General features: G+C 46.7%; 204 protein-coding genes, 2 tRNA genes and 1 pseudogene (1 of these 207 only partly in view). 166 read left to right on the top strand and 41 right to left on the bottom strand.

The features are described 5' to 3' along the window. Positions 1-160 precede the first annotated feature (160 nt). The gene (locus AC4PM4_RS21710) at positions 161-397 is read right to left on the bottom strand and encodes a hypothetical protein (RefSeq protein ID WP_053784208.1); all 237 of its coding nucleotides are present in this window, start codon (positions 395-397) and stop codon (positions 161-163) included. A 207-nt stretch (positions 398-604) separates the two neighbouring features. Between AC4PM4_RS21710 and AC4PM4_RS21705 the strand changes: the two genes are divergently transcribed. From AC4PM4_RS21705 to AC4PM4_RS21695, 3 genes are all read left to right on the top strand, one after another. Then, entirely contained in the window at positions 605-1,054 is a 450-nt protein-coding gene (locus AC4PM4_RS21705) for a general stress protein (protein WP_274567800.1), read from the top strand. 236 nt (positions 1,055-1,290) lie between these two features. Next, positions 1,291-1,376 (top strand) — tRNA-Leu (locus AC4PM4_RS21700). Positions 1,377-1,655: 279 nt separating this feature from the next. Beyond that, entirely contained in the window at positions 1,656-4,577 is a 2,922-nt protein-coding gene (locus AC4PM4_RS21695) for an insulinase family protein (RefSeq protein ID WP_090810800.1), read from the top strand. A 158-nt stretch (positions 4,578-4,735) separates the two neighbouring features. On the opposite strand, the gene AC4PM4_RS21690 is transcribed toward AC4PM4_RS21695, so the two are convergent. Beyond that, entirely contained in the window at positions 4,736-5,443 is a 708-nt protein-coding gene (locus tag AC4PM4_RS21690) for a helix-turn-helix domain-containing protein (protein ID WP_072735384.1), read from the bottom strand. 247 nt (positions 5,444-5,690) lie between these two features. Between AC4PM4_RS21690 and AC4PM4_RS21685 the strand changes: the two genes are divergently transcribed. The 5 genes from AC4PM4_RS21685 (at position 5,691) to AC4PM4_RS21665 (ending at position 9,342) form a co-directional block, all read left to right on the top strand. Further along, positions 5,691-6,911, top strand: a complete 1,221-nt coding sequence (locus AC4PM4_RS21685) for a MalY/PatB family protein (RefSeq protein WP_491614529.1) — start codon at positions 5,691-5,693, stop codon at positions 6,909-6,911. Between the two features lie 274 nt (positions 6,912-7,185). Then, positions 7,186-7,854 (top strand): uracil-DNA glycosylase, encoded by a 669-nt coding sequence (ung, locus tag AC4PM4_RS21680; protein ID WP_063565748.1) that lies wholly within the window; start codon positions 7,186-7,188, stop codon positions 7,852-7,854. A gap of 14 nt (positions 7,855-7,868) precedes the next feature. After that, a complete protein-coding gene (locus AC4PM4_RS21675; RefSeq protein WP_125477324.1) occupies positions 7,869-8,294 on the top strand; it encodes a hypothetical protein in 426 nt (141 codons plus the stop codon). A 233-nt stretch (positions 8,295-8,527) separates the two neighbouring features. Continuing rightward, positions 8,528-9,112, top strand: a complete 585-nt coding sequence (locus AC4PM4_RS21670) for an LOG family protein (RefSeq protein ID WP_072735382.1) — start codon at positions 8,528-8,530, stop codon at positions 9,110-9,112. A 98-nt stretch (positions 9,113-9,210) separates the two neighbouring features. Then, on the top strand, positions 9,211-9,342 hold the full coding sequence (locus AC4PM4_RS21665; RefSeq protein ID WP_211754062.1) for a YjcZ family sporulation protein: 132 nt from the start codon (positions 9,211-9,213) through the stop codon (positions 9,340-9,342). A gap of 172 nt (positions 9,343-9,514) precedes the next feature. On the opposite strand, the gene AC4PM4_RS21660 is transcribed toward AC4PM4_RS21665, so the two are convergent. Continuing rightward, on the bottom strand, positions 9,515-9,709 hold the full coding sequence (locus AC4PM4_RS21660) for a hypothetical protein (RefSeq protein WP_072735381.1): 195 nt from the start codon (positions 9,707-9,709) through the stop codon (positions 9,515-9,517). 358 nt (positions 9,710-10,067) lie between these two features. Between AC4PM4_RS21660 and AC4PM4_RS21655 the strand changes: the two genes are divergently transcribed. The 4 genes from AC4PM4_RS21655 (at position 10,068) to AC4PM4_RS21640 (ending at position 14,888) form a co-directional block, all read left to right on the top strand. Beyond that, complete coding sequence (locus AC4PM4_RS21655) at positions 10,068-10,805, top strand: glycerophosphodiester phosphodiesterase (RefSeq protein WP_491614527.1); 738 nt, start codon at positions 10,068-10,070, stop codon at positions 10,803-10,805. A gap of 233 nt (positions 10,806-11,038) precedes the next feature. Continuing rightward, positions 11,039-12,094 (top strand): FecCD family ABC transporter permease, encoded by a 1,056-nt coding sequence (locus tag AC4PM4_RS21650; RefSeq protein WP_063565538.1) that lies wholly within the window; start codon positions 11,039-11,041, stop codon positions 12,092-12,094. A 2-nt stretch (positions 12,095-12,096) separates the two neighbouring features. Beyond that, positions 12,097-13,128: a FecCD family ABC transporter permease gene (locus AC4PM4_RS21645; RefSeq protein ID WP_024631187.1), complete on the top strand. Its 1,032-nt coding sequence runs from the start codon at positions 12,097-12,099 to the stop codon at positions 13,126-13,128. A 44-nt stretch (positions 13,129-13,172) separates the two neighbouring features. After that, complete coding sequence (locus tag AC4PM4_RS21640) at positions 13,173-14,888, top strand: ABC transporter ATP-binding protein (RefSeq protein WP_063565539.1); 1,716 nt, start codon at positions 13,173-13,175, stop codon at positions 14,886-14,888. 156 nt (positions 14,889-15,044) lie between these two features. Here AC4PM4_RS21640 and AC4PM4_RS21635 read toward each other — a convergent pair whose 3' ends face one another. Then, positions 15,045-16,841, bottom strand: coding sequence for a helix-turn-helix domain-containing protein (locus AC4PM4_RS21635; RefSeq protein ID WP_491614526.1), 1,797 nt, complete (start codon positions 16,839-16,841; stop codon positions 15,045-15,047). Between the two features lie 216 nt (positions 16,842-17,057). Continuing rightward, positions 17,058-18,053: an ABC transporter substrate-binding protein gene (locus AC4PM4_RS21630; protein ID WP_072735378.1), complete on the bottom strand. Its 996-nt coding sequence runs from the start codon at positions 18,051-18,053 to the stop codon at positions 17,058-17,060. A 587-nt stretch (positions 18,054-18,640) separates the two neighbouring features. Here AC4PM4_RS21630 and AC4PM4_RS21625 point away from each other — a divergent pair. Together AC4PM4_RS21625 and AC4PM4_RS21620 are read left to right on the top strand one after the other, a co-directional pair. Beyond that, entirely contained in the window at positions 18,641-18,841 is a 201-nt protein-coding gene (locus AC4PM4_RS21625; protein WP_491614525.1) for a DUF6809 family protein, read from the top strand. A 69-nt stretch (positions 18,842-18,910) separates the two neighbouring features. Then, on the top strand, positions 18,911-19,909 hold the full coding sequence (locus AC4PM4_RS21620) for a VanZ family protein (RefSeq protein WP_491614524.1): 999 nt from the start codon (positions 18,911-18,913) through the stop codon (positions 19,907-19,909). A gap of 110 nt (positions 19,910-20,019) precedes the next feature. Here the strand turns inward: AC4PM4_RS21620 and AC4PM4_RS21615 are convergent, their stop codons facing one another. Then, positions 20,020-20,922: a manganese catalase family protein gene (locus tag AC4PM4_RS21615; RefSeq protein ID WP_491614523.1), complete on the bottom strand. Its 903-nt coding sequence runs from the start codon at positions 20,920-20,922 to the stop codon at positions 20,020-20,022. Between the two features lie 229 nt (positions 20,923-21,151). Here AC4PM4_RS21615 and AC4PM4_RS21610 point away from each other — a divergent pair, with 229 nt between their 5' ends. The 4 genes from AC4PM4_RS21610 to AC4PM4_RS21595 all read left to right on the top strand — a co-directional run bounded on the left by AC4PM4_RS21610 (position 21,152) and on the right by AC4PM4_RS21595 (position 22,480). After that, the gene (locus AC4PM4_RS21610) at positions 21,152-21,448 is read left to right on the top strand and encodes a hypothetical protein (RefSeq protein WP_491614522.1); all 297 of its coding nucleotides are present in this window, start codon (positions 21,152-21,154) and stop codon (positions 21,446-21,448) included. A 54-nt stretch (positions 21,449-21,502) separates the two neighbouring features. Next, positions 21,503-21,823: a DUF3889 domain-containing protein gene (locus tag AC4PM4_RS21605; RefSeq protein ID WP_064636525.1), complete on the top strand. Its 321-nt coding sequence runs from the start codon at positions 21,503-21,505 to the stop codon at positions 21,821-21,823. A 169-nt stretch (positions 21,824-21,992) separates the two neighbouring features. After that, entirely contained in the window at positions 21,993-22,205 is a 213-nt protein-coding gene (locus tag AC4PM4_RS21600) for a hypothetical protein (RefSeq protein WP_064636528.1), read from the top strand. Further along, positions 22,199-22,480 carry a hypothetical protein gene (locus tag AC4PM4_RS21595; RefSeq protein WP_063565552.1) on the top strand — a complete coding sequence of 94 codons (282 nt, stop codon included), beginning with the start codon at positions 22,199-22,201 and terminating at the stop codon, positions 22,478-22,480. Before AC4PM4_RS21600 ends, AC4PM4_RS21595 begins: the two co-directional genes overlap by 7 nt. A 60-nt stretch (positions 22,481-22,540) precedes the next feature. Here AC4PM4_RS21595 and AC4PM4_RS21590 read toward each other — a convergent pair whose 3' ends face one another. From AC4PM4_RS21590 to AC4PM4_RS21580, 3 genes are all read right to left on the bottom strand, one after another. Next, the gene (locus AC4PM4_RS21590) at positions 22,541-22,777 is read right to left on the bottom strand and encodes a DUF3892 domain-containing protein (protein WP_063565553.1); all 237 of its coding nucleotides are present in this window, start codon (positions 22,775-22,777) and stop codon (positions 22,541-22,543) included. 110 nt (positions 22,778-22,887) lie between these two features. Further along, positions 22,888-23,331 (bottom strand): GNAT family N-acetyltransferase, encoded by a 444-nt coding sequence (locus AC4PM4_RS21585; protein WP_063565750.1) that lies wholly within the window; start codon positions 23,329-23,331, stop codon positions 22,888-22,890. 236 nt (positions 23,332-23,567) lie between these two features. Beyond that, a complete protein-coding gene (locus tag AC4PM4_RS21580; protein WP_143806511.1) occupies positions 23,568-23,813 on the bottom strand; it encodes a hypothetical protein in 246 nt (81 codons plus the stop codon). Between the two features lie 153 nt (positions 23,814-23,966). Between AC4PM4_RS21580 and AC4PM4_RS21575 the strand changes: the two genes are divergently transcribed. Both AC4PM4_RS21575 and AC4PM4_RS21570 read left to right on the top strand, forming a co-directional pair. Continuing rightward, positions 23,967-24,039: transfer RNA gene (locus AC4PM4_RS21575), tRNA-Val, on the top strand. A 651-nt stretch (positions 24,040-24,690) separates the two neighbouring features. Further along, complete coding sequence (locus tag AC4PM4_RS21570) at positions 24,691-25,071, top strand: hypothetical protein (RefSeq protein ID WP_063565555.1); 381 nt, start codon at positions 24,691-24,693, stop codon at positions 25,069-25,071. 142 nt (positions 25,072-25,213) lie between these two features. Here AC4PM4_RS21570 and AC4PM4_RS21565 read toward each other — a convergent pair whose 3' ends face one another. Continuing rightward, positions 25,214-25,549, bottom strand: coding sequence for a winged helix-turn-helix transcriptional regulator (locus AC4PM4_RS21565; RefSeq protein ID WP_063565556.1), 336 nt, complete (start codon positions 25,547-25,549; stop codon positions 25,214-25,216). Between the two features lie 127 nt (positions 25,550-25,676). Between AC4PM4_RS21565 and AC4PM4_RS21560 the strand changes: the two genes are divergently transcribed. From AC4PM4_RS21560 to AC4PM4_RS21550, 3 genes are all read left to right on the top strand, one after another. Further along, complete coding sequence (locus AC4PM4_RS21560) at positions 25,677-26,873, top strand: NADH-dependent flavin oxidoreductase (protein ID WP_090951661.1); 1,197 nt, start codon at positions 25,677-25,679, stop codon at positions 26,871-26,873. A gap of 221 nt (positions 26,874-27,094) precedes the next feature. Further along, positions 27,095-27,514 carry an organic hydroperoxide resistance protein gene (locus tag AC4PM4_RS21555; protein WP_064636540.1) on the top strand — a complete coding sequence of 140 codons (420 nt, stop codon included), beginning with the start codon at positions 27,095-27,097 and terminating at the stop codon, positions 27,512-27,514. A gap of 237 nt (positions 27,515-27,751) precedes the next feature. Continuing rightward, positions 27,752-28,312: a YdhK family protein gene (locus AC4PM4_RS21550; protein ID WP_491614520.1), complete on the top strand. Its 561-nt coding sequence runs from the start codon at positions 27,752-27,754 to the stop codon at positions 28,310-28,312. Between the two features lie 165 nt (positions 28,313-28,477). Here AC4PM4_RS21550 and AC4PM4_RS21545 read toward each other — a convergent pair whose 3' ends face one another. Then, positions 28,478-29,158: an SDR family NAD(P)-dependent oxidoreductase gene (locus AC4PM4_RS21545; protein WP_491614519.1), complete on the bottom strand. Its 681-nt coding sequence runs from the start codon at positions 29,156-29,158 to the stop codon at positions 28,478-28,480. Positions 29,159-29,354: 196 nt separating this feature from the next. Between AC4PM4_RS21545 and AC4PM4_RS21540 the strand changes: the two genes are divergently transcribed. The 7 genes from AC4PM4_RS21540 to AC4PM4_RS21510 all read left to right on the top strand — a co-directional run bounded on the left by AC4PM4_RS21540 (position 29,355) and on the right by AC4PM4_RS21510 (position 33,238). Continuing rightward, positions 29,355-29,942, top strand: coding sequence for a TetR/AcrR family transcriptional regulator (locus tag AC4PM4_RS21540; RefSeq protein WP_072735370.1), 588 nt, complete (start codon positions 29,355-29,357; stop codon positions 29,940-29,942). A 68-nt stretch (positions 29,943-30,010) separates the two neighbouring features. Beyond that, complete coding sequence (locus AC4PM4_RS21535) at positions 30,011-30,190, top strand: hypothetical protein (RefSeq protein ID WP_064636548.1); 180 nt, start codon at positions 30,011-30,013, stop codon at positions 30,188-30,190. Positions 30,191-30,379: 189 nt separating this feature from the next. Then, on the top strand, positions 30,380-30,994 hold the full coding sequence (locus tag AC4PM4_RS21530) for a TetR/AcrR family transcriptional regulator (protein WP_491614518.1): 615 nt from the start codon (positions 30,380-30,382) through the stop codon (positions 30,992-30,994). A gap of 6 nt (positions 30,995-31,000) precedes the next feature. Next, a complete protein-coding gene (locus AC4PM4_RS21525) occupies positions 31,001-31,741 on the top strand; it encodes an SDR family oxidoreductase (RefSeq protein WP_090810779.1) in 741 nt (246 codons plus the stop codon). 101 nt (positions 31,742-31,842) lie between these two features. Further along, a complete protein-coding gene (locus AC4PM4_RS21520; protein ID WP_072735367.1) occupies positions 31,843-32,040 on the top strand; it encodes a hypothetical protein in 198 nt (65 codons plus the stop codon). Between the two features lie 228 nt (positions 32,041-32,268). Beyond that, positions 32,269-32,823 (top strand): stalk domain-containing protein, encoded by a 555-nt coding sequence (locus AC4PM4_RS21515; protein ID WP_063565565.1) that lies wholly within the window; start codon positions 32,269-32,271, stop codon positions 32,821-32,823. A 97-nt stretch (positions 32,824-32,920) separates the two neighbouring features. After that, the gene (locus AC4PM4_RS21510) at positions 32,921-33,238 is read left to right on the top strand and encodes a DUF1292 domain-containing protein (protein WP_063565566.1); all 318 of its coding nucleotides are present in this window, start codon (positions 32,921-32,923) and stop codon (positions 33,236-33,238) included. A gap of 240 nt (positions 33,239-33,478) precedes the next feature. Here the strand turns inward: AC4PM4_RS21510 and AC4PM4_RS21505 are convergent, their stop codons facing one another. Beyond that, complete coding sequence (locus AC4PM4_RS21505) at positions 33,479-34,954, bottom strand: aminotransferase class I/II-fold pyridoxal phosphate-dependent enzyme (protein ID WP_063565751.1); 1,476 nt, start codon at positions 34,952-34,954, stop codon at positions 33,479-33,481. Between the two features lie 294 nt (positions 34,955-35,248). On the opposite strand from AC4PM4_RS21505, the gene AC4PM4_RS21500 reads away from it, so the two are divergent. From AC4PM4_RS21500 to AC4PM4_RS21485, 4 genes are all read left to right on the top strand, one after another. Further along, positions 35,249-36,541, top strand: coding sequence for an MFS transporter (locus AC4PM4_RS21500; RefSeq protein WP_063565567.1), 1,293 nt, complete (start codon positions 35,249-35,251; stop codon positions 36,539-36,541). A 519-nt stretch (positions 36,542-37,060) separates the two neighbouring features. Next, positions 37,061-37,660 (top strand): YkzI domain-containing protein, encoded by a 600-nt coding sequence (locus AC4PM4_RS21495; RefSeq protein WP_063565568.1) that lies wholly within the window; start codon positions 37,061-37,063, stop codon positions 37,658-37,660. A 171-nt stretch (positions 37,661-37,831) separates the two neighbouring features. After that, on the top strand, positions 37,832-39,241 hold the full coding sequence (gene gnd / locus AC4PM4_RS21490; RefSeq protein WP_064636561.1) for an NADP-dependent phosphogluconate dehydrogenase: 1,410 nt from the start codon (positions 37,832-37,834) through the stop codon (positions 39,239-39,241). Positions 39,242-39,761: 520 nt separating this feature from the next. Then, positions 39,762-40,271: a shikimate kinase gene (locus AC4PM4_RS21485; protein WP_231952443.1), complete on the top strand. Its 510-nt coding sequence runs from the start codon at positions 39,762-39,764 to the stop codon at positions 40,269-40,271. Between the two features lie 273 nt (positions 40,272-40,544). Here AC4PM4_RS21485 and AC4PM4_RS21480 read toward each other — a convergent pair whose 3' ends face one another. Next, positions 40,545-40,850 (bottom strand): rhodanese-like domain-containing protein, encoded by a 306-nt coding sequence (locus AC4PM4_RS21480; protein ID WP_063565569.1) that lies wholly within the window; start codon positions 40,848-40,850, stop codon positions 40,545-40,547. A gap of 164 nt (positions 40,851-41,014) precedes the next feature. On the opposite strand from AC4PM4_RS21480, the gene aroA reads away from it, so the two are divergent. The 4 genes from aroA to ptsP all read left to right on the top strand — a co-directional run bounded on the left by aroA (position 41,015) and on the right by ptsP (position 46,883). After that, positions 41,015-42,310, top strand: a complete 1,296-nt coding sequence (aroA, locus tag AC4PM4_RS21475; RefSeq protein WP_063565570.1) for a 3-phosphoshikimate 1-carboxyvinyltransferase — start codon at positions 41,015-41,017, stop codon at positions 42,308-42,310. Positions 42,311-42,537: 227 nt separating this feature from the next. Beyond that, the gene (locus AC4PM4_RS21470) at positions 42,538-42,972 is read left to right on the top strand and encodes a CoA-binding protein (RefSeq protein WP_090951642.1); all 435 of its coding nucleotides are present in this window, start codon (positions 42,538-42,540) and stop codon (positions 42,970-42,972) included. Between the two features lie 273 nt (positions 42,973-43,245). Next, positions 43,246-45,126 (top strand): glucose PTS transporter subunit IIA, encoded by a 1,881-nt coding sequence (locus tag AC4PM4_RS21465; protein ID WP_063565571.1) that lies wholly within the window; start codon positions 43,246-43,248, stop codon positions 45,124-45,126. Beyond that, positions 45,123-46,883, top strand: a complete 1,761-nt coding sequence (gene ptsP, locus AC4PM4_RS21460) for a phosphoenolpyruvate--protein phosphotransferase (RefSeq protein WP_063565572.1) — start codon at positions 45,123-45,125, stop codon at positions 46,881-46,883. The genes AC4PM4_RS21465 and ptsP overlap by 4 nt, the downstream gene beginning before the upstream one ends. 114 nt (positions 46,884-46,997) lie before the next feature. Here ptsP and AC4PM4_RS21455 read toward each other — a convergent pair whose 3' ends face one another. Then, on the bottom strand, positions 46,998-47,525 hold the full coding sequence (locus AC4PM4_RS21455; protein WP_063565573.1) for a type 1 glutamine amidotransferase domain-containing protein: 528 nt from the start codon (positions 47,523-47,525) through the stop codon (positions 46,998-47,000). Between the two features lie 271 nt (positions 47,526-47,796). Here AC4PM4_RS21455 and AC4PM4_RS21450 point away from each other — a divergent pair, with 271 nt between their 5' ends. The 4 genes from AC4PM4_RS21450 to AC4PM4_RS21435 all read left to right on the top strand — a co-directional run bounded on the left by AC4PM4_RS21450 (position 47,797) and on the right by AC4PM4_RS21435 (position 50,688). Then, positions 47,797-48,210 carry a hypothetical protein gene (locus AC4PM4_RS21450; RefSeq protein WP_090810777.1) on the top strand — a complete coding sequence of 138 codons (414 nt, stop codon included), beginning with the start codon at positions 47,797-47,799 and terminating at the stop codon, positions 48,208-48,210. A gap of 122 nt (positions 48,211-48,332) precedes the next feature. Further along, complete coding sequence (gene ytxJ, locus AC4PM4_RS21445; RefSeq protein ID WP_064636572.1) at positions 48,333-48,680, top strand: bacillithiol system redox-active protein YtxJ; 348 nt, start codon at positions 48,333-48,335, stop codon at positions 48,678-48,680. 92 nt (positions 48,681-48,772) lie between these two features. Further along, entirely contained in the window at positions 48,773-49,786 is a 1,014-nt protein-coding gene (ccpA, locus tag AC4PM4_RS21440) for a catabolite control protein A (RefSeq protein ID WP_024631149.1), read from the top strand. Positions 49,787-49,992: 206 nt separating this feature from the next. After that, positions 49,993-50,688 carry a 5'-methylthioadenosine/adenosylhomocysteine nucleosidase gene (locus AC4PM4_RS21435; RefSeq protein ID WP_099858263.1) on the top strand — a complete coding sequence of 232 codons (696 nt, stop codon included), beginning with the start codon at positions 49,993-49,995 and terminating at the stop codon, positions 50,686-50,688. Between the two features lie 149 nt (positions 50,689-50,837). Here AC4PM4_RS21435 and AC4PM4_RS21430 read toward each other — a convergent pair whose 3' ends face one another. After that, complete coding sequence (locus tag AC4PM4_RS21430; protein ID WP_072735364.1) at positions 50,838-51,470, bottom strand: GNAT family N-acetyltransferase; 633 nt, start codon at positions 51,468-51,470, stop codon at positions 50,838-50,840. 271 nt (positions 51,471-51,741) lie between these two features. Here AC4PM4_RS21430 and acsA point away from each other — a divergent pair, with 271 nt between their 5' ends. Next, positions 51,742-53,466 (top strand): acetate--CoA ligase, encoded by a 1,725-nt coding sequence (gene acsA / locus AC4PM4_RS21425; protein WP_491614516.1) that lies wholly within the window; start codon positions 51,742-51,744, stop codon positions 53,464-53,466. Between the two features lie 169 nt (positions 53,467-53,635). Here the strand turns inward: acsA and AC4PM4_RS21420 are convergent, their stop codons facing one another. Further along, on the bottom strand, positions 53,636-56,758 hold the full coding sequence (locus AC4PM4_RS21420) for a transglycosylase domain-containing protein (RefSeq protein ID WP_072735363.1): 3,123 nt from the start codon (positions 56,756-56,758) through the stop codon (positions 53,636-53,638). A gap of 358 nt (positions 56,759-57,116) precedes the next feature. Then, positions 57,117-57,716: a 30S ribosomal protein S4 gene (gene rpsD, locus AC4PM4_RS21415; protein WP_063565580.1), complete on the bottom strand. Its 600-nt coding sequence runs from the start codon at positions 57,714-57,716 to the stop codon at positions 57,117-57,119. Positions 57,717-58,179: 463 nt separating this feature from the next. Between rpsD and AC4PM4_RS21410 the strand changes: the two genes are divergently transcribed. From AC4PM4_RS21410 to AC4PM4_RS21390, 5 genes are all read left to right on the top strand, one after another. Next, on the top strand, positions 58,180-60,159 hold the full coding sequence (locus tag AC4PM4_RS21410; protein WP_491614515.1) for a sensor domain-containing diguanylate cyclase: 1,980 nt from the start codon (positions 58,180-58,182) through the stop codon (positions 60,157-60,159). A 132-nt stretch (positions 60,160-60,291) separates the two neighbouring features. Further along, positions 60,292-61,158: a hypothetical protein gene (locus tag AC4PM4_RS21405; protein WP_063565582.1), complete on the top strand. Its 867-nt coding sequence runs from the start codon at positions 60,292-60,294 to the stop codon at positions 61,156-61,158. Between the two features lie 110 nt (positions 61,159-61,268). Then, positions 61,269-62,384: an aminopeptidase gene (locus AC4PM4_RS21400; protein ID WP_072735360.1), complete on the top strand. Its 1,116-nt coding sequence runs from the start codon at positions 61,269-61,271 to the stop codon at positions 62,382-62,384. Positions 62,385-62,480: 96 nt separating this feature from the next. Then, entirely contained in the window at positions 62,481-62,726 is a 246-nt protein-coding gene (locus AC4PM4_RS21395) for an HPr family phosphocarrier protein (protein WP_024631140.1), read from the top strand. A 226-nt stretch (positions 62,727-62,952) separates the two neighbouring features. Beyond that, entirely contained in the window at positions 62,953-63,246 is a 294-nt protein-coding gene (locus tag AC4PM4_RS21390; protein WP_024631139.1) for an Fpa/YlaN family protein, read from the top strand. A 191-nt stretch (positions 63,247-63,437) separates the two neighbouring features. On the opposite strand, the gene cax is transcribed toward AC4PM4_RS21390, so the two are convergent. After that, complete coding sequence (gene cax / locus AC4PM4_RS21385; protein ID WP_063565584.1) at positions 63,438-64,508, bottom strand: calcium/proton exchanger; 1,071 nt, start codon at positions 64,506-64,508, stop codon at positions 63,438-63,440. Positions 64,509-64,691: 183 nt separating this feature from the next. Between cax and AC4PM4_RS21380 the strand changes: the two genes are divergently transcribed. Beyond that, positions 64,692-65,054, top strand: coding sequence for an Asp23/Gls24 family envelope stress response protein (locus AC4PM4_RS21380; RefSeq protein WP_024631137.1), 363 nt, complete (start codon positions 64,692-64,694; stop codon positions 65,052-65,054). 158 nt (positions 65,055-65,212) lie between these two features. Here the strand turns inward: AC4PM4_RS21380 and ftsW are convergent, their stop codons facing one another. Further along, entirely contained in the window at positions 65,213-66,499 is a 1,287-nt protein-coding gene (ftsW, locus tag AC4PM4_RS21375) for a putative lipid II flippase FtsW (protein WP_090951629.1), read from the bottom strand. 13 nt (positions 66,500-66,512) lie between these two features. Next, positions 66,513-66,860 (bottom strand): YugN family protein, encoded by a 348-nt coding sequence (locus AC4PM4_RS21370; RefSeq protein WP_063565586.1) that lies wholly within the window; start codon positions 66,858-66,860, stop codon positions 66,513-66,515. 212 nt (positions 66,861-67,072) lie between these two features. Here AC4PM4_RS21370 and AC4PM4_RS21365 point away from each other — a divergent pair, with 212 nt between their 5' ends. From AC4PM4_RS21365 to AC4PM4_RS21330, 8 genes are all read left to right on the top strand, one after another. Continuing rightward, entirely contained in the window at positions 67,073-68,242 is a 1,170-nt protein-coding gene (locus AC4PM4_RS21365) for a M20 family metallopeptidase (protein ID WP_063565587.1), read from the top strand. Positions 68,243-68,441: 199 nt separating this feature from the next. Further along, positions 68,442-70,118, top strand: coding sequence for a DNA repair helicase XPB (locus AC4PM4_RS21360; RefSeq protein ID WP_090951626.1), 1,677 nt, complete (start codon positions 68,442-68,444; stop codon positions 70,116-70,118). A 50-nt stretch (positions 70,119-70,168) separates the two neighbouring features. Beyond that, positions 70,169-72,079, top strand: a complete 1,911-nt coding sequence (locus AC4PM4_RS21355; RefSeq protein ID WP_063565589.1) for a helicase-associated domain-containing protein — start codon at positions 70,169-70,171, stop codon at positions 72,077-72,079. 141 nt (positions 72,080-72,220) lie between these two features. Next, positions 72,221-72,658 carry a YlbF/YmcA family competence regulator gene (locus AC4PM4_RS21350; RefSeq protein ID WP_063565590.1) on the top strand — a complete coding sequence of 146 codons (438 nt, stop codon included), beginning with the start codon at positions 72,221-72,223 and terminating at the stop codon, positions 72,656-72,658. Between the two features lie 80 nt (positions 72,659-72,738). Continuing rightward, complete coding sequence (locus AC4PM4_RS21345; RefSeq protein WP_063565591.1) at positions 72,739-73,002, top strand: YlbG family protein; 264 nt, start codon at positions 72,739-72,741, stop codon at positions 73,000-73,002. Between the two features lie 217 nt (positions 73,003-73,219). Beyond that, the gene (locus tag AC4PM4_RS21340) at positions 73,220-73,657 is read left to right on the top strand and encodes a hypothetical protein (RefSeq protein ID WP_063565592.1); all 438 of its coding nucleotides are present in this window, start codon (positions 73,220-73,222) and stop codon (positions 73,655-73,657) included. Positions 73,658-73,788: 131 nt separating this feature from the next. Continuing rightward, positions 73,789-74,706, top strand: a complete 918-nt coding sequence (locus tag AC4PM4_RS21335; RefSeq protein WP_488731670.1) for a selenium metabolism-associated LysR family transcriptional regulator — start codon at positions 73,789-73,791, stop codon at positions 74,704-74,706. A 63-nt stretch (positions 74,707-74,769) separates the two neighbouring features. Then, on the top strand, positions 74,770-75,630 hold the full coding sequence (locus AC4PM4_RS21330) for a PHP domain-containing protein (protein WP_491614513.1): 861 nt from the start codon (positions 74,770-74,772) through the stop codon (positions 75,628-75,630). 155 nt (positions 75,631-75,785) lie between these two features. Here AC4PM4_RS21330 and AC4PM4_RS21325 read toward each other — a convergent pair whose 3' ends face one another. Together AC4PM4_RS21325 and AC4PM4_RS21320 are read right to left on the bottom strand one after the other, a co-directional pair. Beyond that, the gene (locus AC4PM4_RS21325; protein WP_063565595.1) at positions 75,786-76,232 is read right to left on the bottom strand and encodes a GNAT family N-acetyltransferase; all 447 of its coding nucleotides are present in this window, start codon (positions 76,230-76,232) and stop codon (positions 75,786-75,788) included. Between the two features lie 197 nt (positions 76,233-76,429). After that, positions 76,430-78,196, bottom strand: coding sequence for an Rqc2 family fibronectin-binding protein (locus AC4PM4_RS21320; protein WP_063565596.1), 1,767 nt, complete (start codon positions 78,194-78,196; stop codon positions 76,430-76,432). Positions 78,197-78,510: 314 nt separating this feature from the next. On the opposite strand from AC4PM4_RS21320, the gene AC4PM4_RS21315 reads away from it, so the two are divergent. From AC4PM4_RS21315 to AC4PM4_RS21220, 20 genes are all read left to right on the top strand, one after another. Continuing rightward, positions 78,511-81,375, top strand: a complete 2,865-nt coding sequence (locus tag AC4PM4_RS21315; protein WP_063565597.1) for a calcium-translocating P-type ATPase, SERCA-type — start codon at positions 78,511-78,513, stop codon at positions 81,373-81,375. 184 nt (positions 81,376-81,559) lie between these two features. Next, positions 81,560-82,393 (top strand): diaminopimelate epimerase, encoded by an 834-nt coding sequence (gene dapF, locus AC4PM4_RS21310; RefSeq protein WP_072735353.1) that lies wholly within the window; start codon positions 81,560-81,562, stop codon positions 82,391-82,393. A gap of 176 nt (positions 82,394-82,569) precedes the next feature. Then, on the top strand, positions 82,570-84,459 hold the full coding sequence (locus tag AC4PM4_RS21305; RefSeq protein WP_064636607.1) for a bifunctional homocysteine S-methyltransferase/methylenetetrahydrofolate reductase: 1,890 nt from the start codon (positions 82,570-82,572) through the stop codon (positions 84,457-84,459). Positions 84,460-84,478: 19 nt separating this feature from the next. Further along, complete coding sequence (locus tag AC4PM4_RS21300) at positions 84,479-85,378, top strand: YicC/YloC family endoribonuclease (protein ID WP_064636609.1); 900 nt, start codon at positions 84,479-84,481, stop codon at positions 85,376-85,378. Between the two features lie 51 nt (positions 85,379-85,429). Continuing rightward, positions 85,430-85,690, top strand: a complete 261-nt coding sequence (gene remA, locus AC4PM4_RS21295; protein WP_006209218.1) for an extracellular matrix/biofilm regulator RemA — start codon at positions 85,430-85,432, stop codon at positions 85,688-85,690. Positions 85,691-85,703: 13 nt separating this feature from the next. Continuing rightward, a complete protein-coding gene (gene gmk, locus AC4PM4_RS21290) occupies positions 85,704-86,276 on the top strand; it encodes a guanylate kinase (RefSeq protein WP_024631121.1) in 573 nt (190 codons plus the stop codon). A gap of 154 nt (positions 86,277-86,430) precedes the next feature. Continuing rightward, a complete protein-coding gene (rpoZ, locus tag AC4PM4_RS21285; protein ID WP_024631120.1) occupies positions 86,431-86,646 on the top strand; it encodes a DNA-directed RNA polymerase subunit omega in 216 nt (71 codons plus the stop codon). Between the two features lie 120 nt (positions 86,647-86,766). Continuing rightward, the gene (coaBC, locus tag AC4PM4_RS21280) at positions 86,767-88,002 is read left to right on the top strand and encodes a bifunctional phosphopantothenoylcysteine decarboxylase/phosphopantothenate--cysteine ligase CoaBC (RefSeq protein WP_072735352.1); all 1,236 of its coding nucleotides are present in this window, start codon (positions 86,767-86,769) and stop codon (positions 88,000-88,002) included. Between the two features lies 1 nt (position 88,003). Then, positions 88,004-90,553 carry a primosomal protein N' gene (gene priA, locus AC4PM4_RS21275; protein ID WP_491614509.1) on the top strand — a complete coding sequence of 850 codons (2,550 nt, stop codon included), beginning with the start codon at positions 88,004-88,006 and terminating at the stop codon, positions 90,551-90,553. 181 nt (positions 90,554-90,734) lie between these two features. Next, positions 90,735-91,223 (top strand): peptide deformylase, encoded by a 489-nt coding sequence (def, locus tag AC4PM4_RS21270; RefSeq protein WP_024631117.1) that lies wholly within the window; start codon positions 90,735-90,737, stop codon positions 91,221-91,223. A gap of 12 nt (positions 91,224-91,235) precedes the next feature. Further along, positions 91,236-92,189 carry a methionyl-tRNA formyltransferase gene (gene fmt / locus AC4PM4_RS21265; RefSeq protein WP_063565603.1) on the top strand — a complete coding sequence of 318 codons (954 nt, stop codon included), beginning with the start codon at positions 91,236-91,238 and terminating at the stop codon, positions 92,187-92,189. After that, positions 92,186-93,706, top strand: a complete 1,521-nt coding sequence (gene rsmB, locus AC4PM4_RS21260) for a 16S rRNA (cytosine(967)-C(5))-methyltransferase RsmB (RefSeq protein ID WP_491614508.1) — start codon at positions 92,186-92,188, stop codon at positions 93,704-93,706. The genes fmt and rsmB overlap by 4 nt, the downstream gene beginning before the upstream one ends. Before the next feature lie 230 nt (positions 93,707-93,936). Next, a complete protein-coding gene (gene rlmN / locus AC4PM4_RS21255; RefSeq protein WP_063565754.1) occupies positions 93,937-94,977 on the top strand; it encodes a dual-specificity RNA methyltransferase RlmN in 1,041 nt (346 codons plus the stop codon). Between the two features lie 7 nt (positions 94,978-94,984). Beyond that, positions 94,985-95,761: a Stp1/IreP family PP2C-type Ser/Thr phosphatase gene (locus AC4PM4_RS21250; protein WP_064636613.1), complete on the top strand. Its 777-nt coding sequence runs from the start codon at positions 94,985-94,987 to the stop codon at positions 95,759-95,761. Then, positions 95,758-97,968, top strand: coding sequence for a Stk1 family PASTA domain-containing Ser/Thr kinase (gene pknB, locus AC4PM4_RS21245; RefSeq protein WP_491614506.1), 2,211 nt, complete (start codon positions 95,758-95,760; stop codon positions 97,966-97,968). The genes AC4PM4_RS21250 and pknB overlap by 4 nt, the downstream gene beginning before the upstream one ends. A 62-nt stretch (positions 97,969-98,030) precedes the next feature. After that, positions 98,031-98,948, top strand: a complete 918-nt coding sequence (rsgA, locus tag AC4PM4_RS21240) for a ribosome small subunit-dependent GTPase A (protein ID WP_063565606.1) — start codon at positions 98,031-98,033, stop codon at positions 98,946-98,948. Between the two features lies 1 nt (position 98,949). After that, entirely contained in the window at positions 98,950-99,609 is a 660-nt protein-coding gene (gene rpe / locus AC4PM4_RS21235) for a ribulose-phosphate 3-epimerase (RefSeq protein ID WP_053784310.1), read from the top strand. A gap of 2 nt (positions 99,610-99,611) precedes the next feature. Next, positions 99,612-99,863 (top strand): hypothetical protein, encoded by a 252-nt coding sequence (locus AC4PM4_RS21230; protein WP_063565607.1) that lies wholly within the window; start codon positions 99,612-99,614, stop codon positions 99,861-99,863. A gap of 167 nt (positions 99,864-100,030) precedes the next feature. Beyond that, positions 100,031-100,111 carry a stage V sporulation protein SpoVM gene (spoVM, locus tag AC4PM4_RS21225; RefSeq protein ID WP_019424875.1) on the top strand — a complete coding sequence of 27 codons (81 nt, stop codon included), beginning with the start codon at positions 100,031-100,033 and terminating at the stop codon, positions 100,109-100,111. Position 100,112: 1 nt separating this feature from the next. Continuing rightward, the gene (locus AC4PM4_RS21220) at positions 100,113-100,307 is read left to right on the top strand and encodes a hypothetical protein (RefSeq protein ID WP_063565608.1); all 195 of its coding nucleotides are present in this window, start codon (positions 100,113-100,115) and stop codon (positions 100,305-100,307) included. Here AC4PM4_RS21220 and rpmB read toward each other — a convergent pair whose 3' ends face one another. Further along, positions 100,308-100,496, bottom strand: coding sequence for a 50S ribosomal protein L28 (rpmB, locus tag AC4PM4_RS21215; RefSeq protein ID WP_024631107.1), 189 nt, complete (start codon positions 100,494-100,496; stop codon positions 100,308-100,310). Positions 100,497-101,139: 643 nt separating this feature from the next. Between rpmB and AC4PM4_RS21210 the strand changes: the two genes are divergently transcribed. From AC4PM4_RS21210 to glsA, 9 genes are all read left to right on the top strand, one after another. Further along, positions 101,140-102,948 carry a DAK2 domain-containing protein gene (locus AC4PM4_RS21210; RefSeq protein ID WP_491614505.1) on the top strand — a complete coding sequence of 603 codons (1,809 nt, stop codon included), beginning with the start codon at positions 101,140-101,142 and terminating at the stop codon, positions 102,946-102,948. A gap of 28 nt (positions 102,949-102,976) precedes the next feature. Further along, the gene (locus AC4PM4_RS21205) at positions 102,977-103,840 is read left to right on the top strand and encodes a DegV family protein (RefSeq protein ID WP_063565610.1); all 864 of its coding nucleotides are present in this window, start codon (positions 102,977-102,979) and stop codon (positions 103,838-103,840) included. Between the two features lie 10 nt (positions 103,841-103,850). Continuing rightward, on the top strand, positions 103,851-105,896 hold the full coding sequence (gene recG / locus AC4PM4_RS21200) for an ATP-dependent DNA helicase RecG (protein ID WP_064636626.1): 2,046 nt from the start codon (positions 103,851-103,853) through the stop codon (positions 105,894-105,896). Between the two features lie 114 nt (positions 105,897-106,010). Beyond that, positions 106,011-106,298, top strand: a complete 288-nt coding sequence (locus AC4PM4_RS21195) for a stage VI sporulation protein F (protein WP_063565612.1) — start codon at positions 106,011-106,013, stop codon at positions 106,296-106,298. Between the two features lie 1,089 nt (positions 106,299-107,387). Next, a complete protein-coding gene (locus AC4PM4_RS21190; RefSeq protein WP_063565755.1) occupies positions 107,388-109,040 on the top strand; it encodes a sensor histidine kinase in 1,653 nt (550 codons plus the stop codon). A gap of 10 nt (positions 109,041-109,050) precedes the next feature. After that, the gene (locus AC4PM4_RS21185; protein ID WP_491614504.1) at positions 109,051-109,863 is read left to right on the top strand and encodes a LytR/AlgR family response regulator transcription factor; all 813 of its coding nucleotides are present in this window, start codon (positions 109,051-109,053) and stop codon (positions 109,861-109,863) included. Positions 109,864-109,983: 120 nt separating this feature from the next. Further along, positions 109,984-111,273, top strand: coding sequence for an L-lactate MFS transporter (locus tag AC4PM4_RS21180; RefSeq protein WP_491614502.1), 1,290 nt, complete (start codon positions 109,984-109,986; stop codon positions 111,271-111,273). Between the two features lie 203 nt (positions 111,274-111,476). Next, complete coding sequence (locus AC4PM4_RS21175; protein WP_491614501.1) at positions 111,477-111,959, top strand: GNAT family N-acetyltransferase; 483 nt, start codon at positions 111,477-111,479, stop codon at positions 111,957-111,959. 114 nt (positions 111,960-112,073) lie between these two features. Further along, positions 112,074-113,015: a glutaminase A gene (gene glsA / locus AC4PM4_RS21170; protein ID WP_491614500.1), complete on the top strand. Its 942-nt coding sequence runs from the start codon at positions 112,074-112,076 to the stop codon at positions 113,013-113,015. Positions 113,016-113,361: 346 nt separating this feature from the next. Here glsA and AC4PM4_RS21165 read toward each other — a convergent pair whose 3' ends face one another. Continuing rightward, on the bottom strand, positions 113,362-113,703 hold the full coding sequence (locus tag AC4PM4_RS21165; RefSeq protein WP_491614498.1) for a YolD-like family protein: 342 nt from the start codon (positions 113,701-113,703) through the stop codon (positions 113,362-113,364). After that, positions 113,700-114,944, bottom strand: a complete 1,245-nt coding sequence (locus tag AC4PM4_RS21160; RefSeq protein WP_063565618.1) for a DNA polymerase IV — start codon at positions 114,942-114,944, stop codon at positions 113,700-113,702. Before AC4PM4_RS21160 ends, AC4PM4_RS21165 begins: the two co-directional genes overlap by 4 nt. Before the next feature lie 861 nt (positions 114,945-115,805). On the opposite strand from AC4PM4_RS21160, the gene AC4PM4_RS21155 reads away from it, so the two are divergent. The 6 genes from AC4PM4_RS21155 (at position 115,806) to AC4PM4_RS21130 (ending at position 123,993) form a co-directional block, all read left to right on the top strand. Then, on the top strand, positions 115,806-118,031 hold the full coding sequence (locus tag AC4PM4_RS21155) for a hypothetical protein (RefSeq protein WP_491614497.1): 2,226 nt from the start codon (positions 115,806-115,808) through the stop codon (positions 118,029-118,031). 26 nt (positions 118,032-118,057) lie between these two features. After that, positions 118,058-119,269 (top strand): HEAT repeat domain-containing protein, encoded by a 1,212-nt coding sequence (locus AC4PM4_RS21150; protein WP_079694147.1) that lies wholly within the window; start codon positions 118,058-118,060, stop codon positions 119,267-119,269. Positions 119,270-119,291: 22 nt separating this feature from the next. Next, positions 119,292-120,689, top strand: a complete 1,398-nt coding sequence (locus tag AC4PM4_RS21145) for a glycosyltransferase family 2 protein (protein ID WP_170867934.1) — start codon at positions 119,292-119,294, stop codon at positions 120,687-120,689. A 63-nt stretch (positions 120,690-120,752) separates the two neighbouring features. Beyond that, positions 120,753-121,556, top strand: coding sequence for a response regulator (locus AC4PM4_RS21140; protein WP_063565621.1), 804 nt, complete (start codon positions 120,753-120,755; stop codon positions 121,554-121,556). 137 nt (positions 121,557-121,693) lie between these two features. Beyond that, complete coding sequence (locus AC4PM4_RS21135) at positions 121,694-123,061, top strand: nucleotide sugar dehydrogenase (RefSeq protein ID WP_063565622.1); 1,368 nt, start codon at positions 121,694-121,696, stop codon at positions 123,059-123,061. 32 nt (positions 123,062-123,093) lie between these two features. Further along, a complete protein-coding gene (locus AC4PM4_RS21130; protein ID WP_240321456.1) occupies positions 123,094-123,993 on the top strand; it encodes a hypothetical protein in 900 nt (299 codons plus the stop codon). A 127-nt stretch (positions 123,994-124,120) separates the two neighbouring features. Here AC4PM4_RS21130 and AC4PM4_RS21125 read toward each other — a convergent pair whose 3' ends face one another. After that, on the bottom strand, positions 124,121-124,993 hold the full coding sequence (locus AC4PM4_RS21125) for a helix-turn-helix transcriptional regulator (RefSeq protein WP_063565624.1): 873 nt from the start codon (positions 124,991-124,993) through the stop codon (positions 124,121-124,123). 464 nt (positions 124,994-125,457) lie between these two features. On the opposite strand from AC4PM4_RS21125, the gene AC4PM4_RS21120 reads away from it, so the two are divergent. The 12 genes from AC4PM4_RS21120 to AC4PM4_RS21065 all read left to right on the top strand — a co-directional run bounded on the left by AC4PM4_RS21120 (position 125,458) and on the right by AC4PM4_RS21065 (position 137,354). Next, the gene (locus tag AC4PM4_RS21120; protein ID WP_491614538.1) at positions 125,458-126,639 is read left to right on the top strand and encodes an LLM class flavin-dependent oxidoreductase; all 1,182 of its coding nucleotides are present in this window, start codon (positions 125,458-125,460) and stop codon (positions 126,637-126,639) included. A gap of 212 nt (positions 126,640-126,851) precedes the next feature. Beyond that, on the top strand, positions 126,852-128,126 hold the full coding sequence (locus tag AC4PM4_RS21115; protein ID WP_491614496.1) for an ABC transporter substrate-binding protein: 1,275 nt from the start codon (positions 126,852-126,854) through the stop codon (positions 128,124-128,126). A gap of 3 nt (positions 128,127-128,129) precedes the next feature. Then, positions 128,130-129,002, top strand: coding sequence for a carbohydrate ABC transporter permease (locus tag AC4PM4_RS21110; RefSeq protein ID WP_175480658.1), 873 nt, complete (start codon positions 128,130-128,132; stop codon positions 129,000-129,002). 178 nt (positions 129,003-129,180) lie between these two features. Beyond that, positions 129,181-129,996 (top strand): carbohydrate ABC transporter permease, encoded by an 816-nt coding sequence (locus AC4PM4_RS21105; protein WP_072735337.1) that lies wholly within the window; start codon positions 129,181-129,183, stop codon positions 129,994-129,996. A gap of 114 nt (positions 129,997-130,110) precedes the next feature. Next, complete coding sequence (locus AC4PM4_RS21100) at positions 130,111-131,328, top strand: MFS transporter (protein WP_063565627.1); 1,218 nt, start codon at positions 130,111-130,113, stop codon at positions 131,326-131,328. A 278-nt stretch (positions 131,329-131,606) separates the two neighbouring features. After that, positions 131,607-132,668, top strand: a complete 1,062-nt coding sequence (locus tag AC4PM4_RS21095; RefSeq protein ID WP_244552222.1) for a cell wall hydrolase — start codon at positions 131,607-131,609, stop codon at positions 132,666-132,668. A gap of 33 nt (positions 132,669-132,701) precedes the next feature. Next, positions 132,702-132,863 (top strand): hypothetical protein, encoded by a 162-nt coding sequence (locus tag AC4PM4_RS21090; protein ID WP_491614495.1) that lies wholly within the window; start codon positions 132,702-132,704, stop codon positions 132,861-132,863. A 108-nt stretch (positions 132,864-132,971) separates the two neighbouring features. Next, positions 132,972-133,130 carry a DUF8570 family protein gene (locus AC4PM4_RS21085; RefSeq protein WP_449007225.1) on the top strand — a complete coding sequence of 53 codons (159 nt, stop codon included), beginning with the start codon at positions 132,972-132,974 and terminating at the stop codon, positions 133,128-133,130. Beyond that, on the top strand, positions 133,108-133,986 hold the full coding sequence (locus AC4PM4_RS21080; protein WP_083678799.1) for an SPFH domain-containing protein: 879 nt from the start codon (positions 133,108-133,110) through the stop codon (positions 133,984-133,986). The genes AC4PM4_RS21085 and AC4PM4_RS21080 overlap by 23 nt, the downstream gene beginning before the upstream one ends. A gap of 215 nt (positions 133,987-134,201) precedes the next feature. Next, positions 134,202-135,044: a peroxide stress protein YaaA gene (gene yaaA, locus AC4PM4_RS21075; RefSeq protein ID WP_491614494.1), complete on the top strand. Its 843-nt coding sequence runs from the start codon at positions 134,202-134,204 to the stop codon at positions 135,042-135,044. A 576-nt stretch (positions 135,045-135,620) separates the two neighbouring features. Beyond that, a complete protein-coding gene (locus tag AC4PM4_RS21070; RefSeq protein ID WP_491614493.1) occupies positions 135,621-136,682 on the top strand; it encodes a DUF1648 domain-containing protein in 1,062 nt (353 codons plus the stop codon). Between the two features lie 390 nt (positions 136,683-137,072). Then, the gene (locus AC4PM4_RS21065; protein WP_090810723.1) at positions 137,073-137,354 is read left to right on the top strand and encodes a DUF6809 family protein; all 282 of its coding nucleotides are present in this window, start codon (positions 137,073-137,075) and stop codon (positions 137,352-137,354) included. A 220-nt stretch (positions 137,355-137,574) separates the two neighbouring features. On the opposite strand, the gene AC4PM4_RS21060 is transcribed toward AC4PM4_RS21065, so the two are convergent. Then, the gene (locus tag AC4PM4_RS21060) at positions 137,575-138,930 is read right to left on the bottom strand and encodes a right-handed parallel beta-helix repeat-containing protein (protein ID WP_491614492.1); all 1,356 of its coding nucleotides are present in this window, start codon (positions 138,928-138,930) and stop codon (positions 137,575-137,577) included. A gap of 561 nt (positions 138,931-139,491) precedes the next feature. Continuing rightward, positions 139,492-140,991: pseudogene (locus tag AC4PM4_RS21055) on the bottom strand (catalase); the annotation flags it as partial. 166 nt (positions 140,992-141,157) lie between these two features. On the opposite strand from AC4PM4_RS21055, the gene AC4PM4_RS21050 reads away from it, so the two are divergent. Next, positions 141,158-143,140, top strand: coding sequence for an ATP-dependent DNA helicase (locus AC4PM4_RS21050; protein ID WP_072735323.1), 1,983 nt, complete (start codon positions 141,158-141,160; stop codon positions 143,138-143,140). A 135-nt stretch (positions 143,141-143,275) separates the two neighbouring features. Here the strand turns inward: AC4PM4_RS21050 and cysK are convergent, their stop codons facing one another. The 4 genes from cysK to AC4PM4_RS21030 all read right to left on the bottom strand — a co-directional run bounded on the left by cysK (position 143,276) and on the right by AC4PM4_RS21030 (position 146,565). After that, complete coding sequence (cysK, locus tag AC4PM4_RS21045; protein ID WP_491614490.1) at positions 143,276-144,235, bottom strand: cysteine synthase A; 960 nt, start codon at positions 144,233-144,235, stop codon at positions 143,276-143,278. Between the two features lie 280 nt (positions 144,236-144,515). Beyond that, entirely contained in the window at positions 144,516-144,902 is a 387-nt protein-coding gene (locus AC4PM4_RS21040; RefSeq protein WP_064636668.1) for a YhjD family protein, read from the bottom strand. A gap of 395 nt (positions 144,903-145,297) precedes the next feature. Continuing rightward, the gene (locus AC4PM4_RS21035) at positions 145,298-145,531 is read right to left on the bottom strand and encodes a hypothetical protein (protein WP_063565650.1); all 234 of its coding nucleotides are present in this window, start codon (positions 145,529-145,531) and stop codon (positions 145,298-145,300) included. Next, entirely contained in the window at positions 145,528-146,565 is a 1,038-nt protein-coding gene (locus AC4PM4_RS21030; RefSeq protein ID WP_491614489.1) for a nucleotide-binding protein, read from the bottom strand. The genes AC4PM4_RS21035 and AC4PM4_RS21030 overlap by 4 nt, the downstream gene beginning before the upstream one ends. A 916-nt stretch (positions 146,566-147,481) precedes the next feature. On the opposite strand from AC4PM4_RS21030, the gene AC4PM4_RS21025 reads away from it, so the two are divergent. Next, entirely contained in the window at positions 147,482-148,204 is a 723-nt protein-coding gene (locus AC4PM4_RS21025) for a YitT family protein (RefSeq protein ID WP_063565653.1), read from the top strand. Between the two features lie 191 nt (positions 148,205-148,395). On the opposite strand, the gene AC4PM4_RS21020 is transcribed toward AC4PM4_RS21025, so the two are convergent. Continuing rightward, positions 148,396-148,869 carry a DUF2188 domain-containing protein gene (locus tag AC4PM4_RS21020; RefSeq protein WP_063565654.1) on the bottom strand — a complete coding sequence of 158 codons (474 nt, stop codon included), beginning with the start codon at positions 148,867-148,869 and terminating at the stop codon, positions 148,396-148,398. A gap of 223 nt (positions 148,870-149,092) precedes the next feature. Here AC4PM4_RS21020 and AC4PM4_RS21015 point away from each other — a divergent pair, with 223 nt between their 5' ends. Further along, positions 149,093-149,893 (top strand): lipid II flippase Amj family protein, encoded by an 801-nt coding sequence (locus AC4PM4_RS21015; RefSeq protein WP_491614487.1) that lies wholly within the window; start codon positions 149,093-149,095, stop codon positions 149,891-149,893. Between the two features lie 319 nt (positions 149,894-150,212). Here AC4PM4_RS21015 and msrA read toward each other — a convergent pair whose 3' ends face one another. Continuing rightward, the gene (gene msrA, locus AC4PM4_RS21010; RefSeq protein ID WP_491614486.1) at positions 150,213-151,175 is read right to left on the bottom strand and encodes a peptide-methionine (S)-S-oxide reductase MsrA; all 963 of its coding nucleotides are present in this window, start codon (positions 151,173-151,175) and stop codon (positions 150,213-150,215) included. Positions 151,176-151,303: 128 nt separating this feature from the next. Then, a complete protein-coding gene (locus AC4PM4_RS21005; RefSeq protein WP_465117177.1) occupies positions 151,304-151,915 on the bottom strand; it encodes a TVP38/TMEM64 family protein in 612 nt (203 codons plus the stop codon). 200 nt (positions 151,916-152,115) lie between these two features. Here AC4PM4_RS21005 and AC4PM4_RS21000 point away from each other — a divergent pair, with 200 nt between their 5' ends. Together AC4PM4_RS21000 and yxiS are read left to right on the top strand one after the other, a co-directional pair. Further along, positions 152,116-153,054 carry a Gfo/Idh/MocA family protein gene (locus tag AC4PM4_RS21000; RefSeq protein ID WP_491614485.1) on the top strand — a complete coding sequence of 313 codons (939 nt, stop codon included), beginning with the start codon at positions 152,116-152,118 and terminating at the stop codon, positions 153,052-153,054. A gap of 83 nt (positions 153,055-153,137) precedes the next feature. After that, a complete protein-coding gene (gene yxiS, locus AC4PM4_RS20995) occupies positions 153,138-153,452 on the top strand; it encodes a protein YxiS (RefSeq protein WP_079694132.1) in 315 nt (104 codons plus the stop codon). Between the two features lie 40 nt (positions 153,453-153,492). Here the strand turns inward: yxiS and AC4PM4_RS20990 are convergent, their stop codons facing one another. Further along, the gene (locus AC4PM4_RS20990; RefSeq protein WP_063565659.1) at positions 153,493-154,311 is read right to left on the bottom strand and encodes an AraC family transcriptional regulator; all 819 of its coding nucleotides are present in this window, start codon (positions 154,309-154,311) and stop codon (positions 153,493-153,495) included. Positions 154,312-154,500: 189 nt separating this feature from the next. On the opposite strand from AC4PM4_RS20990, the gene AC4PM4_RS20985 reads away from it, so the two are divergent. The 8 genes from AC4PM4_RS20985 to AC4PM4_RS20950 all read left to right on the top strand — a co-directional run bounded on the left by AC4PM4_RS20985 (position 154,501) and on the right by AC4PM4_RS20950 (position 161,811). Continuing rightward, complete coding sequence (locus tag AC4PM4_RS20985) at positions 154,501-155,613, top strand: Gfo/Idh/MocA family protein (protein ID WP_491614484.1); 1,113 nt, start codon at positions 154,501-154,503, stop codon at positions 155,611-155,613. A 27-nt stretch (positions 155,614-155,640) separates the two neighbouring features. Then, a complete protein-coding gene (locus AC4PM4_RS20980) occupies positions 155,641-156,405 on the top strand; it encodes a sugar phosphate isomerase/epimerase family protein (RefSeq protein ID WP_491614483.1) in 765 nt (254 codons plus the stop codon). After that, positions 156,398-157,480: a Gfo/Idh/MocA family protein gene (locus AC4PM4_RS20975; protein ID WP_079694130.1), complete on the top strand. Its 1,083-nt coding sequence runs from the start codon at positions 156,398-156,400 to the stop codon at positions 157,478-157,480. The genes AC4PM4_RS20980 and AC4PM4_RS20975 overlap by 8 nt, the downstream gene beginning before the upstream one ends. 180 nt (positions 157,481-157,660) lie before the next feature. Further along, a complete protein-coding gene (locus AC4PM4_RS20970) occupies positions 157,661-158,629 on the top strand; it encodes a sugar phosphate isomerase/epimerase family protein (RefSeq protein ID WP_024631039.1) in 969 nt (322 codons plus the stop codon). A 24-nt stretch (positions 158,630-158,653) separates the two neighbouring features. After that, positions 158,654-159,382 (top strand): ThuA domain-containing protein, encoded by a 729-nt coding sequence (locus tag AC4PM4_RS20965; protein WP_269055596.1) that lies wholly within the window; start codon positions 158,654-158,656, stop codon positions 159,380-159,382. A gap of 322 nt (positions 159,383-159,704) precedes the next feature. Beyond that, positions 159,705-160,001: a winged helix-turn-helix transcriptional regulator gene (locus AC4PM4_RS20960; protein WP_148661829.1), complete on the top strand. Its 297-nt coding sequence runs from the start codon at positions 159,705-159,707 to the stop codon at positions 159,999-160,001. A 167-nt stretch (positions 160,002-160,168) separates the two neighbouring features. After that, positions 160,169-160,900, top strand: coding sequence for a hypothetical protein (locus tag AC4PM4_RS20955; RefSeq protein ID WP_063565664.1), 732 nt, complete (start codon positions 160,169-160,171; stop codon positions 160,898-160,900). Between the two features lie 197 nt (positions 160,901-161,097). Beyond that, positions 161,098-161,811: a hypothetical protein gene (locus AC4PM4_RS20950; RefSeq protein WP_491614482.1), complete on the top strand. Its 714-nt coding sequence runs from the start codon at positions 161,098-161,100 to the stop codon at positions 161,809-161,811. An 82-nt stretch (positions 161,812-161,893) separates the two neighbouring features. On the opposite strand, the gene AC4PM4_RS20945 is transcribed toward AC4PM4_RS20950, so the two are convergent. Then, positions 161,894-162,610, bottom strand: coding sequence for a Crp/Fnr family transcriptional regulator (locus AC4PM4_RS20945; RefSeq protein ID WP_063565666.1), 717 nt, complete (start codon positions 162,608-162,610; stop codon positions 161,894-161,896). A gap of 430 nt (positions 162,611-163,040) precedes the next feature. Here AC4PM4_RS20945 and adhE point away from each other — a divergent pair, with 430 nt between their 5' ends. From adhE to AC4PM4_RS20860, 17 genes are all read left to right on the top strand, one after another. Further along, positions 163,041-165,653, top strand: a complete 2,613-nt coding sequence (gene adhE, locus AC4PM4_RS20940) for a bifunctional acetaldehyde-CoA/alcohol dehydrogenase (protein ID WP_090810711.1) — start codon at positions 163,041-163,043, stop codon at positions 165,651-165,653. A 769-nt stretch (positions 165,654-166,422) separates the two neighbouring features. Then, on the top strand, positions 166,423-168,681 hold the full coding sequence (pflB, locus tag AC4PM4_RS20935) for a formate C-acetyltransferase (protein ID WP_491614481.1): 2,259 nt from the start codon (positions 166,423-166,425) through the stop codon (positions 168,679-168,681). An 83-nt stretch (positions 168,682-168,764) separates the two neighbouring features. After that, entirely contained in the window at positions 168,765-169,517 is a 753-nt protein-coding gene (gene pflA / locus AC4PM4_RS20930) for a pyruvate formate-lyase-activating protein (RefSeq protein WP_090951544.1), read from the top strand. Positions 169,518-169,732: 215 nt separating this feature from the next. Further along, positions 169,733-171,097 (top strand): extracellular solute-binding protein, encoded by a 1,365-nt coding sequence (locus AC4PM4_RS20925; RefSeq protein WP_063565670.1) that lies wholly within the window; start codon positions 169,733-169,735, stop codon positions 171,095-171,097. 163 nt (positions 171,098-171,260) lie between these two features. Then, positions 171,261-172,145 (top strand): carbohydrate ABC transporter permease, encoded by an 885-nt coding sequence (locus tag AC4PM4_RS20920; RefSeq protein ID WP_063565671.1) that lies wholly within the window; start codon positions 171,261-171,263, stop codon positions 172,143-172,145. After that, the gene (locus tag AC4PM4_RS20915) at positions 172,145-172,975 is read left to right on the top strand and encodes a carbohydrate ABC transporter permease (protein WP_063565672.1); all 831 of its coding nucleotides are present in this window, start codon (positions 172,145-172,147) and stop codon (positions 172,973-172,975) included. Before AC4PM4_RS20920 ends, AC4PM4_RS20915 begins: the two co-directional genes overlap by 1 nt. 31 nt (positions 172,976-173,006) lie before the next feature. Further along, the gene (locus AC4PM4_RS20910) at positions 173,007-174,848 is read left to right on the top strand and encodes a cache domain-containing sensor histidine kinase (protein ID WP_491614479.1); all 1,842 of its coding nucleotides are present in this window, start codon (positions 173,007-173,009) and stop codon (positions 174,846-174,848) included. Then, a complete protein-coding gene (locus AC4PM4_RS20905; RefSeq protein ID WP_491614478.1) occupies positions 174,845-176,479 on the top strand; it encodes a response regulator in 1,635 nt (544 codons plus the stop codon). The genes AC4PM4_RS20910 and AC4PM4_RS20905 overlap by 4 nt, the downstream gene beginning before the upstream one ends. Positions 176,480-176,492: 13 nt before the next feature. Beyond that, the gene (nagZ, locus tag AC4PM4_RS20900; RefSeq protein ID WP_090951533.1) at positions 176,493-178,154 is read left to right on the top strand and encodes a beta-N-acetylhexosaminidase; all 1,662 of its coding nucleotides are present in this window, start codon (positions 176,493-176,495) and stop codon (positions 178,152-178,154) included. Between the two features lie 277 nt (positions 178,155-178,431). Then, positions 178,432-180,687 (top strand): stalk domain-containing protein, encoded by a 2,256-nt coding sequence (locus AC4PM4_RS20895; protein ID WP_491614477.1) that lies wholly within the window; start codon positions 178,432-178,434, stop codon positions 180,685-180,687. A 373-nt stretch (positions 180,688-181,060) separates the two neighbouring features. Beyond that, positions 181,061-181,525 (top strand): Fur family transcriptional regulator, encoded by a 465-nt coding sequence (locus tag AC4PM4_RS20890; RefSeq protein ID WP_064636708.1) that lies wholly within the window; start codon positions 181,061-181,063, stop codon positions 181,523-181,525. A gap of 2 nt (positions 181,526-181,527) precedes the next feature. Further along, the gene (gene yidD / locus AC4PM4_RS20885; protein ID WP_024631022.1) at positions 181,528-181,779 is read left to right on the top strand and encodes a membrane protein insertion efficiency factor YidD; all 252 of its coding nucleotides are present in this window, start codon (positions 181,528-181,530) and stop codon (positions 181,777-181,779) included. A 392-nt stretch (positions 181,780-182,171) separates the two neighbouring features. Then, positions 182,172-184,241: a methionine--tRNA ligase gene (metG, locus tag AC4PM4_RS20880; protein WP_256338050.1), complete on the top strand. Its 2,070-nt coding sequence runs from the start codon at positions 182,172-182,174 to the stop codon at positions 184,239-184,241. A 319-nt stretch (positions 184,242-184,560) separates the two neighbouring features. After that, complete coding sequence (locus AC4PM4_RS20875) at positions 184,561-185,544, top strand: metal ABC transporter solute-binding protein, Zn/Mn family (protein ID WP_269055211.1); 984 nt, start codon at positions 184,561-184,563, stop codon at positions 185,542-185,544. Positions 185,545-185,581: 37 nt separating this feature from the next. After that, the gene (locus AC4PM4_RS20870) at positions 185,582-186,358 is read left to right on the top strand and encodes a metal ABC transporter ATP-binding protein (RefSeq protein ID WP_491614476.1); all 777 of its coding nucleotides are present in this window, start codon (positions 185,582-185,584) and stop codon (positions 186,356-186,358) included. Positions 186,359-186,406: 48 nt separating this feature from the next. Continuing rightward, complete coding sequence (locus AC4PM4_RS20865) at positions 186,407-187,210, top strand: metal ABC transporter permease (RefSeq protein WP_063565681.1); 804 nt, start codon at positions 186,407-186,409, stop codon at positions 187,208-187,210. 48 nt (positions 187,211-187,258) lie between these two features. Beyond that, positions 187,259-187,972, top strand: a complete 714-nt coding sequence (locus tag AC4PM4_RS20860) for a cytochrome c biogenesis CcdA family protein (RefSeq protein ID WP_024631017.1) — start codon at positions 187,259-187,261, stop codon at positions 187,970-187,972. 141 nt (positions 187,973-188,113) lie between these two features. On the opposite strand, the gene splB is transcribed toward AC4PM4_RS20860, so the two are convergent. Continuing rightward, on the bottom strand, positions 188,114-189,184 hold the full coding sequence (gene splB / locus AC4PM4_RS20855; protein ID WP_063565682.1) for a spore photoproduct lyase: 1,071 nt from the start codon (positions 189,182-189,184) through the stop codon (positions 188,114-188,116). A gap of 232 nt (positions 189,185-189,416) precedes the next feature. On the opposite strand from splB, the gene mntR reads away from it, so the two are divergent. From mntR to AC4PM4_RS20840, 3 genes are all read left to right on the top strand, one after another. Next, the gene (mntR, locus tag AC4PM4_RS20850) at positions 189,417-189,845 is read left to right on the top strand and encodes a transcriptional regulator MntR (RefSeq protein ID WP_063565683.1); all 429 of its coding nucleotides are present in this window, start codon (positions 189,417-189,419) and stop codon (positions 189,843-189,845) included. Between the two features lie 208 nt (positions 189,846-190,053). After that, positions 190,054-191,652, top strand: a complete 1,599-nt coding sequence (locus AC4PM4_RS20845) for a family 10 glycosylhydrolase (protein WP_491614474.1) — start codon at positions 190,054-190,056, stop codon at positions 191,650-191,652. Between the two features lie 84 nt (positions 191,653-191,736). After that, positions 191,737-192,738, top strand: coding sequence for a patatin-like phospholipase family protein (locus AC4PM4_RS20840; RefSeq protein WP_079694120.1), 1,002 nt, complete (start codon positions 191,737-191,739; stop codon positions 192,736-192,738). Positions 192,739-192,806: 68 nt separating this feature from the next. On the opposite strand, the gene AC4PM4_RS20835 is transcribed toward AC4PM4_RS20840, so the two are convergent. Further along, on the bottom strand, positions 192,807-193,139 hold the full coding sequence (locus AC4PM4_RS20835; protein WP_269055216.1) for a hypothetical protein: 333 nt from the start codon (positions 193,137-193,139) through the stop codon (positions 192,807-192,809). Between the two features lie 5 nt (positions 193,140-193,144). Beyond that, entirely contained in the window at positions 193,145-194,137 is a 993-nt protein-coding gene (locus AC4PM4_RS20830; RefSeq protein WP_063565687.1) for a DUF1385 domain-containing protein, read from the bottom strand. Positions 194,138-194,352: 215 nt separating this feature from the next. Here AC4PM4_RS20830 and AC4PM4_RS20825 point away from each other — a divergent pair, with 215 nt between their 5' ends. The 5 genes from AC4PM4_RS20825 to AC4PM4_RS20805 all read left to right on the top strand — a co-directional run bounded on the left by AC4PM4_RS20825 (position 194,353) and on the right by AC4PM4_RS20805 (position 198,865). Further along, on the top strand, positions 194,353-194,931 hold the full coding sequence (locus AC4PM4_RS20825; protein WP_063565688.1) for a YqhR family membrane protein: 579 nt from the start codon (positions 194,353-194,355) through the stop codon (positions 194,929-194,931). A 77-nt stretch (positions 194,932-195,008) separates the two neighbouring features. After that, positions 195,009-195,452, top strand: coding sequence for a type II 3-dehydroquinate dehydratase (aroQ, locus tag AC4PM4_RS20820; RefSeq protein WP_063565689.1), 444 nt, complete (start codon positions 195,009-195,011; stop codon positions 195,450-195,452). 39 nt (positions 195,453-195,491) lie between these two features. Beyond that, positions 195,492-196,565, top strand: coding sequence for a M24 family metallopeptidase (locus tag AC4PM4_RS20815; RefSeq protein ID WP_491614473.1), 1,074 nt, complete (start codon positions 195,492-195,494; stop codon positions 196,563-196,565). A 297-nt stretch (positions 196,566-196,862) separates the two neighbouring features. Further along, a complete protein-coding gene (efp, locus tag AC4PM4_RS20810) occupies positions 196,863-197,420 on the top strand; it encodes an elongation factor P (protein WP_053784402.1) in 558 nt (185 codons plus the stop codon). A gap of 191 nt (positions 197,421-197,611) precedes the next feature. Next, positions 197,612-198,865 carry an aspartate kinase gene (locus tag AC4PM4_RS20805; RefSeq protein WP_491614471.1) on the top strand — a complete coding sequence of 418 codons (1,254 nt, stop codon included), beginning with the start codon at positions 197,612-197,614 and terminating at the stop codon, positions 198,863-198,865. A 78-nt stretch (positions 198,866-198,943) separates the two neighbouring features. On the opposite strand, the gene AC4PM4_RS20800 is transcribed toward AC4PM4_RS20805, so the two are convergent. Beyond that, positions 198,944-199,693: a 2-phosphosulfolactate phosphatase gene (locus AC4PM4_RS20800; RefSeq protein ID WP_079694118.1), complete on the bottom strand. Its 750-nt coding sequence runs from the start codon at positions 199,691-199,693 to the stop codon at positions 198,944-198,946. 276 nt (positions 199,694-199,969) lie between these two features. Between AC4PM4_RS20800 and spoIIIAA the strand changes: the two genes are divergently transcribed. The 24 genes from spoIIIAA to spoIVB form a co-directional block, all read left to right on the top strand. Beyond that, positions 199,970-200,974, top strand: coding sequence for a stage III sporulation protein AA (spoIIIAA, locus tag AC4PM4_RS20795; protein ID WP_491614470.1), 1,005 nt, complete (start codon positions 199,970-199,972; stop codon positions 200,972-200,974). After that, entirely contained in the window at positions 200,967-201,485 is a 519-nt protein-coding gene (spoIIIAB, locus tag AC4PM4_RS20790; RefSeq protein ID WP_063565694.1) for a stage III sporulation protein SpoIIIAB, read from the top strand. The genes spoIIIAA and spoIIIAB overlap by 8 nt, the downstream gene beginning before the upstream one ends. A gap of 29 nt (positions 201,486-201,514) precedes the next feature. Next, complete coding sequence (gene spoIIIAC / locus AC4PM4_RS20785) at positions 201,515-201,718, top strand: stage III sporulation protein AC (RefSeq protein WP_017687585.1); 204 nt, start codon at positions 201,515-201,517, stop codon at positions 201,716-201,718. A 32-nt stretch (positions 201,719-201,750) separates the two neighbouring features. Next, positions 201,751-202,140 (top strand): stage III sporulation protein AD, encoded by a 390-nt coding sequence (spoIIIAD, locus tag AC4PM4_RS20780; RefSeq protein ID WP_017687586.1) that lies wholly within the window; start codon positions 201,751-201,753, stop codon positions 202,138-202,140. Positions 202,141-202,161: 21 nt separating this feature from the next. After that, positions 202,162-203,352, top strand: a complete 1,191-nt coding sequence (spoIIIAE, locus tag AC4PM4_RS20775) for a stage III sporulation protein AE (protein ID WP_063565695.1) — start codon at positions 202,162-202,164, stop codon at positions 203,350-203,352. 30 nt (positions 203,353-203,382) lie between these two features. Next, on the top strand, positions 203,383-204,261 hold the full coding sequence (spoIIIAF, locus tag AC4PM4_RS20770; RefSeq protein WP_491614469.1) for a stage III sporulation protein AF: 879 nt from the start codon (positions 203,383-203,385) through the stop codon (positions 204,259-204,261). Between the two features lie 15 nt (positions 204,262-204,276). Next, on the top strand, positions 204,277-204,915 hold the full coding sequence (spoIIIAG, locus tag AC4PM4_RS20765; RefSeq protein WP_491614468.1) for a stage III sporulation protein AG: 639 nt from the start codon (positions 204,277-204,279) through the stop codon (positions 204,913-204,915). Between the two features lie 66 nt (positions 204,916-204,981). Then, entirely contained in the window at positions 204,982-205,821 is an 840-nt protein-coding gene (locus AC4PM4_RS20760) for a SpoIIIAH-like family protein (RefSeq protein WP_063565698.1), read from the top strand. Positions 205,822-205,960: 139 nt separating this feature from the next. After that, a complete protein-coding gene (gene accB, locus AC4PM4_RS20755) occupies positions 205,961-206,425 on the top strand; it encodes an acetyl-CoA carboxylase biotin carboxyl carrier protein (protein ID WP_063565765.1) in 465 nt (154 codons plus the stop codon). A gap of 55 nt (positions 206,426-206,480) precedes the next feature. After that, the gene (accC, locus tag AC4PM4_RS20750; protein ID WP_063565699.1) at positions 206,481-207,824 is read left to right on the top strand and encodes an acetyl-CoA carboxylase biotin carboxylase subunit; all 1,344 of its coding nucleotides are present in this window, start codon (positions 206,481-206,483) and stop codon (positions 207,822-207,824) included. A 227-nt stretch (positions 207,825-208,051) separates the two neighbouring features. Further along, a complete protein-coding gene (locus tag AC4PM4_RS20745) occupies positions 208,052-208,462 on the top strand; it encodes an Asp23/Gls24 family envelope stress response protein (protein WP_024630996.1) in 411 nt (136 codons plus the stop codon). Between the two features lie 148 nt (positions 208,463-208,610). After that, entirely contained in the window at positions 208,611-209,150 is a 540-nt protein-coding gene (gene amaP / locus AC4PM4_RS20740; RefSeq protein ID WP_064636741.1) for an alkaline shock response membrane anchor protein AmaP, read from the top strand. Between the two features lie 14 nt (positions 209,151-209,164). Further along, positions 209,165-209,398, top strand: coding sequence for a DUF2273 domain-containing protein (locus AC4PM4_RS20735; RefSeq protein WP_053784412.1), 234 nt, complete (start codon positions 209,165-209,167; stop codon positions 209,396-209,398). Between the two features lie 195 nt (positions 209,399-209,593). Continuing rightward, positions 209,594-210,046 (top strand): transcription antitermination factor NusB, encoded by a 453-nt coding sequence (gene nusB, locus AC4PM4_RS20730; protein WP_063565701.1) that lies wholly within the window; start codon positions 209,594-209,596, stop codon positions 210,044-210,046. A gap of 48 nt (positions 210,047-210,094) precedes the next feature. Then, a complete protein-coding gene (folD, locus tag AC4PM4_RS20725) occupies positions 210,095-210,952 on the top strand; it encodes a bifunctional methylenetetrahydrofolate dehydrogenase/methenyltetrahydrofolate cyclohydrolase FolD (protein WP_053784414.1) in 858 nt (285 codons plus the stop codon). Positions 210,953-210,961: 9 nt separating this feature from the next. Then, the gene (gene xseA, locus AC4PM4_RS20720; RefSeq protein WP_072735304.1) at positions 210,962-212,326 is read left to right on the top strand and encodes an exodeoxyribonuclease VII large subunit; all 1,365 of its coding nucleotides are present in this window, start codon (positions 210,962-210,964) and stop codon (positions 212,324-212,326) included. Then, on the top strand, positions 212,316-212,573 hold the full coding sequence (gene xseB / locus AC4PM4_RS20715; RefSeq protein ID WP_491614467.1) for an exodeoxyribonuclease VII small subunit: 258 nt from the start codon (positions 212,316-212,318) through the stop codon (positions 212,571-212,573). The genes xseA and xseB overlap by 11 nt, the downstream gene beginning before the upstream one ends. After that, entirely contained in the window at positions 212,566-213,471 is a 906-nt protein-coding gene (locus AC4PM4_RS20710) for a polyprenyl synthetase family protein (RefSeq protein ID WP_079694113.1), read from the top strand. Before xseB ends, AC4PM4_RS20710 begins: the two co-directional genes overlap by 8 nt. Positions 213,472-213,752: 281 nt before the next feature. Then, positions 213,753-215,660, top strand: coding sequence for a 1-deoxy-D-xylulose-5-phosphate synthase (gene dxs / locus AC4PM4_RS20705; protein ID WP_064636751.1), 1,908 nt, complete (start codon positions 213,753-213,755; stop codon positions 215,658-215,660). A gap of 72 nt (positions 215,661-215,732) precedes the next feature. Beyond that, on the top strand, positions 215,733-216,578 hold the full coding sequence (locus AC4PM4_RS20700; protein WP_072735302.1) for a TlyA family RNA methyltransferase: 846 nt from the start codon (positions 215,733-215,735) through the stop codon (positions 216,576-216,578). A 201-nt stretch (positions 216,579-216,779) separates the two neighbouring features. Then, positions 216,780-217,148 carry a hypothetical protein gene (locus tag AC4PM4_RS20695; protein WP_491614465.1) on the top strand — a complete coding sequence of 123 codons (369 nt, stop codon included), beginning with the start codon at positions 216,780-216,782 and terminating at the stop codon, positions 217,146-217,148. Positions 217,149-217,272: 124 nt separating this feature from the next. After that, positions 217,273-217,722: a transcriptional regulator AhrC/ArgR gene (gene ahrC, locus AC4PM4_RS20690; RefSeq protein ID WP_063565708.1), complete on the top strand. Its 450-nt coding sequence runs from the start codon at positions 217,273-217,275 to the stop codon at positions 217,720-217,722. Between the two features lie 57 nt (positions 217,723-217,779). After that, entirely contained in the window at positions 217,780-219,498 is a 1,719-nt protein-coding gene (gene recN, locus AC4PM4_RS20685; protein ID WP_064636757.1) for a DNA repair protein RecN, read from the top strand. Positions 219,499-219,618: 120 nt separating this feature from the next. Beyond that, a protein-coding gene (gene spoIVB, locus AC4PM4_RS20680; RefSeq protein ID WP_063565710.1) for a SpoIVB peptidase crosses the window boundary here: on the top strand, positions 219,619-220,735 show its 5' portion. It continues 215 nt past the right edge of the window; only the first 1,117 of its 1,332 coding nucleotides appear in the window; the start codon lies at positions 219,619-219,621; the stop codon falls past the right edge of the window.

The following is a 220,735-nucleotide window of genomic DNA, read 5'->3' as shown; positions in this document are numbered from 1 at the left end:
TTTCTCATCTAAACTGAATTTAGGCAAAAAAACTGCACCTCCATTGTTAGTCGTGGCTAACAAATGGGGTGCAGTTCATGATGCGTCTGGTTTTATTTTATGAATGACGAAATAAACACGTCTAGTTCACGTATAAATACATGAAGTGCTTGTTCCCTGTTTACAGATCAGCCGTACACAACTGCATTCCACTTAAATGATGAGAGCGAATGCTTAACAGACGTGTGACTTGTTCTACTTCGTCGAATGGAATCCACAGGCTTCCGTGAACTGTCCGTAAGGAAAGAATGGAAGCATCGGCTGTACGTTCCGGAAATCCAGTTACCGTTTGTCCACTTGTATTACGAACGATGATTTGTTGTTTGCGTCGAATGGCAATTTCTACCTCTTTTTTCATATGTCATTGCTCCTGGTTATGGAATAGTAATTCGATATGTCAATAATTTCAATGGTTAATTTGTCTTCTTTATCTAGTCTATCAGAACTAGGTATAGATTTCCAGATCAGAAATTAAATTTTACATAGGTGAAAGGACTTATTATATGATATCCGTTTTTGAAGAAGCAACCAGGGTTATATAAGGGTAAAAGGAGGGGGAAGTATAATGACACAATTGCTTATCGGACTCGTACGCACGGAGAATGAAGCCATTATCATGTTAAATAAATTGAAAGAGGAAGGTATAGCAGATAAATATTTGGGTGCGGTAGCCAAAGAACAGGTTAATCTCGAAGTGGTAAGCGAGAAGACTGGTTTGCCTATGCCTCTGAAGGGCGCAGGATCAGACGGTGCACTAGGCGTGCTTAAAGGGGTGCTTGCTGGTCTGGGCAAGCGGATGGATCAGACGATGTCCATCGGAAAAGCGGTACGCAAACTTGCAGGCAACGAGATTGGAAATGAGACGGATGATCTGGTGCTTACCTTAACAGAAGCAGGGGTCTCTGAAGAAGATGCTAATTACTATGAAGATTGGCTGGTGCAGGGGCATATCCTGGTGGTTGTGGAATGCAGCGAGGAAGAGGCAGCCCGAATTGAACCTATTCTTCTTTTTTAGTTTAATTTAAGCCTGATTTTAGGTTTCTTTAATGTTGGGGAGGTATTCTTATTTCACACCTCCCTTAATATAGATGGTTTAAAGAAAGTTCGGGACCGCAACTCGAACTTTCTAGGCACTGCTCGCTAAGCTGGCAGTGCCTGTTTCATTTTTTTTGGATAATTTTATATTAAGGTATTGCAAAGCTATAAATTTCATGGTAAGATATTTCTTGTCGCCAAGAAATACATACCCATGCCGGGGTGGCGGAATTGGCAGACGCACAGGACTTAAAATCCTGCGGTAGGTGACTACCGTACCGGTTCGATCCCGGTCCTCGGCATCTTAAGAAAAGATCGCATGACACTTGTTAAACAAGTTGTTCATGCGATCTTTTTTTGTTTGGAAATTTTAATTTTTATGATTTTCTGCTGTACCATTCAGTTCATAAACATTAAAAAACGATAATACATATCAGATGACATCTGTGGTGCTGCCCGTTAGGAAGACATGCAACGATAGTGTATACTATCCGTAGGCATAAATTACCTTTAACTTTGAACTTGAATAACTCAAGGTTGCATAACAAACTAAACAATTTAATGGACGGAGGACTCGACCCATGTTGAAACAGCTTAAGCCCTATAAGGTGCTGCAGGAACGCAGAATCGAAGAGTTGAAGTCAGATGCGTATCTCCTGGAACATCAGAAATCCGGAGCCAAAATTGTACTCTTATCCAATCAGGATGATAATAAAGTGTTCAGTATCGGTTTCCGTACTCCTCCGGAAGACAATACAGGTGTAGCTCACATTCTGGAACATTCCGTACTGTGTGGCTCCAAGAAATTTCCGGCCAAGGATTCCTTTGTTGAATTGCTGAAGGGTTCTCTTAATACATTTCTGAATGCGATGACATATCCAGATAAAACGATCTATCCGATTGCAAGTCGGAATGATCATGACTTCCATAACCTGATGGATATTTATCTGGATGCGGTACTCCACACAAATATTTATAATAATGAAAAAATATTTCTGCAGGAGGGTTGGAATTACAACCTGACCTCAGCTGAAGATGAGTTAACCTATAACGGCGTTGTATATAACGAGATGAAGGGTGCATTTTCTTCCCCGGAACGAATTGTGCGCAGAGAAGTCCTGAATTCACTTTTCCCGGATACTACATATTCCTGTGAATCAGGCGGATTTCCCGATGCCATTCCCGATCTGACCTATCAAGGCTTGCTGGATTTCCACTCCAGATACTATCATCCGTCCAACAGCTTCATTTATTTGTATGGGGATATGGATATGGAAGAGAAATTGCAGTGGTTAGATGAGAACTATCTGAGTGAATATGACCGGATCGAGATCGATTCTGCCATTCAGCTTCAACCTGCATTCGGAGAAAGAGTGGACGCAGTCAAGACATATTCTGCCGGAAGTACTGAATCAGAAGTGGATAACAGTTTTTTGACCTATAATGCGGTTATTGGAACAAGTCTGGACAAGGAATTAAACATATCGTTTCAAATTTTGCTGTACGCATTGCTTAACGCTCCAGGAGCGGTTCTGAAGCAGGCTTTATTGGATAAGGGCATTGCGAAAGATGTATATGGTACGTATGATGACAGCCTGTATCAGCCCGTGTTCACCGTTGGATTGAAGAAGAGCAATCTGGCGAGCAAAGAAGATTTTCTGGGGACGGTAAAAGAGGTGCTTGAGCGTGTTGTGAAGGAAGGTTTTGATCCAAAAGCGCTGCTCGCAGGTATCAATTCCTATGAGTTCAACCACCGTGAAGCGGATTATGGAAGAATGCCCAAAGGATTAATCTACGGTTTCTCCTCATTGCAAAGCTGGCTGTATGATGTCGAAGCGCCATTTACTCATTTGGAAGCGAATGACGTATTCGCCGAGCTCAGAACGAAGATGACCGAGGGTTACTTTGAGAAGTTGATTGAGACGTATTTACTGCAAAATACACATACTTCTTTCGTTGCTGTCACGCCGGATAAAGGATTGAACGCACGCAAAGAGGAAGCGCTGAAAGCACATCTGAAATCAGTTCAGGCTGGACTGAGTCAGGAAGAGATTCAGCAACTCATTCAGAGAACCGAGGCTCTTGCCGAGTACCAGAATGCACCATCAACCAAGGAACAACAGCAGGTCATTCCGACGTTGTCGATAGAGGATATTGAACCGAAAGCATCGACGCTGTATCAGACGGTAAATCAGGTCGAAGGTACAACGGTACTGCACCATAATATCTATACGAATGGGATCGGTTATCTGAGACTGTTGTTCGATATTAAGGAAGTCCCACGGCGTTTGCTGCCGTATGTTGGATTGCTGAAAAGTGTGCTCGGTTACGTCGACACTCAGAATTTCTCATTTAATGAATTGTCGAATGAGATTCACATTCATTCCGGGGGAATTCATAGTGGCATCGGTACGTATGCAAACGCGCATGAGCACCGTGATTTCAAGGCTACGTATGAATTCAACGCCAAAGTACTCTATGACAAACTTGGATTTGCTTTTGACATGATCAAGGAAATTGTGTTTACGTCCAAATTTGATGATTCGAAGCGTTTATACGAAATTATTGCCCAGTTGAAAGGCAACTTGCAGCGCAATCTGATCAGCGGAGGGCATTCAGCGGGAATTGGCCGTTCGACCTCTAAACACTCGGCTGTCGCAGACTTCAGGGAAGCGGTTAGTGGCATCGCCTTTTACCAGTGGCTTGAGGAGCTTCAGGCGAACTTTGAGGCTAGAAAAGAAGAACTGTCGACCAGCCTTCAATCGTTGACTAGCTTTATTTTCAGACCGGAAAACTTGCTGGTGAGTTACACTGCGGATGATCAGGGATATGCAGGCTTGGAGAAACAGGTATCCGATTTGAAAGCGAAGCTGTTCACCCAAGATGTTGCCAAAGAAAAAGAGGCATTTACACCTGTACATCACAAAGAAGGATTCAGATCTCCATCTGAAGTCCAATATGTCGTTCAAACAGGTAATTTTATCGATAAAGGGTATTCGTATACCGGCTCGCTGCGTGTCTTGCAGGGGATTCTTTCTCTGGATTATTTGTGGAACAATATTAGGGCCAAAGGCGGAGCATACGGCTGCATGTCAGGCTTCAGACGTAACGGAGACAGCTATGTAGCATCGTACCGCGACCCGAATCTCGAAAAAACATACAAAGTTTATGAAGAGATGCCGCAATACCTGAAGGATTTCAAAGCAGATAAACGGGAAATGACGAGATATATCATTGGAGCCATCCAGGACCTCGATACACCAAGGACCCCTTATGGCGAAGGATCATTCTCTCTGGAATGTTATCTGTCTAATGTCACCGAAGCCGATCTTCAGAAAGAACGGGATGAAGTGCTAAGCACAACAGAAAGTGACATTATAGGTTTTGCCGAAGTGGTATCCGCTATATTGGAACAGCAGCAACGCTGTGTTATCGGTAATGAAAACAAGATTGAAGACCAGAAGCAATTATTTGACGAAACCCTTGATTTGATCAAGAATTAATCGAATAATACATCAAAGTCGAAGTGTGAAGTAATAAACATCTGATCCCAAAGGGCGCTTTTATGAGCTGTAATAGCTTATAATTGCCGCCCTTTTCTTGTTATATAGGGGTTATTTCCCAATCAATGCAATCTGATTCATCAGCTTCTGTTGAAAATTTAGGTGACGGCGAGCATATTATAGATCTTTAACGTACGCAGATCTTCTTTAGACATTTTTAGCTCGTTATATAACTCCTGATTTTCAGGCAAGGGTGTTCGAGAGAATAGCATTTTTAAAGCGATGGGCATAAAGGGACGGAAGGATACACCTGCCATCAAACCCCACTTTTTCTCGGATTCCTGAAAAGATGCCAGAATGTTAATATACAGATTCTCCAGCGGTGTAGCCTGATTTTTCAGAATCAGCGTGGTGAGTGTGTCGTAATGCTCGGTGTGGCCCCAATACATATTTTCGCATTCCTGATAATTTTCAAAATTCTTGACGTTCATATACATCACGGTTCGATAACGATTCGCGTCCGACTGTGCCATCATGTCAATGACACAACGAATGAGGCTGTTATTGCGCCCGTCATAAAAATACGAATAAAACCGCGTGGAATTTTTGAAAAAGCTGGACGGTACCGTATTCATAAGAGGAGAGGCTTGCTTGGGTTCAATATACAGCAGCTGCTCCACCTGAATGTTCAATGAATCAGCAATTTGATGCAGCGTAACCACATCAAGTGTAATATCACCGCTCTCATATTTGGACAGAGTAGCTTTACTTTTGTGAATCTGATCCGCCAGCTGCTGGACCGTTAACCCTTTCCATTTGCGAAAATTACGGATTTTCTTGCCCACTTCTTTGTTGATGGTGTTCATATCGGATCTCCTTCTGTTAAGTTTCTTAAGAATATGAGAAAAGGTGAAACCCCTTGGTAAAATCAATCTATACGAAAAATATAACACTTTTTTCATGAAAATACCTATTATGACGAAACATTAAGATGGATTTGTTTCTTCTGAATAGATTGTATTGCGTTTGATGTAACTTCTAAGCCATGAAATAATGTGTCTAACAGAACCTAATCCCAGGATGGAGAACAGAGAGAAAGAGGCGCAGAAGGCTATGAAGTATGATTTCGATGAGATTATTGATCGCACAGGAACCAATGCCATGAATACGGATGGTTTCCGTCAATATATTTTTAATGCAACAGAAGATATGAAATTTCCATTTAAGGATGAAGAATTTATTCGCATGTGGATTGCAGATATGGAGTTTGCCACACCTCCCGAAATACGGGAAGCAGTTAAGGAGCGTTTGGACCGGAAAATTATGGGGTACTCCCAGGTGTTCGATCCGGCATACTACGAAGCTGTCTCCAACTGGATGAACAGATACTATGACTGGTCCTTTCCCAAGGAGCATCTGGAGACATCACATGGGATCATTCCTGCTCTATATGAATTAGTTGAATATATTTGCAAACCGAATGAGAAGGTGCTGATTGTGACGCCCTCCTATGGTTATTTTAAATCGGCTGCGGAGCATAATCATATTGAACTAGTTTGCTCAGATTTGATCAACGAGCAGGGACATTATTCAATAGACTTTACAGATTTTGAAGCCAAAGCCAGTGATGAACAAGTTACGTTATGTATTTTTTGCAATCCGCATAATCCGTCTGGACGCGTATGGACAACAGAAGAGTTACAACGTGTGGGTGAGATCTGTCTGAGCCATAACGTGTGGGTAATATCGGATGAAATTCACTGTGACTTGCTGCGTACAGGTAAGAAGCATACGCCTCTTGCCAAGCTGTTCCCGGATACGGATCGAATCATTACCTGTATGTCTCCAAGCAAAACGTTCAATATGGCGGGCCTAATGTTCTCCAATGTGATTATTGCAAATGAAGGACTCCGAACGATCTGGCAGAAACGGCATTATGGGTTCAAAAATCCGCTGAGCATTGCAGCGACTCAAGCGGCTTACGAACATGGCGACGAATGGCTGAAACAGTTGAAAACGTATCTTGATGACAATTTTGCCTTTGTGGATCAATATGTGAAGCGTTATCAGCCACAGGCGGTATTTCATATTCCGGAAGCTACGTATCTGGCATGGATTGATATTACGGCATACGTCCCTGCAAATGTAAACCTGCCTTTATTTTTCGCTGAACAAGCGGGGGTATTACTTGAAGATGGACATATGTTTGTAGCTAATGGAGGCGGGTGTATCCGTCTAAACTTGGCATGTCCGCGTTCGGTTCTTGAAGAGGGACTCAGAAGAATAAGCACTCTATTGGTCAATAAAGATGAGGGCGTACCCGTTCAAGTCTGATTAAGTTATCTATAAACAAGGTACTGGATTGCTTTAACTCTGTTGTACAGATTCAGAGCGCATCAATTTACAACGATAGATATTCCATGCTCGGTCTGAAGTAACGTTAGTTATAGAGGCAACCCTATCCCCTGATGTACACTTCTGGTCTGCTGTCCCCGGTTATGTTAAAATGGTGGATAGTCTATGAGTCGTAGGATACGGCTCACGCAGGTGGCAGTTCGTTATGTGGACTGCACGGATATGTATTCATCAGGGAAAGGAGCCTTTACATATGTTTGGAAATGATTGGGACTCTGTACTTCAGGAAGAGACTGAAGCCGAGTATTTCAACAACATTCGTTATGCACTCGCCGCCGAGTATAAAACACAGACCATCTTTCCACCCAAGGAAGATTTGTTCTCGGCTCTTAAACTGACCCCGTATCATAAGGTCAAAGCCGTTATTATCGGTCAGGACCCTTATCACGGAGCGGGTCAGGCTCAGGGATTAAGTTTCTCAGTCAGACCGGGGGTGCGCGTTCCTCCTTCTTTGAAAAATATATATAAGGAGCTTCACGCGGATCTGGGTCTGCCGATTCCGAATCACGGATCGCTGGTTCATTGGGCAGAGCAGGGCGTGCTGCTGCTTAATGCGGTTCTGACGGTACGGGAAGGGCAGCCGAACTCCCATCAGGGACTGGGATGGCAGACGTTTACAGACGCTGTCATCCGGGCATTGAATGAACGTTCAGAACCGATGGTATTTATGCTTTGGGGCAGTCATGCCCAGAAGAAAGGGGCATTCATTAACCGGGATAAACATCTGGTGTTGGAGTCTACGCATCCAAGTCCGCTTGCAGCACATCGTGGCTTCCTGGGCAGTCGTCCTTTTTCCAAAGCCAATGAATTTTTGACCTCCAAAGGTATTGAACCGATTGATTGGACGATACCGGAAAACTAGACAAACGGGGGGCGATGGCATTGCGACATTGGGTAGGACGGAAAGTAGCCGTATATCGTGCAACCGGCATACGAGAGCCACTGAAAGGAACACTGGTCGAGTGGGATGAAGAAGCGGATTGTGTACGAATCGGACCCAAGCGGATCAAGGTATCGTTCGACAATATCGCAATGATCCGGCCTCTGCCTGAAGAGAGCCTTCCCTTGAAAAAAGCGCGATCCGAGGTGCATAAGGTTGGATATGTGATGAAAAAGGCCGTACAATTTGAAAATGCCATCTATTTCAAATCACAGGTTATGATTTGGCGTCGGGCCAAAATTGTAGCATTATCCACAACGATTATACGTCATGATGATGATCAGGTTGAGCTTGCAGACGGCCGGATTCTTCGTAAGGACAAGCATATGTTTGTGGTGCGCTCACGGCGTGGAATACGATAAGTCGGTTGATATTTAATATTCATTTCATGCAAAGATCATATGGATTTAATGTTTGGCCTTTATAGTAAACAGTAACAACCCCTTCTAAATGATGTGTACTAATTATGGGAACCCGACCGGCTGCAAACGGTCGGGTGTTTTTTTATTCACTTGAGTATGATGAGTGATGTAACATAGTATTTACATTCATGTTATACACTAATGAAATAGATCATGAGAAGGAGTGAAACCCATTGAAACGTATATGTGTTTTTGCAGGCTCCAACCCGGGAAATCACCCCGATTACACACAGCAGGCTATTAAATTGGGTAAACAGATCGCCGATAGCGGGTACGCACTCGTCTATGGAGGGTCATGTATGGGATTAATGGGTGCAGTCGCGGATGCTGCTCTGGAGCAGGGTGGAGAAGTAATTGGTGTCATGCCGACTGGCTTGTTCCGGGGAGAGGTCGTACATGGAGGTCTTACGCAGCTGATTGAAGTGGGAACGATGCATGAACGCAAGGCAACGATGGCCGAGCTGTCCGACGGATTTGTGGCTCTTCCTGGTGGTATGGGTACATTTGAAGAACTATTTGAGGTTCTTTGCTGGGCACAAATTGGCATTCATCGTAAACCCGTTGGTTTGTTAAATGTAAACGGATATTACGAACCGTTGATGAAAATGGTTGAGCATAGCGTGCATGAAGGATTCTCCAATACCTCACATCTCAGTCTATGGAGTCTGGAATCTGATCCAGCTGAACTGTTGAATCGGATGTCATCCTATATTCCGGCACAGTTGACCCAGAAGTGGTCACAGCTTCAGGATAAATAACTACCCGCTCCAGCGGAAAACTTTCCGATGTGCCCAAGCAAGTTCCCTCCCCAAACATAGTCTATAGTGTACTTTCTTAAAAGAGGGGAGTGTCACTCATGAGCGAAATCAAAGGCACAGGATACGGTTACGGATACGGCGGCTTTGGTGGCGGAGCATGGACATCAACAGGCGCGATTCTGGTGTTGTTCATCCTGCTCGTTATCATCTCTCGTACATTCGTTCTGTAATTCGAGCAGCCATTCCGGGACGGTGATATAATCGCCGGGGCAACGCCCGATGAAGAAATGGCCTTTCCAAAGAGGCGCCGGTAAGGTCGGCGTCTCAGGGGAACGGTTTTTTTCTGTCTGCAAAAAAAAACTCCGCCTCTATGGAAAAGAGAGACAGAGTGGGCAAGGGGAGTTAGACCGTTACCTCAGTATCACCCGGCAAACTGAGTGTTCTCCAGGCAATGTATAATCCAATTGCGGCTGCAATAAGAGCAAGGATGGCAGCGATAAAAGCCAACTTATCCAGTTGACTCTGTTCATCCAGAACGGATGATTGATTACTTGTTTTGTCGGGAACAGACAGCCCTCGAACGGATGCCTTTTTCATGTATTGGCGTGGTCTGGGGGGCGTTCTAGTTTTACTGCTGGGTTTGCCGGATCTGCTTTTGGCAGAAATTCTGGGCAAGGGAGCTTTTTTGGAGGAAGATTTGGGAGATACAGATCTGTTCTTCGTTAGGGGTTTCAATGGGCGACCTCCTTACAGCGGAGTGCAGTTGTCTATGACTGATACTATATTATGTCTGGTTTACAGATTGAGTTCACAAAATGAGTGAATCCCCAGCCCTCCAAGATATTGCCCTATACGCGGACGGAGCATACAATTAAACGCTCTGTTAATACAGGTATGACAAACTGCGTTTATAGTGAGAATCATAGAGTTAATGTTGAACTCAGGAGGCGCTGGAATGAAAAGAATTGAAAATATCGCCCATAGGGGAGCATCTGCCGTATGCCCCGAGAATACGATGGTGGCGTTTGAACGCAGCTTGCAGCTTGGAGCGACAGGCATTGAAACGGATATCCAGCTGTCCAGTGATGGTAGCCTGGTATTGATACATGATGAGACGTTAAGTCGTACTGCTGGAGCAGAAGGCTGGGTCAAGGATAAATCAGTTCAAGAATTACGTACTCTTGACGCAGGTGCTTGGTTCCATGCCGATTTTGCTGGAGAACGTATTCCATCTTTGGATGAATTATTTGATTTGGTTCGGGGGAAAGACATTCTACTTAACCTGGAATTGAAAAATGGTGTTATTAGTTATAAGGGAATGGAAGAAAAGTTGATACAAGCGATTCGGAATTGGGGCATGGAACAACAGGTCATTCTATCCAGCTTCAATCATGCCTCGTTAGTGAGGTGCAAACGTCTTGCCCCGGAAATTCGCACAGCAATTTTATATATGGAAAAGCTGTACCGCCCATATGATTATGCTGCCAAACTGGAAGCTTCTGCTCTGCATCCCTACAAGGTTGCTGTAACACGAGAAGAAGTTGCTGCTGCGTTGGCTCAGGGAATTGCAACACACCCGTTCACGGTGAATGATCCTGCCGAAATGCAGGAATTGATCGATATGGGTGTGAAGGGAGTTATTACAGATGTGCCGGATGTGCTGGCAGCATTGACTGCTGTGCATAGTCGTTAAATCATATGTAAAACCAAGGTGCTGCATTGGAGTTCTTATACTCCATGCAGCTTTTTTTAGTACAAAAATTCATTTATGCAATAAACTTGTCCCATTTGTCCATTGCCAGAGACAGCTAGTTGACATACAATGGTCTATGGGAATGAGAATCAATATCAGTTATGTATTAATAGAGAGGTGATTGTTATGTACATAGGATCTGTCTACATCACTCATAACAAGGGTGGGGACATATGAGTTCGAAAGTTTCACCGGCAAGTCAACCTACGGAATCACCGACAGCCAAAATACACACTCGTCCCTGGGCTGCCACATTGATCCTGACAGGGGGGATTCTGCTGCTCGCGCTGGGTATGGCGCTGTCCATTTCGTTTGGGGCTGCAGATATCAAGCTGGGCGTTGTATGGGAGGCAATCTTTAACTTTAATCCTGAACTGACTCCGCATCAGATTATATGGGAGATTCGGTTACCGCGTATTCTTGGCGGAGCAATGGTGGGTGCCTGCTTCGCAGTAGCCGGTGCCATTATGCAGGGGATGACCCGTAACCCGCTGGCAGATTCCGGTTTGCTCGGATTGAATGCTGGCGCAGGATTTGCGCTCGCTGTCTGCTTTGCCTTTTTCCCAGGCATGCCATATATGTATATCATTCTGTACTCCTTCGTTGGTGCAGGACTTGGGGTTCTGTTGGTCTATGGTTTCGGTGCAGCGTCCAAATCTGGACTTACACCTCTCCGGCTGGTTCTGGCGGGGGCGGCAGTGTCTGCGATGCTTTCAGCACTCAGTGAAGGGATTGCACTGTATTTCAAAATTGGACAAGACCTTGCTTTCTGGACAGCTGGCGGTGTCGCCGGGACGAAGTGGTCCCAGTTGGAAGTGATGTTCCCCTGGGTGCTGGCTGCGCTTATTGCAGGGATTATTATCTCCCGTTCCATTACGCTGCTTAGCTTGGGAGAAGATATCGCCGTTGGGTTGGGTCAACGTACTGGCCTGATCAAGCTGGTTGGTCTGATTGTTGTATTAATCCTCGCAGGTACAGCTGTATCCGTGGTGGGTGCTGTTGGCTTTGTAGGACTTATCATTCCCCATCTCACACGTAAGTTAGTTGGGGTCGATTATCGCTGGATTATTCCATGTTCCGCAGTGATGGGCAGTCTGCTGCTCGTATTCGCGGATCTGGCTGCACGTATGATTAACCCGCCATATGAGACGCCAATTGGCGCCTTGGTTGCCCTAATTGGGGTACCTTTCTTCCTCTATCTGGCGCGTAAAGAAAGGAGGACTCTGTAACGATGGAATCCTCAACTCTGGTTGGAGCAGAACGCAAAAAGAGAACAAAAAGCACCATTGTCATGATTGTGCTTGGTGCGTTGATTATTACAGCTTTTATTATCAGTATGAATACAGGATTCACTCGGCTTTCTCCACTTGAGGTGATGCGGACCCTGTTTGGCGGTGGGACAGCTAAGCAGGAACTGATCTTGTTTGAATTCCGTTTGCCGCGTATCGTCATTTCGGTTCTGGTCGGTGCGGGACTTGCGCTATCCGGTTGTATTCTGCAGGGGGTATCCCGAAATCCTCTGGCTGATCCAGGGATTCTCGGTATCAACGCTGGGGCCGGATTGGTTGTGATGTTGTTTGTTTCCTTCTTCCCGACAACGACGGCGGCTCCGGTATTTTTGCTGCCAATCCTGGCCCTGATCGGGGCAACTTTTGCTGCATTTCTGATTTATGTGCTCTCTTACAAAAAGGGAGAGGGGCTCATGCCTACGCGCATGTTGCTTACAGGGATTGGGGTAGCGGCAGGAATCAGCTCAGCCATGATCGTGTTAACACTTCGGCTTAGTCCGGAGAAGTATCAATTTGTGGCCACCTGGATGGCAGGTAGCATCTGGGGTTCCAACTGGAAATTCGTAACGGCGCTGCTGCCGTTTCTCATTGTTCTTGTGCCGCTTGTTCTGTATAAAGCCCGTGTGCTCAATGTACTGAACCTTGGTGACCAAACAGCAAGTGGTCTCGGCGCACCGGTGGAACGCGAAAGACTGATCCTGCTGGCTGCAGCCGTGGGACTGGCAGGATCATGCGTATCCGTCAGTGGCGGTATTGGTTTTGTGGGTCTGATTGGTCCACATTTGGCACGTCGTCTCGTGGGACCAAAACATCAGTTCCTTTTGCCTGCATCCGCACTGGTCGGATCATTGCTTGTGCTTGTTGCAGATACGCTGGGACGCGTAATCTTGCAGCCTTCAGAGATTCCGGCAGGTATTCTGGTTGCCATCATTGGTGCCCCGTACTTCCTGTATCTCTTGAGCAAAACGAAATAGAAAGCAATCATATTGTATGGTTGCTATAAGGAGGACTTCAGTCCATGCTTCGCCGTTTCTTTGCCTATTATAGGCCTTACAAAAAGCTGTTCATTCTGGACTTTAGCTGCGCGATTTTCGTAGCTCTGCTGGAACTGGCCTTCCCGCTGGCAGTTAATAGAGTCGTGGATGACCTTTTGCCAGGGGGACGCTGGGACTGGATATTATGGGCATGTCTTGCGCTGCTCGCGATCTATCTATTAAACTCGTTCCTCAACTTTGTTGTTACATACTGGGGACATAAGCTTGGTATTAATATCGAGACCGATATGCGTAAGGCACTTTTCAATCATGTACAGAAGTTATCATTCCGTTTCTTTGACAATACCAAAACCGGACACCTGGTCTCTCGTATGACCAATGACCTGATGGATATCGGCGAGATTGCCCATCATGGTCCGGAGGATGTATTTATCGCAGTAATGACGTTGATCGGTGCATTCAGCATCATGATGAGCATTAACGGAAATCTGGCCGTGTTAACATTTATTATCGTGCCGCTCATTATTTATCTTTCCTTGTATTTTGGCAGCAAGATGTCCAAGGCATTTAGCCGAATGTTCGGGGATATAGCGGATTTCAACGCACGTGTAGAAAACAATGTAAGTGGTATTCGCGTGGTTCAGGCTTTTGCGAATGAAGAGCATGAAAAAGCACAATTCGCTGTAAACAACAGCCGTTTCCGTCAGACCAAACTGATCGCGTACAGAATCATGGCCTGGAACTCTTCCATCAGTTACATGCTGATGAAGCTGGTATCCCTCTTTGTACTGGTATGCGGCACATGGTTTGTCATTCAAGGCAGTATGAGCTATGGTCAATTTATTGCATTTATTATGCTGTCCAATGTGTTTCTTACACCCATTCAGAAGATCAACTCCGTTATTGAGACGTATCCAAAAGGGATTGCTGGTTTCAAACGTTATACGGAATTGCTCGATATGGAGCCGGACGTTGAAGATCGACCGGGTGCCACTACGGTATCTCATCTGCGTGGAGATATCCGATATGAGCAGGTGACCTTTGGCTATTCGGATCAGGAGCCTGTTCTGAAAGGGATTGATCTGAATATTCACGCTGGTGAAACAGTGGCCCTTGTTGGACCATCGGGTGCAGGGAAAACAACGCTGTGCAGTCTGCTGCCTCGTTTCTATGATGTGCTGGAAGGTCGCATCACGATCGATGGTCAGGAGATTCAAGACATGACGCTGGATTCATTGCGCAGTCAGATCGGAATTGTTCAGCAGGACGTGTTCCTGTTCGATGGAACCGTTCGTGAGAATATTGCGTATGGCAAGCTGGATGCAACAGAAGAAGAAATCTGGATGGCAGCTCGTCGTGCACAGATGGAAACACTGATCACATCCATGCCGGAAGGAATGGACACGTTAATTGGTGAACGCGGTGTGAAACTGTCCGGCGGACAGAAACAGCGTTTGTCCATTGCACGTATGTTCCTGAAGAATCCTCCGATTCTAATTTTGGACGAAGCTACATCTGCATTGGATACTGAGACAGAAGCAGCGATCCAGCAATCCCTTGCGGAATTGTCCGAAGGACGGACTACCCTGGTTATTGCCCACAGATTGGCTACGATCAAAAATGCGGATCGCATTATTGTTGTTGCCGAGCAAGGGATTACTGAGCAGGGCAGACACGAAGAATTGCTTGAAGCAGGTGGAGTATACAGTCGTCTGCATTATGCACAGTTCGGTGCCTGAACGTAACAGAGAGTTTGTGAACGTATTATAAGAGAGCTGTATAAGGAGTAAAAAAATAACGCCTTCGTCTACTCATGATCCTGAGTAAGCGAAGGCGTCTTTTCTACTTTTTAATATCACGTTGTGCCAGATGGCAAGAGAAGTGAATCACGCAAACTAAGTCAGCGGATGGTTTAAAATACGTGGCATGACTTTGAGCAAACGATCTCTTGTGATCGGGTCATCGAAGTTCCATTTGGCATTAGTGGTATACGTGTGTGCACGAACAGAGGCGGGTAGCTCGTCCCAGCTGGTCTGATTGAGAAGTTGTCGCAGATGGGCGTCATGACGACGGTTGCTGGAGGTTAATACGAACAGGCGGTCACCTGCATAGTCGGCCACTTCATGCTTCTGAATTTTGAGAAAACGAACATCGTTCTTCATCAGGGAAGCCACGGTATCGGGAGGGCTGAACCCAAGGGGATGATAGAGTGTCAGTGGGAACCCCTGAACCCCCATCACATACCACTCTCCATCCAGCTCAAGCAGCACGCTTGCTGTTTCTCCCGTGCCTGTACTTCCGCCAAGGCGTCTCCACATATGTTCGTGTTTTTCTTCATAGTGGGCAATCCACTGTTCCGCTTTCTGCTCTTCACCCACATGTTTGGCAATACAGCGCAGTTGCTCGGCTGTATTGCTTGCCGGATTGATGGTCAATGTGGGCGCCACCTGCTCAAGCAATTCTCTCATCACGTCCGAACGGTGCTCATAGACAATAAGGTCAGGTTCCAGACCAGCGATAGCGGAAGCATTGTTGATTACACCCACATCTTCAATGTGCTGCAGTTGGTTCCGGTACACGACTTGATGACGGATAATGGTGAGTTCTGCGCCAACGGGCCGAATTCCCAGTGTCAGCATGTGTCCGACCATACTGCCCATCGTGACAATTTTGGGAGAGTGTGTTGTCGGTTTAGACTGCACAGGGTTAACAGCAACGGGTAGAATTGATGGAAAGGATGAAACAAGTGCATTAGTTGCATTAGGTGCATTCTCTGAGTCGGATGGTGCCAGTGAGGGGGAAGCGGACGATATGTTTTCCGAGTCAGGTGAAGTTCGGGATACGTTCCAAGTGGATAAGAAATTCCTGTCGCTTCGATGCTGACGAACATATTGTTTGGGTGAAAACCCCGTCATCTGGCTGAATCGCCGATTGAAATAGTACTCATCGCTGAACCCTACGCTGCGAGCGATCTCACGTAAAGGATCATCTGTGCGCATCAGCAGGGTCATGGCCTGTTCGATTCGTAACCAGGTAATATAGTCCAGCGGCTTATACCCCGTTATGCTCTGGAATCGTGAACTATATTGTGAGCGTCCCATACTGGCCTGAGTTGCAAGCTGTTCAACTGTAATTGATTCTGTGTAATGCCGCCCAATGTATTGAATGGTGGCGCGCACCGATTCGTCTGGATGAGTACTTTTGCGAACAGTTTGAGCATTTTCCAGCAGAAGCACGATCATTTCCTGTAAAATAATCTGTTGTCTGAACTGTTGCATCTCATCTGATGCGTTTTCCCCAAATCCAACATGTTGTTCAAGCAAATGAACATATTGAGAGAACGGACGAATAGGTATAGGCTGTCCGTAAGGAAAAAGACGGTCCAAGGCAGATGCCGGTTCCTTGCTACCTCTGGCAAACACGTCAAAAGAGATATAGATTCCGTCTAACTGTCCATCACCGGTTAATTGAATCTGACTCTGGGGATGCAGGAGCATGGTGGTTCCTTTTTTGACGGGTACAGGGATGTCCTGTACATATAAAGTTCCTTTTCCCGAAGTAAACGAGAGCAGGGAATGCTTTTCAAGAACGGAGGAGATGCTCGGTGTCAGCAGTTTGCTGAGCAAATGGGATCGCGAGTTGGCATAGGATAGGGACAGAAGATCCGGAGTATTCTGGGTAGGTCGTCTCAACACGGAATCCTCTTTTCATAGCATATTTATTGAGAATAGTTATCAATTATAGTTGATTGTATATAAAGGAGCACTTTTTTTCAATGGCAAATAACCGGAGGCTCCTGTGTGTCAGGAACTGCACCGGTCATGAGTGGAGGGCAGTAGCCCTACAGATAATGCTTCTCTAGCAAAATGGTTTATCCTGAAGATCCTAACGCTTCGTGAATTGATGTGTTATTTTCCTAGTATGGAAGGCAGTTCGTCCATCAGTCGTTCTTTGGTAATCGGATCATCAAAGTTCCACTTGGTATTAAGATAGTAGACTTTATTGTTTTTAACAGCCGGGATGGACTTCCAGATGTCGGTCGTCATGATGGAGTCACTGTTATTTCGCTCTTCCTCTGATAGATCCGTGAGGACAAACAAGTATTCACCTGCATATTCCGGCAGCAGCTCGCTGGAGATGTTGGCAAAACGTTCATTTTTATCAATCAAGGATTCTTTAACTTTGGGAGCAGGGGTGAATTGCAATGTATCATACACAGTTTCGGCAAGTGCGCTGTTGCCCATCACGTACATATCTTTGCCAAGCTGGAGAAAGACGGATGCGGTTACACCTGTGGGCAAATCAAGCTGATTTCGTACTTGCTCGGATTGCTCTGCATAGGTTTTAATCCATTCCTCGGCTGCTTGCTCTTTCCCTAGAATGTCACCGAAGACTTTCACACGTTCATTGGTTGATAGACGGTCATAGGTTACTGTCGGAGCAATCTTCGATAACAAAGTATATTGGTTCTCTTCATAATAACTGCCGCCAGCATCCAGTAGGATCAGATCAGGACTTAATGAAGTGATTTTCTCCAGATCGCCTTGCAAGTCGCCTACATCTTCAATCCCATCCAGCAATTCGGGATAAGCGATCTGATCACCAATGATGCCTAGGGCTGCACCTACTGGTTTAACATCCAGGGCAAGCAAATCTCCCAGATCACTGCCTGTGAAAATAATACGTTTCGCGTTGACCGGAATCTCTACCGTGTGGCCCAGGGAGTCGGTGTAACTCTTGGTTTCACTTTGTTCGGACTGCGCTCGAGTTGAGGTGGTCGATTCACCTGATTCTGCTTCAGCGGTCGTAGTGGGTGGTTCTGCTTTGCTGCCACAGGCAGATAGCAGTGCACCAATCAGGGTAATCATGAGTATAAGGGTACCGAGCTTACGTGTTGCGTTCATCGTTATGGTTCCTCCCGCATAGGTTACTTATTGGATAATGATAATCATTATCAATTTAGTTCGAATGTGATCAGTTTATCGAAAGCGGGTTGCCAGCACAATGGACAAACAGGCGGAAATCCTTTGTACAAAAATATGGGGAATTTGAAGGAGAGGAGACAAAAGCAATGTTGTACATTTTCATAACCTGGCTAATATTGATTTTAATGTTGATTATACTGGCTAAAGGCATCCAAAAGAATTCCAAGGATAGAGAGGGATCTGGTAAACTTTGGGGCGGATGGTTAATCGGACTTTTTATTTTAGGTAGCGTACCTTTGGGGTATGCATTATATACGGAGTTACGAGGGGGATATATAGGAGCCAACATCGGGCTAGGACTGGCTTTGTTTTTTACCTGGGCATACTGTGCTCTCTTGTTATGTGTGGAATTAATTGTATGGGGGAGGTACTGGTATAAGCAATACGGGAAGAAGTGATTTTATGGAAGTGATGTTCACGCTAGCAGGGCATCTGCTCTTTGCAACTTTACCCATAACGGGAACGTTAATATGAGGAACAGTAAGTTCAATGAAGGAGAATTACATATGTTCCAACGTTGGAACGTTTATATATCCTTGTTGATCTGGGAGAGAAATCGATTGAGCGAGGGAGAATTCCGTGGGCTAGAACAGTTGTTTGACTTGTGTGGTCAATGTGATGGTATGCATAGCGAAGCTTCATTTGTTCAGGGATTTCGACTGGGGGCCAACATGCTGATCGAAGTGATGAGTCATGAGTCAACGTGAGTCCTGCAAATTGTAGTGTAGGAATGATTTGATGATGTAGAAGTTTATTGAAAAAAAGAAGGTGTGATTTTGATTTTGTATCAAGGAAAGTCAAGAAAATTCATCATTGTATTGTTATCGTTGTATACTTGTTTAACATTGTATTTCTTATTCCTGGGCTTCGATAGAAGCTCGGCCAGTCCTGATCAGGGCTGGCGATACAGCTTCACCCCTGAAGGAATTCCTTTACATTTTCCAATGGGGAGAGATTTTAAGATATGGTTTTTTGAAATGGGGAACTTTGTAGCATTCATCCCCTTCGGGATGGTCATTCCGCTCCTCTTTCGCTGTGGGTTTATTCGCTTTATCAGCATATTCATTCTCTGCATTACGATGTTAGAGACATTGCAAATGATTTCCCGTTTAGGTGCGTTTGATATAGACGATATCCTGATTAATACTTTAGGGGCTGCCGTTGGATATGGAGCACAGCGGATAGTAAAGCATCATCGGAATACATTAAAAGGACTTATTCGAATCTTCCTGACAGCGATTATTTTTTCAATAGGTACGATCACTGTTGTTGGCGGCCTCAATCATTATTTAGATAACGTTGACGGAAAAAGTGTTGCACTGAATGAACTTGTTTCGAGCGATGGGGCTGTAGTATGGGATGAAGAACTCTCCAGTTTTACAGTAGGACAAGCAAATGTCGAGCCTCAAATCAATCTGTACAGTAGAGAAAAACAAAAAACGAATGAGTTTTCATATCTCTTAAATAAAAAATACAAAAATATGAAAGGTTATTTCGCTATACCGGACGATGTTGTCCGAAGAACAAGCCATGAGCTTATTACAATAAACTTTATTGCCGATGGCACAAAAATCTATTCTTTGGTTGTATCGGCGAACAGCGGAGAGAACCATCCTGACTCTTTTCAAACTCCGTTAAAGGGAGTTAATGAACTGACTATAAAAGTAATAACCCATGGTTCAAATCTGATGACCAATATAGTGATGTGGGACATTGCATTGACAGAGCCAAACACAGGGCAAAAGTTCATCAACAGCATTAAATCCATGTTTTAATATATCAATAATAGCCCTCGATCCTGCCACTGAAGCAGCAAGATCCGAGGGCTTAATCCATTTTCATGCCATATCAACAACAACTAATACATCCACTACATAATGCTACCTTAATCCGCAATATTTCCCGCCATCTTCAGACGACGTGCAATTTCCTGGAACTCTTCCTGCGAAATGCCTGGGGCGAATTCTTCTTCCACCGCAGGAGCTTCAGGAATCGGGTACCCTTCAGGTACGCCTTGAATGACTTCCAGCGGTTGTCCATCTTCGGGGTGTGTTCCTTTCCAGATCTGACTGATTGCAGTAAAGTCTTTATCACTATAGGTATACAGCTTGGTGTGTAGACCTTTTTCTTCGTATTTCCACGCCTCGTTAAAGGATTTGTTGCTCAGGGAGGGAATCGGCACCAATTTGGTTACATTCACTCCGGTTGCGATTTCAAGCGCTTTAGCATAAGCGACTACATGCACACCGCCGCGTACCAGCAAATAGCCAACAACTGCCCGGGCTGCAGGGTGATCGGTCATTTCATAAACTTTCATTTTATGTGTACGTGCTCCGCATTCAAGAAAAAAGTTATGCAGCAGATCTTCGACCAGATTTCCACTGTTAAAAACATGGGCGCCTGTCCATGGATTGCCCATGGAGTCGAAAGGCATTGCTCCCTGTGCGCCAGCCAGGAAATGATAGGACAGACGCGCATCCTTCACGGAACCAAGTGGTGTATCGTCAGGCTCTTTGTAATCAGTGGAACCTCTGAGGCATTTGTTAATGCCATGAGACACAAGCTCTACATGACCCAATTCTTCGGCGGTGATACTCATCACCAGATCGTAGAAGGGTTTCAATTTTTCTTTGGAGCGAAAATTAAAGGATTGATAGAGGTAGTTGTTCAACGTTGACATCTCTCCGAATTTACCACCCAGCAATTCTTGTATCGCTGCCGCTGCATTCGGGTCCGGTCTCTCGACATTAGGGATTTCAATTGCGATTTCATCCATACGTTTGAACATTCGGTGTAACCTCCTCGAAATGATTGCTCAGAATAATGAAGTGATGCTGTCATGGCCTATTACACGTTTATCGAATACGCTAAACCCATAATTTTGCAATTGAGGCTTAAGGCGCATGTAGTTAAGTCTACATTTGTTATTTCCAATCCCGTGTTATTTATGTACAATCAGGACGAATGAAGTTAAGTATGGTTGTCATTATCTGATTTAAATGAAGGAGAAACTGAGAGTGCGCAAAAGTTGGATTATGGTAGGATGGGGTATCCTGCTGCTTGTCGTTTTTGGATGTAGCGATGTTACGGCAGCATATGCAGATTTTCCGAGTGAGTTGGATCAACAAAGAAAAGATGAGCTTATAGAAAAGTACGGTTTGGAAAAGCCGGAAGATCCACCACCGCGTAATCTTTTATTGGAGGGTGACTGGGGGATAAGCTTCAAATCACCAATCGAACGGTATAAGATGGCGATCAGTACGATTCAATCGCTCCAGCAACCGATTACGTTTATCCTTCGTCTACTGGTGTAAAATAAACTTCTACAGGGCAGGCTAACGTAAACATTGTCCCGAGGAGTGAATGATATGAGAATGCTCATCGTAGCCCTGATGACGGTGATACTAAGTTTAAGTGGACTAGCAACAAGTTCAGCAACTGCAATTCCGGATTATGCGAAGTGGGGAATCATTGCAGTGAAAGAAACACAAACCAAGTACAACGTGGATATTTTGGATTACAAACACATCGGTCGCACCTCACTAACAGCAGACCAATCCCGTGAACAGTTCAAGTTATGGGTACGTAACAAAGACGGAAAACAATTTGCTGTATTTGTGAATGTTGATTTTAATCCGTCTACCCAGCAGCTGAAAAAAGTACAATTCACGGAATCGGATCGACGTTGAACTGAACATGCACTGCATAGCAAGGCAGGATAGGAACCAGACTTCCCTATGAGAGGGAGTGAGTCTGGTTTTTTTATTTCAAAAAAATCCTTTTTTTAGTTGTTGAATAAAGAACTTATGTTCGCATATAATAATAAAACAAACACATGTTCTTATTGGAGGGATGATTATGCTAGGGAAATATATTGGTCAGATGGTGGAGCTCGTCTACATGGATCGTGCAGGGCATATTACACAGCGGCAGATTCGAATCAACAGTGTACGGGAAGGTAAGATTAGAGCATCCGCAGGGAAAGAAGGGGCACCCCGAACATTTCTTGAACAAGGTATTCTTGCATGGCGTCCCGTACTCCATAAGGAAGGGAAGGAAGAAATATGCTGAATGATTTTGAACGCAAAATTTTGCGTATTATTGTTAATTATGCGGGGCAGCGTCGTCGAGTACCACGAATGGATGAGCTGGAGAATAAGACGGGCAGAACCAAGGCGTTCATTCATGAGTCACTGCTGGAGCTTGAGCGCAGGCAGCATATTGTGTGGGAGAACAAGTCTACGCTGGAAGGCATACTAATTCTGCAAGCATGGGAGCAGGAATCTCAGCCCATTCGCAAAAGCCAGCCTGCTGGCGATGCCGTGAAATATTTTACCGAATATTAAAACGTAAAAAACGCCAACCCGGAATGCCGGATTGGCGCCATGTTAATCAGCATACATCTATTAGAAGATAGGAAGTTGATCAAGGTTATTGGTTGGGTCGCCGTCTGCGTCACCGCGAATGTACATTTCGCCGTCTTTGCCTTTAAAGACATTCACACCTGCAATTGATCCTGCTTTTACTTCTGCCAGTGCTTGTTGGTAATCCAGCACACGTCCGGATGAAGTTTGAAACGCCGTCAGATCGCCGTCACCATTTTTTTGTACTGCTGTGAAGCTTTCGCGTGTCGTTTGATCCATGATGTCACACTCTCCTTATCTGACCAAATAGGAATCTGGTTACCTCTTTAGCCTGTCCGGATCAAAAAAAAGTATGCACAACATAGCTTCATATCGCACGCTGAGGTTATTTACAGGCTCTTTTGCATACGAACGTGCAGAATATCTGCATCATAAAAAGGCTCTTCCGAGATCACTTCATATCCGAGCTTCTCATAGAACTTCTGCGCCTGGCATTGTGCGTCCAAAACAGAGTAGGCCAATCCCAATTCGCGTGCTCGTTCTTCCATGGCTAACAGAAGCACACGTCCGTAACCGAACGAACGATGAGATTTGAGTACAGCGATACGCTGCATTTTGGCGGTATCCTTGGTGTAATAGATCAGACGCCCTGTGGCTACAGCCTGTCCATCTTTACTCAACAATACGTGATGCACATCAGGACTGATGATATCATATTGATCGATCTCAATGTCAGCAGGCACCTGCTGCTCGATTACAAAAACATGATTGCGAATATCCAATGCTTCCTGGAGTTGTTCTTCAGTCGTTACATAACTAATCTCAGCTGCCAATTCCATACCTTCTTTCTGCTCTACGCTATCAGACTGAATTATACAAAAAAATGCTTTTCCTGTATAGTTAAGACTGGAACATACTGGGAGAGGAGGGGCGCACCATGGGTATGGCAGGAGTGATGGCAATCACCCTTTTGATGGCGGCAGGAATGATTGCTTTGTTGTATTATGTGACTAAGAAGGCGTACTCCAAAAAGTGGGACGAAGACGAGTGAAATGCAATTTGATGTTCCTCAGGGTAAGACTTCAACATTGCCTTGTGGGGAGTAAACGTCATGCACAACAGACTTGGAATACACATCCAGCCAAACGGGCAGATCATCATTCACCTCATGGGGCTCTTTTAACTGTTGGAATTGTACTGTATGTTCATCTCGTTCCAAACTACAACCGACAGAAACGTATATTAATGCAACAAGCGCAATCAAACAGGCTAAGTTTTTGGCTATGATAAATAAACGCAGCTTACGTTCTTTCATGTTCCTCATATGGAAGTCACCTCGTCATCAAAATGGTAATCATTCCTTTATTGTGCACCAATTCGAATAAAATATTACCAATATAACAATTGACAATGAACACGGTTACTTGTTATGATACTGTTACTTGATTGGAAAACAATCAGATATCATGATCTGTTAGCTCAGCTGGGAGAGCACTATCTTGACAGGGTAGGGGTCAGTGGTTCGAGCCCACTACAGATCATACGCGAGAAGCCTTGCAGAGCAAGGCTTCTTTTCCTTATAGAAGAAACTACACTATAATTTTGTGTTCATTAAAGAGAAATGGTTAATTTTTGGTCAAGATCATGTTATTTTGCTAAGTATCTCGTTAATTAAATTGCTTTCTACAAGTTCTGTTATTGATCATCGTTAAAAAAATGCCAACGTCACATTAACTGTGAGTTGGTATTTTTTACGTTAACCGAAAAGAACAGTGTTTAACTTTTCAGCTGTTTCTTTTGCATGCGTATGTCGGATTCCGTGAAATTTAATTATTGGAATGTTCCAACAGCAGCCAAAAGTATTTAATCACTTGGCAGAAATAATTATAAATCGACTATTTGCCGTCAAAAGCCTCCATAATGAGAAAATAACTGCTTATGATGCAGCGATCCAGCACCGGCAGAATTAAAATGAACAATTGCAGAACTACCGGCGTTCTGATTATATATAAAAAGTTTTCTCACTGTGTAACATTCCCTGATTGTAAGTGTTCATTTATATATAGGGAAATTAAAATTACAAACAAAGTTTTGAGTACTTTCACAAGTAAAGATCAGGGTGCATTTTCAAGCAGACCAAAAATAACTTGAATAAAACAGCACTAATCATTCAACTATAGGAGGATATTCTTATGAGAACAAAATCACTAAAATTCATTACAGTTGGTGTGATTTTTGCTTTAGGGATTGGAATAGGTGTCTATGGATGGGGAGCTGCATCTGCTAATACTAGTCCCTCTGAAGATCAAATGGAAGTAAAAATCAATGATAAAGGTGAAACATATGGTTCATTTGTTTATCATGATGGAAAAGAAATAGATTTAGTTAAGGCTATAGGTGTAAACGGAACGGAAGGTTACATCAAGACTTCAGATATGAATCAAGATTTGCCACAAACTCCCGAAGAAGCAATTCAGAGTATGAATGAACCAAAAGTCGATAAGTATATAAACTTATACGATAGCAACGAGAATATTATCGGAAAATTTCTACTTGAGAGTTCAGAAGATTAAAACTAAACTACACTACTCCCCCAAAAGATGCTCTCCATAATGATTGCGAGCACTTTAAAATCCCAACAAGTAAATTATGTTCACGTACTGCTCCACTTGTAGTATTCTACTGAAAATATACATATAGCTTGCAGCAGTTTGACTAATTCTTCTGCAAATCAGCAAGATTCTGTCTACCCCAATCGCAGAGAATTTCCAGCACAGGCATCAGCGTTAATCCTTCACGAGACAAAGAGTATTCTACTTTTGGCGGTAATTGTGGGTACTCTGTACGGATAATTAATTGGTCGGCTTCTAGTTCCTTCAGTTGAGAGCTTAGCATTTTATGCGTAATTCCATCCAAAGCTCTTTTCAGTTCTCCATATCGCAATGTTTCTTTTTTCCATAACCAAAATAAGATATGCATTTTCCATTTTCCACCGATCAACGACATGGCATGTGAAAATGGTTTAACGTTTACTTCCTCAGCAATTTCCATATTCCACTCTCCTTTTAGTTAGTATCTACCTTTTAAGTGCATACTATACTCTTTTTTCACCCTACTATACAATAACTCATGAAACAGAGACAAGGGTGGACACGCCTAATAAAAGGAGAGAATATATATGGAAAATAGTAATCGTAATTTCTTGCAGCCTTATACATTTGCGAATGGTTTTACGTTGAAAAATAGAGTGGTCATGGCGCCAATGACAACAATGTCCAGTTTCTTCGATGGTTCCATCACCAATGATGAAGTCGATTATTATGCCGAACGGGCTGGAGGCCCTGGAATGATCATTACAGGTGTTGCGTACGTAACCGATGGGGGAAAAGGCTTCGAAGGTGAGCTCTCCATCGCAAGTGATTCTACAATCAAAGGACTGTCCAAAATTGCAAGAGCCATTCAGAAAGACGGAACGAAAGCCATTGTGCAAATCTTTCATGCAGGGCGCAAAACGAACTCCAAAACGCTAAGAGGTGTACAACCCACCAGTGCGAGTGCAATCGCTGCCGCTCATCCAATCGGCTCGGAGACGCCGCGTGAATTGACTCCTGAGGAAATCGAAAACATTATTAAGGACTTCGGCAGAGCAACCTTACGAGCCATTCAAGCTGGTTTTGACGGGGTAGAGCTTCACGGGGCGAACACATATCTATTGCAGCAATTTTTCTCCGTCAATTCCAATCAACGGTCCGATCAGTGGGGTGGCAGTTTTGAAAATCGTATGCGATTTCCGCTGGCAGTCATTCAGGAGGTTGCATCGGTGATCGATGCTCATGCGGATAAACCCTTTATCCTCGGTTACCGGATTTCACCGGAAGAAATTCATATGCCGGGCATTCAGCTCGAAGACTCCTTGGCGTTTGCCCAGGCTCTGACAGACACTCGGGTTGATTACATTCATCTGTCGATGGGAAGTTACAAACGAACATCTTTAAACCACCCCGATGACAAAGAGCCAATCTTAACTAAATTCGTCCGGGTTTTGGATCACAAAAAACCTCTGATTGGCATCGGATCGATTGAGCGGCCGGAAGACGCGGAAGAGGTCATCAACGCCGGGGCAACTTTGGCTGCACTCGGACGGGAATTGATTCGTGAGCCAAAATGGGTACAGAAGGTGAAAGCAGGTGACCTTGGCAGCATTCGTTACCAAATATCCCCGTCGGATATGGATGAGTTGCGCATTCCATTGGCGATGCAGACTTATCTGGAAGGTTCGTTTCGGGAGGTCATGCACTTTACTACCGACAGTCAGGAAGGGACTGACTACCAGAATTCACTTGCACCGATGGAGGGCTTTGAGAAGAAAATGTAAAAGCTAAACTATATTAGGTAGATTCAACTTTTGGATCAGTGATAGATATTTATCAATTACGGAGCAACCATTTCCTGCTATTACAAGAGGGAATGGTTGTTTTTAATTTTATAATAATGATTTACAAACACAATTAAATTGTGTACAATCTAATTGTTAGCAAAACAAAAGAGACATCATCTTTACAAAATAAAATCTAAATTACAGAGGAGCCAATACTCATGAAAACATTATATGAAACTACAGTTATCAATACAGGTGGACGTCAAGGGATTGTGCAATCGCCAGATAACGTATTTATGCTTGATGTCGCTGCCCCACCTGAACTGGGAGGCAAAGTGACGACAGCTACGAATCCAGAGCAATTGTTTGCAGCAGGCTACAGTGCTTGCTTTAATTCAGCGCTGGAATTTCAATTAAAGAAACACAAAGTCGAAATTGAGAGAAGCACAGTATCGGCTACGGTTATGCTTGTGACGGACCCTACGGATAATGGTGTGAAACTGGAAGTGGAACTTGAAGTTAAAATTGAGGGTTTGGATGAGGAGACAGCACAGAAATTTGTAAAACTTGCTCATGACTACTGCCCATATTCCAAAGGAATCAAAGGGAACGTCAATGTTACCGTGGGACTAGCCTAATTATTGAGCTGAGTCGATCGAACGGTTTCGTTTCGGACTTCATGTTGAAGTCTGAAGCATGTATCTAAAATAATTTCTAAAAACTGAAGGCCTCCGAGAAATCGGAGGTTTTTTTGATATGCTCTTTAATTCTGTAGCGATAACCAATAATAGATAAAGAAATCAATTACGATTGAAATATACCCATATGGGGTATATTATGAGAGTAGAAATCGAAAGTTCAAAGGAGTGCAACTCATGAAAAAGTATGCAATGATATTGCTGACTACGGTGATCACGGGCAGTCTGATGTTAAGTGGATGTGGCAAGAATGCTGAGCAGGATAACAGCAGTAGTGACAGTCATGCAGCGAGCACAGGAGAGATGCACCACTCGGATTCGGGAGAATTACCGGAAGGACTTCAGGAAAAGAAAAATCCTACATATCCAGTGGGCAGCCATGTCGTGTTGAGTACGGACCATATGGCCGGAATGAAGGGTGCAGAAGCAACAATTGTGGGAGCCTATGAGACAACAGCGTATACAGTCTCGTATACACCAACTACAGGGGGAGACACTGTGAAAAATCATAAATGGGTCATTCAAGAGGAAATTCAGGACCATACGGATCAACCGGATGCAGCAGGAGCAGAGGTTGTGCTGAACGCTGACCACATGCCAGGAATGAAAGGTGCTAAGGCAACGATTGACTCCGCTGAGCAAACGACGGTATATATGGTTGATTATACCCCGACCACAGGCGGAGATCCGGTGAAGAATCATAAATGGGTCACGGAAGAAGAATTGTCTGCTAAATGAGAGAGCTTGAAGTAAGTGCCTGAAGTAATAGTTGTTAAGCCACACATCCATGCGAATAACTTGTGTTAGTCATTATGTGATTACCAAAACCACCCTCCTCACTTTTTAAGTGAAAAGGGTGGTTTTATATATAACAACGCAAAACTATCTTTTGAAAATCTCCAGTTACCATACAATCGTTTCTGGAGTAACACCAACCGGGAATGTTTCCTCAGCTTTATCTTTCTCCACATACATATCATACCAAGCGTCAGCAATGTATTTAGGGTCTGTTGGTGTATCCGGCTTGATGAATACACCCAAGGAGAGGTGACCCACATAAATGCCTTTCGGAGCGAGGTCCGTATGCAGATTGTTGGCATAGTTTCGTAATCCGCCCAAAGCAATCCCAACGTTACCCATCATCGGATTTGGATATATAGCGGAAAGCCCAGTGGTGAACAGAATCGCTCCAGTCTGACGTTCCAGCATAGCTGGTAATACCTGTTGCACACTATGAATTGCACCAAGTACCAGACCCTGGAACTGATCCAGTGCATTATCCGCAGTAACATTCATGGCAGGTGTCGGAGGGAACTGTCCAACGGTTGGACTGAATTCGAGCACATCAATAAAACCGTACTTCTCTTTGATTTGGTCAAAAGCTTGTGTCAATTGTTCCGGGTTATATAGATCGGCTGCGAAGCCGGATGCTTCAATACCTTCTGATTTTAACTGGGCTGCCAGGTTATCGAGTTTGTCTTGGTTTCGTGATACCAAAGCGACCTGAAATCCGTTTTGTCCAAATTTCTGTCCTATAGCCATCCCGAGTCCGAGGCCTGCGCCAACAATGACGATGGTTTTCATATCATGTTTCTCCTTTTCATTCTTATATTGTAAATAGTAGACTAGACAACTAAAGTAATGTAAACAACGCTTGTTGTTAAGCATGCTATACTAATCCAATCAGGCTTACAATCAGCAAAAATGCAGAATCGTTGCGTAGACAACAGTTCCTATATTTTTGTTGCGAACATTATGCAAAAGGCGAGGAGACATTCGAATGACGATCAAAAATAACCAAGATCCTCGTGTCATACGGACACGTCAGCTCCTGCAGGATGCGTTCCTATCCCTACTGCAGCATCAGGACTTTGATTCTCTGACCGTGGGGGATATTACCGAAAAAGCTACGGTGAATCGAGCCACATTTTATGCACACTTCACCGATAAATTTGCCATTCTGGATTCGACCGTTACGTATTCATTCATGGAGAAATTGAATGATCGAATGGATCAGGGTGATACATTTAATGAAGAAGTTTTGAGAAAAATATTAACAGCCCTGTGTGAATTTCATGCTGAAGTCAGTACTCGCTGCGAACGAAGTTACAGGTCACTGGGAACCGTACTGGAACTTCAAATTAGAGAAAAAATCCAGATTATTATTTTGCAACTGTTGAATCGTCAGAAAACCTCCACACCGGGGCAGAACTCTCGTAAAGAGACAGCAGCAGTTCTGTTAAGTTGGGGGATGTATGGCGCGGCTTATCAATGGAACCTGCAGGGTCGGAACGTGCCTATGGAACAATGGATTAATGACACGCTTCCTCTACTGTTGTATGGAAATAGCATCTTTTTTGAAAATTAATAAATTTATGCTTATTTATGGGTTATAATGGAACCATAAGATTAAAGCTGCTGGAAAGGGGAATGTATATGATGGACTTTAGCAAGCCGCCCCATGCCTCAGAATCACATACACACAAACAGCGCCATGAAGAAAATGAACAACAGCTTTTAGCCGGAGGGAAAAGCATTTGGTGGGAAATTAGCAACTGGCTAATTCTCGCTGGGATTCTTGCGGTAATCTTCGTATTGTTTAAGTTCGTTTTCTAGAAAAAAGAGAAACATTAAAACTTTGGATAAGGGCCATATTAAATGGGCTCTTTTTTTCTTTACGCTCTTACATATAAATCATCAAGCGAATAACAAATGACAAAAATAAATATTTGTCATTTGTTATTCGCTGTGTTAATCTAATTTCAACGGAGGTGACTTGAGGATGGTGTAACCATCTTAATCATTATGGAAAAGGACAAAACTTCTGAATTTTTAACCAAGGAACAAATTATTGGAGCAACGCAGGAAACTCTCCGGCGCTTCGGTGTTGCCAAAACATCTGTTACGGATGTCGCTAAATTGCTTGGAGTTAGTCACGGTACGATTTACAGGCACTATAAAAGCAAGAAAGAATTACTTGAAGGCGTGACCGCACAATGGCTCGAAGATGAGATTATTGCGCCTTTGACGGCAATAACTAAGGATCAGAGTTATAACGGAGAGGGAACACGTCATCTGAAAGTATATATAGAAGCATTAATTGCTCGTAAACGTCATTATGCCGAATCCGATGCAGAGTTGTTTGAGATGTACGCACGGGTAACTCAGGAATCCGCAGATATTATCAATAAACATGTGCAACATCTTGTACGTCATTTGAGTGAGATCATCCAACAGGAGAACCAGTTCCAATTTAACAACCCAGACGTGGTTGCAACGGCGATCCTTCAAGCTACAGCTCGTTTTCATCATCCGGCACATGCCTATGAATGGAAGAACCCTACAATTGATGCAGAACTTGCACAGGTATGGTTGTTGATAGAAAAGGGATTATTACATTTTGAACAAGAGAGGGAGTAATCGTAAATGAAAAAGCTAACAGGTAAAGTAGCCATTGTAACTGGCTCATCCCGGGGGATCGGACGTGCTATAGCAGAGCAACTCGCTGAATTGGGCGCGGATGTCGTCATTAACTACGCGAGCAGCCCCGACAAAGCAGAGCAGGTGGCAGATATTGCTCGCCAAAAAGGAGTCCGTGCCATTACCGTTCAGGCTGACCTTGCCCGAAAGGAAGATGTGGAACGTTTATTTTCCGAAACGATTAGCCAGCTTGGAAAAGTTGATATTCTGATCAACAATGCAGGCATCATGAAGACAACGCCTTTGGTAGATGTGACGGAGGAAGAATTCGATCAGCAGTTTGCCATCAATGTGAAAGGTACATTTTTTGCTTGTCAGCAAGCATTGAAACACATGGAGGAGCAGGGCCGAATTGTTAACTTCTCCACTTCTGTAACCGGACAGATGTTTCCGGGATACAGCGTGTACGCAGGTACCAAAGGAGCAGTTGAACAGATTACTCGTCAGCTTGCAAAAGAATTTGGCTCCAGACAAATCACTATTAATGCTGTTGCACCAGGCCCGGTGAATACCGAGTTGTTTTCTGTAGGGAAGACGGAGCAACAGCTCGAAGGGCTACGTAAAATGAATGCATTTGGTCGTCTAGGTGAACCGGAGGACATTGCAAATGTGATCTCTTTCCTTGTCAGTGAAGAGTCGCAATGGGTTACAGGACAGACGCTGCGTGCAAACGGCGGTTTCATTTAAACGATATCATGCACGAAGTTTATTGCTTTTGACACACAACCGGGCGAATCCCCATATGATGCATTACATCAGCAAGCAATTGGGGAAATGGGGAATCCGGGATGGCAAAAGCAAAGGGAAAAAAGGCTCCCGCGTTAAAGAGTGACAAACTTCGTGTATCCATGAAATTGGTTACTTCGGATGTATGTGAGCGTTGCAAGACCCCCTGTACACGAGGAATGGATTATGCAGCACGGATGCGAACCGATGGAGCTGTAGGCAAGGGCGTACCTTGTATATTGACTCGTCATACTTCGTAGTCCGCTTCATAATAAGTTTGACCTACAAGAAGTTCGTATAATTACGTATTGCCAACAACTATACTATAGGGGCGTCCTTTAACAGGGAACGCCTCTTTTTGATCGTTCCAAGGGGTGGAAAATATTCTGGATAAAAAATGAAAAATGATGAAAAACAGCGCAACTTTGTGGATGAACCTGCAGTATAAATGTACAACAGCTAGCAGCAGGGGAGGGAATATTGACGGAATGAAATGGAAAAGAATTTTGCTGTGTGTCACGGTATTCTCCTTGCTCGGCGGGTCTTTATTGTTTGCAGATTCAGTGAACGAGAAGATTCGGGTTCTCATTAACGGCAAGGAAGCAGCTGACGGTGGTTATCTGATTGACGGAACGACCTATGTACCTGTAAGAGAAGCGGGCGGAATCGCCAGATGGGATACCACAAACAAGAGAGTAACGGTTATCAAACCGAATGTACATATTTTTCTCTTCAAGGGAGATACCGTGTTTGGCAACGTGAACGTGGGTAAGTTGAAATTTAATGTGTTCTCACAAGTCGACAGTTTGACAACAGATATAGCTGCCGTGAAGGTGACGATTACCAATCCAAGTGGTGAGGTTAAGGATATTCAGTCTCAGGAGCTTAAGACACAGAAGGATAACTTCTGGTTCCGAACGTACGATTTTACGTATGATTTCAGCCGAGCTGGCAAGTATCAAGTCGGTTTTTATATTAAAGAAAATGCAAACAGTAATTATGTACTGGCAGCCGAGAAAATCATTACCGCGCTGAACGATTGAAGCAAAAATAACCTTGTCGGTTAAATTGACCTGGACCATTGAACATGTTACGATATGCAAGGTTACACAATTTCTATTTATAAAGCGAGGTATATCAATGAGCGATCACACACATGAACACGGCGATGCCTGCGGATGCGGTCAAGACCACGACCACGACCACGAGCATGAAGAAGTTCTTCTGACACTGACAGACGAGAACGGAAATGACGTGGAGATGGTTTTGGTGGAGACGTTTGACGTGGAGAAGCATGTTTATGCGCTCCTGCTGGAACGTAACAATCCTGAAGCTGACGGCATCATTCTGCGTATGGAAGAAGAAGACGAGGAAATGGTGCTCTACAATATTGAAGACGAAGAAGAGTGGACCCGTGTTGAAGCGGCGTACAACGAACTCGTTGCAAGCCAAGAATAGTCATCCTTTTGGAATAAAGCAAGAAGGCTCCTTAATTGTAGGGGGCCTTTTGTTTGCTTTTTATTAGGTGTATATGCTGTTTTTTCTTGCGATAAGGATAGTGGAATAGGTGGAAAAATGCAAACGATACAGCGATCATAAGCCCAAGGCAGGACAAGTCTGTGTGGAGAAAAAATAAAAAAGACCAAGCATCCCGCTTGGTCCTTAGAGATCGATCAACCTCATGCAGAGGTGGCTGTTCTAGAATATTGCATCTGCTTCCACGATGACTTTCACGTTGGTTACGCTACGGTCTTCAGGTCCTTTTACAGGCAGTCCAACTTCAACATGATCAATGATGTAATCGATGTTTTCCTGAGTGATAACCTCACCTGGCAGCAGAATCGGAATTCCTGGTGGATATACGTAGATGAATTCCGAAATAATCCGACCTGCGGATTCCTTGAAAGGAATGACTTCGGTATCACCATAGAACGCATCACGTGGAGTCAGCATCAGCTGTGGTACATCTGGAACCTTGACCACCAGCTCATGGGCTGGATTCACCTGATAATACGTACGGGATAGATCCTGCAGGGCGTTCAGCAAGATTTCTACGGAGTCATCCGTATCTCCCGGTGTGATGAGGCACAGAATATTATACATATCACTGAGCTCCACCTCGATTTTGTAATGCTCACGTAGCCAGTTCTCTGTTTCGTAGCCTGTAATTCCAAGGTGGCGAACATGAATAGTTACTTTGGTTGGGTCGTAATTAAAGGTAGCCTCTGTGCCCAGCAGCTCTCTGCCGAAGCAATATAGTCCGTCCATATCATTAATGGAGCGTCTTGCAAACTCAGCCAGATCAATGGCTTTCTGTGCCATCTGATGGCCATTCAGAGCCAGATTACGTCTCGACGTGTCGAGCGAAGCCAGCAGGATGTAAGAAGTCGACGTTGAAGTCAACATACTCAGAATGGTTTGTACACGTTGTGGATTCACATATCCATTCTTCGTGTTCAGATTGAGTACAGAACTCTGGGTCATCGAACCACCGAGCTTGTGTACACTCGTTGCAGCCATATCAGCCCCGGCGGCCATGGCTGAGAGCGGCAGATCTTCATGGAAATGAATGAGTACGCCATGCGCTTCATCCACAAGTACTGGGACTTGATAGCTATGCGCCAGTTCAACAATTTCTTTTAGATCGGTACATACGCCGAAGTACGTTGGGTTAATGACGAGCAAAGCCTTGGCATCAGGATGACGCTCAAGAGCACGTCGGATCGCGCCTGTAGTGACACCGTGATCAATCCCTAGATTGGCATCCTGCGCAGGAGAGACGAATACGGGTTTCGCTCCTGAGAAAATGATGGCAGACATGACCGATTTATGCACATTACGGGGCACAATAATCTTGTCACCCGGTTCACATACCGACAGAATCATGGTCATGATGGCACTGCTTGTGCCTTGTACACTAAAATAGGTATAATCGGCTCCGAAGGCATCGGCTGCCAGAATCTGCGCTTCCTCAATGACACCGGTTGGCTGATGCAAATCATCTAGCGGTGCGATGTTAATCAAATCTATGGAGAGGGCATTATCGCCGATAAATTCACGAAATTCGGTATCCGTTCCCAATCCTTTTTTATGTCCCGGAATATGAAATTGCACCGGATTGAGTGCCGCGTGATTTTTTAAAGCGGTAAACAGCGGCGTACGGCGGTGATCCATCAGTGCTGTCACAACCTTTCCTAATTATAATTTGTAAGAAAAACGTCTTTCGACGTAAATTCTATGAAGACAGACCGCATGTAGCGGATGTTTTTCTTGCGATCACGGATTTAGTTCAGCTTCGCTGATAACTTATCATTTTGTAATCTCAAACAAATTTGAGTATAGCAAATTAAGAACCGAATGCAAGCAATATTGCTTGACAATTTTTCGAATTGCTGAGATTTGGACACATCCCCGAGGGTTACAGTAAGGATAGGAGATGGGCAAGCAAGCATCGAAAGGGGAAAAAGAATGCAAACCAATACAAAACCAGCCAAAATCCTGCGATCACCTTTCTTTATCGCCATGTGGCTAACGCTTTTTCTAGTTGAAATTATTAAAGGTGCCCTGCTGGTCGCTATTTTGCCCGTGTATATGGACAATATTCTGGGTTTGTCCGCTGGCGTGATTGGTGTGGCCTTTGCCCTTCAATATTTGGGAGATAATCTGTTCCGGGCTCCCTCTGGCTGGGCAGCAGAACGGATCGGGTTCCGCGCGACAATGGTGACGGCGCTAATTTGTACATTAGTTGCTGTAATCATGATTATATTCTTCAAAAGTGCATTTGGCCTTGCCATGGCTTGTCTCATTCTTGGAGTTGGCACGTCACCCCTTTGGCCTTGCGCTATGACAGGCGTGACTGCGATGTCGGGGCCACAGAACAAGAACGGTACAGCCATGGGTGCGCTGGAGATGGCGGCACTTGGGGGGACTGGTCTAGGGCCGATCGGAATGAACTGGCTATTGGAGCGGACGCATCACGATTATCGCACCATTTTCTTGGTGTTGATGGGTGTTGCAATTCTGGTCATTCTGGTCGCTTTGATTTTACCCGGACGTGTCATTGTTGAGGGAGAGCATGCGGAAAGTGAGACGAAGCGGTCAGATATGAAATATCCGGCTAAACCGAATATTTTCACGCCGTTCATCCGACTCAAAAACAGTGTCCAGGGTACATTGCAACGGGTACGCAGCACCCTTAATGTTAATCCGCTCGTATATCCTGCACTATTCATGCAGTCTTTTGTTATTGGTCTGCTCAGTCCCGTGATTACGCTATACACTCGCACAGACCTGCACATCTCGCCCAACCTATACAGCTTGTTGCTGATAGCGGGTGGAGGCATTACGGTCATTGCATTGCTGCCTGTAGGGAAAATGGTAGACCGGTTTGGAACGGCACCGTTCCTGAACATCGGTTTTTTAATGGCAGCAGTGAGTCTGTTTGCTTTTTCTTCTATTACGTCTATTCCAGTTGTGTTCGGTATCGTCATGTTGGTTGGCGTCAGCTATGCGATGATTCTCCCGGCTTGGAATGCGTTTGTAGCCACATTGATTCCCAAAGGAGAACGCGGAGCGATCTGGGGTTTCTTCCTGACCCTTCAGGGATCAGGCATGGTCGTAGGGCCGATTGTATCCGGACTGCTGTGGGATCACGTTAGTCATCCGGCTCCATTTATCGGAAGTGCTGTCGTTATGGCTGGACTTGCCGTTGTGCACTATGTGTTATCCCGTAAACCGTATCGTACAGCTCCTGCCAAATGATGCGATTGAAGTCTGATAAGGTGGATCCAATAAGAAAAGGGAGTTCCAACAACCATACAGGTTGTGGAACTCCCTTTTTATGTAGCATGGTGCAACCATTGCATCCATTCAGCTAACGACGGGAAGATTATTCTGCCCGCCGGAGTGATCAACTCTGGGAACTAATCGTTCAACGTATTTAAGACAAAGACATCTTATAGAGCGGCAGCAGTGTTTTGAACGTTGAACGAACCGTTTCCAGGAACTTGACCCATCTGCAGCAAGGGCATCATCCCGATCAATTCGCAGTCCGCACATAACCTCTGCATACCTTCATTTCGCGTCCATTATATCATGAAAATCGGGGGCTTGCCCCTGTGCATCTGCGGAAAGCTGCGATCCTTCGGATCAATCGGTGAAAAATAGTCAAATAACCAAGTACCCTTACATAAAATGAAGTATAAAATAGGGTAAGCCGATTGAGTAGAAGCGATTGAAGAAGATGGCCGGAGCATCTCCGGTACAGATGGAGGGAGTGCCGTGAATAAGAGTTATGAAGTTGAATATTGCAATCTGGAGCTGCGGTTCAACCGTCGGCATATCCAAAATTTGATCAAAGACCTTATTCGTGAGGGGTATTCACTATATTGGAGCGAGGACGAATCCTTTTTTATTCTGTCAGTCCGCACCGGACGCAAGCTGGTAAAGCTCCGTTTTCAACAGACGCGCAGTGGGAATTACAAGATGACCGGAGATTATATTATCAAGGACGCAAAGCTTGCGGAATGGTTGGAGAAGCTGATTGGGGATACACGCGGGCATGCCGTTGTGAAACGGTTTAAGGATCAGCAGATGACCGTGGAGAATATTTTGTTTGGTGAAGTCATTCGTCTCGTTGAAGTATCCGGGTTCAAACAGCGTGTTATTTTTCAAAAGGAACCTGCGCCGACGGCGGAAGAGATGGAAGAAATGTTCCTCTCGCGCGAAGGCGAGGAGCGACTCATGCTGCTGCGCATGGAAGTGGATGATGAACTGGAGCGTCTGTATGCCGCCATTCAGATGGATAATATCGAAAAAGCAAATGTCTGTCGTAAAGTCTTAAAGCAGTTGTCAGGGCACATGTTGATGCTGGAAGGCTGAAATATAACGCTGTATTTATGAAAATACGATGAACACCTCAGGTAATTGGGGTGTTTTCTCGCTGTGCGACCATGGTCCGGGGTTCACTTCTATGCGTAAAACCGTTAAAATGGGGGTATTGTTGAGAATTCATTTCAATAAAATTAATTGGAGCAAAGGATGGAGGACCAGATGGCGAAACAACAGATCGGTGTCATTGGACTTGCAGTAATGGGCAAAAATTTGGCCCTTAACATTGAAAGCAGAGGTTTCACGGTATCGGTATTTAACCGTTCCCCGGAGAAAACCAACGATCTTCTGAAAGAAGCCGAAGGTAAAAACCTGACAGGCACATTCTCTATTGAAGAGTTTGTGGCATCCCTGGAATCCCCGCGCAAAATCCTGATCATGGTACAAGCTGGTTATGCAACCGACGCTACCATTGAACAACTGCTTCCTCATTTGGATGAGGGCGACATCATTATTGATGGCGGTAACGCATACTTCCCTGACACCCAACGTCGCAGCAAAGAGTTGGAAGACAAAGGCATTCGCTTCATCGGTACAGGTGTATCCGGTGGGGAAGAAGGCGCGTTGAAAGGCCCTGCAATTATGCCAGGTGGACAAGAGAGTGCGTACAAGCTGGTTGAACCGATCCTGACAGCCATTTCGGCCAAAGTCGGTGACGATCCTTGTTGTACATATATCGGACCAGATGGTGCCGGACACTATGTGAAAATGGTGCATAACGGTATCGAATACGGAGATATGCAGTTGATTGGTGAAGCTTACCACCTGCTCAAATCCGTGTTGAATGTGTCCGTTGAGGAGCTTCACGCCATCTTTACAGAATGGAATCAGGGAGAGCTGGATAGTTACCTGATCGAAATCACAGCAGATATCTTCTCCAAATACGATCCGGAAACGGGCAAACCAATGGTTGATGTCATTCTGGATGCAGCTGGACAAAAAGGAACAGGAAAATGGACAAGCCAAAGCGCGCTGGATCTCGGCGTACCATTGTCCATGATTACAGAATCCGTATTCTCCCGCTTCCTGTCCGCGATGAAAGACGAGCGTGTGGCAGCGAGCAAAATCCTGAACGGACCTGCGGTTGAAGCATTCTCCGGTGACAAAAAAGCGTTCATTGAGAATGTTCGCAAAGCGCTGTTTGCAAGTAAAATCGTATCCTACGCACAAGGTTTTGCCCAAATGCGCGCAGCTTCCGACGAGTACGGCTGGGATCTGAAATACGGCAACATCGCCATGATCTTCCGTGGTGGTTGCATCATCCGTTCGCAGTTCCTGCAAAACATTAAAGAAGCGTATGACAAAGATGCAGCACTGAAAAACCTGCTTCTGGATCCATACTTCCAAAACATTGTTGAATCCTACCAAGGTGCATGGCGTGAAGTTGTAGCTGCTGCGGTAACTCAAGGCGTTCCGGTCCCTGGGTTCTCCAGTGCATTGTCCTACTACGATAGCTACCGTACAGAGCGTTTGCCTGCGAACCTGTTGCAAGCACAACGTGACTACTTCGGTGCTCATACGTTTAAACGTCTGGACAAAGAAGGCAGCTTCCATCACAACTGGATGGAATAGTAGCATATATCGCAAGTCCGTGAGATTTGGCTAAAGTGTCCTGAATCAGGGGCCTTGGCTGGAAGAAGGGCTTGGACAGAAACTTAGATAGGGGACTTGGAGAGTCGGTTCATACCGATGAACTCTAGGTCTCTTTTTTTTACCGTATGTTAAGATGCTTCTACATTTTACGAACCTGAGATGCTCTAACTCGTGGATATGAACCTTTTCTATTCTCTAACGAATGCAGAAGGTCCTATTAAGAACATTTGGAGCGGAATTACGCTGTTTTTATGCTGTTTTTGTAAAATAAGTTTTCTGAGATTCGTTAGAATTTTAAAATTGCCTATATTTCAAAAATAAGCTGATCTGAGTTCGTTAAAATCGTTTGGAGTACATGGACATGCTTCGATATGATCTGGAAGTGCTTGCGGATGCTTGGAGGGAAGTGGGCCGCACTATGGCCTTCCCCCGTCCGCAGGGCTGTGTTATGATAGGACAAAAGTGCTCACGAATTGCTTGAATTAAAGGAGTGTACACCTTGAGCAAGTCTAACAATATTATTCTCATCGGCATGATGGGAACTGGCAAATCAACCGTTGCTGACATGCTCGCACGCGAGCTGGGTTACCGACTGATTGATGTGGACGCCGCGGTGGAGAAAGAGGAAGGCTGTACGATTCCTGAATTGTTCACAGGCAAGGGAGAGACATATTTCCGCGACGCCGAGAGTCGCATGTTGTGCTCGGTGTTAGAGAAAAAGGCGCAGGTGATTGCAACCGGAGGCGGTGTGGTTCTGCGTTCGGACAACTGTGATGTTATGTCGAAGAACGGCTGGGTGGTTGCCCTGACTGCTGATCCGGCAGTGATAGTAGAACGTGTCAGCGGCTGTGAGAACCGTCCGCTCTTGGCAGGCAATGCGGAGGAACGCATTCAGACCATTATGCAGGAACGGAAGGACGCATACCGGTTTGCGCATTACACGGTGGATACGACCGAGTTATCCGCTTCTGAAGTGACTCGTTTAATTTTAGCGCATTACCGCGTCTAAGCTTGTAATTATTTCGTTTTCTCTTCAGTGAGTGTATGGATAGACTGTACACATGAGTGCAGGGTCGATGCATGGAGAGAGGGATACATTTCGCATGTGGAAGAAGATATGCCGAAGGGTTTAAAGTGGTGAATGGAGCCATGTGATCGTGGAACGATGTGAAAAACGGGCCGATTGGCCCGTTTGACTTCCTGTAAGGATCAGGATGCACATTGGTTACCGAGAACTGCTTATTGCAGATATCCTAACCATTAACCTCGATCCTGATGTTGTTTAGTCTTCCTCTTGCCATTGCAGCATGCCGCCAACCATATTGGTACAGCCATCATATCCGAGCTGCTGTAAGTACTCACAGGCACGCTCACTACGGTATCCACTGCGGCAGATCAGAACAATCTCACCGGACTTTTGAATTTCGGACAGTCTGTCCGGAATCTGTCCAAGCGGGATGTGTTTCGCTCCTTCAATCATGCCTTGTGCGACTTCATCGTCCTCACGGACGTCTATCATCTGCAGCTTCTCTCCCGCCTGCAAACGGCGGCGTAGCTCAGAAGTTTCAATTTCAGCAATTTGTGTCATATTCAGGTCCTCTTTTCTGTATGGACTTAACGCCTATAATGATACCCAAGCGATGTATGGAATGTCAATTTGGCAGTACAACATCACCGCATGTATCCTGAATCAAATACGTAACAGAATCATCTAACGAAGCACATTATAATCAATGAAGGAGAATTTCATCCATGGACGTTATCGTTAAACCAACCCCATCCCTGAACGGGGAAATTGGAGCTTTGTCTTCCAAGAACTACACCACACGCTACTTGCTAGCTGCTGCGCTGGCAGAAGGCACAAGTACGATCCATTACCCGGCTCATAGTGAAGATAGTGACGCTATGCGCAGATGTATTCGCGACCTTGGAGCGGTGCTTGAAGAAGATGATAGCAAAATCGTTATCCAGGGCTTCGGCAGCCATCCACGTGATGTGCGTGAATTAAATGTAGGCAATGCGGGTGCAGTGCTTCGTTTCCTTATGGGGGTAACGGCACTTTGTCCTGATGTGACGTTTGTAAATACGTACCCGGATTCTCTGGGCAAACGCCCACATGATGACCTGATCGATGCGCTTGGTCAGCTTGGTGTTGAGGTACAGCACGAACAAGGGCGCTTGCCAATCACGATCAAAGGGGGTCAGGCTAAGGGTGGACATATCCGTGTATCCGGTTCCGTCAGCTCCCAGTATTTGAGCGCGTTGCTGTTTGTAACTCCTCTTCTGGAAGAAGACAGCACAATTGAAGTATTAAACGACTTGAAATCCAAAGTGGTTATTGGCCAGACGCTGGAAGTATTGGAACAGGCGGGCATCGTCATTCATGCGAGTGATGATTACATGTCCTTCCGCGTACCTGGCGGTCAAGCCTATAAACCACAAACATATACGGTTCAAGGAGACTATCCGGGTTCAGCAGCTGTCCTCGCGGCCGCGGCTGTCACCCAATCGGATGTTAAAATTTTGCGATTGATGGAACAGAGCAAACAAGGTGAGCGTGCCATTGTAGACGTTCTGCGCATGATGGAAGTGCCGTTGACGCATGAAAACGATGTGGTACACGTGCAAGGTAACGGTACATTGAAAGCCGTGGAATTCGATGGAGATGCCGCGACAGACGCGGTTTTGGCCATGGTAGCGGCGGCAGTGTTTGCGGAAGGCACCTCACGGTTCTATAATGTAGAGAACTTACGTTACAAGGAATGTGACCGAATTACAGATTATTTGAACGAACTGCGGAAGGCAGGAGCCAACGTAGAAGAACGTCAGGCCGAGATTATCGTACATGGTCGTCCGGAAGGCGTCGAAGGCGGCGTTGAGATTAACGCTCACTACGATCATCGCGTAATTATGGCACTGACCGTTGTCGGTCTGCGTTCCAAAGAACCGCTTCGTATTCGGGATGCACACCATGTAGCCAAGTCTTATCCGCAATATTTCGATCATTTGCAGGCGCTTGGCGCCTCGGTTCAATGGGTAAAAGAGTAAAATAACACGATTAAGAGGTTGTTCAAAAAACCGCTTTTGATTACGATTACGAAGGATGCCTGGAGGCATCATCAGCATCGAATATGGAATTCAGCCGAAATGTCCGTTGCTCACGTAGTTTTCCCTACGCTCCGCTACTCCATTTCTAGCTTCATCCCATCTTCTCGGTACTGAAAAACCGGTCTTTTTGAACACGCACTTTAAGCAGAAAAGGATGGTGCTTGAACATGGAATTTAACAATCCTACTCGTGAAGAAATTGGACAACTTTTGCGCAAGGCAGGCAACATCGCAGTCGTCGGCTTATCGGACAAATCAGATCGCACTTCCTATATGGTAGCGGAAGCCATGCAAAGCAGAGGTTATCGTATCATCCCGGTAAATCCACAGGTACAAGGTGAGATTCTCGGTGAGACGGTATATGCGACCCTCGCAGATGTCCCTGAGCCGGTAGATATCGTGAACGTATTCCGCCGCGATGAATATTGTGCAGATGTCGCTCGTGAAGCTGCTGCGATCAAAGCAAATGTATTGTGGCTTCAGCTTGGTATCCACAGCGATGAAGCCGTTCAGATTGCAGCTGAGAACGGCATGACAGCGGTAACGAATCGTTGTATCAAGGTAGAGGATTCCATCGTTCTGCGCGGTGCTGGACGCGGTTAAATCTCGATTCCTAAAAAATCCCGTTAACCTCAAGTTGACGGGATTTTTTCTGTTGTATAATTGGAATATAAAATATACTTTGCAGCTTAGAAGACCGCATGAAGTTAAATCCAAGTGGTATTCCGCTCCATTTAATTATTGGGGGAACAAGGAAATACGCTCCTTTTTGTTATGCCTGGCGGGAGAGAAATACAAATTACCAACAGGTTACTGTTTTGTTTTGACAAAACGTTGCGTAAAGCTTACCATCTAGGATAGAAAGGAGAGGTCGCCATGAATTGGCTCGGATCCTTGCAGCAGCTCGGACGAGCGGTAATGCTGCCTACAATGGTCCTGCCCGCCGCCGCAATTTTGCTGAGTGTTGGCAGTTTGCCCTGGGACGCCTGGGGATTGAAAGTTGTTGGTGAAGTGTCTACCGTGGCCGGACACGGTATTTTTTATTTTTTGCCGTATTTGTTCGCTGTCGGTGTAGCGCTGGGACTCTCCAACCAGGCCGGACAAGCGGGACTCGCTGCTCTGGCTGGTATTGTGATATATGATCAGGTGACTCGCAATTTCGGGGATGGCACCGTTCAACCTGCTTCCTTAATCGGAATTATTCTCGGCGCACTTGCCGGGGTGACGCATAATCGCTTCAAAAGTATTAAACTGCCCGAAATCTTACAGTTTTTCGGTGGTTCAAGGTTTGTTTTACTCATAGTTGGACTTTGCTCGGCACTGTTCTCCTTCTTTATGTTATGGATCGCACCCATTTTGCAACATGCATTGAACGCCATCGCCACCTGGGAATACAGTCTCGGCGGTTTTGGGCTGTTTATATATGGGGTCTTGTACAGGGTGCTGGTGGCCTTCGGACTGCATCATCTGCTTAACAATGTATTCTGGTTCCAACTGGGGACGTATGAAACAGCAGACGGCAATATAGTGCAAGGGGATTTGCCGCGATTTTTTGCGGGTGATCCAACAGCAGGGTATTTTATGGCCGGGTTATTCCCGATCATGATGTTTGCGATTCCAGCGATTGCCTTTGCCATTATTCAGGAGGCAAGGGAAGATCTGAAGCCGAAAATCAAAAAAACATTTCTCACTTCCGCACTCGTTTGTTTTCTGACAGGGGTATCGGAGCAGATTGAGTTTGCCTTTTTGTTTGCGGCACCTTATCTGTTCATCGTGCATGCAGTCATGTCAGGACTTGCGATGTGGATCAGTTACTGGCTTGATATACGCCATGGTTTCTCATATTCGGCTGGCATTATCGACTACATACTCAATTTCCATCTATCGGAGAATGCTTGGAAGCTCATTCCGATTGGCATACTATACGGGTTAGTCTATTATTTCCTGTTTAGGTGGGCGATTCGCACGTTCAAGATTCCAACTCCAGGACGCGAAGAGGGGTCCATGCTGGAAGATTGGGTAGGTAACATTCCTTATCAAGCTCCTCTTATTTTGGAAGCATTGGGCGGGAAAGAAAACATTGTGCAGGTAGAGGCTTGTATTACACGACTTCGTCTCACCGTGCATAATGATCGATTAATCGATACAGGTGCAATGAAGAGTATGGGGTCCGCAGGGCTTATCAAGCTGGGTGGTGGTAACGTACAAGTGGTATTTGGCACCTATTCGGAATTAATCCGGGAAGAGATTGCGAAGCTGCTCGAACGTGATCTGCAACAAGTTCTGTTCTGTGCTCCTGTGCAAGGCAAAATGCTGCCGATTGAAGAGGTACCGGATCAGATATTTGCAGCCAAGCTTGTGGGTGATGGTGTAGCCTTTGTCCCGGAAAAGGGAGAGCTGGTCTCACCCGTGTACGGAACGATTATGCACATGTATCCAACGATGCATGCCTTGGGCATCTCTACTCGGGAAGGGCTTGAGGTCCTGTTGCATATCGGTATCGACACATCCCAACTGAAAGGCCACTTTGAAGCCTTTGTTCAGGAAGGGGATACGGTGGAGCCCGGTCAGTTGTTAATCAAGTTTGACCTGGCTGTGTTGCGAGCCGAGGCGGCATCGCTGACGACACCGATGGTCATCACGAATCCCGATCGTGTCAAATCATGGAGCTTTGCTCCATTTAAGCAAGTTAAGAAAGGTCAGGCATCCGTTATGTCCGTGGTGCTCTATGACAGGAACGTTGGAGGGGTAGAATGAAGATACAAGGCATCAACGGCGCTGCAGGCATAGCCATCGGCAAAGCATTTGTCCTGCCCAGTTGGGAATGGGATCTGCCGGATCAGAAGATGGATTCGGTGGATCTCGCCCAAGAGTTCGAACGGCTGTACGAGGGCATACGGACATCGAAGGATGAGATTGAATATATCAAGAACGAGTTCAAGGAAGTCGTCGGTCCTGAAGAGTCCAGCATCTTTGATGCGCATCTGGCCATTCTGGAAGATCCGGTGTTCATGAACGAAATTCGTGGCATTATTGAACGGCAGTACAAAGCAGCAGAAGTAGCCGTCAAAGAGGCCATTGATCATTTTGTCACCATGTTTGATCTGCTCGAAGACGAGTATATGAAGGAGCGAGCCATCGACATCAAGGACGTGGGTAATCGTTTATTAAAGCATCTGCTGGGCGCACCGGAAATTACGCTTCCATCGGATACCCAGCCTTATATACTCGTGGCCAAAGAGTTGTCTCCCTCTCAATTAGCGCATTTGAATCCAAGCCACGTGCTGGGTATTGTGACACTTATTGGAGGCAAAACGTCACATTCGGCAATTATGGCTCGTGCCCTTGGCATTCCTCTCGTTTCCGGTCTGGAAGCGAGTCTTGGCATGCCGGTGGAGACCGGAGATATGTTGGTTGTCGATGGAGATAATGGCCTCGTGTTTACGGAGCCGGATCGCAAGACGATTGAACGTTACACGATGATTCGCAGCAAACAATTGAAGAAAAAAGAGCAGCTGCAGGTACTTGCAACAGTGGATGCCGTAACCAAAGACGGTTCCGTTCTGCATCTGGCTTCTAACATCAGTTCCGTCAAGGAACTGGATATGGCACTGAAACATGGGGCGAAGGGCGTGGGGTTGTTCCGGACAGAGTTCCTATACATGGACCGTGCTACGTTCCCGGGTGAGCAGGAACAGTATGAGGTTTATCGTCTTGTCGCTGAGAAAACTGCAGGACAGTCTGTCGTTATTCGTACGCTCGACATTGGTGGTGACAAGCAGCTAGACTACTTTGAACTGCCAGAAGAAGATAATCCATTTCTCGGATATCGTGCGATTCGGATCAGTCTGGACCGCAAAGATCTGTTCAAAACACAGCTCACAGCCATTCTGCGGGCCAGTGCTGCGGGCAATGTCAAAATTATGTACCCGATGATCTCTTCGGTAGAAGAACTTCAGGAGGCCAATGAAATCCTGCGTGAAGCGATGTCTGATCTGGACGAGCGCGAATTGCCGTACGATCCACATATACAGGTGGGCATCATGATTGAGGTTCCGGCAGCGGTGATGATAGCCGATTTGCTTGCCGAAGAAGCTGATTTCTTCAGTATCGGTACGAATGATCTCGTGCAATATGTACTGGCTGTAGACCGAATGAATGAGCAGATTGCACATATGTATCATCCGTATCACCCGGCTGTATTACGCATGCTTCGCGCAACAGTCGATGCGGCTCATACGGCAGGCATTGATGTCAGTGTATGCGGGGAGATGGCAGGAGACGAACGTTCGATTCCCCTATGGCTGGAGCTCGGGATCAGCAATCTGAGCATGTCTCCACAATCCTTGCTGCGTGTGAAGCACAGAGTATTGAATACGACGGCTGCTGCTGCCAAAGAGGCTGCCCATGATTGCTTCAGCCTTCGGACAAGTGCAGACATCGAAGAGCGTCTACAGGTCTTCAATGATTCGATGGGCAGTCCGGATGAACAGAGTGGATCGAATGCATCCTGAATGGGTTATTTTCAAATAAATACCTTTAAGTGAAAATATTAACTTTTGTACAATTTTGGAAAATAGTCTTATTTTAACGATAAAGCCCCACGCCATATGGCGCGGGGCTTTGTTTTATTTTTCAGCAAGTGCATCGCAAAATGCTTTGCCATACGGCGGAAGATCAGGTGGACGGCGAGCTGAAATGATGTGTCCATCCACAACAACGGCTTCATCTTTCCAGATGGCTCCGGCATTTTCCATGTCATCCCGGATACCCGGTGTAGAAGTTACCGTAACCCCGTCCAGTATTTTGGCGGATATCAGTACCCAACCTGCGTGACAGATCTGTCCAATCGGCTTACGATCCGCATGCATTTCCTTAACGAGCTCAAGTACTTTGGGATAGCGACGAAGCTTGTCCGGTGCCCAGCCCCCGGGTACAAGGATACCATCATAGTTTGAACTATCCAATTCATCAAAACTGTATTCCGCCTGCGCGGGAACACCATATTTACCAATGTAGGTTTTGCCTTTTTTCTCTCCGGCGAGATGCACCTCAGCGCCTTCTTCACGAACACGATGTACCGGATACCACAGTTCCAGATCTTCGAATTCTTCATCGACCAGGGCGATGACTTTTTTGCCTGTTAATCTCATCATCATCTCTCCTTTTGCGGTAATTAGCACATAACGTCTTTATTGTAACAGATTCTCATGTTGACTTCATCGTCATGCAATTTCGCCATTGGGGAAGCGATTACATCTCAATGAACGCCTACATTCGACAACCTTCATCTGGAGACAGTGGTAATTTGTGCAACCTCTGGTTTATAGCAGGATTTGAGCGGAAATAGGTCGAATGGTATCTGTATAAGAGTATAGAACGAATGAGGTGATGACTGTGCGTAAGACGTGCAGATGCGGACATGTAATGGAACTGGAATTAAGAACGGTGGTATATGCCAAAAAGGTGGAGATTCGTAACGTACCTGTATTTGCTTGTACAGACTGTGTTTCCTATGAAGTGCTTCAGCCGGTCAAGCCGGATTTGAAAGAGTGCATCAGTACACTCGGTGAACAGCCAGCGAAACAGGATGTATCGTTTGGAGAGCGAAATGAACTTGCGGATCTTTTCCATGAACAACTGCTGGCTTGGCCAGACGCTTCGGATCGTGAGATGGAGCATCGGATGCAACGTGCTGTGGAGGAGAGAATTAACCTGCTGCTGGATATTATGGGTTACGCCCAAAAGTCTAATGATGAAGAATGGATCGAGACAACACAGCGCAGATTAGGTCAATTATCCGGTTTTGTATGGCAGGCGCACTTCTCGAATGCTGTCTAATTTTGACGTGCAAAATGCTTGTTTTCATGAAAATTGGCTTTTTCGCCCGCTTTTTGTTAAGATATCGTAGAGTGAAAACGCTCAACATAGCGGTAATCCTGGTAAAGGGGGATGTATATCAAATGGCTGACATGACTAAAATGACAAGTATTGAACAGCTAAACTCCGCAGTGGAGGCTACCGAGGATCAACCCTTGCTTCTGTTTAAGCACAGTACTCGCTGCCCGATCAGCGCGAACGCCTATCAGGAGATGAACGATTATTTGCAAAATAGTCCAAGTGAACAAGTGAAATACGGTATCATTTATGTAGTGGAAGATCGCCCTGTGTCCAATGAAGCAGCGGACAAGCTGGGTGTTAAGCACGAATCTCCGCAGGCGATTCTAGTCAAAAAGGGAATTCCTGTATGGCATACTTCCCACTCGAATATTACTTCAACCACAATCACGAAAGCACTGCGTGAGTCCTAAAGCCTATTTTAATTGATTAATGCATAAATTTGTCGTAATATAAATCTTAATGAAAATGGTATGAAAATTTACTGGTAATGGAGAGAAGTACTGTGACGGTAACCATTTATGATGTGGCACGTGAGGCCGGTGTCTCTATGGCAACGGTATCACGGGTTGTTAATAATAACCCTAATGTTAAGCCACAGACACGCAAAAAAGTATATGAAGCCATCGATCGGTTGGGATATCGTCCGAATGCGGTAGCCAGAGGCTTGGCGAGCAAGAAGACAACCACGGTCGGGGTCGTTATTCCGGACATTTCGAACTCAACCTTTGCAGAGATTGCCCGCGGGATTGAAGATATTGCGAATATGTATCACTACAACATTATTTTGTGTAACGCGGATAAGAAGAAAGAAAAAGAAATTCGTGTAATTAACACGTTGCTTGAGAAACAAGTGGACGGTCTGCTCTTCATGGGTGGAACTGTGACGGACGAGCATATTCAGGCGTTTCAATCAGCGGCTGTGCCGATTGTTCTCTGTGCAACAAGTGACGAGAAGGGCACGTACCCTTCTGTAGATATTGACCATGAAGCAGCGGCATTTGATGCTGTAAATACGTTGATCCGTCATGGACACAAGGAAATCGCAATGATCAGTGGTACACTGCAAGATCCTGCCAACGGTTATGCTCGTTTCCAAGGGTACAAGAAAGCGCTTGAAGCAGCAGGTATGGAATATCAGGAGGATCTCGTACGTATTGGTAACTATCGTTATGAGTCCGGTGTAGAAGCGATGAAGTATTTCCTCGGATTGAAGAAAAAACCATCGGCAATCTTCGCTGCAACAGATGAGATGGCAATTGGTGCTATTCATAGCATTCAGGATGAAGGTCTGAAAGTACCGGATGACTTCTCCATCATCAGTGTGGATAACATTCGTATGGCTTCCATGGTCCGTCCTCAGTTGACTACTGTAGCTCAACCGATGTATGACCTGGGCGCTGTAGCGATGCGTTTGCTGACCAAGCTGATGAAGAAGGAAAATGTGGAGAACCCACGGGTTATTTTGCCGCATGAAACGATTCTTCGTCTGTCTGTAAGCCATGCAGACGTAGTTTAAATACAGGCTTTGATGGTTCATCGTCATTTCTGATTGAAATGGAAATGATTTAAGAAAGGGAGAAGGCATTCTCTCTACATAGTGGAATGACGGAAGCTCCGGAAACGGAGCTTTTGTGCTGAATGGAGTTCTGAACGTAACGAAAAAACACTTGGAGGGAAACGAGTCCAGGTTAACATGCAGAATGCTATATAGGAGGTCATAACATGCGTGAAACGATCGGTATCATTGGTGCAATGGATGAGGAAGTAGAACTTCTCTTGGCTGGTATGAAGCAACTAGAGACTGTAAAACAAACTGGTATTACCTATGTTGCAGGTGAATGGCTGGGTAAACAGATTGTGGTCTGCAAATCAGGCGTGGGTAAAGTGAATGCGGCTGTGACGACACAGATTTTGATTGATCGTTTTCAGGTTAATCGTATTATTTTCACAGGTGTTGCGGGTGCAGTTAATCCAGAGTTGAATATTGGAGATATGGTCATCTCTTCCGAATGTGTACAGCATGATATGGATGTGACCCCACTTGGATTTGAGCGCGGGGTTATTCCTTACCAGGAGACGTCCGCCTTCCCAGCGGAAGCATCACTTATCGCATTAGCTGAAGAAGCCTGCAAAGCGCAGGGAGCGAACTATCTGATCGGCAAAGTGCTGTCAGGGGATCAATTCATTGCAAACAAGGATACGGTGAAAATGCTGTATACCGAAATGAATGGGGCATGTGCGGAGATGGAGGGAGCTGCCGTAGCGCAAGTAAGCTTCATGAACCGTGTTCCGTTCGTTATACTTCGCGCAATGTCTGACAAAGCAGATGGATCAGCACATGTGAACTTTGCCGAGTTTACTGTGGAGTCTTCCCAGCGCTCTCACCGTATTGTGGAACATATGCTGGAACATATGTAACCCCATAAGGTATACGCATGTCGAGCATGGTATAGGCTTAAAAACAACAAAAACCGCTTCCTCCTTTCAGATCATCCATGATGAACCTGTTCGCGAAGAGGCGGTTTTTCTATGTATACGCATTCGGAATTTTTCATGCGCATTCGTGATTAATACATAAAACGATGGCGGAATCGAACGCGGTCGAACTGTTCTTCCGATTCCAGGGGTACTTGGCTGCCAATTCGGACCATGAGGCAGTTTGCCGGATGTGAACAAATCTCGGGATCATCGGTGGCGTACCAGGTCATGTCTACGGTTTGCATCAATTTTTCCATCATCTTGCGGTAATCCCATACGGAAAGGGCGCTGCCCTTCAAATCCCAATGCCAGTAATATTCCGTTGTGAATATGATATATTTCTCCATCTGTCCATTTTCAAACGCGGTGAGCAGCATTTCGCGCCCAATCCCGAGAGAGCGATAGGAATCCGCAACCTCAATGGCGCCCAGCTCAATTAGATCGGTCATATTGCCCTCCGACCAACGCTCGCAATCATCTGCATAATGGAAAGTTACATAACCGACAATGGTCTCATTTTCCCGCGCTATTATGATTCGACCTTCGGGCAATGCGGCAATTTCGGCCAATGCCTCCTGTTGTTCCGATGGGCGCCGGAAGGCATCCAGATCGGAATGAAATTCAAGCTGCGTAATCGTCTCGGCCTGAACTGGTCCCTCAATGATGATTCGGTGGCCGGACTTGAAGATGGAACGCATATGATGCTCCTTAATATGCTCCATAGTTCATGCTCCTCTCTCCCCCTACTTATAGCAAAAAACCAAAAATTTGAAAAGCCATAGACGATGATTGAAAAGATTTGCTATAATTGCGTAGACAAAAAATGTTCACAAATCAACTGCAGTTTGGGTTCATCGGTTTGGCCTGGCAAGTACATGATGAGAAGTTCTCTCTACTAATGTAAGCGCTAACTGGAAGTTCAGTCAACACAAAGGCAATCAGAAGTGACCCATATTGGGAATCGAAATGTCGAGTTGAAGGAGGCTGGCAAGCATGAGTCAAGCACATGGTGAGATGCTGCAAACGGTTGTGTCTGAATCTAATCTGGGCGATTACACGGAGGCCCGAAGCCGGTTTGATTGGGAATCGGTCGAAAGGCACTTTACGTGGCACGCCAGCGGGAAAGTCAACATGGCGCATGAAGCGATTGATCGTCATGTGCTGGAAGGAAGAGGCGGGAGAACGGCGCTATTATACAGTGATGCTACGCGTGAAGAGGCATACACGTTTGCTGACTTGAGTGAGCAATCGAATCGCTTCGGTAACGTTCTCCGCAAATATGGTATTGCTAAGAGTGATCGGGTATTTATTTTTATGCCTCGCAGTCCTGAGCTCTATTTCAGCCTGTTGGGCATATTGAAGGTTGGGGCTGTTGCAGGTCCTCTATTTGAGGCCTTTATGGAAACTGCGGTGAAGGACCGACTGGAGGATAGCGGAGCTGTAGCCCTGGTGACAACCCCTCAATTGCTGGGGCGAATCAAACGTTCCGAATTGCCTGAACTGAAGCATATTTTTGTTGTGGGTGGCGGTCCGCAGACGGAAGAAGGACTCATCGACTTTGATGCAGAGATGTCCGCAGCTTCGGATGATATGGAAGTGGAGTGGCTGACTCGCGAAGACGGTCTGCTGATTCACTATACTTCCGGATCTACAGGCAAACCGAAAGGTGTATATCATGTGCAGAATGCGATGATTCAGCATTATTACACCGGCAAGGTTGTACTCGATTTGCGCGAGGATGACGTATACTGGTGCACAGCCGATCCGGGTTGGGTAACAGGTACCTCCTATGGAATTTTTGCACCATGGTTGAATGGTGTGACCAACGTTATTCGTGGGGGACGTTTCAGTCCGAAAGACTGGTACAGCACCATTGAGAAAAACAAAGTCAGCGTATGGTACAGTGCACCGACGGCTTTCCGCATGTTGATGGGAGCGGGCGAAGAGACCATTGCCCAGCATGATTTGAGCAGTCTCCGTCACGTCATGTCTGTGGGTGAGCCACTTAATCCCGAAGTTGTCCGTTGGGGCTGGAAAGCCTATGGACAGCGAATTCATGATACCTGGTGGATGACGGAGACGGGTGGACAATTAATCTGTAACTACCCGGGCATGCCAATCAAACCAGGTTCCATGGGTCGTCCATTACCGGGAATTGAAGCAGCCATTATTGACGATCGAGGACAGGAACTGCCGCCATATAGTATGGGGAACCTGGCTATTCGTACTTCCTGGCCGTCCATGATGGCGAAGATCTGGAATAACCCGGCCAAATATGAGGAGTACTTCCGACTTTCTGGCTGGTATGTATCCGGTGATTCCGCTTATATGGACGAAGATGGCTACTTTTGGTTCCAGGGCCGGATTGATGATGTCATTAACTCTTCAGGAGAACGTATTGGCCCCTTTGAGGTGGAGAGCAAGCTCGTAGAGCACCCTGCGGTAGCAGAGGCAGGCGTTATCGGTAAACCGGATGTAACTCGCGGAGAGATCATTAAGGCCTTTGTGGCACTTCGTGAGGGGTATGAGCCGACACCGGAGCTGAAGGAAGAGATCTATCGATTTGTAAAAGAGGGCTTGTCTGCTCACGCCGCTCCGCGTGAGATTGAGTTCAAGGATAAACTGCCCAAGACCCGCTCCGGCAAGATTATGCGCCGTGTGTTGAAAGCTTGGGAGTTGGATCTGCCCACAGGCGATCTATCGACCATTGAAGACTAAAGCATAAACCAGCGGATACAACGTGTCTGCCTGTCCCATGATTCCAATACAAAGCCTGATCCGTGTCTCATTGCGGATCAGGCTTTTACTTTTGGATATCAATGAATAACAAAACCCCATCCTCATGATGCGAGAATGGGGTTGAGAGAGGAGTTATGATAACTCTGTATTACGGTTGGAAATGCACAGCTCCGGACGGCTCGGATTCGCCTATGCTGTTGCTGGCGGATACCTTGAACCATCCACTGGTGGATGCAGGTACTCCGTAGTCCATGGAGGTCCCTGAAGTTGTACCAATTTTGGTGTAAGGGGCTGACCCTGTCTCACTAAAATATACAGCATAACTTTGAACACCATCTGATTCCGGATTGGAGGCCCACTGAATGCGCAGTCCTTGGGAGAGCGCCGACACGCTCACTTGGCCCGGTGTAGCCGGAGCCGTAGTTGCGGCGTTCTCATTCTGAGAGTCTTCCGGTGTAACGACTGTTCCCGGAACATTAATCGGTTCATTTATTTCTTCATCTGCAGGAGGCTCCACCGTTCCCGCACTGCTAACTGCTGCGCTAGGAGCAGACTCACGACCAGCTACATCCACTGCTGTCACGTAGAACGCAAAGTTTCCACCTTGTGCATATGCAGTAAATGATCTGGACTCACCTGTCAGGACAACCTGCCCCTGATTCTGGAATCCGGCGCCATTTACTGAGCGATACAGGCGATAGCCAACCACATCACTTTCCGGTGTTGCGTTAAATGTAATCACGGCGTTCCCGTTGGCAACGGAAATTCTCACATTGCCTGGTGCATCTGGTGCTTTGCCGTTATCTGTTCTTGGATCGATCTGTGTCGGCATGTCTGCATCGGCATCTTCCGGCAGGTAATATGCAAGTGATTCGTGACGACTCATGCGTGAGAATGCACTTTGCAGTTCCTTGATGAGATCAGAGATCGGTTTCTTGCGCTTGACGACGGTTTTCTCTTTCGTCATATCTCCAGGTGTTTCATCACGCGGAATGTAGTTGACACCATTGTAAGTGATATATTTGGCTTTGGCGACGCCATCATCGCTGTCCTTCGGCACAAATTTGCTATTGAAAATATCAGTGACAAATCTGTCAGTCAGAGATGTTGGCAATTTGCCGCTATAAGCCGATACAGTTCGTGTCTCGATCCCGGATGGTTTCTTGAATGAATCGGTAACGAACATCTCTTTGTCTGTAGCGATGACTTGATTCATGATTTGCGTCCACAGCTGCTGTGCACGTTTCTTCTGTGATTTGGTCTCGAGCGTGTTTATCGGCTGTTTGTATCCAACCCATACACCCAATGTGACATCCGGCGTATAGCCTTCAAACCAGACATCCGCATAGTTTTGGGTTGAACCCGTTTTGCCTACGATAGGCACACTCTTGGAGTACTTGTAATTTTCACGAACTTTATCGGCTGTACCTTCTGTAATAACGGTACGTAGCATATCTGTCATCAGGTATGCCGTCTGTTCTGAGAAAGCTTGAACAGGCTCTGCATCGTGTTTATATACGATATTCCCTTTTGAGTCTACAATTTTGCTAATCATATAGGAATCATTGTACACACCATTGTTAGCAATGGCTCCATAGGCATTGGTAAGCTCTTCAACGGTAACACCGTACTGAAGTCCTCCAAGAACACCGGTCTGAGCTTGGTAATCTGCCGGCTGGATGGTGGTAATCCCCAGCTTCTTGGCAAAAGCCCATGATTTGTCGATACCAACTTCTTCGTTGAATAGCTTAAGCGCAGGCACATTTAGCGAGTAGTTGAGTGCTCTACGGGCAGTCACAAGTCCCTGGTAGCGATTGTTGGCATTTTTCGGAATATGGAATCCGGTCTGGCCGTCTTTCAGAATTATCGGTGAATCGTCAATAATGGAAGCCGGTTGAACAAGCCCTTCATCCAGTGCAGGCAGATAAGCGGCAATAGGTTTCATAGTTGAACCTGGCTGACGCACCATCTGAGTTGCATAGTTCATCTGCTCATCCTGGAAATTACGGCCTTCAATCATGCCGAGAATGGCTCCTGTTTTGTGATTGATCAACATGGCAGCAGTCTGTTCTTTTCCCTTCACGGGATCGTCAGCAGCGAAATTACTGTCATCTTCGGCAATGGTACGCATTGTTTTGTAGATACTTTTGTTGATCGTCGTGTAGATACGATATCCGCCTGTACGCAATTGCTGCTGAGCTTCTTCCAGCAGAGCACTGCTTTCTTTTTGCGGTGTATCGGTATCCGTATCCTTGGCTGTATCCGCATTGGCATCCGTGCCTTCAGCCTTATCCGAATTCAGTTGCTTCATTAAAATCTGTGCAGCTTGTCGCTCTGTTTCCATCATAAGGTATGGATAAGTATTGTAAGCTTTGATGGTTTTGGGTGCGAGTGAACTCTTGATGTCAAAAGCAAGAGCTTCGTCATACTCGGACTGATTAATTTTGCCCAGTTCCAGCATACGGCGCAAGACCAGATGCTGACGATTGATTGCACGCTCAAAATTGTCCTCAACAAAGTCGCCTTTTCCATTAAAGGCAGAGTAAGAGGAGGGGAGCTGAGGCAATCCGGCAAGATAAGCAGCCTGAGCTGTGTTTATTTTGCTCAAATCATTAATATTGAACAGTCCTTTGGCAGCTGCCTTGACTCCATATACATTATATCCACTGGAGCCGTTACCAAAAGGAACCTTGTTCAGATACGCTGTCATAATTTCGTCTTTGGTCAGGAAACGTTCGAGTCGGAGCGAAAGTAATATTTCTTTCACTTTCCGGTCTTCGGTACGATCCAGATTGAGGAATACACGCCGGGCCAATTGTTGAGTCAGTGTGCTACCGCCTGTTTGAACAGATTCTTTCAGCACTTTCTGTTTCACGGCACGGAGCGTTCCGCTCATGTCTACACCTTTATGTTCGTAAAAATGATTGTCTTCAATCGAAATGACTGCATCAATAACGTTCTGTGGGATCTGGTCAAAGGTGACCGGACGCCTGTCTTCTTCTGTTCGTAATTGACCGATCGGGCTGCCGTCGGCAAAGTAAGCAAAGCCTGTGATGGAGTTTTCGCTGACTTTTTGTTCAATCAGCGCCCGTGAACGGACGGGTTCGTCTTTCACAATGGAACTGACGTATCCCATTAGAGCACCGCCTACAAATAGTACCCCCATGAATCCAAGGACAACCATCCATTTGACGAAACTACCCAGTCTGCGGGCAAAACTGCGCTTGCGGGCAGGCTGTTCCTCGGGCTTTTTCTTATTAACATCAACCATTCAGTGTCTTCCTCCTTTTAACAGCACTTATTATAGCATAAAAAGGCTGGTTTGCATGCCTGAGAAATACAAGCAATGGTCGAAAATTGCCATTCTTTCTTGGATTATGATATATATCATGCGGAATTGAATTACATATCATGAGAAGTCATGGAGAATTTCAATAAAACGTGGAAGTATTGAGCGTCCGAGTGTGGATGAAAATAGACGACTATGTATAGGAAAGAGGCCATATCCTTGTATTAGGTGCAGGTACGACCTCTTTTTTTTGCTCTTTGTTTCTCTCGAAATAAAAAAAACAGCTGCCGAGAAAATCTCGGACAGCTGTTTGGTGTGAAGCTTAATGAAATTCCAACGATTAACGGTTGTAGAACTCGACGATTTGTTTTTCGTCGATGTCTTGGGACAATTCCGAACGCTCAGGCAAACGGATAAATTTACCTTCCAGAGCAGTATCGTTGAATTCTACGTATGCCGGAAGATGCGAACGGTTTTCCAAAGCTTCCTTAACGGAAGAAAGACCGCGGCTTCTTTCACGCAGGCTGATAACGTCGCCAGTGCTTACTTGGTAAGAAGCGATGTCAACTTTTTTGCCGTTTACAGTTACGTGACCGTGGGATACCAACTGACGCGAACCAGCGCGGGAGTTAGCGAATCCAAGGCGGTATACGAGGTTATCAAGGCGGCTCTCAAGCAAGAACATGAAGTTTTCACCTGCGATACCTTGCATTTTTTGCGCTTTAGCAAAGAGAGTGCGGAATTGCTTCTCGCCCAAACCGTACATGTGACGCAATTTTTGTTTTTCTTGCAATTGCATACCGTAGTTGCTGATTTTTCTCCGTTGGTTAGCTCCGTGCTGACCTGGAGGGAAAGGACGTTTCAATTCTTTGCCTGTTCCGCTCAGGGAAATGCCGAGGCGACGGCTCAATTTAAATTTAGGACCAGTGTAACGTGCCATGTTTAAAGTAGCTCCTTTTTAGTTAAAGTTCATATAGGGCTCTGTTTGCGCTCCAATTTGTTGATGCGGGCTAAGCCACGCATAGAACGATCAGGAAAGTTCAGCCGCTGTCCTGAAAGCAACAAAAAGAATGAGGGTGACACAACCGGTAATGCCCAAATTTAAAGACCCATTAGTAGTCTTCATCAACAATTTATTTTACAGTTTACTAGAACCAAAGTCAAGCCTGTGATAAAAGCAAAAAAACGTCTAAATTTGTCGATAGGTCCTTAGGCCCAAAATAATGGGACAATTTTCTGAAATATGGATGCAAAAATGCTTTAAAGAGAGTAAAATAGATTGTATCTTAACTTTAAATGATCTTGTACATTAAGGTTATCGCATAGAATTTGCAGGTTTGCGATAACGTCTGCAGATTAATGCATCCGAGTGGATGCAAAAACGGTGCAAAGGAGCGCCTGACATGTTAGAACATCTAAGAAGTAAACCAGCCAGCTTGAATTCGCGAAGTTCGGGCGATTCCGCATCTTCTGCCGCTCCTCACGAAGCGCATGTATTCTGGATGCAAAAAATGGACATCACACCTTTTGATTTTTCATATTTGGGAAGCCTGCTGCAACAAGCATACACCGACTGGCATATCCAACGGCGGCCGCACTCCGACAGATCATCGATAATATACAACGTATGGAATACAGAAGGGATCTGTATGGGGCAAGGAAATGAAGGGGCTCCATTGCTCGATGTACATTCGACTGTGATGCAATGCCTTGAAACGGGACAGGCCCAGTCGTTACGTGGAACCACTGAAAGTGGAGAGTACCATCTAATGGCTGAACCTCTTTTCTCCAGAACAAATAAGGATATGTTTGCTGTCTTCACTGCTGTAACCTACGAGCAAAATCGAGATGACACGTCTGAAGCCGTTGTTCGATCGGAGGCATTGCATTATCGTACCTGCTTTTACCGAAGATTTGAATACATATTTATGACGGATCTATTACATGCTCATGAACAAACGGCTCGTGAAGAGCACCGAAGGTCAATTCTGTTCCAAATCGTTCAACGGATGCATGACAAAATGGATGTGGATGCCATATTGGATGAAGTCTTTGACAGCATTGACTACTTATATCCAACGACTCGTATGACATTGTATATGTCGCAGGATCAGAGCAGCCTCAACCCACGTATCAAACCGTTGCTTGTTCATGAACGTGGAGAAGACATCTGTGTACAATCGTTTATGGAAGGCAAGCTCATTGTTGTTCGATCGGATGAAGGTGAACATCGCATACTGGAGGTTGGTCTTCCTCTAAAAGGTAAACAAGGGATCTATGGTGTATTTCATATTGAGATGAATGAGGAGTTAATGGAAGATTCCGATCTCCAACTCATTACGATGATGGCGGATACAGCAGGAACTGCCTTTGAAAATGCCAAACTGCACGAGCAATCGAATATGTTGATCCAGGAACTTCGTCTAATCAACGATCTGACACAACGTTTGAACAAAAGCCTGCAGCTCATGGAGATCTATCAATTCTCTGAACAGGAGTTGAAGGACATTTTTCAGGCTGAATCATGTTGTATTCTTCAACTGAATGACAGTACGGATCACTTCGAAGTGATGTCATCCAATGTGAGTGAGTTAGGTCGCAAATCGTTTCCAATGGATTATGGAATTGCTGGTTTGCTGTATCAAACCGAAGAACCGCTCATCCTATCCAATTATGCGAAATACGATAGAGTGTCATCGGTCTTCATGGATCTTACCGGCTCAATGTCATTGATTGCTTCACCCGTTCGGGTGAATGGTGAAGTGAAGGCTGCCATTTTGCTGGGACATCCCAAAAAGCAGTATTTTTCGTACGACAATTACCGCCTGCTGCAGATGTTGTCCATTCATATTGGACTTGCTCTCTCCAATGCAACGCTTCACGCCGAGGTACGACGTTTGGCTAACCTGGATATGCTGACAGGACTGTATGTGAGGCATTACCTGGATAGTGTGATCCATGAACGTCAGGCTCATGAATTCTGTGGTTCACTGGTTGTTGTGGATATTGACCAGTTTAAGCAGGTGAATGACACGTTTGGGCACCAAACAGGTGATCAGGTATTGAAACAGGTAAGCGACATTGTAACAAGTTCCGTCCGGCCTGAGGACATCTGCGCCAGATGGGGCGGGGAAGAGCTGGCCATCTATATGCCTCAGATTGGTGCTCGTCAGGCACTGGAATATGCGGAAATCATTCGCACCAGGGTTGCTGAAGAAACAAGGCCTTCCGTGACCGTATCCAGCGGTATTGCCGAATGGAACTGGATGGATGAGAAGGTTAGTGTGGAATCGTTATTTTACCGGGCTGATATGGCATTGTACGATGCGAAGCATGGTGGTCGAAATCGGATCGTCATGGAAGAACAGGAAGTTACACGTTAAGAGAGGACTATTCCGATTGCGGAGTCGTCCTCTCTTTATTTTTTTGAAGAGGCGATGCCAAAGGAAGGAAGTATAAGCAAATAAGGGAGGGGCAGGCTATGGAGAAAGTTTGATGGAAAGGTGGAATAGAACATGTTGAACCGTCGGTATTTACGTGGGCTATTGTTGATTCTCAGCATTGTTGTGTTGTGTGCTCCTGGTTGTGGATTGTTAGAGCGAGATCGAACTCCTGAGGAGTTATTTTCACTTGCTTTATCCGGAATAGCAGGTAAAGAAAAGCTGAGTTTTGATGGGGAAGCAGGATTACGACGCGAAAGCAACGGGCTGTTCGAAAATCAGTTTAAATTTGAGGGCAAGCTGGAGGATCATGACCGCTTGACCTTGCAAACGAGGCTGCCTGGAGCCGTGACTGCTGCCGGAGCGGGAGTAAAAGGGGTAAATGCCGCCGCTGTTAACAATAATGGGCAACCGAGTGGATTCAGTGCATCTTTTGAACGCAAACAAGGACAGTGGATGGCTTTAACTGCCCAACATGAGCCCCTGCGCGGATCGCTGTCCCGTTTTAATCCCATCGCTCAAATGGAAAGTATCGATCGGTTGAACAAAACGATAAAGTCCGAGTACGGTTCAGGTCGTCGAACGAAAATACTGCGAATTGAACTCGCACCAAAAGACGCCAAAACGTGGGCACTCGCGCAGCTTAACGACGAGATGAATGCGATTCGGGCAGAGTATATGCACAAGGCAACTGCGGTTAAGGGAGGCAGTCAGGAGAAGCTTGAGAAGGATTTGAACAAAGTGTGGGAACAAGGGGAAACATCGATGCAAGAGATGATGAAGCAGGCCGAGGTACAGACGGTGTATCATCTAACCGTAGATCGGAAAACTAGCTTGCCCTTGCGACTTTCTTCGGAAAGCCAGGTGAGCTATAAGGACATGAACAGCAAAAGGAATAAAGAAGCTCTTGTCACAGATGTAAACTTCAGGGCTTATGAATAGATAAGTTGCGGGGCTGCCTGCTGACGAGATCGTTGTAGCGTGCTACAATAGTATCGTAATTTACCGTTGTTCAATTCAAGGAATGGCGGATGACAGGAGGAGTTTACACGATGAAGGATCCAAGAATTCAGAAGCTCGCAGCCAATCTGGTGGGCTACTCTGTAGATGTACAGCCCGGCGAGAATGTGCTGGTTGAGATGATCGGCACGGAACGTGATCTGATTAATGCAATTATTGAAGAAGTAGGCAAAAAAGGCGGTAACGTCTTTGTACAGCTGACTGACAAAACAGTACAGCGTGCCATGTTCAAAAATGCGACAGAAGAAATGATGAAAACCTGGGCAGAGATCGATCTGAACCGGATGAAACAAATGGATTGTTACATTGGTATCCGTGCAGGGGAGAATGTGAACGATTTGTCCGATGTGCCGGAAGAGAAAATGAAAATGTACAATTCACTTTATTCCCATCCGGTACATAGCGAGCAACGGGTAAAACATACAAAATGGGTTGTGCTTCGTTACCCGAATGCAAGTATGGCACAGCTGGCGAATACAAGCACAGAAGCGTTTGAAGATTTCTACTTCGACGTATGTAACCTGGATTACGCTAAAATGGACAAAGCACAGGATTCATTGGCTAATCTGATGAAACGCACGGACAAAGTGCGTATCACTGGACCGGGAACAGACCTGAGCTTTTCCATTAAAGATATCGGTGCAGAGAAATGTTCTGGCCAAAAAAATATTCCGGATGGCGAAGTGTACAGTGCCCCTGTACGTAATTCAGTGAACGGAACGATTAGTTATAACGCGCCAACGCTGTATAACGGCATTACTTTTGAAAATATTAAATTCACCTTCAAAGACGGTAAAATCGTTGAAGCAACAAGCAACGATACAGACCGCATCAATGAAATTCTGAATTCAGATGACGGCGCTCGTCATATCGGAGAATTCGCAATTGGATTTAATCCACATATCCTGCACCCAATGAAGGACATTCTGTTTGATGAAAAAATTGCAGGCAGCTTGCACTTTACGCCAGGCCAGGCATATGAAGAAACAGATAACGGAAACCGTTCCTCCATTCACTGGGATCTGGTGTTGATCCAGCGTCCAGACTACGGTGGTGGCGAAATTTATTTTGATGATGTATTGATCCGTAAAGACGGGATTTTCGTTATTCCTGAGCTGGAATGCCTCAATCCGGATCGTCTGAAATAGGAACAGTATTTTGCTGTTGCTAGGAAAGCGGATTCACGGTATCATGTAGTGGTAATTAATAGATGATACCAAAAGTGAAAAGACGGAGGGATTCCTATGTCGAGTAATAACGCAGCGGTAGTGGAAATTGCTCAAACAGCGAGCAAGTTTACTTCTTCAATCGTGCTTCATTCAGAGAACAAGTATATCGATGTGAAAAGTATTCTCGGACTGTTTACAACGCTGATCAGCACGCACAGCTATGAACTGCACGTTCATGGCCCGGATGCAGCTGAAGCCAAAGCAGCTATGTCAGAAGTATTTGCCAAACATGGACTGAATGTAAGTATCGCATCCGAGTAATGGCACTAAGAAGCATCTCTGCCTATTATGGCAGAGGTGCTTTTTTTTGCATGAGATAATTCAGGTGTACGGCAAGACCTCCGTAAAATAGGGGGATTAGGCAGGAATAAAGCTCTCCATAATCTATGGTTATTTTGGTCAGGTTCTTGTATTAGCTCCTGATTTCGTCTAATATTAGAGGTAGAACGTCTTTACGCGATTTTTGGAACATAGGGGGGAAAAATGCATGACTTCATCTGATCTGCAGGACCAGTTGCACTTGAAAGCGATCAGTCTTCTTCAAGAAGATGCAGATAAAATACAGAAGCTTATTGAAGTACAGATGGAGAATCTGGCTACCCGCTACTGCCCTCTCTATGAGGAAGTATTGGATACACAGATGTATGGGTTCTCCAAGGAAGTCGATTTTGCTGTTCGTGCAGGGCTTCTTCCAGAAGGTGCTGGTAAGCAGCTGGTAAGCGCGCTTGAGCGGAATCTGGCGATTCTATATGAAGCTTTGAACAAGAAGAATGAGCAATAGCCTGCAATAGCGTGGGTCAGAATAGAAGGCATGCAGGTGTTTGCATGCTTTTTTTGTGCGCCTGAATTGAAACAGCTCGTCTGATGTGGTTTAGGCGAGGGAGAAAAGAAAAAACAGCCTGGAAATGCGATTTCCAGGCTGCCTTTTACGCGCTAATTTTTTGTCTATTATTTAGGATGATGGGAGTACTGTTATACCAGGAAGAACGATACACCCAAAATAACATACACAACCATTAGGAGCAGACCTTCGTACCAGTTCGTTGAACCGTCCTGGGTGATGGACTTGGCGATAAATACGGCTACGCCAATGGCGACCAGCTCAATCGTTGTAAACACAATGTCCATCGTTCTGCCTGTGAAGTAGCTGACAAAAACGAGCACAGGAGCTACAAAGAGTGCGATTTGTAAACTGCTGCCGACTGCGATCTCAACGGCGGCACCGATTTTGTTTTTCATGGCAAGCATAATGGCTGCACTATGTTCCGCGGCGTTACCGATAATGGCAACGAGGAACGCACCGACGAACAGTTCGCTGAGTCCAAATTGTTCAGTAAACACCTCAAGGGTGCCAACGAGCCATTCACTGACGAAGGCAACCATGACGGTTGCAAGAACAAGATAGAGAATTGATTTTTTCTTAGACCACTCGGGTGCATGTTCATGCGGCAACTCTTCATCTTCATCCACAGTGACATCTGCGAGATAGTTCTTGTGCGTAACCATGGAGAACACCAACCACGCTATGTAGGCAAGGATCAGCAAACCTGCGACAATGAGACTGAGTGTGTTCGTATCCTTCTGTGTGATGGAATGGGTATTCAGGAAGACGGCTGGAATAAACAGGGCAATGATGGCTACAATCATCAGGGAGCCGTTTAGACCGGCAAGGGATACGTTATAATTCTGAATTTTGAACTTGAGTCCTCCGGCAAAGATACTTAGACCAAGCACCAGCAGCAGGTTACCGATAATGGAGCCTGTCAAACTGGCCTTAACCATGTCGAACAATCCTTCTTTGACGAGGAAAATGGCGATAATCAATTCGGCGGCATTGCCGAATGTAGCATTCAAAAATCCGCCTAACCGCTGTCCGGCATAGTGGGCTACATTTTCGGTGGCTTTGCCTAAAAAACCGGCCACAAAAATAACCGAAATGGCTGAAATGACGAATTGCAGAATCGAATCCCATTTCAAGTAGTGGGCGACGGCGCTGAGTGCAAAGGTGGCAATCAGCAAAATGGATGAAATTCGGTTTCTCACAACAAACACCTCGGTAACATATTATTTTGTTTTAAACGATATGACTAAATACTTATGAGATTATTTTCATATTTCAATATAACCAAATCATGGTAGGTTGTAAACGCATCTTTTTGAGTTTAATTTGCTTTTTGGGGTCGAAAGGATTTAAAATACGAGTAACGAAGTGAAGGAGGATGTGGCATGGCAGAACAACTTCAACTAGAGGGCGGAAACATCCGGATTGCCGATGACGTAGTGGCGAAAATTGCCGGAATGGCTGCGATGGAGACACCCGGAATTGCCGCAATGTCTGGAGGATTGTCAGAGGGCTGGGCCAAGCGCCTGAGCGGTAAAAACGTACAGAAAGGCGTGGGCGTGGAGGTCGGCCAGCTGGAAGCAGCCATTGATCTGCGCATCATCGTCCTGTACGAGACACCGATTCATGAAGTTTCCCGCATGCTCCAGCAGAATGTAAGAGAAGCGGTAGAGACCATGACCGGGTTACGTGTTGTTGAAGTCAATGTAAAGGTAGAAGGCGTATCTTTCAGAGGCGACGATCTGTAAACTTGAGCAATCCGTGATGGAAGAACAACGGTATATTGACCTGGTTCTTCATCTAGATAAACAACACCAAAAAGACTTCGCATCGAATTCGATGCGAAGTCTTTTTCTGTTTTCAATACATTTTGTTCCAAAACCATTCGTATGACGTTTCCTTCCCATTACCGAATTCGGCGAATGGATTCACGTGAACGAAGTGCGGGAGAAGTACGTGATGTCTGAACCGTCACCGACTTCGTTTTCTCTTCCTTGATGACGTCCAAATTATTGGTACGTGAGATGCTGAGCAGGATACCCATAGCCACCATCATCACAAAGAGTGAGGTACCGCCATAACTGATGAACGGAAGGGTAACCCCTGTCACAGGAATGGTCTGGGTCACGCCCCCAATGTTGATAAAGGCCTGGATCGCAATCAATCCCATAATACCAATACCGACCAGTGTCCCAAATGGATCGGGACAGCGAAGGGAGACGATAATGCCTCGCCAGATGAAGTAGAGGTAGACCAACAGAAATAGGGCAGTTCCAACAAAGCCGAGCTCTTCTCCAATTACGGAGAAAATAAAGTCGTTATAGGCATTTGGCAAATAATGCAGCTTCATCGTACCTTGTCCGATCCCGGAGCCGGTTATGCCTCCATCGCCGATGGCGACAAGGGAGCGATAGAGGTTAAGACTTCCACCTGTCGTATCGGATAATGGATTCAAAAATGCCTGAATCCGGCCGATTTTATAGTTCTGCGATGCTTCCGTAGTTGTGGTGCTATCCGTAGTATCTGAAGAAGACATGGAAGAAAACAATGCGTTTGCTCCAATCGCCAATGCTGCTCCCAGCACAACCAATAAAATGGAAGCCATAATGTGTTTCATGCTGGCGCCACCTGCATAGATGACCAGACCGCAAGTAGCCACAAGAATGAAGCACGTACCAAAGTCCGGTTGCAGCATAATCAGTCCTGCAATGAACCCGACAATGACCAGCACGGGAATATATCCTGTCCTAAGATCCCTGAACCGTTCCCCTTTTTTGGTAATCAGTGCAGCGAGGTACAGAATAATAGCGATTTTGGCAAACTCGGCGGGCTGAATACTAAAGCCAAAAATGTGAATCCAGCTTCGTGCGCCGTTCAGCACCTTACCTGTAACCAATACTATCAGGAGCAATACCGTGGTGAACAGGAAAAATGGTGCATAAAGTTTTTTGTATTTGTTAAATCGGATATTCATGGCGAAAAACATGCCCACTAAACCGATAACCGCCCACATAAGTTGTTTTTTCGTGAAGAACAGGGCATCATTGTTAAAATTTTTGTTTGCAATTGCAATGCTGGAACTGGAGCTGAACACCATCACCAGTCCGAAGCCCACCAACAATAAAGTGAGGATTAGCAGTTGGAAATCCGGCGTGCCTCTCTTCGTTTTCGTTTGGGCCGTTTGTTGTTTCATGGTTCGGCCCAGCCTATGCTTCCAGCAGTTCTTTAAGCTGCTGTAGTTTTTGGGCCGCCAGCTTCACGACTGGCTGCGGTATGGTAGAGTCATAATCCAGACCATGCGGAAAGGTTGCTTTTCCAAGATAAACAGCTTCAACTGCGAGAACCGTATCCGGTTTTTCGAGTTTGCCATCTATCGCACGGGTATTAATACGTACAAAGTATTCCGATTTGGTTTGTTCATCTTCAATTTTGTAGTCATATGTAGCACGATAATATTCCCATTGCCACCGGACAAATCCGACTTTCTCGGCGCTCTCATCCAGGTATGCCAAGTCGCTCTTCAAGCCATCCAAGCCTGTATTCTCAAAAATCATAAGCGTCTGATCCTCCTCATAAGCTTCCGAGAGTATAAATCTCGTTCTTTTCTCTAGTTTATGATAGTATGTTTCCCCTTCCCGTGCAAGCTTTCAAGCGTTCATTCGTATCGGTTTTCTTCCAATTCTGCTACAATATACAGCAATAGGTTTCAAGAGGAAGGTTCGGGCTTGATGAAAGTCCCGTATAGAGAGCGAAAGGATGGAGAGACATGACAAATAATATATGGTGGAATGACCTGCAAATCCACATGGTAGAATGGCGTCGTCATCTTCATCGGAATCCTGAGGTTTCCTTTCATGAGGAGAAGACATCCTCTTTTGTAGCGGGTATGCTGGAGAGCTTTGGTGTTGAAGTGAGACGACACGTTGGTGGACACGGGGTTATAGGTACCCTTCGTGGGGACAAGCCAGGGCCTGTCGTAATGCTTCGTGCAGATATGGATGCACTTCCGATTCAGGACGAGAAGGACGTTGAATATGCATCACAACAAGCAGGAGCTATGCATGCCTGTGGTCATGATGGTCACATATCCATTTTGCTAGGCACGGCACTGTATTTCAGTCGCCATAAACATGAGATCAAGGGTGAAATTCGCTTTTTGTTCCAACCTGCAGAAGAGTTGCTACCAGGTGGTGCGCTCAAAGTAATAGCAGACGGCGGACTGGAAGGGGTAGATGTCATCTATGGAATTCATCTGTGGACCCCGCTTCCTGTAGGCGTGGCAGCGAGTACTCCGGGGCCGATGATGGCAGCGGCAGATGACTTTTATATTGAGATCAAAGGAAAAGGTGGACATGGCGGCATGCCGCAATCCACGGTGGACAGCCTCGTGGCTGGTTCAGCCCTTGTGATGCAATTGCAGACGGTTGTCAGTCGCTCGGTGGATCCCTTGCGTCCCGCAGTATTGACAATTGGTACAATGCAGGCGGGCTCAGCGCAGAATATCATCGCCGAGTTATGTAAAATGACGGGTACAGTGAGAACCTTTGATGAAGAGACGCGCAGTATCATGAAGGAACGTGTGCATACGATCGTGGCTCAGACCGGAGAGATCTACGGTGCCGAGACGAAGTTGAACTATATTATGGGATATCCTCCTGTCGTGAATGATGAGCAGGAAACGGCACGTTTCTTCAAGGAAGCGGTAGATGTATTTGGTGCAGAACATGTACAGAAGTCACCGATGTTGATGCCAGCTGAAGATTTCGCTTATTACTTACAGCAGATTCCTGGCTGCTTTATGTTTGTTGGAGCAGGTAACCCGGAGAAGAATGCCATCTATCCGCATCATCATCCCAAGTTCGACTTTGATGAGGATGCCATGCAAAATGCTGTGAAACTATTTATAGCAATGGCTAAAGGATATACAGCCGAATGATTTGAGTATAGTTGGGCATCCTATTCATACCAAGGTATGAGCAGGGTGCTTTTTTTGTTAGGTCTTTATAAAGCTTAAATTAAGGTCGAACTGTTGTATTATACAGGTTCAATTTCGGAAGAAACCGGAACTGGACTTTTTGTGATGCCTGTTATTCGGAAAAATATATAACTCATTTTCTAATTAGGGAGGAAGCGGAATGGAGAAAACGGACGCCTGCATTGTCCAGCGTGATTTTACAGTATTGCTTGAAGTGGGTCATCCTGGATTTGATCAGGCCAGAGCTCAACTAGGGATGTATGCCGAACTGGTGAAGACACCTGCGGCTTTTCATACATATCGCATCACTGCATTATCACTGTGGAATGCCGCTGCACTCGGCTGGAGTGCTGATCAAGTGATAGAAAGTCTGGAATCAGTGTCTCGTTGGAATGTTCCTGCCGCCCTGATTCAAGATATCCAAAGAATTATCCATCAATATGGGAAGTTGCAATTGAAGCCACAGGCAAATCACGGGAGAATGCGTCTCGTGAGTGAAGATGAACGATTGCTGGATGAATTAAGCAGTATGAAGACCATCTCGGCTTTTCGGATGGAACGTGTCGATCCCCATGAGCTCATACTTGGCGTTGAGCAACGCGGATTGCTGAAGCGTGAACTAACTCGTTTGGGTTATCCGGTGCTGGATTATGCGGGATATCGAGAAGGAACAAGTCTGCCGTTTGAATGGCAAGCGAATACTCAAAGTGACAGTTCAGAAGGATTCAGGTTACGCCCTTACCAGCGAGATGCAGTAGATGCATTTGAAGGAAGCGAAGGCATGGGAGGCAGTGGCCTGCTTGTTCTTCCCTGCGGTGCAGGCAAAACAGTTATTGGGATGGCCGTGTTGGAACGTCTGCAATGTGAATGTCTTATTTTGACCTCGAACACCACATCCGTTCGGCAATGGATTCAGGAATTACAGGATAAAACAACGATAACGAATGAACAGATTGGTGAGTATTCCGGTCAGAAAAAACAGGTGAAACCTGTGACCGTGGCAACTTATCAGATTCTTACACATAGAAAATCGAAAGATGCTGATTTTACTCATATCAAATTGCTAAGTGAACGCCAGTGGGGACTCATCATTTATGATGAGGTCCATCTGCTTCCAGCACCTGTATTTCGAGCAACAGCAGATATTCAGGCTACAAGAAGACTGGGATTGACAGCAACATTGGTGCGTGAGGATGGCTGTGAACAGGATGTATTTTCGCTAATTGGTCCGAAACTATATGACATGCCGTGGAAAGAATTAGAGCAGCAAGGGTGGATTGCGAATGTACAGTGCCAGGAAATACGCATTCCGTTTACTCCTGAACTACGATCAAACTATTTGGAAGCAGAGGTGAAGCATCAATTTCGCCTTGCAGCCGAAAATCCGGCCAAATTAGCTGTGATCAGACGGATATTGGACCATCATGAGGGAATGCCAGCGCTTGTCATCGGACAGTATCTGGATCAGCTCGAGAGCATTGCCCGGGAAATTGAAGCGCCGCTCATATCGGGTACGATGTCCCAGCAAGAGCGAGTGAAATGGTTTGCAGCGTTCCGGCGTGGTGAGATCAAAACGATTGTCGTATCCAAGGTTGCCAATTTTGCCGTAGACCTGCCGGATGCTGCTGTTGCACTTGAAATATCCGGCAGTTTCGGTTCAAGGCAGGAAGAAGCCCAGCGATTGGGTCGGATTCTAAGGCCGAAGTCCGGAGAAAATAAAGCTTATTTCTATGCCCTTGTATCGGAGGACAGTAAGGAACAGGAGTTTGCATTACGCCGTCAGATGTTTCTGGTCGAACAAGGATATGAGTACAAAATCGTTCATGAATTGCAATGAAAATGCTGTTTACATCTCTACTTAAAAATAAGAGAAAGGCATGATTAGCAATGCGTACACAAGGTAATCTGGATGTGAATTCATTAAAAGAGCTTTCATGGGTTGAAAGAACGGTACTTGGTGTGATTTTTTGCAAATATGCCGGACAACCCTTTTCCAACATGCTGACATCAGCAGAGTGGGCTGTGGATGGTCTTAGCAGAGCTGAAGCAGTGACGACGTTTATAGCGCTTCGGCATAAAGGCTGGATCAAAGCTGTGCGCAAGTCTTGGGGCGAACGCTTGTATTACATACCAGAATCACTACTTCCTTTGTTAACCATTGCCTACGCAGCACGAGTTGGACAGTTCGCTCAGCTGAAGACGAATGTAATACAGGATGAAATGACACAAGATAAGGCCATATCCAGTATTGAAGTCCACAAAGTGACGATTGTTCGAGAGGGAAAACCGGATATTGCCGCAGAGCTTCTTCATGTACTGGCTTGGATGGTAAGAGAAGGTCAAGCCCAAGGAGGACTCCTATTAACAAGTAAGGGAACGATCCACAAGAAAATGGTGCAGCGATTAAGTCGGATGACGGTTCTGGGCCCTGAAGATTTTGCCGAACTAGGTATTCACTATGATCATGCGGATGTGTATCCAGTCCATGTGGCCCTTATTATTGATTTGCTGCTCAGTCTGGGTTTGATTGAAAAGGCGCATAACCGAATGCATGTGTCACCTGACCGTCTTTATCACTGGTTAACGTTGTCGTGGTCTTCAATGCACCGAGAAATCTATAGCGTATGTATGGACCGATATGGTGCAGCTGAGCCTAAACTTCAGCATTTTCGTTATCAACTGATGATGTTTGCTTCACGGGAAAATGAATGGTTGAGTATTTCAGCAGGGACTTTAGACAACGTTGAGCTGAAAGAAGCAATTGAAATTAGAGAGAGTGAAGGTTCTTCAGGATTATCCTTCTTAACACATATCTGGGGTTGGCTCGATGTTCTGACAGGTTTGGGATATGGTGAGGTTGGTGAGTCAGCTGCGGGAGAGCTTTTATATCGCTGGCAGATTGATCCAAGAATTTTATTGAACTTTGCGAATGACGAGTCAGAAAAACCGGAAAAGAATACGATTTTTGTTCAGCCTGACTTTGAAATTATGGTTCCTCCAGATGTAGCCCCACAGGTCCGCTGGAATCTGGACATTGGTGCAGAGCTTGTGAGTCGTGATCGAATGTCCATATATCGGATAACAAAGGAACGAATCATCGCAGCATCAGAGATCGGTCTTACAGCGGATGTAATGATAAACTTCCTTAGACTGTATGCTGTCTCGGGAGTGCCTGAGCATGTGGAGCTAGCGATCCAGCAGTGGGGACAGGATGCAGACAGACTTTACATGGATGCTAGGCAGAACGTTGATCAGGATGAATCGGTGGATAAAGTTAAGAAAAAGGACACCTGGATATATGAATCGAGAAGTGAATTACTTGAAAAGTTGAACAGGCCAGAGGCGGAAGCCATTCTAGATGAGTCCATTGTCGGAGCAGATGAGTTCAAAGTCGGACTTGAGGTGCAGAAGGAACTCTTTTATATTCGTGGAAGAGCGGGGCTCATTCAATGTGACTCCAATCTGCACACGTATGAACACGATCATTCCATCACGGAGCAGTCAGGTCTGTTTCCCGGATACGGAGAGATCCCTGAGATGTGGCATAACGAGTGGCGAGGATATCATGTATCCACAGCTCGTCAGATTGCTGCGAAAGCCATTGAATGGCAGACAAAACTGGGTCTGAAGCTAGACAGCCATATCGTTTATGTTATCCCTGATCAGATTCAAGGTCATGAAGATTGGACACTAACGGGCTGGTCCATATCGGAGGATGGTACAGATCCCACAGAACGCCGTACTTTCTCACCTAACGAATGGAACCAGATACGCCTGATTATTCCGAACCATGCATAAACTTGATCGACTTTGCCAAAGCAGATCGCCTGTTCCCTTTATTTCTATTTGCAGGAAAAACTCTTCTTAACTTTTCGGGGATATGATATGATGAAGTAGTCTACGTTAAGTAGAACTTTATATATAGATAGGATGAATTTCATGAGCGTAGCGGAAATGAACACGGTCGATATGGCCCAAGTGTTAACGGGCGCATATGAACTGGGCGACATGATTAACCAATCAGCCGAAGTATCGGATTATTTATATTGGAAGCAGCAAGTGGAGACGAGCCCTGAAATTCAGGCGGGGATACGCAAGCTGGAAGCCAAAAAGGAACTATTCGAAGAAACCCAGCGTTTTGGGCATTTTCACCCGGACTATCACGCCGCAAAAGATCAGGTTCAGGCTCTAGAGCTTGAATTGGAACATTTCGAGGCGGTAGCCCGCTTCAAACAGGCGGAGAAAGCATTGGACGATATGTTGTTCCAGATGTCGGAGACGATTGCATTCGCCGTGTCAACGACGATCAAGGTACCGAGCAATGATCCGAATCCGAAGGGCGGCTGCGGTAGCGGAGGCAAGTGTGGTTGTAGCTAAGATTTGATAAGAACATAAATTTATGACAGACCGGACCTTTCCGAGGATCCGGTCTCCATTATAGAAAGGCGGGGAAAATGATGTTTGCGGAAAGGACAGGATTCATTATATGGGTCAGTGATTTGAAAGCGGCTCGTAATCTCGAAAAGTATGGTACCGTTCATTACATCTCCCGCCGTATGCATTATGTCGTCATGTATGTTAATGCAGAGCGGGCTGAAGATACGATGAAAAATGTGAACAGACTTTCCTATGTGCGCAAGGTTGAACGTTCCTACCGGAATGAGATTAAAACAGAGTATGCTAGCAAAACGATGGACAAAACGAGTTTTTACGGGATATAACAAAAATGGTTTGGAAATGTACAGTGAACTTATTGCCACTGTACATTTCGAAACGATTAACCAGAGGGGCCCTTCGGGGCCGCTCTTTTATTGAATTAGGCATAAACTGGATTTTGTGAAAAAATCTGAAGTTACGCCTTGAGGTTGCGGGACTTATGTTGTAATATATTGGGTAAATAAATAGATAGAAAGTCCTATCTGGTGGAGAGTGATTCCCATGCGTGATAAGGTGATGCAACGTTGGAGCACGTACGAGCCTTTTTTCGTGGCTCTTGGAGACAAAAAAGTGGCCGACATCGTCATTACCAATCATGCCAAGATGCGGTATGCAGACCGTATTGAGCCGGCACGTAATGATGATGACCATATTGCGGCATGGTTATGGGAGTGTCTGAAGCAGGACCGTATTACACCATACTACCGTAATGAGCAGGATGTTTACCTGATCGACGAAGATTTGGTCGTGGTTGCTGAATTTTCCGAACTTGAAGGGGAATATGACATTGCTGGCAATCCGCTTCATAAGATGATTGTTGTTACGTTTCTGGGGAAAATGTCCGAGACGATTGAACTGCGGGATTTAAAATCGTATTATTCTTGGCTAAGACATTCAAGACGAATGACTCTTGTCAAGAACAGTCGCAAGCATAAGTAAGTTTGGAATAATCCATATTTTCGAATTGATAGATTCAGGTTACATCGCATGCAGACAAGCTGCATGCTTTTTTTGTTGGAATTCACGAAATCGGCTACAATGGGGAAAGCGTACAGAAGAGGGGCGAAGATATGAATTTTCATCAATTGCATATTTTTTATACCGTAGCAGAGAAGGGAAGTTTTTCAGCGGCTGCGCAAGCACTACATATGACACAACCTGCGGTGACGATGCAGATTCAATCGCTTGAGGATTATTTTGGGACCAAGTTGCTGCATCGTTCTACCAAGAAAATAGAATTATCCGAGGCGGGTCGGACATTACTGCCTCATGCCAAACGCAGTGTAGAAATGGTCAGACAGACAGATGAGGCGATGTCCGCGTTTACACAGATGCTGCAAGGCAGATTGCAGCTTGGGGCAAGTTTGACGATTGGTGAGTATGTGTTGCCACGAATGCTGGGCCCTTTTGCTCGCCAATACCCGGATATCTCGATCGTTATGAAAGTGATGAATACGACGCAAATTATGGACGATATCTTGAAACATCAGCTTAACTTTGGACTGATTGAAGCGCCAGTAAACCACCCGGATATGATTGTAGAGCCGGTCATGCAGGATGAATTGAAGCTGATTGTTCCGGCAGGGCATGCTCTGGCAGATCGTGGGGAAGTAGAGCTTGAAGATGTGCTGAACTACGCGTTTGTGTTGCGGGAAAAAGGCTCGGGTACCCGTCAGGTGATGGAAGATCAGTTGCAGAAGAGAAATATAGATCCACAGGACATGAATGTGGTGATGGAACTTGGCAGTACAGGTGCTGTGAAATCCGCCGTAGAAGCGGGTGTGGGTATCACCATGTTATCCCCGTCGTCCGTTCAGCATGAGCTGGCCCTTGGACTGGTTCATATCGTGGATATTCGTGGGCTTGAGTTCAAACGACAATTCTACGCTATACATCTGAAATCTTCATTGCTTCCCTTGTCAGCAGTAGCGTTCCTGAATTATTTGCGTCAGCATGAGCAGACAACATCAGAAGGACGAGCGGAATAAGAGGGTCATATTAATTTAAAATCCATTCTGTTACTCACTAGATATAAGAAGGAGCTGTTGTTCATGAATCACTTTAACGGACGTTGTGATCTTCATACGCATAGCCAAGCGTCGGACGGAATGCAGCCACCTGCCGAGAATGTGAAGCTCGCCAAACAAAGAGGACTGTCTGCGGTGGCGCTGACAGATCACGATACAGTAGCTGGTGTAGCCGAGGCACAGTGGGCTGGCCGTGAGTATGGAATTGACGTTGTGGCAGGGGTAGAGATCAGTACCCGCGCTGGCGGCAAGGATATTCATGTGCTGGGGTATTATGTGAATACAGAAGATGAGAAATTTCTGGAGCGACTGCGCGGGCTTCGGGAGGCGAGAGAAGAACGCAATCATCTGATCATTGCCAAGCTGCAGGAGCTTGGACTCGAAATTAGCTGGCAGGAGGTCATTGATTTCCTTGGCCGACCGCTGGAGCCGGATGAAAGCATCGGTAGACCTCATATGGCAGACGTGTTGGTACGAAAAGGATATGCTGCTGATATGAGGGATGCATTCAATCGTTATCTGGCTGAAGGCCAACCGGGCTATGTATCGGTTCCCCGAGTTGCACCGGAAGATGCATGCCAGTGGATTAAAGATGCGGGTGGTGCTGCTGTTATTGCCCATCCTGGTTTATACAGAGACGACGAATTGGTTCGTCGCATTCTGGTGGACGCCCATCCTGACGGTATTGAAGTGGTTCATTCGGATCATGGACCAGAAGAGGAGCGCAGATATGCGGAGTTGGCACGGGAATTTGGGCTCATTCAAACAGGTGGTTCGGATTACCATGGTGTAAGGCAAGGGGTAGTATTTCATGGGGATCTGGGTAGCAAAACCGTAACCATTGATGTGCTCGATAAACTCCGGGCTGCAGCCGGAAAGTCTTGATGGGGAAACTTTCTTCATATGTTTTATTAGACTGGGGTATAAGGGATCGGTTGTCATCGTGCTAAAATTGAATATGAAAAAAAAGGACATAGAGATGGGGTGAGCGTTAATCGCTAGCCATGTCTCTATCTCCTTTTTGATTGCCTATAATTAAGCTAGGTGATGGAATAATTCACCCATGTGCCGCGAGCAGCTCCAAGGCGTTCAAATAACTGCTGTGCCCGCTCGTTGGTTGCTGCTGTGATCCAGGACATGTAAGCACATCCGTGTTCACGTGTATACTGCTGACAATGTTCAAACAGTTTGGCCTCGGCTTCGCCTTCTCTGCAAGCTTCCGTCACAAACAAGTCATTCATAATGGCAACGCGGTTTGCCTTCATCGTGCTGTAGGTAAAATAGAGTGTAGCGAATCCGATAAGTTCACCGTCCTGCTCTGCAACGAATTGAACACCTATCTGCTGATCAAGCAGGTTTTTGATTAAAAGCTCGATTGCCTGATCACCAGGCCAGGGGTTGTTATAAAAGCCGACGACATACTCGTGCATTAATGCACTCAGCGGTAGTACATCATTAGGGTGAGTTGGTCTGATATTTAGCGTCATGGGACACATCCTTAGAAATTTATTTATAGATTTAATAATTGAATTATTATACATTAAAATGAATTTATATTCAAAATAAAACAATACACTGAATCACCAACTTAAGTCCATGGTAATTTGAGAAACAAAAAATCCCCCGAACAGTCTTTTGTTCCGGGGGATTTTACGTTGCCTAACCGGGTTGAAAAGCAAGCCTCTTATCCATTTTTGATCGTGGATGGCAAACTTTTAACCAGCTCTTCGTTTGGCGTCACAAATAAGGTCTTCTGGTGGTCATAAATGACAAAGCCTGGTTTGGAGCCACTCGGCTTGCGTACATGTCGGATAAAGGTGTAATCCACCGGCACGCTGCTGGATTCTTTGGCTTGACTGAAGTAAGCCGCGAGTTGTGCGGCTTCCTCCAAGGTTGCTTCGCCAAAGTCGGTGCTGCGAATGACGACATGTGAACCCGGGATGTCTTTGGTGTGCAACCAAGTGTCATTGGAAGAAGCCAAACGGTTGGTGACGTACTCATTTTGCAGGTTGTTTTTGCCTACGAGAAGTTCAATTCCCTCTGAAGAAGTAAACTGATGCACTGTAGGGCGGTCGTTTTTCTTTTTCTTTTTGCCTTTTTTGTTGCGGTCGCGAAGATAACCCTGTTGCACAAGCTCATCGCGAATTTCCTCGATGTCGTTCATGGATGCGATAGACAGTTGCTGGAGCAGATTGTCGAGATAGTCGATCTCGTCTTTCGTTTTTCCAAGCTGCTCATGAATAACAGCCAGACTGTTCTTATATTTGTTATATCGTTTGAAATAACGTTGTGCGTTGTCAGACGGTGTAAGCAATGGGTCAAGCTGAATGGTAATGTTCGCTTGATCTTCATCATAGAAGTTCACAAGCTCCACACTTTTGTCCCCTTTACTAACCTGATGCAGGGAGGCAAACAGCAGCTCACCCCATAATCTGAATTTATCCGCATCGTCGGCTTCCAGCAGATCCTTGTTCAGGTTGTCCAGCTTTTTGATGTTTTTGCTGCGCTCATTTTGCAGAAAACGTAGCAGATCGCTCACTCTTTGCTTAACCGTATCCCGCTCGGCCTTGTCTCCGTAATAATCTTCCATACACTTGCTCATCGTGTCATAGGTTTTCTCTGCGTCCTGAATGCTCTGAAGCTGAACGGCTGAGAAAATCATTTTGCCTTTAGCATTTAGCCCAGTCACAGGCGTATAACTATTATCTCTTACTGGCCCCATGATGGACTCAAAAGCATTCCACAGCGCATCGGCTTCGATTCGAGCCACACCTTCACTTGCAGCTTGATCGTCACCTTGATTAGCAGGTACCCGAGAGGTAATCTCTCCTGCGATCAGCGGACTAAGACCGCTGAATGAATTCACCAGCCAGCGAGAGGCCTCTTCTTCAGCAGCAGTATAGCTATTTTGGAATTCAGTGCTGCTCACTTCCAGCGGATTGCTTTTATGCTGCTCTGGTGGCTCGGTGTACGAAAATCCAGGCATAATGACCCGGTAACTACTGATGGACGGGGTTACGTGATGAATCCCATCCAGAATCGTCCCCGTGATCGGATCGACCAAAACAATATTACTGTGACGCCCCATCAGTTCAATGATGATCCGTTTGACCGAAACATCACCCAGTTCATCGCGCTGACGCACGTCGATATGAATAATCCGCTCCATACCAATCTGACGAATTTCCTCAATGATCGCACCCTCGCAGTGCTTACGCAGCAGCATGCAGAACATGGGAGCTTCAGTAGGGTTAACAAACGTTTTTTCGGTAAAATGCACACGCGGATATGTCGGGCTTGCCGAAATAAGCAATTTGCTATTTCCACGCTGAGCACGGAGGGTCAGTACAACATCATGGCCGTTAGGTTGATGTATTTTGCTGATGCGTCCGCCCTTGCAGCCTTGCAGTTCATGTACGATAGCTCGTGTTACGATGCCGTCCAATGCCATTTTTTTCAACGTCCTCTCTATCTATAACTGAAATGAACACCGGGATATGTAAAAAAGAACCCGTTGCAGATTCGTATTCGTTTGTATAGCAATAAATCGGATTGCCACTGTGTATATAACCACAGACCTTTATTTTAGCTTATTCTGCCCATCAGGGAAAGGATTCGCCATCGGGTGCTAATTAGGGTCCTGTCCGAATACATATAGAGCAGGTAGTTTGTCCGGCATCGCGTACAACCTGTTGATTAGCATAGCCGGTGTAGTATGTGTGACGTTTTACAGAGGAAATACAGACTGGGAGGGAATTTTGAAGCATGGAACATACCAAGTGGCACCAACTTAGCGTTGAAGAGCTTCGTAACACTCTTGGCGTCAGTCTTGAGGAAGGATTAACCGAAGAGACTGCAACCGAAAAGAGGAAGGCCGCCGGTTCAAATGAGCTGAGCGAAGGAAAGCGCATATCTCCAATTACATTATTGCTTAATCAATTTAAGGATTTCATGGTTCTGGTGTTGATGGGTGCCACACTGGTGTCCGGATTGCTTGGAGAATACTTGGATGCTGTAACGATTGTTGCCATCATTGTGCTTAATGCCATTCTTGGTTTTGTACAGGAATTCCGGGCGGAGCGTTCCCTTCGTGCATTGAAACAATTGTCGGCCCCACTGGCCAAAGTGCTAAGGTCAGGTCAGGAATTACATCTTGAGGCCAAACTTTTGGTGCCAGGGGATATCGTGCTTGTGGAGAGCGGTGATCGCATACCTGCCGATGTACGCTGGCTGTCCACGAACAGCCTCGATGTGGAGGAATCTGCACTTACGGGGGAATCGGTTCCTGTAAGCAAACATTGCCATCCCATAGCTGCGGAGGATGTGCCGCTAGGAGATCAGAAGAACATTGGATTCATGGGAACGATGGTCACTCGTGGTACCGCCAAGGGCGTTGTGGTCCGGACGGGCATGGATACCGAGATGGGCAAAATAGCCGACTTGATCCAGAATACGGAGGAACAGGAAACACCGCTGCAACACAGGTTGGAACAGTTGGGTAAAATTTTGATTTTTGTGGCGCTCGGATTAACCGTCATGGTTGTTGTTGCAGGTATTTTGCATGGACAACCGGCAGTAGGCATGTTTCTGGCAGGCGTCAGCCTCGCAGTGGCCGCCATACCAGAAGGCTTGCCAGCGATTGTAACGATTGCGTTGGCCCTTGGCGTACAGCGTATGATCAAGCGAAAAGCGATTGTGCGCAAGCTTCCCTCCGTCGAAACCCTTGGTTGTGCCTCGGTCATCTGTTCGGATAAAACGGGTACGTTGACCCAGAACAAGATGACGGTTACGGACGTGTGGCTGGAGGGACGCAGCATCAAGGTCACCGGGGATGGTTATGCACCAGAAGGACAGATGCTGGAGAATGGTCGTACCTTGGAACTGATGAGTGACCAGACATTGCGGAGAATGCTTCAGATCAGCGCACTATGTAATAATGCCAGTATTATCGAGAGTGTTGGAGATGAGATGCGGAGTAAAAAGAAAGGTAAAGAGACAAATAAGGATAGTAAGAAAGAAGCGAAGAAAGGTACAAAGAAAGATCATGTTAATGAAACGGTCAAGGAAAACAGCGTGGTATGGGAGCTGAAAGGCGACCCTACGGAAGGGGCGCTTGTAACACTGGCCTCCAAAATGGGACTTACCCCCGCTGGCCTCAAAGAGTTATATGCACGTGAGCAGGAGTTCCCGTTTGACTCTGACCGGAAGCGGATGTCTGTCTTGGTTCACCATCAGGGTGGGCGGATGGTCTACACCAAGGGTGCACCAGATGTGCTGATTGGGCAATGCAGCTACATTTTGTGGGAAGGCAATGTGGTACCTTTCACAGGAACGCTGCGGCAGAAAGTCATGGCGGCGAACGAGAATATGGCGGGTTCTGCACTGCGGGTTCTCGGGATGGCTTACCGCGATGTACGGCCGAATGAAAAAGTAGAGAATGAACATGCTGCCGAGAGCCAGCTCGTCTTTGTCGGGCTTGCAGGCATGATTGATCCACCGCGGCGTGAGGCACGGGATGCAATTGCGACTTGTCGCAGAGCAGGCATACGTACCGTTATGATTACGGGCGATCATGGTACGACGGCAGAGGCTATCGCCCAACAGTTAGGTATTCTTCCACGGGGTGGGGCTTCACTTAGCGGCCAGCAATTGGCGGGTATGACGGACGAGCAGCTGGATAAACAGGTAGAGGGCATTTACGTATTCTCACGAGTATCGCCTGAGCACAAACTACGGATTGTAAAATCATTGCAGCGCAAAGGACATGTCGTAGCGATGACTGGAGATGGCGTGAACGACGCACCAGCCATTAAAGCAGCAGACATCGGTATTGCGATGGGAATAACAGGCACGGATGTGACGAAGGAAGCATCGGCGTTAATTCTGAGTGACGATAATTTCTCTACTATAGTAGCTGCAATTGAAGAAGGGCGTAATATTTATGAGAACATCCGCAAGTTTATCCGGTATTTGCTAGCATCCAATGTTGGCGAGATTTTAACGATGTTTTTCGCGATGATGATGGGACTGCCTTTGCCACTCGTGCCGATCCAGATTCTGTGGGTCAACCTGGTGACGGATGGATTGCCAGCGATGGCACTTGGTGTGGATCAGCCGGAAAAAGATCTGATGGAACACAAGCCGCGTGGCGCCAAGGAAAATATTTTTGCCAGACGATTGGGTTGGAAAATTGTCAGTCGGGGTGTATTGATCGGGCTTTGTACACTCGGGGCGTTCTGGCTTACCCTACAGGCCGCGCCAGATGAACCGGGTCAGCTCATTAAAGCTCAATCTGTTGCCTTTGCTACTCTCGTTTTGGCACAGCTCATTCATGTATTTGACTGCCGTAGTTCACGCTCCATTTTCCACCGCAATCCATTGCAGAACAAGTACCTGGTATTTGCAGTTATTTCATCCATCGTGCTGATGCTGGCGGTCATGTATGTAGAGCCGTTGCAGCCTATCTTCAAAACAGTACCACTGGGTATGCGTGAATGGGCCATTTCCATCGTTGCCGCAGGTATTCCAACCTTCCTGATGGGAGTGGGCAGCGTGTGGGGAGGTCGTCGCAACCGTCGCCGCATGGGCCCAGGCCGCTTCGTACCGAAAAGTACAAAGTTTTCGGCATAAAATCAATAGCAATTGCTTATCGTTTTCGTTATGCTATCCTCAAAATGATTAGAGGCGAGATTCCTCGGCATTTTGCAGGATAGCTTTTTTTATTGGGAATGTTGGATATGAATATCCAGGGTATCCTGTAGAGAAGCAAGAATAACGCTTTGGCAGCAGACTGCCAAAAGGAGTGGGCAAGGTTATGGAATTTACAAAAATGCACGGACTCGGCAACGATTTTATTGTTGTGTTTGGAGAACAACAGCTTCCGGCTGATGCAGCAGAATTGGCTGTAAAATGGTGCAACCGTTTCTTCGGTATCGGTGCGGATGGCCTGGTTTATATACTGCCTTCAGAGAAGGCGGATTTTCAGATGCGCATCATGAACTCGGACGGCTCGGAAGCAGAGCAATGTGGCAATGCCATACGCTGTGTATCCAAATATGTATATGATCATGGTCATGTGACCCAAGAACAGATTACGATTGAAACCATTGGCGCGGGTGTACAACCAGTAAGCTTGAACATTCGTGATGGTAAAGTGCAAACCGTTCGTGTGGATATGGGAGAGCCTATCCTGAATGGACTTCAGGTTCCAACGACCGTGGATGCCAATCCGGTGGTGGATCATTCCATCGAAGTAAATGGACAGGATTTCAAATTTACGGCCGTCTCCATGGGTAATCCTCATGCAGTCATCTATGTGGATGATGCTGTGAATTTCGATCTATCGACATGGGGGCCACTACTTGAGGTTCATCCCATGTTCCCGAAAAAAATCAATGTAGAGTTCGCAACGGTTCGCGATCGCGGCTATGTGGACATGCGTGTGTGGGAACGCGGTGCTGGACCAACACTTGCCTGTGGAACCGGAGCTTGCGCAACACTGGTATCATCCGTTCTGAACGGACATACGGATCGCACAGCGGTGATCAGCCTCAAGGGTGGCGATCTTCATATTGAGTGGAACGAAGCCGACAACCACGTGTACATGACTGGACCTGCTGAAGTTGTTTTCAAGGGAGTCACTTCGTAAAGAATACGTTTAAATGAGGAGGCCTTAGGGCCTCTTTTTTTGCAGTTATATGAATTCCTACTAGTCCAGAGGGTTATAGAAACTGAATTTCACGAAAAACCTGTGTTTTTCTTCGTTTTCAGATGTTTTTTGTGTTACATTAGTATGAAATGATCAGTCAGGCGGGGGGAAAAGGGATGAAGGCGGATTTACGCAGTGTAATGCAGGAACGGGTCCTCATAGGGGATGGGGCGATGGGAACTTTCCTGTATCAGATGGGATTCCCGGTAGGGATTTCTTATGAAGAGTTGAACTTGATATCACCTGAAGTGGTGGCAGATGTGCATCGTCGTTACCGCGATGCAGGTACGGAAATTCATGAAACCAATACGTACTCTGCCAATTACGATAAGTTGTCTAAGTTTGGTCTGGAGTCCAAGGTCGAGGATGTCAACCGTGCCGGTGTACGTATCGCCAAAGAAGTAGCTGGCGCAAACGGTTATGTTCTGGGCGCGGTTGGCTCCATTCGTGGAGGAAAGCGGACCAACGTATCAACAAGTGAATTGAAGCGTTTCTATCAGCAACAGATTTTTGCACTGCTCGAAGAAGGAGTGGACGGCATTCTGCTCGAAACCTTCTATGATATCGAGGAAATGGATATCGCCCTCCTGCAGGCTCGCAAGCTGAGTGATCTGCCCGTGATTGGACAGTTCGCTGTTGAGGATGTAGGGCACACACTGGATGGATATACGATGCCAGAAGCTTTCCGAATCATGCGTGAGCAAGGGGCTGACGTCATTGGTTTCAACTGCCGTTCCGGTCCAAACGGAATTATGCGGGCGATGGAGACGGTGTCAGGCCGTATCGGTGTCCCGATGTCTGTTTACCCGAATGCGGGTGCAGCGGATTACGTCGATGGTCAGTTCCGTTATGGAGCGTCCCCGGAATACTTCGGACAGACGGCAGTGCAATTCGCTGATCTGGGCGCACGTATCATCGGAGGCTGCTGTGGTACAACACCTGATCATATCGCCGCAATCGCCCAGGCTCTTGTTGAATACACACCTGTTCCAATACTGGAACCTGATCCATCCGAGTCGAAACCGCGTATTATCCTGCATGAGAATGTAGATGAACGGTCTGGACGGGGTGGGCAGCCTACGATTGTGGATCTAGTCAAACAACGTCATACGGTCATCGTCGAACTTGACCCACCGCGTGATCTCGACATTGCGAAGTTTATGAAAGGTGCCGAGACGCTAAAAGCGGCTGGTGCAGACGCATTAACATTGGCTGATAACTCCTTGGCGGTTACCCGGATGAGTAATATGGCTCTCGGTCATCTTGTTCAGGATCGTACTGGATTGCGCCCACTGGTGCATATTGCATGTCGTGACCGGAATCTGATCGGGACACAATCGCACATGATGGGATTTGATGCGCTAGGCATTAATCATGTACTCGCTGTAACAGGTGACCCTGCACGATTTGGAGACTTGCCCGGATCAAGCTCGGTATACGATCTGACTTCTTTTGAAATTATACGTATGATCAAGCAGTTGAACGATGGAGTATCCTTCTCCGGTAAACCGCTCAAGCAGAAGGCAGGCTTTGTTATCGGTGCCGCATTCAACCCGAATGTGAAACATCTGGATAAGGCTGTACAGCGGCTTGAGAAAAAGATTGCTTCCGGAGCCGATTATATTATGACGCAGCCGATATACGATCCTGAACTAATCGTAGCCATGCATGAAGCGACCAAGCATCTGGATGTGCCGATCTTTGTAGGGGTAATGCCGTTAGCCAGCGGCCGAAATGCAGAATATCTGCATAATGAGGTTCCGGGTATTCAGCTGTCGGATGAAGTGCGTTCCCGGATGGCTGGTCTCGAAGGTGAAGAAGGTCGAGCAATGGGTGTGAAGATCGCCAAGGAGCTTCTGGATGTAGCAACAAAACATTTCAAAGGAATCTATTTAATGACTCCATTTATGTTCTATAGTATGACGGCCGAACTGACCCAATATGTGTGGGAGAAGTCGGAGCATCAATGTCCTACTTGTTTCAACCCTAATAATCAATTACAATAGTGTAACGGATGTGATGCCGATGTCATTCAGTATGACCGGATACGGTCAATCCGCCTTTCATTTTGGAGGCTATAAGGTACAATTGGAAATCAAGTCTGTCAACCATCGTTATTGCGAAGTGATGATGCGTCTCCCGAGAGAGTGGACGTGTTATGAAGACGGATTGAGGAAAAAGGTACAGAGCCGCTTAAAACGTGGGCGGATTGATGTTTATGTAATGAAAGAAAAAGATGAAGACCAGGCTCTTCCCGCTGTTCTGAATGAGCAGGCGGTCAGGGCCTATCTTCAGGCCGCAGAGCAATTGGAGAGCCGCTATGGTATGCAGGGCAAACCGAGTATTATGGATATGCTGGCACTTCCAGATGTCATGGTTCATTCGGATGGGACGAGTTCGCTTCCGGAAGAGCAGAAGGACGAATGGGAGCGTGTCCTGCAGCAGGGGTTGGAAGAGGCTTTATCCGGTCTGGAGCAGATGCGCGCCCGCGAGGGTCTTCATCTGGCCAGTGATCTGGAACGACGTGTCAGTCGTCTGGAATCACTGCATACCGAGATGCTTGCTCTTGCGCCGACTGTGGTGAGTGATCATCGCAACAAGTTAAGACAAAGGCTTACGGAAATGCAGGAAGAAGGCTCTTTCCCTTTTGACGAGCATAAATTAGGTATGGAAATTGCTATGTTTGCCGATCGTTCTAACATAGAGGAAGAGCTTACGCGTCTACAGAGTCACTTTGGACAGAGCAGGGAACTGCTGAAAAGTGATGAGCCAGTAGGCCGCAAGTTGGACTTTCTTATTCAGGAGATGAATAGGGAAGTCAATACGATTGGATCAAAAGCCAACCATTTGGCTCTGGTGAACCGTGTTGTCGAGATGAAGGCGGAACTGGAGAAAATTCGTGAGCAAGCGGCGAATATCGAATGAACGGTCATATTTCGGCAAAAGAGTCGCATGTATAGGGGGAAGAACCTGATTATGGCAATCAAACTCATTAACATTGGATTCGGTAACATCGTATCGGCGAACCGGATTATATCCATCGTGAGTCCGGAATCGGCGCCGATCAAGAGAATTATACAAGAGGCAAGAGACCGTCATATGCTGATAGACGCAACATACGGAAGACGTACTCGTGCCGTTATTATTACGGATAGCGATCATGTCATTCTGTCTGCGGTTCAGCCAGAAACGGTCGCCCATCGTCTTTCTTCGAAAGATGATGACAACGACGAATAAAATGGAGTGTAATATGTCTAAGGGATTACTGGTAGTGTTGTCCGGCCCATCAGGGGTCGGGAAGGGTACAGTATGCAGCGCTTTGCGCAAACGGGTGCCGGAATTGATTTATTCTGTATCGGCAACGACTCGTCAGCCACGTCTGGGTGAGGAACATGGCGTCAATTATTTCTTCAGAAGCCATGAAGAATTCCTGAACATGATTGCTGAAGATCAATTGTTGGAACACGCAGAATATGTAGGGAACTATTACGGAACACCGCGTGATTTTGTGGAGAAAACGATTAACGAAGGCCGGGACATCATTCTTGAGATTGAAGTTCAAGGCGCGTTGAAAGTGAAAGAAAAGTTCCCGGAAGGGATCTTTGTATTTCTGTTGCCTCCTTCATTGGACGAGCTTAAAGATCGCATTCAGGGCCGTGGTACGGAAAGTCAGGCGACGATTGATCACCGGATGTCCGTCGCGGTAGATGAGATCAGTCTGCTGGAGCAGTACGATTACGCTGTCGTTAATGATGAAATTGATTTGGCGTGTAAACGAATAGAAAGCATCATTATCGCCGAACATTGTAAGATCAATAAATAATCCATTTGCCGCCGCAAAATGCGATAATCAGTGGAGCTGCTGTCATAGGATATATGAGAGTAGCTCCAGTCTGGTTAACGTATCCAGCGGTGCACCATGATTCCGTCAGGCGGCGAATTGTGATTATACTAATGCAAAGAGGTGTTTTGTAAATATGCTGTATCCTTCTATTGATGAAATGATGAACAAAGTCGACAGCAAGTATTCCCTTGTTGTTGCCGCTTCCCGCCGGGCAAGACAGCTTCGTGAAGGTGAGAAAACGGATTTGAGAAATGCCAGATCCCATAAACAGGTTGGCGTTGCACTTGAAGAAATTTATGGTGATCTGCTCGTTGTCATCAAAGGACAGGACGAAGAGGAAGAAGAGTAAGCCGCCTGCGGCTGCTCTTCAACTGCATACGGCGCAAGCCGGATTTATTTGACAACCGCGAGGTTGTTATTTTTTTCTCTATTCATCCTTATAAAGGTCGTATATATCGGGGGGATAACCATGTTGAACGGTAAAAAAATCGTGCTTGGTGTGACTGGCGGCATAGCCGCATACAAGGCGGCTACATTATGCAGCAGGCTGGTGCAAAAAGGAGCGGACGTTCATGTCATTATGACGAATTCCGCGAAACAGTTTATTACCGAATTAACGCTGCAAACCTTGACCCGAAATGTAGTATATAGTGATACATTTGATGAGCGGGAGCCTTCGGTCGTCTCGCATATTCATCTGGCTGATATGGCCGATCTTGTGTTGGTTGCTCCGGCAACAGCCAATGTGATTGCCAAAATGGCACATGGGATGGCAGATGATATGCTCTCAACAACCTTGCTTGCAACCACTGCTCCGGTGATGATTGCGCCAGCGATGAATGTACATATGTATGATCATCCGGCGGTACAGCATAATATGTGCCTGTTAACCGAGCGCGGAACCATGATGATTGAACCGGGTGAAGGTCAACTGGCATGTGGGTATGTGGGTAAAGGACGGTTGGAAGAACCAGAGACGATTGTCGATGTGGTGGAACGTTTTTTTGAACAGCAGGAATCTGTTAAACGGGAACGTAATGAACAGCTTTCTTTGTTGAGCGGGAAGAAGGTTGTGGTCACTGCAGGAGGTACCATAGAACGCATTGATCCGGTAAGGTATATTACCAATGATTCCTCAGGGAAAATGGGTTTTGCCATTGCAGCGGCAGCGCGTGATCTGGGGGCAGATGTAACTTTGGTTATGGGAAATACCCAGGTTCAGCCACCGGCGAATGTACAGGTGATCCCGGTGCAGTCAGCGCAGGATATGTATGATGCGGTAGCAAGCCAATGGGATAATGCAGATATCGTGGTTAAGGCCGCAGCTGTTGCGGATTATCGCCCCAAGGAAGTGTACACAGAGAAAATCAAGAAGAAAGGCGATACATTATCGCTTGAACTTATTAAAAATATAGATATTCTTGAAACGCTGGGTAAGCAGAAGAGCCATCAATTTTTGATTGGTTTTGCTGCGGAGACAAATTCATTAGAAATGTATGCACGTGAGAAACTGGAACGGAAAAACTGTGATCTGATCGTAGCCAATGATGTCACCCAGGCGGGTGCCGGATTTGGAACAGATACCAACGCGGTGCACATCTATGACCGTGAAGGTTTGGTGGAAGAGCTTCAGGTGGTGGCCAAGGAAGAGGTTGCTCGCCGGTTGCTTTCGATTGCGGCGGAGCGCATTGCCGGGAGGAATTAATATGGAGATCGCCAAGGTTATTGTCGATGTTCCTGTGAAGGAAACGGACCGGCCGTTTGATTATTTGGTGCCGGAATCCATGCGTGAATGGATTGAGATTGGCAGCAGGGTAGGTGTACCTTTTGGTCATCGGACGGTGCAGGGTTTCGTGATTGATCTGGTGCCTCGCACGGGTACGGAGAAATTCAAACTCAAACCGATTCAGGAATTGCTGGATATCGTTCCGCCGTTGTCAGAAGATTTGGTTGAATTGGCCGAATGGATGAGTGAACGTTATGCCAGCAACCGCATTTTGTCTTTGCAGGTGATGGTACCGACTGCGCTAAAAGGGAAAGCAGAACGGTATATCTCCCTTGGAGATGCGCTGGATGGACAAATGGCAGGTTCGGCGTCAGGCGAAGAAGTTCTTTTTGTGTGGGGAGAAGAGTCGACTTCAGAAAAGGTGCAGCAAGATATTATTCGTTTTGTGAAGAGTCGTGGGCAGGTTCCCTTACAACAACTGAGTCGTAAATACCCCAATCATGCTGCGCTGATCAAGAAGTTGCTGCTCAGTGGTGTCCTGCTGGAAAGTCAGGCGATTAAGGACAAGCTGAATAAAAAAACGATGAAATCCATTGATCTTGCTGTGGATGTAGCGGCTGCGGAAGAGGCATTGAATTCATTCCCGGCAAAGGCACAACGGCAGAAGGAAGTTTTGACTTTCTTGCTGGAAATGAAAGAACTGTTGCCGATGGCGATGAAAGAATTGCTGTCCACACTTCAGGTATCAGCGGCTACAGTCAAAGGTCTGGAGGAGAAAGGACTGGTTGCAACGGAGGACGTCGAAGTCTTTCGTGACCCTTATCAGGGCCGTAAGTTCCGTGCGACCGAGCCATTGAATCTGACCGACGAGCAGCAGCATGTCTATAACAATATTAATGGTCGATTGCAAGAAGGGCGCCATGGCGTCTTTTTGCTTCATGGTGTAACAGGCAGTGGTAAGACGGAAGTATACCTCCAGACCATTCAGCGCTGTATTGAACAGGATCGACAGGCAATTGTGCTTGTACCTGAGATTGCATTGACACCGCAGATGGTTGAGCGTTTTAAAGGACGTTTTGGTGATCAGGTTGCCGTGATGCACAGTCGTCTGTCTGGTGGAGAGCGTTATGATGAGTGGCGCAAAATTCGGGAAGGTCAGGTGAAGGTTGCCATTGGCGCCCGTTCAGCAGTCTTTGCTCCGTTTAGTCGTCTTGGTCTGATTATTATGGACGAGGAGCACGAGACTTCATATAAACAAGAAGAAACCCCGAAATATCATGCACGTGATGTAGCGGTAAAAAGAGCACAGCAGCATCAGGCGGTCGTTGTCCTGGGCTCAGCGACACCTTCGCTGGAAAGTTACTATGCTGCCCGTTCACAGAGCAATGATGATTTTGCACCACTTTTGTTGGAGATGCCTACCCGCGCACTTGGTAATAAGCTGCCGGAGGTACGGATTGTTGATATGCGCGAAGAGTTGAAGGACGGAAATCGCTCGATGTTCAGCCGTGCCTTGCACAAAGGATTGGAAGAGCGGTTGGAGCGCGGGGAACAGACCGTGCTTCTGCTGAATCGACGTGGCTATTCCACCTTTGTGATGTGCCGCAGTTGTGGATACGTTGCAGGCTGTCCCGAGTGTGATATTTCATTAACCTATCATCAGCGCTCCAATAATCTTCGTTGTCACTATTGTGGATATGCGGAAGCAGCACCAGAAGTGTGCCCGGATTGCGGCAGTGAGCATATTCGATATTTCGGTACAGGTACGCAGCGGGTAGAGGAAGAATTGGCGAAGCTGTTCCCGGGTATTCGCGTCATTCGGATGGACGTGGATACAACGAGCGAAAAAGGTTCGCATGAGAAGTTGTTGAAGCAGTTTCGTGAGAAAAAGGCAGACGTATTGTTGGGTACCCAGATGGTTGCCAAAGGGCTTGATTTTCCTGATGTCACCTTGGTTGGAGTCATCACAGCAGACTCGGCACTTAATTTGCCAGATTTTCGGGCTGCCGAAAAAACATTTCAGCTGCTCACCCAGGTGGCGGGCCGTGCAGGTCGACATCAACTGCCGGGCGAGGTGTTCGTTCAGTCCTATACACCAGAGCACTATTCGATTGGGCATGCGAGCCAGCATGACTATGTTTCGTTTGTCCGGGAGGAATTATTGCATCGGCGCAATTTGCAGTACCCGCCTTACTGTCGCCTGATTTTGGTGACCTTCTCACATGAGCAGCTTCCGGTACTGATCCGGCTGGCTGAGAACTACACACGAATACTGAAAGAAAAGGCAAATGCTGCTGGCTGGTTAGGCAGTTTGGATCGTTTCAGCAATGATGCCTTTGACGTGCTTGGCCCGGTAGCCTCACCAATTCCTCGGATCAAGAATAGATACAGATTCCAATGTATGATAAAATGGCGGGGGGATGTCGACGCCATTGGACTGGCGCTCGCGACGGCCCGGCGCATGGACGACGATGTTCAGGCGCAAAAACTGCAAATTAGTCTGGATGTAGACCCGCAAATGTTAATGTGAGCATTTGTATTAAAATGCGGATGTAAACAAGCGGTATAAACATAGATTAAAAACAACATGAATGATGGCTCGATCTTAAAATCAGTTTTTGATACCTGCTACATAGCAGAAAATCAGTACTATTTTTGAAATGAGCCTGATGTCCTGAAATTATGATGAGGATTAGGAAGGTGCTTACAACATGTCGATTCGTATTATCGTGAAAGAACCGGATGAGGTACTACACAAAAGAGCTAAAGAGGTAACTAAAGTTACACCTAATGTACAGAAACTGCTGGATGATATGGCAGATACAATGTATGACGCTGAAGGCGTAGGTCTGGCTGCACCACAGGTTGGTATTTTGAAACGGCTTATTGTGATCGATTGCGGAGATGAGCAGGGGCTGATCAAGATGATCAATCCGGAGATTATTTCGAGTGAGGGAGAGCAATTTGGACCCGAAGGCTGCTTGAGTATCCCTGGCATTAACGGTGATGTGCGTCGTTTTGAGACGGTTACAGTCAAAGGGCTGGACCGCGAAGGCAAGGAACTGATTATTACGGGCAGCGGGCTGTTGTCACGCGCATTCCAACATGAGATTGACCATTTGGATGGCGTGCTCTTTACGGATATTGCTGAAAAAGTGTACGAAATTGCAGCCGATCAAACTGGGCCGCGTCGTAACTAAGGAGTGATCGATTTGAATATTGTTTTTATGGGAACGCCTGAATTTGCAGTTCCATCTCTCGATATGCTTATTGCCGAGGGATATAACGTGGTTGGGGTAGTGACACAGCCGGATAAACCACAGGGACGTAAAAAGGTGCTTACACCAACACCAGTCAAGGCTGCGGCAGAACGCCACGGCCTGCCTGTATTTCAACCAGTGAAACTGCGTGCTCCAGAAGCTGTAGCCCGATTGGCTGAATGGAAACCGGATCTGATTGTGACTGCGGCTTTTGGGCAGATTCTGCCCAAGGCTGTGCTGGATATGCCTGTTCGTGGTTGTGTGAACGTGCATGGCTCTCTTTTGCCAAAATATCGCGGTGGTGCCCCGATTCAACGCTCCATTATTAATGGAGAGCCAGTGACGGGAGTAACGCTGATGTTTATGGCGGAAGGCTTGGATACGGGAGATATGATCTCACGTGTGGAAGTGGCGATTACGGATGAAGATACATCAGGATCCATGTTTGTAAAGCTCAGCGAAGCGGGTTCCAAATTGCTTCAGGAAGAAATGCCGCGGCTGGTTGCTGGCGAAACAACGGCTGTCCCACAGGATGAAGCCGAGGCTTCGTATGCACGTAATCTGACTCGGGATGACGAGAAGATGGACTGGAATCGCACGTCGCGTGAATTGTTCAATCAGATTCGCGGTCTTGTGCCGTTCTCGGGTGCATTTACGATGTGGGATGATCAGGTCTTCAAGGTCTGGGCAGCAGCAAATCCGAAGCAGGCGGATGTACTCTCGTCGTCGGATGCTGGACAAGCTGAGCCGGGAACGGTGTTACAATTGGGCAAAAACGGGATTGAAGTTCGCACAGGTGACGGTTCTCTCTGGCTTACTGAGGTTCAGCCCGCGGGCAAAAAAGTAATGCAAGCTGCTGACTTTGCCCGTGGTGGTACCCTGAAACCAGGAACGGTGCTGCAATGAGCGGAAATACACCGGGCCGTCCATCAGGAAATGGTCATAAAGTCGCAGGAGATGCATCCGGGCGCGGAGGAAACCAACGTCGTCCGAACACAGGAAAACCGGGTCGTGCAGGAAATTCATCTGCATCCCCATCTTCGGCAAATGGTTCCTCACGTTCCGAACGGCCCAAAACATCTGCTCGTGCACTCGCCGTAAAGGTACTGAGCGCCGTTGAGCAAGAAGGAGCTTACAGCAACCTTGAGCTGAACCGGCGTCTGAAAGAGGCCGAGCTAAGTCCGGCAGATGCTGGACTGGCTACAGAATTAGTCTATGGTACGATCGCGAGACGGAATACCCTTGATTATTATCTGGAACGCTATGTAGCCAAAGGTGTATCCAAGCTGCAACCTTGGGTTCGCAGCCTGCTGCGCATCAGCGTGTACCAGATGTTATATCTGGACCGTATTCCAGAACACGCGGTAGTGAGTGAAGCCGTCAATTTGGCTAAGAAATTGGGTCATCAGGGCATCTCCGGTATGGTGAATGGCGTTCTGCGGAACATGATTCGCAATCGTGATGAGCTGCGCATCCCTGAACATCTGCCCGCTGCTGAACGTATCTCACTGGAACATTCTCACCCGCTGTGGATGGTCGAACGCTGGATCAGTCAATATGGCGAAGAGACAGCGGAAGCGATCTGTCGTGCAAATAATGAACCGCCTGCGGTTAGTGTTCGTGTGAACACGACAATGACTACACGTGAGAAACTGATGCAAGAGATGGTGAGCACGGGGGCGATCGTGGAACCTTCCCGACTTAGTCCAGACGGTATTCTCGTTCGTAGTGGTGGCAACATGGCTCTTACGTCCTGGTATCGGGATGGCTTGCTGTCCGTTCAAGATGAAAGTTCCATGCTTGTAGCCGAGGCAGTTGGGCCTGAAGAAGGTCAGACTGTATTGGACTGCTGTGCAGCTCCCGGCGGAAAGACAGCCCATATGGCTGAGAAAATGCAGGACCGTGGACGGATTGTGGCCAATGATGTACATGCTCACAAACGTCAGTTGATCATGGATCAGGCAGATCGTCTGGGACTCAGCTGCATTGATGCTGTGACAGGTGATGCGCTTGATCTGGATGCGCGTTATCCGGAGGCATCGTTTGACCGCATTCTGCTGGATGCGCCATGTTCCGGTCTAGGTGTTATTCGCCGCAAGCCGGATGTCAAATGGACCAAAACTGTGGAAGATATCCACGATATCTCCAATCTGCAACGTGAACTGTTGGATCGGGTTGCACCGCTATTAAAGCCAGGTGGTATTCTGGTGTATAGTACGTGTACAATCGAGCCTGCGGAGAACGAGCATAGAGTTGCTGACTTTTTGGACCGGCATCCGGAATACAAGGCGGCTGAAGAGTCTGCCTGGTCTGGTCTGGAAACAGCCGAGTGGAAGGTTGTGAACGGTGGCGTGCAGATCCTGCCACAGTACGCTCACAGTGACGGATTTTTCATTGCCAGGTTGACAAGGATAGCGGATTAACAGTTTAATAGAGCACTGAAGGATAGCCGCCGAGGGGAACTTCGGCGGATTTCTTTGTGATTAGCCTCAAGGTTTAACATCAGTAAAAAGTGATGATAGGGTGCGATGCAGGCACTGAGGTGTTATAATGCATGAAGTACAGGCATCAAGGGTATACATGGATGTAAAGTGGTCTTTGTGATAGAATAGGAAGAATGAAAAGAAAAGAAGGAATAGGTGTTGACAACAAAATGAAACCTTTTATATATGATTATTCCCTGGAGGAGCTGCAACAGTGGGCTGTTGAGAACGGGGAGCCGGCTTTTCGCGGTGGTCAGATCTTCGACTGGATTTATGTGAAACGTGTGAATGATTTCAGTGAAATGACGAACCTGTCCAAAGCGCTGCGTGAAAAGCTGACTGAACAATTTGAATTCGTTACACTTACTGAAATTACGAAATTTGAATCCAAGGATGGAACTGTGAAATTCCTGTTCGGTCTGCATGATGATCATGCGATCGAAACAGTTATCATGAAGCACAACTATGGTAACAGCATCTGTGTAACAACACAGGTTGGCTGCCGGATTGGTTGCACGTTCTGTGCATCCACGCTGGGCGGACTGAAACGTAACCTTACGGCTGGGGAAATTGTAGCACAGGTTGTGCAAGCCCAGAAAATTTTGGACGAACGCGGTGAGCGGGTCAGCAGCATCGTAATCATGGGTTCAGGTGAACCTTTTGAGAACTATGAAGCAACAATGACGTTCCTGCGTATCATGATTCACGAAAAAGGGCTGAATATCGGTCAGCGCCATATCACGGTGTCCACAAGTGGAATCGTACCAAACATTTACAAGTTTGCAGATGAAGATACACAGATTAACCTGGCGATCTCCATCCATGCGCCAAATGATGCATTGCGTTCCAAATTGATGCCAGTAAACCGCCGTTTTCCTTTTGAGGATGTAATGGAGTCGTTGCGTTATTACTTGGCGAAAACGGGTCGCAGAATTACGTTTGAGTACGCACTTATCGGTGGTGTGAATGATCAGCCGGAACATGCGGCAGAACTGGCAAGCGTGCTTAAGAACATGCTGTGCCACGTGAACCTGATTCCAGTCAACCATGTACCTGAGCGCAAGTACGTAAGAACATCCAGAAGCGACATTTTCAATTTTCAGAAGATTCTCTCGGAGCAGGGTGTTAATGTAACCATTCGTCGTGAACAGGGACATGATATTGCTGCCGCTTGCGGTCAGCTTCGTGCAAAGCATATGGAGTTGAGGTGAGAACGTTTTGATCAAAACAGTTCATGTGAGCCATATCGGACGGGTGCGTTCGGTGAATGAAGATTCAGCCTGGATTCGAAATCTCGATACAGGTTATATTCTGGGTATTGTTGCCGATGGTATGGGCGGACATCTTGCAGGAGATACTGCGAGCCGCCTGGCGGTAGAGACGTTGGTGCAGGATCTGGGAACGCTTGAGCCGGGTCTTTCACATGCGTCTTTGTCAGCCGCATTGAGCGATGCTATTTTGCATGCCAACGAAGTGATCTTCCGTACTGCCTCCTCGGATGATAATTACCACAACATGGGGACTACCGTGGTTGCGGCATTATTGAATGATACGGAAGGTGTTATTGGTCACATCGGTGACAGCAGAGCATACAAAATTGCAAACAAGAATGTCATCCAGTTGACCGAGGACCATACACTGGTCAATGAATTGTTCAAAAATGGTCAGATCAGCAAAGAAGATGTCTCTCATCATCCGCGTCGCAATGTGCTGACACGTGCACTTGGGACAGACGCGGAAGTGAAGGTGGATCTGGATACCGTCAAATTGGAAGAAGGCGAAGTTCTTCTCCTGTGCAGTGACGGGCTTAGTAATCTGGTCAGCAATGAGCAGATCATTCAGGTCGCAGGTAATCTGGAACTGGCATTGGAAGATCGTGCGGATCGCTTGCTTCAGCTGGCTTTGCTTGCTGGAGGAGATGACAATATCACGGTGGCATTATTCGAACTGCAAAAGGAAGGTTCCGTGATATCGGAAACGGGGTGTGAGTCATGATTGGGCACCAGCTAGGCGGACGCTATGAAGTGATCGAGCGTGTCGGCGGTGGCGGCATGGCTCTTGTGTATAAGGCCCAGGACCTGTTGCTCAACCGGAACGTTGCCATCAAAGTGTTACGGCAGCAATTTGTTCATGACGAAGAGTTTATCCGCCGTTTCCGCAGAGAAGCACAATCAGCAGCTTCGCTGTCACATCCTAACGTAGTTAGTGTTTATGATGTAGGACAGGAAGATGACGTTCATTATATTGTCATGGAATATGTTGAAGGCAAAAACCTGAATGAAATTATTAAAGAACGGGCGCCTCTGCAGGTGGACGAGGCCGTTCGAATCGCCTCCCAGATTGCAGATGCTCTCGATCATGCACATCATAATCAGATCATTCATCGGGATATCAAACCCCATAATATATTGATTGGTCGTAATGGCCGTGTGAAAGTAACGGATTTCGGGATTGCCCGTGCGGTTACGTCCACAACGATTACACAGACCGGCTCAGTAGTCGGTTCCGTACATTACTTCTCACCTGAGCATGCCAAAGGCATCGTGACTGGCGAGAAGTCGGACTTATATTCTCTTGGTATAGTACTCTATCAAATGCTGACTGGTCAGCTTCCGTTCCTGGGAGAGAGTCCAATTAGCGTTGCTTTGAAGCATTTGCAGGAAGAGTTTGATGAACCGCGCAAATTCAATCCGCTTATCCCGCAAAGCGTGGAGAACGTTATTCTGAAATCCATGCGCAAAAATCCGCAGGAGCGTTACCAATCTGCTAAAGAAATGCAGACGGATCTGGAAACCTGCCTGATGCCGGAAAGACGTAATGAAACGAAGATTGATTTTCCGGATGAGGATGATATCGATCAGACCCGTGTTATGCCGGCGATTAAGCCGGAGCCACGTGGAGTTACATCCACAGGTGCTATACCCGTGATGGAGTCTGACCAAGATAACAACAAGGGCAAACCCAAATCAAAGAACTGGAAGAAGCCAGCGCTGCTGATCTCGTTGACCGTGCTTATTCTTATCGCCATGGTTGGAGTTGTGTGGTACGTGAAAGGTATGCTTGTTGTGCCTGATGTGACTGTACCCAATGTGATTGGCCAAACCGAGGAAAAGGCTCGTCAAATGTTGCAGGATAACGGGCTTGTTGTCAGTGATAATGTCATCCGTCAATACAAGGAGGATGTGGAGCCCGGTATTGTATTTGAACAGACCCGAAATGAAGGCGATGTGGTCAAGGAAGGCTCCGAGGTCCAGTTGAGTGTTGGGGCGGAAAAAGAACTGACCAAAATGATCAGCGTCGAAGGCAATACCTATGATGAGGCTGTCAAGAAGTTGATCGCTCTTGGCATCAACGGGGATCAGATCAAACGCAAGGATGATTTCTCGAATGACATTGCATCCGGGAATGTGATCTCCCAGACCCCTGGAGTCAATGAAGAATTTGATCCTGAAGCGACAGAAATTGTTCTAACCGTTAGCAAAGGCTCCGAAACGATAAAAATGCCGGATTTGAAAAACCATACTCGAAGTGAGGCGGAGAGTATGCTCAAATCCGCTGGGTTAATCCTTGCTCAAGTTCAGGAAGAGTCGAGCTACACTATAGATAAAGGCAAAGTGACACAGCAATGGCCTGTGGAAGCCGGTGCAGACGTGAATCCTGGTGACAAAATTACCATTTTCATTAGTACTGGATATCCGCCAGAGGCATTGAACTACGCCTATAACATTAACGTTTCGCCAAAAGAAATAGGAAAGAGCAGCAAAATTCGAATTACTTTCGAAGATGCTCGTGGCAAAAGTCAAGAATGGGGGACCCGGACAATCAAGTCTGCTCAAACGCTGACAATTCCGCTTATTCTGGCTCCTAACGTCGACGGTGTTGTCTCTGTCTACCGGGATGGCCAATTCTTGGATACGTATCTGGTGTCCTATAGTGATGCCAAAAACGGAACGGTAGTTATGCCTACCATTGAGCCTGAGAAGGGTGCAGACCCCCCTCCAACAACGGAGGAGCCTGAACAAGGCGGTGGTGGTGATGATGAAGGCACCGTGGATACGAATCAGGAAGGTGAACCGGATACACCTGTTGAGGGTGAAGGGGAAAATGGCGAGGTAGATACTTCTGCGATGAAGAACGGAAATGGTCTCGCCAAGGGAAAAGATAAGAAAAAGGAAGTCGTTAACGCATCAAGCCGTCCATAAGGGCGGCTTATTGCCGACGTTCAGGGTAAATGTACTGTAAATTAAAGGAGGGCGACGGAGCTATGCCAGAAGGTATCATCGTTAAAGCGCTAAGCGGTTACTATTATGTCATGCCACTGGAAGACAGCGGGGTGCCTTCGGTTGAAGGCTCCGCCGTTCAATGCCGGGCCAGAGGTATCTTCAGAAAACGGGGTACTTCACCACTTGTGGGTGACCGAGTCAGCTATATGCTGACAGAGAACGGAGAAGGAACAGTAGATGAGATTCGCAAACGTGAAACGGAGTTAATTCGTCCACCTGTTGCCAATGTAAGTCTGGCTGTTCTGTTATTTTCCGTTAAGGAACCGGACATGAATCTCAATCTGTTGGACAAATTCCTGGTACATATCGAACAAGCTGGACTGGATGCACTGATTGTGCTCACGAAGCAGGACCTGGCTGATCCAGAAAACGATGCCCGTGATACAGTAGCAGAAGTAAAAGCTATGTACGAGCAAATTGGATATGAAGTTATCTCTACCAGTTCACGAACCGGTGAAGGCAATGAACTGCTCAAGGAGCGTCTTGCCGGCAAGATTAGCGTTTTCTCCGGGCAATCCGGTGTAGGTAAATCTTCGATGCTGAATGCCTTGATGCCAGGTCTAACCCTGGAGACCAGTGCAATCAGCATGCGCCTTGGCCGAGGGAAACACACCACCAGGCACGTGGAGCTCATACCTCTGGATAATGGTGGCTTTGTCGCGGATACGCCGGGATTCAGCCAACTGGACTTCCTGGAGATTGGTGTGGAGGAGTTATCCACTTGCTTCCGGGAGTTCGCTCAATATGCCGATCAGTGTAAGTTCCGAGGCTGTACCCATACGCACGAACCAGGTTGCCGGGTGCTTGCAGCCAAGGCGGAGGGAATGATTTCCGAAAGCCGTTATAAGCATTACGAACAATTCCTTACAGAAATGAAAGACAAAAAGCGGAGGTATTAATATGATTAAAATTGCCCCATCTATTTTATCTGCGGATTTTGCCCGTCTCGGCGCGGAAGTGGCGGAAGCCCAAGCTGCTGGCGGAGACTGGATTCATGTTGATGTCATGGACGGTCATTTCGTCCCTAATATTACGCTTGGACCTGCGATTGTAAAAGCGATCGCTCCACATACAAGCTTGCCGCTTGATGTGCATTTGATGATTGAGAACCCAGAGCGTTATGTTGAGGAATTTGCAAAAGCTGGCGCGGCTGTCATTACGGTTCATGCTGAGGCTTGTGTGCATCTGCACCGGGTTATTCATCTGATTAAGGAACAGGGAGTTAAAGCAGGGGTTGCCCTTAATCCGGGAACTCCGGCGAGTGCTATTCAGGAAGTGCTGGACGATGTGGATATGGTGCTTGTCATGACCGTAAATCCCGGTTTTGGTGGACAGGCTTTCATCTCTGGCACGATGAACAAAATCAAGCAAATTCGTAGCTGGTTGAACGAAAAAGGACGTCATGACGTGCATATTGAAGTGGATGGCGGTATTGCTGCCGACACGGCTCCGCTTGTGGTTGAAGCTGGAGCGGATGTGCTCGTTGCGGGAAGTGCTGTATTTGGACGTGAAGATCGCGCTGCCGCGATTGCCGAAATTCGCAGTAGTTACGGAGGCTGAGCATGAACCTCAAGGAGACGCTGTGGACCATGGCTGCGAGTCTCGTTACGGGACTGGTGCTTGCTATGTTTGCGGTTATTCAATCCCCATACAATGCGATTACGTCATTGATCGGGGTTGGTGTTGTCATTATGTACTTCCGCAAATTTGACCGTACAGGACTTCGGGTTACTTTTGTGATTTTCAGCATACTGTATTACTTATTGAGTGTATTCATGATCGCTGCTTATCAATATATCCCTACTCAAACCTAAATGACCTGATAACCAGGCTCGTCATTGTGGAATAGGGACAAAGGGTTCCGCATAAATATGGTTACATGAGCAGGTTTCTCATGTAGCCTTTTTTGTCGTGTTTAAGGCAAAGAAGGCCTGGAGCATAGGATACGGCGGATGCATGAGCATGATGGGGAGGGTGAAGTATGAAATTTTACACATTCAAACTGCCGAAGTTTTTGGGAGGGTTTGTAAAGGCGATTCTTAATACGTTTCAAAAGAACTGACATGATTAAAAGGTTCCATTGGCGAATACCGCCGCTTTGGCTTCAGGATCATCTGGAATTCGGACCTGCGAAGCGCCATGCGGCGGACATTCACATGCTGATGTGTGTATTCATGATTTTATTTCTGAATACCAAAAAAGCACCTGCAAGGAACAAGGTGCTTTTTGCTTACCCGATTTATAGTAGCTTTGCGTGATTATACGCGAGTCACTTTACCGGCTTTCAGTGCACGGGTGCTTACGTATACACGTTTTGGTTTACCGTTCACGAGAATGCGGACCTTCTGAACGTTTACGCCCCAAGAACGACGGTTACGGTTGTTAGCGTGGGATACGTGGTTACCGGTGCCCGGTTTCTTACCTGTCACATAACATTTGCGAGACATAGATTACACCTCCTATCCTAAAATAACCAGTTGCCCTAAGGAGACACGAATGCCATTCCAGACGGGCTAAATTGTTCTTCCTGACCACAATGGTCAGGTTCCAGTAGCTAATGGCGTTGTTCAAGCCGGCATAGCCGGATCATTTCCATTACTAAACCTGCATAAAACAATACTTGAATATAATATCATATTGAAAAAAGCTTCGTCAACTGATCCAAAAACTTTATTTATTTCTCCTGTCTAATATAGTACAATGTTGAATAGTCCATAATACAGCGTTGAACAGGCTGTTGCCGCGGGAAGCCGGAGAAAAAACCGGCCTTAAAGGGTCGGTGGTCTGCTTTTTTGGCAACGCTGTGAGCTGCGGCATTCCATCATTGGCACCAGTCTCCATGCGGCATTCATGCCGGCTCTTGATACCGGTGCATATCCGTATGCCCCGAATTAGGGGTAACAGAGCAATTGCAGGATATCGGTTGCCCGGCCGCCCAGACCGTTAATCCGGCTGACATTATGTATTATTATGCCTGTGCCGGACAAGGTATGGACGAAGAATAACGCGATAAGCGTTTGCGCATGAACAGACCAGATAACATCTTGGTGCAAGATGTTCGTGTATCAAGCTAGGAAGGGGAATTCTCACTTGAGTATACGTTCTTTAAATGGAACAGATTTCACCGCAATGGTACTTGCCGGAGCGGAACAACTTGGACAGCATGCAGAGCACGTCAATTCCCTGAATGTTTTCCCTGTGCCGGATGGTGACACGGGAACGAACATGAATTTGACAATGAGTGCAGGAGTCGCAGAGATTAAACGCAAGAGTTCTGCCTCCATCGGAGAAGCTGCCGGTATTTTATCAAAAGGCCTGCTTATGGGCGCACGGGGGAATTCCGGAGTAATATTATCGCAATTGTTCCGCGGATTCAGTCGTTCAGCTGCTCCTTATGAGGAACTGAATACACTCCAGTTCGCCGCAGCCCTGCAGAACGGTGTGGACGCAGCTTATAAAGCCGTAGTGAAACCCGTTGAAGGGACCATTCTTACCGTAGCCAAGGAAGCGGCGAAACATGCCAGCTACTACGCAAGACGGACGAATGATATAACTGAATTAATGAATGAAGTATTGTTAAAAGCAAAAGAAGCACTGGCAATGACTCCGGAATTGCTGCCTGTATTGAAACAGGTTGGTGTTGTGGATTCAGGCGGCCAGGGGCTTGTATATATTTACGAAGGCTTTATGGACGTTCTGTTGCAAACGGACGGGGCAAGTCGTACATCCTTCCAGAGAGACGTACAACCAACCGTAGCGGCATCTGCATTGAAACCGGCTGCACCGTCAGAAGTGGTTTCTGCGAAGCCTGCACAGCAGGTAATCGTACCGGAGATGCCAATGTCTGCCCAAGCGCGACTGGAAACGGAAGATATTGAGTTCCTGTATGACATGGAGTTCTTTATTAACCGCGAGCTTGGAGAGAACGCAGGTGTTGCATTTGATGACGAAGCATTCCGGAAAGCGTTGTCAGTTAACGGGGATTCCATCATTATTATTGCTGACGATGAAGTGATTAAGGTTCACGTGCATTCCAAGACACCTGGGGATGTATTAAACCTGGCTCTCCGTTATGGCGAAATCACACAAATTCACATTCTCAATATGCGTGAGCAGCATCGTGATCTGCTGTCTGCAGGCATGGACATTGCGCCTTCGCCTGAGCTGTTCGCAGAGATTCCGCCTGAAGCGGCGCGTAGCGTGGAAAAAGCCGTGCTCCCAGCAGATGAGATGGCACCATATGGTTTCATCGCGGTATCTTCCGGTGACGGCATTGCAGAGATTTTCCAGAGTCTTGGCGTGGATGTTGTTCTGTCTGGTGGACAGACGATGAATCCGAGCACTGAAGATTTTGTGAAAGCGGTGCGTTCGATCGCGGCAGAACAGGTATTTATTTTGCCGAACAACTCCAATATTGTACTTGCTGCCGAGCAGGCTAGGGAGTTGCTTGAAGATGAGCGTCGAATTATTGTGATTCCGAGCAAGACGATCCCTCAGGGTATGGCAGCGGCTTTTGCTTTCCAGGAGGATGAGTCTGCAGAAACCAACCGTGACCATATGCTTGAGGCGATTAGCCGGGTACAGTCCGGTCAAGTGACTCATGCGGTCAGAGATACACAATATGATGAGCTTGATATCAAAGCTGGACACTACATCGGTATCCATAATTCCAAGATCGTTGCAACGGACGAAAGCATGCTGAACGCATGTGAAGGTCTGCTGCAACAGATGATGGAGAGCGGAGATGAAGTGGTGACCATCCTTGAAGGGGACGAGGCTACCCCTGAGATTACCGCTGCGCTTGTCGCATGGCTTGAAGAACAATATCCTGATGCTGAGGTAGAGGTGCATCTTGGAGGACAGCCGGTTTATTATTATTTGTTCTCTGTAGAGTCCTAAAGCACTTAAGCAAAGAGGAGGGGATCTGATGAGCCACAAGGTTGCGATCGTAACCGATAGCACGGCAGATATACCGGAAGAACTGATCCGTAAATACGGGATTCATGTTGTTCCGCTGCGTGTTTTGTTCGGGGAAGAAGCTTATGCAGACGGCGTTGATCTGACTTCGGAACAGTTCTATGCAAAATTGGAGAAGGTATCTGTGCTGCCTACAACCTCACAGCCTTCTCCCACCGATTTTATGAATATCTATAACACGCTGTTGGATGAGAACCCGGAACGGCCCATTGTATCGATTCATTTGTCTTCCGGCATGAGTGGTACCTATCAATCGGCACTGCTCGGCAAATCGTTGCTGGAACGTGAGGGCGATATAACGGTACTGGATTCGAAGTCTGCATCCTATGGATATGGTTTATTGGTCGTACAGGCTGCCGAGCTTGCCGAACAAGGCAAATCCGCTGCGGAGATCACTGCGGCTGTAGCAGCCATGCAGAAGAGCCGCAAGCTGTTCTTTCTCGTAGATACATTGGAGTATTTGCAGAAAGGCGGCCGGATTGGCAAAGCTGCGGCCATCTTGGGAACATTGCTGAATATTAAACCGATCTTGTCCATTGATGAGGAAGGCGTTATTTACGCAGTGGAGAAAGTCAGAGGTCACAAAAAAGCCATGGCACGCATTATTGAGCTGTTTCAGCAGGATCTGGCGGGTCAACGTGTTAATCTGGCGGTAGGTCATACCGCAGACCCCGGATCAGCGATCGCTTGTGCAGAGCAATTACGTGGACATTTTACACTGAATGAAGTGGTGTATACCAATATTGGAGCTGTCGTTGGCAGCCATGTTGGGCCTGGCGTAATTGCCATCTTTATGTGGCCTGTTCCGGAATGAGGGATTAGACATGAAATGGGAAGAAATATCGGTTAAACAAATTAGCGGCGTGAGTGCTCTCAAAGAGGGAGAGCTTCACGCCTTTGGCATCTCTACTGTAAAAGACTTGCTTGAATATTATCCGTTCCGTTATGAGGATTATCGGCTGCGTTCGCTCAGTGAAGTGAAGGACGGGGACAAAATTACGGTACAGGGTAAAGTGATGGGCATCCCAGTGTTGCAGCGTTATGGCAAAAAGTCACGCCTTACCTGTAAGGTGATGACGGAAGAATGGATGATTTCAGCCACCTGGTTCAATCGGCATTTTCTGAAAGAACAGCTTACGCCCAATCGGGAGATTGTTATTACGGGGAAATGGGAACAGAAGCGTATGCAGATGACCGTAACGGACTCGGAATTCCCGGATAAAGGGGAAGGACGATCGGGCACGCTGCAGCCTGTGTATTCGGTAACCGGCAAGCTAACGCAGTCATGGATGCGCAAAACGATTAATCAGGGGTTAGTCCAATTCGGGGAAATGATCCCCGAAATTCTGCCTCAATCACTCATGAACAAATATGGATTCATGCCTCGCAAACAGGCGATTGCCGGGATTCACCGTCCGCAGGATAACCGGGAAGGCCAGCAGGCCAGACAGCGGATGGTGTATGAGGAGCTATTTTTGTTTCAACTCAAGATGCAGGCGTATCGTGCATTGAACCGGGATCGTATGGATGGTGTAGTGCACACAACGGATAATACGACGATTCGGGAGTTTGTTCGCAGTTTGCCATTTGAACTGACGGATGCACAGAAGAAGGTAGAGCTTGAAATTCTGCATGATATGCGTTCACCGTATTCGATGAATCGATTGCTGCAGGGAGATGTAGGCTCAGGTAAAACGGTTATTGCGGCGATCGCGCTGTATACGACCGTTCGTTCCGGTTTTCAGGGGGCTCTGATGGTCCCTACGGAGATTCTGGCAGAACAGCATATGCGCTCACTGCAAAAGCTGTTTGAACCTTTTGGCGTAACTGTGGGGCTGTTAACGGGCAGTGTGAATGGACGGAAGCGCAAAGATCTGATTGCATCCTTGCAGATGGGTATGATCGATATCGTTGTGGGTACACACGCTTTGATCCAGGAGGATGTATTTTTCCGCGATCTTGGTCTTGTCGTTACGGATGAACAGCATCGCTTCGGTGTGAACCAGCGCAGCATTTTGCGGCGTAAAGGCTATAACCCGGATGTGTTAACGATGACGGCGACGCCGATACCGCGAACGCTTGCCATTACAGCTTTTGGTGATATTGAAGTATCGACCATCTCGGAACGTCCAAAGGGGCGGATTCCTATCTCGACGTACTGGGTCAAGCATGACATGATGGACCGGGTTCTTGGTTTTATTTCGCGAGAAGTGGACCAGGGACGTCAGGCCTATCTGATCTGCCCGCTCATTGAAGAGTCGGAGAAGCTGGATGTACAGAATGCCATTGACCTGCATATCCAGATGCAACAGAACTTTCCGAAGTACCGTGTAGGTCTGCTGCATGGACGGATGACGGCTGGCGAGAAGGAAGAGATGATGCGTGACTTTTACAGCAACGAAATTCAGCTTCTGGTCTCCACAACAGTTGTGGAGGTCGGGGTCGATGTGCCTAACGCAACGCTGATGGTCATTATGGATGCGGACCGCTTCGGTCTGTCGCAGCTGCATCAGCTTCGTGGCCGGGTTGGTCGGGGCGCTCATGCATCCTATTGTGTGCTCATTGCTGATCCCAAGACAGAGGTTGGGCAGGAGCGCATGAAGGTAATGACGGAAACCGAAGATGGATTCGAAGTATCCCGTCGAGATCTGGATCTGCGGGGACCGGGCGATTTCTTTGGCACCAAGCAAAGTGGATTACCGGAGTTCCGTCTTGCCGACATGGTTGCGGATTTTGCCGTATTGGAGCAGGCGCGAGATGACGTCTCCAGCCTGATTGCCGATGCGAACTTCTGGACGTCTGTTGACTACGCTCCTTTACGTGACTTTTTACAGCAGCAGCAAGTATTCCAGGGTGATCTGATCGATTAATCGGGGCTGTGAATGTGTGGTTTTCCACATTTTCCGTGGGAAAATGTCAAGTGTACAGGCCCTCCTGTCATATGAATAAGAAGTGAGTTCATTATTCAGGAGGTGCTGTTCGTTTTGGGTTACCAACAATATGGAATCAGTCCGCAGCTGGTGGAGCGGATCAAAACAAAGATGAAAAATCCCGCTGTCAAAGAGCGTATCAAAAAATTGATAGATGGGGTTACCAAGTCCGATTTGCAGGATAAGGCGAAGGTGAGAAGGCTGGTCAAGTCGTCAGCGGTCATTTTGAACGAGAATTTTTCTGCGACTCAGGAGGAACAATTTGTTGCTTTTGTTCTTGCGCAGAAGATCGATCCGAACAATACGTTTCATTTGATTAAGTTGTGGGGCATGTTTAGGTAGGGATTCGATGGAATGTTGGGTGGTATAAAATGAAACAGTTTTATTTACACGGGGCCACTCCGAGTGCAGTACCATCTTCCGATCGCTGTTATCCCCGGATTTTTTTGAATTACCCTTTGAAAGGGTAAAATCCGGTGATAAAGGCGCAGCGTATGCTTCCGATGCAGCTTTCTTTCAGAAAGCTTTTAGCTTCGCTTCTCCAGATTTGTTCTGCACTCTCCGTTACTGTGTAACTACTGGAAGTTCATTTTATAAAAACCAAATTACATCGAATGTGTATGAAGTAATTTTAGTGGATGGGGCGGTTCATAAGTCAGCAAGATGACTTATGGACCGCCCTTTTGATTGTTTGAGTCAATAACAAGTATTTAATGATACTTGAAAAAACGATTATGCTTAACGAAACGGAGCGATTGTTATTTGTGAAGGTGGAGAATTCTGCTGGTTTGTGTTTGGGAAGATCCTCTAGTGTCATCCCATCATTCTTTATTCTTAACAAAAAAAGGGCTAGTGGCTATTAAAGATGCAATAAATACTAAAATTAAAATGGCATTAGAAGGTACTGTTTCGTATATGTAGTTTTCAACTATTAGTACGAGGATCGATATACTTAAAATCACTCTCAGCACATAAGCAGACGAGCGATTAGGGTTTTGGGTACGTTTCGAGATAAAGTAAATGATGTACCACAAACCACTAAAAAGCAGGAGTGAGCCTATCAGTAGCATTACAAACATTTAAATACACCTTTCTTAAATAAATTTCAGTTTAATTAATTAGCATAATGTTCCAATTAATTATAACACAGTGGATTTCTGGAAGTGGAGTTATATGTGTAAGTAAGTGAAGCTTTGTTGGTAGGGAAGAGAATGGTTTGGAGCAAAATGAATTCCGTATCGTCTGTTCAATAGGTTAGCGACTTTCGGCTACTTCCATTTTCACAGGATCGACTTTGCTTTCCTTCTGGGGGAGCGGTAAACTGTTGCATACGAGCATACATGGATTTCAAGGTGAGGAAAACGCTGCTGCGATAATGGGCGTTTATTTTTGACGGATGTGGAGGAAGTCAGATTGACGGAGATGTTTACGATGCTGCTGGGTTTGTTTGAACGTGCGGCACTGCTGATTATATTTTTATTCTTTCTGTCGAGGATACCGCGGTTTAGACAGATCTTGCAAAAGGGAAAATTGAGATGGCAGGAGTACATTGCGGTTACGTTGTTATTTTGTGCATTTGCTATCTTCGGTACCTATACCGGTATTAATGTGGAAGGCTCGCTGGTGAATGTGCGCATTATTGCTGTTATGTCTGGCGGTATTCTGTTCGGGGGGCCTGTGGGCATCATTACCGGGATTGTGTCCGGGGTGCATCGATATTTAATCGATATGGATGGAGTTACGGCGATCCCGTGCCTGATCACGAGTATCCTTGCAGGTCTGGTCTCCGGGTATATACATAAGTATACGCCTAAGTCGAAGCGCTGGATGATCGGTATTGCGGCCGGAATGATCTGTGAGGCGCTTACGATGCTGCTTATCCTGCTGTATTCCTATCCCGATCCACTGGGGGCCGACATTGTCTCGAAGATTGCGCTGCCGATGATATTAGGTGAGGTGAATATTGGGCTAATCGTACTGCTGGTGCAGAGTGTGGAAGGGGAAAAGGAAATGATTGCAGCTCGTCAGGCCAAGCTGGCGCTGGAGATTGCGAACAAGACCTTGCCGTACTTCCGTTCCATTGATGAAGACTCCCTGCGTACGATCTGCCGGATTATTCAGGAGGATATTCAGGCTGATGCGGTTGCGATTACGGATACCCGAAATGTACTGGCTTATGTGGGATTTGGTGAGGAACGATATCACATCGGTAATGAAATTATTAGTGAGATGACGAAGAAGACGATCTCCAGCGGAGAGATTACGATCAGCAATGATGTCATTGACGAAAAAACGCCGGATATCCACTCCCTCCTCATCATTCCACTCAAAGAGCGGGGCGAAGTAACGGGTGCCTTGAAAATCTATTACCGCAAAGCTTACAAGATTACGTATCCGTTGCAAACGATGGCTGTGGGCCTGTCCCAAATTATTTCCACCCAGATGGAAGTATCACGTGTGGAGGAGATCAAGGCTGCGGCCAATAAAGCGGAGCTGCGTGCATTGCAGACCACAATCCATCCTCATTTTCTATTCAATGCGCTGAACGCCATTGCTTCATCCATTCGGACCAAGCCGGATCGGGCGCGCGAACTGATTGTGAATCTGTCCGGATATATGCGTTATAACCTGGAGCTATCGGATGAGCTTATTGATATTCACAAAGAGCTGGAGCAGGTCCGCAATTATGTGGAAATCGAGAAGGCGCGCTTCGGCAGCAGGCTTAACGTCATCTATGATATTGATGAGGTGGCTGTGCATATTCCAAGTCTGGTCATCCAGCCACTTGTGGAAAATGCCATTATCCACGGTATTCTCAAGGTGAAAGGACCCGGGACTGTACGGATTCGGGTACAGGATTATCCTGACTTTGTGCGAATTGGGGTCAGTGACACAGGAGCAGGCATTGGAGCCGACATTATTGAGCGTGTTTACCATGACCGGATGCCAGCCAACCAGATCGGGTTGTACAACGTGCATCGTCGGGTGAAGCTCATTTATGGACAAGGGTTAACAATTACACGGCTGGAGCATGGAACCGATATTTTATTTGATGTACCCAAAGGAGATGTAGTAACAAGGTGATGAACGGTCGATGAGAGCCCTTATTGTTGAAGATGAAATTCCGGCAAGTGAGGAACTGAATTACTTGATACAGGAACATAGCCAAATTGAAGTGGTAGATTGTCTGGAAGATGGACTGGATGTGCTGAAGTTTCTGCAGGAGCAGGAAGTCGACGTTATTTTTCTTGATATAAATATTCCTTCGCTGGACGGCATGATGCTGGCACATCATATTGGAAAGTTTGCGAGCAAGCCATATATCGTATTCACAACGGCTTATAAGGAGCATGCGGCTGAAGCGTTTGAGCTGGAGGCGTTTGACTATATTCTGAAGCCCTATGATGAGAAACGAATTGCCGCGATGCTGAATAAACTCGAAACGGCGTTCAAACGGGATCATGAGCAGGAGAAACGTGAACATGGCAGTGACGATGGGCAGGCTCACAATGCGGCTCAAGCCAACGATGAATGGTCTGCATCAAATATGCAGGCGCGTGAATCCAATACCCAGACGGAACGACGCATTAACCTGCTGCGCAATGACAATATTATTGTGACAGACACCGCCGATATTTATTATGCGGAAGCTCAAGAGAAAGTTACGAAGGTGTATACCAAAAACGGTGAGTTTACGATGCCGGTCAGTATTTCTGATTTTCACGGTCGATTACCGCTGGAAACCTTTTTCCGCTGCCATCGTTCTTACGTCGTGAATTTGTCTCAAATTCGTGAAATTGTGCCTTGGTTTAACAATACGTACCTGCTTCGTTTGCGTGATCTGGAGGCTGAAGTACCGGTTAGCCGGGGCAAAGTCAAAGAATTCAGGCAGCTCATGCGCATCTAGAGGCATTTCATTCCGCATCTGATGCAACTCATGCTCAAATCGGTGTAATGAATCCCCTTTCATGTATGATTAGCTTGTGAACGCATTCATATATATGACATCGGCAAAGGGGAGATCACGATGAAAGCAGCTATTTCATCCGCACCTAATTCAGCATCTACAACTATGAAAATGAACCGCTGGCTTATTGTACTGGGAACCATCATTGTACAAATGGGTCTCGGAACCATCTACACCTGGAGTTTATTTAATCAACCGTTGTCTGATCGTTTCGGATGGGACGTCAGCTCGGTCGCGATAACATTTTCGATTACCAGCTTTGCTTTGGCATTTGCCACACTATTTGCCGGCCGACTGCAAGAACGATGGGGGCTTCGTCGCCTGATTCGGGTAGCCGGAGTTGTGCTTGGTCTGGGACTCGTGCTCAGTTCTCAAGTGAGTTCGTTGACACTGCTCTACATCCTGGCCGGATTTGTGGTTGGATTCGCGGATGGTACGGCGTACATTACTTCCCTGTCCAACCTGATCAAGTGGTTTCCTGAGCGAAAAGGTCTGATCTCAGGTATATCGGTCGGGGCCTTTGGTACAGGCAGTCTGTTGTTCAAATACGTGAACTCGGCATTAATCGGTGCTGTTGGCCCTGCTCAAGCTTTTATGTACTGGGGCATTATTGTGTTGGTATTGATCGTGGGTGGCTCGTTCCTGATCCGTGAAGCGGTTGTTCGTGAACAAGCTCCAGCAAGCAGCACGGACGGTGCGAAGCAACAAGAAACACGTCATGATTATACGGTCAAAGAAATGCTGCGCACGAAAGAAGCTTACATGCTGTTCGTTATTTTCTTCACGGCCTGTATGAGTGGACTGTATCTGATTGGTATTGTGAAAGACATCGGTGTGCAGCTGGCAGGACTTAACGTGGCTACGGCTGCTAATGCGGTGGCGATGGTTGCCATCTTTAACACCGCTGGACGTATCATTCTGGGGGCGCTGTCGGATAAAGTAGGACGGATGAAAGTTATTGCCGGAGCACTGTTGGTTACGGCTGTTGCCGTAATGACGCTGAGCCTGGTACCGCTGAGCTTTGGCATCTTCTTCGCCTGTGTAGCCGCTATCGCATTCTGTTTCGGTGGCAATATCACGGTCTTCCCGGCGATTGTGGCAGATTACTTTGGACTGAAAAATCAGAGCAAAAACTACGGCGTCATCTATCAGGGATTTGGATTTGGTGCCTTGGCTGGATCGTTTATCAGCGCCATGCTGGGCGGATTCCATCTTACCTTTATTGTGATCGCTGTACTGTGTGCCGTCTCGCTCTTGCTGGCGTTGATTATTACGCCTCCGGGTCAAGGACGTCGTACACGTCAACGTGAACAGCAGATGAATCTTAACCCTTCATCCCGGGCAAGCTGATCGTAGTGGGGACGAAGTTCTTATAAAAAGCAAGCTGGGCGGTCTCCTACGGAGGCCGCTTTTTTGGTACCTGCTGGACCCGATAGGAATGAGACTTCTGTACATGAAGCGGTTGTGTGCAATGCATACTTGGCTTCTGGTATACTCTAGGTGAATTAAAAAGAGCAAGTCCTTGTTGGCCATTTGGAGGAGGTATGTTCGTCATGAATTTCTTGAAATATGCACCATCTGATTTTGCTGATTATTATGCTCTTGTGTCCAGTATTGAAGTCATGCAACAGATTACCGAACGTGCTCTGCCTGAGCATGAAGCTACTGCGGAATTTGAATCCATGCTGAATTATAATCTCGGCAACGATTGTGGCTATTATCGAATATCTGGTGAAGATGGGGTAGGAATGGCCTACGCCAAACTGATCCCGGATGAATCCGATCCGTCCCGGGCGGAAATGGGTTACATGATTCTGCCGGAGCATTGGGGGAGAGGACACGGGACTTCCATCGCAGCTCGGCTGATTATTCAGGCACAGGCGGCGGGAATTGGTGTACTTTATGCGGTTATCGATCCGTCCAATGCGGCATCACGTCGAATATTGCTCAGACAGAACTTTGTATCCACATGGGTTGGAGATTATCATGGGTTACCCGGCGAGATTCTGGAGCTGAATCTTCAGGTGAAGCGGTAAGGGATCAGGCTTGCGGGTAATACATACTATATCGGGCATTTTGCATCACTTCGATGGGAACTCGTCATTCGGAGGCATGCGAAATGCTCATACAGAGATTTGGAGGAGATGGAGATGAGCAATGCTGCAATGGAACGTCTGAACCAGTTGTTGCCGGAATGGCTGGAGACCAGCCGTCTGCACACCGGACAGGGGAAAGTAGCCTCTTATATTCCCGAGTTATTCAAGGCCTCACAGGACGAACTGGGTATACATATCATGAACGCCGAAGGCAATCATGTGTCAGCCGGAGATTGTGGTGTCCCGTTTACGATGCAAAGTATCTCCAAGGTATTTACACTCATTCTGGCCCTGATGGATCATGGGGAGGAAGCGGTCTTTTTTAATGTAGGAAAAGAACCTACCGGCGATGATTATGATTCCATGATCAAGCTTGAACTGGTCGAACCGGGCATTCCGTTTAATCCATTGATCAATGCGGGCGCGATCACGGTATCGTCCCTCATTGCCGGGGATTGTAAAGAGGAGAAGTCACGGCGCATTTTGGAATTTTTCCGCAAGCTCGCGAATAATGATCGGCTGAACTATAACGAGGCGGTATATCGGTCCGAATCGGAGACAGGCCATCTGAACCGCTCGCTTGGTTATTTTCTGAAGCACAATGGTGTGCTCAAGGATGACGTCGAAGATGTGCTTGCCGTCTATTTCCGCCATTGCTCCATCGAGGTGACTTGTGCAGACCTGGCCCGTATGTCACTGGTGCTTGCTTATGACGGGACAGATCCGATCACCGGGATTGAGCTTATTCCTCGTCGTTATGTGCAGATCGCCAAAACGTTCATGACTACCTGCGGTATGTATAATGCATCAGGCGAATTCGCGATTCAGGTCGGGTTGCCTGCCAAGAGTGGAGTGTCGGGTGGAATTCTGACTCTGGTTCCAGGCCAGTTTGGCATCGGTCTTGTAGGTCCGGCTCTGAATCGGAAAGGAAACAGCATTGCAGGCGTGCATCTACTTGAGCGTCTTTCCAGAGAATTTGACTGGAGTTTGTTCTAACGAAGTCATCCCCTTACCCTCCTGAGTAGTCGATGAATCACCAATTCGTCCTTTTGCTTCTTTGGAACGAAATAGTCCGATAGGAATGTGGCTTGTTGGCTGCTTCAGTCTTGGTTCAGATCCCGTAGGAAAAGGGTCCTGCATAGCAATGGCCATGCTGCATCTATTCCGGTACACCCGCAACGCTGGGGTGAATTCGGGATGCTCCCTTTATATCAAGTTGATTCGCCTCGGGAGCGAAATATGGTGAACCAAAAAAAGCTTCACTCCTTAAGATATGGTTCATATTGACGAGTCAAACACCCAGAAAAGTAAGGCTGTCTGACGTCTGGGTCTTTGGCGCGCATCATTCATTCTCGAGTACCACATCCGTAATAAGATTCATCTGAATGTCCCGAGTCCCACTCTTCATCAGCAGCTTAAGGGTACGGGCAGGGGAGTCCAATCGGAGCACCTGTCCGGTAAAGCGGATATCATCATGTTCATGGAACAGGGTGATGGTGACTGTATCCCCGAGCAGCATGGAGTTACTAAGCAAACGTGACATTTCTTCCGCTGCCTGGGCATCCAGAGATGGACGGGTACGGGGAGCAAGTTGTTCCTGATGAATGATGTAGGCTTCCCGGTGTTCGGGAAGCATCATGCGCGACGACTCAAAAATCCCGTTTTGCTGTAATTTTTTACTCATTTATAGTGACCTCCAATTTTATGAGAACGGTCCTGTGCCTGTGCGGAGGAGCAGAGCGAGGAGGCTCGCATAATCGCGGTTTCTCCAAACTTGCGCTTGATGTCATCCGTGGCACGTTCCAGTTCTCTTTTGCGTTCACGGTCATCGAACCAGGACAGCTGTACTTCGGAATCGGGCACGAGTCCGGTCAATGACACGCTGATGCGGCGAATGGGTAATCCGTCCCAATGGCGCAGAAACAGAGCTGCTGCCGCATCGTATACTTCATCGGTGATGTTGGTAGGTTCATTCACCTTCATCTGGCGGGAGAAGCCGGTTGGACGATCGTAATCCTGCCCCCGACATCCTACAGAGACGACATTGCCCATGAGCGATTTGTCCCGGGAACGCCGGCTGACCAGCTCCGCCAGTTCGAGCAGCACCACTTTGATGTCTTCCCACGATTCATAGTCCCGAGGCAATGTCATCTGATGTCCAATGCCCTGCTGCTGGTGAGCATATGTCCCGGGTTTTACCGGAGAATCATCGATCCCGCGGGCAATACGCCACAGTACCTCACCATTTACACCCCAACGCTCTCTCAGCCGGGACAATGGAGTCTGCGCTAGATCCCCAATCGTATGAATCCCCATCTTATAGAGATGCTGCCCCATCCGGGAACCGACCATAAACATGTCTCGAACAGGCTTTTTCCACAAAGTTGTCTGCACGTCCTTGCGGGGCAATGTATAGATGCCTCCGGGGACTTTTTTGGCATACAGGTCACAGGCCATCTTGCTGACAACCTTGGTGTCGCTGATGCCGACGCGGATATAGACGCCAGTCTCTTCCATTACCCTGTCCTGAATACTGCGGGCAATCGTTTCAGGACTGCCGAACAGGTCTAAACTTCCGGTGACATCCAGGAACTGTTCGTCAATGCTATACGGTTCAACCAGATCGGTATAGGACTGAAGGATACGGGTAATGTGTAGGGAAACACGAATATATTCGGCCATCCGGGGACGAATGACGACAACATCGGGGCATTTGGCAAGAGCCTCACCCAGCCGTTCTGCTGTAGTAATCCCATAGGACTTGGCGAGTGGGCAGGCTGCCAGAATAATGCCTGAACGGCGTGCAGGATCTCCCGCAACAACAAGCGGACGGTCTCTGTATTCAGGATGTGCAGACTTCTCCACACTGGCATAAAATGACTGGCAATCGGCCAGCATAATGACACGTCCGTCTTTGCGGGGCATAGTACTTCTCTCCTTTTATTCATGATTCGGCTGCTTCTGTGCAGTGATGGGATTCATTCAGCCAACGTTATTTTACAGTTTATTTACAGTATGGAACAAGTGTTCTTGTTTTATAAGCATATCCGACAATGCCAGATGCGGCAACCGGAATTATTTTGCAAATTGGACACAATTATTGGATGGACCTATTAGAGTCAAAATTTAGGAAAAAAGATGTATTTTTTTACATTTCGTGTAAGAGATCCGTGACTTCCGGGTGATGACCGGGTGTTCATTGGGCTTTATGTAAAAGTAATATAAATGGGCACAGTCCTATAGGGGGGGACTGATGTCCTTTTTTCATTTTCTGCACTTTTCAGAAAACCTTGATAGGACGCGGGTTTTCAAGGATACGTTATCGGACTATAGTATCAATTTTGTAATCTTTATGGTTAATACTGTAAAAATGTCCGCAACTTTAAAATATCATTAGCGTTTAATGGGGTAAGCGTTCAAGCGGAAACAGATCTCGCAATCCGCGTTGCATATAACAATAACGGGTAGAGATGTGCAAGCCTGGAAGAACCTCAAACGGACGGTTAAAGTGGCATATATTCGTGTCCATGGGACATAAGAGCAAGAAGGGCTCATGGATGCTAGTTGATGGCGCATTTTACGAATTATGGGCAGAATGTTGCAGTTCACGTTTGCTTCCAACAGCCTAGTTACAAATGCAGAGTCTTAGAGCTATAGTGAGAACTACACCGCTGACATCTCTACCCAAAGCGGACATCCGATGCGGGATTTCCCGCAGACCTTCATGTCATTTAAGATCCGCAGATGAAGCAGGATGCATACTAGAGAGGTGAGCAATCAAGAGCCATGAGCAGACGAAGACGAAGACGTTGGTTGCTAACGATGCTGACAGGAGCGGCCGTAGTGACAGGCGGAATATTTGCCGGCTGGCACTATATGCAACCCCAGCTCGTTACGTACACAACTGATAATGGCACGGAGATGAAATTCAAGACCGATGGAGACCGGTTCATGGAATATGGACCCGATGGCGCATGGCGGGAGATGTTCGTGAAAGGTGTGAACCTGGGTGCTACATCACCAGGACATTACCCGGGCGAATTTCCGTTGACCAAAGAGGATTACTTGAAGTGGTTCCAGCAGATTGAGGATCTGGGGGCCAATGTAATCCGGGTGTACACGGTACATGAGCCGATTTTTTATACCGCATTGGTTGAGTATAACCGTGGCCGGGAGCAACCGTTATATTTTATACAGGGCATATGGTCGCCGGAAGAAGAGTTGATCGAAAAGCAGGATGCCTATGCTGACCATATTGAGCAGACGTTCAAGCAGGAGATTGAAAAGGCGGTATCGGCTGTATATGGGGATGCGGACATTCCCGATAAACCGGGAGAGTCAAGCGGCAAATACAAGACGAATGCCGGGAAATATCTGATGGCTTGGCATGTGGGGACCGAGTGGGACCCTTCGATGGTGAACAACACGAATGAGAGCCATCCTGACGTGCCACAGTACAAAGGCGTTCATTTTTCCGGGACGCAGGATGCATCACCGTTCGAAAATTGGCTGGCTGAGCTGCTGGACTATACCGCCGTATTGGAGAAGAAATACGGGTGGGAGCATCCAATGACCTTCACGAACTGGGTAACAACCGACGTGTTGGATCATCCGGGCGAGCCGCTGTTCGAAGAGGATTTGGTGAGTGTGGATGCGCGACATATTCAACCGGAAGAGTGGCAGGGCGGATATTTTGTAGCATACCATGTGTACCCTTATTACCCGGACTTGTTCCATACGGACCAGACACTCCAGACGATTAAGGATGAGAACGGCGAGTACAACACGTACAAAAGTTATCTGCGCAAGCTCAAAGCCGAGTTTTCCGATATGCCTGTAATGATTACAGAGTACGGTGTACCTTCTTCGCTTGGAATCTCCCATCTCGGTATGGGAGGTCGGGATCAGGGCGGACATAACGAGGTCGAGCAGGGCGAGATCGACGCATCGCTGACTCAGGATATTTATGATGAAGGGTATGCGGGAGCGATTTTGTTCATGTGGCAGGATGAGTGGTTCAAAAAAACCTGGAACACGATGCCGCTTGAAATTCCAGCTGATCGGCGCGCCTACTGGCTGAACGTGCTGACGAATGAGAAGATGTTCGGTCTGCTCGCCATGGACCCCGGTAAGCAGGAACAGCTGACCATCGACGGGAAACTGGATGACTGGAATACGCTGAAGAAGGAAGAGGTCACCGTCTGGCAAGGCAAGGTAGATGGCATCAAGGAAATGAAAATGACCCATGATGAAGCCTACCTGTACATTGGCATGACGCTGGATCAACCTTTTGACCCAGACCAGACCTTGCTGCGCATCGGAACGGATACGCTGGATGGCGGCAATCAGCCGGGTACGAGACTTCCGGATCGAACGCTGAGTGACGGACTCGAAACAGTGATTACATTGGGACAGAATGATGAATCACAAGTGGAGATCGCCAAGGACTATGACTTTAACCAGCGCCTCTATGGCAAGGACGGTTACGGGATGCTGCCCGAGGAGCAAGAGAAAGCGGCAGATCCATTCCATCCATGGAACCTGGCGGTCAGCCTGCGGATGACCCCACCGGATACCCGTTCCGCCCAACCGTTCATGAATGAGAAGGTCGGTACGTTGAAACGGGGAACGACAGCTCCGGATCAGTCCGATACCGATTCATTAACCGCCTGGCAATATAACGGTAATCAGATCGAGATGCGTATACCATGGATGCTGCTTGGATTCGGTGACCCAAGTTCACTGCAAGCGATCAAGTATGGAGCGCTGAAAGGTGGACGGGAATTCGAAACTGTCGCAGTCAAGGGTGTGACCCTGGTTCCGTGGCTAATGGATCGTTCTACTGGAAATATCTCTTGGCCTGGTGGTGACCAGAAGACACTGGATGTGAAGACATTGCCTATATACAGCTGGCAGCCCTGGGAGCAGGTACAGTACAGTGAACGACTGAAACTGAGCTACGAGGAAATGAAGAAACGGTATGAACAAATTCCAAGTTTTCAGACCGAATAAATGAGTATAAAGGAGGACCTTTTCACATGTTTCCGAATTTGGCTTTGGCTTATCTATTTCTATACATCTGTACGGCGCTCGTCGCTGTGGGTGTAATCCTGCTGTTTGCCATGAAAATGTCCCACAACGGCAAACGGCGCAAGATTGAGTTTTATAAATTAAAGCAGCGTGACTACTTTACGTATCTGCAGACGGCGCTGACAGAGGACAGTCCCCTGAGATTGCCACCTGGGAAGTTGGCCCCACTCGAGCGTCGGGTCATCCAGAGCAAACTTATTGAATGGATTGATCAGTTCAAGGGCGAGTATCGCAACAAATTAATTGTACTCTGCCGTGAAGCCGGATTTGTAGAGCATGATCTGAAGGAACTGAGTCGTATTCGTTACGGACGCCAGATTGATGCAGCTTATCGATTGGGCGGCATGCGTTGTCCAGAGGCCGTTCCAGGCTTGATGGAATTGCTTAAGGATGAGAAACCTGGTCCGATGGCAATTATGATTGGTCGTTCGATCGCAAGATGTACCATCCGTCAGGGTGAACTGAAAGATATGCTCGCGTTGCTGTTAACCAAAGGAAAATCGATTCATCATCTGGCAGCAGATATTTTGCTCGAAACCAGTCTGGATACAAGCAGAATTCTGATTGAGTTGCTGGAAGATCGCAATCCTGACTTTGTCAAAGTGGGATTGGTTGCGATGTGGGGACAAGCTGTACCCGAAGTGATGCCTGCACTCGACAGACTTGTTGGCGCAGAACATCAGGATGTACGGGCAGAAGCGGTGAAGCTATATCTTAGCGCAAGTCCGGCACTTCAGGACGAGACCATTCTGAAGCTCATGCAGGATTCGGACCCAGAGGTGCGTGCCGAAGTGGTGCAGGCGCTCGGTTCGAAACATGCGGCAGGCAGCATTCCACTGCTGCGCAAAGCGCTGCGTGATGAAGATTGGGGAGTACGCTATAACAGTGCTGAGAGCCTTGGCAAGCTGGGTGAACCGGGATTTGAAGCCTTGTGTCAGGCCGCTGTGGAGGGCACAGGTGCTGAACGGGAAATTGCAATGCAGCAGATTGAGAGTACGATGCAGCACTCAGGAACAGACCACAAAGCCGTTGACCAGATGATTGCACATAACAAAAAAAGGCTGCTGTATGATCGGTACTTCGGTCCCGTACGTGGGAACCGGATAACAAGCAAGAAACGTACAGGTGTGGCTGCGGTAGGAGGGGATTACACTGCTTAGAGATCTACTATTAATCTACGGTATGGTCGCAATCTATTATGTCGTTGCCGTAAATACGCTTTACTTTTCCATTCTGGCCTTATCATTCCGTAATATTTGGACGATCTTCAGGCGATCGCATTATTCCAAATACAATACGTTGTCAGGCTCGGAGCTGGTACCCTCGGTTTCCTTGCTGGTGCCCGCATATAACGAGGAACTGACGATTATTGAAAATGTGAACTGTCTGATGACGCTGAATTATCCAACGTATGAAGTCATCGTGGTGAATGATGGTTCAAGCGATACCACCCTGAAGGTGTTGCTGGAAGAATATCGTCTGAAGCCGGTACCCAACACGATGATTAGGGGCAAGATTTCCTGTCAGAAAATTCGCGGGATCTACCACAATCCGGAATTCCCCGACCTGTATGTCATTGACAAGGAAAACGGCGGTAAGGCCGATTCCCTCAATGCCGGAATCAACCTGTCTCATTATCCGTTGATTTCTTCCATCGATGCTGACTCTTTGCTGGAGAAGGATGCCCTGATTCGTATGGCTCGCATGTATATGGAGAATCCGGAAGAGACGGTTGCTATTGGTGGGGATGTACGGATAGCCAACGGCTGCAAAATCGAGAATGGGGCAGTGCAGGACGTTTCACTGCCTCGCAAGATTTGGCCGATGTTCCAGTCCATCGAGTATCTCAAAGCCTTTCTCGGCGGACGGATCGGTTGGAGTCACATGAATGGTCTGATCATCGTCTCAGGTGCCTTCGGCATGTTCCGCAAGGATGCGGTTATTGCGGTTGGGGGATACCGGGACGGTTATCCGGGTGAAGACATGAACATTATCATCAAACTTCACCGTTATATGTTGGAGAATAAATTGAAATACCGCGTAGCCTTCTGCCCTGAAGCCGTGTGCTGGACACAGGCGCCGGATTCCTACCGGATCTTGTCCAGTCAGCGCAAACGCTGGGGACGTGGAAATCTGAAGAACATGATCGAGAATCGCGGCATGTTGTTCAACCCGAAATATAAAGTCATGGGCATGCTGACCATGCCGTACAACATTCTTTTTGAAGCGCTGAATCCGTATTTTCGAATTACCGGACTTCTCGCTCTCACGGGATATGTACTGATGGATATGACCCAGTGGCCGATACTTGTGCTCTTTGGATCGCTCAACATTGTGAGTGGTTATCTGCTCAGTGTGGGAGCCCTTGTGCTTGAGGAAATTGCATTCAAACGGTATAACAAGCTGTCCGATCTGGTCAAAATGCTGTTCTACTCCGCTCTGAAATTCGTCGGCTATCATCAGCTCGGCGTGCTGTGGAGATTGCAGGGGCATATCCAGTTCATGCAAAACAACAACTCATGGGGTACCATGACACGCCAGAGCTGGTCCGAGGAAGAGAAGACAAGCGAGGCAGCTTAAGCTAAGCACAGGCAATACAGCAGAAACAATATAGATAACCGAGGGAGAAGGGTGGAAAAGAACATGCCAAATACGGCGACATTGCAGCGTGAGGCTGCCGTTAATGTGTACCGCAGTGTAGAACAGGGATTGAAAGAAACGGGTGCCGAAACATGCGGCTTAATGTTCATCCATTGTGCAGGGCAGTCTCAGCCGGAGCAGCAGGTCAGGACACATCTGGAGCAGACCAGTGAGTCTGCCTACCAGGTCTGGCAGGATGGAGCCACACAGGCACTTGCTGTCCTGCTGCCAGGGTTGACACTGGATGAGGTTCATTATGAGGGGCTTCGCATCAAGCATGAATTGCAGGAGACGGTACCTGGTGCCGATCCGCAAATCACGCTGGCAAGTTTCCCGGCAGGTGAGCGTCCTTCAAAGGCAACCATTCAACATATGGCTGAGTCCGCCAAGCTGGTAGACCCGTCGGAGATTCATATCTACACGCTGGACAAGACGGCAGACGAGCCGGAACGAATTTTGATTGTGGATAACGATCCGACGGTACGCGAGTTTCTGCAATTGCGTCTGAAGATGCAGGGGTATGAAACCTATGAAGCGGTGGATGGACTGGCTGCACTGGAACTGATTGAAAAAATCACGCCTGATCTGGTGCTGACCGAATTGAACCTGTATGGCATTGATGGCCTACCGTTCATTCAACATATCCAGAACCTGGATGTGGCTCAGCCGCCCAAAATCGTCGTATTAACGGAACAGCGTGTGGAACAAACGATCAGTCAATGCTTCCGCAGCGGAGTCGATGATTATATGACCAAACCGTTCTCACCTGTGGAGCTGGATGCCCGAATCAGGCGTTGCCTGCATTAAAAGCAACCACAAGTAAGCCAAGAGAAACAGATAGCCTTCATTAATCTTTATCAGACAAATAAGTACATCTACAGACAAACATCTATCAAATGGATTCGTCAATCAACCAAACAAATACACTGCCCGGAGGGAATATCATGGAGAATCAACAATTCCACACATTACTGAATGCTATTGAAAATAAAGAAGCGGTGCTCGGCGTGGTCGGGCTCGGTTACGTAGGATTACCACTTGCGGTGGAAATGGTCAATCAGGGTTTCACGGTAATCGGAATTGATCTGGATGCATCCAAAGTGGAGAGCATCTATCAGGGAGATTCCTATATTCACGATATTTCGTCCGAGGAATTGAAAAAAGTGATGCAAAGCGGCCGCTTCCAGCCTACAACGGATTACAGCATGCTGCGCGTGATCGATGCGTTGAGCATCTGCGTACCTACACCGCTCAGTGAAAATCAGGACCCGGATACGTCTTATATCGAGACGGTTGTGGATCAGATTAAACTGCATATGAAACCAGGCATGCTGATTACGCTGGAAAGCACGACTTATCCGGGTACTACCGAAGAACTGATCCAGGATGAGCTGGACAAGATCGGACATGAAGCAGGCAAAGACTACTTCCTGTGCTTCTCGCCTGAACGTGTGGACCCGTCCAACGGACGATTCACTACTTTTAATACACCAAAAGTAATCGGGGGCACAACTGAAGCTTGCCTCAAACTGGGAACAGCGTTGTATAGCAAATACGTTGAAACGGTTGTACCTGTATCTTCACCAAAAGTGGCTGAAATGTCCAAACTGTTGGAAAATACATTCCGCAGCGTAAACATTGCCTTTGTTAATGAAATGGCAATGATGTGTGACCGTATGGGCATCGATATCTGGGAAGTTATCGACGCAGCTGCGACGAAGCCGTTTGGATTCATGCCTTTCTATCCGGGCCCTGGCATCGGCGGTCACTGCATCCCGCTTGATCCGATGTACCTGTCCTGGAAGGCTAAAGGATTCCGTTTCTACAGCAAGTTCATTGAGCTGGCGCAATCCACCAATGACAATATGCCATATTATGTACTGAACAAAACATCAACCATTCTGAATGAGTACGCGAAATCGGTACGTAAATCCAACATTCTGTTGCTTGGTATGTCGTACAAACCGAATATTGCCGATTTGCGTGAATCTCCAGGACTGGAGATCTATGAACAGTTCAAGGAAGGTGGAGCCAATGTCAGCTATTATGATCCACATGCTGAATCGTTCCTGGACAAGCATGGCGAGACGGTATATAGCGAAGTGTTCAACTTGGAACAGTTCAAGAAGTACGACTGCATCGTGCTGATCACCAACCACAGCGATTTGCCTTACTTTGATATTGCCGAGATGGGCGTACCGATTCTGGATACACGTAATGCGTTCAAAACGTATCCACATCCGCACATTTACAAGATTGGTCATTCGGTACAGCACCCTGTGCTTGAGCCAAGTGAAGCGTTGCTCGTCTGAGGAATATAACGAACAAGTGGGGCAAACTGTCGGTGAAGGCAAAATGGGCCATCTTGGCCCTGCTGTTCTGCCTGCTTCTTCTGCCCTGGCTACTCAAATGGTTTTCACATGAGGAACACAAAGCGACCTGGCTGTGGGACGCTTCCATTATTGCAGAGCAGACGCCTGAAATTATCTCCTTCTCCAAGGCGCAGGGCGTGAATACCATTTTCCTGCAAATTCAGGATGAGGTACCCGATGCGACATACCGCAAATTCATCGCGGCTGCGAGGCAGGCTGAGATCGAAGTACATGCCCTTAACGGTCATGCAGACTGGGCCTATACGGAGAAGCGGGAAGAGGGACTTGCGTTTATTGAAAAAGTACGGGCATATAATGCAGCTTCGGCCAAAAATGAACGCTTTGAGGGAATTCAGCTGGATGTTGAGCCTTATCAGCTAAAACGCTGGGAGAACGAGCAGAATAGCGTTATTGCGGAGTGGAGCGACAACATGAAGGCCTGGACCAAAGCTGGTAATGATGCCGGACTCTACATGAGTGCCGCAATCCCTTTCTGGCTGGATGCTCGCGAGTCGGCAGAAGGCGGAGGTACATTCAGCCGCTGGGTGATTGATCACTTTGATGCGGTAGCCATCATGGCCTATCGGGATCGTGGTCAGCAGATGTATGATCTGTCCAAGGAAGAGCTGGATGAAGCGGATGAGCTTGGCAAGAAGGTATGGGTTGGAGCCGAACTGGCTGATACGCATGAGGGCGATCATCTAACCTTTTTCAGCAAATCTATCACCAATATGGATGAAGAAATGAAGAAAGTGTTTGATCTCGGCGCTTCTCATTCCTCTTTTGCAGGTGTTGCGGTGCATCATTATGAAGCATGGTATGCAAAGGAAAACGGAATTCCGCTGGCTCGAAAGAGCGAGGAGAAGAAGTAGCGGGTGTATATAATAGGTATATGCAGTTTAAGAAAGAGCACTGTAATATGTAATGAGGAAAAGGCAAGTCTCCGATCAAGGAGGCTTGCCTTTTTTTGCTATTCGTTAGCATGCGGATGGCGACAAATCAGCTTTTATTGTTCTCGGCCGTTCGATATCGGTTGGGTGGCAGACCCACCTGCTTTTTGAACGCTTTGGAGAAAGAAAACAGATCAGGGTAACCCACCGAATGCGCTACTTCAGTTAACGTTAACGGGGTCTGAACAAGCAACCGTTTGGCCTGATTCATTTTGAGACGTTGAATATACTGGACAGGAGACAGGCCGTAGGCTTTACGGAATTGTTTGGCAAAATGGGTCCGATCCACGCCAGCGTGAGAAGATACACCTTCCACGGTAATGCCGCCGGCAAAGTGAATATCCATGTACTCCTTGCCCTTTTGCAGCCAGGGTGTGGCAGAGTCTGGTTGAAGCACTCGGGTAGCAGGGGATTTGGCAATCCGGTCAAACAATCCGAGAAAACGGGTAAGTCGTCCCAGGTCGCTTGCGCCTCCCTGAGGTTTGCGAACCTCTTCCATAAAAGCACGCATGCCACTTGCCGTCTCCGGCGTGAGTACGCCTGAACGATGCGGCGCGTCTGGAGTAAGCCCGATTCGTGCCAAAAGTTCAGCTGCATGTTTTCCATCAAAGGCAATGAAAATTTTGTGCAAAGATTCCTTTGGGTCGGACCAGTACTCATGGGTAACCTGTGGATACAGGCAGAATGCATCGCGGGCACGCAGGGAATAACGATGTCCGTTCTGTATGAAAGTTCCCTCGCCTTCCAGAACAAAAATTAAATAATGAAAAGGCGTCGTTCGAGGGCCGATATGATAGTTGCTCTTGGCTATATTACGACCGATTCGAATCGGCCATGCTCCACCGGCTTTCTCGAATTCAGACGGAGTAAAAAAAATAATATCCAAAAACTCGTGGTGGTCCTCCTTCATGCTCTCGATCATCAGGAACACCTCTTTAATATAAGTATAGTTTGTAATCTCTGAAAGTTTCTCTTATAACCTATTATACAGGTGGGTTTTGTGAATATTCAAGATCGAGAAGACCTATTCCTGTGAATTCACCACAAAATGACAAAATAAAATGGCCGCGAAATGACATTGATCACAGACAAATCAATTGTTATGATGTCCATACCTATTAAACCAAGTTAATTAATCGGCATTTGGAAGTGTACGTACTTATAAATTCAACTTTAAGAATTACACGGCAACGTAGGGGACAGAAAAGACCTGAAGAAGCGAAGCGTGCGCCTTTGTCACCGGATTTTCCCTTGAAAAGGGAATTAAAAGAAATCTGGGGACAAGAGTGATCGAAAGGTTTTCTGTAACCGAAGTACTGAGTGAAACTATTCATTAGATCAATTTATGACCAGAAGGGATTGACTTGCGTGAGCGAACAGGAAGAGATGAAATTTGGTTGGTTTTTGCCTACAGCAGGAGACGGAAAATATGTAGGAGTTGCCCCGGAGCGGGAACCGAGTCTGGATTATTTGGTTCAAGTAGCGCAGACAGCGGAGACGGCAGGTTTTGAATTTGTATTGATTCCGACAGGGGGAGCCTGTCTGGATGCGTGGGTTGTGGGTTCGGCTGTCATGAGTCACACGAAAACACTGCGTCCACTTGTGGCCATTCGACCGGGTCTGGTCACCCCTGTATTGGCGGCGCGTATGGGAGCGGCACTGGATCAACTGTCTGGCGGTCGTGCCATGATCAATGTGGTGACAGGCAGTTCGGTTCGGGATTTGGAGGAACTGGGAGATCCACTGGCTCATGCCCATGATGAACGTTATGAACGGGCGAGCGAGTACATGGAAGTGATGAAGCGTTCATGGACACAATCGGCCGGGCTCAATCTGACCGAGTTTGCTGGAAGTGGTGCCATATCGAATCAGGAAGCATCCGAAGACAATTCGGAGTTTAACGGTAAGTATTATAATTTCAAAGGTCCGGTAGGCATGCCTGAAACGGTGCAAAATCCGTATCCGCCGTTCTACTTGGGTGGAAGTTCACCGATTGCGAAACGGGTCGCTGTTGAACACGCAGATACATTCCTCATGTGGGGCGAGCCGCATGACTGGATTCAGGAGCAGATCGAAGAAATTGAAGTCATTCGTGGACAGATCAAAGAGGAAACAGGACAAGATCGCCAGTTGCGTTACGGCATGCGGGCACAAGTACTCATCCGGGATACGGAAGAAGAAGCATGGGCGGCGGCTTGGGAGATTATTAGCAAAGTCCCACCAGAGGCCATCGAGAAAGCCAAGGCTATCTTTGCGGAGACGGATGCGACCAACCAACGCAGACAGAATGAGTTGCGGGAGCTGTCCGAGAAGCAGCAGTTTGTCGTAGGTCCCAACCTGTGGACAGGTTTGTCAGTTGTACGTTCCGGCGGAGCAATCCTCATTGTGGGTACAGCAGAACAGGTCGCAGAACGATTGATGGAATATGGAGATCTGGGCGTGACAACATTTATATTATCCGGGTACCCACATTTGGAAGAAGCCGAAATTTTCGGCCGGACTGTGATGCCCATTATTCGTGAGAAGTGGAAAATAAGACAGAAGAAGCATTCAGTTACTACCAACTAAATAAGTGAAACCTTTTTTACACGGTAACGAAGAGGACAGAAAAAATCTGGAGAAGCGTAGCGTTCGCCTTTATCCCCGGATTTCCACCTTTAATTAAGTGATTTTAAAAAAATCTGGGGATAACAGCGATTGGAAGATGGTTCTGACCGCGTAGTGGTTCAGTGTAAAATCATTGTTTAACTTATATAACATCCTTCAGGAGGTCTTCTTTCATGAGAAAAAAACAAAAATATATCCTGCCCCTTGTCAGTATGCTGGTAATGTCCATCCTGCTGTCTGCCTGCGGCGGCGGGGATAACGCGGCATCAGGAGGGGGCGATTCCTCCGGTTCGGGCAAAGTAACAATCAGCTTCATGCACTGGCGTGGAGAGGATGTGGAAGCACTGAACAAGACGATTGATGCGTTTGAAAAGGAAAATCCAAACATCCATGTGGAAATGCAGACTCTTCCTTCAGACCAATATCAATCCACTGTACAATCCAAAATCAGTGACGGTTCAGTTGGGGATGTATTTGCTTCCTTCCCTGGTGCACAGTTCGAAGCCTTCACCAAAGCCGGATTGTTCACTGATCTGACTGGATCGTCGTTTCTGTCTGCATACAATCCTAAGCTAATTGAAGCAGGCCAGCACGATGGCAAGCAAAATGCAATTCCTTATCAACTCGTATATAACGATCCAATCTACAATGTGAAGTTGTTCAAAAAATATGGATTGACCCCGCCAACGGATTGGGAAGGCTTCCTGGCACTATGCCAGACGCTGAAAGACAACGGCATCATTCCGATTGCATTTGCTGGAGCGGATATTGGTCCAGGCCAATTCATGAATACGATGGTGATGAACAATGCACCGAGTGACGACATTTTTACCAAAGTGGAAGCCGGAGAGGCCAAACTGACGGATGAGTTTTGGGTGAAAACCTTAACTCAGATCAAAGAACTGAACGACAAAGGATACTTCCAGCAGGACGCACTGGGAACGAAAGACCCGGCAGCGGGAGCACTCTTTATCCAGGAGAAAGCAGCCATGCTGGCGAGCGGATCGTATCAGTTGGCACAGAACAAGCTTCAAAATCCGAATCTGGAGCAGAAGCTGCTTGCACCGATTACGGTGAGTGCCGATCAGGCGAAGTATGAAGGCGTTCATACGACGACATTTATGCTTGCGGTGAACAGCAAGTCCAAACACCCCGAAGAAGCGAAGAAGTTCATCGAATTCCTGAGCAATCCGGAAGTGGCTGGCGAATATGCCAACCAGACGGGACAGAATGTAACGGTGAATGATGTGAAGTACGATACACCTGAGCTCCAGGTTGCCGGAGATTGGGCGAGCAAAAAAACCGTGTTCCAGCCACGGTTCACTATCCTGAACGGAGATAATCAGAAAGCAGTAACCAACTCCATTCAGGCTGTACTGAGCGGCACTTCTCCTGAAGAAGCAGCGCAGCAGGCACAGGCGATCATTGATCAGCATATCGGGAAATAAACGATGAAGAACCGTATTCAGCTATCCCTGTTTTTGTTACCCGGGTTGCTGCTGTACGTTGCACTGTTCGTATTTCCTACATTGACGGGGCTGTTCTACTCCTTTACGGATTGGGACGGGGTATCCCCGTCGTATGCATTTGTAGGGCTGGATAATTACAAGGACAGTCTCAGCAGCATCGTATTTCGCAAAGCCTTTGGCAACAACGTCGAGTTCATGTTAACGGTTGTCATTGCGCAAACCTTTATTTCACTTGTTCTGGCGCTGCTTTTGGTACGTAACACAAAGACACGCATCGCGCTCCGGGCGCTCTATTTTCTGCCTGCAATTCTGTCCTCCGTATCGGTGGGTCTGATCTGGGCCTTTATGTACGATCCTTCGATCGGGTTGATTAACTATGGATTGAACGAGGCAGGTATGGGGAGCATCGCCCACAACTGGATTGGTGATCCGAAGATCGCAATCTACTCGATAGCCGCGGTACAAGTCTGGGCACATGCCGGGCAGATGATGATCGTGTTTATAGCAGGTCTGCAAGGCATTCCAGCGGAGCTGTATGAAGCAGCACGTATGGATGGCGGCAGCAAATGGCAGGTATTTCGTACCGTGACCTGGCCGCTGCTTGCACCTTCGGCAACAATTGTCGTGGCCTATACCACGATTCAATCCTTCAAGGCCTTTGATCTCATTTTCACGATGACAGACGGAGGACCGAACTACGCTACTGAAATTTTGACGACATACATCTATCATACCGCCTTTGGCAGCTATTCATTTGGCCTCGCTTCTGCGGGTTCGATGATTTTCCTGGTTCTGCTCGCTTTGCTGACGTTATTGCAGTTCAAGGCGCTGCGTGCCGACCGGGTAAGCTATTAACGATTGGACGGATTGATATGTTCGTGAATAGGTGAGTCGTGAGTATTCTAATTGTTAAACGAATTATTGAACGAGTTCCGGATTTCATTACGTTGAAATGACTTTAGGGCAGAAAACTTGAATGAGAACGATGCCTGAGCAGACCTAAAAGACTTAAAGAAGAAGGGAGGGGGTTCCTATGCTTTTAAAATGGTTCAATCGACTGATCCTATTGGTGTACGCCCTGTTAATTCTTGTGCCGCTGTACTTTGTATTTGTGTCATCGTTTAAAACGAGCAGCAACTTCTTCATCAGTCCATTTAGCTGGCCGGACCCGTTTACATGGGACAATCTCACTGGCATGTTCCGCAACCAGCCGATGTGGCAGTATTTCGGGAACAGTCTGGTCGTAACGCTGGGTACCGTTGCGATTGAGTTGTTGCTCAGCAGCATGATTGCTTATGCCATTGTTCGCTGGGGTGGCAGTGTGGGCAAAATTGTGTTTGCTTTGTTCGTTGCAGGTCTGATCGTTCCTTCCCAAGTGAGCATGCTGCCGATCTATTCTCTGACACGTACGCTCGGATGGTCGGACAGTCTGACAGGACTCATAGTAGTATCAGCAGCGATGCTAATGCCGGTCTCCGTATTTATGCTTACGGGCTTCATGCGTATGCTGAATGCGGAAATACTGGAAGCGGGCAGTATGGATGGAGCAAGCGAGTGGAGGCTCTATACACGGATTGCCCTACCACTCGCCGCACCTTCTCTGGCAGCTACAGCCACGTTCCTGCTCGTTATGGTGTGGAATGATCTGCTCATTCCGATGCTGATGCTCAGCAGTAAGTCCAAGCTGACGTTACCACTCGCACTCATGCAGTTCCGCGGGGAATACGTGACGAACTATCCAATGATGCTCACCGGTGTACTGGTTACAGCCATTCCGATGATCGTGCTGTTCATTCTGCTCCAGCGTTATTTTGTAGCAGGTCTGACAGCGGGTTCACTCAAGGGGTAAGGTATAGGAAGAAGATCAACGGATATGCGTATTTTACATTGATTTCTGGATCATTCTGCATAATAATGGTTTAGTGTCAGAATGACTACATAGAGATCAAGGGAGCTATAAGACATGAGCAAACTGGAAGTATTGCGGAATCCCAAGCAGCGCAAGCTGCTGTTCAGTGCCGGCATGAGCTGGCTGTTTGATGCAATGGAAGTCGGCATGATTTCCTTCATCGTGGCTGCACTCGCCAAGGAATGGAGTCTCAGCCCTGGACAAGTCGGGGTGCTTACGAGTATCAACTCCATCGGTATGGCGCTCGGTGCATTGCTTGCGGGGGCACTTGCGGACCGTTTCGGCCGAAAGGCCATTTTGATGTGGACCCTACTGATCTTTACGATCGCGAGCGGTCTGTCAGCCTTGGCCACCGGATTCGCTGTATTGTGTGTACTGCGTCTGATTGCAGGTATCGGCCTCGGCGGAGAGCTGCCCGTGGCATCTACATTGGTATCGGAGTCGATGCCTACGGCAGAACGTGGACGTGCAGTTGTACTGCTGGAGAGTTTCTGGGCAGGTGGCTGGATTGTATCGGCACTCATTGCCAACTTTGTTATCCCGGAATATGGCTGGAGAATTGCTTTTGCCATTGGTGCCGTTCCAGCGTTCTATGCGCTGTATCTGCGCCGTGCCATTCAGGACCCGCCTCGTTACAAGAACAATACCAAGATTAAGAAAATCACGTTCCGCGAAAAGGTAGCGACGGTCTGGTCGGCACCGCATCGCCGTACAACGTTGATGCTCTGGATCTTGTGGTTTACCGTCATTTTCTCCTATTATGGAATGTTCCTGTGGCTGCCGTCGGTTGTTATGGCAAAAGGTTTTACGCTGGTCAAAAGCTTCCAGTACGTGCTGATTATGACGATCGCGCAGCTGCCAGGTTACTTTACGGCGGCGTATTTCATTGAGCGGTTTGGACGCAAATTTGTACTTGTCGTTTATCTTACATTGACAGCAGTAAGTGCGATTGCTTTTGGACTGGCAACAACGGAAGCGACGATTCTGACCGCAGGTATCTGTCTTTCCTTCTTCAATCTGGGAGCTTGGGGCGGTCTGTACGCGTATAGTCCGGAATTATACCCCACTTCCGTTCGTTCAACAGGTGTGGGTCTTGCCACATCGGTAGGCCGGATTGGGGGCGTGCTTGCTCCATTAATGGTTGGTATGTTGGTTCAGCGTGAGGTTGCAATCAGCCTGATTTTCACGATTTTCTTCGTGACCATCCTTATTGGGGCAGCGGCTGTGCTGTTCCTGGGCCGGGAAACCAAGGGTCTGGAACTGGCTGAATAAATGTCAATAAATACAACGCAACTTTTGTGCGGGTCTGCCTGCCTACGCCTATAACGGGCTGGATAAGCGGCAGAAGGTTGATACAAGAAGAGGCATGACTATGGCGTGACCATGGGCTCATGTCTCTTTTTGCTGTGTTTAGAGTGGATTTTCGCCTGCGCCATCGGTCCGATAGACGTCACTTTTTCTATATCCTATAATGACACTCGGGATGTAGGGCCGTGAGGATTCAGGGGGAAGAAGTGGGATCTGGATTCAGAAAAGTGGAGGTTAATGGAATGATGAAGAACAAAATTGAAATGGATCAAACGTGTGAAATGATTGAAAAGAATATGATGAATGAGAAGAATAAAATGAATGAAAAGCATATGATGAGTGGACAGAATGGCGTGTGTGAAGTAGTACGTGTGACTGATAATGTCGGTATGAATGTAATGTACAGCTATAATGGCAACGATAAGATAAGTGAGATAAACGGGAGATATGATGTGATTGATCTTACTCCTGTTAAAGAGATGAAAGAAATGAAACAGATGAAGATGACGAGCTATATCTACAGCCTAGATGAAGAGTTTAGATTAGATAACGGGGATGAGAGGCTTGATCTGCATGATTTGCACACAAGCACTGGCCACATGGAACCTATTACCATCAGCCGGAAAATCACCCATCGCAGAGGGAGAAAGGCTGGCAAAAGAGCAGGACGAGTCAGTGTGCTTCTCGGTGCCTTCGCAATGGCTCTCGGTCTCACGATGGCAGCTCCGCCTGCCGGAGCACAGAAGCTGGAACAGGGCGTTCGCGGTGAACATGTACTGCAATTGCAGGAGCAATTAAACGAACTGGGGTATTTTAAAGCTGGATTGACGGGGTATTATGGGTCTCTCACCAAAGGCGCTGTCCGTAAGTTCCAACAGGCTCAGGGGCTGAGTGCGGATGGGATTGCAGGCCCGGCAACACTGAACAGACTGAACAAGAAGGCTGCAGCCCAAGGTAACACGCTGCGCCAGCTCGCGAAGCTGATTCATGGGGAAGCACGCGGAGAGTCCTTTGAAGGACAGGTTGCTGTAGGCGCGGTCGTCTTGAACCGAGTCCATTCGAATGCATTCCCTTCATCAATTCCAAAAGTGATTTTCCAAAAAGGGCAGTTCACGGCCATAGACGATGGACAGTTTAATACAAAGCCAACCCAGACTTCCTATCAGGCAGCTCGTAAAGCTTTGAATGGCACTGATCCAACACACGGAGCACTTTATTATTATAATCCGAAAATTGCGACTTCGTTGTGGAGTAAGAGCAGACCAACATTACTGACGATTGGGCAGCATGATTTTACTAGGTGAGTTTAAGTAGAGATAAATAATGTATTATTTGAAATGATAATGATGAACCTCGGCTCTACGCTGCTGAATGCAGACGTGCTACCGGGGTTTCTTTTATATTTTGATTGTGCAGGCGAGGGGATTGGGGAAATCTTCCGTATTATTATGTCCCTCTTTTCAATTGACAGCAAAGAAGGATATTGGAATGGTGTCTGAATATCCTTGAAACCGAATACGATTTTACAAAGTATATATAAAGGAGGATATAATTAGTTGCTATTTATAAATTTGTACTCGGTTACATCCATAGAGGGGAGGACGAATATGCCATTTATTGGGGGAATCATTTTAATCTTTATCCTAGCATTTATTCTATGGTCATTAATGTTCCCGCTATTCAATAAAATAGGTGGTAGACTGCTGAAGAAATACAATAAATTCAAACAAGAGGAGAATGGTGATGGAAAATTCAAAGACGTTTAAAGTAGGGGCTATTGCGGTTGCAGTAGTTATTATTGTGGGAGTGTTACTGGTGACCTTCTTTTTAACACGAATTCCTAATGGATATGTTGGGGTCGTTTATTCACCAAATGGAGGCGTAAAAGATAGTACACTGAGTCAAGGGTGGAAACTAGTTGGAGCGTTTGATAAAGTAACGAAATATCCGATCCGAATTCAAACGGTTGAATACAGAGATATTCAGATTGCTACTTCTGACGGGAAAAACATCACAATCGATTTTGCTTACAACTACCAAGTAGAACCAAGTAAAGTATCTTCTATATTCAATACATTTGGGCCAATTAGCATTCAAGAAATTGAGGATACATATCTCAAAACACGTTTCCGCGACGCAGCTCGTAAAGGTATTTCTAAGTTTACAGTCATTGATGTTTATGGTGAAAAGTCATCCGAGGCAGGAGTGGATGTCCAACAACGTTTTTCTGATGACGTTAAAGAATTAGGCTTTATTGTATCCAACGTTACTGTAGGTGTTCCTCAACCTGACGCTAAGACTCAGGAAGCAATCGATAAGCGTGTGGAAGCCTCTCAAGAACTGGAACGTAAAACGACTGAACTTGAGATCGCCAAGAAAGAAGCAGAACGTAAGCGCGTGGAAGCGCAAGGTAATGCAGACAAACTATTGATTGAAGCAGAGGGTCAAGCTAAAGCCAATAAAGAGCTCCAACAATCATTATCGAGTCAACTCGTTGAATATGAAACAATTAAGAAATGGGATGGAGCCCTTCCATATGTAAGTGGGTCAAATACGCCAATGATTCAATTACCGACTACTAAAGTAGAGCAAAATAGCGGCGCGGGGAGCGTATCTCCCTAATAGCAGTTTAAAATGCACGCCTTACTTTTTCAACAATTTAATCTGTTGAATTCTAATGAACAAGCCAGTCCAATCGTGGGCTGACTTGTTCATTTTTGAGTCTTTTCAAAGGAAACATGAGGGATTTAGTTAAGCCTAGACATTGGATTCACCTGTCCAATCCTGTACAATGAATAACGACAAAAACAATGGTAGATTAAGGATGGATCAGCACGATGAGAATTATTATATCACCAGCTAAAAAGATGAAGATCGATACCGATCTTATGGCTATTGCGCAGATGCCGCAGTTTATAAAAGAGTCAGAAAAGCTGTTGAGTCTGCTTCAAAAGTTATCCTATGACGAACTCAAAGCGATGTGGAAGTGTAACGATGCAATCGCCGAACAGAACGTGGAGCGGATTCGGAATATGAATATAAAAGCAAATCTTACCCCAGCCATCTATGCCTATGAGGGTATTCAGTATCAGTATATGGCGCCAGGTGTTTTTCAAAATGAGGAACTGGCGTATCTTCAGGAGCATTTACGCATATTATCCGGTTTTTATGGCATGTTACGGCCATTGGATGGGGTTACCCCTTATCGGTTGGAGATGCAGGGCAAGTTTCAAGGTCCGGGGTTCAAGTCCCTTTATCAGTTCTGGGGCAGCAAATTGGCAGATCAGCTTCAATCGGAAAGCGACTGTATCCTGAATTTGGCTTCAAAAGAGTATAGCAAAAACATCACGCCTTTTCTGAGCGAGGAAACCCGATTTATCACTTGTGTATTTGGACAAATGGTGGACGGGAAGATTGTTGAAAAGGCAACCCGGGCCAAAATGGCCAGAGGTGAAATGGTACGATATATGGCAGAGCGTAAAATTACAGATGTGAAGGATGTCAGAAGCTTTGATCGGTTGAACTTCGCTTTTTCAGAAGAGTTATCGGATAAGAGTATGTATGTCTTCTTGTATTCAGAGGGTAATAGCCAGTTTTACAACGATGGATTTGATGTACATCTTGCAAGGGAGTTTGTTGTCACGTCTACATTGAACCAACAGGCAATTAGAAAATATTGATCTACACAGCCCTGTCATTGATGGGATGTTCGCGTGAATCAATTTATAAAACACCTGCTAATAAATATTAGTGGGAGTTTTTTTGTTTTAAAGTATAGTTAGCAATCTTAATAATCTTCCATTTGATGATACAATATTAGCTGCCAGGGGTAGATTTGTTTGAGAATCGGACTCTTGCTAAAGCTCCCAGTTCAATCAAAAAGAGGAAAAGATAAATTACAATTGTGTTGAGGTCATTCGTTTCGTGGCTAAGCATCAAAAAAATGGGATAACGAAAACCTATCCTTTACCTACACAGAATTTCAAACAGATGTACTTGCCATAATTCAGTTGTCAGATGAGTAACTCTACGTAACAAAAAATCTGAATAAATTGTTAATTTCGCCCCTGTAGTCACTAAAAGCGATTATAATTAAATTTATGTTCAAGTCGATTACCTATCCTAATTTAATAGGATAATCATACGCAAAAAGGCATAGTGATGATTCCCCTATGCTATAAGGGTTATAGAGTTTTCGAATACACACTTATGTATAAGAGGAGGCGAATGATATAACGATAATGCCTGTTATGGTAATGATCTTTGTATTTGTACCTACCATTGTACTCATGGTAAGCATGCCTTATTTAACAAGAGAGACGATTAGTTTTGGGGTCACCGTCAGCGCTGCACAATTCCACAGTGAGCCTCTGCGCCAGATGCGGAAGTCATATGCTAGGATTAGTGCTACCTTACATACCATCCTATTCATTGTTTGCATCATCTGCCTAATATACGTTGAACATTCCAAGCAACAAAGTTGGATCATTGTCACTTATTCACTCGCCATGGTCGTAATCTCCCTAGTCATAAACATTAGCTATCATTTCAAAATGAAAAGTTTACTACCTATGCTGCCTATTGCTCCGGAACCGTCGATCATGGCAGTGGACACTGAATTTCGGGAAAGAAACATTGGCTTGTCTAGTAATTGGTTCCTCATTCATTTTTTAATTATTGGTGTTAGTATTCTAACTGTGCTACGCAACTACGATCTTATTCCTGATCAGATTCCGATCCATTTCAACAGCAGTTGGAACGTAGACCGCTATGCAGCTAAATCTTATAGTTCTGTGTTTATGCCTACGCTCATGCAAGTGTTCATAACACTTTTGTTCATATTTGAGAATTGGAGTATTCGCAGAGTGAAGCATCAAGTTCAACCCACTGATCCTAACCGTTCCATCAGACAAGACGTAACATTCCGCCGTACTTGGTCATATTTTATGATTACAGCAAGCTTCTTAATAGTTATCCTGTTTTCCGTTGTGCAACTAAACATGATATCTCTGCTTAACATCAATTTCGCTATCCCCATTATCCTAATTATAATAGCTTTTATCATCCTATACGCCTTCGCCTTATCGTTCTGGGCTGGTCAGGGCGGAAGCCGCTTGGAGCGGTCTGACGATTCCTCCAATGTCAGACCTGTCCATGATGATGATAAATGGCTATTAGGTATGATTTATTTCAATCGCAAAGATCCAAACCTAATGGTCGAGAAAAGGTTCGGAGTCGGCTGGGGATTAAATTTCGGTCACCCAGTAAGCTGGCTGACTTGTCTCGGAATTATTGTACTGTTAGTTGTGGTGCGGTAACAAGGCTTGGAGGTTAATACTCAGCGGAGTATTCTAGCTTTCAACAAATAAATATTATCGCTTCAAAATTAGACGCCATTCACATTAGACAAGAGCAGTTGAGAGGTGGGAAAACGAAAATCCACTTCCTTGATTAACAATTAAAAGGAGAATCGGCATTAGATAACATAATATTCAAGCAGCGGTTCCTTAGGGAAAATGGTCTGCTGGATGGATTTCGAAGATGATATTTCGGCAGACACATCCGACTAGATAGAGGATAATCCACTTTATTAATATAGCGGTTGGGATGTCCCACTTGTCACGTTCGCAGTTATACTAGCGGATTTCCCGCTAAATTATCATCTCACCTCATCCCCTGAGTTACAATATCCCTGAGGTGACCGTACCATGAAGGATAACATGTCAAACTTGATCGAGGATTTGTTTCACGGAAACCTGCGGTTGGACGAGTCGATTCATCCTGAGCATCCCGAGTATCAGGAGATCAATCGCCGCATATCGGACCTGATGCAGAACTATAAGACACAGCATACGGAGAACGAATATGATGCATTGGAAGAATTGGTAGACTTAATCGGGCAATCGACGTCCATGTACGTGGAAGCAGCATTTGAGCAAGGTTTCCGCACAGGCGGTAGGCTGATGATCGAGGTTTTGTGCAGAGCATGAGCGCAAACGATTAACCCAACCTATACGCGCGCAGGGCAGATGTAACCTTTCAAAACCAGCCCTAAAATATTGAAAAACATAAGCAACTAGCATTAACTGTTGGTTGCCCGATCATTCAAACCCCAAAATCCCCTTCTCCATTACCACCGATCAGGCTGGCATGGAAAGGGGGTTTTGTGTTTAATCCCGCACTTATTACCTACACCTGTCTAACTACAACCTACCGCGCACCAATATTCGTACCTGAAGGCGTACCCGACCCAATCAGATCACTGCCAGTGGCAAGCTTCAGGAAGTCGCCCAGGACAGGCGTTCCATCCGCGCTGCGTGTCACCGAAGGTACGAGGGAGACAAAGTCGGCTGCGCTGGCGAGCAGGCCTTTGTCGTTCACGCTCTTCTTGTTTTTCCACCAGACGTTGGTGCTGCTGACGTCGGTTCCGCTGGTTTTGTCGCTGGCGCCGCCTTCGAAGGACAGGTTGTTGGTGAAGATATGTGAGCCTACATCAAAGGCAAAGTTACTTTGACCATTTTGCCAGGAAGTATTGTTTTTCATCTGAATGGAACCAGGATTGCTGTTATAGGTGAAGCCGTGCTTTTTATTTTGAAAAGCAATGCTGTTCTCGACAATATGATTCACCGCGATTTTCTCGCCGCCCAGCTTGAAGCCGTTACCGTCACTATTGGAGGTGGATGTACCATCCGAAGTCTGCCCATTGTGATGGGAGATGCTGTTGCGGATCGTAACAACGCCAATGGCGCCTGTATCTGTTTTGCTGTACAGATCCCAGCCATCGTCTACATTATAGGCAGCGATACAACCGTCGAACAGGTTACCTGGGCCTACCGTCAATTTGGCGGCAAAACCGTCTGCATCTTCTCCGTCATCCGGATCATAGTTATCATGGGAATAGGAGCGAATAATCTCGTTATAGGCAGGCCATTCGCTGTTTGCCGCAGTAGAGGCATAACGTCCGAGCTGGATGCCAGTATCCCGGTTATGATGAGCTTCAATCTGTTCCAGACGGTTGTAACTGCCCCCGATAAAGATACCGTTGTCGCCCGCACCTTTCACTTCAAGCCCTTTGACGAGCCAGTAGTCTCCGAACATTTGCAGCCCGCGATTGGTGGAAGCGAAGGCTTGGGCGGAGAAATCAAAGACAGGCTTTTCCGATCCGTACGCCACCAGATTTTTGCGTTGTCCCGATGTACCACTATTGCCTCTTTCAATCGTAACCGTTTCCGAGAAGCTGTATGTGCCACCGCGCAGATATATCGTTTTGCCCGGTGCGATTTGTGTCAGCGCGTTAGCCAGTGACGTAGGACTTGCGAGGGTTCCGGGATTGCTAGCCGAGCCGCCAGGAGCGACATATAGATCACCTGCAGCGAGTGCGATACTGGAGACAGCCACAGAATCAGAGGGATTTTGCAGTCCGCTATCGATCAATTCCGCCGCACCAGCCGATCCACCGCCGAGCAATAATAGAGGGAACGCGGCACTTAGGCAGATGTGAGTCAATTTTGATTTCAGCGAACGTTGGGAAGATGCATGAACTGAAGTAATAGGGAATAATTTCATTAAGCAAACCTCCTTAGTAATTGGGAAATGAAGTCCTAGAGGACACAGGTTCATGGTAAATGTTGTAAACGTTATCATCAATAATCATTTGATCAGATGGACTCAACCTGCTGACAAGCCTCGTATAACTGGTCGAAAATGGAAATTTATGTTAGTAGCGCATAATCCTGCGCTCAGTTCATGTCCCTCATTTAACAGGGGATCATCTGAAATTAACGTAGAAAAAGCCCCTTTTCCTAGCAAATATCATGATCCATACCTCCGATCCGCCGAAATCAACTTTATAAATATTTAAAATAGAAGGCCCTCACGTGATCAGCTCACAGGCTGCTCAGGTTGAAACGCCAAATACCCCCGATAGCAGCTGCGCAAGCAGTCTTTGCTACCGAGGGTTAATTAACGAACCTATACGTTTCTATATAACATGTCCTTTACCTTAAAATACGCCTTAACTAAACCAGCCAGTGCTTAATATGGATCTGCTTCATGACTGCGCTTGGCGGCCTGTTCCACTGTGGGCTCATGCTTGGGCTGAACCGTGGAACTGTCATCCGTTGAGACGGCGGATAATCCTTCCGCTACCCGGCGTCCATAATCAGCATCCGCTTGTGTGAAATGGGAGATCATGCGCTCGCGGATATCCGGTTTGCATGTGGCTAAAGCATCGACCAGATTGCTGATCAGCTCGTCTCGCTCCCAATCTTCAAACGAACGGTAGGTATCCCCGGCTTGTCCGAAGTCATTGGTACGCTCAATTTTTTCACGAACAAGACGACCCTCAATAAGAGGTTCATGTTCCTTGCCGCGTGGAGTTGCTTCCTTTAAGCCACCCAACGAGGAAGGTTCATAGTTGACATGTGGATTCTGCCCCGGTGCACGATCGACTTGATACTGCATCTGACCGCCGCTTTGATTCGTTGCAACCCGGTTCTTTGGTGCATTCACAGGCAATTGCAGATAGTTCGCACCCACCCGGTGACGCTGGGTATCCGAGTAGGAGAAGGTGCGCCCTTGCAGCAGTTTGTCATCCGAGAAATCCAGTCCGTCCACCAGCACACCTGTGCCAAACGCTGCTTGTTCCACTTCATTGAAGTAGTCTTCGGGATTGCGGTTTAGCGTCATTTTCCCAACAGGCAAAAATGGAAACTGCTCTGGCGGCCACAGTTTGGTCGGGTCCAGCGGATCAAAATCCAGTTCGGGATGCTCGCCGTCCTCCATAACCTGAACGCACAATTCCCATTCCGGATAATCTCCTTGTTCAATGGCGTGATAGAGGTCGAGCGTGGCATGGTTAAAGTTCTGCCCCTGAATATCGCTGGCGTCCTTCTGGAGAAGGTTGCGTATCCCTTGATTGAGCGGTTCCCAGTGATATTTAATGAGCACACCTGTGCCTTCCTGATTCACCCATTTGTATGTATTGACGCCCGACCCCTGCATCTGTCGATAGTTGGCCGGAATTCCCCAAGGGGAGAAGAGAAACGTAATCATATGGGTGGCTTCGGGACTAAGGGAAACGAAATCGAAAAACCGTTCCATATCCTGTGCATTGGTCAACGGGTCCGGCTTGAAGGCATGTACCATGTCCGGGAACTTGAGTGGGTCACGAATGAAAAAGATTTTCAGATTGTTGCCCACCAGATCCCAGTTGCCGTCCTCGGTATAGAATTTCACAGCAAATCCGCGCGGGTCCCGAAGCGTCTCCGGTGAATGCCCACCATGAATAACCGTAGAGAAGCGAACGAATACGGGCGTTTCTTTGCCTTTTTCCTGAAACAGACGTGCACGTGTGTATTTCGATACCGGTTCGTCCCCGGCCGTTCCATAAGCCTGGAATACGCCATGAGCGCCAGCGCCGCGGGCATGGACAACCCTTTCCGGTGTACGTTCACGGTCAAAATGAGTGATCTTTTCGAGAAAATGATAATTCTCCAGCGTAGTCGGTCCCCGACTGCCGACGGTTCGAACATTCTGATTGTCCGTGATGGGATGGCCTTGCCGATCCGTTAATGTCTCGGGTGCCTTGTCTGAGGAATGCTCAGGTTGTGAAGACTGATGATTCATGGAGCACCGCCTTTCCTTATGATGGATTCAAATATATATTTTCCCTGCAAAGCGGTTCTATACATCGTTTCCATTAAAAAAAGCTTGTCACCCACCTCATGGCGTGGGATAATTAACTTTTGCCCTATGGACGGTTTTTAGATAAAAATGCACCACTTATAGAAGAATGGAGGCTGACTTAGGATTGTCTACACAACGTTATCCTTTTGCATATGATCCGGCTGAACCTTTTGTATCCCGTCTCGGGGAATGGGTTGCCGATGTTTTTTACGATATTTTGCCTGAGTCTGGCTTCGAGGTACGGGATGAACAGATTTTTATGGCGTACCAGCTCGAACGGGCCTATGGAGATAAAAAGACCATTATGGCTGAGGCTGGTGTGGGGACAGGCAAGACACTAGTCTATCTGCTCTACGCGGTCTGTTATGCACGTTATACGGGTAAACCGGCGGTGATTGCCTGTGCTGATGAGTCCTTGATTGAACAGCTTGTGAAGCCCGGCGGAGATATTGCGAAGCTGGCTGCACATCTGGACTTGGAAGTGGATGCACGTCTGGGAAAATCACCTGACCAATACGTCTGTCTGAATAAATTAAGTGCGATGAGATTTGCGGACGAGGATGCGCAGGTGATCGAAGAGGTGCATGAGAGCCTTCCGGATTTTGTGAATACGCCGGGTACGCTTCAGGCCTTCCATCCGTATGGTGACCGTAAACAGTATCCACATCTGAATGATCGCCAGTGGAATAAAATTAACTGGGACCCGTTCCAGGATTGCTTCGTTTGTCCCAAACGTCAACGCTGTGGTCTGACGTTATCACGTGACCACTACCGCCGTTCCAAGGACATCATCATCTGTTCCCATGATTACTATATGGAGCATGTGTGGACCTATGAAGCGCGCAAACGCGAGGGACAATTGCCATTGCTGCCTGATCACAGCTCGGTTGTATTTGATGAAGGACATTTGCTGGAAGAAGCGGCCCTGAACGCACTGAGCTACAAATTGAAACACCGCATCTTCGAGGAACTCGTCACTCGCCTGCTTGAAGGTGAGATTCGTGAATCCCTCGCCGAGCGTGTGGATGAAGCGATAGAGAGCAGTGAGCGACTGTTCGCGTTGCTGGATACGTATACGGTAGCCATTCCCGGATCGGAACGGAAAGAAGTGCGGGTAGAACCGCCGTTGCTGCGGGAGATTGAACGACTGACCAGCGTATTGGATGCGATCGGCGAAGAATTGGTATTTGAGAGCGGATTGTTCTCGCTGGACGGCTATCAGATGCGTGTAGTGGAAGAACATCTGGACATGATTCAGTCTGCCCTTGCGTTGTTCCGTAAGGAAGATGGGTACATCTGCTGGGCTGAACAGAGCGATGACGAGACAACCTTATCGATCATGCCGCGTACCGTGAAGGAAATTCTGAACGAGCGTGTGTTCAACACAGGCATTCCGATTGTCTTCTCATCCGCAACGTTATCTGTGGATAATTCATTCCGTTATGTGGCAGACAGTCTGGGGATTGATGATTTTGTATCGTTCTCCGTGGCTTCTCCATATGACTATGCGGACAAAATGCAGATGAAGATTACAGATGAAACCGTACCTGGTCACCCGGAAAATGAAAATCGGTTGCGTGACGCCGTAACGTTGCTTCAGGAGAGTGGGGGTCGTGCCCTTATTCTGTTCCGTACGATGGAAGAGCTGCGTGCATTCAAGCAGGACATTGTTCATGTCCCTGAGGCTCAAGGGTTACGCTTTATGTATGAGGGAGATCGGGAGATTAGTGACCTGATTGCCGCTTTCCAGGAGGATGAGGAGAGTGTACTGTGCTCCGTCAATCTGTGGGAAGGTCTGGACGTTCCAGGACCGTCATTATCCAATGTCATGATCTGGTCGCTCCCGTATCCACCACAGGACCCTGTATTTAATGCAAAACGCACAGCGTCTGCTGCACCTTATGAAGAGATCGATCTTCCATACATGTTGCTGCGCGTGAAGCAAGGTCTGGGACGTTTGATTCGGACCAGCAGTGATTCAGGTACCGCCGCGATTCTCGATGAATCGTTATACAGCAAAAAGGAAGCCAAAGACCGCATTGCGGCTCTGCTTCCCGAAGGTGTAGAATGGACAACCCTGACACACTAGTTCTATATTTAGAATATTTAACTTAACTGGCTCCTTTCCAGAATAAGTACTTGTACGCTACGGATTCAACGTCCAGCTGTGATCAAGCGCTCATTTTGGAGGGGAGTCTTTAACTTGTGTAAGAGTTTTTCTTTGTTAAAAAATACCCATGCTCAAATACCGTTCCCCGGTATCGGGCGCAATGCAGAGCACTCGGTGACCCGGCCCCAGTTCCCGCGCGATGCGCAGGGAGGCCCACACCGAAGCGCCAGAGGAAGGGCCGAGTAGCAGCCCTTCCCGGGCAGCAAGCTGCCGCATCGTATCCAGTGCATCCTCATCGGACACCTGGATAATGGCATCCCACACGTCGGTATTCAGAATGTCCGGAATGAACCCCGGACTTGTACCGACGAGCTTGTGGGGTCCGGGCTCGCCGCCGGACAGCACAGGAGAACCTTTCGGCTCTACCGCATAGATACGAATGTCCGGCAGCTGCTTACGCAGTTCTTCTCCCGTTCCGGTGATCGTACCGCCTGTTCCCGCCGTGGCGATAAAGGCGTCCAGCTTGCCTTCCATCTGCTGCATAATTTCGGGAGCCGTGGTGATCCGGTGGATGTCCGGGTTCGCTTGATTCTCGAATTGCTGGGGAATGAAACTTCCCGGAATGTCGGCCTGAAGTTCTTTGGCCTTGCGAATCGCGCCAGGCATCCGTTCCGCAGCAGGGGTAAGTACGACATCTGCACCATAGGCTTTCAGGATGTTGATGCGTTCCTTGGACATGTTGTCCGGCATGATCAGAATGGCCTTATATCCCTTGGCAGCAGCATTCATCGCAAGACCGATGCCGGTATTGCCGCTGGTCGGTTCGATAATGGTTGCGCCGGGAAGCAGCACTCCTGCCCGTTCAGCCTGAACGATCAGGTTATAGGCGGCACGGTCTTTGACGCTGCCGCTGGGGTTGAAATATTCCAGCTTAACGTATACGTCAGCGGAATCGCTGCCTGTAAGTCGGTTCAGTCTGACGGCAGGTGTCTGGCCGATCAGTTCGGTAACATCTGCGGCAATGCCTGTATGTGCGGGTTTTTGATTTTTAATTAAATGCGAATTCAAGTCCATGAAGTACAACTCCTTGATTGATAAGACGTTGAAAGCAATTCCAATGAACAAGTCTGTCCGCCGTTAATGGCAGGCAGGCTTGTTGCTTATAGGAATCCATTTTCATTGCAAGTCTGAACGGAATGTACAGACATGTCTATTCCATCTTAATGAACGCAGCCTCCTGGGGTCAACCTGTTTCGATTAGGCAGAAGGGTGAGGATTCTGAGGAGTAAGCGAACTAAGTGGACTAAGAGTTGTGAATTCAAACGATGACGGGTACATTAAGCAGATGAATCAGCTATAACGGCTGGGTCAAGTCCATATCCAGATGCCGACTAAGCTCTTTTTTGACTTCATTCCGTGCGAACGTCCACAGCATATAGAACCGCTGTAAATATCCTCTGCACAGATACTGGGTTTCGATTCCATCAACTTGCCGTTTCTCCTCCAGAACCTTGACGCCACGAGTTCTCATCTGTTTGCGAAGCGTCAGCATTTCCTTAAGTACATCATTTTGAATGCGGGTTAGAGACAGAATGTACACCTCTGGCATTTTGAGCTGCAACGTATCCAGTGTGCGAATATCCCGTTCAAGCACATCCAGCAGCAGAGTGCGTACAACCATGCTTTTAATCAATCGGTGGTCTTCATCCGCAGGGGATGGGGCGGAAGGGGATGATGACATACTTTCACTTCCTTAACCTTGAATTCGGACATGTTCTTATTTACAGAACGTATGTTCTTATATTATAATCAATATATGCAATGCTGATACACAATACAACCGAGAAATATTGGAAGTAGCCCATATTCGGTTTATGCTGAGATTTAAGGTGTTGAAATAGGGACAAGCCTTCTCCAAAATAAGGTATAATTTTTGGGTTTTGCAGGAAACCTAAGGGCATAAAGAAAACGACTTAATTGTATCAGCGGAATGGATGAAGAGCTTTTAGTCCGTTGGTACTAGCGAAGGTTATGAAGGGTTGCCAAAGTTTTGCAACAAAAAAGCCCCTGCCTTGGGCGGCGGGGCCAGATGATCTGCCGAACCAGACGGCAGAGTTGTATATGAGCATAAAGCGGTTAAGCCAGATACTGAGGCTTCTCGTAAAGAGCCTCTTTTTCCAGAATCACTTTGTAAGGTCTTTCCTTACCCTTCAGGGAAGGGCCAATCGTAGTTAGCGGTACGGCCGGTTTGTGGAAACGATCTTCTTCCTTGGGTTCCGGAACCGGTCGTGATGATTCGGGCGCAGAACTGAGGCGTACCTTTTTGTCGCTGCCCCAGCGCTTGCTTATTTTTTTCGTTTCCGGTTTCATTCCGGTTCGCCTCCTAACAAATCGTTGATGGCGTTGAACAGATGACGGTTCTCCAAATCCATCTGCTGAAAAATCGCCTCATCCGCTTCAATATGTCCAATAATATGGACTGTGATTACATACCTCTTGGCTACAGGATAGCATAGCAGATACTCTTTCTCAAGGTAGTCGTCGTAGAGATTGATCTTGATCTTGTTCTCCCGGTAAGAATCAATAACCAGAATTCGCTTCGGATCATCAGGTTGTTTGTCGTCGTTGGCGGACAAGTTATATTTTCTCCCCGGTTCCCCAACGTTACCACATAATTGTTCAATATGACCACTGTCATCTGTACGGTATATGGCAGTCCCACGCACGGCAAATGGAGGAAGGGATACAAATGCACTTCGAAGTGCATCGCTCATTCGCTCCAACATAACCGAATCTGCTTTGCGGGTACGCAGTAACTCCCTGAAGAATCGCAGCAGCTTGAGCAACTGTAATCGGGCTTCACCCTCAGACCTTTTGTGCTTCTCGATAATTTTTTCCACTTCGGGATCGCTCCATCGCCCCTGTTCTTCGATGCTGTCGGCGATTTTGGAACAGGCCACCGAGACGGCTGGCGCCCATTTCCCGTCTGAACGAATTTCATAAACCAGTGGATTTAATCCCAGCAGGTCTGTAGGCATGCGTAAACCTTCGATCTTGGAAGCGTCTTTGATGTCAGTAATATCCTCTGGAACAATGAAAAAAATACGCTTTCGCCCCAGACGACCCATAAACAAACCCATTTCCAGCATTGTATTATCACGGACAGATGCATAGTACTTCCCACGAATTTTCGATATATCATCCGGATGAAAAATAAAAATGGCAAAGTCTGTTGTACGCACTTCTGCTTCCAAATCGTCCATGGTATAGCTGCTTGGATTAAAAACTCCGGAGTACCAAGGGGTAACTTCGGCCGAGAAACGCAAGTTTTCGTGTACTGCGGCTGCAATCGGCTTCGCTTCCAGCGAGCAGCCAATAAAGACTCTTGGCTTTAACGTTTTCATAATCCGCCTCGCTTAAACGGTAGTGGGGATTCAATTGTTATATTATACCATAAACAGCAGAGTAAGTCTGGAAACGTTTAACTGGACCCAAGATAAGCCGATTACATTTGCTATAGTGTATGTGCAAGAGGGAAATGATTCCTTTAAAATCCGCGGAAAAATAAAAAATGGACCCAAATTGTCACAGTTGGGTGACTGGACAGTTATATTTGGAAGCTTCAGTCATAGAATGAAGGAGCAGGTAGCACCATTAGGTAGAGAAGCTTGTCCTGGTGTGGCTGTTTGGCGGCTCAAGCAGGCAAGAGTGTGCTTTTTGCTCATATTTGAAGGGTCTGCTGTTTCGACCCAATCACATCGGTGTTATATAATAGAAGAACAAGCAAGTTAGCTTAGATTTTTAAACTGAATTGAACGTTACATGTGTCTATAGAAGGCGAACTAAATTTTTACACGAGAACGTAGAGTGCAGAACCCGTCTGAAGAAACGAAGTGTTCGCCTTTATCACAGGATTTTTCCCTTAGGAAAAGGGAATCAAAAAATCCGGGGATAACAGCGATCGAAAGAGGGTACTGCAATCGAAGTGGGTTAAGTGTAAAGTTTATATGGTCTTATGCATGGTGTAATATTCATCAGTTTAATTGGCACAGCTAACCACCAACAGACAGAAAGGATCAGGATACCATGAGTTCCCGAAGGATAATTTCCCCAAGGACGATCTGGAAACGTTACGATCTCTCTTATACTTAGCGCCCCTTGTAGAGTACACCACCGTAAAGAAAAAAACGGCTGACTCTGCGAAAGAGGGGATTGGAATGAATAATATTCGAAGGACAAATACGATGATTTCTTCCAGGCTTGCCTTTTGCAGGGTACGGTCGGTGCAAACCAACCTTTACAAACTGCGAGGGAACCTGAATGAAGAGAACATCGTTAACCTTACAACAAGTTAAGACAGAGGCGGTAAAGTTCGCCATTATGCTGCTCGGAACATTTATTTTGGCATTTGCCTACTATCACATTAATTTTCAGAATCATTTATCGGAGGGCGGATTTGTCGGTCTGGCCCTGCTTGGAAAGTACGCGACAGGCTTATCACCTGCTATTGGCATGCTGCTGCTGGATATTCCAGTCATGATTTTGGCCTGGTTCCTCAAGGGCTGGAAGTTCATGATTCAGGCGCTGCTGGGTGTGGCCGCATTCTCATTGTTCTATGACGGGTTTGAGCGGTACTCCACCCTGGTTATTCCGTTTCACGGTAATTTGTGGATTCCGGCAGTCTTGTCCGGTGTTATCACCGGCGTGGGTGCTGGTATGGTGCTTCGATTCGGAGGAGCAACAGGTGGAGACGACATTCTGGCGGTGCTCATTAGCCGTTGGAAGGGCTGGAAGCTGGGAACGGTTTTCTTTGTCAGCGATGCGTTTGTACTCGGATTGTCGCTTTTCTTTCTACCGGTAAAAGAAACTTTATATACCATTCTGGCCGTATGGATTGCCAGTAAAGTGATTACGTATATGGTCAGTTTCCCGGCTCGCCGGACGGTTACAACCTCAGCTGTGAAGCTGCCCGTGTCGACTGCTGCCAAAGTAGTCAGCGGTGCTTCACAACGAGCTCCTGTGGCTAGAGGGGTTTCGCATTAAACGTAACGGCCACCCTATTCGAAATGAATGTTGTTCAAGTAAGGTGGGCTTGCCTCATACCAAACACAAAGCCCTTTTGCATGCTTGATGGGAATCATTCCATTAGCGGCGAAAGGGCTTTTTTGCTTGCCTTCAGTAAAAAAAATTAAAAGTAATACATTCACGATATTTCTATTTTAGAACAGATTCACTCAAGGCTTGATGGAAGAGGCAATTTGCCCATCTTCATTATGGATAATAGCCCGAATGTTTTGTTTTTCACTCTTTTCTTTGGCAGCATCCACAGCTTCGGCTTTGGTTCGGAACGTAGCCAGAGATTTGGATTGACCTTCTTCCTTGATGGCCCAGCCAGAGTCGGTAGGAACGACATGAATATTATCATGGCTTTTGGAAGAAGAGACAGGTTCGGAATGACGGCGTGGAGATGAAGATTTTCCATGCTCCGATTTGCTGTCTGATGAAGTATGTTTTGTAGCCTGCTTCGAATGCTTCGATGTGGGATGATTCTCATCCCATTCTTCCGCTTTGGCAGTCGCGATTGCAATGGAGCGTCCTTCCTCATAACCGTCATCCAGCAATGCATTGGCAATCTCAATGGCCTTATGTCTGACACGAGGCTCCAGATTTTTCATGGAAACGGGATAATCCTGTTTGTTCCACGGCATATTGATTCCCTCCTGTACAATATAAGTTATTTGTATATTACCCTGCACCCGGATGAATAAACGATTATTGTGGAGAACTTCGAAGCGTGTGCTGTATTTTTGTGCATTCTACTGTTCAACTTCTTAGTGCTTTTCTATACTTTTATGTGGATGAGGAGTATAATGCTTCCATACTTGAAATTACAATAGAAGCACATTAGGAAAAAGATAAGGAGATTTACATATGTTTAATTTGAGCCTAGCCATTCCTATGTTATTTACCATGCTTATTCATGCGGCTGACAGCCTGTCCTATGCACTGCGCCTTGGGGGATTACGCACTCGCCGAATAGCGCTGGCCTTGTCCCTGTCCGGAATTTTGTTGCTGGTGTCGCGTACCTCCAATATGGCCCAAGGGCCGATGGTAGGCAATCTGGTGGATACTGCGGCGCATGGAGGGAACCCACACTTTGCAGCGCAACTGCACTGGCTGATGGGTGCGGCTACGATAGGAACGGCCTTGGCTATTCTAAGTTTTCCAACGATGGTCAAGCTCGCTTCCCGAATGGTCGTTCATTTTGAGGCGGCAGGATCGATTCCTTCCATGGTTCGAGGACTGATGAAACGCAGCAAGCTCAAAAACGCGATGTATTATATTACCCCGCCATCATGGAAAATGGCAAAACTATTGGTACAAAACGGAATGCCCAGACGTCTAATGACGTTGAACATAGCGGTGACAGCAATCTATACGACTGGGGTCCTGTCCAGTCTGTACGCTGCGTATCTTTATCCGGGTCAGGCTGTAGCTGCTTCGCAATCCACCGGACTCATTAATGGAGTAGCGACCATTTTGTTAACCATCCTGATTGATCCTCGTATTTCGTTACTCAGCGACAAATCTCTGCGTGGTGAAATTCGGCTGGATCGAATGAATCAGATCTATGGCTGTATGCTTGTATCCCGTTTATTTGGTACATTGTTGGCGCAGTTGTTATTGATTCCATTTGCTTACTGGATCGGCTGGATTGTGAGTATGATGTAAGCCAATTTCAATCTATATACAAAAAAAGCAAACTAAAAAAGGGGGCTTCCCATATGTCATAAAGATGACGGGAAGCCCCTTTTAATGTCTAACGAACTGAGCACAAGTTAATACTCCAATTCCCTCAAGTCTGTGGATTAACGAATCGTAGAGGCATTATTTCTTCGCTTTACATGTGCTGCCACAGGCTTTTCCGTAGATTTCAACCGAATAACGTGACTGAAGTTCGTTAAAATTAGTGTTCCACGTTAATTGTCCTCTTAAGGTGTGGTCGATTCGCTAGCGCTTCATTAAATTCCGTACTCCAATGAACCATTACTTAATTAAACAGTACAGCGTATTCGGCATATCCTTCTTTTTCCAGATCTTCTTTAGATACAAAACGAAGGGCTGCGGAATTGATGCAATAACGCATCCCACCAGCTTCGGCAGGGCCATCATTGAACAGGTGACCCAGATGGGAATCCCCTTCACGACTTCTCACTTCGGTACGAATCATGAAATGGCTGAGATCCGTTTTTTCCTTCACATTGTAGTCCCGCAGTGGACGGGTGAAACTTGGCCAGCCGCAGCCGGAATCGTATTTGTCGGTGGAACTGAACAGTGGCTCACCGGATACGATGTCCACGTAAATTCCGTCACCATGGTGGTCCCAGAACTCGTTATGAAATGCTGGTTCGGTTGCGTTGTTCTGGGTAACTTCAAACTGCAGCGGCGTCAGACGCTCTTTCAGGCCGTCTTTATCCACTTTGCCGGACCAGTTGCTTTCGATAAAGTCTTCACGTCCAGAACCTTTACGGTACCGTTTGTAGTGCGCAGGATTTTTGTGATGGTACCCTTGGTGATGCTCCTCTGCTTCATAGAACGTTTTCGCTGGCAAAATCGGTGTGAAAATTGGTTTGTCAAAACGTCCGCTTTGTGCCAAAGCTGCTTTGGAAGCTTCTGCGATCTGGCGTTGTTCTTCACTGTGATAGAAGATGGCCGTCTGATAAGATGATCCACGGTCATGGAATTGTCCACCCGTATCCGTTGGGTCGATCTGTTGCCAGAACAATTCAACGAGCTTCTCATATGGGAAGATGGCCGGGTCGAATGTAATTTGAACGGCCTCTACGTGACCAGTCGTTTCCGAGCAGACCTCCTCATATGTGGGGTTCTCCGTATGTCCTCCTGTATAACCCGATACAATCTTATGAATGCCGGGTAGTTCCTCGAAGGGGGATACCATACACCAGAAGCACCCGCCTGCAAAAGTTGCTTTTTCACTAGTATGTTGTTCCATGCTATAGTCACTCCATTTCTGATGAAGAATGATATTTTGGCTTACTCTTCTATTATATCCCGAATTGGCAAGCCAACCAAGCAGGATCGTAAAGAGGATGAATCTGAAATGTTTCTGACTGTTCCCACTTAGGCTTTTTTACGAGAGCGTAAGCGAAACAAGAGCAATATTATCGTCATGAACACCAGATAACCGGCAAGGATTAGCAGGCTCACCCAGATTGATGTTTCTGCTTGTGCACCTGCATAGGCAAAAACAAAAATCGCAGGCAGTTTGCCAATTGCCGTCGCAACCATGAAGACCCAGAATGGGGTATAGGTAATGCCCGCGTAGATATTAACCGCCATTTGGGGCACGATGGGCAGCAGTCGCATAGACACGATACCCATGAAGGGATGAGCCTCCATCCATGTTGTAAATCGATTCAAACCCCGAATGCGTTCGAGATAGGATCTGGCCTGATTTCGGAATATCGTCCTCGCTCCGGTATATACAAGCAGTGCAGCGAGCGTAGTCCCAAGCCAGCATATCCAGGCTGCTGTTGCAGTACCGTAACTATAGCCAAAGGCAATAATGACGATCTTGTACGGAATTACGGGTACAAGAGCAAACAATGTCGCCATGGCTAGTAAAAGTGGAATGGACTGATGCAGATCGGTCCAGGCAAGTAGTTCATATCTGTAAATAAACGTGACTCCGGCAAGTAAAACATATAAGAGGAGCCATAACCATTTTCGCAAAATCCCAAACGCTCCTTTCAGACCAGGAAGGTCTTACTGTATCCCAATCCGTATTGCTTTCTCTCTAAAGTTTACCACGTTCAACCAAAGGATGGACAATTCATGGCGGTTCTAGCTGCAATCACTGGCATGTTGCTGTCTGAAGGGTTACACTATAGGACGTAGAAATATAGAACTCATCTGAAGGTGGAATGATCATAATGGAAACAACCAAGCGAACCCGTGCTGCGATCATCGGACTCGGGGACATTGCACGTAAAGTATATTTGCCGCTGTTGACTGCCCACTCGGACGTGGAAATTGCGGGGATTATGAACCGTTCTCCCGAGCCGGTGAAGGAAATACAGCATACCTATAGATTGAACAATGGAACAACGGATATGAAAGAATTGTTGTCCTGGGATCTGGATGCGGTGTTTGTACATACAGCGACAGAAGCTCATTTTGACATCGTTATGCAATGTTTGGAACGGGGGCTAGCAGTATATGTGGACAAACCGCTGTCCTATACGTTACGGGAGTCGGAAGAAATGACCGCATTTGCGGAAGCACAGGGTCTTCTTTTGGCGGTAGGTTTTAACCGGAGATTTGCACCTTTGTATCAAAACGCGAAGGAATGGATGCAGGCTGGACAAGGCTTTGAATCGCTGACAGTTACTAAACATCGGACAGGCATTCAGGATCGTCCCGCTGCGGAAACCATCTATGATGATCTGATTCATATCCTTGACCTGATGTTATGGTATTCAGATCACAATGTGCAGCTGCTCCATCAGTGGATACGTAAAAATGACTTGGACCGCCTGCTGCACGCCGCAGGATCAGCCAAGTTGGGTAGAACGGCATATGGCAGATTCGATATGATACGCCAAGCAGGAGCGGATCTGGAGAAGCTTGAGCTGTATGGCGGGGGAAGATCGGTAGAAGTGCTGAACATGGAAATAGCGAAGTATGAGGAACGCGGTGCACAGGAACGCAAGGAAACCTTTGGCAGCTGGGAAAGTATTTTGACCCGAAGAGGATTTACGGGAGCCATTGACCAATTTTTGGAAAATCTTGAAACCCCGGATGACTGTGCCATCAGTGCGAGTCACGTCATGGACAGTCATGACCTGGCTGAACAGCTTATCCGCGGTTAATCTTGCAGAAGGTTGTGCGGGAGTATAAATGAAGCCTTCCGCACTAATGATTCATTAAACGATAATGGAGGAAGAATAACACCATGGATGAATATGAAAAAGAACGCAACAAACAGATTGAGGAAGCTGTAATTGAGACGTATAAACAGGAAGAGGAAATGATGATTCTGGTATTTGCCCAGTGGTGTGTCAATCAGGGACTGGATCCGGAAGAGATGTACCGGCAAGCCTACCCGGAACAACGGAGCAACGAGCGTTTGCAGCAGGTGCTGAAGCTAGTTGTATCCAAGGAGGAAGCCGGTGACATTCCGGACGACACCGTATTGGGCGTGCTATCCATGTTTGGCAATGAAGATCTGGCTATGGTTGTATCCGAGGCGATTGCCGCGCGCAAATAGTTTCGGTTACGGATAATACGTATACGTATTAATGAAGCGATTACATCTGTTCCCGGTGAATGACGCGGAATTCTTTGGGCGACATGCCAAACCGGGAGCGGAATACCCGGTGGAAATACGTATAATTGTTAAAGCCGGAAGATTCGGCTACATGTTCGAGTGTCATTGGACTAAAAATGATCCGTTCCCTGGCCATGTTCAGTCGTACATCCAGTGTATATTGCATAATACTTTTACCAAACGCTTCTTTGAAGAGATGAACTCCCCTTGAAACACTGATTCCAATATGGGTAGCTATATCTTCAAGCTTGAATAGAGAAGAAGCGTTCTCCTCGATGTAACTTTTAATCTCATATGCCACATAGTTGGTGTTGGTAATCGTCGGATGCTCCGAGAGCATACGATCCACTTCAAGACAAAGAATTCGCATATAATAACTGGCGATTTCAGGGTACGGATTGGAAATACGGCGCTGCTCCAGTACGAGCTGTCGAAACAGGGTAAGCAGGCTTTCGGTCAGCTGCACCTTGATCCGGTTCGGCCGCTTGTGATGTTTCCACCACTCATCCACCCAGTCCCCATTGAAGAAAATATGGTAATCACCACTCTCCACAAGTCGTTCACCCATCGGATTTTGTTCTTTGTCTATTCTCAGTTCATACGGCTCATCTGGACTAAACAGAAGCAGATCACCCGCATCAACAAGCGACATGGTGCCGTCTACACGTGCTCGGCAACGTCCGTCCGTCTGGAGTCTCAACAAGTAATTCTTTACTCCCTCAGGATGCAAGCCTATATAAGGTTTGCGATGAAACGAGAAGCCTGCTGTAAGAACCTGGCAGGAATAATCAGTCGGCATTGGCATACTCCTTGCAATTTGAAAATTATGACCAGATAGTTCATGTTTCGATCATATTATTCATTTTAATTGAAGCCGAAACGGAATACCATAGTATTAAATTCAAGTGCAACACTTAAGCGTAAAACCTTCAATTCCAAATATGCAAATTTACAGGTTCTCACCATTCATAAGGAGATGAACATCACTGTGGAGAAAATGAAAGCGGGTATTATTGGTTGCGGTAACATTAGCGCCATTTATCTTGAAAATTTTAAAGATAATCCTCTCATTGAAGTGGTTGCTGTTGCGGATTTGATCCGTGAACGGGCACAAGAACGAGCTGATGAATTCAATATCGCAAACGTTTACAATGTAGATGAGTTGCTGCAAGATAATGAAATTGAGCTTGTGCTAAACCTCACGGTTCCTGGCAGTCATGCCATGACTGATCTGGCTGTGCTTGAAGCAGGCAAACATGTGTATGCCGAGAAACCACTGGCAATCTCTCTTGAGGATGGTCGCAAGGTAATCGAACTGGCTGAGGAAAAAGGATTGTATGTTGGTTCAGCACCGGATACGTTCCTTGGATCAGGTATTCAGACTGCCCGCAAGGCTATTGAAGAAGGACTGATCGGTAAACCGATTGCGGCAACATCATTCTTCATGGGTGGAGGGCCGGAGGCTTGGCATCCGAATCCGGAGTTCTTTTATGTCGCTGGTGGCGGACCGATGTTCGATATGGGGCCTTACTATTTGACCGCTCTGATTACTCTCCTTGGACCGATTCGCAGAATCAGTTCATCGGCAGGTGTACAGATCACGGACCGCGTTATTGGTTCCGGTCCGAAGGAAGGTACATCTCTTGAGGTACAGACGCCAACACACTTGGCAGGAACGATTGATTTTGAGGAAGGTGCCATTGCAACAATGATCACCAGCTTCGATATCCGGGGTGCTTCGGATTTGCCACGGATTGAAATCTACGGTACCGAAGGTACGATGAGCATACCGGATCCTAACTTTTTTAACGGGGAAGTGAAGCTCCGCAGATTCGGTCAGGACACATGGGAGACTGTGACGCCTGCTTTTGAGAGCAGACAGAACGAGCGTGGAATCGGCGTTACCGAAATGGTTGAATCCATTCGAGCCGGACGCGAACACAAGGCCAGTGGTGAGCTTGCCTATCATGTTCTTGAAGCTATGCATGCGTTCCAACGCTCCTCGCTTGAGGGCAAACACATCCAGCTGGAAAGCACTTATCAAGCAGGAGCAGAAAACAATACAGATGAAAATCAGTCAGAGGCTGTACAGTCACACTAATTGATCTCGGATGAGGTGAACCGGTAAATGTTGAAGGTTGGATTACAGCTTTATACGGTACGCGATGAACTGGAACGCGATTTCAAAGGTACACTCGCCAAGGTTGCAGAGCTTGGATATCAAGGCGTAGAGTTTCACAACTTTTACGGGCATAGCCCGGAAGAAGTAAGGGCCATTCTGGATGAATTCGGTCTGGAGATCGTGGGTACCCATGTTCAGTACAATAGTCTGATTGAGGATCTTGATGGCGTGATCGCTTATCACAAAGCCATCGGAAACAAAAACCTGATTGTCCCTTATCTGTCGGAAGAACAACGGCAATGGGATAACGTATTTGCTTCCCTGAATGAGATTGGTGAGAAATGTGCAGCGCAGGACATGGTGTTAATGTATCACAATCATGATTTTGAATTTACAGAGCAGGTTGAGGGTCAGCCGGCGTTATACGCGATGTATGATACCGTAACCGCTTCCCACCTGCAAGTGGAGCTGGATTCGTGTTGGGCTCACGCCGCAGGATACCCGCCAACGGAAGTCATCGCGAAGTATGCGGGACGTCTGCCACTTGTCCACTGGAAAGACATGCGCCGTTCAGAAGGCCAAGTCCTGACAGTGGAATTCGGCCAAGGTGAGGTAGATCTGGGAGCTGTAGCTACAGCGTCAGATCAGGCGGGAGCCGAGTGGCTTGTTGTGGAACAGGATGTATGTCAGAATCCTCCACTGCAAAGCATCGAGAGCAGTATGAACTGGATTAGAAAATATGCCGCTAATGGAGGACTTGTTCATGTCTAAAGTACTTAATATCGCCATCGTAGGTTGTGGCGGAATCGCCAAAGGTAAACATATGCCCAGCCTGTCCAAACAATCTCAGGGCCGTATGGTCGCTTTCTGTGACATTGTGAAAGAACGTGCGGAGGAGGCAGCAGCCGAATTCGGTGCTGAGGGAGCTAAAGTATATACGGATTATCACGAGATGCTGAAGGATGAGAGTATTGATGTGGTACATGTGTGTACACCAAACGACTCCCACTCCGTTATCACGGTCGCTTCCCTTGAGGCGGGCAAACATGTAATGTGTGAGAAGCCAATGGCGAAAACGTCTGCACAAGCGCAGGCTATGCTGGAAGCCGCACAACGTACAGGCAAAAAGTTGTCCATTGCGTATCAGAACCGATTCCGCAATGACAGCCAATATCTGAAACAAATGTGTGAAGAAGGCGAGCTGGGCGATATTTATTTCGGTAAGGCGATTGCACTTCGCCGCCGTGCTGTACCTACCTGGGGTGTGTTCCTTGATGAGGAAAAGCAGGGTGGAGGACCGCTAATTGATATCGGTACGCATGCATTGGACCTGACTCTTTGGCTGATGGATAATTACAAGCCGAAGAGTGTTATGGGCTCAACTTTCCACAAGCTGGGTCAACGTGAGAATGCGGCCAATGCTTTTGGTCCGTGGGACCCGGAACAATTTAAGGTAGAGGATTCTGCATTCGGCTTTGTGACGATGGAGAATGGGGCTACAATTATCGTCGAGTCCAGCTGGGCGCTGAACGTAGCTGAGTTCGGCGAAGCGAAATCACTGCTTTGCGGAACAGAAGGTGGCGCGGATATGAAAGATGGTCTGCGTATCAATGGCGAGAAACGCAGCCGTCTGTTTGAAACTAAGGTAGATCTGGATGCAGGCGGGGTTGCTTTTTATTCCGGTAGTGCAGAAAATGAAGCGGATCGTGAAGCTAGAATGTGGCTTGAAGCGATCATAGAAGACAAAGATCCAGTTGTAAAACCTGAACAAGCCATCGTGGTTACTCAGATTCTTGAAGCGATCTACGAGTCTGCTCAGACAGGCAAAGCGGTTTATTTCGACTAAACCGACCGGATGTCATTTCCAATGAAATAACCAGTATTCTTACGTTTATTTTCAGGATAGAAAAGCTCTTGATTTTCCACAATAACGATACAATCATGTGATCTGAACGGTATATTTATGCAGTTCATGGTTCATAAAACCAGCAATTAATATGATATTTAATCTAGGGAGGAATCGCACTTGAAACTCGGCGTATTTTTGGTACTATTCGGAGGACGTAAATTGGAGGATGCACTCGACTATGTTGCATCCAAAGGCTTGAAAGCAGTAGAAATCGGAACTGGTGGACATCCAGGGAATGCTCATTGTAAACCGGATGAGCTTCTGAGCAACCCGACAGCATTGAAAAACTTCAAAAATGCAGTAGAATCTCGCGGTCTGACCATCAGCGCACTGAGCTGTCATGGTAACCCGCTTCATCCACAAAAGGATATTGCGAAAGGATTCCACGATGATTTCGTTAAGACGGTAGAACTGGCTGAGAAACTGGAAGTGCCTGTTGTAAACACATTCTCCGGTTGTCCGGGAGACCATGAGGATGCCAAATATCCGAACTGGCCTGTTGCACCATGGCCGAATGACTTCCAGGAAGTTCTTAAATGGCAATGGGACAACAAAGTTATCCCTTACTGGACAGAGTGGGGCAAATTCGCTGCAGATCACAATGTGAAAGTGGGACTGGAACTGCACGGTGGATTCTCTGTGCATACACCAGCTACCTTGCTGAGATTGCGTGAAGCAGCAGGCGAAGTGATTGGCGCTAACTTGGACCCGAGCCACATGTGGTGGCAAGGTATTGATCCGGTGCAAGCGATCCACATTCTGGGACGTGAAGGCGCGATTCATCACTTCCATGCGAAAGATACAACTATTGATCCAATTAACGTGAACAAATATGGTGTAACGGATATGCAGGATTATACAAACATGCTTGATCGTGCTTGGCAATTCCGCTCGGTCGGTTATGGTCACGATAACAAGACTTGGGCTGATATTATTAGTGCTCTGCGTCTGGTTGGATATGATTATGTCGTAAGTATTGAACACGAAGATGGTCTGATGTCGGTAGAAGAAGGATTCTCTAAAGCTGTGCAAAATCTCCAACAAGTATTGATTGAAGAGCCGCTGGGAGATATGTGGTGGGTTTAGAGTTACACTAGGGGGAAATTGAATATGATTAACGTCACCATTTGGAATGAATTTGTCCATGAGAAAATTCATGATGAAGTAAAAGAAGTCTACCCTGACGGTTTGCACATTGCGTTGGCAAACGGGCTGGGAGGCGAAGGCTTTGCCATTCGCACTGCAACACTGGATCAGCCTGAGCATGGATTAAGTGATGAGGTGCTGAATTCGACAGATGTGCTTATATGGTGGGGACATATGGCGCATGAGCGTGTGAGCGACGAGATTACACAGAAGGTTGCACAGCGAGTCCTGGATGGTATGGGGTTGATTGTGCTGCACTCTGGTCACTTCTCCAAGCCATTCAAAGCGCTGATGGGCACAAGTTGTGATCTGAAATGGCGTGAAGCTAATGAGCAGGAGATTATCTGGTGTGTGAATCCGTCCCATCCGATTGCCGAGGGAATCAATAGCAAGATCATTCTGGAAAAAGAAGAAATGTACGGAGAATTCTTCGATATTCCAGTACCGGATGAACTGGTGTTTGTAAGTAATTTCCAAGGCGGAGAGGTATTCCGAAGCGGATGCACGTTCCTCCGCGGTTCAGGAAAAATCTTCTATTTCCGTCCAGGTCATGAAACATACCCGACCTTCTACAATCCGGAAATTTTAAAAGTGATCAGCAATGGAGTGAAGTGGGCATATCCTACGCGCAACGTTAAGCCGGAATTTGGCTTCAGCGAGCCTGTAAGATCACTTGGTAACGTGCTGGTTTAAGCTGCAAATTGGCTGTATGAACGGATAAAATAAACGATATACCAAAGAACCCTTCTCCAAGTCAAGTATGACTGTGGCAGCTGGGTTCTTTTTGGGTAAGATAGCTACATGGGAGTTAGACGATATTTTCCCATGGTTCCGTTGTCCCATGTGATGTATACTGAGTTGTATCATCGAAGTTGAGTTATGCCCCTAAAATTTTAACTTTTTAGCGGCAGACGTTTTCTTTGAGACTTAAATATGTTATTATGAAATATACTAACTAAACGTAAGTTGAGTGATCTCTAAAGAGGTGATTAATGTGGAAGGCCAAGATCTGCGGATGTGTCCGCGCTTTGAGACGGCGTTTTCTTTCTTGGGTAAGCGCTGGAACGGTTTGATTATTCAAACGTTGATGAGTGGTTCGAAGCGGTTCAAGGATATCTCCAACCTGATTCCATCGATGAGTGATAAGATGTTGTCAGAACGGATGAAAGATCTGGAAAGCGAAGGAATTCTGATCCGTCATGTCTATCCGGAGACGCCAGTTCGTATTGAATATGAACTGACAGAGAAAGGCAAGGCGCTACAGCCCGTTATGAATCAAATTCAAGACTGGGCAGAGCAGTGGGTTGAGTAGTAACAGCTTCCCCGGCTCAAACTAAGTGAACTGATGGGATAAAGGCTCTTGATTTCCAGTGGAAATCAGGAGTTTTTGTCTTAAGGGTCCTGCACATGTTGTCGCGAGTTGTAGTATAATTGTAAATAAAATGGCCGCAGGCGGCCGGAGCGAGGAGGCCACTTGTCATGAGAGAAGAAAGCTTATCCCGTGAAGTACGCTACGGCAAGCAAGATATTGCAGAACTTGAGAGCGCATCCATCCAGGTACATTTAATCTACAAAAAAGCTGCGGAGCTATTTAAACGAACCTCATATTCCCCGTCAGTTAAGGATGATGTTGCAGGTGAGAAGACTCATTCCACGAATAGCAATGGTCAGGTAATGGCTCCGGCGGTACTGCAAAAATGGATTCAGACAGCAAGAGGCTGGAAATGTATTGGATGTGAACTGAGACAACCCGATTCCATCGGGGTTCAGGCCGAAGCCAACGTTCATGAAGAACGTGTGTATCTGGATGTGGGCGAAGGGCGTTTTGTTAAAGCGGAGATGCTGATTCAGGCGATTGTATGGTCACAATATGAGAAGATCCGCATGCTTGCGCCTTGGCTGGGTGATGACACCTTCTACACTGTACAAGAGCTGGATGTGATTGCCCGTTATATTGTACCTACCTATTTCTCTGAACGGCCGCTGCACGAGCAAGGCAAGGTATCCAAGGTACACCAATCATCGGGTCAGATTCCGCTCTACCAGGAATATGTGGATGCACCTTCGTTCTGTGTACAGGTGGATGGTGGATTACTTGAAGGGCGTTTGCTGACAGGCGTCTATGTGTCGGAGGAACAGTTCTTTGGGCTCAACCCGTATCTGAAGGATGGAGACGGAGGCCGTACCTACATGCAGGCTTGTGTTCAGTAAACATGCTACTTAATAGACCTTAATAATAATTAGGAGCCAAAGGGCCTGCTTGCAGGCTCTTTGTGTTGTACAAACCAGTTATGGACGCTGCTGGATGAAAAGTAACGGCATTGACACTTTTTTTGCATGAATTTTGTGCCATAATAGAGGTTATGGACAACAGGGTGAATGATTTTACGCAGGGTGGTGTTACCTACATGAAGAAGAGAATCCCCGGTTACATAGGTATATGTCTGCTTATTCTGGTTATATTATCCGGCTGTAGCGAGACACAGCCTTCCGAACAGCCAATCGTCAAAGAGACCGAATCGCAGAATACTATTACTGTGGCAGTGGATGGCAGTACTTTTTTGCCTGACGCAACGAAGTCCATTAAGAGAGATTTTAGTGAAGGTCTGACGCTCAAGAAAGCACTATTGAACAGTGGACTTGTCGATTTTACAGCAGATGGCAAGCGGATCCAATCCGTGGGGGAAGTTTCTCTGGACTCCTCACTTAGCTGGGCGGTCAAACTGAATGGCAAGGATATTGACCCGGAAAATTGGGACATGGAGCTTCATGTCAAAGATGAAGTGATCATATATGTAAAAGCCGCTGACAGTGGGGGAGACGATGTTGTTTACCAAACAACATTACTCAAGGTGAGCGGTGGAAATATTATACCAAATCTCAATCGTCAATATGCCGGGGTGTATGTTCAGGAATGTACTGTGCGTGATGTATTGAAGTCCAGTGGGATTGTAAGAATGTCGGAGAACAACAAATTCGTTGTTTCCGTTGAAAATGTAATTCCCCGGATGAACCAACGCTGGATGATCATGGTGAATGATAAGGAACTGATGGAAAACGGTTTGGACATGAAATTGAATCCACGTGATGCAGTAAAGCTCGAGTTGACTACTGTATCTTAAGCATAACAAAAGCCCAATCTTCGTTATAGAAGATGGGCTTTTTTCATTTGCGTATCAAAAGTTTTACAAGATGGGAAAAGCGTCAGATTCGGCAAATCTCGTTAGGACATAATTCACAGTGACAGATGCCCTGGAGCATGTGCAGATCCTTGATGACAATCATGCCGTTATCGTATTCAATGGCGTCTTTTTTACGCAAATCGCTTAACATGCGGTTGACACTTTCACGGGTCGCTCCAATCATATTGGACAGATCCGTGTGTGTTATTTTTTTATGAATCATGACATGCTCTCCATGGGGCTCGCCGTAGGAATTGGACAATCGAATCAGCGTGGAGCAGAGTGCGCCCGGTTTGCCATATAACATCAGATCACGGAATTTGGTTTGGGTTAACCGGTGATGGATACCCATCCATTTCATAAAGTCGATCGCAAAGTCACAGTGTTGGCAGATCAGCATTTCCAGGTCTTTATGCTCCAGTACGCCGATCTCACTATCCTCCAGCACTTCCGCCGAAAAGCTGTGTTTCGATCCGAAGAACGGATCAGCCTGCCCAATCATATCACCGGCTTGATACATGTACATAATCAATTCCTTGCCTTCATCCGTGGATTTGGTGATCTGAGCACGGCCTCGTTTCATATAATAAAGTTTGTCAGAGACATCTCCCTCCCAATACAGATGGGTTCCTTCCGGATAGGTTCTGTCCTTCATCGTTACGAGCAGATGGTTGAAATTCGCTTCCGAGAAACAGTTGGTATTTCCGCGTTTTTCCAGTACACTCAGTTGTTCTCTCATAAGTCTATCTCCCCTTTGTGTCCATCGGACGGCCTTCTGCAGCTTGGACTGGCCCCCGTGGTTCGCCGCAAACCGTTGCCGTCCTGATCAGGGTCATCTCTCGGCCGGGAAGGACGGTACAAATTGCGGTGGTTCAATTTTTAAGTTCAGTATATACCTTATCTTGCCGTTTGAGGGGCGTGGAAAGGGGGCAAAAATGGCGAAATTTCAAACATTGTGATTAAATTCACTTTCAAAAGGAGAGGATGAATCTGACAGCCCTATAGTTTAAATAGGAAGTGTAAATGGCTAAGTGAGAGACACTAAAAAACTTAAATTAAATTTGTTATACTTTGTGAAAAAAATCACATAATTAACTCTTTCCCCATGATACGATGTGAATGTAAAGAAGAGAGACAAACCAATACGAACCTTTAGGAGGATGAGGGAGATGGCTGTAAAGAACGAAGTCGCCCCAGTAAAAGAACCGACAGCAGGTCAGTATATTCAAACGTTAATTGACAAAGCGAATAAAGCACATGCAGCATTCATGTCCATGGATCAGAAACAGATTGACCGAATCGTGCAAGCGATGGCGCTGGCAGGTCTGGACAAACATATGATGCTCGCCAAAATGGCCGTGGAAGAAACAGGTCGGGGTGTGTATGAGGATAAAATCACCAAAAATATATTTGCAACAGAATATGTGTATCATAGCATAAAATATGACAAAACAGTAGGGGTTATCGAAGATAACGAGTACGAAAGCTTCCAGAAAATTGCGGAGCCTGTCGGCATCATCATGGGGATTACCCCGGTAACGAATCCGACATCCACCACGATGTTCAAAGCACTGATTTCCATCAAAACGCGTAACCCAATCATCTTCGGTTTCCACCCATCTGCACAGAACTGTAGCCGGGAAGCCGCCAAAATCCTGCTTGATGCTGCAGTGAAGCATGGTGCTCCAGCGGATTGTATCCAGTGGATTGATGATCCTTCCATGGATCGCACAAACGCACTGATGAATCATAACGATGTGGCGCTCATTCTGGCAACAGGCGGATCAGGTATGGTACGGGCTGCATACAGCTGTGGTAAACCAGCACTGGGCGTAGGGCCAGGGAACGTACCTTGCTTTATTGAGAAAAGCGCAGATATCAATCAAGCAGTAACGGATCTGATTTTGTCCAAATCGTTCGATAACGGTATGATTTGTGCTTCCGAGCAAGCAGTCATCATCGAAGAACCGATCTTCGATCAGGTGAAAAAGAAAATGATCGCGAACGGCTGTTACTTCGTCAACAAGGATGAGGCAGCGAAACTGACCGCAGGTGCGATTAATGCTGAGAAATGTGCGGTGAACCCGGCGATTGTTGGTCAATCTGCAGTCAGCATTGCGCAAATGTGCGGTATCGAGGTCCCTGCTAACACCAAAATTCTCGTAGCCGAGATTGAAGGGGTAGGTACAAAATTCCCGTTGTCGGCTGAAAAACTAAGCCCGGTACTGGCTTGTTACAAAGTGAAAACGGCAGCTGAAGGGATTGAGCGTGCAGCAGAAGTGGTTGCTTTTGGCGGCATGGGTCACTCCTCTGTTATTCATTCGACAAACGAAGAAGTCATTAGCAAATTCGCAGATCGCCTGCAAACCGGACGGATTATCGTGAATTCGCCATCCACACACGGCGCCATCGGTGACATCTATAACACCAACATGCCGTCACTGACATTGGGCTGCGGATCGTATGGACGTAACTCGACTTCTTCCAACGTAACCGCTGTAAACTTAATCAACGTGAAAAGGGTGGCTCGCCGTACCGTGAATATGCAGTGGTTCAAAGTGCCGAACAAAGTCTACTTCGAAAAAGGTGCAACACAGTATCTTGCCAAAATGCCGGACATCACACGCGTAGCCATTATTACGGATGCCATGATGGTCAAACTCGGTTATGTGGAAAAAGTAGAGCACTATCTGCGTCAGCGTCAAATGCCAGTAGCCATTGAAGTGTTCTCTGATGTCGAACCTGATCCATCCACAACAACGGTAGACCGCGGTACGGAAATGATGCGCCGCTTCCAGCCAGACTGCATTATCGCTCTCGGCGGGGGATCACCGATGGATGCTGCCAAAGCGATGTGGCTGTTCTATGAATATCCTGACACGGATTTCAATGATTTGAAGCAAAAATTCATGGATATCCGCAAACGGATCTACAAATATCCACGTCTTGGCGTGAAAGCGAAATTCGTAGCGATCCCGACAACTTCGGGCACAGGTTCGGAAGTAACATCGTTCGCAGTTATTACAGATAAAAATCAAGGCAATACGAAATATCCACTGGCAGACTACGAGTTAACACCAGATGTAGCCATTGTAGACCCGGAATTCGTATACTCTCTGCCTAAAACCGCTGTTGCGGATACAGGTATGGACGTATTGACTCACGCCATTGAAGCATATGTATCCGTCATGGCGAATGATTTCACGGATGGACTCGCGATCAAAGCGATTCAACTGGTATTCCAATACCTCGAGCAATCTGCGCTGCAAGGTGACAAATTGGCTCGTGAGAAAATGCATAACGCTTCGACGATTGCCGGTATGGCTTTTGCCAACGCATTCCTGGGCATTAACCACAGCTTGGCACACAAATGGGGCGGTCAGTACCACACCGCACATGGACGTACCAATGCGATCCTGATGCCGCACGTCATTCGTTACAATGCGAAAAAACCGACGAAGTTTGCATCGTTCCCGAAATATTCGCACTTTGTTGCAGATGAGCGTTATGCCGAAATTGCCCGTATTCTGGGATTGCCTGCACGTACAACAGAAGAAGGGGTTACCAGCCTCATCAATGCGATTCGCAAACTCAACAAAACATTGGGTATTGAAGAATCGTTCCAGGAAATTGGATTCGACGCCAAAGACTTTGAAGCACATGTGGATTATCTGGCAGACCGCGCATTCGAGGACCAATGTACCACAGCTAATCCAAAACTGCCGTTAGTGACTGAACTGGCTGATGTATATCGCAACGCATTCTACGGCAAGTTTGAGTAATAACTAAAGCAACAGCAGGATTCAGGCAGATAGTCAGGGTTCCCCGAAAGGGGAGCCCCGATTGCCGTCTTTCCAGTAAAAAAAGGTAAAACGTAATCTTTGCAGTTGTCTTTTTTAAAAGAGGTTACACGGAATCCGTGATGTTACTTTTTGAACCAGGTATTCATACCATAACGGAGAGGGAAGAAAAAAACTGAAGAAGCGAAGCGTTCTCTTTCAAGCACGATTTCAACCTTCTATGCTATATAGTTTGAATCATAAATGTACACGATAACGGAGAGGAGAGAAAAAACCTGAAGAAGCGATAGCGCTCGCCTTTATCCCCGGAATTTCCCTTTTTAAAAGGGAATCAAAAAAATCTGGGGGTAACAGCGATCGGAAGGTTGTTCTATCCTCTGAGTGGTCAGTGTACATATCCTTTCGTTCAAATTATATTGTTCAATCGGGGAAATCGGGTTTGAACATTGATCGGAAGTTGTTCTGCCCGCGCAGTGGCTAAGTGTGAATTTGCAGGGTTCACCATGACACAGCACAGGTGGAGTGAGGATGGTCACAAACTTTGTGATAAAAATCACAGATGGTGAAAGAACAAAGACGTATACTGAAAATGTAAGAAAAACATTCATCCGCGGTTCCGGTTCCCAAGTAGAGAGAACATGTTCCGGCTTACATGTGAAATTTATCACATTAATCGCGGCTCTGGGCACAGATGAGACGAGTGAAGCATCCTGTCATGTGTCCGGAAATCCAAATTTGTGGAGGGATTACTATGTCGGTGATCGAAAAAGATGTCAAACAACTAACAGGCTGGAGAAACTTTACCAAAGGAACATGGACGAAATCCGTAGATGTGAATGATTTTCTGGCACGCAACTTATCACCTTACTATGGCGACGAAGCATTTCTTGCAGGTGCAACTCAGAATACGAAAGAGTTATGGGATATCGTATCCGATTTGACCAAAAAAGAGCGCGATAACGGCGGGGTACTTGATGTTGACGTAAACACGCCAGCAACGATTGTTTCTCACCAACCAGGTTATCTGGATAAATCCAAAGAACAGATTGTTGGTGTTCAAACAGATGCTCCATTCAAACGTTCCATTCAGCCATTCGGTGGAATTCGCATGATGATTGATGCTTGTGAAGCTTATGGTTTTGAAATGCCTCAAGGCGTCATAGATATATTTACGAACATCCGTAAAACACATAACCAGGGTGTATTTGATGCTTATACATCTGAAATGCGTGCAGCACGTAAAGCAGGGATTATTACCGGTCTGCCTGATGCTTACGGCCGTGGCCGGATCATCGGTGACTATCGCAGGGTAGCTCTGTACGGCGTGGACTTCCTGATTCGAAATAAAAAAAGTGAGCTGAATGCACTTGAAGTCGATGTGATTGATGAAGATGTCATTCGCCTCCGCGAAGAACTGTCCGAACAGATTCGTGCATTGCAAGAGTTAAAACAACTGGGTGAAATGCATGGTTTCGATATTTCTTTGCCAGCCACAACCGCAAAAGAAGCGTTCCAATGGCTCTACTTCGGTTACCTGGCTGCGATTAAAGAGCAAAATGGTGCGGCGATGTCGCTCGGACGTGTTTCTTCGTTCCTTGATATTTACATTGAACGTGACTTGCAAGAAGGCTTGCTAACTGAAGAACAGGCTCAAGAACTGGTTGACCATTTTGTTATGAAACTGCGGATCGTCAAATTCCTGCGTACGCCGGATTATAATGAATTGTTCAGTGGAGACCCAACATGGGTAACTGAATCCATCGGTGGCATGTCCGTAAATGGAGAAACCCGTGTTACGAAAAGCAGCTTCCGTTTCCTGCACACTTTGAACAACCTTGGTCCTGCACCTGAGCCGAATCTTACTGTACTTTGGTCCACCAAGCTTCCGGAAGCGTTCAAACAATACTGTACGAAAGTATCCATCGAAACGAGCTCCATCCAGTATGAAAATGATGATCTGATGCGTCCGATCTATGGAGACGATTATGGTATTGCTTGCTGTGTATCTGCGATGAAGATCGGGAAACAAATGCAGTTCTTCGGCGCTCGTGCCAACCTGGCAAAAGCATTGCTGTATGCAATCAACGGCGGTCGTGATGAGAAATCGGGAGCACAAGTTGGACCTGAATATCCGGCGATCACAAGCGAAGTGCTGGAGTACAATGAAGTTATGAAACGTTTCAAACCGATGATGGAATGGCTTGCCAAACTGTATATGAACTCACTCAACGTCATTCACTACATGCATGACAAATACAGCTATGAGCGTATTGAAATGGCCCTGCATGACCGCGACATCGTACGTACGATGGCTTGTGGTATTGCTGGCCTCTCGGTTGCAGCAGACTCTCTGAGTGCCATCAAGTATGCGAAAGTCAAACCGATCCGCAACGAACAAGGCATCGCAATTGATTTTGAAATTGAAGGCGACTTCCCTTGTTACGGTAACAATGAAGACAGTGTCGATAGCATCGCAGTTGAACTGGTGGAAAGCTTCATGGGCATGATTCGCAAACACAAAGCGTATCGTAATGCGATCCCAACACAGTCTGTACTGACGATCACATCGAACGTAGTGTACGGCAAGAAAACAGGTACAACACCAGATGGCCGTAAAGCAGGCGAACCGTTTGCACCAGGAGCGAATCCAATGCATGGTCGGGACAAAAAAGGTGCACTGGCATCCCTTGGCTCAGTAGCCAAATTGCCGTACGAACACAGCCTTGACGGGATCTCTAACACATTCTCCATCGTGCCTAAAGCACTCGGAAAAGAGTCAGACACACGTAAATCCAATCTGGTTGCCATGATGGACGGTTATTTTGGTCAAGGGGCACACCATCTGAACGTGAACGTATTTGATCGCCAGCAGTTGATTGACGCGATGGATCACCCGGAAAACTATCCGCAGCTGACAGTACGGGTATCCGGTTACGCGGTTAACTTCATCAAACTGACACGTGAGCAACAACTCGATGTCATTAACCGGACCTTCCACGGTTCGATGTAACTTGGGCTTAACTCAACGGTTCAAAGGAGTAGAGCCTCTATATTAAACGCACAGCGGATGCGATAAAGAAAGGAAGAGGCAGCATGGTTAATGGACATATTCATTCACTCGAAACTTTCGGGACGGTTGACGGCCCAGGCATCCGCTTCGTGCTTTTTATGCAGGGATGTCTGCTCAAATGCCAGTATTGTCACAATCCGGATACATGGGCACTGGATGGTGGCAGGGAAATGAGCGTGGAGGAGGTACTGGCTGAAATCGAGCCATACCTGTCCTACTATCGTAGTTCCGGCGGAGGACTTACGGTATCCGGCGGAGAGCCAACATTACAGGCTCATTTTGTAGCCGAAGTTTTCAAAGAAGCAAAACGCCGCTGGGGATTGCATACTACGCTGGACAGCAACGGTTTCAATGAACCGGATCGAATTCATGATTTGTTAGATAACACGGACCTGGTTTTGTTGGATCTGAAGCACATCAATGATGAGAAACATATCAAGCTGACAGGCAAATCCAACGAGAGAACATTGCGCACCGCACAATGGTTATCGGACAATGGACGAAAAATGTGGATTCGCCACGTGTATGTGCCAGGGATTCACAATGAGGAAGAGGACTTGCTCAATCTGGGGCGGTTTATTGGAACGCTAAATGGAGTCGAGAAGTTCGAAATTCTGCCTTATCATCAGATGGGTATTTACAAATGGCAGGCATTGGGGAAAGCCTATCCGCTCGATGGAGTTCCTTCTCCAAGTGATGAGGAAGTAGAGCGGGCGTATCGTTTGATTGAACAAGGTCGTACGGAAACAGCGGGCATGACTTGCTCCATTAAGTAAACATTTATATACAGATCTTCCAACCAAGCAGTCTTTGCGAACATGTTTCGCAGGGGCTGTTTTTTTGCTGTTATCAATTGTAAATGCAAGATTATTTGTCCAGTGAAGGATTTTATCCCTCCATTGATGAATTGTCATCCTTACGATGTAAGCTACAACTTTTTATAATCAGAGTGTAAAGCCAAATGCTCAATATCTTGAGGGGGGTCATACGAATGAAAAAAGGAATGACATTACTGCTTTCATTATTGCTTATCACATCATGGACATTGGCAGGTTGTTCGAGCTCAACTAACGAACCACAACAGGGAGCAGGCAATACGCCTGCGGAGCCAAGCAAGGAACCGGTTGAGATGCTTCTCCGTCACACTCAGGTGGGTGCCGACAAACAAAAAAGGCTGGCCATTCTGCAGGACGTTGTGGCCAAAGTGGAGAGCGAAGTACCCAACCTGACCTTTACACTGGACGGAGTTGAATCCGATGTAAACCGTAAGGAGAAACTTCGTGGTGAGATGGCAGCAGGCAATCCGCCGGATATCTTCGAATTGTTCGGTAGTCCAGACTCCAAAGTATATGCTAAAGAAGGCATGTTGTTGGATCTCACGCCGATCTTGCAAGAGCTGGGCATTCAGGACCAATTTTCATCGCTTGAACCATTCACCTATGAAGGCAAAGTGTACGGACTGCCTATTGGGGGATCGGGTGAAGGATTCTTCTACAATAAAGAGTATTTTACGCAAAAAGGTTGGAAAGCGCCTTCAACAATGGCTGAGCTGGATAATATGCTCGCTGAGATCAAGGCTGATGGCAAGGTGCCACTTGCTTCTGCTTCCAAAGCAGGCTGGGTTCCACTCATGTTAACGAACCATCTGTGGTCCCGTTACGCTGGACCTGATATTACGGCGAAGTTTGCTACAGGCGAAGCCAAGTGGACTGATCCAGGCGTTGTCGCAGGATTCGCGAAGCATAAGGAATGGGTGGATAAAGGTTACTTCAAAAAAGGCGAGCTTGGTTATGAATATGCTGAATATACAACTCAATTTACGAGCGGTGAAGCGATTCTGATGTATGACGGAACGTGGAAATCGTCTGTATTCAAGGAAGGACAGAGCGGGGAGTCGCTCATTGGCAAAGTTGGTTTCTTCAATATGCCTCCGGTAGAGAACGGTGTAGGAGATCAGACAGCCCTGATGCGTGACGTCAATAATGGATACGGTTTCTCTGCAGCGGCTGCGGATGACCCGCAGAAGTTGGCGGCTGTTAAAGCCTTTATCAAAAACTTCTACAACGAAGATATGCAAGTACGTGGGCTCGTAGAAGACGGTGTGTTACCAGCGATGAAACTGGATGAAAAAGTGCTGACTGACAGCATCACCGACGATTTGATGAAAGAAATCGTAGCTGTTCTGAATGCATCGCAGACTTCTTTCCCGGCGTTTGATGCACTCGTTCAAGCTGATGTTACGACAGAGATCGGCAACCTGCAAATTCAGAAGCTGGTTGGTGGACAGACGACACCAGAAAAAATGGCCGAAGAATTGCAAAAGGTTCAGGAAGAGGCTAATGCTTCAGTAGAATAACGATCTTTCGAGCAAAGAAGAGTACCTGCTAACACCATGCTGGTTTACCCCGGTTGGAACAATGCCGGGGTAAAACCCTTGGTCCTATCTAAAGAATTACACTGCTGAGGAATCTGCTCTATATATGAGCATAAGAAGTTGAAGTCACTGAAGGAGGTAGATCATGAATACTTCACTCCGCAGCCCGCTGATCTATACGTTGTTTGTGTTGCCGGCACTGATCTTGTTTATCATGTTTTTCCTGTATCCTATCGGCAGTTCACTCTATTACAGTCTGACCAGTTGGAACGGTGTATCCGCAGAGCCGCGTTTTGTGGGACTGTCCAACTATGCAAAAGCATTGACAGATGAACGTTTTTGGATTTCAACTCGCAATAACGGTTTCTTTATCGCATTTTCTGTTTTGATCCAGGTGCCTCTCATTGTGCTGTTTTCCCTGCTCATTGCGAATGTAAAGAAATTGAAGGGATTGTACAAAACAGCCGTCTTTTTGCCGTCTATTATGTCTACGGCCGTCATCGGTATTCTGTGGGGATTCATCTATGAGCCTAACATCGGCCTGTTGAATCAGTTACTTGAAACCGTAGGTATTTCCCCGGTTTATTGGCTTTCCGATAATCGGTTCGCAATGATATCCATTCTCGTAACCAATGCTTGGCAGTGGACGGGATTCTATATTGTCATGGTTTTGGCGGCCATTCTGGCTATTCCCAAGGATCTGGATGAAGCGGCAGCCATCGATGGAGCAACAGCCGTACAAAGAGCATTCAAAATTACATTGCCACTTATCAGACCTATCATTTCCGTCGTCATCATGTTATCCATTGCCGGGGCGATGAAAGCAGCTGATATTGTTCTGGTTATGACCAAAGGTGGACCTGCAGGCTCTACCGAAGTACTTGCCACGTATATGATCAAATACGCGATTACCAATTTTAAATACGGTTATGGCAATACGATTGCGGTTCTGATCTTTGCTCTGACGCTTGTGCTCACCGCGGTATATCAGTTGCTGGTGGCGAGACGCAACGAAAGGGTGGAATATTGATGGTAAAGAACATAAAAGGCAGTATACCTCATGTTTTGTTAATGTTGTATCTACTTGCGATTCTGTTTCCCTTTTTATTCGTAATCTTTTCTTCATTCAAGCAGGATAACAACGAAATTGCATTGAATCCGTTCGGTCTGCCCTCCACTTGGGTGTTTAATAACTACGTGGAGGCTTGGGTAAATGCCAAGATTGGTACGTATTTCTGGAACAGTATGTACATTTCGGTCTTGTCCTCAGTCGGAACGATTGTGCTTGGTGCCATGTTTGCTTTTGCTATAACGCGGATGAGACACCGCAAATGGAGCATGTTACTGTACAGCCTCATTCTGGCGGGCATGCTGATTCCAAACAATGCGCTCATGCTGCCGATTTATTTGCTTGTCCGCAAGCTCGGCATTTTGGATACTCATTTGGCGCTGATCATTCCTTATGTTGCGAATGCAATTCCGTTCACGATTATTATTTTGGCTGCTTTTATGCGGTCGCTCCCTGGAGAAATTGAGGAAGCCGCGGTTATGGATGGGTTGAGGGCTCCGGGTATCTTTGCTAGAATAGTGATACCCCTTACAGTTCCAGCCATTGTTACGGTGTTTATCGTGAATTTCCTCGGCAACTGGAACGAATTTTTACTCGCCAACTATTTCTTATCCACCGATAAACTGCGTACACTGCCTGTCGGCATGGTCCAGTTTCGTGATCAGTATCAAATGAACTATGCCCAGATGTCAGCAGGCATTGTATACAGTGTTGTACCGGTTGTTGTAATCTACGCCATATTGCAGGAGAAAATCATTGAAGGCGTAACGGCAGGTAGTGTTAAAGGTTAATTAACGATGCGTTATATAGGGAGAACGGGAAATGAACTTGCGGATGAAGCTGGCCATGGCCTTTCTGTTGCTCATCATTGTACCGATGTGCACGCTTGGAATCGGCATGTTCTTGGTCACATCACATACGATTGAGAAAAAATACAATCAGCAGTCTGAATATGCACTCCAGGCGATTAGCTATAATATCGAGAATGTTTTTCAGCAGATCAACAATGTCACGGACAATGGCATTGCCACTTCGGTATTCCAGATGGCTTTGAACGCCAAAGATCCGAGCAAACAGGATCTTGGAATCGGTAATCAATTGTCGCTGAATGCCAGCCAGCGTAATTTCCGTTCCCTTTTATACAACTACCCGTTCATTAGTTATGCCTTCTTGTATGATTTGCGTCCGCGTTCGTCTCAGGATAACCAGATAGTTTCTATATTTACGAAAGAAAATTTTCAAGCTCTTCCTTTTCAACAATTTAAAGTTCATCCAATGTTCAAAGAAATCCAGGAACTCAACGGCGTGCCCAAATGGCTGGCCCCTCTGGAATATCCTGAACTGACGGGCGTAGAGCCTGTCTTTACTCAGATTCGGTTAGTCAAGGAACTCAGTTATTTTCAGAATATTGGGGTCCTTGTCGTTCAGATTAAAAAAGGGGAGATGGACCGCATCTTCCGCCATTTGCAAGTAAGTGATCCTGCACAGGAAACTTCGTTCCTACTGATCAACGAAGAGGGTCTGATCGTATACGATCCTTCCGGACGTTACAGCGGAGAGAAGATGGAAAATCTGGGTGTGCGATCTGGAATTTACGGACCGGGGTTCAGCAGCACCAGAGCAGTGTTCGATGGCAGTGAAAGCATCATTTCACAATATCATCTGAAAAACTATAACTGGAGCCTGGTCAGTGTCGCTTCATGGGAAGCATTATCGGCAGAGACGAATGTGTTCGCAGGCTGGTCGATTATTATCATTCTGCTGTGTCTGCTTGCTGCGATGGTTTTCAATGTGTTCTTCATGAACCGGATTACCGGCAATATTGCGGTACTCGTGCGATTCATGAGGCGTGTAGATGACGGGGATTTTAATGCCCGAGTCGAAGGAAGTGGCTTTGACGAGATGCAATTACTCGCCCAAGGGTTCAATGAATTGCTGGATCGGATCGGAGGTCTGTTCCGACGTGTGCGTGCTGAGCAGGAACAGAAGGCCAAGGCAGAACTGCGTGTGCTTCAAGCCCAGATCAAACCTCATTTTCTATTTAATACGCTGGAATCCATTAACGGACTAGCCATGAGGGGAGAAGGGCGTAAAGTAAGTGAAATGGTGACACGTCTTGGCAATATGCTGCGCATCAGTATTCAGGATCAGGAGGAGATTTCGCTCAGTGAGGAGTTAAGGCACTTGCAGAGTTATCTTGAGATCCAGCATTACAGGTTCAGTGATTTGTTCCGGTATGAAATCGATATTCCATCTCATCTATACACTTCATCTGTGCTCAAACTTACCCTCCAACCTCTTGTGGAAAATAGTATTCAGCACGGGTTCGAGGGAATTGAATATCAGGGTGTACTTCGGATCAGTGCATTTGTGGAACGAAATAACCTGGTGCTGCGAGTTGAGGATAATGGGATCGGTATTCCCCAGGAAATGTTGGCCCGATTCGAATACATGGCAGAAGACCCACCTGAATACATCATGGCTGAGGGAACGAAGCCACTGTCTTCAATGGCAGAGCGTCGAGGGCTGGGTTTAAGAAGTGTTGCAGATCGGATAAGGATTCAATATGGGGCCGGATACGGGGTGTTTATATGTTCATCTCCGGGACATGGTACCATCATTCAATGTATTATTCCACAATATGAGCAGGGGGAAGATGAATGAATCTAACCGCGTTGCTGGTTGACGATGAGCTGCCGATTTTGGAGAATTTGAGTTTTATTTTGCCATGGGAAGACATGGGCATTGAAATTGTGGGTACGGCTAGAAGCGGGTCAGAAGCACTGGACAAAGTTGCAGAATGCCACCCTGACATCATGTTATGTGATATTCGTATGCCCTCCATGGATGGTCTGGAACTGATTCGAATATTGAGGGAACAAGGTGAAACTTGTGAGATTATTTTGCTGACAGGATATCAGCAGTTCGAGTATGCCCGTACGGCCATCCGTTACAATGTCCATGAATACATATGCAAGCCAATCGATTACCTGGATCTGGAACATAAATTGCGTGAGCTTGCTAGTCAGATTCAGAAGAAACGGTTGGAAGTGGAGGCTGAACGTCACCGCAAATCTGAGATGGAAGTATGGGTAAAGCACAAACATATCATTGACCTGATGCGAAAAGAGGAAGATTCGTTATTTTCTTTTCCTCCTTCTTCCCCGGAACAACATGCATCCTCGTTACGGTATATCCTGCTGCTTATCGATGTTTCGGGGTATTTTAAGCATTCGATCGGATGGTCTGGGACCCGGCACCAAAGCTGGCATGGAATGTTCCGTTCTAGGCTTAGGGAAATTACAGACCGGATCTGTGAAGGAACTCTGCTGATTTCGGCCCGTAAGGGAGAATGGTGCATGTTGGTGGAGGCATCAGATGAATGGAGACTGCGGGCAGATGCATTGGCTCAACAGGTTCAGATGGAATTAGATGCGACATTTGAGCCCGGTTCAGGTATGAAGACAAGGGTCATTCAGGATGTTATGCCTGTGAAACTGGATGATCAGATGGCTGAGCGATACCGGCACTGTCAGCGTTTGCTGATCATGAATGATTCTAATCAGCGCAGCGATGAGTTGGGAAAAGATTCTGCTGAGCATTCCATCATGTCAACCAAAGAACCTTCCAGAAGGGCAACGATGTGGATTACAAAAGAGGATTTGGACTTGATCACTCGCTGGATCAGACAGGGAAATAAACAGGGATTGATTGACCTGCTCGTTATGCTGAAACATCGGATGAGCGAGCATAAGAGTGCGCTGGAGGGCGTAGCCGAAAACAGCCTGCGTTTTCTGCTTGTACATATGCTTCGTGAATTGCGCGAAGTACATGTCATGGCTGAACAAGACGAAATGCATTTCTGGAGTGCATTGCATTCAGCAACCTCCATCAAGGAATTAATCGAATTGGCGGAGGCACTTGCTTATGTTTGTCATGATAAGAAAAGCGTACCTCGCCCTTCTGTTTCTGAGCTGATCAGTTCTGCGTGCGAGTATATGAACGCCAGACTGGAATGTGATCTGGGTATTGATGAGGTAGCTGATTGGCTGGGCATCAGTCCGGGTTACTTTTGTCAGCTTTTCAAAAACCAGATGGGCGTAACCTTTGTTGAATATATGACCCATAAGCGGATGGAGAGCGCAGCCTTATTATTAAGTACAACGGAATGGAGTATTACAGCCATTGGAGAAGCAACGGGGTATAAGGAGCGGCGATATTTCTCCAAAGTGTTCCATAAACATTTTCACATGAAACCATCAGAATTCAGGTCAAACCAAAGAGCAGGTTCATAATGGGGAGGAAAGCATGCGTATGAATTCGATCGATCAGCTTTCGTTGGAACAGCGGGTAGGACAGATGTTTATGTGTGGATTCCATGGACAGCATGCGGATGAACAGGTCAATCGACTGATCCGTGATTATCATGTCGGAGGCGTCATTTATTTCAGACGGAATGTTGAAAGTGTAGACCAAATCAATCGACTGTCTGCCGACTTGCAAGCAATTGCCGCTGAAGCCGGGGATTTACCTCTGATGATCTCCGTGGATCAGGAGGGCGGGATGGTGGCCCGGATTGATAAAGAGGGAGTGACCCAGGTACCTGGAAACATGGCGCTTGGAGCAACGGGTAATCCGGACTATACCCTTGAATGCGCACAGATTCTAGGTCAAGAGTTAAAAAGCATCGGTATCGATATGAACCTCGCCCCAGTATTGGATGTGAATAATAACGTTCTTAACCCGGTCATCGGTGTGCGCTCCTATGGCGAGAATGCGGAGAGCGTAGCTTCTCACGGTGCAGCAGCCATCAAAGGATATCAATCCCGAGGCGTTGCTGCAACAGCCAAACATTTTCCCGGACATGGAGATACAGCGGTGGATTCACATCTCGGTATGGTCACTGTACCTCATGAACGTAACAGGCTGGATCAGGTGGAACTTCTGCCGTTTCATCGCGCTATTGAGGCCGGAGTGGATGCCATCATGACTGCTCACGTCATCTTCCCGGCGATTGAACCGGAGCCGATTCCAGCTACATTGTCCCGTAAAGTGTTGACGGGGCTGTTACGCGAGGAAATGGGCTTTGACGGCATTATTATTACAGACTGTCTGGAAATGCATGCGATATCCAAGCCATATGGTGTGGCCGAAGCAGCCATTCGTGCTGTGGAGGCAGGTGCTGATCTAATTCTGGTCAGTCACACACTGCAAGATCAAATCTCTGCTGTGGAAGCTGTTGTGGAAGCCGTTCGTACTGGACGAGTGGATGAAGCCACCATTAACCAGGCATTGGAACGTATTATTTCATGGAAGGCAGCGCGTTGTGGTCAGTGGGAGCATACGTTTGTCTCCATGGAAAAGGATGATGCTGTATCGGATGGATCTGATGAGGATGGGATCATGTTCTCAACAAAAGAGAAAGATGAATCATCAAGATCGTTGGCCTCCATCGAATCCACGTTGGATGAGATTGCCTCCAATAGCATTACTGTGGTTCAGAATGATGGGTTGCTTCCCTTAGACCCTGAGAAGAATGTCTATGTCATCTGGCCTGAAGTTGTGCAACGGACAGAAGTGGATGAACCATGGTCTCACACAGATTCACTTGGCGTGGCGTTATCGCAGCTTAGAGCCGGAGTTCGGGAGCACAAAATAACGACACAGCCGTCTTATGATGAAGCGGACGAGATACTGAAGAATGTGACGGAGGAAGATCAAATCATCGTATGTACTTACACTTCCGCAGGCCATCTTCCGAAAGGGCAACATCATTTGGTTCAAAAACTTAGTGAAAAGTACTCCCTGATTGTAGTTGCTCTGCGTAATCCATATGATCTATTGGAGATTCCGACGCCGGGAAGTTATATATGTACGTACGAGAACACTCCTGCAGTGGTTCGTGCTTTGTCTCTCGTCTTAACAGGTGAATTGCAGCCAACAGGACGCTTGCCTGTCAGTTTGCGTTAGCAAATTCTAAATCTCTAAATCTCTCTGTGGCATGGTGCTTATTCAACCATGTCTTGGAGGGATTTTTTTATTGTGATTTGCGGCAGATTTTAATACAGATTGCACTCCAAGTCGAACGTGTAATAGATAACTATTTTCATAGTATTTTCGCTCTATTAAATGTTTACAATTCTTATCAAATATTTTTAGCAACTTTTCCCGGTAGTAAGCGTCTAATAGTATGACTTTTTGAGGGGGATATTTATAAAATGGGAGCAGAAGGAGCCAAAGACAAAGAATGAATTTGAAGAAGAAATTATCCATACTTACCGCTTTAGCTGTATTCCAAGCGTTTGCAGCGATTCCAGCGAATGCACTAGCAGCCGATCAAAGTGATACAACAACAACAAATACAGCCAATGTTAAATCCGTGGAGGTTGTGAAGAAAGAACAAACGATCGCGGAATCGGATGTAAAGTCCGGGTCAGATTCAAAACAGTCTGATAATAATGCAGTCGAAGGAACAAACCCGGTAACAGATGAACCTACAGGTACAGATGTTACTCCGGTTGACCCTAATACAGACCCTGCTGATGAAGAGGATGCAGGCGAGGAAACAACAGTTCCAACGGCTCCAGTTGAAGTTGAGCAACCATCTACAAGCGGTCAATCTATAGCCGGAAGTAAGGGCGGAGATCTGACACTTTATATGAACAGCAACAAAATGGTGCAAGACGGCAAAACATATCTTGCCGGACAGCCGATGGCTGTTAAAAATGGAGTATCTTATGTAGCGATCCGCGCACTGGTTGATCGGGTTGGTTATGAAGTGAAATATGACAATACAACCAAAGAAACCATTATTATTAGCGGCGAAGATGAACTTCGCTTCAAAACGAATAGTAGCGTTTACACCGTTAACGGTGAATCGAGAACGATGAAAGGCCCTGCCTATCAACAAAAAAATACGTTCATGGTGCCACTGACGTCGATTACTCAGGCACTTAACATTACTTATAAAGTTAATCAGTCTGCCAAGACTGTTATACTGAACCTGAATTCCAAACCGGTAGCCAGCTTCACGGTACAAAAAGAGATTTTTGTAGGAGACACGGTAACATACAACACTAAATCGAGCTCTCCCAAGGGACTGGACATCGTGGATGAGCGTTGGACTGGCCGTCAGGATTCGTTTGACCAACCAGGTACATATACGGTAACGTATGCTGTCCAGGATTCGAGCGGACAATGGAGTGCCCCGTACGCTGTAACGATTCAGGTACAAAAACTAAATCTTCCTCCTGTAGCGATGTTTACGACAGACAAGGAAGAGTACAAAATGGGTGAAAAGATCACGTACATTGATCAAAGCACCGATGATGAAAATGCCATTGTGAAAACTGAATGGGAAAACAATGCTCTGGCATTCTTTGTTCCGGGACCTAAGAGTGTAACAATTACCGTTACGGACAAACATGGTGCTAGTAACAGCTATACCAAGACGGTTAACATCACAGGTGAAACGCTGTACACCATGTCTGATTTTAATCAGTTGTTTACACCAGTAGGTGAGAAGTTCAGCTTCGATGGTAGTGGGGTACCATCGATGGAGAAAATACCTTTCACTTATTACGACGAGCCAAGTTTGCTGATTCGTAGTAACAGCCCGGAAACCGTTAATACAGAAGGTATTGTTTATAAGGAATCTTCCTTTGGACAAACACGTTTCATGATTCACCATGTAAACAACACAGGTAAAAGCGTGAAAATGTATGTTGTTGCGACAAACAACAATGCGTATACAGCATCCATTGAACAGCAAAACATGGGTTTTGCAGGTCCATCACCAATAGCAACTGCGGCAGGTAAACTGTCCATTGATCGCTGGTTCAAGTCCATACAGAACGGTACTGGACAAAAGAAAGTGTACATCCAGCCTGGAGAGAGCAAGCTAATTCTGACCGATTTGAGTGTTCTTCCTATGAAACAGGGTCAAGTCATCTCCTTGTACTCGGATGTCTTCAGCGATTATGAACTGGATTACAACGTTATCATGATTGAAGAAAGCAAAGATCCGATGGCTGTATGGTCCACACTGCCTGTTCTGGATCGTGACGGTGTGCATAACCGGGGAACATACCCGAATGCAACCCGTATCATTACGTATGACCAAGAAGTAGGTTCGAAGCCTGCTCGTTTGCCGCTGGGGGATAATGCAAGTGACCCGAATTTGGTCGGGACAGATCCAATGGCGTACACAGATGCTTCCAACGCGGGTAACTTTGGCGTGCTGTACAAAATCACACTGAACAATGTGGCTCCACGCACATTGATCTCGTTCAACCCACGTGGTGGTAAATACTCGGGTGTAGCGCTCGTTAATGGAGAACTTGTTCAGATTTCGAACGGCAAATCCGTAAGCGCACCAAATGAACAAAGTGTACTCTATCGTACAGGTTCCTATGGTCAAAGTGTAACGATTCTGTTCTCCGCAGCACCGGGAAGTAATTTGCCGGTTAACCTGCTGTTCACACCTCTTCCGACAGAGAAGTAATTGTTTCACCTTTCACCAGGAACGGACGGTTTGGAGTGAAAGCTTATATGCTATAAATCCTGTCACCCCAAAAGTCGCCCGAAGGATTAAACATCTGAACCGTCAGAAAAGGACTCCATGTTCATGGGGTCCTTTTTAATTGTGACTGAAGCAGCGGCGGGCTCAGGTTCGTTCGTTGACTATGAACTTCATTTAAGGCATTATTAGTAGTATATAAATCAAGCATAAGTATCAGCATTTGCATAATTTGATTCCACAGGCTCACGGGTACAATACCTAGACGAATCAAACCATTTCGAACTAAGTATTGCTGAAAGGAATTCGCTCTTTGGATTTATGCAGAATGCTCGAATGACAGGAGGTGCATTAGATCATGCTGTCGACAGAACAGATTATTACTACCATGTCCTCGCAGGGGCTCCGCATTACGGATCAGCGGAAGACACTGGCCCGGTTATTTGCTGAATCCCCTGGGTATTTGACACCCAAGGACGTCTATGAATATATGGGTAAGACTTACAGCGGACTGAGTTTTGACACGGTGTACCGGAATTTGCGTGTCATGCAAGAATTGGGTGTGCTGGAGCAGGTCATCTTTGAAGATGGGGTGAAGTTCAGAGCACATTGTAGCGAGGATCACCATCACCATCATATGATTTGTCTGAAATGCCAGAAGACATATCCAATCGTTTTTTGCCCAATGCAGCTTGCAGATGCGCCTGAGCAATTCCAAGTTGTCGATCATAAATTTGAAGTTTTCGGGTACTGTAAGGACTGTGCCGAACATATGCCAGCCAAAGTGTCATCAGGACATCAGCACACTCACGGGAAGCACTGACGATGAAGTTATCTCGCAGACTGGTTCAGGCTCCCATTCGGGTGTATCGCAGCTATATCTCTCCATTGAAGCCGCCAACGTGTCGTTTCTATCCTACATGCTCGGCTTACGCGATGGAGGCGATTGAGGTGCATGGTGCGTTCAAAGGATCGCTGCTTGCGGCAAAACGTATTGCGAAATGCCATCCGTTTCATCCAGGCGGAGTGGATCTGGTACCACCGAAGGCTGAAAAGTCTGTCATGGTATCCGATTAACGATCTAATGGTCGTTTTTTGCCGGTTTGAGTTGATTTAAGATTGCTGTCCACTTGACAAAGGAGGCAGTATTTCAGTATATTTTTGGTATAATGATTTCCAGTGAAGGGATAAGTACAGACACACCGCCAGTGCAGAGAGCCGGATGAGCTGAGAACCGGTCTGGGAGGAGGATGGAATATGGTCCCGGAGGAACCTCTTTCGAGCGTGCAGACGTTGATTAGAACGGCTGTCGTAAGGCTGAGGCGTGATCCAGCGTTAATGGGCGGTCGAAGGACCGGCAGAGCCTGTGGTTTGTGAAAAGCACGGGGAATTTGGGTGGTAACACGTGAGAGCAACTCTCGTCCCATACAGGGACGGGAGTTTTTTGTGTTCTTTTTTAGACAAATGCAATGAAAAAGCACGACTATATGAAGGAGGAGAAGTCATCTATGGCTGATCAAAAAACATTTTATCTGACAACACCGATTTATTATCCGAGTGACAAACTGCATATCGGGCACGCGTACACGACTGTCGCGGGTGATGCCATGGTTCGATACAAACGTCTGCGTGGTTATGCTGCTCACTATCTGACAGGAACCGATGAACATGGGCAGAAGATTGAACGCAAGGCACAAGAGAAAGGGCAGTCACCGCAGGCTTTTATAGACGACATCGTTGTTGGCATCAAGGATCTGTGGAACAAACTGGACATTTCCAATGACGACTTCATTCGTACGACGGAAGAGCGCCACAAAACAGTGGTTCAGGATATCTTTGACCGTTTGTTGAAACAAGGGGATATCTACAAGGGTGAGTACGAAGGCTGGTACAGTATCCCGGATGAGACCTATTACACGGAAACCCAGCTGGTTGATGTGGAGAAGAATGACAAAGGCGAGATTATCTCGGCTAAAAGTCCGGATAGCGGGCATCCGGTGGAGCTGGTAAAAGAAGAATCCTACTTCTTCCGGATGAGTAAGTATGCTGATCGTTTGCTGAAATATTACGAAGAGAATCCGGGTTTTATTCAGCCGGAGTCCCGCAAAAATGAAATGATCAACAACTTCATCAAGCCAGGTCTGGAAGACTTGGCCGTATCTCGGACTACTTTCGAATGGGGCGTCAAAGTTAAAGGCGATCCGAAACACGTTGTATACGTATGGATTGATGCGTTGTCTAACTATATTACAGCTCTGGGCTATGGATCATCCGACGAATCGCTTTACAACAAATTCTGGCCTGCGGACGTGCATCTGGTAGGGAAAGAAATTGTTCGATTCCATACGATTTACTGGCCGATTATGCTGATGGCGTTGGACCTACCTTTACCGAAGAAAGTATTCGCTCACGGTTGGCTGTTGATGAAAGACGGCAAAATGTCCAAATCAAAGGGTAATGTCGTTGACCCGGTAACCTTGATTGACCGTTATGGTCTGGATGCACTGCGTTATTACCTGCTCCGTGAAGTTCCATTTGGTTCAGATGGTACATTTACTCCAGAAAGCTTTGTAGAACGTGTGAACTCCGACCTGGCAAATGACCTTGGAAACCTGTTGAACCGTACGGTAGCCATGGTGGACAAATATTTCGAAGGCAAAGCGCCTGAGTTTACTTCTGGTGTGACCGAATTTGATGCATCTCTTGAAGAAGCGGGTCTTGCTGCTGTGGAGAAAGTGGAGCAGGCAATGGAAAATCTGCAATTTTCCGTAGCGTTGACAGCGATCAGTCAGTTTGTTAGCCGCAGTAACAAATATATTGACGAGACTCAGCCTTGGGCTCTGGCTCGTGATGAAGCGAAACGCAACGAACTGGCATCGGTAATGTCGCATCTGATTGAAAGCTTGCGGATTGCTTCCATCCTCTTGCAACCGTTCCTAACACGTGCTCCGCGCAAAATCTGGGAACAACTCGGCATTCAGGAAGGTGAACTGACGGCTTGGGATTCAGCGAAGCAATGGGGCGTTATTCCGGCTGGTAACGCTTTGCAAAAGGGTGATCCGATCTTCCCACGTCTGGACTCTGAACAGGAGATTGCTTATATTGCTGAAGCGATGACTGGAGGCAAAAAAGCTGAAGCGCAGCCTGAGGCAGCTCAAGCTGATGCTGGAGGCTCTTCTGAAGCCGCTCAACCCGTCTCAGCACCAGAAGGCAAAGAAGAGATCGGTATTGATGATTTCGCCAAAGTGGAATTGCGTGTCGCTCAAGTTATTGCCTGTGAACCGGTCAAGAAAGCCGATAAATTGCTGAAGTTGCAGCTGGATCTGGGCTATGAGCAACGTCAGGTTGTATCGGGAATCGCGAAGTTTTATTCACCTGAAGATATGGTTGGACGCAAAGTCATCTGTGTTACGAACCTCAAGCCTGTGAAATTGCGCGGTGAACTGTCCCAGGGCATGATCCTGGCAGCATCCCATGGCGACCAGCTTACACTAGCAACGGTACCGGATAATATGCCTAATGGCGCACAAGTGAAATAGGACTTTGACCGTGTAACCAAGGATTTGATTTATATAGTTGTAATAGAAGGTGGCTCGATGAGAATCGGGTCACTTTTTATTTTGGGATGAAATCGGATCTGATGCGAAGAAAACAAGCATATACTGTTATGAACTCCGTGCTCAAGGAAAGAATGAATAGGACAGAGCGGCTTGACAAGTTCGAGCAAGTTACCTATAATTCTTTCAGTAATGTTTACGATTAAGAGATGCGGAGTGAATACTAGTGAAACTTTATAATGGAAGAAATCTAGACCAGGTAAACCAGACTCTAGCGACAGGTAGAAGAAGGCATATAAAATTGTTGCTAAGCGGTCTGCTTGTTCTTAGTTTACTCATATTGTCGGCATGCGGTCAGAATAATTCGGAGAGTGCCAAGCTGGTGGAAGGCAAAGTGAATGTGATTACGAGCTTCTATCCTGTCTATGCGTTTACTTCGACAATTGGTGGGGAAGATGCAAATGTCATTAATTTGCTGCCAACAGGTGTTGAACCACATGACTGGACGCCGAAGAGTCAAGATATTGTGAATACATCCAAAGCGCAGTTGTTTCTATACAATGGTGCAGGTCTGGAAGGATGGGTACCCAACTTTCTGAAGTCACTGAATAGCGATACCAAGGTGAAGTCAGTTGCAGTAAGTGAAGGGGTTACTCTATTGACTGCTGAAGGTGATGATGGACACGGTCATGGTGAAGAACAGGTGGATGAACATAGCGACGAACATGCAGATGAAGCTAACGCAGAGGACATTGCGAACCATCATGTGGACCCTCATACGTGGGTAAGTCCAAAATCGGCAATGGTAATGGCTGAGAATATTAAAAACAGCCTGGTTGAAGTAGACCCTGCACATAAAGAAGGATATGAACAACGCTACGAAGAGCTGCGGACCAAGCTGGAAACGTTGGATCAGCACTTTACGGATGAATTGTCCAACGTACCCAATAAGGAAATTGTCGTATCACACCAAGCCTTTGGGTATCTTGCACGTGATTATGGGTTGACCCAGCATGCTATTATGGGACTTTCTCCAGATGCGGAACCCACAGGTCAAGATATTGTGAAGTTGGCCAAGTTGGTGAAGGATGAAGGGATTAAATACATTTTCTTCGAAGAGCTGGTATCTGATAAACTGGCGAAAACCCTCGCCAATGAAGCGGGTGTAGAGACAATGGTCCTGAATCCGGTAGAAGGTTTAACCAAAGAACAGGCTACCAACGGGGATGATTATTTCACCCTAATGGAGAAAAATTTGCAAAATCTGCTGATCGCATTAAAATAAGATAGACTGAAGGATTCGTTTGCAATCCTTATATATAATGAAGGGCGGCTTTGCCATGCAGCAAATCATGCCATTGTGTCATGATCCAATTATAGAGATCGATAAATTATCATTTTCCTACGGCGACCAGCGAGTGATCGAAAATCTCGATTTTATGGTCCAGGAAAGGGATTTTGTCGGTATTATCGGTTCAAACGGGGCGGGCAAAACGACATTGCTGCGAATGCTGGTTGGACTCTTGCCTCCAGCTGAGGGAGATATCAAGCTATTCGGACAGTCGATCCGCCGATTCAAGGATTGGGAACGGATTGGTTATGTTCCGCAGAAGAATGCATTTAACCCATTGTTCCCTGCAACGGTACGGGAAGTCGTGATGTCTGGATTGTACAACAACAAGAATATGTTCCGCCGAATGTCCCGTAAATGTCAGCAGCAGTGCACAGATGCTATGCAAGTGATGCGGATTGAGGATTTGGCGAACAAACGGATCGGACAACTGTCCGGTGGACAGCAACAGCGTGTGTTTTTGGCACGGGCGCTTATTAATCACCCTGATCTGCTGATTCTGGATGAACCGACGGTAGGTATCGATGCCGAATCCCAGGCCAGCTTTTTTGAACTCATTACCCATATGCATGAACATCACCGGATGACATTCCTGATGGTTTCACATGATATGGACCGGATGGAGAGTTATCTCGGTTCCAAAGCTGCGGTGACGAACGGAAAAATTCATTTCCATGTCCGTCATTCCCATGAGGTGGAAGATTGTGACGAGACTAATTTGCAGCATACCACCACCCAGGTACGTTAGACGCGAGTGCAACCAGATTAGAGCAAGGCCGAAGGAGTCGTGTGTGTTTTGGAAATTTTAATGAGTGATTTTTTTCAGCGGGCGCTGGCGGGGGGATTGCTGATCGGCATCACCGCTCCGTTGATCGGATTGTTTTTGGTGCTGCGCCGTTTATCCATGATCGGGGATACCCTGTCTCATGTGACTATTGCCGGGGTTGCACTCGGATTCCTGATTGAAGTGTATCCGATTGCTGTGGGGCTTATTTTCGCCGTGCTCGCATCATTTGCAATAGAGAAACTGCGTAAGGCGTACAAGAGTTACGCCGAGTTATCGATCGCGATCATCATGTCCGGTGGAGTAGCGCTGGCTTCGTTGTTCTTCACGCTGGGCAAAGGTTATAATACAGATGTTATGAGTTACCTGTTCGGCAGTATTTATACACTGGACTCCACGGATTTGAAGCTGGTTGGTGTGGTAACGTTGATCGTGGTCGTCGTTGTAGCACTGTTACATAAGGAGTTTTTCCTACTCAGCTTTGAAGAGGATGCCGCAGCGGTTACCGGATTGCCTGTGAAATTGCTTAACATGCTGATTACGGTGATGACAGCCCTTGTCATTAGTACGGCGATCAAAATCGTGGGCGCATTGCTGGTATCGGCATTGCTTACCATTCCGGTAGCTGTAAGCTTGCTGATGGCACGAAGTTTCAAATCGGCGATTATATTATCCGTGGTCATTGGCGAAATTGCCGTGGTCATTGGACTGGTTGTGGCCGGGATCTGGAACCTTGCACCAGGAGCAACAATTGTACTTTTGCTTATCATGATGCTGATTCTTACGATGATTGGAAAAAAAGGGTTCCGAGCCTAAGTCTGAACGTGAGCAAGTGAGCCCCCAGGGAAGGGAGATATCCGCTTCATGCCTGATGTTAATGTGTGGCTGGCTTTTGTAGCAGGATTAGCTTCGTTTATATCGCCATGCTGTCTTCCGCTGTATCCATCGTATCTTTCCTATATTACGGGGATGACGGTACAACGGTTGAAGGATGAGCGCAATCAGCGTGAAGTTCGCTTCAAGACATTGACTCATACGCTGGCGTTTATTTTGGGCTTCTCGGCTGTGTTTTATTCGCTCGGACTGGGAGCCGGATTGTTTGGCCAATTTTTCAATGATAACCGTGATCTCATTCGTCAATTATCCGCGATCTTGATTATGTTAATGGGTTTATTCCTGCTTGGTTTGTTCAAACCTCAATTTCTGATGAAAGAGCGTAAGATGGACATGAAATGGAAACCAGCGGGTTACTTGGGCTCCTTTATTTTTGGCATTGGTTTCTCGGCAGGTTGGTCACCTTGTATTGGACCAATTTTGACTGCCATCATCGCGATGGCTGCGAGCGAACCAACAACCTGGTTGGCTTTGATTACGGGATACACAGCTGGATTTGCGTTACCGTTCTTCATTCTGGCTTTTTTCATCGGTTCTACACGATGGATCTTGCGTTATTCCAATATCATGATGAAAGCCGGGGGCGCATTAATGTTGTTCCTCGGGGTGCTGTTATTTACGGATCAGATGACGAAAATTACGATCTGGCTACAGCAAATTACACCAGACTGGATGATTATCTAGCGCAGCAACGAGGGTGTTTGTTTTACTCGAAGGTTATTTTAAATAAGAACAAAGCAGGCTACATGGAAACCAGAACGATTCTGGACTCATGTAACCTGCTTTTTTAATCAATAGCTCTTAATAAAAGTGTCTGGTCAACGCTTAGGTGAAGTAATCAATATTGGCCAGTGGGAAATGCTCAAAAATGCGCTCGGTAATAAACTCGCGCAGGGCATCCTGCTGATCATCCTTATACACATATTTGTACTGGCCCCAGCGGCCCCATTTCATTTTCCGCTTTTCGATATCCATCTCCAGCTTGGTTTTGGGGTATCGCTTCTCAATGGTGGCTTTTGCCGTTTTGGTAAAACGGTGCTGGATCATCTCAAAGGTTAGATCCTTGGTCGCTTCTTCGGGAAGTGTATCGGCAAGCTTTTGTAAAAGCTCGCTATATCCTTCTTCCCATCCGTCGTACCACATAATTGGGGCAATAATGAATCCGAGCGGGTATCCCGCATGAGCTATTTTACCTGCGGCTTCAATTCGCTCTTCAAACCGTGAGGTGGCTGGTTCAAAATTTTTGATTACATAATCGGAATTTACGCTAAATCGGATACGAGTGTGTCCGTTATGCTTGATGTTTAATAAAGGATCAACATGATGGTATTTGGTTACAAAGCGAAGTCGCCCGTGCTCCTCATCCGCCATAAAACGAATTAGGTCACCGAGATTTCCCGTAATATGCTCCAGACCTACGGGATCAGATGTACAGGCTGCTTCAAAACGGGTAAGTTCAGGTGCGCGCTCCTCAATGTATCCCTTGGCGGCCTGAATGATTTCTTCGGTGTTTACATAGACACGGACATAGGGCTTGGCCCCAAGAGTCGTTTGAAGATAACAATAATGACAGTGGCCCATACAGCCTGTTGAGATGGGAATGGCATATTCCGCCGAAGGCTTCGATTGGTCAAACTTGAGTGTTTTACGCACGCCGACGACAAGGGTACGCTTCGCCATTCGGTACTTTTCCTGTTCCGTTTCACCAGGGAGATTGGTAATTCGATTATGGGATGTCGTCATCTGATATGGGATATCCCTAGAGGTAACCCATTCCATAATTCGTTTACCTTTCTCATATTCCAGCGCACCGGGTTCAAAATACACCAAATCGGGAATAAAGGGTTTAGTGCCTTTTGCTTTGCGAACGGGTGGATGCGCTACACTTGTACTCACGAAATCACTCCTTTCAATACGGAACCTTGCTTAGTTTGCCTCGTTTCGGGATAAGTCACCCTTGCCAATACTTGCGTAATGGTGAAGGAAATCGAGCCCTGAGGAGTGTTTTATGGACTGTAAATAGTGAATGAATTGTGCAGGACTTGCCAATGCGTATTGATAACATGTATCATTATAAGATAGTGACCAGGCAAGAATATTGCCGGTCAGAGAGAAGAGAGGGAAGCAGATGCCAACGCCCAGTATGGAAGATTATTTGGAGCGTATATACAAATTAATTGATGAAAAGGGCTATGCTCGTGTGTCTGATATAGCTGAAGGTTTGGAAGTACATCCTTCATCGGTGACGAAGATGATCCAAAAGCTGGACAAAGACGAGTACCTGATCTATGAGAAGTACCGCGGGCTGGTGCTTACGCCAAAAGGCAAAAAGATGGGCAAACGGTTGATGGAGCGCCATCATCTGCTTGAACAATTTTTGACGACGATTGGTGTTCAGGAAGAAAATATTTACCAGGATGTTGAAGGAATTGAACACCATTTGAGTTGGGATTCCATTACCTGCATCGAATCTTTGGTTGAATATTTCCGCCAGGATGAGAATCGACTGCGTGATCTTAAAAGTATTCAGGATGTCATGAGCAATACAGAATCTTAAGGTTTTAAAGCCAGAATCACTTGAAAAATTACAATGAATATCTATTCAAAATCAGAGGATGCACCTGCCGCTAAAACGGTTGGAAGCGTCCTTTTGCTTTTTTTTGACCAAAATTTGGCGTTTATTCGCAACTTAACAATCATTAGGAGCGTCTATTAAACTAGCAGAATTTGCCGCGAATTTATAATTATTTTGGAGGATTGCACTGATGAAGCTTCGTAAAGGATTGATCCTGCTGCTCATTTTTGTTCTGGGTTTTCAAACATCAGGACTGACGGCGCAGGCAGCTAGTCAAAAGGAAATTGTTATTTATTTGGATGGTCAGCGTTTGGAGTCGGATGTATCACCTTACATTTTGCCCAAAGTAAATGTAACGATGGTCCCTCTGCGTGTTATTAGCGAAGGACTGGGTGCATCTGTACTTTGGTCACAGGCTACCCGCACAGTTACAATCAAGAAGTCCGATTCAGTCATTACGATGACAAGTGGACGCCAGCAGGCAACGGTGGATAGTACCGTGGTTGATCTTGATGCATCAGTAGAACTGAAACAAGGCCGCGTCATGGTACCGATTCGATTTGTCAGTGAGAACTTGGGAATCCAGGTCACCTGGAACCAGTCTGAGCAGACGATTAATCTGGCCACAGGCAATGCTCCCAATCCTACTCCAGTGACACCAGCAGAGCCTGGAGGCACGGGAACTACGCCAAATACGGATGAGATGCGAGGAGCCTGGATTTCGACTGTAAATGGAGACTGGCCTTCATCTAGTGCCAAAGGGAATGTAGAAAAACAAAAGTTGGAGTTCATTCAGCAGCTTGATACGTTGAAGGATATGGGGATCAATGCCGTATTTGTTCAAGTGCGAGCCAATGGGGATGCGATCTATCCATCAGGTCTTGTACCGTGGAATAGCGTGCTGACAGGTACACAGGGGAAAGATCCCGGGTATGATCCACTTGCATTTATGATCGAGGAAGCTCACAAGCGTGGTCTTGAGTTCCATGCTTGGTTCAACCCGTTCCGGGCTACTAACTCCGCAACGACAACCGGTCTTGCTGCCAATCATGTATCCAAGCTTCACCCGGACTGGATTGTTAACGCATCAGGCAAACTGTATATTAATCCAGGCATTCCGGAAGCGAGACAGCATATTATTGATTCCATCATGGAAGTGGTTAATCAGTATGATGTTGATGGCGTACATTTGGATGATTACTTCTATCCTTCCAATGTAACGTTTAATGATGATGCGACTTTCAAAGCATACAACACATTGAATACGAGTGACCGTGCAGAATGGCGCCGGGAAAATATCAATCAATTCGTCAAGCAGCTCGGAGAGAGCATCCACAAGGTGAAAGCTGGCGTTGAATATGGCATTAGCCCATTTGGTGTATGGCGTAACAAATCAGTTGATATGACAGGTTCTGATACAAAAGCCGGAGTAACCGCTTATGACAGCATGAATGCAGATGTGCGGACTTGGATCAAGCAGGAGTGGATTGACTATGTTGCACCCCAAGTGTACTGGAGCATGACACTAAGTGCAGCACGATATGACAAGGTGGTTGACTGGTGGGCCAATGAAGTGGCAAATACCGATGTGAAATTGTATATTGGTCACTCTCCTTATAAGCTGGGCACACCGGAAATCGGGTGGCAGACATCCCAGGAGATCATTGATCAGCTTATATATAATGAGAAATATGATACGGTGAAAGGGGATATTTTCTTCAGTTCACAGTACTTGACGAAAAATCCGCTCGGCTTGATCGCCAAATTAAAAGCCTATTATGGACTGTAAAACATTTTAACGTAATATGACCAACCCCTGTTCTCATACAGTGGCAGTAGTAGCATGGACTGCCTGGAGAACGGGGGTTTTATTGTGTTGATTAATGGAGTATTTGAAGGTGGCGGTGTAAAGGGGATTTCGCTTGCCGGCGCCGTAAAGGGTGCAGAAGATCACGGTGTTGAGTTCAATCGCGTAGCGGGCACGTCCTCGGGTTCCATCGTAGCCGCTTTGCTGGCGGCTGGCTATTCGGCGGAAGAGATGAAAGGCATTATCGAGAATACGCCGTTTGCTTCGTTACTGCGACGTTCCCCCATATTTGATACCAAGTGGATCGGACCCGCAGCAAGGCTGTTTTTGAAGAAAGGTCTATATTCTGGGGAAGCGCTGGAATGCTGGATTCGGGATATGCTGAAAAAAAAGGGAGTTCGGACGTTTGCTGATCTGCCTCCAGGTAAGTTGCTAATCATTGCATCCGACATTTCCAACGGCACTATTTTGGTGCTTCCAGACGATATCAAACGATTCGGAATTGAACCTTCGAAACTGGAAGTAGCCAAGGCTGTACGTATGAGCTGCAGTATCCCCTATTTCTTCGACCCGGTTGCCATTCGCAGATCCCCGATCCTGTCCAAAGGATTACGTTTTGCGGACCAGTTTGTTTACATCGTCGATGGAGCATTGCTGAGCAATTTTCCGCTCTGGCTGTTTGATGGAGAGCGTACAGAACGTGGAGGAGATCTCATCCCTGTAGTCGGTTTTAAAATGGTTGGCAAAACCGAAGGAGAGCCAGCTAGAATCAGAGGACCTCTAAGTATGCTTCAGGCATTGGTTGAAACGATGCTAACTGCTCATGATGAGCGATATATCGAACAGGTTAATCGATTCCGTACTGTGAAAATTCCTACCCTTGGGATTAAACCGACAGAATTTCACCTTTCTGTACAGGACAGTACAGCATTATATCAATCTGGGGTCACCGCCGGTACTGAATTTTTCAGTGGATGGAATACCAAGATATATGGTGAGCAGCTGGACAAACAAAGACGAGAACTGAGAAAAAAACAAGCGGAAACACCACCGCTGACTCCTGTATAAAAATGAAAAAGCAATTCTCCGCATGTTTGGAGAATTGCTTTTCTGTGTGTTTCGCCGATATCAGCGCTTTAGTGATACTTAGGTACGTCTTCATCACTTTTACCCTTTTGACCCTGAATCACTTGGAAAGGATAATCCTTGCGTTTTTTGGAAGAACCGCTACTTTTTCGGGCACCAGACTGTGCATTAACTTTAGCCATGGTTTTAGCCGATGGTTTAATCTTCGGTGATGATGTCTTGCGTGCCCAACGGCGGGGCGGATATTTATAGAGCAGGAACACAACTCCGAACACGACGAGGGGGATGACAATTTGGGATAAACCTCCACTTCCCAGCCTAGTCAAGATTCCAATAGCAGCGAGTGCGATGAACGTCCAAAATATGATTGCCTGCTTCTTCATATCATTCACCCTTTCACAGGATCAAGTGTTGCAACAGGAACTTCCGACGTAGCCGATACGTTTGCGAGTTTGGCATCCAATTCACGCATACGGTTAAACGAAGCGATGGATACTTCTACCTGTTCATTCGTTGGCTCTTTAGTTGTCAGCAATTGCAGCCACAGCCCCGGATATCCGAGATAACGAAGTACAGGGATGTCACGTACCGAGTTGGTCATCTTCAACAATTCGAATGAAATACCGAGTACTACTGGCAACAACAGCAACCGCTGACCCATACGTTCCCAAAGGTTATCGTATGTGAAGAGCGAGTACAAAAATATGCCGATAATGACAGTCAACATAATAAAACTGCTTCCGCAACGATAATGCAGACGGCTATACTTCTGCACATTCTCTGGTGTAAGCTCTTCTCCGGCTTCATGAGCACTAATGACTTTATGTTCTGCACCATGGTATTGGAACAGACGTTTAATCATCGGTGTCTGGGAGATCAGCCACAGATAGGCAAGCAACAGAATCAGCTTAATTCCGCCTTCCAGTAAATTATGCAAAAACTGATTGTCGAATGCATTTTTGAACAGAAAATTCTCAATAACAACCGGCAACAATGTAAGCACAATTTTACCAAAAAGGAAAGAAAGGATAGCTACTGCGGTGACGCCGATAATCATGCTAAGGCTCCAACCTGAGCCTTCTTTTTCTTTTTGCTTTGCTTTTTCTTCAGGTTCCAGTTCATCATCAGCGTATGCGTCAGCAGAATAATTGAGATGTTTGCTTCCTTTGACGCTCGAATCTATAATGCTGACAATCCCGCGCAGTAGTGGAATCCGCCGCAATTTCATGACCCAGGACTTGTCTTGCTTGGGAACTTCCAGATACGTAATTTCGCCGTCTTTTCTTCGCACAGCTGTAACGTTGACATGTTTACCGCCGAACATTACGCCCTCAATGACAGCTTGCCCCCCGTAGCTGACAGGCTTGGATTGTTGAGGCAAATTATTCACCTTCCTATTCTGTTCTATACCTTCATGGTCGAAGGCAGCTTAATAACCCTATTGTATCGAATTTTGAGAGCAATTTCTAGTTTACGAGTCGATCTAAGGGCGATGTTGTTAACTTTGTCCTGATTTGTACATACTACCCGGTAGAGTTAGGACGAAAATGGAGATTTATTCGCAGTTTTGCAAACTGAACGTGAAGGAGAATATCGATGACAGAGCATACGAGTGAACGCACATCCCATAAGGAAAATCAGCGTGCTGACAAAGGAGAGCAGAAGGACCGGGGTAGACGTCCTACCCAGCGACAAGACCAGGCACATTATTTTACCAAGCCGTTCCCTTTTGCAGTGGAGCTAGGTTTTTTCGCAGGTTTTATCTGGGGAGGTTTGCATTGGCTGTTCTATCTGCTTCATTTTACGATTGTGCCATTGGGATTTTTGGCTGAACCGTTTTTTAAACATAATTTTATCTATACTGCAGCAGGGCATTTGACCGGCTGGCTGTTTTTTATTGTTTTTTCGGTTCTCGCTTCCCTGATTTACACGTTCACTTTGAAAAAATGGGAAGGCCCGCTTCCAGGCATGGGTTACGGGATTTTTTGGTGGCTCATTATCTTTGTCCTAGTAGGTCCAAAACTGGATATGGTGAAGCCCTTAAACCGTTTAACATGGGATTCAATCATTACAGAAATTTGTTTCTTTTTGCTGTGGGGACTGTTTATTGGCTACACAGTAGCCATGGAGTTCACCGATGAACGGAAACGTGAGCCAGAGCAAGCGGGAGCATAGCCGCAAAAAAGCTTCTCAATCCGGCAATGGCTGTGTTAAAATAGCAGATGGTTATTTGCAGAAAGGGTGGAGCAGCTATGAAACGGATTGTTGTAATCAATGGCCCGAACCTGAACATGCTCGGAGTACGTGAACCCGGCATCTATGGAACGCTTAGTCTGAAGGATATTGAGGATAAAATTCGCAGACAGGCGGAGGAGCTGGGCGTCTCCATCGCTTTTTATCAATCCAATCACGAAGGGGACATCATTGATCGAATTCATGCAGCGATGGGCGATGCAGACGGAATCATGCTGAATGCCGGAGCGCTGACCCATTACAGCTATGCTGTGCGTGATGCCATCAATGCCGTAAAAGTTCCTACAGTAGAAGTACATCTATCCAACATTCATGCACGCGAAGCGTTCAGACATCATTCAGTAATTGCTGCCGAAACAATCGGACAGATTGCCGGATTTGGCGAAGTAAGCTACGAACTGGGGCTGCTGGCTCTTGTGCGTCATCTGAACAAACAAACCTGAGCCGGGGACCCGGGAATGTGAGAGAAAGAAGGGTTACCGATGGAAAACAAACGAGTAAATAAGTTGCGTGAGGCCATGCATGAACATGAACTCACGGCTATGCTGATTACAAATCCGATTAACCGTCGTTACATGACGGGCTTTACAGGTTCAGCAGGATATGTGCTGATTACGGAACAGGAAGCTTATTTGCTTACCGATTTCCGTTACATGACACAGGCGCCGCAACAAGCCAAAGGATTCACCGTTGTGGAACATGGACCTAAACCGTTGGAATCCGTACGTGAATTGCTTGCATCGGCGAATATCAAACATGTTGGCTTTGAGCAGGATCATGTCACTTATGGCACACATACTGCTTATGCTGAAGCACTTCAGTCTATTGAATTGAAAGCTGTATCCGGTATAGTGGAGCAACTTCGCATGTTCAAGGACGAAGATGAGATCGCTGTAATGCAAAGAGCTGCGGATCTGGCAGATGCAACATTCAGTCACGTTTTGCAATTTGCAAAACCGGGTATGACTGAACGTGAAGTGGATTTGGAGATGGAGTTTTTCATGCGCAAACATGGAGCAACTTCCTCTTCGTTCGATACCATTGTGGCATCGGGTGAACGTTCTGCTATGCCTCACGGTGTAGCAAGTGGCAAAGTCATCGGACAAAATGAGTTAATTACATTTGACTTTGGTGCGCTTTTGGATGGATACTGTTCAGATCTGACACGTACCATCGCAACGGGCACACCTGTACCTGAACTGCGTAAAATTTACGATATCGTACTGGAAGCCCAGTTACATACGCTGGCGAACCTGAAACCGGGCATGACCGGACGGGAAGCAGATGCATTGGCACGTGATATCATTGCAGGGCACGGATACGGAGAGCAATTCGGACACAGCACGGGTCACGGTCTGGGTATGGAAGTCCATGAGGCTCCTCGTTTGTCCAAGCTTAGCGACGATGTATTGAAACCGGGCATGGTGGTAACCGTTGAACCGGGTATCTACATTGACGGCCTTGGCGGCGTGCGTATCGAGGATGACGTGGTGATTACCGAGACAGGTATTCACATTTTGACGAATTCGGACAAGAAGTTCACCGTAATTGGCTAAATTACAGCCAACGGTGATATAAGACGATTTTTAATTTATGCTTTTGAATGAAGTAAACATGGAATTACACAATAACGGAGAGGGCAGAAAAAACCTGAAGAAGCGAAGCGCTCGCCTTTATCCCCGGATTTCTCCCTATTAGGATAGGGATTAAAAGAAATCTGGGGATAACAGCGATCGGAAGGTTGTTCTGCCATCGTAGTGGTCTATGTAATATGACAGTTTGACTTGTTCAAACTTAAATTAACCCATCGTCTTATATCACCTACTTTTCAACCATATCAGGAGGGATTTTTTGTGATTTCAGTAAACGATTTTAAAACAGGCTTGACCGTACAAGTGGACAACGACATTTTCACTGTAATTGATTTCCAACATGTTAAACCAGGTAAAGGTGCTGCCTTCGTACGTTCCAAACTGAAAAACCTGCGCAACGGTAACACCGTTGAGAAAACATTCCGTGCAGGTGAAACCATTGGCCGTGCCATCATCGAAAACCGTGGCGTATCCTATCTGTATGCTAGTGGTACAGAGCACACGTTCATGGACAACGAAACATATGATCAGTTCACACTGACAAGTGACCAGTTGGAGTGGGAATTGAACTTCCTCAAAGAAAACATGAATGTAAAAATCGTTAGCTACCAAGGTGAAATCCTCGGAATCGACTTGCCTACAAGCGTTGAGTTGAAAGTTATCGAGACAGAGCCAAGCGTAAAAGGTAACACAGCACAAGGTGCTACTAAAAACGCAAAAGTTGAAACAGGCTTGAATGTACAAGTGCCATTGTTCATCAACGAAGGCGATGTTCTGTTGATCGATACTCGTGAAGGTAAATACTCTTCCCGCGCGTAACGTTCACATGGTGTAAGCTAAATAATGCGTTAATTCAACCCTTTGCCATTTCTATGGCAAAGGGTTTTTTCGAAAAAAGATTAGCCTATCAGACGCTTTCGTAATATACTGGGTTAAAGTCATTTTTCGGAGAGAATAATGACGGTGGACATCAATTATGCATACTGCACAAGGTAGGGAGTGGATTTGCGTTGTCATTGTACGTCATGAAATTTGGGGGCAGCTCGGTCGGAGATACAGAGCGCATGAAGCGTGTAGCCGGACGTGTTGTAGAAAAAGCGGATGAAGGACATCAGTGTGTAGTCGTGGTTTCGGCCATGGGGGATACCACGGATGATCTGATTGATCAGGCGAAACAGCTGAACACTGAACTGCCTGCACGTGAGATGGATATGCTTTTGACTACGGGAGAACAGATCTCGATTTCATTGTTATCCATGGCGATTCAGGCGCTGGGACGCAAAGCCATCTCATTTACAGGCTGGCAAGCGGGATTCCGGACAGAGGCGGTACACGGCAAAGCGCGGATTAACGATATTCATCCGGAACGGGTGAATCAGGCGTTGGCAGAAGGCAACATTGTAATCGTTGCTGGCTTCCAGGGAATGACGGAAGAAGGCGAGATTACGACGCTTGGCCGCGGCGGATCTGATACAACGGCAGTAGCCTTGGCAGCAGCCATCAAGGCTGACGCTTGCGAGATTTACACGGATGTAGACGGGATCTATTCCACCGATCCGCGTATCGTGAAGGTTGCACGCAAGCTTAAGGAAATTTCGTACGACGAGATGCTGGAACTGGCCAATCTGGGAGCAGCGGTATTGCATCCGCGTGCAGTTGAATACGCGAAGCATTCCGGTGTGCCTTTGATTGTAAGATCCAGCTTTAACCATAATGAAGGAACGGTTGTGAAGGAGGAAGCAACAATGGAACAAGGCGTGGTAGTTAGTGGAATTGCCTATGACAAAAATGTGGCTCGCATCAGTATTCTGGGTGTACCAGACGTACCGGGGGTTCTCGCTGAAGTATTTGGTGCCCTTGCATCAGAACAGCTGGATGTTGACATTATCGTTCAGAGCGGTGTGATGGACGGTAAAGCAGACTTCTCGTTCTCTGTTGCGCTGACTGATCGGGAGAACGCACTGCGTGTCATTGAAGCACTTCATAGCCGCCTGCCTTACCGTGAAGTTACTTCCGAAGAAAACCTTGTTAAAGTCTCGATCGTTGGTGCAGGCATGGTTAGCCATCCGGGTGTTGCTGCGAAGATGTTCAAAGTCATCTCGGGCGAAGGCGTTAGCATTAAGATGGTCAGCACTTCCGAAATCAAGGTATCTTGTGTAATTGATGGAGAGAAGCTTCATGACGTAATTAAGGCGCTGCATACAGCATATGATTTGGATACGGCTGAGCAGGCCGTAATTGGCGGACCGCAAGTTCGCAGATAAAAAGCGGAAATTGTTAAGACACACCAAAGGTGTACTGTGTATTCCCATTCGGGATCGCAGTACACCTTTTTAGATTGTTCACAGCAATTTAAACAGCGGTTCCTTACGCGTTCCTCTGAATGGTTGCATCCGGTTCCCTTCACCCATCTCCGGAACGCAGTCCAGCAAGTTCAATTGGGTACAATACGTTACGTCATGCATCCTCCCTAACCTCTCCAGTCTTCGGCCACCAGCGGATACTCTAACCAGATCGGGTAATTTGTCCTCGGCATGAGTGGCAGCCTGATGGAGCGCCAGGCCCAGATCGTTCAGCATAATTGGGAAAGGGGATTGTCGGTATAGCTCCTCGATAATGCTGCCTGCACATAAACCATCTTCCAGCGCGAACTCATCCTGATCCCCGGCGCATAACAATAAGATATCCCGGCGCAGCTCGCACAGAACAGCCGCCACAGCTTTCACATTAAGGAATGAGCCTGCAAACACATGTCTAGCCTTGGATGCCTTAATCAGGGCGCGTGTTCCATCTGTTGTTGTCAGAATAATGGTTTTACCCGCAATATTCGGAGTCATATATTCATAGGGGGAATTGCCCACCTCGAATCCTGTGATTTTTTTATCAAAACGCTCCCCGCCACGAATGGCATCCTTCATGTTCAATTGTTTCGCTTGAGGAACAGTTTCTACAGCAATGACGTCTGCTGCATCGTATGCCAGTGCCGTAACAATCGTACTGGTTGTTCGCAATACATCGATTACAACCACACATCGTCCTGCAATATCCATTCTTCGAACTTCATTCACATTGCCTACCACATCGACTCGCACTCCCTACAACTCCTTTCTATATTTGAGGATAGTTGTTTCTGTCCTTTTTTATCCCGAAATGAATATCACCTGTCTGCAAGCACTATATGCACTTGGATCTAGACGGGTGCCTAGAACTGGAACAGTTGGCTGATCTATGATTTTTAACTCTCATCCCTATTTTGAAGAAAATGATAGATTTCAGCGTCATAAAATCAATGTACACACATAAACTTGAGATATGAACAAGCACCAGGAACGCAACAAAACCGAATTCAAGGTTGGAGGGGCCTATTCATGATGGTGAACTGGAAGGATATCTTTCCGGAACCGATTCGAACCATTCTGGGAAGAATGCCGCCCGCTTTATTAGATAAAGTGGAGGAAGTACGTATCCGTGAAGGAAGACCGCTGGAAATCAATGCAGGAGACACCTATCACTTCCTCACACCCCAGGGCAGTCCGACTTCGAAGCCTGATGAAGCCTATATTCCCTTAAAAGAGGTAACACACAGGCTGCTGGATCTGATCAGCAATCATTCGCTTTATACATTGGAAGAGGAACTGCGTAAAGGGTTCATCACCATTCCTGGCGGGCATCGAATCGGACTGGCTGGCCGGACGGTGTTAAGTGGAGGCCGCGTAGAATACTTGCGCGACATTAATGGATTTAATGTCAGGGTAGCCAGAGAGATTCACGGAGTCGCTGATCGCATTCTGCCTTATCTGCTGGACATGAAAAGTGGACAGGTCATGCACACCTTAATTCTTTCACCTCCGCAGCAAGGCAAGACCACATTACTGAGGGATCTGGCAAGACAGATTAGTAGTGGAACCAAACTTACGGGTGTCAATGAACTTGTTCAGGCCATACGTCCACGTTTAAAGGTTGGCATCGTTGATGAGCGGTCCGAAATCGCTGGAAGTTACAAGGGCGTACCTGGATTTGATGTGGGACCTCGCACCGATGTCATGGACGGTTGTCCAAAGGCTGAGGGAATGATGATGATGCTTCGCTCCATGTCTCCCGATGTCCTGATCGTGGACGAGATAGGCCGACCGGAAGATGCGGAGGCGGTGATGGAAGCACTTCACGCAGGCGTATCTGTCATCGCTACTGCGCATGGTCGTGATCTGGCTGAGCTTTCTTCCAGACCTGCGCTGAGAACCCTGATCGTCGAGCAGATGTTCCAACGCTATGTACAGCTGCAACGGACGAGCCGGGGCATGACCTTTCGATTGGCCGATGGCAAAATGCGTGGAATCCAGCAGACAGAAGTGGGAGGTGAGGCCTTTGGTTAACATGCTCGGTGCAGTCATCATTCTGCTGGCCAGTACCCTAGCCGGATTCTACAAGGCAAGGCAGTATGCCTTGAGGCCAAGACAACTGCGAGAGTTAATCGCGGCTCTCCAGCGGTTGATGACAGAGATTAACTACGGGCTGACCCCGTTACCTGATGCCATGGGAAAAATGGGAGCCCAGACAAAAGAGCCTGTTCGGACGCTGTTTCTCCACGCAGCCAGGCAAATGGAACCACCTCATGGACATACTGCTCGTGAGAGTCTTCAGTCTGGTATAGAAGAGGCGTGGGGAAGATCAGCCATGAAGGCGGACGAGCGGGAAGTCATGCTGCAATTGAGCTTCAGCCTTGGCACAAGCGATCGTCAGGATCAGACCAAGCACATCTCGTTAGCCATTCAGCAACTTATGCATGAGGAATCCCGTGCCCAAGCCGATCAAATGAAATATGAACGAATGTGCCGCAGTCTCGGGATGCTTGTCGGAGCGTTAATCGTCATTCTGATCTTCTGAAATAGCCGGGATAGTGAGGTGCCAAGGTCATGAATTTAGAAGTGAACGCAATCTTTCAAATTGCGGGCATCGGAATCATCATTGCAATGATTCATACGGTGCTGAAACAAATGGGAAAGGAAGATATGGCTCACTGGGTGACCGTGATCGGATTTGTCGTTGTATTGTTCATGGTGGTCCGAATGCTGGACAGCCTGCTGCAAGAGATCAAATCGATATTTCTTTTTCAATGAAAACGGTCATGAAGCCGGGATGGTGGTGACCTGTGGAAATTATCCAAGTTGTAGGTCTGGCGCTCATCGCAACGGTTCTCATTCTAGTTATCAAAGAACAGAAGCCCATGTTCGCTTTTCTGATTGCTGCTGCCACAGGCATCGTGATCTTCATGCTACTGATTGGCAAGATTGGCGCGGTGATCGAAGTGTTGAAACGGCTTGCCGAGAATTCAGGCATGGAGAGCATTTATCTGAAAACTGTACTGAAAATTATAGGCATAGCGTACATTGCTGAATTCGGAGCACAGATTGTCAGGGATGCAGGCCAGGAGAGCATTGCTTCCAAGATTGAACTTGCTGGCAAGGTGCTGATCCTTGTACTCGCGATACCGATCATCAGCATTATTATCGAAACCGTCATGAAGCTGATGCCGGTGTAGAGGGAGGCGTGCGGACTTCATATGAAAATGATGCATCACAAGCCGCAGTGGCGCCTTACCTTCGTGCTGACGCTGTGTTTTCTGTTTGGAATCATGGGACAGGTATTCGCCGGTTCTCCCTCGGGAGAGTGGATGCAGCAGCAGGCTGACCAGCTTCCCAAGGATCAGGTGGAAAAATATTGGGACCAACTCATGCAACAATACGGTGGTTTTTTCCCGGAAGGAAAAACGCCTTCCTTTATGGATATGTTAATGCCTGGCAATGAAGGGTTCAGCCTGAAATCGGTGTTTATAGCGATTGGGACCTTCATGCTGCATGAGATTTTATATAACGGCAAACTTCTGGTCACGATTGTGATGCTGAGTGTGCTGAGTATGATTTTGGAGACGTTACAGACCGCTTTTGAGAAAAACAATATTAGCAAAATCGCGTACTCCATCTGTTACATGGTCATTATTATCATCGCCATAAACAGCTTCAGTGTTGCGATTGGATACGCCAAGGATGCCATAGCGAGCATGATCAACTTTATGATGGCCATGGTGCCCCTGTTGTTTACACTGCTGGCTTCAATGGGAAATGTCATTACCGTTTCTGTGACCCATCCGCTTATCATTTTCATGATTCATCTGGTTGGTACATTGATTCATATGCTGGTGTTCCCATTACTCTTTTTCTCAGCCGTATTACATCTCGTCAGTTCCTTGTCCGACAAGTACAAGCTTACACAGCTGGCAGACCTGTTACGGAACATTAGTGTGGCTCTACTCGGAATACTGCTCACGATGTTCCTGGGCGTAATTTCGGTGCAGGGGGCATCGGGCTCCGTGGCAGATGGTGTCAGTCTGAAAGCAGCGAAGTACATCGCAGGCAACTTTGTCCCCATTGTCGGCAGAACGTTTGCGGATGCAACGGACACAGTTATCACAGCGTCACTGCTGGTGAAAAATGCAATCGGACTAACGGGTGTCATCATCATCTTGTTTTTATGCGCGTTTCCTGCACTTAAAATTCTGACGCTAGCCCTGATCTACAACATAACTGGCGCGATCATGCAACCGCTAGGGGATACGCCGATTGTAGGATGTCTGCAGGCGATAGGTAAAAGCATGATTTACGTATTTGCGGCACTAGCAGCCGTCGGACTGATGTTTTTTCTGGCAATCACAATCTTGCTAACCGCAGGCAATCTGACCGTCATGATGAGATGAGGGGATGCTCGAGAGAAAGGGGCTGGAAGGATGGGGTGGCTGAGCAGCTGGCTCCGGGAATTGATCATGATCGTTCTGCTGGCGACTTTCGTGGATATGCTGTTGCCCAATCGATCCATGGAACGCTATGTCAAGCTTGTGCTGAGCCTTCTTATCCTGCTGACCCTGTTATCGCCCATAACGAAGCTCTTGAAAAGTGATCCGGTTGGCGAGCTTAAGCGAGTGATGACCGCCATGGATTCGCCATCGGATGGAAATGTAACACTTGAACAGATTTTGGCTCAGGGCAAGCGGCTGCAATCCAATGAACAGGAACAATCCCTGCAATGGACAGCCAAAGAACTGGCTAACGTAATGAAAGGGCAAATTGAAGAAACAACCGGGGAGAGAGTGCAGTCTGTCGAGGTAAAGCTCGCCATGGATACAAGCCAGCCGGAGACGGATTTGGCCTCTTCGGTGGAACTTCCAGTGATCCAGTATGTTTTGGTGGAGATGTCGGGTGAGACAGCAGCCGGGAAAGTCAACTCCAATACATCTCAACAGGAAGCGGGGGGAGCTACAAAACCGATATTCGGCTCTGACCCGGAATCCGAAGCCACTGAATCACCTCCAGTAAAGGAGCCAATCGAGATTGGTCAGATTGAGGTCCCGGAAGTACAGATCGAAGTGGAAAGTGGCAGCAATCGTGAAAGTAGCGTGGGCAATGGTAACTCTGACGAGCCGCAAAATGGACAGGAAGCTGACTCCACACCTGTGTCGGGTGAGCTAGCAGAGACAAACTCTCAGCAAGGACAGACGTCCTCCCGATCTGAACGAGCGGTACAAATTATTACGCTGTTGACAGAGAAGTGGGATATTGATGCAAACAAAGTACAGGTGAAAGAAAAGAAAAGTGCTTCGGCGCTGTAAGAAGGAGGGTATCCGATGAGGCAATGGCTCAAAAAGATGGAAAGCTGGTTCGGCGGAGGAGAAGGTGGGCAACGGCGTAGTCAAACCTTTCGCTGGCTGATTATTCTTGGTTTGATCGGAGTCGGAATTATGCTGTTCAACTCTTTCGTCAATGTCAAAAAGATTGATTCCGAAAATATCGGTCGCGAGCCTCCTGATCCGGCTACATCCATGGCATCCATACAGACGGATCCGACGGATCAGAATCCATTTCAGGCGATAGAGATCGCATTTGAGGACAAGATCAAGGGTGTGCTGGAAAATATCGTTGGAGTGGGAACTGTTGATGTGATGGTTACCGTGGATTCTACAGAGGAGCTTGTTGTACAGCGTAATGTGAAGGATTCGCAGCAGCTCACGGAAGAAACGGATGCAAACGGGGGCAAGCGACATATGACGCAATATACCCGGGATGGTGAGATTATTACGTATGAAATATCAGGGGATCAGACACCGATTGTCACGAAAAAGCTCAAACCGCAGATCCGGGGCGTGCTTGTCGTTGCCAGAGGTGCAGAGAACAAGGTTGTGAAGGACCTGATTACAGATGCTGTGGAAAAAGGACTGAATGTTGCGGCCTACCGAATTTCGGTTGTTCCGCGCAAGCAGGATTAGTCCGGAACCATGAATCAAAAGATTTGATTGTCATAAGAATGAAGCCAATTCGAGGAGGAAGTTCTAATGAATAACAAACGTCAAACGGTATGGCTCGTATCCATGCTGAGTCTGATGGTCATTTTGTCCGCCTACTACCTGTTCACTGAAGATTCCGGTCCGGTTAATACGCCTGTAGCTGACAGCACGCAGGTGGATGGTATGAAGCAGGGAGAAGCGAAGGAAACGGCTGGAATCCTTGATCCAACAGAAGGTTTGGTTGTGAATGAAGTGGTGAATGGCGGCGAAGTTACAGGAACTGAAGGAGAGCAAGCGGCAACTGAATCTGTTGATAATCCTGCGGTTGTAGACGGTAAAGAAGCTGGAGACACCGAGAAATCACCAGCTGCGGAATCGGGAGAGAAACAAGGTGAAGCGGGTAAAGGCAGCGAGAAAGGGACAGACAAAGGCGCAGCAACCACTCCTGAGACAAATACCGGAACAGAAGGCAGTGCGACGAAAACAGATGAGGACGTCCTCAAGGAGATGGAGGAGCAGAATACGGCGGCGTCCGCGAGCAGCCAGTTCCAGAACTACCAGTGGCAGCGTGAGGAAAGTAACAATCGCAAGTATGAAGAACTCATGACCGTTGCAGGCGATCTGAGCAAAACTCCAGAAGAAAATGCCAAAGCAACAGAGCAGCTTCGTACGCTGGAAGAAAAAGAAGCCAAAATCAATGGTATTGAAGAAACCCTGTCGCAGCAGTTTGCCAATGCCATCGTTCAAGAGGAATCCGACAAGTATAAAGTCGTTGTTCTCAGTGACAAATTGGATGTAAAACAGGCGGTTTCCATTGTGGATCTGGTTATGAAAGAACTGGCTGTATCCCAAAATAAAATCAGCGTGCAATATGTGACAGAACAGTAATCTAAAATATGGAAAAGTAGCCCCGAGAGCTGGATTAGATCTCGGGCTCTTTCCATTTTTAATGATTATGATATAATACATAAAGCCATATGACCGTCCTAGTGAGACTGGCATGATGCCGAAGGAGTGAATAATGGAAATGTTTAAATTGAGTGAGATCAAAGAGCTGATCAAACTGGTAGATGAAAGTTCCGTTCAAGAGTTGGAAATTGAAAACGAAGGATCACGGTTGTCGATTCGCAAACCGGGTAAAACCGAATATGTTCAGGCAGCTGCTATTCAACCGCAAATGATTGCTGCACCACAGGTGCAACCGGCTGCAGTTGTAGCTGAGGCTGCTCCGCAAGTCGATACTACAAGTCATTTACATAAAATTGTATCTCCGATGGTGGGTACTTTTTACAGAGCTTCCTCGCCGGAAGCAGGTCCTTTTGTAAGCGCTGGTGATAAAGTTGTTGAGAAAACAACGGTATGTATCATTGAGGCGATGAAGCTGATGAACGAGCTTGATGCTGACATCAAGGGAGAAATCGTTGAAGTGCTGGTTGAGAACGGACAGCTGGTTGAGTATGGACAACCCCTGTTCCTGGTGAAACCGGAATAACGGTTATAGCCGCATAACGGCAACTGCATGAGCTTCGAAGGAGGACAATAACGAAATGAAATTTCAAAAAATACTGATTGCGAACCGTGGCGAAATTGCGGTACGTATTATTCGTGCCTGTCGTGAAATCGGCATTTCGACGGTAGCAGTCTATTCGGAAGCGGATAAAGACTCACTGCATGTTCGTCTTGCAGATGAAGCGTATTGTATCGGGCCTACACTTTCGAAAGACAGTTATCTAAACTTCACAAATCTGATGAGTGTAGCTACACTGACGGAATGTGATGCGATCCACCCAGGCTATGGATTCCTGGCAGAGAACGCTGATTTTGCAGAAATCTGTGGTTCCTGCAATATTACGTTCATCGGCCCTTCTCCGGAAGCCATTACCAAAATGGGTGATAAGGCTGTTGCCAAACAAACGATGAAGGATGCAGGTGTACCTGTAATTCCGGGATCCGACGGTTTGGTTGAAAATATGAATGAAGCCATTATGATTGCTAGAGATATTGGATATCCTGTCATTATCAAAGCTACTGCTGGTGGTGGAGGAAAAGGGATTCGTATTGCTGAAGATGAAGAGACGTTGATCAAACAAATTACAGCTGCCCAGCAGGAAGCACAGAAAGCTTTCGGCAATGCCGGAGTATATCTGGAGAAATTCCTGACAGGCATGAAGCACGTGGAGATTCAGATCATTGCAGACAAACATGGAAATGCAGTGCATCTGGGCGAGCGTGATTGTTCCGTTCAGCGTCGACGTCAAAAGCTCGTGGAAGAAGCACCTTGTCCTATCATCTCTGAAGAAGTGCGTACATTGATGGGAGATGCCGCAGTACGGGCAGCGCTTGCCGTGAATTACTCGGGAGCAGGTACACTTGAGTTCTTGCTCAGCCCTAACGGTGAATTCTATTTCATGGAAATGAATACACGTATTCAGGTAGAACACCCTGTAACGGAAATGGTTACAGGAGTGGATCTGATCCGCGAAATGATCTCGGTAGCTGAAGGCAATCCGCTTTCTTTCCGTCAGGAAGATGTTGTGATCAATGGCTGGTCCATTGAGTGCCGTATCAATGCAGAAGATCCAGACCGTAACTTTATGCCGTCACCAGGCAAAATTGGTTTCTACCTTGCACCAGGAGGACCGGGTGTACGTGTAGATAGTGCAGCTTATCCGGGCTACACGATCTCTCCTTATTACGACTCCATGATCGCTAAATTGATCGTATGGGGAGCAAACCGGGAAGAGGCCATCGCGAAGATGAAGCGTGCATTGGCTGAGTTTGCGATTGAAGGCATCTCCACAACGATTCCTTTTCATCAGAAATTGCTGGAGCATCCAACGTTCGTTCGGGGTGACTTTGATATCAAATTTCTTGAGGAAAATGAGATTTAAAAGGTATATTGGGCTTGTTTGTCATAATGTAGCCCAAATGATATAGTATGTAATAATAAGAGCGCATGTCTCCTGCAGAGGATAAGCCGCCGCACATACGCGGATGAAGGGTTGCAGGAGTTCCGGTAAAGCCGGACCGGAAGGGTTCTGAAGGCCAGATTGGCCTGAGCGCCAGCGCCCTGACGGATGGCCGCAAACTTATTTCGCGAAAGGTGTGTTGAACAGTTATGAGTACACTGCCGACAGAATTTGAACGAACGGATATCGGTGAAATCCAGATCGCACCTGAAGTTATTGAAGTGATTGCTGGACTGGCTACAGTTGAAGTCAAAGGTGTTGCAGGCATGAGCGGCGGATTCGCTGGTGGATTTGCTGAATTGCTTGGTCGCAAAAACCTTTCCAAGGGCGTTAAGGTTGAAGTAGGTCAGCGTGAAGCTGCTGTGGATGTTTCCGTTATTATTGAATATGGTTACCGTCTGCCACAGGTGGCTACTGAAATTCAACAGAACGTGAAGCGCTCCATCGAGAACATGACAGGATTGAATGTGAATGAAGTTAATGTGCACATTCATGACGTTCAGTTCAAGAGCACCGAGAAAGTTGAAGAAATTGACCTGAACAGTCAGCGCGTAAAATAAAAGAAGACAGATTCCCCCGGCATCACTGCCGGGGGTTATCCCGTCTTGGACAGGTCTTCATAAAAAGCGGAAGCTTGCACCGGAGGATCATCCTTTTGCCAAAGGGCAGGTTAAGCCATGTTAGTGAGCAAGGGAGGCTGTGCAGTTCGTGGCTAAAATACTGGATCGGCTTCTGTTGTTTATATACAGCATAAGCGTTGGAGCAATATCGGCAGCAGTCATACTTCTTATCAGTGGTGTGCTGCCTTACGAATTGAATTACCAGCAGGAACAAAACGTCATTATTGCGGCGGTTGTTGCCGCAGCGATTTTGTTTATCCTGAGTTTGCGATTTTTCTACATCTCCGTTCGGCGTGATCGTGCTTCATTGCCGTCTGTAGATCAACGTACCGAGTATGGTGATGTGCAGATTTCGATGGAAACGATTGAAAATCTCTGTCTCAAAGCGACTTCCCGTTTCCGGGGAGTACGTGATGTCAAAGCTCGTATTCGTGTGGTTGAATCTGGACTGGAAATTATGATTCGCGCTGTAGTGGATGGCGAGACGCCAATCCCGACGCTGACAGCCGATCTGCAGAAGGCAATACATGATCATGTACATGAGATTACGGGTATCCCGGTTTCTTTTGTCACCGTGTATATTGCCAACGTTACCCAGTCGCCTAACTACAAGAGTCGAGTGGAATGAGGTGAGTTTCACTGATGCTGTGGAGAGAGATTTGGGATAGTCACAGAGGCCGAATTACCGGAATTGTCGGCGGCATCTTTTTTGGATTTCTTTATGTATGGATCGGTTTTTGGGATATGTTGTTCTTTGCACTCTTGGTGTTCATAGGTTATACGTTAGGCAGACGAAGCGACTCGAAGCTGGGCTCGTTCATTCCCTGGAGGGAATGGGGGCAATGGCTCGGCGATCGCTGGCGTCCCTTTAAGTGAGCCACCTGAACCCTGCAATATGTTTCTTCCGAAAATAGAGCTGTAGTTTAGGTTGCCCGTTTTTTGGAGGAAACGATTGCAGGTTTTTTTGTGAAAAGGGATAACAATATAATAAGATCTCTGATTCCATCAAAGATTTTATATTTTAAAATAAGCATGATGACGCTCCACAGGGAGCGCTGCAGGAGGCAGGACATGAAAAGACGTTTGGCAAGGGAAATTGCAGTACAAAGTCTGTATCAGATGGAAATGAATGAAGTGGGCGCAGCTGAAGCCGTGAATATGTTGATTAATGAAGCCGCTGAAGACAATGAAACCGAAGTGGTTATTCATGATGCAGATGTAATGCGTACCTACGTGACCGAAATGGTACAGGGCGCATGGAACAATAAAGAAGCGATTGACGGATTACTGGTCGATTATTTGAAAGGCTGGCAGATTAGCCGTCTGTCACGTGTAGACCGCCAGATCCTACGGCTTTCAACGTATGAAATGGTGTTCCGTGATGATATTCCGGCAAAAGTATCCGTCAATGAAGCGATTGAATTGTCCAAGTATTTTGGTACAGATGAATCCGGTAAGTTCGTAAACGGCGTACTTGGGCGCATGATTCAGGAAGTCAGCACCATTAAAGCAAAACTGTCTTAATTTTGTGAGTCACTTAATTATATGTTCACATAAGGGAGAGAGAGTACAATGACAGCATCTATTATTAACGGTAAAGAAGTATCCCAAGAGATCCGCGCAAGCATGACGACAGAAGTAAAACAGCTTAGCGAACAGGGAGTAGTACCTGGTCTGGCTGTTGTGCTCGTCGGGGAAGATCCGGCATCCCAAGTATATGTGCGTAATAAAGAAAAAGCATGTCACGACCTCGGTTTCTATTCCGAAGTTCATCGTCTGGATGCAAGCACCTCCCAAGAGGATCTGCTCGCGCTGGTGGACAAGCTGAACAAACAGGAATCCATTAACGGAATTTTGGTTCAGCTCCCATTGCCGAAGCATATCGAAGAGAAAGCGGTTATCGATGCGATCGCCGTGGACAAAGATGTGGATGGATTCCATCCGGTTAATGTGGGGAACCTCGTCATTGGTGACGATAGTCTGTTGCCATGCACCCCTGCGGGCGTGATCGAGCTGATCAAGCGTACCGGTCTTGAAATGTCAGGCAAACATGCCGTAGTCATCGGACGCAGCAACATTGTCGGCAAACCGGTATCCTTGCTGCTTCAACGTGAGAACGCAACGGTAACGATGTGTCATTCCCGTACAGCGAACATGAAAGAGATTACGCGTCAGGCAGATATTCTTGTGGTTGCTATCGGACGTGCAAACTTTGTGGATGCCGATTTCGTCAAACCGGGTGCCGTTGTGATCGATGTGGGGATGAACCGTCTGGATAACGGAAAACTGGCAGGAGATGTAGATTTCGAGAGCGTGAAGACGGTATCTGGCCCAATTACTCCGGTTCCTGGAGGCGTTGGCCCAATGACAATCACTATGTTAATGCAAAATACACTGATCGCGGCCAAACGCGCTCACGGATTGGCCTAGGTCGAATCTGTGGCAGATCAAAAGATCTATTCCATCAAAGACCTGAACCGATACATCCGGATGAAGCTAGAATCGGATCAGGTACTGTCGGATGTATGGCTGCGCGGAGAGATCTCCAATTTTACACATCACTCCAGCGGTCATATGTATTTTACATTGAAGGATAAGGACAGCCGAATTAAGTCCATTATGTTTGCTTCCCATAATCAACGATTGCCCTTTGTACCGAAGGAGGGTGCAAGGGTTATTGCTCGTGGTAATGTCTCGGTGTATGAGCGGGATGGACAATATCAATTCTACGCTACACACATGCAACCGGACGGTATTGGAAGTCTGTACTTGGCCTATGAGCAGCTGAAAAAAAAGCTGGAGGACGAGGGACTGTTCTCTACATCACGGAAAAGGCAGATTCCCCGTTTTCCACAGACGATTGGTGTGGTAACCTCACCTACAGGTGCAGCGGTAAGGGATATCATGATTACATTGCAACGCAGATATCCTTCTGCCCAAGTGATTTTGTATCCTGTACTCGTTCAAGGTAAAGGTGCGGCTCCTTCCATTGTGAAGGCCATCAACAACCTGAACCGAATGGGTGAAGCCGATGTGCTGATTGTAGGACGAGGCGGCGGATCACTGGAAGAGTTATGGGCTTTTAATGAGGAGATCGTGGCAAGAGCGATTGTGGGTTCGGCCATTCCAGTGATTTCAGCCGTTGGGCATGAAACGGATTTTACGATTGCCGATTTTGCTGCTGATCTACGTGCGGCAACACCTACGGCTGCTGCCGAACTGGCAGTACCCAATCGAGCTGAGCTGCTTGATCAGATCGCTCAGCGCCAGCGTCAGCTTCAGCACAGTTTACGTCAGCGTGCTGTTCATAATCGGGAGCGACTGGCCAGATTGCAACGCTCACCTGTGCTTGTGCATCCCAGACGTACCTTAATGCAGCATACGGAGCGACTGGATATGCTGCAACAACGTCTTCTGCGAACTGTAGATACACGTATGAAATGGACAACCGAGAAACAGGAGCGTTTGCGTGCAGCGCTGCAGCGATTCAATCCTCGTGAACAGGTGAATGCAGCAAGACGGGAGAATGCATCGGCCCGGCGTCAACTGGAGGTTGCAATCCGATCCATTGCGAGAGCGAAGCAGCAGCAGTGGAAATCATCGGTACGTCATTTGGATGCGCTTAGCCCGCTCAAAGTTATGTCACGCGGATATAGCCTTGTCTATGACGAACAGGAGCAACGATTGATCAAATCGATGAAGGATGTACAGCCTGGAGATTCGATAAAGATTAAATTAACAGACGGACAGTTGGACTGTCAGGTTTGGGGAATGAAGGAGGACGACAATACCCATGGCGAATGAACCGGAATTGAATTTTGAAGAGGCAATGGCGGCATTGGAAGACATCGTAGGTCACCTTGAGCATGGTGATGTTCCACTGGAACAGGCCATCGATTTGTTTCAGCGCGGAATGAAACTTTCTCAACTTTGTGGTTTGAAGTTGGAACAAGTGGAACGTAAGATCGAGATGATCGTAGAAGAGGATGGGGAACTTCGCAAGAAACCGTTCGGCGCTGCCGTCGACGAAAGTGGTGAAGTCAATGAGTAATCGTCCTTCGTTTGAAACGTATCTTGAGGAAGTCACAGCTGAGGTGACGGGAGAGTTGAAGCAGACTCTTCCTGTTCACTGGGATGTGCCTCAGTCACTGGCTGACGCGATGCAGTATTCACTTATGGCCGGGGGCAAACGCCTTCGTCCACTTCTGGTCGTTGCTGCGGCGGAAGCCTTCGGTGCACAGCGTACAGCTGCATTACCGGTAGCCTGCGCCGTGGAGATGGTTCATACGTATTCGTTGATCCACGATGACCTGCCTGCCATGGATAATGACGACTATCGCAGGGGAAAATTAACGAATCACAAAGTATTTGGTGAAGCGACAGCTATATTGGCTGGCGATGCACTTTTAACGCATGCTTTTTATAGTATTGTTCAGGCAGGTCGTCGCAGCGGCGTGTCAGCAGACGCATTGTTGTCCATTGTGGAGGAATTGTCTGAACTGGCTGGGGCAAGAGGCATGGTTGGCGGACAAGTGGCTGATATGGAAGGCGAGCAGGGCATGACAGATCTTGCCCAATTGCAATATATTCATCTGCACAAGACCGGAGATTTAATTGTGTTTTCTCTCATTGCGGGCGCACGTATTGGTGGTGCGACAGACGGACAGTTGGAGGCGCTGCGCGTATTTGGCAGAGACCTGGGGCTGGCTTTCCAGATTCAGGACGATATTCTAGATCTGACGGGTGACGAGCAGAAAATGGGCAAGAAGACGCAAAGTGATGTGAATCAGCAAAAGGTCACATACCCTTATTTTATTGGTATGGATGCCTCTCTTCAAGAGGTGAAGTCCCTCACGCAATCTGCGAAAGATGCACTTGGCAGAGCGGAGTTACCTGACCCTTCCAGACTGATGGAGATCGCAGATTATCTGATGAGTCGAGATCATTAGTTTCAGTTGAGCGTCACTGTTTCAAATCACCCAGAATCGTGTAATCAATTTAATGTGCTTTTTCTGGGCTTCATGAAGAAAGTCTGTTCCAAGTGGGTTTGGGAATACATATTGAGGAGGATCATACGAACCTTGCTGGCGAAAATGCTCGTTATCAGGAGTATAGTGCCGTAAATTATGATTCTTGTTCTTTTATGTTATAATGTTTTAATGTCATTTAATAAACTGTGTATATATGGATTACACCAAATCAAACAATCTAGGAAAGCGGGGAGATTCTCGTGCTGCTTCCACAAATTAAACAACCCAGTGATCTAAAGTCGATGTCTCAGGATGATCTCGTTCTTTTGTCGGCAGAGATCCGGCAGTTTCTGATTGAGAAGCTGTCCGTTACAGGGGGCCATCTCGCACCCAACTTAGGAGTGGTTGAGCTCACGGTAGCCCTGCATTACTGCTATAACAGTCCAGTGGACAAAATGATTTTCGATGTAGGGCATCAAGCTTATGTGCACAAAGTTCTAACGGGACGGATGGATCGCTTCGATACACTTCGTCAGCATAATGGCTTGTGTGGATTTGTTAAACGTAACGAGAGTGAACATGATGTATGGGAAGCGGGCCACAGCAGCACATCGTTATCTGCTGCGATGGGCATGGCGCTTGCCCGTGATCTTAAGGGTGAAGACAATCAGGTTATCGCGATGATCGGGGATGGAGCGCTTACAGGTGGTATGGCCTTTGAAGCTCTCAATCACATTGGTCATGAGCAGAAAAAGCTGATGGTTATCCTCAATGATAATGAAATGTCCATTGCTCCGAATGTCGGGGCTATGCATAAATATTTGAGCAAAATTCGTTCGGATCGCCATTATCTGAAAGCCAAGGATGATGTGGAGGGAATGCTCAAAAAAATTCCTGCCATAGGGGATCGTTTGGCCAAATCGGCGAGCTGGATTAAAGATAGTGTCAAATACATGATGGTTCCAGGAGTTCTGTTCGAAGAGCTGGGCTTCACCTATTTGGGACCCATTGATGGACACGACATTCCGAAGTTGATTGAAACGTTCAAACAGGCGGATAACGTCGATGGTCCTGTAATGGTTCATGTACTGACAACTAAAGGTAAAGGCTATCAGCCAGCTGAGGCCGATTCACACAAATGGCACGGAATTTCTCCGTACAAAATTGAATCAGGTCAAGTGCTTAAGGCTGTAGGCAAACCGATGTATACGGAAGTGTTTGGTAAAACGTTGATTGATCTTGCCAAGCAGGATAAACGAATTGTAGCGGTAACACCAGCCATGCCAACAGGTTCAGGCCTCATCCCTTTCAGTAAGGAATTCCCTGATCGCATGATTGACGTGGGTATTGCCGAACAGCATGCAGCAACTATGTGTGCAGCACTGGCAATGGAAGGATTGAAGCCGGTATTTGCCGTCTATTCGACGTTTATGCAACGTGCGTATGATCAGATTGTACATGATATTTGTCGTCATAATGCCAATGTCATGTTCGCCATTGACCGTGCTGGATTTGTCGGTCCAGATGGTGAAACGCATCAAGGTGTGTACGATGTGGCGTTTATGCGTCATATTCCGAATATCGTCCTGATGATGCCTAAGGATGAGAATGAACTGCGCCATATGATGAAGACGGCGCTTGAATATAATGAAGGCCCGATTGCTTATCGTTATCCACGAAACAATGTTGTAGGCGTGCCTCTTGATGATGAACTCATTCCGATTCCAATCGGTACATGGGAACAGCTTCGTCCATCTGAAGGTTATGCTATCATCGCTTCGGGGTCAATGGTACAGCTTGCTGAAGAAGCTGCAGAGACGGTTAAAAGAGAAGGTATTACGGTTGGCGTAATAAACGCCCGCTTCCTTAAGCCGCTTGATGAGCAGATGCTGCGTGATCTAGCAGTTCGAGGCACGAAGTTAATTGTGCTTGAAGAAGCATCACAAGCAGGCAGTATGGGCAGTGCAGTTCTGGAGTTTTACGCAGAACAAGGGCTGCATGATGTTCATGTACAGCTGATGGGCATTCCGGATCGATTCATTGAACATGGCAGTATTGAGGATCAAAGAGCTGAAGTGGGACTCACGGTCGAGAATGTGAGTTCGGAGCTGCGCAGTATGGCAGCCCAATCTTCATATGGTATGTCCAGAACTCGGTTCCCTTCATAACTGGAACAATCAGAGAAACTAAACTAAACACATTATTGATTAATTAGGATTACTACATGATAGGAGAAAGACATGTCACTCCCGAAAGAACGAATTGATGTTCTGCTGGTTGAGCAGGGATACTACGAAAGTCGTGAGAAGGCAAAAGCTGCAATCATGGCTGGACTGGTATATGCCAACAATGAGCGGATTGAAAAAGCGGGCATGAAGATTCCACGGGAAGCCGAACTTAAAGTAAAGGGTTCAGTACATCCCTATGTCGGTAGAGGCGGATTAAAGCTTGAAAAAGCGATCCGTCACTTCGATCTCGATATGAATGGACTTGTAATGCTCGATATCGGTTCATCCACTGGTGGATTTACCGATTGTGCCCTGCAACATGGTGCATCTCATGTATATGCCATCGATGTTGGTTATAACCAGCTGGATTGGTCACTCCGTAATGATGAACGGGTTACTGTAATGGAAAGAACCAATTTCCGTTATGTGACTCCCGCAGATTTACATGGACCTGTGCCGAATTTTGCTAGTATTGATGTATCCTTTATTTCGCTGAGAATTATTTTGCCGCCGTTGCTGGCACTTTTAAAGCAACCGGCAGACATTGTGGCGTTAATTAAACCTCAGTTCGAAGCAGGCCGTGAGAAAGTCGGCAAGTCAGGCGTTGTTCGTGATACTAAGGTTCACAAGGACGTTTTGCAGACGATGCTTCGTTTCGCAAATGAGCTTGGATTAAAGCTAAAAGGTTTAACATTCTCGCCGATTACAGGCGGAGAAGGAAATATTGAATTTCTCGCTCACTGGCGTCTGGAAGAACCAGAGGCAACACAACAAGAGAACGTTCAGGCTTCACTTGATGCACTTGCAGATCAAGTTGCAAGGGAAGCTGCCCATACTTTTACAGGAAACTCATCATAGGATGGGTTTCTTTTCGCTGGGAAGGTGACATTCTAAAAGGAAATCGGTTGTCGAATCTCGAATATGTCTTCGAGGTGAGCGATGATGGATGGGCAATATGACACAATTGTTATTGGTGTACTTGCTGTCTGCTTAATTTTATGGCTGTTCTCTGGCTTTCGGAATTGGGTTAATCGTCCGATTCCAGTAAACTTGTCGGGGATGCAACTGAATTTAGAAATTCAGGATTCACCCGCAGTGGATCTGCTTGAAGCGGAAGGATATGAAGTCATCGGAGGTAAAATGAAAATTCCTTTAGCCTTTGAAGCGGATGAATCCGTTTATTTCAGCAGGCTGTTCATTGATTATGTAGCAGAGCGTGATGATGAGAGATATCTGGTGAAGACGTCCCGTCGCAGGCAACCTCTTGAACTTACTGGGCCATCCCTGCGAGACCGCTTCCTGTATTATTTATTGTTATATCCCGGCTGTGAAGGGTTGTTGTATGTGGACTTGGAGGAATCGGATATCAAGGTAATCAGGCTCATGGACTATCAGGAAGACGTGTATGATGGAGATGATCTGGACTAAGGGTAGTTATGAAACCTGAGAGTTGTTTATATAACGAATGAACGAATTGCAGGATGGCAAACGTTATGGAAATTAGAATTTTCCGTTTTATTGCAATACATTGAACTTTTAACTGGAGGCATGTATGAAAGGACAACGACACATTAAGATACGTGAAATCATTAGTCAAAACGAAATTGAAACCCAGGATGATCTGGTTGAAGCTTTGCGTAAATCCGGATTCCAGGTGACTCAAGCCACTGTATCACGGGATATTAAGGAGCTTCTTTTAATCAAGATTCCCATGGACGATGGACGATATAAGTATTCGCTACCTACAGACCAACGATATAATCCGATTCAGAAACTGAAACGTGCCCTTGTGGACAACTTCTTACACATCGATCATACAAACAATCTGGTCGTAATGAAGTGTTTGCCTGGCACAGCTAACTCCATTGCTGCCTTGCTCGATAATATTGAATGGACGGAAGTGATGGGCACCATCTGTGGAGATGATACCATACTCATTATCTGCCGGACGGAAAGTAACAGCGTGACCGTAATCGAGCGGATTATGGGTTATATTTCCTAGAATATAATGGTTCAAAAACATAATTTCTGAGTGAGTCATCCGGAGGTGTTTTTGCAGATGTTAGTTACATTATCGATTCGTAATCTGGCTGTTGTAGAAGAAGTTGATGTTGTTTTCCACCCGGGATTCCATGTCTTGTCTGGTGAAACAGGAGCGGGTAAATCGATCATTATTGATGCCTTGGGTCTGATTGCAGGTGGACGAAGCTCTGCCGATCTGATCCGTTATGGATGTGAGAAGGCCGAGATGGAGGCTCTGTTTGAAATGGAGCCTAGCCATCCGGTATGGGTAACGTTAGAGAAGCTTGGCATCCATTGTGAACCGGAGGAGCATCTGGTGATCCGCCGGGAACTGAATACCCAAGGCAAAAGTACATCTCGTATTAACGGCCAATTGGTCAATTTAACGATGCTCCGTGAAGTCGGAGAAAAATTAATCAATATTCACGGACAGCATGAACATCAAAGTTTGTTGCGCGCAGAAAGTCATCTGGGGCTTCTGGATACATACGGGGCAGCAATCATCGGTCCAGTCAAGACGGAATATCAGGAACGATACAGTAAATTTATTACGGCCGAAAAAGAACTGCGTGCACTTCAGGAATCCAGTCAACGTGCCTATCAATTACTGGACATGTACCGTTTTCAACTTGAAGAGATTGCAGCTGCTTCTCTAACGCAGGGTGAAGATGAATTACTCGGAGAAGAACGGGTCAAACTATCCCATAGTGAGAAAATGATGGACAGTGTTGCTGGTGCATATGATCTGCTTAGCGGTCAACGTGGGTTAGAAGCTGTAAGTATCGCATTGTCACGAATTGAAGATATATCAGGATATGACAGTAAAGGGCTACAGCCTATCGTTGAACAGCTCCAGTCAGCATTTTATCAGTTGGAAGACGCGACGTTTCAGTTGCGTGATTATCGGGAGAAGATCGAATTTAACCCGGGTAGATTGGAAGAAGTGGAACAGCGACTGAATCTGATTTCTGGCCTCAGACGGAAATACGGCGACAGTGTGGAACTTATTTTGAATTATTATGAACAAATTAGCCATGAAACCGACCAGTTGGAGAACAAGGATGAACGTTTGGAGAAGCTGCGTAATGAACGTGACAAATTGCTAAAATTAGTCATGGAGTCTGCGGAGGAACTCAGCCGGGTACGTAAACAATGTGCAGAGGAACTTGCAGCGCAGGTGGAAAGTGAACTGAAGGATTTGCAGATGGAGAGAACGACGTTACGAGTTCAGATTACTCCTTTTGAAGATGCAAAAGGGATCGAATGGAATGGGCGTCGCATTCGCCTTACGCGTCAGGGTGCAGATAATGCGGAATTCCTGATCTCTCCGAATCCAGGTGAGCCTTTACGTCCGCTCGGCAAGATTGCTTCCGGTGGTGAGTTGTCCCGAATGATGCTGGCAATGAAGAGTATTTTCGCACGTCATGACCGGATTCCGGTGTTGATCTTTGACGAGGTGGATACAGGTGTGAGCGGAAGAGCAGCACAATCCATTGCGGAGAAATTATACCGTCTGTCCTCCACTTGCCAAGTTTTCTCTATTACTCACTTGCCACAGGTCGCTTGTATGGCGGATCATCAGTATCTCATCGAAAAGCATGTGTATGACGGACGCACGATGACACAAGTGGAATCGCTGTCAGACGAAGGCAGAGTGAAGGAATTGGCACGTATGCTCGGCGGTGTGGAAATTACAGAAAAAACGCTGCATCATGCACAGGAAATGCTGAATTTGGCGGAAGCCAAAAAAGGGTGAAACGAGCGGCTGGCGTAATGATTGACAGTAATAAAAGCCTGGGGGCGAGGTTATCTTATAGGTACGCAATTGGCGACCACCTTTCGTCAAGCGAAAGAAGCAAAGGGAGTGTGACAGCCATTGAATTCCCCCCTCAGGAAGAAATTGCTAGGTCTTTTATTTGCCTTCTTTCTATGTGTGATCAGCCAGGCCATTCAGCCTGTACAAAGTTATGCTTCATTGCCTGATGAACTTCAGGTATTTGCAGGCAGGCAGGCTGACGTTCATCTCGCTGTACCGGCTGCTTCAAGTGCTGTTGTGGATCGTCCTGATATCGTCGGTTTTGATGGAAAGGAAACTGCGGTCCATGTAACGAAGCAACAACCTTTGCATCTTCATCCCCAACAAACGGGACATGCCAAATTAACGTTGAAGTTGTGGGGAAAAATTCCGGTAAAAACGGTTAACGTAAATGTGATTCCGGATTTGCGTGTAGTACCCGGGGGACAAACCATTGGCGTCAAAGTAAAATCTGCAGGTATTCTGGTTGTAGGGCACCATCTGGTCCGTTCTGGACAAGATGAACGTGTATCCCCTGGAGAATCAGCAGGCATCAAGCTTGGAGATCTGATTACCCATATGGACGGTAAACGCCTTGATGGTGTATCGGGTGTAGCTGAAGCCGTTGAGCTTGCAGGCAAGAGCAAAAAAGGCATTGATGTCGTTTTAAAACGCGGTAAAGAAACGGTTAAAACCCGTTTGACACCGGCTTATGACGCGGAAGACAAAGCCTGGAGGCTTGGCTTGTACATTCGTGACTCCGCCGCAGGTGTAGGAACATTAACCTTCTATGCTCCGGATCAAGGCGTATATGGCGCTCTAGGACATGTCATCACGGATATGAACACGCAGACCTCCATCGTTGTCGGTAGTGGTCAAATTGTTCAGTCCAATGTAACGTCAATCTCTAAGAGTGAATCCGGTGATCCGGGTGAAAAACGAGCTCATTTCCTGAAAGAAAGCAAAATTTTGGGCAATATTGAACGCAATACGGCTTTTGGTATCTTTGGTAAAATGTCCGGAAATCCTGAACATAGTTTGTATTCAAAAGGAATTCCTGTTGCTTTCTCCCATGAAGTAAAAGAAGGTCCTGCAGAAATTCTCACAGTTGTTGAGGGTCAGCAGGTGGAGCGTTTCTCGATTGATATTGTTCACGTAGCAGACCAATCCGAACCGGCCACCAAAGGTCTGGTGCTTC

Source organism: Paenibacillus sp. MDV22-iso6, assembly GCF_058408365.1.
This window is presented reverse-complemented; position numbering and strand designations above follow the sequence as displayed.

What these genes read in the sequence shown, in the direction of transcription:
- rsgA (WP_063565606.1), top strand. Translation starts at nt 98,031, where the DNA reads ATGCCAGAAGGTATCATCGTTAAAGCGCTAAGCGGTTACTATTATGTC.
- AC4PM4_RS20825 (WP_063565688.1), top strand. Translation starts at nt 194,353, where the DNA reads ATGACAGAGCATACGAGTGAACGCACATCCCATAAGGAAAATCAGCGT.
- recN (WP_064636757.1), top strand. Translation starts at nt 217,780, where the DNA reads ATGTTAGTTACATTATCGATTCGTAATCTGGCTGTTGTAGAAGAAGTT.
- pflB (WP_491614481.1), top strand. Translation starts at nt 166,423, where the DNA reads ATGTCGGTGATCGAAAAAGATGTCAAACAACTAACAGGCTGGAGAAAC.
- AC4PM4_RS21140 (WP_063565621.1), top strand. Translation starts at nt 120,753, where the DNA reads ATGCCAAATACGGCGACATTGCAGCGTGAGGCTGCCGTTAATGTGTAC.
- AC4PM4_RS21165 (WP_491614498.1), bottom strand. Translation starts at nt 113,703, where the DNA reads ATGAGTAAAAAATTACAGCAAAACGGGATTTTTGAGTCGTCGCGCATG.
- AC4PM4_RS21505 (WP_063565751.1), bottom strand. Translation starts at nt 34,954, where the DNA reads ATGGATCACCGCCGTACGCCGCTGTTTACCGCTTTAAAAAATCACGCG.
- nagZ (WP_090951533.1), top strand. Translation starts at nt 176,493, where the DNA reads ATGCGTATGAATTCGATCGATCAGCTTTCGTTGGAACAGCGGGTAGGA.
- adhE (WP_090810711.1), top strand. Translation starts at nt 163,041, where the DNA reads ATGGCTGTAAAGAACGAAGTCGCCCCAGTAAAAGAACCGACAGCAGGT.
- AC4PM4_RS21480 (WP_063565569.1), bottom strand. Translation starts at nt 40,850, where the DNA reads ATGACACAAATTGCTGAAATTGAAACTTCTGAGCTACGCCGCCGTTTG.
- cysK (WP_491614490.1), bottom strand. Translation starts at nt 144,235, where the DNA reads ATGGACTTGAATTCGCATTTAATTAAAAATCAAAAACCCGCACATACA.
- AC4PM4_RS21315 (WP_063565597.1), top strand. Translation starts at nt 78,511, where the DNA reads ATGGAACATACCAAGTGGCACCAACTTAGCGTTGAAGAGCTTCGTAAC.
- AC4PM4_RS21390 (WP_024631139.1), top strand. Translation starts at nt 62,953, where the DNA reads ATGACTTCATCTGATCTGCAGGACCAGTTGCACTTGAAAGCGATCAGT.
- pflA (WP_090951544.1), top strand. Translation starts at nt 168,765, where the DNA reads ATGGTTAATGGACATATTCATTCACTCGAAACTTTCGGGACGGTTGAC.
- AC4PM4_RS21685 (WP_491614529.1), top strand. Translation starts at nt 5,691, where the DNA reads ATGAAGTATGATTTCGATGAGATTATTGATCGCACAGGAACCAATGCC.
- AC4PM4_RS21110 (WP_175480658.1), top strand. Translation starts at nt 128,130, where the DNA reads ATGAAGAACCGTATTCAGCTATCCCTGTTTTTGTTACCCGGGTTGCTG.
- AC4PM4_RS20890 (WP_064636708.1), top strand. Translation starts at nt 181,061, where the DNA reads ATGCTGTCGACAGAACAGATTATTACTACCATGTCCTCGCAGGGGCTC.
- AC4PM4_RS21530 (WP_491614518.1), top strand. Translation starts at nt 30,380, where the DNA reads ATGGAAAAGGACAAAACTTCTGAATTTTTAACCAAGGAACAAATTATT.
- AC4PM4_RS21455 (WP_063565573.1), bottom strand. Translation starts at nt 47,525, where the DNA reads ATGATGAGATTAACAGGCAAAAAAGTCATCGCCCTGGTCGATGAAGAA.
- mntR (WP_063565683.1), top strand. Translation starts at nt 189,417, where the DNA reads ATGCCAACGCCCAGTATGGAAGATTATTTGGAGCGTATATACAAATTA.
- priA (WP_491614509.1), top strand. Translation starts at nt 88,004, where the DNA reads ATGGAGATCGCCAAGGTTATTGTCGATGTTCCTGTGAAGGAAACGGAC.
- AC4PM4_RS20745 (WP_024630996.1), top strand. Translation starts at nt 208,052, where the DNA reads ATGAGTACACTGCCGACAGAATTTGAACGAACGGATATCGGTGAAATC.
- AC4PM4_RS21615 (WP_491614523.1), bottom strand. Translation starts at nt 20,922, where the DNA reads ATGTTCAAACGTATGGATGAAATCGCAATTGAAATCCCTAATGTCGAG.
- nusB (WP_063565701.1), top strand. Translation starts at nt 209,594, where the DNA reads ATGAAAAGACGTTTGGCAAGGGAAATTGCAGTACAAAGTCTGTATCAG.
- AC4PM4_RS21360 (WP_090951626.1), top strand. Translation starts at nt 68,442, where the DNA reads ATGGAGAAAACGGACGCCTGCATTGTCCAGCGTGATTTTACAGTATTG.
- AC4PM4_RS20955 (WP_063565664.1), top strand. Translation starts at nt 160,169, where the DNA reads ATGAGAGAAGAAAGCTTATCCCGTGAAGTACGCTACGGCAAGCAAGAT.
- AC4PM4_RS21645 (WP_024631187.1), top strand. Translation starts at nt 12,097, where the DNA reads ATGGAATCCTCAACTCTGGTTGGAGCAGAACGCAAAAAGAGAACAAAA.
- glsA (WP_491614500.1), top strand. Translation starts at nt 112,074, where the DNA reads ATGAGCAATGCTGCAATGGAACGTCTGAACCAGTTGTTGCCGGAATGG.
- AC4PM4_RS20815 (WP_491614473.1), top strand. Translation starts at nt 195,492, where the DNA reads ATGGAAAACAAACGAGTAAATAAGTTGCGTGAGGCCATGCATGAACAT.
- AC4PM4_RS21335 (WP_488731670.1), top strand. Translation starts at nt 73,789, where the DNA reads ATGAATTTTCATCAATTGCATATTTTTTATACCGTAGCAGAGAAGGGA.
- AC4PM4_RS21120 (WP_491614538.1), top strand. Translation starts at nt 125,458, where the DNA reads ATGAAATTTGGTTGGTTTTTGCCTACAGCAGGAGACGGAAAATATGTA.
- AC4PM4_RS21510 (WP_063565566.1), top strand. Translation starts at nt 32,921, where the DNA reads ATGAGCGATCACACACATGAACACGGCGATGCCTGCGGATGCGGTCAA.
- AC4PM4_RS21015 (WP_491614487.1), top strand. Translation starts at nt 149,093, where the DNA reads ATGTTTAATTTGAGCCTAGCCATTCCTATGTTATTTACCATGCTTATT.
- AC4PM4_RS21155 (WP_491614497.1), top strand. Translation starts at nt 115,806, where the DNA reads ATGAGCAGACGAAGACGAAGACGTTGGTTGCTAACGATGCTGACAGGA.
- AC4PM4_RS21565 (WP_063565556.1), bottom strand. Translation starts at nt 25,549, where the DNA reads ATGGAAATTGCTGAGGAAGTAAACGTTAAACCATTTTCACATGCCATG.
- AC4PM4_RS20980 (WP_491614483.1), top strand. Translation starts at nt 155,641, where the DNA reads ATGTTGAAGGTTGGATTACAGCTTTATACGGTACGCGATGAACTGGAA.
- AC4PM4_RS21020 (WP_063565654.1), bottom strand. Translation starts at nt 148,869, where the DNA reads ATGCCGTGGAACAAACAGGATTATCCCGTTTCCATGAAAAATCTGGAG.
- AC4PM4_RS20700 (WP_072735302.1), top strand. Translation starts at nt 215,733, where the DNA reads ATGTCACTCCCGAAAGAACGAATTGATGTTCTGCTGGTTGAGCAGGGA.
- remA (WP_006209218.1), top strand. Translation starts at nt 85,430, where the DNA reads ATGGCAATCAAACTCATTAACATTGGATTCGGTAACATCGTATCGGCG.
- aroA (WP_063565570.1), top strand. Translation starts at nt 41,015, where the DNA reads ATGGACGTTATCGTTAAACCAACCCCATCCCTGAACGGGGAAATTGGA.
- AC4PM4_RS21320 (WP_063565596.1), bottom strand. Translation starts at nt 78,196, where the DNA reads ATGGCATTGGACGGCATCGTAACACGAGCTATCGTACATGAACTGCAA.
- AC4PM4_RS21370 (WP_063565586.1), bottom strand. Translation starts at nt 66,860, where the DNA reads ATGATTTTTGAGAATACAGGCTTGGATGGCTTGAAGAGCGACTTGGCA.
- yaaA (WP_491614494.1), top strand. Translation starts at nt 134,202, where the DNA reads ATGAGAATTATTATATCACCAGCTAAAAAGATGAAGATCGATACCGAT.
- AC4PM4_RS20990 (WP_063565659.1), bottom strand. Translation starts at nt 154,311, where the DNA reads ATGCCGACTGATTATTCCTGCCAGGTTCTTACAGCAGGCTTCTCGTTT.
- AC4PM4_RS21595 (WP_063565552.1), top strand. Translation starts at nt 22,199, where the DNA reads ATGCTGAATGATTTTGAACGCAAAATTTTGCGTATTATTGTTAATTAT.
- AC4PM4_RS21655 (WP_491614527.1), top strand. Translation starts at nt 10,068, where the DNA reads ATGAAAAGAATTGAAAATATCGCCCATAGGGGAGCATCTGCCGTATGC.
- AC4PM4_RS21300 (WP_064636609.1), top strand. Translation starts at nt 84,479, where the DNA reads ATGTCATTCAGTATGACCGGATACGGTCAATCCGCCTTTCATTTTGGA.
- AC4PM4_RS21435 (WP_099858263.1), top strand. Translation starts at nt 49,993, where the DNA reads ATGCGTGAAACGATCGGTATCATTGGTGCAATGGATGAGGAAGTAGAA.
- AC4PM4_RS20710 (WP_079694113.1), top strand. Translation starts at nt 212,566, where the DNA reads ATGAGTAATCGTCCTTCGTTTGAAACGTATCTTGAGGAAGTCACAGCT.
- ftsW (WP_090951629.1), bottom strand. Translation starts at nt 66,499, where the DNA reads ATGAAACAACAAACGGCCCAAACGAAAACGAAGAGAGGCACGCCGGAT.
- AC4PM4_RS21355 (WP_063565589.1), top strand. Translation starts at nt 70,169, where the DNA reads ATGCGTACACAAGGTAATCTGGATGTGAATTCATTAAAAGAGCTTTCA.
- AC4PM4_RS21660 (WP_072735381.1), bottom strand. Translation starts at nt 9,709, where the DNA reads ATGAAAAAGGCATCCGTTCGAGGGCTGTCTGTTCCCGACAAAACAAGT.
- AC4PM4_RS21630 (WP_072735378.1), bottom strand. Translation starts at nt 18,053, where the DNA reads ATGAACGCAACACGTAAGCTCGGTACCCTTATACTCATGATTACCCTG.
- AC4PM4_RS21180 (WP_491614502.1), top strand. Translation starts at nt 109,984, where the DNA reads ATGAAAGCAGCTATTTCATCCGCACCTAATTCAGCATCTACAACTATG.
- AC4PM4_RS20835 (WP_269055216.1), bottom strand. Translation starts at nt 193,139, where the DNA reads ATGAAGAAGCAGGCAATCATATTTTGGACGTTCATCGCACTCGCTGCT.
- AC4PM4_RS21090 (WP_491614495.1), top strand. Translation starts at nt 132,702, where the DNA reads ATGATAATGATGAACCTCGGCTCTACGCTGCTGAATGCAGACGTGCTA.
- AC4PM4_RS20950 (WP_491614482.1), top strand. Translation starts at nt 161,098, where the DNA reads ATGAAGAAGAGAATCCCCGGTTACATAGGTATATGTCTGCTTATTCTG.
- AC4PM4_RS20915 (WP_063565672.1), top strand. Translation starts at nt 172,145, where the DNA reads ATGGTAAAGAACATAAAAGGCAGTATACCTCATGTTTTGTTAATGTTG.
- AC4PM4_RS21410 (WP_491614515.1), top strand. Translation starts at nt 58,180, where the DNA reads ATGTTAGAACATCTAAGAAGTAAACCAGCCAGCTTGAATTCGCGAAGT.
- AC4PM4_RS21115 (WP_491614496.1), top strand. Translation starts at nt 126,852, where the DNA reads ATGAGAAAAAAACAAAAATATATCCTGCCCCTTGTCAGTATGCTGGTA.
- xseB (WP_491614467.1), top strand. Translation starts at nt 212,316, where the DNA reads ATGGCGAATGAACCGGAATTGAATTTTGAAGAGGCAATGGCGGCATTG.
- AC4PM4_RS21345 (WP_063565591.1), top strand. Translation starts at nt 72,739, where the DNA reads ATGTTTGCGGAAAGGACAGGATTCATTATATGGGTCAGTGATTTGAAA.
- AC4PM4_RS21500 (WP_063565567.1), top strand. Translation starts at nt 35,249, where the DNA reads ATGCAAACCAATACAAAACCAGCCAAAATCCTGCGATCACCTTTCTTT.
- AC4PM4_RS21080 (WP_083678799.1), top strand. Translation starts at nt 133,108, where the DNA reads ATGGAAAATTCAAAGACGTTTAAAGTAGGGGCTATTGCGGTTGCAGTA.
- acsA (WP_491614516.1), top strand. Translation starts at nt 51,742, where the DNA reads ATGAGTCAAGCACATGGTGAGATGCTGCAAACGGTTGTGTCTGAATCT.
- AC4PM4_RS20925 (WP_063565670.1), top strand. Translation starts at nt 169,733, where the DNA reads ATGAAAAAAGGAATGACATTACTGCTTTCATTATTGCTTATCACATCA.
- AC4PM4_RS21060 (WP_491614492.1), bottom strand. Translation starts at nt 138,930, where the DNA reads ATGAAATTATTCCCTATTACTTCAGTTCATGCATCTTCCCAACGTTCG.
- AC4PM4_RS21600 (WP_064636528.1), top strand. Translation starts at nt 21,993, where the DNA reads ATGCTAGGGAAATATATTGGTCAGATGGTGGAGCTCGTCTACATGGAT.
- AC4PM4_RS21000 (WP_491614485.1), top strand. Translation starts at nt 152,116, where the DNA reads ATGGAAACAACCAAGCGAACCCGTGCTGCGATCATCGGACTCGGGGAC.
- AC4PM4_RS21570 (WP_063565555.1), top strand. Translation starts at nt 24,691, where the DNA reads ATGAGAACAAAATCACTAAAATTCATTACAGTTGGTGTGATTTTTGCT.
- AC4PM4_RS20945 (WP_063565666.1), bottom strand. Translation starts at nt 162,610, where the DNA reads ATGAGAGAACAACTGAGTGTACTGGAAAAACGCGGAAATACCAACTGT.
- AC4PM4_RS21405 (WP_063565582.1), top strand. Translation starts at nt 60,292, where the DNA reads ATGTTGAACCGTCGGTATTTACGTGGGCTATTGTTGATTCTCAGCATT.
- AC4PM4_RS21710 (WP_053784208.1), bottom strand. Translation starts at nt 397, where the DNA reads ATGAAAAAAGAGGTAGAAATTGCCATTCGACGCAAACAACAAATCATC.
- ahrC (WP_063565708.1), top strand. Translation starts at nt 217,273, where the DNA reads ATGAAAGGACAACGACACATTAAGATACGTGAAATCATTAGTCAAAAC.
- AC4PM4_RS21470 (WP_090951642.1), top strand. Translation starts at nt 42,538, where the DNA reads ATGGAATTTAACAATCCTACTCGTGAAGAAATTGGACAACTTTTGCGC.
- AC4PM4_RS21560 (WP_090951661.1), top strand. Translation starts at nt 25,677, where the DNA reads ATGGAAAATAGTAATCGTAATTTCTTGCAGCCTTATACATTTGCGAAT.
- msrA (WP_491614486.1), bottom strand. Translation starts at nt 151,175, where the DNA reads ATGGAACAACATACTAGTGAAAAAGCAACTTTTGCAGGCGGGTGCTTC.
- AC4PM4_RS21325 (WP_063565595.1), bottom strand. Translation starts at nt 76,232, where the DNA reads ATGACGCTAAATATCAGACCAACTCACCCTAATGATGTACTACCGCTG.
- AC4PM4_RS21160 (WP_063565618.1), bottom strand. Translation starts at nt 114,944, where the DNA reads ATGCCCCGCAAAGACGGACGTGTCATTATGCTGGCCGATTGCCAGTCA.
- AC4PM4_RS21515 (WP_063565565.1), top strand. Translation starts at nt 32,269, where the DNA reads ATGAAATGGAAAAGAATTTTGCTGTGTGTCACGGTATTCTCCTTGCTC.
- AC4PM4_RS20960 (WP_148661829.1), top strand. Translation starts at nt 159,705, where the DNA reads ATGTGTCCGCGCTTTGAGACGGCGTTTTCTTTCTTGGGTAAGCGCTGG.
- AC4PM4_RS21190 (WP_063565755.1), top strand. Translation starts at nt 107,388, where the DNA reads ATGCTGCTGGGTTTGTTTGAACGTGCGGCACTGCTGATTATATTTTTA.
- AC4PM4_RS21665 (WP_211754062.1), top strand. Translation starts at nt 9,211, where the DNA reads ATGAGCGAAATCAAAGGCACAGGATACGGTTACGGATACGGCGGCTTT.
- AC4PM4_RS21105 (WP_072735337.1), top strand. Translation starts at nt 129,181, where the DNA reads ATGCTTTTAAAATGGTTCAATCGACTGATCCTATTGGTGTACGCCCTG.
- spoVM (WP_019424875.1), top strand. Translation starts at nt 100,031, where the DNA reads ATGAAATTTTACACATTCAAACTGCCGAAGTTTTTGGGAGGGTTTGTA.
- AC4PM4_RS20965 (WP_269055596.1), top strand. Translation starts at nt 158,654, where the DNA reads ATGATTAACGTCACCATTTGGAATGAATTTGTCCATGAGAAAATTCAT.
- AC4PM4_RS21540 (WP_072735370.1), top strand. Translation starts at nt 29,355, where the DNA reads ATGACGATCAAAAATAACCAAGATCCTCGTGTCATACGGACACGTCAG.
- pknB (WP_491614506.1), top strand. Translation starts at nt 95,758, where the DNA reads ATGATTGGGCACCAGCTAGGCGGACGCTATGAAGTGATCGAGCGTGTC.
- rsmB (WP_491614508.1), top strand. Translation starts at nt 92,186, where the DNA reads ATGAGCGGAAATACACCGGGCCGTCCATCAGGAAATGGTCATAAAGTC.
- AC4PM4_RS21545 (WP_491614519.1), bottom strand. Translation starts at nt 29,158, where the DNA reads ATGAAAACCATCGTCATTGTTGGCGCAGGCCTCGGACTCGGGATGGCT.
- AC4PM4_RS21100 (WP_063565627.1), top strand. Translation starts at nt 130,111, where the DNA reads ATGAGCAAACTGGAAGTATTGCGGAATCCCAAGCAGCGCAAGCTGCTG.
- AC4PM4_RS20910 (WP_491614479.1), top strand. Translation starts at nt 173,007, where the DNA reads ATGAACTTGCGGATGAAGCTGGCCATGGCCTTTCTGTTGCTCATCATT.
- AC4PM4_RS21625 (WP_491614525.1), top strand. Translation starts at nt 18,641, where the DNA reads ATGTTCCAACGTTGGAACGTTTATATATCCTTGTTGATCTGGGAGAGA.
- spoIIIAE (WP_063565695.1), top strand. Translation starts at nt 202,162, where the DNA reads ATGAAAATGATGCATCACAAGCCGCAGTGGCGCCTTACCTTCGTGCTG.
- spoIIIAF (WP_491614469.1), top strand. Translation starts at nt 203,383, where the DNA reads ATGGGGTGGCTGAGCAGCTGGCTCCGGGAATTGATCATGATCGTTCTG.
- AC4PM4_RS21690 (WP_072735384.1), bottom strand. Translation starts at nt 5,443, where the DNA reads ATGAACACCATCAACAAAGAAGTGGGCAAGAAAATCCGTAATTTTCGC.
- AC4PM4_RS21380 (WP_024631137.1), top strand. Translation starts at nt 64,692, where the DNA reads ATGGCAGAACAACTTCAACTAGAGGGCGGAAACATCCGGATTGCCGAT.
- accC (WP_063565699.1), top strand. Translation starts at nt 206,481, where the DNA reads ATGAAATTTCAAAAAATACTGATTGCGAACCGTGGCGAAATTGCGGTA.
- folD (WP_053784414.1), top strand. Translation starts at nt 210,095, where the DNA reads ATGACAGCATCTATTATTAACGGTAAAGAAGTATCCCAAGAGATCCGC.
- AC4PM4_RS21230 (WP_063565607.1), top strand. Translation starts at nt 99,612, where the DNA reads ATGAACCTCAAGGAGACGCTGTGGACCATGGCTGCGAGTCTCGTTACG.
- AC4PM4_RS21675 (WP_125477324.1), top strand. Translation starts at nt 7,869, where the DNA reads ATGGCATTGCGACATTGGGTAGGACGGAAAGTAGCCGTATATCGTGCA.
- AC4PM4_RS21220 (WP_063565608.1), top strand. Translation starts at nt 100,113, where the DNA reads ATGATTAAAAGGTTCCATTGGCGAATACCGCCGCTTTGGCTTCAGGAT.
- AC4PM4_RS21050 (WP_072735323.1), top strand. Translation starts at nt 141,158, where the DNA reads ATGGAGGCTGACTTAGGATTGTCTACACAACGTTATCCTTTTGCATAT.
- rpmB (WP_024631107.1), bottom strand. Translation starts at nt 100,496, where the DNA reads ATGTCTCGCAAATGTTATGTGACAGGTAAGAAACCGGGCACCGGTAAC.
- AC4PM4_RS21305 (WP_064636607.1), top strand. Translation starts at nt 82,570, where the DNA reads ATGAAGGCGGATTTACGCAGTGTAATGCAGGAACGGGTCCTCATAGGG.
- AC4PM4_RS21350 (WP_063565590.1), top strand. Translation starts at nt 72,221, where the DNA reads ATGAGCGTAGCGGAAATGAACACGGTCGATATGGCCCAAGTGTTAACG.
- yxiS (WP_079694132.1), top strand. Translation starts at nt 153,138, where the DNA reads ATGGATGAATATGAAAAAGAACGCAACAAACAGATTGAGGAAGCTGTA.
- AC4PM4_RS21395 (WP_024631140.1), top strand. Translation starts at nt 62,481, where the DNA reads ATGTCGAGTAATAACGCAGCGGTAGTGGAAATTGCTCAAACAGCGAGC.
- spoIIIAC (WP_017687585.1), top strand. Translation starts at nt 201,515, where the DNA reads ATGAATTTAGAAGTGAACGCAATCTTTCAAATTGCGGGCATCGGAATC.
- AC4PM4_RS21580 (WP_143806511.1), bottom strand. Translation starts at nt 23,813, where the DNA reads ATGAAAGAACGTAAGCTGCGTTTATTTATCATAGCCAAAAACTTAGCC.
- AC4PM4_RS21340 (WP_063565592.1), top strand. Translation starts at nt 73,220, where the DNA reads ATGCGTGATAAGGTGATGCAACGTTGGAGCACGTACGAGCCTTTTTTC.
- AC4PM4_RS21025 (WP_063565653.1), top strand. Translation starts at nt 147,482, where the DNA reads ATGAAGAGAACATCGTTAACCTTACAACAAGTTAAGACAGAGGCGGTA.
- AC4PM4_RS21695 (WP_090810800.1), top strand. Translation starts at nt 1,656, where the DNA reads ATGTTGAAACAGCTTAAGCCCTATAAGGTGCTGCAGGAACGCAGAATC.
- rpoZ (WP_024631120.1), top strand. Translation starts at nt 86,431, where the DNA reads ATGCTGTATCCTTCTATTGATGAAATGATGAACAAAGTCGACAGCAAG.
- AC4PM4_RS21085 (WP_449007225.1), top strand. Translation starts at nt 132,972, where the DNA reads ATGCCATTTATTGGGGGAATCATTTTAATCTTTATCCTAGCATTTATT.
- AC4PM4_RS21070 (WP_491614493.1), top strand. Translation starts at nt 135,621, where the DNA reads ATGATCTTTGTATTTGTACCTACCATTGTACTCATGGTAAGCATGCCT.
- rpe (WP_053784310.1), top strand. Translation starts at nt 98,950, where the DNA reads ATGATTAAAATTGCCCCATCTATTTTATCTGCGGATTTTGCCCGTCTC.
- AC4PM4_RS21590 (WP_063565553.1), bottom strand. Translation starts at nt 22,777, where the DNA reads ATGGATCAAACGACACGCGAAAGCTTCACAGCAGTACAAAAAAATGGT.
- AC4PM4_RS21555 (WP_064636540.1), top strand. Translation starts at nt 27,095, where the DNA reads ATGAAAACATTATATGAAACTACAGTTATCAATACAGGTGGACGTCAA.
- spoIIIAA (WP_491614470.1), top strand. Translation starts at nt 199,970, where the DNA reads ATGATGGTGAACTGGAAGGATATCTTTCCGGAACCGATTCGAACCATT.
- AC4PM4_RS20905 (WP_491614478.1), top strand. Translation starts at nt 174,845, where the DNA reads ATGAATCTAACCGCGTTGCTGGTTGACGATGAGCTGCCGATTTTGGAG.
- AC4PM4_RS20695 (WP_491614465.1), top strand. Translation starts at nt 216,780, where the DNA reads ATGCAACTGAATTTAGAAATTCAGGATTCACCCGCAGTGGATCTGCTT.
- AC4PM4_RS21465 (WP_063565571.1), top strand. Translation starts at nt 43,246, where the DNA reads ATGAATTGGCTCGGATCCTTGCAGCAGCTCGGACGAGCGGTAATGCTG.
- AC4PM4_RS20860 (WP_024631017.1), top strand. Translation starts at nt 187,259, where the DNA reads ATGCCTGATGTTAATGTGTGGCTGGCTTTTGTAGCAGGATTAGCTTCG.
- AC4PM4_RS21175 (WP_491614501.1), top strand. Translation starts at nt 111,477, where the DNA reads ATGAATTTCTTGAAATATGCACCATCTGATTTTGCTGATTATTATGCT.
- rlmN (WP_063565754.1), top strand. Translation starts at nt 93,937, where the DNA reads ATGAAACCTTTTATATATGATTATTCCCTGGAGGAGCTGCAACAGTGG.
- ptsP (WP_063565572.1), top strand. Translation starts at nt 45,123, where the DNA reads ATGAAGATACAAGGCATCAACGGCGCTGCAGGCATAGCCATCGGCAAA.
- accB (WP_063565765.1), top strand. Translation starts at nt 205,961, where the DNA reads ATGTTTAAATTGAGTGAGATCAAAGAGCTGATCAAACTGGTAGATGAA.
- spoIIIAG (WP_491614468.1), top strand. Translation starts at nt 204,277, where the DNA reads ATGAGGCAATGGCTCAAAAAGATGGAAAGCTGGTTCGGCGGAGGAGAA.
- rpsD (WP_063565580.1), bottom strand. Translation starts at nt 57,716, where the DNA reads ATGGCACGTTACACTGGTCCTAAATTTAAATTGAGCCGTCGCCTCGGC.
- AC4PM4_RS20845 (WP_491614474.1), top strand. Translation starts at nt 190,054, where the DNA reads ATGAAGCTTCGTAAAGGATTGATCCTGCTGCTCATTTTTGTTCTGGGT.
- AC4PM4_RS20895 (WP_491614477.1), top strand. Translation starts at nt 178,432, where the DNA reads ATGAATTTGAAGAAGAAATTATCCATACTTACCGCTTTAGCTGTATTC.
- AC4PM4_RS20870 (WP_491614476.1), top strand. Translation starts at nt 185,582, where the DNA reads ATGAAGGGCGGCTTTGCCATGCAGCAAATCATGCCATTGTGTCATGAT.
- AC4PM4_RS21420 (WP_072735363.1), bottom strand. Translation starts at nt 56,758, where the DNA reads ATGGTTGATGTTAATAAGAAAAAGCCCGAGGAACAGCCTGCCCGCAAG.
- def (WP_024631117.1), top strand. Translation starts at nt 90,735, where the DNA reads ATGTCGATTCGTATTATCGTGAAAGAACCGGATGAGGTACTACACAAA.
- AC4PM4_RS21125 (WP_063565624.1), bottom strand. Translation starts at nt 124,993, where the DNA reads ATGATCGAGAGCATGAAGGAGGACCACCACGAGTTTTTGGATATTATT.
- gnd (WP_064636561.1), top strand. Translation starts at nt 37,832, where the DNA reads ATGGCGAAACAACAGATCGGTGTCATTGGACTTGCAGTAATGGGCAAA.
- AC4PM4_RS21145 (WP_170867934.1), top strand. Translation starts at nt 119,292, where the DNA reads ATGGTCGCAATCTATTATGTCGTTGCCGTAAATACGCTTTACTTTTCC.
- AC4PM4_RS21605 (WP_064636525.1), top strand. Translation starts at nt 21,503, where the DNA reads ATGAGAATGCTCATCGTAGCCCTGATGACGGTGATACTAAGTTTAAGT.
- AC4PM4_RS21640 (WP_063565539.1), top strand. Translation starts at nt 13,173, where the DNA reads ATGCTTCGCCGTTTCTTTGCCTATTATAGGCCTTACAAAAAGCTGTTC.
- AC4PM4_RS21150 (WP_079694147.1), top strand. Translation starts at nt 118,058, where the DNA reads ATGTTTCCGAATTTGGCTTTGGCTTATCTATTTCTATACATCTGTACG.
- AC4PM4_RS21525 (WP_090810779.1), top strand. Translation starts at nt 31,001, where the DNA reads ATGAAAAAGCTAACAGGTAAAGTAGCCATTGTAACTGGCTCATCCCGG.
- AC4PM4_RS21330 (WP_491614513.1), top strand. Translation starts at nt 74,770, where the DNA reads ATGAATCACTTTAACGGACGTTGTGATCTTCATACGCATAGCCAAGCG.
- AC4PM4_RS21535 (WP_064636548.1), top strand. Translation starts at nt 30,011, where the DNA reads ATGATGGACTTTAGCAAGCCGCCCCATGCCTCAGAATCACATACACAC.
- gmk (WP_024631121.1), top strand. Translation starts at nt 85,704, where the DNA reads ATGTCTAAGGGATTACTGGTAGTGTTGTCCGGCCCATCAGGGGTCGGG.
- ytxJ (WP_064636572.1), top strand. Translation starts at nt 48,333, where the DNA reads ATGGCTGACATGACTAAAATGACAAGTATTGAACAGCTAAACTCCGCA.
- AC4PM4_RS21365 (WP_063565587.1), top strand. Translation starts at nt 67,073, where the DNA reads ATGACAAATAATATATGGTGGAATGACCTGCAAATCCACATGGTAGAA.
- AC4PM4_RS20975 (WP_079694130.1), top strand. Translation starts at nt 156,398, where the DNA reads ATGTCTAAAGTACTTAATATCGCCATCGTAGGTTGTGGCGGAATCGCC.
- AC4PM4_RS21040 (WP_064636668.1), bottom strand. Translation starts at nt 144,902, where the DNA reads ATGTCATCATCCCCTTCCGCCCCATCCCCTGCGGATGAAGACCACCGA.
- AC4PM4_RS21550 (WP_491614520.1), top strand. Translation starts at nt 27,752, where the DNA reads ATGAAAAAGTATGCAATGATATTGCTGACTACGGTGATCACGGGCAGT.
- AC4PM4_RS21035 (WP_063565650.1), bottom strand. Translation starts at nt 145,531, where the DNA reads ATGAAACCGGAAACGAAAAAAATAAGCAAGCGCTGGGGCAGCGACAAA.
- AC4PM4_RS21400 (WP_072735360.1), top strand. Translation starts at nt 61,269, where the DNA reads ATGAAGGATCCAAGAATTCAGAAGCTCGCAGCCAATCTGGTGGGCTAC.
- AC4PM4_RS21185 (WP_491614504.1), top strand. Translation starts at nt 109,051, where the DNA reads ATGAGAGCCCTTATTGTTGAAGATGAAATTCCGGCAAGTGAGGAACTG.
- dapF (WP_072735353.1), top strand. Translation starts at nt 81,560, where the DNA reads ATGGAATTTACAAAAATGCACGGACTCGGCAACGATTTTATTGTTGTG.
- AC4PM4_RS21205 (WP_063565610.1), top strand. Translation starts at nt 102,977, where the DNA reads ATGAGCCACAAGGTTGCGATCGTAACCGATAGCACGGCAGATATACCG.
- AC4PM4_RS20735 (WP_053784412.1), top strand. Translation starts at nt 209,165, where the DNA reads ATGCTGTGGAGAGAGATTTGGGATAGTCACAGAGGCCGAATTACCGGA.
- AC4PM4_RS20760 (WP_063565698.1), top strand. Translation starts at nt 204,982, where the DNA reads ATGAATAACAAACGTCAAACGGTATGGCTCGTATCCATGCTGAGTCTG.
- AC4PM4_RS21065 (WP_090810723.1), top strand. Translation starts at nt 137,073, where the DNA reads ATGAAGGATAACATGTCAAACTTGATCGAGGATTTGTTTCACGGAAAC.
- aroQ (WP_063565689.1), top strand. Translation starts at nt 195,009, where the DNA reads ATGAAACGGATTGTTGTAATCAATGGCCCGAACCTGAACATGCTCGGA.
- coaBC (WP_072735352.1), top strand. Translation starts at nt 86,767, where the DNA reads ATGTTGAACGGTAAAAAAATCGTGCTTGGTGTGACTGGCGGCATAGCC.
- metG (WP_256338050.1), top strand. Translation starts at nt 182,172, where the DNA reads ATGAAAAAGCACGACTATATGAAGGAGGAGAAGTCATCTATGGCTGAT.
- AC4PM4_RS21430 (WP_072735364.1), bottom strand. Translation starts at nt 51,470, where the DNA reads ATGGAGCATATTAAGGAGCATCATATGCGTTCCATCTTCAAGTCCGGC.
- AC4PM4_RS21030 (WP_491614489.1), bottom strand. Translation starts at nt 146,565, where the DNA reads ATGAAAACGTTAAAGCCAAGAGTCTTTATTGGCTGCTCGCTGGAAGCG.
- AC4PM4_RS20920 (WP_063565671.1), top strand. Translation starts at nt 171,261, where the DNA reads ATGAATACTTCACTCCGCAGCCCGCTGATCTATACGTTGTTTGTGTTG.
- AC4PM4_RS21650 (WP_063565538.1), top strand. Translation starts at nt 11,039, where the DNA reads ATGAGTTCGAAAGTTTCACCGGCAAGTCAACCTACGGAATCACCGACA.
- AC4PM4_RS21705 (WP_274567800.1), top strand. Translation starts at nt 605, where the DNA reads ATGACACAATTGCTTATCGGACTCGTACGCACGGAGAATGAAGCCATT.
- AC4PM4_RS21450 (WP_090810777.1), top strand. Translation starts at nt 47,797, where the DNA reads ATGGAACTGGAATTAAGAACGGTGGTATATGCCAAAAAGGTGGAGATT.
- AC4PM4_RS21520 (WP_072735367.1), top strand. Translation starts at nt 31,843, where the DNA reads ATGGCAAAAGCAAAGGGAAAAAAGGCTCCCGCGTTAAAGAGTGACAAA.
- recG (WP_064636626.1), top strand. Translation starts at nt 103,851, where the DNA reads ATGAAATGGGAAGAAATATCGGTTAAACAAATTAGCGGCGTGAGTGCT.
- AC4PM4_RS21095 (WP_244552222.1), top strand. Translation starts at nt 131,607, where the DNA reads ATGATGAAGAACAAAATTGAAATGGATCAAACGTGTGAAATGATTGAA.
- ung (WP_063565748.1), top strand. Translation starts at nt 7,186, where the DNA reads ATGTTTGGAAATGATTGGGACTCTGTACTTCAGGAAGAGACTGAAGCC.
- yidD (WP_024631022.1), top strand. Translation starts at nt 181,528, where the DNA reads ATGAAGTTATCTCGCAGACTGGTTCAGGCTCCCATTCGGGTGTATCGC.
- AC4PM4_RS21135 (WP_063565622.1), top strand. Translation starts at nt 121,694, where the DNA reads ATGGAGAATCAACAATTCCACACATTACTGAATGCTATTGAAAATAAA.